We start from the raw sequence: 224,511 nt of genomic DNA on the forward strand, positions 1-224,511 counted from the left end.
TAACCTGACCAGATGCCACCGCCCATTCAGCTTCTGGCCGTTGAGTTCGAAGTCGATATGGCCCTTCTTCATCGCCTTGGCGGGGTCGATCTCTGGCGTCCATGTGCCTTCGTCCCAGACGATGACGGTGCCGCCGCCATACTCGCCCTTGGGAATGGTGCCCTCGAAGCCGGCATAGTCGATCGGGTGGTCCTCGACATGCACGGCCAGCCGCTTTTCGTGCGGGTCGAGGCTCGGGCCTCGCGTCACCGCCCAGCTCCACAACACGCCCTCATGCTCGAGGCGGAAATCATAGTGCAGCCTGGTCGCGTCGTGCTTCTGGACGACGAAGATGCCGCCGGGCTGCTTGCCGCGCGCGACCTTGCCCCCCGGCTCGGCCGTCTTCTTGAAATCGCGCTTGGACTGATATTGTTCGAGGCTGGCCACGGCGCCGACCCTCAAGCCGACTTGCGCTTGGGCGCAGAAGCTTTCGCCTTGCCGCTTTTTGCCGCCGGCTTGGCCTTCTTCGCCGAGACTTCCGCCTGGCCGCCATCGGACAGGCTCTTCTTCAGCGCGTCGAACAGATTGACGACATTGGACGGCTTGGGCGCGGCCTGCGCTTTCGGAGCCTTCTTTCCGGCCTTCTTGGCGCGGATCAGTTCGAGCAGCGCGTCCTCAAACTTGTCCTCGAATGTCGACGGATCGAACTTCCCCTTCTTCTTGTCGATGATGCGTTCGGCCATATCGGTCATCTCCTGGTCGGTCTTCACCGCCTTGATGTCGCCGAAGATGCTCTCCGGCTCCCGCACCGTGTTGCCGTAGCGCAAGGTGGTCAGCACCATGCCTTTGCCGCGCGGCTCGATGACCACGGGCCGCTCGCGGCTATAGAGCACGACGCGCGCCAGCCCGGCCATCTTCTTGTCCGCCATGGCATCGCGGATGACGGCAAAGGCCTCCTCCGACACCTTGTCGGCGGGCGTGACATAATAGGGCGTGTCGAGATAGATCTGCTCTATCGAGGCTTTGTCGACGAAGCCATCCAGCGCCATCGTGTGCGAGGACTCGATCTGCACCGCTTCGATCTCTTCGTCCTCGACATAGACGAACTCACCGGGGCTCACCTCATAGCCCCTGATCTCGTCGCCATCGCCCAGCGGCTTGCCGGTTTCAGAATCGACATAGATGCGCTTGACCGTGTTGCCGGTCTTGCGGTTGAGCACCCGGAACGAAACTTTTTCGGCGTGGGTGACGACGTTGGTCAGTTCGACAGCGCAGGTGACCAGCGACAGTTTCAGATAGCCCTTCCAGGCGGGGCGAGGTGCCATGGCGAACTCCTGCGCGATGCGGTTCAAGCGAGAACGGGCAAGGCCCGTTCCGGTTCCGGGCGCGCAGCCAGGGGCATTTCGGCAGCGAGCATGGAAATTTCGAGAGGCTCGCCAAATCTGAAACAGAACCGCGCTCAAGCGACATCCATACGAAACATATGTGATGCAAAAGTCACAATGCCGGAAATGGCGACGAACCACACCGAAAGACCCCCAAACAGCCGCATTCCGGCCACGAAGCATGGGGTTTTCGACCAAAGATTAACATCGTGTTCACCGACTATTCACGCCTCGACGCTATGATCCCCGCAATCGGACGGGACATCCGAAATCGGGACAGGGACTTGAGTAAAATGAAATTCTGGGGCCACATCGCCGGCTATGCCGCCGCCATCCGTGAGTTCATCGCGCCGACCTATCGGCCGGAGCGCTACTACATGCGCGGCCCGGGTCCGGCCTGCGCCCGTCGCGGCAGCTCGCTCGGCGCGCATTGATCATGACATTCGAAACGCGTCACGACAGCCGGATCTGCAGACCGGAGGCCGATCCCCGCGCAACCACCTATCGCGCCGAGCGCCCCGCGCTGGCCGCGAGAAGCCGTGCGACAACGCCGCGGCTTTGATCCCGCTGCCGGCGGGCTTAGTGTCTGAAGACACAAGCTGCCGGACGTCCCGTGACTTCTTCTCCTGAACCCTTCGATGCCAGCCAACCATTGATCGTTTTCGACGGCGTCTGCGTGCTGTGCTCGGGCTTCGTACGCACGGTGGTCGGGCTCGACCGCAAAAACCGCTTCCGCTTCGCCACGGCGCAGTCGCCCTTCGGCGAGGCGCTGTTCCAGAGATACGGGCTGCGCACCGACAGCTACGAGACCAATCTGGTCCTTGTCGGCGGCGCTCCCTTCATGCGGCTGGACAGTTTCATCGCGGTGATGGCCGAACTCGGCTGGCCGTGGCGGGCGGCGAAGGCCCTGCTGCTCATCCCGCGCCCCTTGCGTGACTGGCTCTACGAACGCATCGCCAAAAACCGCTACGCCATGTTCGGCCGCAAGGACAGTTGCGAGATCCTGTCCGCCGCGATACGTGCGCGCGTGATCGGCTAATCGCCTGTCACCCAAAAGTGACCTCGGTTCCGGGAAAACGACATACGCAAAAAGAGCGGCGCCATGAGGCTTCTGGTCGTTGGCGGCTATGGCATTTTCGGCGGCCGCATCGTGCAATTGCTGGAGAGCGAGCCACGCCTGATCCTGCTCGTCGCCGGGCGCTCACTGGCCAAAGCCGAGGCCTGGTGCAAAACCCGCACCGGCGCGGCGCCGCCGCTCGTGCCGACGCGCTTCGATCGCAACGGCGACGTCGCGCAAGGCCGGCCTGTTCGTTCGCGCCTCAGTCCGGCAGCGCCGCGACGGCGACGATCTCGATGACGATGTCTGCCTGGGCAAGCGCTGCGACGCCGATTACCTCCGAAGGCGGCGGATTGTTGTCGCTGCAATGCTTCGGACAATGCTCGGCGAAAAGCGCGTCCAGCACGTCGAGACGAAAATTAGGCGAGCTGAGGACGCCGCCGTCGGGAAATGGCCCTTTGACGAAAAAGGTCAGCCTGATGAGATGGTCGAGCCCGCTGCCAAGTTCTTCCAGATCCGATTTGATGTTGCCGAGAACTTCCCGCCACTGCGCCGCGGCATCGCCGGCGAAGCCGCCACCCTTCTTGCCGGCCGGATCGTAGTCAGCCGATGTCGCGGTGTTGCCGCAGAGATAGACGGTGCCTTTCGCACCGCTGACGACCGTGCCTTTGCCCCATGGCATCAACCGGCCGTTCTTGAATTTCTTGTGGGTCACGAGTTCCATTCTCTTCTCCCACGCCTCGTGTGACGTGCCCGCCAACGACAGAGGATAGTGCTGTGCGGAGCCACGGCCAGTCCGCTGCCGGTCATCCGCCAGCAGACGAAGGAACATCTGGTCCTTGCGAAATCTCCTGGCGGAGGCGAAAGTTTTTTCTGAAGCCTGTCGAAATCGGCCGCCGCCGCGCGACATACGTCTGGCCCCGCTAGGACGCGGCCTTCGAAACCACGGGAGAAGACCCATGCGATACATGCTTTTGATCAACAGCGACGAAGCCGCGCAGGCGAACACGCCAATCGAGAAGGCTCAGCAGATGAGCGCAGCATATGCCGCCTATACCGAAGCGTTGAAGAAATCCGGCGCATGGCTCGCCGGCGAACGGTTGCGCCCGACCCAGGCGACCACCTCGGTGCGGATCACAGACGGCAAGACCAACGTGATCGACGGCCCCTATGCCGACACCAAGGAGCAGCTTGCCGGCTTCTACATGATCGAGGCGGCCGATATCGATACCGCCATCGAGTGGGCGGCGCGCTGTCCGGCGGCGAGCGCCGGCACGGTCGAGTTGCGGCCGATCTGGGAAATGGCCGACTACATGCCCAAGAAATGAAACCGTGATGGACAATCGCCCGGAGATCGCGCGGGCGGCGGCCGAAGCGGCCGCCCGGCAGAGTTACGGCAAGCTGGTCGCCTGGCTAGCGGCGCGCACCCGCGACGTGGCCGGCGCCGAGGACGCGCTGGCCGAGGCCTTCGCCGCGGCGCTGGAGCGCTGGCCACAGACCGGCGTGCCCGACAAGCCGGAAGCATGGCTGCTGGCCGTGGCGCGCCGGCGGCGCGTCGACGCGGTGCGCCGTCGGCTGACCAGCGAGGCGAGCCGCGACCATCTCAAGCTGATGGCCGAGGAGATGGAGGCGAGCATGGAAGACGAAGACCTTCCCGACGAACGTCTCAGGCTGATGTTTGCCTGTGCGCATCCGGCGATCGAAGCCAGCGTGCGGGCGCCGCTGATCCTGCAGACGGTTCTGGGTTTCGACGCGGCGACGATCGCCTCGGCCTTCCTGGTTTCGCCGGCGACGATGGGCCAGCGTCTGGTGCGCGCCAAGAGCCGCATCCGCGAGATCGGCATTCCGTTCCGCGTGCCGGATCGCGCCGAACTCGGCGAGCGGCTGGGAACGGTGCTGGAAGCGATCTACGCGGCTTTCGCCGAAGGCTGGACCGACCCGGCAGGGACCGAGACGAGAGCGCGCAATCTGGCGACCGAAGGCATCTGGCTCGGGCGGCTGGTGGCATCGCTGATGCCGGACGAACCGGAAGCGCTCGGCCTGCTGGCGCTGATGCTGTTTGCCGAGGCGCGCCGCCCGGCGCGGCGCGATGCGGCTGGAGATTATGTGCCGCTCGCCGAACAGGATTGCCGTCTTTGGGATCACGCGCTGATCGACGAAGCCGAGGCGCTGCTGGGCCACGCCGCCACCATGGGCGTCATCGGCCGCTACCAGCTCGAAGCGGCGGTACAATCGGTGCATGCGACGCGGCGACGGACCGGCCAAACCGATTGGGCGGCGATCCGTAACTTCTACGATGCGCTGTCGGCGATATCAGGCTCGCCGGTGATTTCGATCAACCGCGCCGTGGCGATTGCCGAGGCCGAAGGGGCGGCGGCAGGACTGGCGGCGCTCTACGTGCTGGGCGACGACAAGCGGCTCAACGACTATCAGCCCTATTGGGCCGCTCGCGCCGGCCTGCTGGCCAGGCTCGGCAATGCGGCGCAAGCGGTCGAAGCCTATGACCGGGCGATCGGCCTTGAACGCGACCCCGCCGTGCGCCGCTTCCTGCAGGCGAAACGGGCGATCCTGCGAAATTGAAGCGTCCGTTCAGGCCGGCCACATCTCATGCGTGGTGTTGAGCCGTTTCATCAGCGGATGCGCGCGCAGCGCCGACCATAAGCGTTCGATGTTCGGCCAGTCGGCTCGCGCCTTGTCCATATCGGGGTGCCAGGCCACCAGCATGACGAGGTAGACGTCGGCCAGCGACATCGCGTCGCCGACCAGCCAGCCGCGCCCCTCGAGGGCTGCATCGACAATGGCGAAGCCGCGGTCCATCTCGGCAATGGCTGCCTGCTTGACGGCTTTCTTGCCGTCGGCATCGGTGGTGTAGCGATGGGCATAGTAGAGGCGCAGGATGGCGGGGTAGAGCACCGATGACATGAACGCCATCCAGCGCAGGAAACCGGCGCGATCCGGCGATCCGGCGGCCGGCGCCAGACCCGCCTCCGGATGGCGCTCGGCAAGCAGGATGCAGATCGCCGCCGATTCGGTTATCGATTGACCGTTGGGCAAGGTCAGCACCGGAACCTGGTTCAACGGGCTGATGTCGAGGAAAGCCGGGTCCGGCGGATCCTTCTTCGGCACGTCGATCTGGTCGAATTGCGCGTTTGCCAGCGCCAATGCGGCCTCGACGACAAAACCGCCGCTGCCTGGGCGCGTGTAAAGCTTGTACATGTGATTCTCCCCCTGCCCGCGCGAAGCAGGCCGGGGCGATTTGACCCTGAAGCCGCCTCCCGCTCAAGCCGGTGGCGGACGCCACGGCCGGGTTTTCTGCGGTCCAGCCATGAGACTTCCGATGTCGGAGGGACAGCACCCCCGATGCCCGGCAGGGCAGAGGGGGGTGCGAAGGATCGCCGCCTATCCAGTTAAGACGTTAAGCCCCCAGCCCGTCGAACAGGATCGTCGACAGATAGCGCTCGGCGAAGGACGGGATGATCACCACTAGGTTCTTGCCCTTGTTCTCCGGCCGCGACCCGACGGCGATGGCGGCCTGCAGGGCAGCGCCCGACGAGATGCCGACCGGCACGCCTTCAAGGCGGGCGACGAGGCGGGCGTTGGCGACCGAATCCTCGTTGGAGACCTTGACGATCTCGTCATAGATCGAGGTGTCGAGGATCTTGGGCGCAAAGCCGGCGCCGATGCCCTGGATCTTGTGCGGGCCGGGCTGGCCGCCCGACAGCACCGGCGAGGCCTCCGGCTCGACGGCGACGACATGCACCGAGGGCTTGCGTTGCTTCAGCACCTGGCCGACGCCGGTGATCGTGCCGCCGGTACCGATGCCGGCGACGAAGATGTCGACCCCGCCATCGGTGTCGTTCCAGATCTCCTCAGCGGTGGTGCGGCGGTGGATCTCCGGGTTGGCCGGGTTTTCGAACTGCTGCGGGATGACGGCGTCGGGCAAGGTGGCGGCCAGCTCGTCCGCCTTGGCGATGGCGCCCTTCATGCCTTTCGGCCCTTCCGTCAGCACCAGTTCGGCGCCGAGCAGCGCCAGCATCTTGCGGCGCTCCACCGACATGGTTTCGGGCATGGTCAGGATCAGCTTGTAGCCCTTGGCGGCAGCGGCGAAGGCGAGCGCGATACCGGTATTCCCGGAGGTCGGCTCGATCAGCGTCGTCTTGCCGGGTTTGATCCGGCCCGACGCTTCCAGCGCCTCGATCATCGAAACGCCGATGCGGTCCTTGACCGAGGCGATCGGATTGAAGAATTCGAGCTTGGCAAGAAGGTTGGCAACGACGCCCTTCTCCTTGGCGAACTTGTCGAGCCGCACCAGCGGCGTGTCGCCGATCGTCTCGGTGATCGAGTTGTAGACACGGCCGCGGCCGGGCACGCGCGCGGAAGGCTTGTTCATTGGTTTCGCTCCCAAATCAGATCAGGCAATTGGCGTCGGCGGACAGAATAAGGCTTTCGCCCGCGCAAGATAGGCTGCCGGCCGAAAATATCGAGTGGGCCGCTTGCTGAAAACGCTTGCCTTCCGAAGCCGCATTTCCGGATGGACCGATCGGCGGAATGAATTGCCTGAACCGATCTACTGACGTGCGGCAATGGCTGCGGCCGCGCCCACCATGAAGCCAGCGGCGGTGCGGTTCAGCGCCTTCAGCGCGCGCGGCGATTTCAGGAACCAGCGCGCCTTGGCGGCCAGCGCCAGATAGGGCACAAGCACCACGAAGAGCACGATAACGGTGAGCGCGACCAGGATGCCGTAGTCGGCGAGCGTGATGGTCTTCAGGTCGACGATGGTCGGCGTGATGGCGAGGTAGAAGATCATCGTCTTCGGGTTGCCCAGCGTGACGGTGAGGCCGGCAAGGAAGCTCGATACCAGGCCGCCCTTGCCTTTCCTGGCCTCGACAGTCTCGGGCGTGATCCCGGCCGTCCAGAAACGCCAGCCGAGGAAGGCGAGATAGGCGACGCCCAGCCATTTGATGACGAGAAACACCATGCCGAAGCTTTGCGCGACAAAGGCAAGGCCGAGCACCACCGCGGTGAGATAAATGAGGTCGCCGAGCATCAGGCCGAACGACATCGCCAGCGACGAGCGGAAGCCGGATCCGAGCGCCCGCGCCACAAGCGCGGTGACGCCGGGGCCGGGAATGGCGGCGGCGATGCCCAGCGCAGCACTATAGGCAAGGAAGCCGGTGAGGGTCATGACGGTCGCACCTCGTGAAACGACTCTGATGCCATGAAAAGCCTGCAACGGCAAAACGGATTCGATTGCGCCAAGCAGGACATGAAAGCCGGTCATCATCGCCTGAAAGCGAGAGATGGTTCACTTACGCCTCGAAGGCGGTCGGCTATCTCGCATGGCTCCGAACGGCAGGAGCACCCATGTTAGCCAAAAGACTTCACATCCAGCTTATGAAGTGGATGCCCAACAACTATTCCGAAGCACGCGGTCACGTCCACGAGCTGGAATGGTATCTGTGGTTCGAGGGGCGTCAGGCTTTCAGCCTGTTCGACAAGGGCGATAGCGATGTCGTTCCGCAGACTGGATATTTTACCGACAGCCGGGACCCTGGCGCTCACCCCATTCGTCCGATGATCTATCCGCTGGTAGTCAACAACCGGTTCAAGGTGCGACTGGTGGCGATGGAGCGTGACGGACCGCAAAAGATAGACCCCGACGACACCGCCAAAGGCGAATTCTACATCGACCTCGACACCAAATATCCGCCGGTCTCCGACTGGCGCATCATCCCTGCCGATCCGCGCAGTACCGACCTCAACGTGGAAGCGTCGTTCCAGCTGCAATGGCTGGACTATGTCGATACCGCCGAGATTGCCGAGGATGGCCCGCCACGCATCATCGACAAGTCCAACTATCCCTATCCGTGGGGCGCCAATGTGATGGTGTTCGAGCACTGGCTCGGGCTTGGCCGCAAGGCGCCGCTCAAACTCATCGACCCGAACCGCGCATCGCGCCGCGAATACTGGATGATCAATGGCAATGCGGCCCGGCGCATGGTGCAGGACCTCTATCGCTTCAACGTCAACCAGCTTGGCGTCGCCAACGACACCATCAGCAGTGTTTACGTGCCGAAGCTCAATGCCGGCCACGTCACGGTGACGCTTTACGAACACGATTTCAGCGACGGCCGCTTCGCGCAAGGGGCGAAGAAGTCCTTCGGCTCGGTCGGCCTCTTCAATCTCAGGGATACCGGTTTTGATGACCGCGTCTCATCGGCCGAGGTGATCCATACCTATCCCAAGGTGATCCATCGGGACGTGCATTAGGGCCGGATTGCGCTGTTCGCCGGCTCAGGATGGGCCATCGACATGGGTGATGCGCCAGATGGTGCCGTTGCCATCCTCGGTTACGATAAGCGCGCCGTCCTTGGCCACCGCGACGCCGACCGGCCGGCCCCAGACGGCGTCGTCGGAGAGGACGAAGCCGGTGATGAAATCCTGGTACTCGCCGGTCGGCTTGCCGTCGCTGAATCTCAGCCGCACCACCTTGTAGCCGGTCCTCATACCACGGTTCCAGGAGCCGTGCAGGGCGACGAAGGCGTCACCCTTGTACTCTGCCGGGAAATTGCCGCCGTCATAGAAGGCGATGTTGAGCGGCGCCGAATGCGCCTGCATCAGCACGTCGGGCACGGTGACCGAGCCGGCGAGGTCTGGGCGCGCGCCCTCGTGACGCGGGTCCTCGTTGGCGCCGATATAATACCAGGGCCAGCCATAGAAGGCGCCGTCCTTGACTGAGGTGGCATATTCGAACGGCACATCGTCGCCGAGACCGTCGCGCTCGTTGACGACACACCACAGCGCGCCGGTGGCCGGTTGCACGGTCATGCCCGAACAATTGCGCAGGCCGGTAGCGAGGATGCGGCCATTCTTGCCGTCGGGGCCGAAGGCCAGCACGTCGGCACGGCCATCCTCGGAACCCCAGGTGGCGCCGAGTGGCTGTGATTTTGCCCAGGCGTCAAGGCCGCCCTTCGGTGCCTTCTGCATGCCCTCCGCGACGTTCGATCCGGAGCCGACCGAGAGATACAGCGTCTTCCCGTCCGGCGAGAAGGCGATATCGCGGGTCCAGTGGCCGCCGGTAGGGATGTCGGAGACGATCGTCTCCGGTTCGCCGGAGGCTTTAAGGTCGCCGTCGCGATAGGCGTAGCGGACCACGCTGTCGTTGTTGGCGACGTAGACCCATTGCGGCTTGTCGCCAGGCGGGTAGAAGGCGATGCCATAGGGCTGGTTGAGATTGTCGGCAAAAATGCCCTCTTCGGCCGGCTTCGCGCTACCCTTGGCCAGCCGATAGACGCGGATCTGGTTGGCGTCACTGTCGGCGACGAACAGGTCGCCGTTCGGCGCCACGCGCACGACCCGCGGATTGGAAATGCCGGAAGCAACCAGTTCGGCCGAAAACCCAGGCAGCAGGACGGGCTTCGCGCCCTCGGGCCGATCGCCAAGGCCGGCGCTGTTGGAGGCGGATTCGGTGATGTTGGGCTTTTGCAGATCATCCGGCTTGATCAGCCGGCGCACACCTGGCTTGTCGGCCGTCCAGTCGCCGAAAGCGTCTTTGCCGGTCAGCAGCGGTTGATCGGCCTCCTGGGCGAAGGCGCTGGTGGCCAGAAGCAGGGCAAGGCCTGCCAAGCCGGCAATCCGGATCATGCTGTTCTCCTCGAACTCGCGCCGGTCGGCGCGTCATGCACAAGGGAGATATTGTGCGGCCGCCGCAAAAGAGAAGCGTGCGCGCGCGCAGATTCGACGAGAGAACCGCTCAACTTTCCTCTTCGACGTCGAGATCGTCGTCGAGACGCTTTTCCAATGCGACGAGATCTTCCGGCAGCGGCAAGCCCATGGCGCGCATTTCGCGCAGTTTTTCGCGCAGCTGCTCCTGGATTTCGTGCTCGTCCTCCGGCTGGTTGACCATTTCTTCGAGCAGCATGCTGATCTGGGCCTTGAACGATTCAAGCGCCATTCTGCGCCCTCCTTTACGGTGATCCCGGCTTCGGAATTATCTTAACATCCGGGTAATCAATTGCGCAGTGTAGTCGACCATAGGCACGATGCGGGCATAATTCAGCCTGGTCGGGCCGATGACGCCGAGCGCGCCGACGACGCGGGCGTCCTTGTCGCGGTAAGGCGCCACGACCAGCGACGAGCCGGAGAGCGAGAACAGCTTGTTTTCCGAGCCGATGAAGATCCGCACGCCGGGGCCGTCCTCGGCGAGGTCGAGCAGCTGGATCAGCCCGTCCTGCGTCTCCAGATCCTCGAACAGGTGGCGCAGCAATTCGATATCGGCCTGGGCGGTGACGTTTTCGAGCAAATTGGCGCGGCCTCGCACGATAAGGCGCGCCGGCAGGCCGCTGTCGGCGCCGGCCCACACCGCCAGGCCTTTCTCGACCAGATCCTGCGACAGCGTGTCCAGCGCTGCCCTGGTCTCGTCCTTGATGCGGGCGATCTCGATGCGCGCCTCGGCGAGCGTGCGGCCCCTGATATGGGCGTTGAGGAAGTTGGAGGCCTCGTGCAGCTGCGAGACGGTGATGCCGGCCGGCAGGTCGACGACGCGGTTCTCGACATCGCCATTCTGCGACACCATCACCGCCAGCGCCTTGGTCGGCTCGAGCTGGATGAACTCGATGTGCTTCAGCGCCACCTCGTTCTTGGTGGCGAGCACCAGGCCGGCGCCGCGCGACATGCCGGACAGCATCTGGCTGGCCTCGGTCAGCATGTGTTCCAGCGTCGCGCCCGAGCCGGAGGCGCGCACCTGCGCCTCGATGACCCGGCGTTCCTCGTCGGAGAGATCGCCAAGCTCCATGAAGGCATCGACGAAGAAGCGCAGGCCGGTCTGGGTCGGCAGGCGCCCGGCCGAGATGTGCGGGGCATAGATCAGGCCGAGATGTTCGAGGTCGCTCATCACGTTGCGGATGGTCGCCGGCGACAGCGACGACGGCAGGATGCGCGACAGGCTGCGCGATCCCACAGGCTCACCGTCCTTCAGATAGGATTCGACGATGCGCCGGAAAATGTCGCGCGAACGCATGTCGAGCGATTGCAGCGCGGGCGCCAGCAGACTGGGTTCGGTGACTGCCTTGGTCATTCGAGCCAAAAACCTCCGGCTCAAGGATATAGACTTCCATCGCCCCCGCGCAACCCGGCGTCTGTGCCAGATCGCCCGGCCTTTTCCTTTGCGCCATGGGCTGCATGCGTCTACAAGCCGCCGACGCAACCATAAAAGAACAGAAAGAGGCCTCGATGCGCCCTTCCAAACGCCAAGCCGACGAAATGCGCGCCATCTCCTTCGAGCGCGGCGTCTCCAAACACGCCGAAGGCTCGTGCCTGGTGAAATTCGGCGACACGCATGTGTTGTGCACGGCGAGCCTGGAGGAAAAGGTGCCGGGCTGGATGCGCAATTCCGGCAAGGGCTGGGTGACGGCGGAATACGGCATGCTGCCGCGTTCGACCGGCGAGCGCATGCGCCGTGAAGCTTCGGCCGGCAAGCAAGGCGGCCGCACGCTCGAAATCCAGCGGCTGATCGGCCGCTCCTTGCGCGCCGTTGTCGACCTGCAGGCACTGGGCGAACAGCAGATCACCGTCGACTGCGACGTCATCCAGGCCGATGGCGGCACCCGCACGGCCTCGATCACCGGCGGCTGGGTGGCGCTCTACGATTGCCTGCGCTGGATGGAAGCGCGGCAGATGGCCAGTGTTGCCAAGGTGCTGAAGGACCATGTCGCGGCAATTTCCTGCGGCATCCACGACGGCAAGCCGGTCATCGACCTCGACTATATCGAGGATTCGTCTGCCGGCACCGACGCCAATTTCGTCATGACCGGCAAGGGCGGCATCGTCGAGATCCAGGGCACCGCCGAGGGCGAGCCGTTCTCGGAAGGTCAGTTCGCGGAGCTGATGGGGTTGGCCAAGAAGGGCATTCAGCGGCTGGTGAGCTTGCAGCAGATGGCTGTGGCCTGATTGAATTTAACGTGATGACGTCGGCGATCCTTCACACCCCCCTCTGGCCTGCCGGCCATCTCCCCCGCAAGGGGGGAGATCAGAGGTCGCTGCCGTTTTCGCCAACCATCAACGTTGAGACGCCGCCAGCGGAACTGCCAATCTCCCCCCTTGCGGGGGAGATGCCCGGCAGGGCAGAGGGGGGTGCCTGATGCAACCCTCCGCTATTCTTGAGTCAGCGCTTTACGTCACGGATCTCGCCGCTGCCGAAGCCTTCTACTCCAACGTCCTCGGCCTCCCTCTCCTCGGCAAGGTCGACGGCCGCCATCTCTTCTTCCGCTGCGGCCCGGGCGTGCTGCTGGTCTTCAACGCCGAAGCCACCAAAATCCCGCCGGCGCCCGATGCGCGGCTGAAAGTGCCGCCACATGGCACGGTCGGCGAGGGCCATCTCTGCTTTGCCGCAAGTGCGGATGAACTCGCACAGTGGAAGGCGCAACTTGAGGCGAAAAACATCGCCATCGAAAGCGAATTCGAATGGCCGCAGGGCGGGCGTTCGATCTACATACGCGACCCCTCGGGCAATTCGATCGAATTCGCCGAGCCAAGGATCTGGGGCCTTTGATGCATTCTCTCGATGGAAAGAAGATCGTCGTTGCCAGTCACAATGAGGGCAAGCTGCGCGAATTCGCCGATTTGATGGGTCCGTTCGGCTTCGAGGCGAAGTCGGCCAAGGACTACGGCCTGCCGGAACCGGAGGAGACCGGCACCACCTTCGAGGAAAACGCCTACATCAAGGCCTTCGCCGCGGCTAAGGCGACCGGCTTGCCGGCGCTGTCGGACGATTCGGGCCTGTGCGTCGACGCGCTCGACGGCGCCCCCGGCGTCTACACCGCCAATTGGGCCGAAGCTCCCGATGGCAGCCGCGACTTCAGCATGGCCATGCAGCGCACCGAAGTGGCCTTGCAGGAGGTCGGCGCCGCCAAGCCAGCGCAGCGCAAGGGGCGGTTCGTCGCCGTCATCTGCCTGGCCTTCCCCAATGGCGAGGCTGAATATTATCGCGGCGAGGCTGAGGGAACGCTGGTCTGGCCGCCGCGCGGCGAACTGGGCTTCGGCTACGACCCGGTGTTTTTGCCGGACGGTTTCGACAAGACGTTCGGCGAGATGAGCGCTGAGGAAAAACATGGCTGGAAGCCCGGGCAGCCGACGGCGCTGTCGCACCGCGCCCGCGCCTTCCAGAAATTCGCCCGCGCCAGGTTAGGCTCAGCCTGATGTCGCTGGACCGCAGCCCGGGTTTCGGCGTCTACATCCATTGGCCGTTCTGCGCGGCCAAATGCCCATATTGCGACTTCAACAGCCATGTCCGTCACCAGCCGGTCGACCAGGAGCGCTTTGCCCGCGCCTTCGAGACCGAGCTGAAGACCATGAGCGAGCGGACCGGGCCGCGCGAAGTGACCAGCATCTTTCTCGGCGGCGGCACGCCGTCGCTGATGCAGCCGCAAACGGTGGCGGCGGTGCTGGACGCCGTGGCGAAGAACTGGACGGTGCCCGACGGCATCGAGGTGACGCTGGAAGCCAATCCGTCCTCGGTCGAGGCCGAGCGCTTTCGCGGCTACCGCGCCGCCGGCGTCAACCGTGTGTCGCTCGGCGTGCAGGCGCTGAACGACAAGGATCTGCGCTTCCTCGGCCGGCTGCACAATGTCGACGAGGCGCTGCATGCAATTGGCCTGGCACGGGACATATTCCCAAGACTTTCCTTCGACCTGATCTACGCCCGCCCCGGCCAGACGCTGGACGACTGGCGGGCGGAGCTCGAACAGGCGATCGGCCATGCCGCCGACCATCTGTCGCTCTACCAGCTGACCATCGAGGAAGGCACGCCGTTCCATGCCCTTCATGCGGCGAAGAAATTCATCATCCCCGATAATGACCGGGCCGCCGATCTCTATGCGCTGACTCAGGAGGTCACCGCGGCGCATGGCCTGCCGGCCTATGAGATTTCCAACCACGCCAGGCCGGGCGCCGAGAGCCGGCACAATCTGACCTATTGGCGCTATGGCGAATATGTCGGCGTCGGACCGGGCGCGCATGGCCGCTTTATCGAGAACGGCCACCGTGTTGTGACGATCGCCGAGCGGATGCCGGAGACCTGGGCCAATCTGGTGGAGGCCAGGGGCCATGGCGTCACCGGCGGCGAGATCCTGACGCGCTCCGAAGAAGCCGACGAGTTCCTGCTGATGGGGCTGAGGTTGGCCGAAGGCATCGACCTTTCCCGCTACGAGGCGTTTTCCGGGCGCGGCCTGTCGAGCGCCCGGCTGACCGTGCTGCAGGATGAGGGGCTGGTGGCGCCGATCGGCAATGCCAGGCTACGCGCCACGCCAGCCGGAATGATCGTGCTCGATGCCGTGGTGGCGGATTTGGCGCGGTAGATCGCGATGAAGAACGTGCTGTTCGTCTGCAGCCAGAACCGCTTGCGCAGCCCGACCGCCGAGCAGGTGTTCTCCAAACGTAGGGATATCGAGGTCGCGTCGGCCGGCACCAACCACGACGCCCACACGCCGCTGACGCATGAGCTGGTCGCCTGGGCCGACATCGTCTTCGTGATGGAAAAGGCGCACCGCACCAAGCTGCAGAAGAAATTCAAGGAGAGCCTGAAGAAGGCCCGCGTCATCTGCCTCGACATCCCGGATGATTACGGATTCATGGATCCGGAGCTGGTGCGATTGCTGGAGGTGAGGGTGACGCGATACCTGGGCTGACTGATGTGGTTGGGGCGTTCCACGCCCGCGTTCGCCATCCTCGGGCTTCACCCGAGGATTCATGCCGCGAGGTTAAGGCGCTGCAGCGGTTCAGAATTCTGCGCCGCTGCATCCTTCGGCAGAGGTCACGGAATGGATCCTAGGGTCTGCGCCGCGTCACTTCGCTCCTTGCTTCGCCCTAGGATGACGATGTTGCACCGATCGACAAACTAAGCGTCGTGCTTGAAGCGGCGCTTGCCGCGGTGTTTCTCGGTATGCGCCTCTCCGGTCCGGGCCGGCTTGGCGTCGCTCTTGTCCCGGCGGACGCTGTTCTGGTCGTTCATCGGATGCGGCGGCGCGCCTTCGCGGGCGCTCTTCGTTTCAAGACGGGTGATGAAGATATCGAAACGATTGGGCATCGTACGGTCAGTGCTCCGTCGCGCTGTCCGGTTTGTTGTCCGAAAGCCTGACATTCGTCGGCAAGGCGGTGGCCGCCCGACTGGTCAGGCCGGTGTCGCTCTCGGCGAGCGCACGCTTGCCCTTTGGCGCGGGCACGCGGTTGCGCCCGGCATAGTAGGGCTCGAAAACGTCCTGCAATTCCAGGCTGTCCATCCTGTCCTCCTCCTCAAGAGACTCAGGTATTCAATCCGCCAGCCACGCTTTCGTTCCCCACTGTGGCAAAGACATGGCCGCCGGGTTACATCGGCGTCAGGTTTGGCTCGACGTTCGGGATTTTGCAACCCGGCGCGCGCCGTGCCAAACAGGGCGAAATGGAGAGACCCCGGTGACCGGCGAGAAGCGCAGCTATGTGATCGGGCAGACCGAGATCGCGGTCCGGCCGGTGGCGCCGGCGCTGTATCTGGTGGCGACGCCGATCGGCAACCTCTCCGACATCACGCTGCGCGCGCTGGAGACGCTGGTCGCCGCCGACATCGTCGCCTGCGAGGACACCCGCGTCTCGCGCGTGTTGCTCGATCGCTACGGCATCCGGCGGCGCACCACCGCTTATCACGAGCACAACGCCGGCGAGGCCGGGCCGAAGCTGATCGCGGCACTCGAGGCCGGGCAGAGCGTGGCGCTGATTTCGGATGCCGGCACGCCGCTGATCTCCGACCCAGGCTACCGGCTGGTGGGCGAAGCGCTGGAGCGCGGCCTGCGCGTGGTGCCGATCCCCGGTCCATCGGCGCCGCTGGCGGCGCTGACGGCGTCGGGCCTGCCCTCCGACGCCTTCCTGTTCGCCGGGTTTTTGCCGGTTAAATCAGGGCCGCGGCTGACAAAGCTGGAAACGTTCAGGGCGGTGCCGGCAACGCTGATCTTCTTCGAGTCGCCACGCCGGCTGGCCAATACGCTGGTTGCGATGGTCGAGGCGTTGGGCGGCGCGCGCAAGGCCGCAATCGGCCGCGAGCTGACCAAGACTTTTGAAGAGATGCGGACGGGAACGCTGCAGGCGCTGGCCGACCACTATGCGGCGGCCGACACGCCGAAGGGCGAGATCGTCATCTGCGTCGGGCCCGCCGAGATCAAGGCCGACCAACCCGCCGACATCGACAGGCTGCTTCTGTCGCTGGCCGCCGAAATGCCGGCGTCCAAGGCGGCGGCGGAGGCGGCGAAGATGACCGGCGGGCAGAAGCAGGCGCTTTACCGGCGGCTGCTGGAACTCAGGGATGCGGTTGGAGAAGGCGAAGGTGGCTGAGCGCCCGGCCGCCAGCCGCCAAAAAGCCTATCGGCGCGGCCATCGCGGCGAGTGGCTGGCGGCAGCGGCGCTGATGCTGAAAGGTTATCGCATCCTCGCCCGCCGGCATCGCACCCGCTTCGGCGAGATCGACCTGATCGCCAGGCGCGGCGACCTGGTGCTGTTCGTCGAGGTCAAGGCGCGGCGCACGCTGATGGAAGCGATGGAGGCGATCGGCCACGAATCGGAGCGCCGCATCGAGGGCGCCGCCGACATCTGGCTGTCGCGGCAGCCGGACTACGGCAGATTGTCGATGCGCTTCGACATGATCGCGGTGCTGCCCTGGCGCTGGCCGGTGCATGTCGAGAACGCGTTTTTTGGGAGGAGTTAGCGGCCTTTACCCTCCCCCTTGTGGGGAGAGTCGGTGAGCAAGCGACGCGACGCGTCGTTGGTGGGGCGGGGTGTGGCGCCCCCACCCCGATCCGCTTTGCGGATCGACTGACCGGGGCGAGCCGCCTGTCTCGCCCGTCCTTCGGACCCCCACAGGGGGGAGGGTAAAGCTCACCCCCAGGTCATCAGCGCCACCAACCCCACAGTGCCCACCACCAGGCGCCACCAGCCGAACAGCGAATAGCCGTTGCGCGAGACGTAATCGAGCAGGAAGCGCACGACGATCAGCGCGGTAACGAAGGCGGCGATGAAGCCGATGGCGATGATCGGCAGATCGGCGCTGCTCAGCACGTTGCGGTTCTTGAACAGATCGAAGGCGAAGGCGCCGACCATGGTCGGGATGGCGAGGAAGAAGGAGAATTCCGCCGCCGCGCGCTTGTCGACGCCCAGCAGCAGCGCGCCGACGATGGTCGAACCGGAGCGCGACGTCCCGGGGATCAGCGACAGGCACTGGAACAGGCCGATCTGCAGGTAAAGCCTTGTCGGGAAGCGCTCGACATCGCGGTAGACCGGCTGCAGCTTCATGCGGTCGACGACCAAGAGCACGACGCCGCCGACGATCAGCATGATGCAGATCAGCCTTGGTGATTCGAACAGCACCGTCTTGATGAAATCATGCGCCAGCGCGCCGATGATGGCCGCCGGCAGGAAGGCAGTCAGGATGCCGATGACGAAATGCCGCGTCAGCCGGTCATGCGGCAGGTCGAGCAGCATCTGCCACAGGCGGCGGAAATAGACGCTGAGGATCGCCAGGATGGCGCCCAGCTGGATCAGGATCTCAAAGGCCTTGCCGGTGGAATGGAAGCCGAGGAAATGGCCGGCGAGCAGGATATGGCCGGTCGAGGAGACCGGGATGAACTCGGTCAGCCCCTCCAGCAGGCCGAGCAGCAGGGCTTCGACAATGGTATGGCTATCCATATGGCAACCTCGGCATTCAAGGGACGGAAGGAAACGGCTGGCAAAAGGGCTTGCTTGTCACGGCGCGGAAGTCCCCCTATAGGTCGCAGCACCGTGACGGCCGCATGACGGGCCGCCAAGACTTACCGGTGCGGACGGCGATTCGCCAGTGCGCCTTAATATCGCGGAATCATGCTGACGCTTTTCCATCACCCGATGTTCGCCACCTGCCGCTTCGTGCGCCTCGCCTTCGGCGAATATGGCGAGGAGCTGGCGCTGATCGAGGAAAAACCGTGGACGCGGCGCAAGGAGTTTTTGGCGCTGAACCCGGCCGGCACCTTGCCTATCCTGCTGGCCGAAGGCGACGTGCCGATCGTCGGCGCCATGGTGATCGCTGAATATCTCGACGAAACACGTGGTGTCCTGAAGCGCGACAAGCGCCTGTTTGCGGAAGACCCGATGCAGCGCGCCGAAATCCGCCGCCTGACCGACTGGTATCTCAACAAGGCCGAAGGCGAAGTGACCCGGCATCTGGTGCGCGAGCGCGTGCTGAAGCCGGTGATGCCGGAAACGGCGGGCGGCGGCTCCCCCGATTCGGCGGCGATCCGCGCAGCGCGCGCCAACATTCGCCAGCACATGAAGTACACCAACTGGCTGGCCGGCACCCGTCATTGGCTGGCCGGCAGCAAGGTCACCTATGCCGACCTGGCGGCAGCGGCGACGCTGTCGGTGCTGGATTATCTCGGCGAGATCGATTGGCGCGAGCATGCCGCGGCGCGCGAATGGTACACGCGGGTGAAATCGCGGCCGTCGTTCCGGCCGCTGCTCACCGATCGGGTGCGCGGCCTGTCGCCGGTGTCGCATTATGCGGACCTCGATTTCTAGAAGCCAAACCCTGCGCGCGCTGATCGACGCCGAGGCGCGGCGCGCCGGCTTCGATGCGGTTGCCGTTACCACGCCCGATGCGATCCCGCTGGCGCCGGCCAGACTGGCCGAATTCGTCGCCGATGGTTTTCACGGTTCGATGGCGTGGATTGCGGAGACGCTCCAACGCCGCAGCGAGCCTTCGACGCTGTGGCCCGAGGTGCGCTCGATCATCGTGCTGGCAATGAATTATGGCCCCGACCACGATCCGCGTGCGCTGCAGGCAAGGCGCGACCGCGGCGCGATCTCGGTCTATGCGCAAAACCGCGACTATCACGAGGTGATGAAGGGCCGGCTGAAGGAGATCGCCGGCAAGATCGTCGCGCGGGCCGGCGGCGACGTAAAGGTTTTCGTCGATACGGCGCCGGTTATGGAAAAGCCGCTGGCTGAGGCCGCCGGGCTCGGCTGGCAAGGCAAGCATACCAATCTGGTCAGCCGCGAGCACGGCTCCTGGCTGTTTCTCGGCACCATCTTCACCACGGCTGAGCTCACGCCCGATGCGACCGAGGTAGACCATTGCGGTTCCTGCCGCGCCTGTCTCGACGCCTGCCCGACCGATGCCTTTCCGGCGCCCTATCGGCTCGATGCCAGGCGCTGCATCTCCTACCTGACCATCGAGAACAAGGGGCCGATCCCGCAAGAATTCCGCGAAAAGATCGGCAACCGCATCTATGGCTGCGACGATTGTCTCGCCGCCTGCCCGTGGAACAAGTTTGCCCGCGCCGCTTCGGAAGCCAAGCTTGCTGCCCGCGACGAACTGCGCGAGCCGCCGCTGGGCGAGCTGTTGCAGCTGGACGACACGGCGTTCCGGTCTTTCTTCTCGGGCTCGCCGATCAAACGCGTCGGCCGCGACCGCTTTGTCCGCAACGTGCTGACCGCCGCCGGCAATTCCGGCGATGTTTCGCTGGCCGGCCCGGTGCGCGCCCTCCTTGGCGACGCCTCGCCGCTGGTGCGCGGCGCGGCGATCTGGGCGCTGGCGCGGCTGGTGCCGGCCGCCGAATTCAACAGGCAGGCGGCGATCTACTCGAACACTGAAACCGACACGACAGTGCGGGGCGAATGGCTGTCCGTATTGCCAATTGAGGCGCACGCATGAGCGAAAAACAGGTTTTTATCTTTGGCGCCGGCTATTCGGGCAAAGCCTTTGCACGGGCCAATGCGGGCTGGCACGGTTTGCGCACTACGAATACCCCCACCCCTAACCCCTCCCCACAAGGGGGAGGGGAACTCGCGGAAGCGCCTACCTTCGCAGACCCAGCGACTGGGATCGGTAAGAGCGCGCGGCAGCGTTCCCTCCCCCTTGTGGGGAGGGGTAGTGTGGGCGCCCCTCTTCACAAGAATCTCATTTTTGGCACCACGCGCTCATTGGAAAAATTCGACGCGCTGCGGCAGGTCGGCATCGCGCCGCTGCTGTTCGACGGCGCCCTGACCCCTGAAATCGGCGATGCGCTGGAAAAGACCACCCATCTCGTCGTCTCGGTGGCACCGGAGGAGGCCGGCGACCCTGTGCTTCTCGCCGCGCGCAAGGCGATCGAGGCGATGCCGGCGCTTCGCTGGATCGGCTATCTCTCGACCGTCGGCGTCTATGGCAATTATGACGGTGCCTGGGTCGATGAAACGGCCGAATGCCGGCCGGTGTCGAAACGCTCGTCGATGCGAGTGGCGGCCGAGCGGGGCTGGCTGCAGCTTGGACTCGAGACCGGCAAGCCGGTGGCCATCCTGCGGCTTTCCGGCATTTACGGGCCGGGTCGCAACGCGCTGGTCAATCTGGAAAACGGCACGGCCAGGCGGCTGGTCAAGCCCGACCAGGTGTTCAACCGCATCCATTGCGACGACATCGCCGGCGCGCTCTGGCACCTCATCGGTGGCAATAGAGGCGGCATTTTCAACATCACCGATGACGAGCCGGCGCCGCCGCAGGATGTCGTCACCTATGCCGCTTCGCTGATGGGCGTCGAGCCGCCGCCGGAGATTCCTTTCGAGACCGCCCAACTTTCGCCCATGGCGCGGTCCTTCTATGGCGAGAACAAGCGCGTCGCCAACGCCGCGATCAAGGCAGCGGGCTACCGGTTCCGCTATCCGGACTACCGCCAGGCGTTCGATCGGATGTGGGCCGACGGCAGCTGGCGCGACGGCGAGCCGCGCAGCCCGATGAAGGTAGATAATCGAAACGCGAGCCCGAGGGTGATATGATTCGATTGTGTTGCGGACTTTTGCAGTGGGGTTCATGACGATTTCGATGCGATCCTTGACCGGCAGACGGCCGTTCCTGACGGCGGCGCTGGCGATCGTGGCGCTGGCCGGGCTGGTGGCGGGCGCAATCACGGCCGAGCCACGGGCAAAAGACCTGTTCGGCGCCAAGAAGCTGCCGGCGGTGGCTGCGGCGCAATCCTTCGGCTTCTATTCAAAGGGCTGCTTCACTGGCGGCGTCGCCATTCCGATGGACGGCCAGAACTGGGAGGTGATGCGTCCCTCGCGCAACCGGCGCTGGGGTCATCCAACGATGATTGCGCTGATCGAGAAACTGTCGCGCGATGCCGCCGCCGACGGCTGGCCGGGGCTTCTGATCGGCGACATTTCGCAGCCGCGCGGCGGGCCGATGCTGACCGGGCACGCCTCGCACCAGATCGGCCTCGACGCCGACATCTGGCTGACGCCAATGCCCGACCGCAAGCTCACCACCCAGGAGCGCGAAAACATCAGCGCCACGCTGATGGTCGACGACAAGACGCATCTGGTGAAGGACAGGCTGTGGAAGCCGATGCATACCAAGCTGTTGAAGCGCGCGGCGAGCTATCCGGAAGTCGAGCGCATCCTGGTCAATCCTGGGATCAAGAAGAAGCTGTGCGACACCGTCACCGGCGACCGTACCTGGCTGAGAAAAATCCGGCCGTTCTGGGGCCATGACTATCATTTCCACATCCGCATCGGCTGCCAGCCGGGTTCGCCCAACTGCAAGGGACAGGAAGCGACGCCCGACGATGACGGCTGCGGCAAGCCGCTGGCCTGGTGGTTTACCGAGGAGCCGTGGCGCCCCAACAAGAACCCGGATGCGCCCAAGGCGCGCGACCTGATGACGATGGCGAACCTGCCGAAACAATGCCAGTTCGTGCTTGACCAGCCCGACGCGGACTCAGCCGAAGCCGTCACCTATCGCGGCGGCGGCGTGCCGATCGCCGCCAGGGCGCCGGAACCCGACGCGCCTCCGCCTATTGCGGGCAATGCGGGCGGCTTGCCAAACGCAGCCAACGCCTTCACCGCCACGCCGGAGATCGGCATTCCCCTGCCAAGGCGACGGCCGCCGGCAAACGTCGGACAGTGATGGCGAACTGACGCTTTCCCTTTCCGGGGCCATGCGCTAGTCAATCGATTGAACACCGGGCGATTGAACACCGGGCGATTGAAAAACCGGGCGATTGAAACGGTCGCAACGGCGCCGCAAAGGGGACGAGCAAGAGCATGTCAGGCGACGACGACACCGCGTTGCGGTTTCCAGTGCTGATCGGCGACATCGGCGGCACCAATGCGCGCTTTTCGATCGTGCTCGACGCAAATTCGGAAGCCGGTGAGCCGCATATCGTGCAAACCGCCAATTTCGCCACCATAGACGAGGCGATCCAGGCGGCGGTGCTCGACCGGTCGTCCATCCGGCCGAATTCGGCAGTGCTGGCCATCGCCGGACCGGTCGATGGCGACGAGATCCCGCTTACCAACTGTCCCTGGGTGGTGAAGCCGAAGCAGATGTTTGCCAATCTGGGCCTGGGCGACATCGTCGTGCTCAACGATTTCGAGGCGCAGGCGCTGGCCGTCGTGGCGCTCGGCGAAGAGCACATGGAAAAGATCGGCGGCGGCGCGCCGGAGGAGAATGCCGGGCGTGTCGTGCTCGGTCCCGGTACCGGCCTGGGCGTCGCCGGGTTGGTTCATGCCCTCCACCACTGGATACCGGTGCCTGGCGAAGGCGGCCACATGGATATCGGTCCGCGGACGCCGCGCGATTTCGAGGTGTTCCCGCATATCGAAAAGCTGGACGGCCGCATTTCGGGCGAGCAGATCCTGTGCGGGCGCGGTCTGGTCAATGTCTACCGGGCGGTCGCCAAGGCCGACGGCAAGCCGGCGCCGTTCACCACGCCGGCCGAAATTACCGGGGCGGCGCTGGCCAAGACCGACCCGGTTGCCGAGGAAGCGCTGGCGCTGTTCGTCACCTGCCTCGGCCGAACCGCCGGCGACCTCGCGCTGGTGTTCATGAGCCGCGGCGGCGTGTTTTTGACCGGCGGCATCGCGCAAAAGATCGTTCCGGCACTGAAGGAAGGCAGTTTCCGTGCCGCCTTCGAGGACAAAGCGCCGCACAGCGCGCTGATGGCCTCGATGCCGGTCTATGTCATCACCCACCCGCTGGCAGCGCTTCTGGGCCTTGCCGCCTATGCCCGCAACCCGTCGCTGTTCGGCGTCCAGACCGCGGGGCGGCGCTGGCGGGCATGATCCATTTCGTCCCGAACATGGGTCTGTTCCTGGAAATGGCTGCCGCTTTCGTGACCCTGACCTCGAGCCCCGACGAAGTTTCGCCATAGGCAAGCCGTAGCCGGGGCGCTAAGAGGGGGCCGAATTCCAGCCTGGCATCCCTAGATGCCGGTTGATTTCAGATCGAATCGACCTGAAATCATCCGGCTCTAAATCAAAGAGATAGAGCATGATGTCGTCCGAAAACCGCTTCACACTTTTCGGCATCATGCTCTAGCAAACCACGAAGCGCCCGCGATTTGACCGCTCAAAGTCCACTCAAACTGAAAGTCCAGCCAGCTGAGGTCACTGCGGTGCTGCGCCGCATCCTGGCCGAAAACGGCAGTGAATATCGCTGGACCTATGTCGTTGCCGTCGGCTGCCTGCTGATTGTTTCCGCCACCACCGCCTTCACGGCGTGGATCATGGCCCCGATGATCAACGAGATCTTCTACGAACGACGCGGCGACATGATCGTCTGGATCTGCGCCGGGTTCATGGCCGCCTCCGTGCTGCGCGGCTTCGCCGGTTACGGCCAGGCGGTCGCGTTGGCCAAGATCGGCAACAATCTGGTCGCCCGCTACCAGAAGCGCAGCTTCGACCACCTGATGAAGCTCGGCGTCGACTTCTTCAACGATACGCGTTCCGGTCGGCTGGCGGCACAGGTCAACGAGAATGTCGGCGGCGTTCGCGATCTGCTGTCGCTGACGCTGACCTCCATCAGCCGCGACGCGGTCTCGCTGATCGCCCTCGTTGGCGTCATGATCTACCAGGATCCGGTGTTGTCGCTCAGCTCGCTGCTGATCGGGCCGCCGCTGATCTGGGCCGTCGTCTACATCACCCGCCGATTGCGGCGCATCAACCGGGAATCGGTGCTGATCAACTCGCGGCTGAACGGGTCCGTACAGGAGGCCACGCAAGGCATCGCCATCGTCAAGGCCTTCACCCTGGAAGCCGAGCTGGCGCGCCGGATCGGCATCATGGCCGATAAGGCCGAGCAACGTAACAACAAGATCGCCCGGGTCGCGGAGCGGCTGTCGCCGATTTCCGAGATTTTGGGCGGTCTCGCCATTACCTCCGTCCTTGCCTATTCCGGCTACCGGGCGCTGGTGCTCGGACAACCACCAGGCGCTGTGTTTTCCTTCATCACCGCGCTGATCATGGCCTACGATCCGGCACGGCGCCTGGCTCGTACGCAGGTCGGTATGGAACGTGCCCTGGTCAACGCCCGGATGATTTACGAGCTGCTCGACCTGGAGCCTAAACAGGGCGATGCGCCCGACGCGGTCGAAGCCAGGATCACCACCGGCGAGGTTCGCTTCGACAATGTGACGTTCGGCTACAGCGCCGACATGCCGGTGATCAGGAACCTGAGTTTCACCGCCGCGGCCGGCAAGGTTACGGCGGTGGTCGGGGCCTCGGGTGCCGGCAAGACGACGCTCGTGGCGCTGCTGCAGCGCTTCTACGATGTCGACAAGGGTTCGATCGAGATCGATGGCCAGGACATTTCCAAAGTCACCAAGCACTCGCTGCGCGGCTCGATCGCCTATGTCTCGCAGGCGCCCTATCTGTTCGAAGGCAGCATACGCGACAACATCCGTTTTGGCCGACTTTCGGCGACCGACGCCGAGATCGAGCGGGCGGCGGTGCTGGCGGCGGCCGACGAGTTCATCCGTCAGCAGCCGCAGGGCTACGACACGCCCGTCGGCGAGGGCGGCTCGACACTTTCCGGCGGCCAGCGCCAGCGCGTCTCGATTGCGCGGGCGATCGTGCGCAACGCGCCGATCCTTTTGCTCGACGAAGCGACCTCGGCGCTCGACAACGAGGCCGAGGCGCGCGTCCAGGAGGCCCTGACCCACGTGATGGAAGGGCGCACCACCATCGTGATAGCGCATCGCCTGTCGACGGTCGTCAACGCCGACCACATTATCGTGCTTGAAGAGGGGCGCCTGGTCGAGGAAGGCACCCATGCCGCACTGATGGCCGATCCAAACAGTGTCTACGCCCGCTTCCACCGCATTCAAGGCAAGAACGGACTGGGGCTTGTCGACGACTCGAAGCCCGTCCAAACTCCGGTCCGGCGCAGCCGCGCCAAGAAGGCGGTGGGGAGAACAGCATGAGCGAATCCAGCGAAATGGGCCTGGTGGTGGTGGGGGCGGCCGGCCGCATGGGCCAGACGCTGATCCGCGCCATCCATTCGATCCCCGGCGCCCGCGTCGTCGGCGCGGTCGAACGAACCGGATCGCCCTATCTCGGCAGGGATGCGGGCGAGCTTGCCGGCATCGGCATCATCAATGTGACGATCGGCGACGATCCGCTGCCGGTGTTCGCCAAGGCCGACGGCGTGCTCGATTTCACCATGCCGGCAGCCACCGTCGAATTCGCAGGCTATGCCGCGCAGGCACGCATTGCCCATGTCATCGGCACCACCGGCTGCTCGGCGGAAGACGACGCCAGGATCGAGGCCGCGGCGCGCCACGCGACGATCGTCAAATCCGGCAATATGAGCCTCGGCGTCAATCTTCTGGCGGTGCTGGTCGAGCAGGCCGCGCGCGCGCTCGGTCCAGAGGATTTCGACATCGAGATCCTCGAAATGCATCACAAGCACAAGGTCGACGCGCCCTCGGGCACCGCCTTGCTGCTCGGCGAAGCGGCGGCGGCGGGACGCGGCATTTCCCTTGCCGGCAACGATGTGCGGTCACGCGACGGCCATACCGGCGTGCGCAAGCCAGGAACGATCGGCTTTGCCAGCTTGCGCGGTGGCTCGGTGGTCGGCGACCACAGCGTCATCCTGGCCGGGACCGGCGAGCGCATCACGCTGTCGCACCATGCCGAGGACCGCGCCATCTTTGCCCGCGGCGCGGTCAAGGCCGCGCTCTGGGCGCGCGGTAAAAAGCCCGGACTTTATTCCATGCGGGACGTGCTCGGCTTGAGCTAAACTATCCATAATTTTGAAGGAGCAAACATGTCGGGAACTCTCGTGCTCGTGCGCCACGGCCAGAGCGAATGGAACCTGAAGAACCTGTTCACCGGCTGGCGCGATGCCGACCTTACCGAGCAGGGCCACAAGGAGGCCAAGGAAGCCGGCCAGAAGCTCAAGGCACGCGGCTTGAAATTCGACATTGCCTTCACCTCGGCGCTGATCCGGGCGCAGAAGACCTGCCAGCACATTCTCGACGCGGTCGGCCAGAGCGATTTGAAGACGATCCGCGACCAGGCGCTGAACGAGCGCGACTATGGCGATCTCTCCGGCCTCAACAAGGACGACGCGCGCCAGAAGTGGGGCGAGGAGCAGGTGCACATCTGGCGCCGCTCCTACGACGTGCCGCCGCCCGGCGGCGAAAGCCTGAAGGACACCGGCGCCCGCGTCTGGCCCTATTACCTGCACGACATGCAGTCGCATGTTCTGAAAGGCGGCACCGTGCTGGTCGCCGCGCATGGCAATTCGCTGCGCGCGCTGATCATGGCGCTGGACGGCAAGAGCGGCGAGGAGATCGTCAAGCTCGAGCTCGGCACCGGCGTGCCGGTGATCTACAAGCTCAACGCCGATTCCACTGTGGCGTCGAAGGACGTGCTGGAGGGGTGAGGTTTTCGGCCAGCGCATTCGCCAAGTCGGCGCTGCCCCTCATTGCCCTGCCGGGCAGTTCTCCCGGTATAGTGACGGGGAGAAAGGGCTGGCCGCAGCCTCGGCGCTCTTCTTGTGACGCAGGTGACCGGCGAAAATCATCGATGAGAGCGCCCCTCTCCCCGTCACTGTACGGGGAGAGGATGCCGGCAGGCAGGTGAGGGGCGGCGCTGACCCCCGGGAAACTAAGCCGGCAGGCAGCGGCCCTCGAAAAAGCGCGTTGACACATATCGTTTGCCCGCTTACATGAGCCCGCACCAGCCCAGATGGCGGAATTGGTAGACGCGCACGGTTCAGGTCCGTGTTCCGCAAGGAGTGGAGGTTCGAGTCCTCTTCTGGGCACCAAATTCCCGTTTCGGATAAGTCTGAAATGATTTAGACGCGAAGCAAAAAAGCCCGGTTCCCGGGCTTTTTTGCTGATGGATAACAGATAGTCCAGCGGAGGGTCAATGCGGCGGGCGAACCGCTTTCATTGCTTCTTCTTCGAGTGTCTGGAGCTTCTCCCGAATCTCCTCCGGCTCGGCATGCTCCAGGCCGACGACATCGTTTCTGGTCTCATTCAGCGAAACGATAATCTCATCAAGCTTGGCGTGAATGGCGGCCGTGTCGCGGTAACCCTGGATCAGCACAACGCCCGTGATCACGATGGCCGCTACCGACAATGCGTAGGTGACCACATTGGTCAGGCCGAATGGCACCAACGCAGTACAGAGCAGCATGGCTACAAGAAGGACATAGAAGCCCGGTGGCCGGGATAGAAAGTCGCCCATCACAAACAGGAAGCGATTCATATCCAGGCCGCGGTCAAAAATGCCACGAGTGCGGTGACGGCTACGCAAATTGGAATTGCCGCGAGTAAGGCAGCTTCCAGGACCCAAGTTTCCTTGTCGCTAAACATCAGACATCCTCCCGTTGAGAAAAGGCTGCCCGTAGACTTTCACAGGGCAGCCACAGCTCGCCGCTCCAGACCGGAGCGGCGGGCTCGCGCGTTATTCGATGATCTGCACGACCTTGCGCGTGTCGGGATCGACGAGAACCGCATGATCTCCGACAACCGTATACTTGTAGCGGACATCCGGAACGTCGATTGCGTGGAGCTCGACAGTGTCTGGAAGTGCCGTGCCGACATTGAGTTCGACGCCGAGCAAACTGACTGAGGCCAGCTTCTGCTTATGGATATATTCGCGAATGACCGTCTGTTGTTCGGGCTTGAGAACAATAACATCCTCGGCAAACGAGGTGCCGATGCCCGCCATAAGGAGGAGGGCGCCAGTGGCGCTGACGAAATATTTAGTCATGGGAATTTCCTTTTCATAGGTCAGTTCGGAAGCGTGGATACGAGCAGATCAGCCGCCACTCGCAGGGGCTGGGGCAGGTGCCGCAGGCTTTGCGGGTACAGCCGGAGCTTCCACCTTTGGCGCTTCAACCTTGACGTTGATATCCTTGCCGCCGTCGCCGCGGATATTGATGACGCCGGTAAAAATAAGCAATACTACGACTGCAATAAGTGCAAGAACAACGGCAATCGCAGTGCCGCCGCCACCCCCAGAATTAACAACAGTTGGGCCGTCTGCCATGTGTTCCTCTCCTGTTTTATTTAGTTGCATTTGGGAAACGCCTGCCCCGCTTGAACGTTCCGCCTCGGGACTTGGGTCTTAGCCGATGTCCGACTTTGGTCTGGTTCGCCGCGGACTGAAGTCACAGGAACAATCTGGCTGATCTCAAGTTCGGTCCCTCGGCGAACAGGCGTGGTGCCGTCGCCGGATTACGCGAGGAGAAAACCATGAAAATCCACTTTGCAAGTGCCGCTGCAGGCTTGTTGCTTTTGGCTGGGGTCGGCGCCGCCGCAGCTCAGGATGTCGTCATCACACCGGAGCAGGATACGGTCGTCCGCGAATACGTAAAAAAGCAGCCGCTGGCTTCGGTGAAGATCCCGGGCGTGGAGCTGAACGTCGGCAGTGCCTTGCCTGATACGGTCGAGCTGCACGAAGTTCCCAACGTCAAATACCGCTACGTCGTGGTCGACAACCGCACCGTCCTGGTCGATCCCAGCACCCGGAAAATTGTGAAGGTCTACGACTGATCGAATAGCTGCCGCCCGCCGCCGGCCATGGCGGCGGGCAGCGGATTTCACATTGCGCTCCAGGATGATCGAAGATGATCGATGACGTCGAGACATCGCCAGCCCTTGATACCCGCTTGGGTTCTCTCAGGGCGAGAATGCGCGATGCGCGCATAACAGAGGCCGACATGAAGACCTTTCAGAAAGTCGCATCCATCATGGTTGGCGGCAGTGGCCGCATCAGTGGCGATGACCTGATTGCAGCGTCGTTCGTCCTCGAGGACCAGCCGGAAGGCTTGTGAGGCGGAGTACTCACGTGTGCAGGCTCCCGCAACGCTGATCCCAAGTGTTCTGGTGCTGAACACATTCCTGCTACGGGCCGGCGTCGAAGGCGTGCCCGCTGGCGAGGTCGCGTCGCGCTCAAGCATCGTCCAGAACACCATGTCGCCGCATGTGAAGATACCCGGCCGTGCTAGCCGAAGCCGGCGCCGTAGAAAATCAGCGCGGCCGGCAGAACCGGCAGGCCGGTCCAGAGCGTCGCCACGCCTATGGTCACAAATGTCAGCGAGGCCAGTTTGGTCCAGATCCGATGATGGCAGCGAGCGATCGCCATATCGACCGTACGGGCGCCGGCCTGGGAAGGACCCACCAGCGCGCCAAGGCCGACCGCCGCGCCAGCGTGGTCGGCGCGCTGTTTGCCCTGCAACGCGGGGCTATGGGCATGCTCGCACAAGTTAGCTCCAATTTGAGGCACGGCGTGAAGTCTCGGTCCTTGCCCCGCGATGGCGAGGTACGAAGTCAAAAGCGGTCAATGTGATTAGCGATCTACAGTCGATTTCAGCCGCCTTCGGATGATAGCGCCGCAATCACGAGATTTGTCGATAATAATCGATATTAGGCTGTATTCGCGACTATTCGATCGCTCTTCCATAGTGGGCGATAGATAAAATTGGAAATGACATCCCAGATCTGAGGAGGTCAAGGCCTTGGGGCCGGCATCAGCATGATTGAACCGCAGCCACCGCAAGTTAACAGCGATCATCGGGCGGATCTGGTTTGGTACGAAGTCTTAATACGTCTCACCTAAGGTCCAACTTTGACTTCGGGAGCGCGACGTTCGACAGACATATCTCCGCAGGTTACATTCGCCAGTCAGACAGCGCTCCGCACTCGAATGGATGTCTCTGAATGCCGGGCCTCACGCCTTCACGACCGCACCCGAGAACCTTGGGATGGATGGGCACGACAGCGCTCGCCATGGGTGGCAGCAATCAAAGCCTGTTTCTGATTGCCGCCCTTTTTGTCGGCCAGGGGAATATTCCCGGTCAAGGAAGCGCTGCGGTTCCTTTGCTCGTTGTTGGTCTGCTTCTAAGCTGGGCCGCCGCGCCTGCGTGGACCGAATTGGTTCTCATGTGGCCAAACCGCGTCGGCGGTATCTCTGCAGCGTGCGCCGAAGCCTTCCGACCTTACAGTCCCGTTCTCTCGGCTCTGACGGGCACCTGCTATTGGTGGGGTTGGGTGCCGACCTGCGGACTGACAGCGGTTCTTTCAGCGTCTGCAATACAGCAATGGTACCTGCCGGGCCTCCCCGTGGAGGCGGTCGCCTGCGGGCTCATCGCATTCTTTACGGCGGTCAACCTGTGTGGAATCAAGTGGGTGGTCCAACTGGCGATCCCGATCGCCACTGCCTCCGCGACGCTTGCGTTTCTCTCATCCCTCGTCCCGGTCATCAGTGGCTCGGTCGACTGGCGGCAGGCGACGGATTTTGCCCTGACCAGCCCGTTTACCGGCCTGTTCGGCGATATCACGTCGGTGATGGCGGGACTGTACCTGATCGGGTTTGCCGCACCGGCATTTGAGGCTGCAGCCTGCCATGTTGGCGAAACCATCGATCCCAACCGCAACATTCCTCTGGCGATGTGGGCCAGCGCCGCAATGGCCGGCGTCTATTTCCTGGTCCTGCCGGTTGTCTGGCTGGGTGTGCTCGGGCCGGAGCCGCTCGGCACCGACCTCGCCATAGCTCTCGGGCCCACCTTTGCGCCCTTGTTGGGGAGTTTCGGCAAGGCGGCCGCCATCTGGCTCATCATGCTGAACATGTTCCATGGAACGTTGCAGCCATTGGCAGGCGCCGCGCGGACCCTTGCGCAGCTGAGCGAAGACGGCCTGCTGCCGAGCTTCCTGGCCAGGCGCACCTCAACAGATTGTCCCTGGGCGGCAACGCTGCTCACAGCTGCCGCGGCAATCGGCTTCATGCTGTGCGGGTATCCGCTCTGGATGATCGCCGCGGCCAATTTTACGTACCTGATCAGCATCTGCATGCCAAACATCGCAGTCTGGCTATTGCGCCGTGACAGTCCCGAAGCCGAGCGACCCTTCCGGGCTCCCAGGGGAACCATCATCCTTGGCGTAGGCGCGGCTGCAATATGGCTGTTGACCGCCATACTGGGATTTCAGCAATTTGGCCTTCCTACCGTCCTGTTCGGTCTGGCTTTGGCATATTCGGGTGCTGCGCTCTACGCCTGGCGCACGATGGAGGATCGATACGCACTCGGTCTACCCTTGCTGCCACATACGCTTCACCTGAAGCTTACCGGAGCCATGCTTTTTGTGCTCGTGCTTGACGGTGCCGGCTATTTCCTGGCGATCGGCAGCGTTCCCCAAGGCGACACTTCATTGGTCGCCGCGCTGGAGGACATTTTTGTCGTTGTCGCGCTGCTGACCATCAGCGTTGGCCTGATTTTGCCGGGCATGATCACCCACTCGGCGACCGAGGTGAGCAACGCGGCAAAGCGTCTGACATCCGGAACGCTGAAGGACTTCTCGCTCGCCATGGTCGCCTTGGGGCGGGGAGACCTCGCGGCGGCGCACGCCTCCGTGAACATCATGCCGGTTACCGTAAACTCTCGTGACGAACTTGGAGAGATGGCCGAAAGCTTCAATCTGCTCCAGGACAAGGTGAGGGAAGCCGCCCACGGCCTGGACGACGCGCGCGAGAACATGAACGTAGCGCGCACCGAACTGATGGCACGGCACGAGGAAATCGCGCATCTCGCGCACCACGATCCGCTTACCGGCCTGGCGAACCGAGCCGCGCTTGCAGCACACCTGGCCACGACGCTCGAGCGCGCAAAAGCAACGCACGCCAGCTTTGCCGTCTTCAGCATCGACCTTGACCATTTTAAAGAGGCGAACGACGTTTTCGGGCACGCCGCCGGCGACGATCTGCTTTGCACCATTTCCCGGCGTCTCCAAACCGCGGCGCCTGAGGCCTTTATCGCGCGCATGGGCGGCGACGAATTCACGGTTGTCCTGGCCATGGATGACCGGTCCGCGAGTGCCAAGGATGTTGCGGACCGTCTGTTCGAATCGGCGGCAGGCAAATTCGAAATCCGGGGCCAGCACATTTCGATCGGGGTGAGCATCGGGGCGGCGATCTATCCGAAAGACGGAGAGAATGCAGCGGCGCTGATGGCAAATGCCGACGCAGCGCTCTACCGGGCCAAGGCGGACGGTCGTCGGATGGTGCAATTCTTCGATCCTGAGATGGATAAGCGGCTAAGAGAGCGCTACGCCTTGCAGCGAGATTTGCGCTCTGCGGTCGCCCATGGCGAACTTGTGCTTCATTATCAGCCGCAAGCCAGGATGGACGGCGAAATCTTCGGCTTCGAGGCACTCGCCCGATGGCACCATCCAAAGCATGGGCTCATCTCCCCAAACGCGTTTGTCTCGCTTGCCGAACAGGATGGCACGATCGTTGAGATAGGTGAATGGACGCTCAGGCAGGCGTGCAGAGACGCGGCCTCCTGGCCCTCACCGCTGCAGATCGCCGTCAACCTCTCTCCCGTGCAGTTCCGTTTCGGGGATCTGGTAGGCCTCGTTCATTCTATCCTCTACGAGACCGGCCTTGCTCCGGGGCGGCTGGAACTGGAAATCACGGAAGGGGTTCTCATCCGCGACCGGGCAACTGCCTTGTCGGTTTTGCGGAGGTTGAAGGCGTTGGGCGTCAGGGTCTCGATGGATGATTTTGGCACCGGGTATGCCTCGCTGTCCTCGCTGCAGGCGTTTCCATTCGACAAGATCAAGATCGATCGCAGTTTTGTTTCGGGTGTCGGCTCGAATGTCCAATCGGCGGCCATCGTGCGCACGATACTCAGCCTGGGGAATGCGCTGGCCTTGCCTGTCATCGCGGAGGGTGTCGAAACAGAGGACGAGCGTGCCTTCCTGATGAAGGAAGGATGCCCCGAAATCCAAGGATATCTGGTAGGGCGCCCGCATCCGATAGCGCTCTACAAAAATGTGACGAATGGGATTTCGCCAGGATCTGCCTTCGCGGAGCCCAAGGATACCACCGCACCCCAGGCGCTTGGCGTAACGCGATAGCCCGGCGCCGACCGTCGGCGCGCTGCTCTTGCAGCATACTGGTGAGCGAGGACTGCTGGCGGTACTGCTCGGGCTCGCCCTTATAAAGGTCGCACTGGTCGGCGCGCTGTTTGCCTTGCAGCGCGGGGCCATGCGAAGCATCCGAACCAGCTGGCGCGGGAGCCACCTCCCCTTCCGGCCAGTCCCCCAACAAACCACTTCAAACCCGGCGGCCGTGGCGCTACGCTCGCACCTATGGCCCCACCCACCCAGCCGATCACCGTCACCCGCCGCGACCAGATGTTTCCCATCCTGGGCGACGCCGATATCGAGCGCATGCGCCGGTTCGGCGAGGCGAGTTCCTATGCCGCCGGCGAGCACATCGTCACCGCCGGCACCGTGGCGCCGGGGCTGATCGTCATCCTGTCGGGCACGGTCGATATCACCCAGGATGTCAGGCCCGGCCGGCGCGAGACCATCGTCACTCATGGTCCCGGCAATTTCATCGGCGAGCTGGCGCAGCTTTCCAGCCGGCCGTCGCTGGTCAATGCGGAGGCGGCCGAGCCGGTCGAGGCCTTCGTCATCCCCTCGCAGCGGCTGCGCGACCTGATGGTGCAGGAGGCAAGCCTTGGCGAGCGGATCATGCGGGCGCTGATCCTGCGCCGCGTCGGGCTCCTGGAAAGCGGCAGCAGCGGACCGATCGTCGTAGGCCCGGCCGGCAATGGCGACACGCTGCGGCTGCAGGGGTTTCTGCGCCGCAGCGGCCAGCCGCACCGCGCGCTCGATTCCGACAGCGACCCGTGCGCCAAGACGCTGATTGAGCATTTTCATGTCGACCCGCACCATCTGCCGATCGTGCTCTGCCCCAACGGCAAGCTGATGCACAATCCCGGCGAAACCGAACTTGCCCGCTGCATCGGCCTGCTGCGGCCGATCGATCCCGATGTGGTCTATGACGTCGCCATTGTCGGGGCCGGGCCGGCGGGGCTGGCCGCCGCAGTCTATGCGGCATCCGAAGGGCTGTCGACCATCGTGCTCGATTGCCGCGCCTTCGGCGGCCAGGCCGGCGCCTCCGCGCGCATCGAGAACTATCTGGGTTTCCCCACCGGCATTTCCGGCATGGCGCTGATGGCGCGCGCCTATAACCAGGCGCAGAAATTCGGCGTCGAAATAGTCATCCCGGACGAGGCCAAGCTGCTCGGTGCAGCAGGCGAGGGCTACACGCTCACCGTCGGCGACGGTGAAAGCCTGCGCGCGCGCACGGTGGTGATCGCCAGCGGCGCGCGCTACCGCCGCCTCGGCTTCGCCAAGCTGGCCGAGTTCGAGGGCACGTCGGTGCATTACTGGGCCTCGCCGATCGAGGCGCGGCTATGCACAGGGCAAGAAGTGGCGCTGGTCGGCGCCGGCAATTCGGCGGGGCAGGCGGCGGTCTATCTCGCTAGCCAGGTGCGCAAGGTGACGATGCTGGCGCGCCGCGGCGGCCTCAGGGAAACCATGTCGCGCTATCTGGTCGAGCGTATCGAGGCGCAACCCAACATCGAGGTGCTTGGCGAGACCGAGATCGAGGCGCTGGAAGGCGAAGGCGGCAATCTCACCCAGTTGCGCTGGCGCAACCCCGGCGGCGTCGAGACGCGGCCGATCCAGCATCTCTTCCTGTTCATCGGCGCCGACCCCAACACCGATTGGCTGGCTGGGTGCGATATCGCGCTCGACGCCAGGGGTTTCGTGCGCACCGGCGCCGACATAGGGGCGGGCCAGATGGAGACCAGCCGCAGCGGCGTGTTCGCCATCGGCGACGTGCGCGCAGGCTCGGTCAAGCGGGTCGCCGCCGCCGTCGGCGAAGGCGCCCAGGTGGTGGCTGCCTTGCACGCCTATCTCGCGCGACCCGACGCAGCAGCGCCCGAACTGGCCAGGAGAGCATAATGGATGAATGCAAACACACGCGCGACATCAAGACTGTGACGCCGAGCGCGCTCGGTTGCGAGGAGTGCCTGAAGAGCGGCTCGATGTGGGTGCATCTCAGGCTCTGCCGTACCTGCGGCCATGTCGGCTGCTGCGACGACTCGCCCAACCGCCACGCCACCAAGCATTTCCACGCCACAAAGCACCCGATCATCGAAGGCTACGACCCGCCGGAAGGCTGGGCATGGTGCTTTGTCGACGAGGCGTTCATCGACCTGGAAGGCGACGTGACGCCTCAGAACGGCCCGATCCCGAAGTTTTTCTGAGGCGGCCGACTGTCGGCCGACCGCTGCGCCTATTTCACCGAGCCAGTAACCGTGCGGTCTATGGCATTGGGATTGTGGTCGTTGCCGGCAAGTGCGGCAATGATCAGAAGACTGGCGACGACCGGGACGAACAGGATGGCCACGCGGGCCTGCACATAAAAAATGGCGCGCCATTCGCTGCGCTTTTCCGGGTTGTTGTCCATCATACTCACTCTCGCCATGCCTCCCCAGGCGGGACATAGCGGCGAAGGGTTAAGCAAAGGCTGCTGAATGTGTTAACGCGCGGCGGATTGGGATTTAATCTCGACGGTCAGCGCCGCCCCTCATTGTCATCGGTACGCATCTGGTACGCCTACCCCCGCAGCGCCTGGTCCAGGTCGGCGATCAGATCATCGCCATCCTCTATCCCCGACGACAACCGCACCAGCGAATCCGAAATGCCGATTTCCGCGCGCTTTTCCGCCGGGATCGAGCCGTGCGTCATCAGCGCCGGGTGTTCGATCAGGCTTTCGACGCCGCCGAGGCTTTCAGCCAGCGTGAACAATTGCGTCCGTTCGAGGAAGCGTTTGGTGCCGGCGAGGTCGCGGTCGAGGTCGACCGAGATCATGCCGCCGAAGGCATGCATCTGTTGGACGGCGATGGCGTGCTGCGGATGGCTGGCCAGGCCGGGATAGACGACGCGGCGCACATCTTTTCGCGCCTCCAGCCACTGCGCAATCTTCAGGCCGTTCGTGGAATGCCGCTCCATCCTGAGCGCCAGTGTCTTGATGCCGCGCAGCGCGAGAAAACTGTCGAAGGGACCGGAGATGGCGCCGATGGCGTTCTGCAGGAATTTCAGCTGGGCGGCGAGATCCTTGTTGTCGCCGACGATGGCGACGCCGCCGACCATGTCGGAATGGCCGTTGAGATATTTTGTCGTCGAATGGACGACGATGTCGATGCCGAGTTCAAGCGGCCGCTGGATGTAGGGGCTGCAGAACGTGTTGTCGGCGACCGTCAAAACCCCTTTGCGCCTGGCGAGTGCCGCAACGCCTTCGAGGTCGACGATGCGCAGCAGCGGATTGGTGGGCGTTTCGACCCAGAGCAGTTTCGTCTCCGGACGGATAGCGGCTTCGACAGCGGCGAGGTCGGTAAAATCGACGAAGGAGACCTGCAGATTGGCCGAGCGCTTGCGCACCCGCTCCATCAGCCGGAACGAGCCGCCATAGATGTCGTCGGTTGCAACGATATGGGCGCCGCTGTCGAGCAGCTCGAGCACGGTCGAGATCGCCGCCAGGCCGGACGCGAATGCAAAGGCGGCCGAGCCGCTTTCGAGATCGGCCACCGCGCGCTCGAAGGCGAAGCGGGTCGGGTTCTGGCTGCGGGCGTACTCAAACCCCTTGTGCACGCCGGGCGACTGCTGGCCATAGGTCGAGGTCGCGTAGATCGGCACCATCACCGCGCCGGTCAGCGGGTCATGGCTCTGGCCGCCATGGATGGTGCGCGTGGAAAAAGCCAGGCGGTTCTTGCCCGATGGGGGTGTTTCAGCAGTCATCGTGCGCGCCTTAAATGGTTGATCAGGTCGATACGGGTTATCAGGCCGACGAACTCGTCGCCATCGAAGATGATGGCGACCTCGTTGCGGTCGAACACCGGCAGCAGCGCATCCAGCGTCTGGCTGGCCTGCAGCGTGTGCAGATTGGAGGTCATGGCGGTGCGCACCGGAGCGTTGAAGCGGTCCCAGCGGCCTTCATAGGGGCCGTCGACCTTGGCCAATATATCGCCCTCATCGATAATGCCGACCAGCTTGCCGTTGTCCAGCACCGGCAGCTGCGAGACATCGGAGCGGCGCATGCGGCCATAGGCGTTGAGCAGGCTTTCGTCGGGGCCGACATAAACGGTGTCGCCGGTGCGGTGCGAGCGCATGACGAGGTCGCGCAGATCGCCATGCTGTTCCTGTTCGGCCAGCCCCTGCTCGGCCAGCCAGAAATCGTCGAACACCTTGGACAGATATTTGTTGCCGCTGTCGCAGACGAAGGTGACGACGCGTTTTGCTGTCGTCTGCTCGCGGCAATAGCGAAGCGCGGCCGACAGCAGCGTGCCGGAAGACGAGCCGGCGAGAATGCCTTCCTTCGAAAGCAGGTCCCGCACGGCCAGCATGCTCTGCTTGTCTGGGATGGAATAGGCTTTCCTGACCAGCGACAGATCGGCATTGGGCGGCACGAAATCCTCGCCGATGCCTTCGACGGTCCAACTGCCGGCCTCTTCCATCTTGCCGGTCTTGATCAGCGGCGCCAGCACCGATCCGACGGGATCGGCCAGCACCATTTCGGTCTTCGGCGATGTTCTGGCGAAGTAGCGGCCAAGCCCGGTCAGCGTGCCGCCGGAGCCGACGCCGACGACCACGGCGTCGAGGTCGCCGTCGAGCTGGGCAAGGATTTCCGGTCCGGTGGTGGTCTCATGCGCCTCGGGGTTGGCCGGGTTGGCGAACTGGTTGGCGTAGAAGGCGCCGGGCGTTTCCGATGCGATCTTCTCGGCCATGTCCTGGTAATATTCGGCATGGCCCTTGCCGACATCGGAGCGCGTCATGCGCACTTCGGCGCCGAGCGCGCGCAGATGCTGGATCTTTTCGCGCGACATCTTGTCGGGCACGACGAGGATGATGCGGTAGCCCTTGGGGATGCCGACCTGGGCGAGGCCGAGGCCGGTATTCCCGGCGGTCGCCTCGACGATGGTGCCGCCGCGCTTGAGCTTGCCTTCCTTCTCGGCCGCGGCAATCATCGACAGCGCAATGCGGTCCTTGATCGAGCCGCCTGGATTCTGGCTTTCCAGCTTGATGAACAGCCGGCACTTGCCGGTGTCGAATTTGGTCAGTTCGACCACCGGCGTCTGGCCGATGAGGTCGAGCACCGAGGCGTAGGGCGGACGCAGGCGGGATAACGCGCCGTCCGAACTCCCTGGCGCAGCTTTTCCGTGCTCGCTCATGTCGATGTGCTCCCTTGAACAAGCGACCGCCTCGGGGGCAGAGCGGCAGCGTAGCTTCTTTTCCGGCCGTTTGCAGTCGGAAAGAAGGTAGATCGTGCCAATCAACCGGCGAGAGGGGGAATGGAATTCCAGTTTTAGGCCGGCTTTGGACTCAAGCCCAACACCCTCCGTAGCGATCCTTCCCACCCCCCTCTGAGGGGCGTGCTATCCCGCCGACGTCAACAGCTTTACCCTAGCAGCTGCTTGCTCAGCCTAGCGCATTGCACGCGGATGTCGGGGATGGCGTCGATCTCGAAGAAGGTGCCGCGGGTCAGCGGCCCGACGGCGAGGATCTTGGCCGATGCGGTGCCGTCGCCGGCGATGATTTCGCACTTGGCCGTTACATCGAGGCCAAGCCGCAGCGGGTCGGGCCGCGCCAGGCCGCGGTCGACCAGCGAGCGCACGACGCTGTTCGACGTCGTCGAGATGTCGCGGGCGATGCCGGTGCAATCATAGATGCGGGCGACCTGCAGCGTTTCCAGCGCCTTTGTGTGGCGAGACTGGATGCCGACGGTGAATCCATCGCCAGCCTCGATGCCGACGACACGGCCGGCGACCGGGCGGATGCGGCCGGTGCGCACCGCTTCGGTGACGCGGGCATGCACCTCGGGCGCCAGCCGATGGCGATGGATGTCCCACCAGGCCTTGGTGTGCTCGACGAAGCGGCGCTTGGCCGAGGACGGCCAGTTCTGCCAGATTTTCTGATTGAAGGGTCGCAGCCCATCGACGACGTCGCGCCAGTCGATGCCGGCCTTCTGGTTTTCGCGGATCAGGTCGCGGAACCAGCCGACGAAATAGGAGAGCTGCGTGCCGAGCGGAATGTCGGCGACGTCGAGCTTGATCGGGTTGCCCTTGCGGTGCGGCGACGGCAGCAGCCCGCGCCGCGATACGGCGACGATCTCGCCGCGATGGCCGCGCTGCTCGAGCGACAGGAAGGCATCGACCATGCTGAGCCCGGTGCCCAGCACCAGCACGCGGGCTTCAGGATCGAGCGCGGTGTCGGCCTCGGTGCCCATGCGGATGGCGTGGCCCTGGCCGGCGCCGGGCTGCTCGTCATGGCCGGTGGCAAGCACCGCCAGATGCGCGACGACGCTGGTGCCGTTGGCCAGCACCACTTCGACGCCGGACGATGTCGGCGAGATCGACAGGCTTTCCTCGCGAATCAGCCTGAGACGGCCGGTTTCCTTTTCGCGCGCTTCGAGCTCGTCGAGCACTTCCTTGAGGTAGCGGGCATAGACGCTGCGCGGTGCATAGAAGGGTGTCTGCGGCGTCTGTTCCTGGCTTATCAGGCCGCGCCCCTGCAACCAGCGCCAGAAATTCAGGGGATCGTCGGCATAGGCGCTCATCCCCGCAGCGCTGACATTCAGCACGTGCGCCGACAAAAGCGTCGAATAGGCGATGCCCTGGCCGAAATGCGGACGCTTTTCGATCAGCGTGACGCGAAGGTCCGGGTTGGGCGACTTCAGCAGATGAGCGGCCAACACGACGCCGCTGGCGCCGCCGCCGACGATGATGATCGAGCTGGGGATGATCGAATTGGCGCGCGCGACGCTCATGCGAGCACGCTCAGGATCAGGCGGGGACCTTTTGCGCCGGCGCAAGCTCGTCCCCTGCGGCCGGAAGGTCGTCGAGGACGATGTCGCGCATCTCGGCCAGCGTGCGCTGGTCGAGCACCTCGGCGATCGCCTGCCGGACCTCGAGCATCAGATGTCGGACTTGGCATGTCGCCTCATTGCAGTCTTCACAGCGCTGATACTGGGTGCGGCTGGCGCAGGGGATGGGCGCCAGCGGTCCGTCGAGCACGCGCACGACATGGCCGACCTTGATCTCGTCGGCCGGGCGCGCCAAGCGATAGCCGCCATCCTTGCCCTTGCGGCTCTGGACGAAACCGGCATTGCGCAATTCGCCCAGAATGGCGTCGAGGAATTTCTTCGGAATGTTGTTGCCGCTGGCGATGTCGCCGACAAAGGCGAGCTGTCCCACCGGCAGTTGCGCCAGATGGACCAGCGCCTTGAGGCCGTACTTGCCTTTTTTGGTGAGCATAGACCGAATGTTTCTCTGTCAGGCGATGGCCCAAAACCATCGGTTTCGAAACGCCTGACGTGCCTCCCCGCCGCGTGCAAGCTGCTTCGACACATAAAATCTACTGACATGATATACAAGCCGAGAAACCTTGATTTTGCTTCGTTTTCACGCCGCAGGGGCCACTTTGGCAAGGCTTTGTGCCGTTAAGGTCACAGCCAGCCGCGAGCGATTGCGGCGATGAGCGGCGGCTCCTGCTCCCAATGTCGATAAGATTACTATACTTACCCTCGAACACGCGGAACGTGTTTTCAAATCAACCGTCTTTTACAGCATGGATTTGCGCCATTTGGGGCTTTGCCGCGAATTTTGGGTCGCAGCCCGCGGATCGGCGAAACATGACTCCCGACAACTCGGGCGCCGCCCTGCGCCCGATATCAGGACGCCGCCTTGCCGCTCTGAGGCCGGGCGGCCTTGGCGGCCACTGGCACGCCGCTTGACCGCAGCATCCAGCGGTGGCCGTCGCTGCGGAAGTCGGTGAGGCTCAACGGCTCGACATCGATCCTGCGGCAGGCCGCAAGCGGCGCGCCGAGCACCAAATCAGGCCTCTTCCGTAGGAGGGTTGGCAGGACCACCAACTCTTCAGCACCTTGGGGGCGCCGTTTGCGTTTGCGCACGGTTCGGCACGGGCCGGTCACCGCGCCCGCATCAGCCGGTGGTTTTTTTCTAACAAGTGCTTCTTGCTTGGAAGGATTTAACTCTACAAGAATGATAGAATTAGCTGACTATGAACAGGCATCCGGTTTTTCTCATTTTTCATGGAGCCTTTCATGTCCAGCATTTCGCGACGCATTGTCCTCCTGTCGTCGGCAGCTTTGGCGGGTGCGGCCTTCCTCGGCCCGGCCCAGGCGCAGGACCTCAACATCACCATCGGCTACCAGACGGTGGTCGAACCTTCCAAAGTAGCGCAGGCCGACGGCGCCTATGAAAAGGCGACCAAGGCCACGATCGACTGGCGCAAATTCGATTCCGGCGCCGATGTCATCGCCGCCGTCGCATCCGGTTCGGTCGATATCGGCTATGTCGGCTCGAGTCCGCTGGCCGCGGCCGCCAGCCGCGAACTGCCGATCCAGACCATCTTTGTCGTCGGCCTGATCGGCCAGTCCGAGGCGCTGGTCGCCCACAATGGATCCGGCATCGAGAAGATCGCCGACCTCGCCGGCAAGAAGGTGGCGGTGCCGTTCGTGTCGACCACGCATTACAGCCTGCTTGCCGCGCTGAAGCACGAAAACGTCGACCCGAAGTCGGTCGAAATCCTTAATCTCAGGCCACCGGAAATAGCCGCCGCGTTCGCTCGCGGCGACATAGACGCGGCCTATGTCTGGGATCCGGCGCTCGGCCAGATCAAGACGACAGGCAAGGTGGTGCTGGATTCCTCGCAGGTTGCCGCCTGGGGCGCGCCGACCTTCGACGCCTGGATCGTGCGCACCGACTTCGCCGAAAAGAACCCGGACGCCGTGCGCGATTTCGTCAAGGTGACCGGCGAATCCTATGCCCAGTTCCTGGCCAAGCCCGAGGCATGGTCGGTTTCGTCGCCGGAAGCGGCCAAGATCGCCAAGATCACCGGCGCCAAACTGGAAGAGGTGCCGCAGCTCCTCAAGGGTTACGTCTTCCCGACATTGGAAGAGCAGGCTTCCGACAAATTCCTCGGCGGCGGCACGGTCAAGGCGATCGAGGCAGCTTCGGCCTTCCTCAAGGAGCAGGGCAAGATCGACGCCGTGCTGCCCGACTATTCGAAATACGTGTCGTCGAAATACGTGACCGAGGCTCTGGCCTCGAACTGATCTTCAGTTTTACGCAATTCCGGACGGAAAACCGCTTCACACTTTTCCTGGAATTGCTCTGAACACGCGCGGTTTCCTCTTCCCTGACGCCGCGTGCTGCCTGTCCCGGATCCGCTCAACGAGGGCCGGGGCAGGCTGATTTTCTTCCGGAGCCCCTTTTTTATGCCGCATCTCGTACTCCACCCGCATCTCGTACTCGACAAGGTCTCGGTTCACTATGACGGCCAGGCAGCGCCGGCGGTCGACCGAGTTTCCATCGATGTCGCCAAGGGCGATTTCGTCGTGCTGGTCGGCCGCTCCGGCTGCGGCAAGACCTCGCTGCTCAATGTCGCCGCCGGCCTGGTCGAGCCTGCGCGCGGGGTCGCCACGATCGGCGGCCGGCCGATCACCGGCCCAGGCTCCGACCGGGCGGTCGTGTTCCAGAACGATGCGCTGTTTCCCTGGCTGACGGCCCGTGAAAACGTCGCCTTTGCGCTCAGGCTGCGCGGCGTGCCGCAAGCCGAGCGGGCGCGCCGCGCCGACCAGTTGCTGGCGCTGGTCAAGCTTGACGGCGTCGGCGACAAACGCATCTGGGAATTGTCCGGCGGCATGCGCCAGCGCGTCGGACTCGCCCGTGCACTCGCCGCCGAACCGGAATTCCTGCTGCTCGACGAACCGCTCGGCGCACTCGATGCGCTGACGCGCGAGCGCATGCAGACGACGCTGCTCGACCTGTGGACCGCAAGCCGGGTTGGCGTGCTGATGGTCACGCATGGCATCGAGGAGGCGCTGGTGCTGGCCACAAGCATCGTCGTGCTGGCGCCCGGACCGGGCCGCGTGGTGCGGACATTCGAGACCGGTTTCAGCCGGCGCTATGCCGCAGGCGAGCCGATCCGCGCCATCAAGGCCGATCCGGCCTTTGCCGCGGCGCGCGGCGAGCTGACCGATGCGATCTTCGAAGGAGAGGCGGCATGAGCGTCACCTCCTACAGCGAGCGGCCGGCCGCCGGGACCGGCGAGGCCGATGCCATTTCGGTGCCGTGGTCGCGGCCGGTGCGGAAGCGGCGCGGGGTTTCCTCGCGGGCGATCAGCGCCGTCACCATCCTGGCCGCGCTGGCGGCATGGGCGCTGTCTGCGCGCCTGCAACTGGTGTCGCCGGTGTTCCTGCCGTCGCCCGCCGCCGTGTGGACCAAGTTCATCGTGGTGATCAAGGACGGCTTCGTCGACGCGACTTTGCTCCAGCATATCGTCGCCAGCCTCGGCCGCGTGTTCGCGGCGCTGCTCGCGGCCATCGTCATCGGCGTTCCGGTTGGGCTGGCTATCGGCATTTCGACGGTCGGGCGCGGCATCTTCGATCCCTTGCTCGAATTTTTGCGGCCCATCCCGCCGCTCGCCTATCTGCCGCTGGTCATCATCTGGTTCGGCATCGGCGAGCCGTCAAAGATCCTGGTGATTGCCATTGCCATGCTGGCGCCGGTGGCGCTGTCGACGGCCTCGGGCGTGCGCGGTGTCTCAAAGGAGCGCATCGATGCGGCCCGTTCGCTTGGTGCGACGCAGCGCCAAGTGGTGCGCCATGTCATCCTGCCCAGCGCGCTGCCGTCGATCCTCACCGGCCTGCGCATCGCGCTCGGCGCCGGCTGGTCGACGCTGGTTGCAGCCGAGCTGGTGGCGGCAACGCGCGGCCTCGGCTTCATGATCCAGTCGGCCTCCCAGTTCCTGGTCACCGATGTCGTGGTGATGGGAATAGTGGTGATCGCGACAATAGCCTTCGTGCTGGAATTCATCATCCGCCGGATCGAGCGTCAGCTGGTTCCGTGGGCGGGAAAGGAATGACAACAAGTTTCTGCCGGTTTGACCGGCTGCTTCCCTTCGCAGCACTGCGACCGCCGACCCCGGAACAGAAGGAGTGATGTCATGACCCAGTCCACCGCGGTGCTGTTCGCCCATCTCGGCAACTGGCTGCTCGCCTGGCGGGAGAACTCGTCGTCACAGCCGCAACCGAAATCGCCGGCCCCGGTGCAACTCGACGCCGAACGCGACCGCCTGCCGCCACGCGACGAGGGATTTTACTGGGCCTGGCAGTATTGGTCGCAGTGAGGTGATGGTGATTAGCGCCAGCCTTCGCGATTTCGTCATCCTAGGGCGAAGCAAGGAGCGAAGCGACGCGGCGCAGACCCTAGGATCCATGCCGAGACGCTGATGCTACGCTCCAGGGGAGCAACAAACCGGGCGCCTACCACCCGGTTCCGCGAAACAGCTCAAACCACTCCGGATTGGCCTTCTCTATCAGTTCGATCTTCCACTGTCTCGGCCATCGCTTCAGCGACTTCTCGCGTTGAATGGCATCGGTGATGTCGAAGAATTCCTCATACCAGACCAGCCGTTGAACACCATAGCGGCTGGTGAAGCCTGCGCCCTGGCCGGATTTGTGTTCAGGCATGCGGCGGGAGAGATCGTTGGTGACGCCGATGTAGATCGTGCCGCGTTTTTGGCTTGCAGTCATGTAGACGTAGCCGGTCATGGTTTCAGGGTATCGAGCCTCGGTTCGCGCACAAGCGACATTCTGATCCGTTCCACTCTACGGCAAACGTCACGGCATGGATCCTAGGGTCTGCGCCGCGTCGCTTCGCTCCTTGCTTCGCCCTAGGATGACGAGCGCTGGGTTCTGAAGAAAATATTTCCACGTCAAGCAGCCAACTCGCAAAATCGTTTCTCTACTAAATTTATAGACCTACCTAGCCTTGTCTCTCATCCACGGCAGGGAGCCCTTCCCGGCGCCGGTTCGCAGCGAAGGAAGAGGGATCATGTTCAGCCTGACCAGACGCGTTTTCGGCCTTGGCCTTTTGGCGGCGGGCATTGCTGCCTCGCTCAGTGCCTCGGCGCAGGAGTTGAAGCAGCTCAACATCGGCTATCAGAAGACCGGCCTGCCGGTCATCGCCCGGCAGCAGCAGGTGATCGAGAAGGCGCTGAGCGACAAGGGCGTCGCGGTGAAATGGGTCGAATTCACCGCCGGCCCGCCGCTGGTCGAGGCGCTCAATGTCGGCGCCATCGATGTCGGCTGGACCGGCGACGCACCGCCAATCTTCGGCCAGTCGGCCGGCGCCAACATCGTCTATGCGGCGGCACTGCCGGCCAATGGCGACGGCGAAGCGATCTTCGTCAAGCCGGCATCGCCGATCCAGTCGCTCGCCGACCTCAAGGGAAAGCGCATCGGCGTCGGCAAAGGCACCAGCGCGCACAATCTGCTGGTCGCGGCACTCGAAAAAGCAAACATCCCCTTCGACCAGATCACCCCGGTCTATCTCAGCCCGGCCGATGCTGCGGCGGCTTTCGCCAGCGACCAGATCGATGCCTGGGCGGTCTGGGATCCGTTCTACGCCATCGCCGAGACACGCTACCAGCCGCGCGTGCTGGCGCGCTCCAGCGAGGTGCTCAAGGTGAACACCTATTTCCTCGCCAACAAGGATTTCGCCAAGGCGCATCCGGAGACGATCACCACGACGATAGCGGCGCTCGGCGTGGCGGCGAAATGGGCGGACGCGAACCGCGACAAGGTTGCCGCGGCGCTGCATGAGGTGACCGGCGTGCCGCTCGATGCACAGACGATCGCGGCCAACCGCACCAAATTCGGCATCTTCCCGATCACCGACGAGATCATCGCCGGCCAGCAGGCGACAGCCGATCGCTTCTACAAGCTCAAGCTGATCCCGAACGCGGTGCGCATCTCCGACGCCGTGTGGACCGCACCGGGCAATTGAACTTTCTTGTGTGGCGCCGGGCGGAAAACGCCCGGCGCCTTTGCCGTTTCAAGCCTCAGGGATTTCGCCATGACCGCTTCATCAAGCCCGCAAGCCGGCCCGCTCGATTTCTTCTGGTTCATCCCGACGCATGGCGACGGCTCCTATCTCGGCTCCGAACAGCAGCAGCGGCCGCCGGAGTTCGCTTACTTCAAGGAGATCGCACAGGCCGTCGACCGGCTCGGCTTTCCCGGCGTGCTTTTGCCGACCGGGCAGAATTGCGAGGATTCGTGGATCACCGCCTCCGGCCTTGCAGCGCTGACGGAAAAGCTCAAATTCCTGGTGGCGCTACGGCCCGGCGTGACGTTGCCCACCTTCGCGGCGCGCCAGACGGCGGCGCTCGACCGGCTGAGCAATGGCCGCCTGCTGCTCAATGTCGTGGTCGGCGGCAACCCGACCGAGCTTGCCGGCGATGGCGTGTTCCTGCCGCATGACGAGCGCTATGCGCAGGCGCAAGAGTTTCTGACCATCTGGCGCGCGCTGGTGTCGGGCGAGAGCGTCAACTTCAACGGCAAATATTACCGCGTCGACAATGGCCGTCTTGATCTTCTGCCGCAACAGGAGCGGCCGCCGCTCTATTTCGGCGGCTCGTCCGATGCCGGCCAGGAGCTCGCCGCCGATCTCGTCGACATGTACCTGACCTGGGGCGAGCCGCCGGCGCAGGTGGCGGAAAAACTCAGCGCGGCGCGCAACAAGGCTGAACGGCGCGGCCGCAAACTGCGTTTCGGCATCAGGCTGCATTTCATCGTGCGCGAGACCGAGGAAGAGGCCTGGCGCGCCGCCGACCGGCTGATCAGCCACGTCACCGATGCCCAGATCGAAAATGCCCAGGCCCGCTTCACCAAGGAGATGGACTCTGTGGGACAGCGGCGCATGGCCGAACTGCATGGCGGCCGCCGCGACCGGCTGGTGGTGTCACCCAATCTGTGGGCCGGCGTCGGCCTGGTGCGCGGCGGCGCCGGCACCGCGCTGGTCGGCTCGCCGGAGCAGATCGTCGAGCGCATCCGCGAGTATCAGGCGATCGGCATCGACACCATCATCGGCTCTGGGTACCCGCATCTCGAGGAAGCCTACCGTGTCGCCGAGCTTCTGTTCCCGCGTCTCGGCCTGGGCACCAGGCGGGCACGGGCGCATGAGAACATCGCCAATGAATTCGCCGTCGGCTTCCACGGCGCCAACCGCCTGCAGGCCTCGTCGTGAGTTTTGCCCGGCGCGTCAAACAGAACGGCATCGGCTGGCTGCTGCCGGCGCTGGTCATAATTGGCTGGGAAGCCGCCAGCCGCGCCGGCGTGATGCCGGCCAATGTGCTGCCGGCGCCGAGCGCGGTGGCCGAGGCCTTCTGGCGGCTGACGCTGTCGGGCGAGCTGATCGAAAACATCGGCGTCAGCACGCTGCGTGCGCTGGCCGGCTTTGCCATCGGCGGCTCGATCGGCTTTGCACTCGGCCTTGCCAACGGGCTGTCGGCGCTCAGCCGCGGCCTGACCGACACGACGCTGCAGATGATCCGCAACATCCCGCATCTGGCGCTGATCCCGCTGGTCATCCTGTGGTTCGGCATCGACGAGGAAGCAAAACTGTTCCTGGTGGCGCTCGGCGTGTTCTTCCCGATCTACGTCAACACGCTGCTCGGCATCCAGAGCGTCGACCCGCAGCTGGTCGAGATGGGCCGGGTCTACGGCATGGACCGCCGCGCGTTGTTTTTTCAGGTGATCCTGCCCGGCGCGCTGCCGGCGATCTTCGTCGGCCTGCGCTATGCGCTGGGCATCATGTGGCTGACGCTGATCGTTGCCGAAACCATCTCGGCCAGTTCCGGCCTCGGCTACATGGCCATGCAGGCACGCGAATTCCTGCTGATCGATGTGGTCGTGCTGTCGATCCTGATCTATGCGCTGCTCGGCAAGCTTGCCGACAGCTTCGCCCGCCTGCTCGAGCGGCTGTCGCTCGGCTGGCATCCCGCCTTCCAGAACGCCTGAGGGTTCGATGCCAACCGCCAGCCTGACCGCCATCCGTTCCTTCGTCGCCGCGCCGGAACCGTCACGGCCGGAGGAGGCCGTCGAAAGGCAGCGCGCCTTTGCCTTCAAGGGCATGGAAAAGCGCTTTGGCGACAAGGTCGTGCTCGACTGCATCGATCTCGACGTGCCGGTCGGGCAGTTCGTTGCCGTCATCGGCAAGAGCGGCTGCGGCAAGAGCACGCTTTTGCGGCTGCTGGCCGGGCTCGACCGGCCGACGGCAGGATCGCTGACATTCGGGCCGGAAGCCAAGGCCGGCGCTGGCGAAGAGAGCCGCTTCATGTTCCAGGAGCCGCGGCTGTTGCCCTGGGCCAGCGTGGTGAAAAACGTCGAGGTCGGGCTGACCGGGCTTGCCACCGGTGCGGAAGCCAGGCGGCGCGCGCTCGCCATCCTGGGTGAAGTCGGCCTCGCCGACCGCGCCGACGAATGGCCCTCGGTGCTGTCGGGCGGCCAGAAGCAGCGCGTGGCGCTGGCGCGTGCACTGATCGGACAGCCTCGGATCCTGGCGCTCGACGAGCCGCTCGGCGCGCTCGATGCGCTGACCCGCATCGAAATGCAGCAGCTTCTGGAACGTATCTGGCTGGAGCAAAAATTCACCGCCGTGCTGGTGACGCATGACGTCGCCGAGGCGGTTGCGCTCGCCGACCGGGTGGTGGTGATCGACGAGGGCCGCATCGCGCTCGATCTCGACGTGTCGGTGGCGCGGCCGCGCCGGCGTGGTTCGGTCGAGCTTGCCAGGCTGGAGGGCAGGATTCTGGATCAGCTGTTCGGGTAGAGCCTATCGCGGGCAGGGCATTCTATCCGAACCGGATAGATAGGTAACAGAATGGACCGGCAATATGGGGTGGCTGTTTTCTTGCTCGCCGGGTTGGCCCTGTTTGCGACTGCGGGTTTGACCAGCGCCTTCCCCACTCCGCCTTTCCTCTCCCCCGTCGATCGGGGAGAGGTGTCGAGCGAAGCTCGACGGAGTGGGGGTCGATCTGTGTGGGTCGATTTTTCGTCGCAACTCACCCCCGCGAACGGCTCGCCCATACCAGCCCGGCGAAACCGACCAGCATGGTCACGATGCCGATATAGAGCCATTGCGACTGGCCGGTCATGAAACTGCCGCCGACCACGCCAATGCCCTGCAGCGACCACAGCGCGCCGATGGCGAGCACGATCAGCGCCAGCAGATATCTGAACAGTCTCATCGCCAAGATTCCTTTCCGAAGTCGATCGTCACCTGCGCCATGACCGTGATGACAGAGCGAAAGGACGGCGCCCAATCGCGCTCTCTTCTACTTGTACTATAACGTCCTGCCTTGCTCACGGAATCTGTGAAACAGCTCGCAATATCGCCGGCGATACGGCCGCGCCACACGAAAGATGCCTGACAAACTGTTTCTCAGCGACTCCAAACGTGTGCCAGTGCCACGGAACTGCCCGATGCTTGCCGCATTTCCTGCCTTATTCGACACTTAACGGCTGGGGTCTGTCGAAAACGGAGCCAATCCCCCCAACATGAAGAAAACAAACCAGACCGCGCTTGTCGCGGTAACGGTCGCGGCTGGCCTAATGGTCGGTGCGTCCGCCTCCTCCGCCGCCGGCCAGTGCGGCCGCGCCTCCTGGTACGCACTGCATTCCAGGACCGCCAATGGCGAACGCATGAACCCGTCGGCGCTGACCGCCGCGCACCGCAGCCTGCCTTTCGGCACCAAGTTGAAAGTGACCAACCAGAATAATGGCCGCAGCGTCATCGTGCGCATCAACGACCGCGGCCCGTTCATCAAAGGGCGCGTGCTCGATCTGTCCAAGGGCGCCGCCGGCCAACTCGGCTTCATCGGCTCCGGCCATACCTCGGTGTGCATGGCGCGCGTCTAGATCTGTCCAAGTCCGGCCCGATCGGGCCGGACACATCCTGCCCCGTTGTCCAACAGCCTTGCATTTTGCAGTGCACATTGAGCCGGCTGCACCCGCCCAACGCGGTTTCTCAAGGCCTTGGACGAAAGATTGGCATATGTCACGCCACGTGACGTATTGCATCGCAGCAATATCTTGTTAACCTCCGCGCGAGACATTCAAGGCTCGGCGCTGTCCGTCGTCCCTTCGGTCACGGCAGCTGCGGAGTACCTGATGTTCTACCAGCTCTACGAAATGAACCATGCCGCCTTGCAGCCCGCGCGGCTTTATGCCGATGCGGTGCGGCTGTTCTACACCAACCCGCTCAATCCGTTTTCGCATACGCCGTGGGGCCGCTCGGTCGCCGCCACCGCCGAACTGTTCGAGCGCACGACGCGCCGCTACAGCAAGCCGCATTTCGGCCTGAGCAAGACCGTGGTCGACTGGAAGAGCGTCGAGGTCAGCGAAAAGACGGTGTGGTCGAAGCCGTTCTGCAATCTTACCCGCTTCGAGCGGTCGGTGCCCGCCGGGCGAAAGGCCGACCCCAAGCTTCTCATCGTGGCGCCGATGTCGGGCCATTATGCGACGCTGCTGCGCGGCACGGTCGAGGCGATGCTGCCCTATGCCGACGTGCACATCACCGACTGGGTCGATGCCCGCATGGTACCGGTGACCGACGGCCATTTTGACCTCGACGATTATATCGACTACATCATCGACATGCTGCATGCGCTGGGGCCGGACACCCATGTGATGGCGGTGTGCCAGCCTTCGGTGCCGGTGCTGGCAGCGGTGGCGCTGATGGAAAAGCGCGGCGATCCCTTCGTGCCCTCGACCATGACCCTGATGGGCGGGCCGATCGACACACGCCGCAACCCGACCGCGGTCAATCTTCTGGCCAAGGAAAAGGGCATCGACTGGTTCCGCGACAACGTCATCATGCATGCGCCATGGCCGGTGCCGGGCTTCGGCCGCGAGGTCTATCCGGGGTTCCTGCAGCTGTCGGGCTTCATGAGCATGAACCTCGACCGCCACATCACCGCCCACAAGGACTTCTTCATGCATCTGGTCAAGCATGACGGCGACAATGCCGAGAAGCACCGCGATTTCTACGACGAATATCTGGCGGTGATGGACCTGACGGCGGAATTCTATCTGCAGACCGTCGACACGGTGTTCGTGCGCCATGCGCTGCCCAAGGGCGAGATGACGCATCGCGGCGAGGTGGTCGACACCAAGGCGATCCGCAATGTCGCGCTGTTCACGGTCGAAGGCGAGAACGACGACATTTCCGGTCTCGGCCAGACCCAGGCCGCCCACGATCTCTGCCCCAACATCCCGGCTGACCGGCATGCGCATTACATGCAGCCGGCCGTCGGCCACTACGGCGTCTTCAACGGGTCGCGATTCCGCTCGGAAATCGTGCCGCGCATCGTCGATTTCATCACCAGCTACGGCCGCCAGAACCGGGTTGCGGTGAAACCAAGGCTGGTCCGCTCCGCCAAAAGCTGAGGCTCGATCCGGCTGCAGCGTGCATTGCCCACAAAAGCGGGGCGATTTTGCGCGCCACCGGCGTTCTGTTGCACAATAGACGCTGTTGGGCGGGCGCGGGTAACCATGCCGAAGATTTTGGCTCCCCTTATAATTGACACGGAGTGTAAATCCCCTTTAACCTTTCGTTAAGAACAAGGGCGAACGGGGACAATGACTTCCTCACCGATGGCACGGACGCTGCGCTTGTGGGCGGCAGCAGGGCTGGCGATCTCTGCGTGCTGGGCAGTGCCGGCACTTGCAGGCGGCGCCATGGCGACGGGCGGCATGACCTCGCAGCCGATCGGCCACTATGATTTCTGTAAAACCCAGCCCGGCGAATGCTCGATCCGGCCGAGCAACCTCAACCCCGCCGCGATGACCGACGCCTTCATGCGCAAGCTGATCAACGTGACGTCAAGGGTCAACGCCGCCGTCAAGCCGATGAGCGACTACGACATCTATGGCAAGGACGAGGTCTGGGCCTATCCCGACAAGGGCGTCGGCGATTGCGAAGACTATGTGCTGGAAAAGCGCCGCCAGCTCTCGCGCTCTGGCGTGTCGCTGGCCGATCTCTTGATCACCGTCGTGCGCAAGCCGGACGGCGAAGGCCATGCCGTGCTGACCGTGCGCACCGACAAGGGCGACTACGTCCTCGACAATCTGACCGACAAGGTGAAGATCTGGGACGCCACCGGCTATCGCTTCCTCAAGCGGCAGGCCATCGACAACACCGGCCGCTGGGTCTCGATCCGCGGCGGCCAGCAGGTGCTGGTCGGCGCGGTCCAGTAAATAAAGACGATGCATGTGAGCGCGTCGCTGCGAACAGCTTCGTCGGAAGCCCGCGGCTAATAACTTTCACGAGATAACCGCAAGTCGGCGCTGCCCCTCATTGCCCTGCCGGGCATTTCTCCCTGTATAGTGACGGGGCGAAAGATGCTGCCATCGGTTCGCCAATCGTCAACGTTGCAAAATAGTCGCCGGCAGGCGGATGAGGGCAGCGCTGCCCTCGAAATCTTATCTCTCGAAACGCCTCCTCAAAAAATTTCGCTACCTGCGTGAACCAAACCGTCTCCAGCGGCGACACACAGCCGTAACCAGAACCCAACCACCCAAACATGGAGACTTCAAATGACTGCTTTCCTTCGTAATGCCTTCCTCGCCGTTGTTGCGGTGTCTTCCTTGGCCGGATCCGCCATGGCCGATCAGACCGGTTGCGCCAAGACCAACAACTGGGGCAATCGCTGTTGCGAGCTCAACTCGGACTGCCTGGGCGGTGGCCGCGGCGGCGATCATGACAGCACTGGCGGCCGTGGCGGCCAGGCCGGCGCGAAGTAATCGTGACATATGCCCGCTGGCTATCGGCCGGCGGGCATCGCTTTCAGGAACAGCGCAAGCAAACCTTGCGCCTTGGCATCGCTTACCGGATTACTCTCGCCGCTCCAGTGCGGCCCGGATCGACGCGGTGATGCGGGCAAGCTCGGCTTCGTCCAGCTTCTCGATGTTTTCGGCCAGGAGATTGGCCAACTCGGTGGCGGCAGGACTGAGGCCGGACGTATCGAGTCTCACCCGCGGATGTGAGGCCTCGGCCAGACGCGCCAGCTCTTCGGCATCGTCCCAGATGACGTTGAAATAGCCGATGATCTTCTGGATCAGCGTCCAGGTCGGCGCGCCGCGGCGGCCATGTTCCAGCGCCGACAAATAGGCGGCGCTGACTCCGATCGCCTGCGCCATGTCCTTCTGGCGCAAGCCGCGCTCGGCTCGAAGCGCCCGCAGTTTTTCGCCGAAGGGCGTCATCAGCGGGTTCGCCTGAGCCGAACGTAGAGCGCGCCCGAACCGCCGTGGTTGCGGGCGGCGTGATCGTGGCTGGAGACCAGCGGCCGGAAGGCAGGCGTCGACAGCCAGGCAGGCACGGCGCGCCGCAAGACGCCGTCGCCGCCCGACGACGACCCTTTTCCCGTAATGACGAGGACATAGCGGATGCCGCCGGCATGGGCCCGGTGCAGGAACGAAAACAGCAGCGAATAGGCCTCGTCCTGGGTCATGCCATGCAGATCGACGCGGCCTTCGATCGGCAGCCGGCCCTTCTTCAGCTTGTCCAATGTCGGCTCGTCCAGCGCGTGCGATACATGCTGCGCCTTCGGCTTGGCGGCGAGGACCGGACCGACAGCGACCGGCGTCTGTGCCGGCCTAGGGTCTACGACGATGTCGGGAATCTCGACCGCGGTCCGGCCCTTCAGCGGTCGGGCGGTGCGCGCCACCAGGTTCCACAGCACCCGGTCGTCTTCGTTGAGTTTATCGGGGCGCTTGCTCATCGATTCGATTCCGAAACGAGAGCGCGTGGAACCAAGGCATAGAAATCGGCCGCATTGCGAACGACGCCGGCGATCTCGCCGGCCGCATCGCCGGAGCCGGCGAACAGATCGCCCCGCGCCGGTCCGATGATGGCCGAGCCGGTGTCCTGCGCAATCATCAGCCGCCGGAACGGTTTTCCGTCGAAGGCGGTCAGCGACGGAGTGTCGATGTAGAAGGGGGTACCGAATGTGTGCAGCAGCCGGTCGACCGCGAGCGAACGGCCCGGCGTCAACGGCACCTTGGCGGCGGCGATAGGACCGAGTGCGGCATCGTCGACATCGGCTTCGCGAAAGAAGATGTAGGAGCGGTTCTGCCAGAGGATCTCGTCGACGCGATCCGGATGCGCCCTGAACCAGGCGCGGATAGACTGCATCGTCACTTTTTCCAGTGGGATTTCGCCGAGTTCGGCGAGAATCTTCCCCGGACCGCTGAAACGCTGGCCGGATTTGGCGGCATAGGTGACGCGGCAAAGCCGGCCGTCCGTCATTTTCAGCCTGGCCGCACCTTGCACATGGATGAAGAAGACGTCGACCTTGTCGGCAAGCCAGGCGATTTCCAGGCCTTGGCCGGCCAGCGCGCCGCGCTCGATCTCACCGCGGTCGAAATATTCAACCGGGCCCTGCGGCGTGCTGCGGGCGAAGGCCAGATAGTCGTCCATGCCCTTGGGACGGTTGGCGTCGTCGATGTCGACGAGATCGGCCGGCCGCGCCAGAAGCGGCACCGTGAATTCATCCGTGCGCACTGGTGAGGCCTCGGCCTCGGGCTCGTAGAAGCCGGTGACCAGGCCGAGGTTTTCGGATCGAATCTGGACTGGGGCGAAATGGCGCTCGAAAAAAGCCTTGGCCGCCGACCGATTCGCCGGCGAAACGGTGCGCGCCTCGTCATAAGCGCCGGCAAACGCGTCGAACCGGACGCCCAACGAACCGGTGCGGTAGGGCTTGTTCAGGACATGAAAGGCCGAACGGCGGAAGGCTTCGAAAGCGGGCAGATGGTCATCGGAATTCCAACCGGGAAGATCATCGAAGGACTTTTCCACGAAAAGCGGCGAGAGCGACACCTCAGCCTCGCCACTGCCCATGTTTGCCTGCATGTCGCTATCCCAAAAAAGCTGCCCGCACCGGGCGACATGCATAGGCTCAGTCTTCTTCCTCGGTGGCGACCAGCTTCCAGTTCGGATCTCGCGAGCGTGTGTCGCGGGCGAAGGTCCAGACATCCTTGACCTCGGCCACCGTCTCGGGATCGCCATCGATGACCGCACCCGCCTTGTCGCGGGTCGCCGAAATCAGTTCGCTCACGATACGCAGCGTGATGTGGGCCTCGCCGCCCTTCATCTCGGCCGAGACGATGTCGGCCTTGTCGATGCCGACGAAGGAGGACTGGATCTTTTCGGCTTTCGCCTCGCGGTCGCCAATCGCGGCAACGAAGCCGTCAAAAACCTCGCGCGACAACAGGTTCTTCAGCGTTTTTCGGTCGCCATCGGCATAGGCCATGACAATCATCTCGTAGGCCATCTTGGCGCCGTCGACGAAGACTTTGGGGTCGAAGGAGGGATCATTGTCCTTGATCGCGCGCAGGCCCTTGTTGAGGTCGGTGTCGGGCTTGGCGAAGGCATCGATGGCCGCGTAGGTCTCGGCAGCCGTCTCGCCCGGCATGCGCTTGCGTGGCAGCGAAACCACATTTTCGGGCTTCTGGGTCGCGTCCTTCTCGGTGCGGCTGGCCGTGTACGGATCGAAGGGCGGGCGCTCGCTGCCCGTGCGGCGGCCAAGCACGTTGCGCAGCTGGAAAAAGATCACCACCGCCGCAATCAGAAAGAAAATGGTGCCGAAGTCGAAGAATCCCATATCTTTCGCCAATCAATCCCTGACCTGGCCGGGACCGCCAGCCAATCCGGGCGGCGGTCGCATGGCGTTAAACATGCAAAGCATATAGAACGCATGGCGCAATCATTCAAATCAAAGGCAGGCATACCTATCTAACGGCCTCAGTGCCAGCGGCGATTATGCGCCGCCCGGCAAACATGGAAACGATCGGTCAAGATTTGCGCATTTCCTTCCGTCCTCTGTTCCTGCTTGCGCTGCCGCTGCTGGAAATCGCCGGTTTCGTCATTGTCGGCCGCGAGGTCGGGGCGCTGGCGACGGTCGGTCTGGTGCTGGCTTCAAGCATTGCCGGCGTGCTTCTGCTCCGGCACCAGGGTTTTGGTGTCATGGCGCGGGTCCGCGCCGAGATGGCCGGCGGCGGCGACCCCAGCCGCCAGCTCGCGCATGGCGCCATGATCGTGGTCGCCGCCATCCTGTTGATCATCCCCGGCTTCATTACCGATATTGTCGGCCTGCTGCTGTTCCTGCCGCCGGTGCGCGACCTTGCCTGGCGCAGGCTCAAGGGCCGCATCGTCGTCGCGACCGATTTCACCGCCGGCGGTTTTCGCGGCAGGTCGCGCGACAAGGTCATCGACCTCGACGACCGCGACTATTCGCGCGAGGACGATTTCAAGCGCGGTCCCGACCATAACTCGCCGTGGCGCCGCCTGAAGGACGACTGAACGTCACCTTGCCAACGACTGACTATTGACCCCTTTCGGCCTGAAGGCGGCAAACCTTGTCTTGTCTTGCCGACCATGCTAGCCAACGCCCGATTTCAATTCGGTCAGCGCTGCTGTCCAGGCAAAAGGAACAAGGCTCATGGCCAGCAAAGATGACGCGCCGGTCGGCGCCGCCAACGGCAACGGCGAAACGGCGCAGCCGTCGCTCAACGTGCTTGCCCAGTATGTGAAGGACCTGTCCTTCGAAAGCCCCGGCGCGCCGAACTCGCTGCGCGGCCGCGACAAGGCCCCAGGCATTGCGATCAACGTCAATGTCAATGCCAACCCGCTCTCCGACAAGCAGTTCGACGTCAATCTGACCTTGAACGCCAAGGCGTCCTTCGACCAGGAAGTGCTGTTCAATGTCGAACTGGTCTATGGCGGCGTCTTCGCCATCGCCGGCTTCCCGCAGGAGCACATGCTGCCGATCCTGTTCATCGAATGCCCGCGGCTTTTGTTCCCGTTCGCCCGCCAGATCATCGCCGAAGCCACCCGCAATGGCGGCTTCCCGCCGTTGATGCTCGACCCGATCGATTTTGCACAGATGTTCCAGCAGAAGCTGGCCGAGGACCAGGCGGCATCGAAGGTCAAGGTGAGCTGAAGGCAAGCGTCACGCGCATGAGTTGAAAGCCCGGCTTCGTGCCGGGCTTTTAGTATACTGAGATGCTGGCGGGACAGCACCCCCCTCTGCCTTGCCAGGCATCTCCCCCTCAAGGGGGGAGATTGGCCGTCATCGCGACCTTCGCCAACTTTAGACGTTGCAGGAATGGGCTGGAGCGGCGAAGCTGCTGATCTCCCCCCTTGAGGGGGAGATGGCCGGCAGGCCAGAGAGGGGTGTGACGGAACGCTACCTCCGCGATCCGTTCACCCCGCCGCCACCTTCAGCCACAGCGCCTTTTCACCGAGCGTCGCCACCAGCCCCGCATGCGCCGCTCGCTCGCCCTCGGTCAGGCGCGGCGGCAGGGCGATTGGCCTGGCGGCGATCGAGATGTCGATATCGGCAACGTCGCCATTGCTGTTGAGCTGCACCACGACGGCGTCGAGGACAAGTGCGGCCTGCTTGCCGCCGATGAGTTCGATGTAGACTTCGGCCAGGAGCTCGGAATCGAGCAGCGCGCCGTGCTTGGTGCGGTGGCCGTTGTCGATGCCGTAGCGGCGGCAGAGCGCGTCGAGCGAATTGGGTCCCATAGGGTGCTTGCGCCGCGCCAGCGCCAGCGTGTCGACGACGCGCCCGGTGTCTATGGCCGGCTGGCCGAGCCGCCCGAATTCCGTGTTGAGGAAGCCGATGTCGAAATTGGCGTTGTGGGCGACGAGCTTGGCGCCGTCGGTGAAGGCGAGCCATTCCTCGGCGATTTCGGCAAAGGTCGGCTTGCCGACGAGGTCGGCGGCGCTGATGCCGTGCACGGCTTGCGCCTCGACATGGACGGCGCGCCCCTGCGGATTGATGAATTTGTGGAAGGTGCGGCCGGTCGGGAAGCGGTTGACCAGCTCGACGCCACCAAGCTCGATGATGCGGTCGTCGCGCATGTCGAGTCCGGTGGTTTCGGTATCGAAAATGATCTCACGCATAGAATCAACCCACTCCTGGAGGAGTAGAATCATGGAGCGGAACAAAATGGCAATGGGCAATGCCGACAGCCTGCCGTCAGGAGCCTGATGGGCGCGACTTATCCCCCAGGAGTTAGCAGGCAAGCTCAGCGTCCTGAGAGCTCGGCAATGATCGCGCCGACCGCGGCGCGGGCGGCGTCCATGCCTTCACCGGTGTCGATGACGAAATCGGCCTGCCGGCGTTTTTCGGCATCGGGCACCTGCTTGGCCAGGATGGCCGCCAGCTTTTCCTCGCTCATATCAGGACGCGCCAGCACGCGGGCGCGCTGGATATCGGCCGGCGCGGTCACGACAACGACCTTGTCGACACGGTTGCGGCCGCCGGTTTCGAACAGCAGCGGTATGTCGAGCACGACGAGCGGCGCGGCGGCGGCGCGGTGCCTTGCCAGAAAGGCGTCGGCATCGGCCCGCACCAGCGGATGAACGATCGCCTCCAATGTCTTCAGCGCGGCGGCGTTGCCGATCACGCGGCGCGCCAACTCGGTCCGGTCGACCGAACCGGCAATCACGGTGCCGGGAAAGGCCGCCTCGACGAGAGGTGCTGCCTTGCCGGCATAGAGGCGATGCACGGTCTCGTCGGAATCATGCACCGGCACGCCGGCGTCGACGAACATCTTCGCCGTGGTCGACTTGCCCATGCCGATCGATCCGGTGAGGCCAAGCACGATCATCATTTGGCGCCCATCATTTGCAACCCATCATTTGGCGAGGATGTCGGCGACGATCATCTGCCGCAGTTCGGCAGTGACCTGCGGCATCTTGCCGAACCAGCGTTCGAAACCGGGCACAGCCTGGTGCAACAGCATGCCGAGCCCGTCGACCGTCTTCAAATTTCTCGCGCGGGCAGCGGCAAGCAGCGGTGTTTCCAGCGGCACATAGACGATGTCTGCGACAATGGCGTGAGCTGGCAGGCCGGCCGGATCGGCGGCCAGCGTCGCATCGCCATGCATGCCAAGTGCCGTCGTGTTGATCAGCAAGCCGGCATCGCCAAGCAAGTCGCCGACCGCGCCATGCGCCGAGACGCCGGCCCCGAAGCGGTCGGCGAGTTCCTGCGCCCGCGCCAATGTGCGGTTGACGATGCGGATATCTTTGATGCCGCGCACTTTAAGCGCGTGGATGACCGCGCGCGACGCGCCACCGGCGCCGAGCACCACGGCCGGAGCGTTTCTCTCCCAGCCCGGGGCATGCTCGTCGAGATTGCCGGCAAAGCCGATCCAGTCCGAATTGCCGCCCCACAGCACGCCGTCGTCCAGCCACAGCATGTTGACCGCGCCGATCATCTCCGCCGCCTCGTCGCGGCGCTCGACCCGGGCAAAGGCGACTTCCTTGTGTGGAATGGTGACGTTGCCGCCCTGATAGCCATTGGCCGGGAGGGAAGAGAGGAACTCGGGAAAATCGGCCGGCGCGACATCGATCGCATGATAGCTGCCGTCGATGCCGTATGTGTTCAGCCAATAGCCGTGGATCTTCGGCGAGCGCGAATGCGCGATCGGATGGCCGGTGACGAAAGCTTTTTTCTCAACCATCGATGGCTCCGAGCGCACGCAATTCCGCCAGCACCGGTAACAGCGGCAGGCCGACAATGGTGAAATAATCGCCTTCGATCTTTTCGAACAGCTGGATGCCTTCGCCCTCGATCTGGTAGGCGCCGACGCTCGACAACGCCTTGGCGCCGACGCGGGCCAGATGCCGGCCGATGAAGGCCGGATCGAGCTTGCGCATGGTAAGGCTGGCGATGCCGACGTGACGCCACAGCACCTTGCCGTTGCGGCAGAGCACGGCGGCGCTGTTCAGCTGATGCGTCTTGCCCGACAGCGCCAACAGATGGCGGCGGGCGCCTTCCATGTCGGCCGGCTTGTGGAACACTTCATCTTCCAGTGACAAAGTCTGGTCGCAGCCGAGCACCAGGGCGCCCGGTCTGCGTTCGCTGACCTCGGTCGCCTTGGCTTCGGCGAGTATCAGGGCGACATCTTCCGGCGACACACCGCTGTCCTGCAACGGCGCCTCGAGCGCACGCTCGTCGACATCGGCAGGCACCGCTTCGATGCCGAGCCCGGCATTGATGAGCATTGCTTTGCGGAACGGGCTGCCGGAGGCAAGGATGATTTTTTCGGTCATGGGTTCTGGGCCTGGTCGATAGTGGTCGATTGGGGCAGGAGGTCGCGTTGCCATCCCATCATCTATTCTTCCCCCGCAGGGCAACAATGGCTGCCGCGGTCTCTTCGATCGAACGGCGGCTGACGTCTATCATCGGCCAATTGTGGCGGGTGCAGATCTGGCGGGCATAGGCGAGCTCTTCGGCGATCGAGGCACGGTCGACATAATCGGTCGCTTCGTAGGTGCTGCTGTTGCCGAGCACGCGGTTCTGCCGGACATGCGAGATGCGTTCGGCGGTGGCGATCAGCCCGACGATCAGCGGCTTGGTGGCAGCGACCAGGCTTTCGGGCACCGGCACGCCGAGCACGATCGGGATGTTGGCGGTCTTGATGCCGCGGTTGGCGAGATAGATGCTGGTCGGCGTCTTCGATGTCCTGGAAATGCCGATCAGCACCACATCCGCGTCGTCCATATTGAGCGGCAGCTGGCCGTCATCATGCTCCATGGTGAAATTGAGTGCGTCGATACGGTGGAAATAATCGGCGTCGAGCACATGCTGGGCGCCGACGCGGCGGCCGGCCGGCGTGCCGAGATAGGACTGGAAGACGGTGAGGACCGGCTCCAGCACCGAAACACAGGGTAGCCCCATGGTGGCGCAGCGCTCGTCAATGCCGCGCGCCAGCTTCTGGTCGACGACGGTGTAGAGGATGATGCCCGGTTCCTCCTCTATGTCCTCGAAGACTTTCGCCACCTGCTTTTCGGTGCGGATGAGCGGATAGATATGCTCGATGGCGCGCGCATCCTTGTATTGCGCCGAGGCGGCTCGGCCGGCCGCCAGCAGCGTCTCGCCGGTGGCGTCGGAAATCAGGTGCAGGTGAAAGAAGCTCTGGGGTTTGTTCACAGGGGGCGCCTCAGGCTGTGGGCTTGTGTGGATAAACCGGGGCCGCAAAGGCGACCGGCTGGAGGCGACTGTATCAGAAGGCCAGTTGTCCACAATTCGATGCGCTGTCAGCTTCACTGTGCGGTTGGGGACAAATCTGGGGACGGGCGTTTTTGCCAGCGCTTCATCCACAGAGGCGGTTTTTCAGCGGCTACGTCAAACCATTGACTCCAGTGATGGAATCCTGGTCATCCACACTCTTTGCCAATCCCGCGGAAGAAACACGCGACAAAATGCTGGCTGGCCTTTTCCAGGGCAAAGCGGGACAGGTGACAACCACCGATACCAACAGACTCTTAGAATCAGAAGATTCTAGAAATAGACTATTTAATTATAGAGAAGGCAGGGAAGAGAGCGCTCAATGCCCGAGAACCGCATCGTGCTGGACGTGCTGAGAGGCGAGGCAGTGTTTCCGCCGCCGCTCTGGATGATGCGCCAGGCCGGGCGCTATTTGCCGGAGTACCGCGAGACCAGAAAGCGCGCCGGGTCCTTTCTCGACCTTTGCTACAATCCTGATCTGGCCGTCGAAGTGACGCTGCAGCCGATCGAGCGCTTCGGCTTCGATGCCTCGATCCTGTTCTCTGACATTCTGGTCGTGCCGCATGCGCTGGGACGCGATGTCCTCTTCGAGGAGGGCCGCGGGCCGCTGCTGACGCCAATCACTGCAGCTGAGATTTCGGCTCTCAACAGTGAAACGTTTCACGTGAATCTCGAACCGGTCTACGAAACGGTTCGCCGGCTGCGGGCAAGATTGCCTGACGAGACCACGCTGATCGGCTTCTGCGGCGCGCCGTGGACGGTGGCGACCTACATGATCGCTGGCCACGGCACACCCGACCAAGCGCCGGCGCGGCTGTTTGCCTATCGCGAACCGACGGCCTTCAAGCATCTCCTGAAAGTGCTCGCCGATCACTCCGCGGCCTATTTGATCCGCCAGATCGAAGCCGGTGCCGACGTGGTGCAGATTTTCGATTCCTGGTCCGGCGTGCTTGATGATGCGTCTTTCGAGCAGTTCTGCGTGCAACCGGTGGCGGAGATCGTCAGGCACGTTCGTGCGGTTCATCGCGATGTTCCGATCATAGGCTTTCCCAAGGGCGCCGGCGCCCGCTACGAGACCTATCGTGAGAAGACCGGGGTGACGGGGCTGGGGATCGACTGGACCGTGCCCCTGTCGGCTGCGAACGAACTGCAGCATTCAGGGGCGGTCCAGGGCAATCTCGATCCCTTGCGGCTCGTGGCTGGCGGCAAAGCCCTGTCGGACGGCGTCGATGCGATCCTCAAGGCGCTGGGCGACGGACCGCTGATCTTCAATCTCGGCCATGGCATTACGCCGGAGACGCCGGTGGCGCATGTCGAGGCGATGGTGAAGCAGGTGCGGAGCGCGACACGCTGATGGCTCAATCGGATAATACGGGCGGCAACAGCACTCGTGGGGCGATGATGCGCATGACCATCGGCATCGGAGTGCTGGTTGTTCTCACCGCACTTTTGTTTTTCTTTGCGCCTGAGGGTTTCTATCCCTGGGCGAAGGCAATCCATATCCTGGCCGTCATCTCCTGGATGGCCGGCATGCTCTATCTGCCGCGATTGCTGGTCTACCACGCCGACGCAGAGAAGGGGTCCGTCCAGTCGGAGACCTTCAAGGTGATGGAGCGGCGTCTGCTGCGCGGCATCATCAATCCGGCGATGATCGTCACCTGGGTGTTCGGGCTTTGGCTTGCCTGGAAAGTGTTTGGCTTTCACGGCGGCTGGCTGCACGCCAAGATGGGCTTGGTGCTGTTGCTGTCGGGCGTGCATGGCTATCTGGCCGGTGCTGTCAGGAAATTCGCCGAGGACCGCAATGAAAAACCGGCGCGGCACTGGCGAATCGTCAACGAGATCCCCACATTGCTGATGATCGCCATCGTCATCCTGGTTGTCGTCAAGCCGTTCTAGGCCCATTTCGGTCGACAAAACGCAGCTTGCTCTTTCCCCCGACCGACGATAAAAGACGGGTCTTCCTTCCCGTCATGCGCCGCCCTTGATTGCTTTCGGCCGCGCCCGGCATTTATCGCATCCAGCCGATATATTTTCCCCAAAGCAGATTCAGAGTCCGTCTATGCAAGAAATGAAACTCGCAGAGTTCAAGAACAAGAAGCCGCCAGAGCTGATCGCCTATGCCGAATCGCTCGAAGTGGAAAACGCCAGCGTCATGCGCAAGCAGGAACTGATGTTTGCCATCCTGAAGAAACTGGCCGCCCAGGACGTCGAGATCATCGGCGATGGTGTGGTCGAGTTGTTGCAGGACGGTTTCGGCTTCCTGCGCTCAGCCAACGCCAATTATCTGCCGGGTCCCGACGATATCTACATCTCGCCCTCGCAGATCCGCCGCTTCTCCTTGAAGACCGGCGATACCGTCGAAGGGCCGATCCGCAGCCCAAAAGAGGGCGAGCGCTATTTCGCCCTTCTCAAGGTCAACACGATCAATTTCGACGATCCCGAAAAGATCCGTCACAAGATCCATTTCGACAATCTGACGCCGCTCTATCCGACCAAGCGGCTGAAGATGGAGATCGACAATCCGACCGGCAAGGACATCTCGTCGCGGGTGATCGACCTGGTGGCGCCGATCGGCAAGGGACAGCGCGCGCTCATCAACGCGCAGCCGCGTACCGGTAAAACGGTGCTGATGCAGAATATCGCCCACTCGATCACGGCCAATCATCCGGAATGCTATCTGATCGTACTTCTGATCGACGAACGGCCAGAAGAAGTGACCGACATGCAGCGTTCGGTGAAGGGCGAGGTCGTGTCCTCGACCTTTGACGAACCGGCGGTGCGCCACGTCCAGGTCGCCGAAATGGTCATCGAAAAGGCCAAGCGCCTGGTCGAGCATGGCCGCGACGTCGTTATTCTGCTCGATTCGATCACCCGCCTCGGCCGTGCCTACAACACCGTTGTGCCGTCCTCCGGCAAGGTGCTGACCGGCGGTGTCGACGCCAACGCGCTGCAGCGGCCGAAGCGCTTCTTCGGCGCGGCCCGCAACATCGAGGAAGGCGGCTCGCTGACCATCATCGCCACCGCGCTGATCGACACCGGCAGCCGCATGGACGAAGTCATCTTCGAAGAGTTCAAGGGCACCGGCAACTGCGAAATCCAGCTCGACCGCAAGGTCGCCGACAAGCGCATCTACCCGGCCATGGACATTTTGAAGTCCGGCACTCGCAAGGAAGACCTGCTGGTCTCCAAGCAGGATCTGCAGAAGATCTTCGTCCTGCGCCGCATCCTGGCGCCGATGGGAACCACGGATGCGATCGAGTTCCTGATCGACAAGCTGAAGCAGACCAAGACCAACGCCGATTTCTTCGATTCGATGAACACGTAAGCTTCTCGTCGGCCATCGTTTCGCATTGAAGCCCCGTTCCGGGAACTGGGACGGGGTTTTTCATTGCGGGGGCAAACAGGTCGCATTTCCGACAGGGCGTGGCCTTGGGCGGCAATTTCCATAGCTGTCGTCATGCGAGTAATCGCGTCTCGAAGATCGGAAGCCGCATGGAGAAAACAATCCCGACCCTGATCGGCTTCTCGGCCATCCTGACATGGTCCTTCCTGGCGCTGCTTTCGACGGCGGCGGGACCGATTCCGCCCTTTCAGCTTGCGGCGATGACGTTTCTGCTTGGCGGGTTGGTCGGCGCGTCGAGCTGGCTTGTCCGTCCGGCGGCGATCAAGTCGCTGCGCCAGCCGTGGCAGGTCTGGGCGCTCGGCACAGCGGGGCTGTGCATCTACCACTGCGCCTATTTCTTCGCCATCCAGTCGGCGCCGCCGGTCGAGGTCAGCCTGATCGCCTATCTCTGGCCGTTGCTGATCGTCGTCTTTGCCGCCTTCCTGCCTGGAGAGAAGCTGAGGGCCCATCACATTGCCGGCGTCATGCTCGGCCTTGCCGGCGCCATTGTGGTGATCACCAAGGGTGGCACGATCGGACTGGCCAATGGTGTGATGAAGGGGCATGTCATCGCGCTGTTCTGCGCTTTCATCTGGGCCGGCTATTCGGTTTTATCGCGCCGCTTTGGCAAGGTGCCGACCGATGTGGTCGTCGGTTACTGCTTCATCACGGCTGCGGTCGCCTTGGTGCTGCACCTCACCCTTGAGACCACCGTCTGGCCACAGACGGCGACGCAGTGGAGCGCCATCGTCATCTTGGGCGTAATACCGCTAGGCGCCGGCTTTTACGCCTGGGACTATGGCTGCAAGCACGGGGACATCATGATCCTCGGCGCCCTCTCCTATGCCGCGCCCCTCTTCTCGGTCATCGTGCTTCTGCTGGCAGGCTTTGGTGTGTTTCACTGGTCGGTGGCTGTTGCTTGCATCCTGATCACGGTCGGAGCGGTGGTCGCGGCCAAGGATTTGCTGTTCGGGCCGCGGTCGCCATCCAGTGATGCGACGCCGCTTCCTTCGGCGTTGGACGGAAACACCGGTTGACCTGCCGTCGCAACAGCGGCTCGGTTCCTACGGATCCGGCCCCACGGGCAGGATAGCCGGTACATAGCTCCGGTCTGCCGGTCTGCGGCCGGATGCCAGTGGCCAATGTTAAGTCGATTCGCATCCGTTCCGATCGCGGAGACGGTCGGCATGGCGCGGGTCGGGATTTCCGATTCGCAACCGGAACGAGGCTTGCCCCATGGGGAGATGGGCTCCAGCTTCACGGTTCCGGGCCAGGAACAGGCATTAACGATGCCGGCCTGCCGTAGGGCTTGCTGGCCCGCCCAGAACTGCTTGGCGTCGGGATTAGGACCCGCCTGCTCGCACATGGATGACAAGGCGGCTATACAGATTTGGCAATGTCCGGCCGCTCCTCGCGATCGACCTTGATATTGACGAACAGCCGGTTCATGACGGCCGCGACACTGTGGGATTGTCGACCGGACAGCTAGGCGACAGGTGAGAAGGGCAAATGATTTCAGGCGATTCGATCGTTGCGCTTTCCAGCGGGCGCCTGCCCGCCGGCATCGCTGTCATCCGCATTTCCGGACCGAAGACTCGATTCGTCGTCGAAACGGTTGCCGGTGGTAAGGTCAAGGACCGGGTTGCAACCCTGCGCAAGCTCCGAACGGTGGACGGTTCGCTTATCGACAACGGCCTGGTGCTGTTTTTTCCTGGGCCGAACAGTTTTACCGGCGAGGATGTCGCCGAGTTCCACGTCCATGGCGGCCGCGCCGTGGCCGGCAAGATGCTGGAGATCATTGCCGGGTTTGACGGCGTGCGTCATGCGGAACCTGGTGAATTTACGCGCCGGGCTCTTCTCAACGGCAAGCTGGATCTGGTCGAGACGGAGGCGTTGGCCGATCTGGTCAATGCCGAAACCGAAGCGCAGCGGCGCTTTGCCGTGCAGAATGCCGAAGGAGTGCAAAGCGAACTCTATCTTGGCTGGCGCCGTCGGCTGATCCATGCACGGGCGATGATCGAGGCGGAAATCGACTTCGCCGACGAAGACGACGTGCCCGGTTCGGTTTCGGACACGGTCTGGTCCGATGTGCGCGCAATGGTGGGCGAGATCAGCCGGCATGTCGATGGCTTCCATGCCGCCGAGATCATCCGTGACGGGTTTGAGGTTGTCATCCTCGGTGCACCGAACGCCGGAAAATCCAGCCTGTTCAACGCGCTGGCCAGGCGTGAGGCGGCGATTGTTACCGACGAGCCCGGCACGACGCGGGACTTGCTCGAAGTGGTGCTGGATCTCCACGGAGTGCGGGTCAGGGTAACCGACACCGCGGGCCTGCGCGAGTCGCCCGGCAAGATCGAAGCGATCGGTATCGAAAAGGCGCGGGCCAAGGCGCACACGGCTGACCTGGTGCTGTTGCTGGAAGATCTGGCGGACCCGAGTGCGATCGGCAACATGCCTGTCGAGGCCCCGGTTTTGAGAATCGGCACCAAGGTCGATCTCTTGAAAGATTCGCCGCGATTGGAGGCGTATGATGCGTTGATCTCGACTGTGGACGGCACTGGGTTGGCTGAACTCCTGGCCGAGATCGGCAGGCGCGCCGCGGCTGCTATCGGCGATGCCGGTGACATCCTGCCGTCTCGGTTGCGGCATGTGGAGCTGCTCAATGAGACCAGGCGCTTTCTGATCTCGGCTTTGTCGGGGCAAGAGCGCGGCCAGGAGCTGCGGGCGGAGGAGCTGCGTCTTGCGGCGGACCGGCTCGGCCGGATTGTCGGCGCGGTGGATGTCGAGGACCTGCTGGACGTAATCTTTTCGCAGTTTTGCATTGGAAAGTGACTCACGTGAAACAGGGGGGCGCGCTGTGTGAGTGACTCACGTGAAACACAGAGGGCCGCCCTAGTGCGTGTTTCACGTGAAATGAGGAGTTTGGCAAAAACGGCAAGTGCCGAAGGCCGGCCCCGCCCCTCATTGTCCTCCCGGGCATTTCTCACGTGCAGTGACGGGGAGAAAGATACTGTTATCCGGGATTTCGCCAACCACCGAAGCGCGCCAGCGCTTGAGCTCCTCCTTGTTCACCGGGAGAAGATGCCGGGAGGCAGATGAGGGGCAGCGCCAGCCGAGGTAATTGTCGCCGCTTCCCTGACTCACGTGAAACACCTCTGCGGCTTTCAGCACTTCGTTCCCCGTGAACGAATCAACCTGCAATCCTTGACAGCGTCCTCTCGTGGGGACATGTGTCGGGAAATCTCTGAATCTGGAAGGGACAATGATCGATCACTATGATGTGGTTGTGGTGGGCGGTGGCCATGCCGGGTGCGAGGCTGCGAGCGCTGCCGCGCGCGCCGGTGCCAGGACCGCGCTGATCACGCTGCGCTTCGACACGATCGGTGTCATGTCCTGCAATCCGGCGATCGGCGGCCTCGGGAAGGGCCATCTGGTGCGTGAGATCGACGCCATGGACGGGCTGATGGGCCGCATCGCCGATGCTGCCGGCATCCAATTCCGCCTGCTTAATCGCCGCAAAGGCCCTGCCGTGCGCGGGCCGCGCACGCAGGCCGACCGCAAGCTTTACCGGCTGGCCATGCAGGAAGCGATTCGGCAGCAGAACGGTCTCGACGTCGTCGAAGGCGAAGTCTTGGATTTCGAGATCGAAGAAGGACGGATCGCCGCTGTGCTCCTGGCCGACGGGCGCCGGTTGGCGTGCGGTGCAGTCGTCCTGACCACCGGCACTTTTCTTCGCGGCCTCATCCACATTGGCGACAGGAAGATTGTCGCCGGGCGGATGAACGAGCAAGCGAGCCTTGGCCTGTCGGCGACGATGAGCCGCGCCGGTTTCGCGCTTGGACGGCTGAAGACCGGCACGCCGCCGCGGCTCGATGGCCGCACCATCGACTGGGCGTCGCTGGAAAGCCAGGCGGCCGACGAACATCCAGTGCCGTTCTCGCTGCTCACCGACACAATCAAGAATCCGCAAATCCATTGCGGCATTACGCGTACGACACCGGCGACGCACGAGCTGATCCGCGCCAATCTCGGCCGCTCCGCCATGTATTCCGGCTCGATAGAGGGGGTCGGACCACGCTATTGCCCGTCGATCGAAGACAAGATCGTCAAGTTCGGCGATCGAGAAGGTCATCAGATATTCCTCGAGCCGGAAGGGCTGGACGACGACACGGTCTACCCCAATGGCATTTCGACCTCCCTGCCCGAGGATGTGCAACTCGACATTCTCAAAACTATACCCGGGCTAGAGCGGGCGACCATGCTGCAGCCCGGCTACGCCATCGAATACGACCATGTCGATCCGCGCGAGTTGGAGCCGACGCTTGAGGCCAAAGGTATTGCGGGGCTTTTCCTAGCCGGTCAGATCAACGGCACCACCGGTTATGAAGAAGCCGGAGCGCAGGGCCTGCTCGCCGGGCTCAACGCCGCGCGCAAGGCGGCGGCCGACGACCAAATCGTGCTCAGCCGCACCGAAGCCTATATCGGTGTGATGGTCGACGACCTCACCAGCCGCGGCATTGCCGAGCCCTACCGCATGTTCACTTCGCGGGCGGAGTTTCGCCTATCGCTGCGCGCCGACAATGCCGATGAAAGGCTTACGCCTCTGGCAAATCGGCTTGGTATCGTGTCGCCGGAGCGGACGCAGCGGTTCAATCAAGTCACACAGGATCTTGATAGGGCGCGCGAACTCGCAGTTGCGACGACGATGACGCCCAACGAAGCGGCGCGGCATGGGCTGGAGATCAACAGGGACGGCGTGCGCCGCTCCGCTTATGAATTGCTCGCTCATCCCGGCGTCGATATAGCTTGGCTGGCCCGTGTTGCGCCGGCCTTTGGCGCAATCGACGTCAAAACCGCTGAGCGGCTCGAAACGGAAGCGAAATATTCGGTTTACCTTGATCGCCAGCAGGCGGATGTCGGACAGATCCGCCGCGAGGAAAGCCGGCTGATCCCGGCGTCAGTGGATTTCGCCGATGTTCCTGGCCTGTCCAATGAGCTGAAGCAGAAGATGTTAACGCGTCAGCCCCGGTCGATCGCTGACGCGCAGCGTATGGAAGGCATGACGCCGGCGGCGCTGGCCATCATCGTCGCGCACGTCCGCAACGCCGAATCGGCCGCCCAAAGGGCCGTTGCGTGAGCGCTGCCTCATGGGCGAGCCTGCAAGAGGCCGCGGGACCGGTTTCACGTGAAACATTCGATCGGTTGGTGACGTTCGAACAGTTGTTCCTGAAATGGAACCGCAGCATCAATCTGGCCGCGCCGTCGACGCTGGACGATGTCTGGGGCCGCCATATTCTGGATAGCGCGCAGCTGGCGCGAATCGCACCGCAGGCCAAACGCTGGGCCGATCTCGGTTCGGGCGGCGGTTTTCCGGGCCTGGTAATGGCCTTCCTGCTGGTCGAACGCGATGGCGCGTCGATCGATCTGGTCGAGAGCAACCGCAAGAAAGCATCGTTTTTACAGGCGGTCATTGGCCAGTTCGGTTTGCCGGCACGGGTCGTCGCCCGGCGCATTGACGACAGCTATGCGCTTGTTTCCGAACCGGAAATCATCACGGCGCGGGCGCTGGCCGCGCTGCCGGCGCTGCTCGATCTGTCGGCGCCGTGGCTGACCAAGGGATCGCGGGCGCTGTTCCACAAAGGCCGGGATTACCGCTCCGAGGTGGAAGAAAGCACTCACCGCTGGGCTTTCGATCTGGTAGAACATCCGAGCATGACCGACGCCCATGGCGTCATCCTCGAAGTGACCGATCTGCGGACGACGTAAGCTCTCCTTCGCAACCTTGGCGACGCAATGAATACCTGGCCCACATGAATACCTGGCACAGACCCATGAAAACCGGACCTCGCACCATCACCGTCGCCAACCAGAAGGGCGGCGTCGGCAAGACCACGACCGCCATCAATCTGGCCACGGCGCTGGCCGCCATCGGCGAAAAGGTGCTGATCGTCGATCTCGATCCGCAAGGCAATGCCTCGACCGGTCTTGGCATAGACCGCAAGGACCGCACCGTCTCGTCCTACGATGTGCTGACCGGCGAACTGGGCCTGGAAGAGGCGGCCATTCCAACGGCGGTGCCCGGCCTGTCGATCGTGCCGTCGACGCTCGATCTGCTCGGCATCGAGATGGAAATCGCCTCGGCGCCGGATCGCGTGCTTAAGCTGCGCAACGCGCTGCGCGCCGCCACCGAGCGCGGTGCGCCGTTCGGCTATGTGCTGATCGACTGCCCGCCCTCGCTCAACCTTTTGACTTTGAATTCAATGGCGGCAGCCGATTCTGTTCTTGTGCCGCTGCAGTGCGAGTTCTTCGCGCTGGAAGGGCTAAGCCAACTCCTGGAAACGGTGGAGCAGGTGCGTCGTTCGATCAATCCAGACCTGATCATCCAGGGCATCGTGCTGACCATGTATGACGGCCGCAACAACCTCGCCAACCAGGTGGTGCAGGACGTGCGGGCACACATGGGCGACAAAGTCTACGAGACGATCATTCCTAGGAATGTGCGGGTGTCCGAGGCGCCGTCCTACGGCAAGCCGGCAATCCTCTACGATCTCAAGTGCTCAGGCAGCCAGGCCTATCTGCAGCTGGCGTCCGAAGTGATCCGCCGCGAGCGCAAATTGCGCGCCGCTTGATTAGGCAGGGTAGATAAACAAAGCGATCCGGCACCGAAACGATCAAGAATCTGGAATTGAGATGAGCGAAGACCTTTCGAGAAAGAGACTGGGGCGTGGACTGGCGGCGCTGATCGGGGAGATCGACCGCCCGGTGGCAGCGGCCGAAAAGCCAGGCCTGAATGCCGACGGCAAGGTGCCGATCGAGTTTCTGAGCCCGAACCCGAAAAACCCGCGCCGGCATTTCGGCGACGCCGATCTGACGGATCTCGCGCAATCGATCCGCGAACATGGCGTCGTGCAGCCGGTAGTGGCGCGGCCTTCGCCGACGCAGGCCGGGCGCTACGAGATCATCGCCGGCGAGCGCCGCTGGCGGGCGGCGCAGCGCGCCGGGCTGACCGAGATCCCGATCATCGTGCGCGACGTCAACGACCGCACAGCGCTGGAACTGGCGATCATAGAAAACGTCCAGCGCACCGATCTCAACCCGGTCGAGGAGGCGCTCGGCTACCAGCAGTTGATCGACGACCACGGCTACACACAGGCCGACCTCGGCAATGTCATCGGCAAGAGCCGCAGCCACGTCGCCAACACGCTCAGGCTGTTGAAGCTGCCCGACGTAATCCGCGACATGCTGGTCGACGGCGTGCTGTCGGCCGGCCATGCCCGGACGCTGGTGACGGCGCAGGATCCCGCCGGGCTAGCCAAGCAGATCGTCGAAGAAGGGCTTTCGGTGCGCCAGGCTGAGGCGCTGGCGCAGATGCCGGCGGGCGGCACGCCGCCCAAGGCAAAACCAGCACACGGCGCATCGGGCAAGGATGCCGACACGCTGGCGCTGGAAAGGCTGATGACCAACACGATCGGCATGATCGTGACCATCGAGCACAAGGGCAAAGGCGGCGCGATCCGCGTGGACTACCGCAGTCTGGAGCAGCTCGACGAGCTATGCCGCCGGTTGAAGGATGAGCGGTAGAGGGTTGGGGCTGCGCCATATCTAGCCGGCGAATGAAGTTCTGGCTTAGGATGAAGAAAGGGCTTGGCGGTTGCCGGCCCTTCTTTTTATTGGCGATTGCCGAAGGGATCGAACTGCTGATCTCCCCCCTTGAGGGGGAGATGGCCGGCAGGCCAGAAGGGTCGTCTCCCATCAAGCGCCGACCTCGTTTGTCGTTGCGAAAGGCGCCAGCGCTCCACGCGCCGCGACCCCCTCTGTCGCCTTTGGCGACATCTCCCCCTCAAGGGGGGAGATCACCGCTGCGCCAGCCTCGCGCTCTCCACCGCAATGCCGAGCAGCGCCTGCCGCGCCAGCGCTTCCGACAAATCCGGCCTGCGCCTGGTCTGCAGCACGGCCGATTGCAGCCGGTTCAGCGCGCGGCTGAGCGCCTCGACGTTCCAGCGCTCCAGCGCCTTCTCCACCAGCTTGCGCCGCGAGAAAAACACCGGCGGACGGGCGCCGGCCACTGCCGAGGCGGCGTTGCGGCCGGCGGTGTCCATCTGGCCGCGCATGACCTGAAGCTGCTGCAGCTGGCGCATTGCCGAGGACAGCACCAGGAAGGGATGGCCGCCGGACAGGCAGTGGCGGGTGAAGGCGGTGTCGAAGTCACCGACTTTGCCTTCCAGCACGGCGTCGACGGCATCATCGAAGGAGGTGCCGGAGACATCGCCCGACATTGCCCTTACGTCGTCGAGGCCGATGTCCTTCTGGCCGTGGGCATAAAGCACCAGCTTTTCGATCTCGCCGCGCGAGGCCAGCCGGTCACCGCCGAGATTGCGGCGCAGCGCCTGGCGCGCATCGAGCGCCATCGACATGCCGGCCTTGCGCAGCTCGTCGTCGATGACGCTGTCGATGTCGCGGGCTTCATCGGCATAGCAAGGCAGCGCCATGGCGTTGTCGGCCGCCTCGACCACGGCGCGCAGCCCGACGCCCTTTTTGAGATCGCCGGCCTCGATGAGAATGATGGCGTCGCGCGCGGGCTCCGCCGTCAGCGCCTTGACGTCGTCGGCCAGCGCCTTCTGACCGCTGGCATTTCGCACCCACAGAAGCCGCCGGTCGGAGAACATCGGCACGGTGCGGGCTTCATCGAGCAGCCGGCCCTGGTCGCGATCGACCTCCGCGCCGTCGAGCCGTACGACGGAAAACGGATCGTCGAGCGGCAGGCCGGTTTTCGCGGCAAAGGTTTTGGCCCGCTCGGCGACCAAGCCGCGGTCGGGTCCGTAAAGCAGGACGATCGATATGCGCGCGTCAGGCTTCGCCAGCCACGAATCGACCTCGTATCCTTTTTTCTGCGCCATGGAGGGTGGTTAGCATGATGCGGTCGCTGAGTGAACGTTCTCCAAAGCGTTCGAGACCTTGGCGTGTCCAGCCGATAGATGGGTAACACTTTGAACCGGATACATAGGTGACACTTCTCTCCCCCTATGCGTCCGCCGCAGCGCCAAGCGGATTGGTTGGCGCGGCGCTGCGGCGGACAAGCTTCATGTGCCGTGTGTGGATGATGCCGAGCGGGTGGGCATGGAATGAGAGTGTCCATTGTCCGTCTTCGGTCTCCAAAGCGACCGGTTCGCCCGCCAGCGCTTGCGAGACATATATGAAGCCGCCATTCCATCGGATCTCGCCATTGTGGCGCACGCGGCGGACCGAGGCCTCGGCCGGATAGACGGGCTCGGGTGGTGTCCTGGGCATGGCGCGCTGTGAGGACCGGTAGTGCTGGGCGGGCGTATCCATGCCCAGCGCCTCATGGGGACGTTCCTCATTGTAGCTGTGGCGGAAGGTCTCGAAGGCCTGGCCCTGTGCCGTTCGGTCGGCTTCCGGTGCCTCGGCCATCGGCAGCATGGTCAGGTGAAAGCGCTCGTGACGTCCGTTCTGCTGTGGCCTGCCGGGTGCGATCCGCTCCAAGGTGATGCCGAGCTTGATGAAGCGCACGACAAGCGGCGTCAGCCCGGTGACGCCGGCCGATGCGAAGGGCGGGCCATTGTCGCTTCTGAAGCGATCCGGCAGGCCATGCTCTTCAAACAGCCGTTCGAACACCGGCCAGGCTTCGCTATCGGCCGTCGACCCCGTCGCTTCGAGCGCCAGAAGATAGCGGCTCGACGCATCCATCACCGTCAAGGGTTCGCAACGCCAGCCGAACCAGCCCTTGTGATCGCCAGTCCACACCGCGTTCGGTTCTTGCGGCTGTGGCCAGGGTCCATTGCCGCAGGCCCGCAGGCGGGGTCGCTTGCGGGCGCGGACAAGCCCATGCCGCGCAAGGATCGCGCCGACCGTCGAGGCTGAAGGCCACATGAACTCGGGAGCCGTGCGCCTGAGCCGTGCCACGATCTTCTTTGGACCCCAAAGCGGATGCAGCTCCTTGGCCGCCACAATCCGCTCAACCAGATCCTGAGCTGTCGCCCGGCCATGATTGAGCGGGGCTCGCGGCAGGTCGTGCAAACCCTCAGGCCCAAACGTCCGATAGCGTCCTAGCCATTTGTAGCCGTTCTTGCGTGAGATCCCGTAGGCCGCACAAAGCGCAACCATCGTCTCATCCCCAGAAAGACACTCCACAACAAACCGTAGCCGCTCGTCCATGATGCCAGTCTCTCGCCAAACCATCGCCGGTCCTCCGGCGGACAAGAAAACTGTCGCCCATGCTATCGGTCCATTCTGTTACCTATCTATCCGGTTCGGACAGTCTCCCTTCCTCTCCCTCCGGAGGGGGGAGAGGTGGCTCGGCGAAGCCGAGACGGAGTGGGGGAGCCACGTGGCAATCGCCGCGAACGGACAAAGGAAGGGCACTATCTCAAGCATTGCCTAGCGCCCAAGGGTCGACCCCCACTCCGTCGAGCTTCGCTCGACACCTCTCTCCCGAACGCGGGGAGAGGAAAGCGCCAGTTCGCCGACCTTGATGCGTTCATCTCTCCCGGAGGCCGTGAAGTGACTATCTGCTGGAAATCCTGCAAAACTTTGCGCCTAATTGCGCGCCGCTCCCCAACATCGACAAGAAATTTCGCCGACATATCTGCATCTTGCGGTCGCCTGCCGGCCGTGACGCCGGATGGGTTGCGGCGCCCCATGAATTGGCGCTGTGCCGGGCGCGCGGATGTGCAAATATCGACGCCAGGCAAATGGGAGGACCATGGTCATGACCGATGCTGGGATGTTGCGGTTTCATGTGCCGGAGCCGGAAGTGCGGCCGGGCGGAACGCCCGACTTCTCCAACGTGCCGATCCCCAAGGCCGGCTCGGTGCCGCGACCGGACATCGATGTCGATCCGCGCACCATCCGTGACATGGCGTTTTCGATCATCCGTGTGCTCAACCGCACCGGTGAGGCGGTCGGGCCGTGGGCCGGGCTGCTCACCGACGAGGAGCTGCTCGAGGGGTTGCGCCACATGATGACGCTGCGCAGCTTCGATGCGCGCATGCAGATGGCGCAGCGCCAGGGCAAGACTTCGTTCTACATGCAGCATCTGGGCGAAGAGGCGGTGAGCTGCGCTTTCCGCAAGGCGCTGGCGCCAGGCGACATGAATTTCCCGACCTATCGGCAGGCCGGCCTGCTCATCGCCGACGGCTATCCGATGGTCACGATGATGAACCAGATTTATTCCAACGAGGCCGATCCGCTCAAAGGGCGGCAATTGCCGATCATGTATTCGTCGAAGGAGCATGGCTTCTTCTCGATCTCCGGCAATCTGGCGACGCAATACATCCAGGCGGTCGGCTGGGCGATGGCTTCCGCTATCAGCAACGATTCGAAAATCGCGGCGGCGTGGATCGGCGACGGCTCGACGGCCGAATCCGATTTCCATTCCGCACTGGTGTTCGCCTCGACCTACAAGGCGCCGGTCATCCTCAATGTCGTCAACAACCAGTGGGCGATCTCGACGTTTCAAGGCATTGCGCGCGGCGGTTCCGGCACCTTTGCCGCGCGCGGCCTCGGCTTCGGTATTCCGGCGTTGCGCGTCGACGGCAACGACTATCTCGCCGTTCATGCCGTGGCCAAATGGGCGGCGGAGCGGGCGCGCCAGAATCTCGGCCCGACGCTGATCGAATATGTCACCTACCGTGCCGGCGCGCATTCGAGCTCGGACGATCCGTCTGCCTACCGGCCGAAAACCGAATCCGACGCCTGGCCGCTCGGTGATCCGGTGATGCGGCTGAAGAACCATCTGATCCTGCGCGGGGTCTGGTCGGATGAGCGCCATGCCCAGGCGGAAGCCGAAATCCTCGACACGGTGATCGCGGCGCAGAAGGAAGCTGAAGGCCACGGCACGCTGCATGCCGGCGGCAAGCCGTCGACGCGCGAGATGTTCGAGGGCGTGTTTGCCGAGATGCCGCCGCATCTCAGGCGCCAGCGCCAGCAGGCGGGAGTCTGACCATGCCGAGACGGACCATGATCGAGGCGATCCGCGACGCCATGGACGTGTCGATGGCGCGCGACGAACGCGTCATCGTCTATGGCGAGGATGTCGGCTTCTTCGGGGGTGTCTTCCGCTGCACGGCAGGCCTGCAAGCGAAGTACGGCAAGACCCGCTGCTTCGATGCGCCGATCAACGAATCCGGCATTGTCGGCTCCGCCATCGGCATGGCCGCCTATGGGCTGAAGCCATGCGTGGAAATTCAGTTTGCCGACTACATGTACCCGGCTTACGACCAGCTGACGCAGGAAGCAGCACGCCTGCGCTACCGCTCGAACGGCGATTTCACCTGTCCGATCGTGGTCCGCATGCCGACCGGCGGCGGCATCTTTGGCGGCCAGACGCACAGCCAGAGCCCGGAAGCGCTGTTCACCCATGTGTCGGGGCTGAAGACGGTGGTGCCGTCCAATCCTCATGATGCCAAGGGGCTGCTGATCGCGGCGATCGAGGATCCCGATCCGGTGATTTTTCTGGAGCCGAAGCGGCTCTATAACGGACCGTTCGATGGCCATCACGACCGGCCGGTGACGCCATGGTCGAAGCATGAACTGGGCGAGGTCGCCGACGGCCATTACACGGTGCCGCTCGGCAAGGCGGCGATCCGCCGGGCGGGCTCGGCCGTCACCGTGCTCGCCTACGGCACCATGGTCTATGTCGCGCAGGCGGCGGTGGAAGAAACCGGCATCGATGCCGAGATCATCGATTTGCGGACCCTGCTGCCGCTCGATCTCGACGCGATAGTCGCTTCGGTGAAGAAGACCGGACGCTGCGTCGTCGTGCACGAGGCGACACTGACCTCCGGCTTCGGCGCCGAGCTGTCGGCGCTGGTGCAGGAAAATTGTTTCTACCATCTGGAAGCGCCGGTGGCGCGCGTCACCGGTTGGGACACGCCCTACCCGCATGCGCAGGAATGGGATTATTTCCCGGGGCCGGCCCGTGTCGGCCGCGCGCTTCTCGAAACCATGGGAGCCTAGGGATGGGCGAACACATCATCAAGCTGCCGGATGTCGGCGAAGGCGTCGCCGAGGCCGAACTTGTGGAGTGGCACGTCAAGGTCGGCGACCTCGTGCGCGAGGACTCGGTGCTTGCCGCCGTGATGACCGACAAGGCGACGGTGGAAATACCTTCGCCGGTCGATGGCGAGATCCTGTGGCTGGGCGCGGAGATCGGCGACACGGTGGCGATCGGCTCGCCGATCGTGCGGCTGAAAGTGGCGGGGGAGGGCAATGTCGGCGAAGGCTCGAAATTGTCAGAGGTCACGGCGGCACCGACCCCCACCCCTGCCGGGGCGAGCCACGGGTCTCGCCCGTCCTCCGGACCCCCACAAGAGGGAGGCGTTTCGGCCACGAAATCCGACGCCAAGTCGCCACCACCTGCACCAGCAGCCAAAAGCGCACGGGCAGCTGAGACTGAATCCCCCTCCCCCTTGTGGGGAGGGGCCAGGGGTGGGGGTACTGCGCCGACATCTAAAGGTGCGGCACCCACCGGCGCGCCGCGCCCGGAGGGCGAAAAGCCCCTGGCGTCGCCCGCCATCCGGCTCAGGGCGAAGGAGGCGGGGATCGATCTGCGCCAGGTGTCGGGTACCGGCCCTGCCGGCCGCATCAGCCACGAAGATATCGAGGCATTCCTGGCACGCGGACCGCAGGTAGCGAAGGCGTCGGGTCTGGCGCGCAATGACAGCGTCGAGGATATCAAGGTCATCGGACTGCGGCGCAAGATCGCCGAAAAAATGTCGCTGGCGAAGTCACGCATCCCGCACATCACCTATGTCGAGGAGATCGACGTCACAGCACTCGAGGAGTTGCGCGCGGCGCTCAACAAGGAAAAGCGCAAGGGTGTGGAGAGGCCGAAGCTGACGCTGCTGCCGTTCCTGATGCGGGCGATGGTCAAGGCGATTGCCGACCAGCCCAACATCAACGCGCTGTTCGACGACGAGGCCGGCATCATCCATCAGCATGGCGGCGTCCATATCGGCATTGCCGCGCAGACGCCGTCGGGCCTGGTGGTGCCGGTGGTCAAGCACGCCGAGGCGCGCGACCTCTGGGATTGCGCGGCCGAGCTCAACCGCCTGGCCGAAGCGGCGAAGTCCGGCACGGCCAGCCGCGACGAGCTGTCGGGATCGACCATCACCATCACCTCGCTCGGCGCCATGGGCGGCGTGGCGACGACGCCGGTCATCAATCATCCTGAGGTGGCGATCGTCGGCGTCAACAAGATGATGGTGCGGCCGGTCTGGGACGGCACCCAGTTCATCCCGCGCAAGATGATGAACCTGTCGTCGAGCTTCGATCACCGGGTGGTCGACGGCTGGGATGCGGCGGTGTTTGTGCAGCGGATCAAGGCGCTGATTGAGACGCCAGCGCTGATATTTGTGGATTGAGGGGCGGAACGACCGAGATGACGGCGGGACAGCGCCCCCCTCTGCCTTACCAGGCATCTCCCCCACAAGGGGGGAGATTGGACGTCACGCAGGGTTTCGCCAATCTCCATCGTTGCAGGAATGAGCGAAGCGAAGAAGCTGCTGATCTCCCCCCTCGTGGGGGAGATGTCCGGCAGGACAGAGGGGGGCGCGAAGGATCGCGACGGAACATTCCCTCGCATCAAAGGGTCACGCCATGAAAGAAATCTCCTGCAAGCTGCTGGTCATCGGCGCCGGGCCCGGCGGCTACGTCTGCGCTATCCGTGCCGGCCAGCTCGGCATCGATACGGTGATCGTTGAAGCCGGCAAACCGGGCGGCACCTGTCTCAATGTCGGCTGCATCCCGTCCAAGGCGATGATCCATGCGGCGGAAGAGTTCGAGAAGGTCGCGCATATGGCCGGCGGCAGCAGTCCGCTCGGCATCTCGCTAGCAGCGCCCGTGCTCGATCTCGGCAAGACGGTTGCGTGGAAGGACGGCATTGTTAGCCGGCTGACCGGGGGCGTTGCCGGGCTACTGAAGAAGGCCAAGGTCAAGACCGTCTATGGCTGGGCGACGTTCCGCGACGGCAAGACCGTCGCGGTCGAGACCGAGACCGGCACCCAGATCATCCGCGCCGAAACGGTTGTGATCGCCACCGGCTCGGCGACGGTGGAACTGCCGTTCCTGCCGTTCGGCGGCCCGGTGATTTCATCCACAGAAGCGCTGGCTCTCGGCGAGGTGCCGAAAAAGCTCGCCGTGGTCGGCGGCGGCTATATCGGGCTGGAACTCGGCATGGCGTTCGCCAAAATGGGCGCCGCGGTGACCGTGGTCGAGGCGCTGCCGCGCGTGCTGGCGCAGTATGATGCGGAACTGACCCGGCCGGTGGTGAAACGGCTGGCCCAGATCGGCGTCGAGGTGATGCTTGGCGCCAAGGCCAAGGGGGTCAAGGGCGACGCGCTGCTGGTCGAGACCGCGGACGGCAAGAGCACCAAAATCGCGGCAGACAAGATCCTGGTCACGGTCGGCCGCAAGCCGGTGACGGAGGGCTGGGGCCTCGATCAGATCGATCTCGACGTGGCCGGCAAGTTCATCAAGATCGACGACCAGTGCCGCAGCTCGATGCGCGGCATCTATGCCATTGGCGACGTCACCGGCGAGCCGATGCTGGCGCACCGGGCGATGGCGCAAGGCGAAATGGTGGCCGAGATCGTCGCCGGCCACAAGCGCAGCTGGGACAAGCGCTCGATCCCGGCCGTCTGCTTCACCGATCCGGAGCTGGTGACGGCAGGGCTAACGCCGGAGGAGGCGAAGGCTTCAGGCGAAATCAAGATCGGCCAGTTCCCCTTCGCCGCCAACGGCCGGGCGATGACGAAACTCGGCGAGGACGGGTTCGTCCGCGTCGTGGCGCGCGCGGACAACCATCTGGTGCTGGGCATCCAGGCGGTCGGGCAAGGCGTGTCAGAACTGGCGGCGGCGTTCGGCCTGGCGCTGGAAATGGGCGCGCGGCTGGAGGATATCGCCGGGACCATCCATGCGCATCCTACGCAAGGCGAAGGCTTCCAGGAAGCGGCGCTGAAGGCGCTGGGCCACGCGCTGCATATTTGAAGTGCGCTTACCCTCCCCCTTGTGGGGAGGGTCGATCCGCGTAGCGGAGCGGGGTGGGGGTCCTCGCCGACCGTCAGCGCTCACCCCCACCCCGTCTCGCCATCTCCGCTTCGCTCCGACCGCGAGCCGACCCTCCCCACAAGGGGGAGGGTGGCCGCCCAGCCGTCGGTTGTCGCAGATCAGCGGAATGTACTAAGTGTCGGTCCATGGACACCGGCCTGAAGAAATACATCGCCATACGCTACAACATCGCCGCTGGCTTCAAGCCAAGCCAGTGGGACGGAAAGGGCCGCGCCAATCTCGACCCGGTCTGGCTGGTCGAGCGCCTGGCGTTGTTCGACACCTATTGCGCGTCGTCGCTCGAAGGCCAGTCGCTGAAGGATTTTACCGTCCTTGTGGCGTTCGATGCCGATACGCACGAGAACTATATTCGCACCGTGTGCAGCTGCGTGGCCGGTGTCGACGTCAGGCCGATCCTTGTCGAGGCCGGCGACGATTACAACAATCGCTTCAATGCTTTCGTCCACGACGACAGCGATGCCGAGTATGTCTCGCTAACGCGGCTCGACAGCGACGACGCGCTGGCGCCGACCTTCATGGAGCGCGTCGACCACTACGCGCGCCGGGAGATCGAAAAGCGTGTGGTGGACCTGCAGCCGCTCTACATTGCCTTTCCGGACGGCCAGAATTTCGAGACGGCAAGCGGACGCTACACGCACCACGACTATGTCACGTCGGCGTTCGGCACGCTGGTCGAAAGGAGATCGCCGGCGATGAGCGGCGTCTACAGCGAGCACCACGCAAAAATGGCGACGCGCTTCAACACCGTCGTGGCGGCATCGAAGGGCGCGCAATGGTGCATCGTCATCCATGACAACAACGCCGCCAACGTGTTGAGGGGGAAGCCGGTCTCGGGGCCCTCCTTCACGGTGGGCCGACCGGGTGTCGAACCCAAGGTGCCAGCGCGAAGGCAAAGCGCGCCACGACAGGCGACGCAGCCCCGCATGGCGCCGCGGACCGCGGGCAACTTCATCCGGTTTCTGCTCGGACGACCGATGGCTCTGCGGAAGTAGCGGGCGCTTTACCCTCCCCCTTGTGGGGAGGGTCGATCGCGGAGCGGAGCAGGGTGGGGGTCCTCGCCAACCGTCGGCGCTCACCCCCCACCCCGTCTCGCCATCTCCGCTTCGCTCCGATTGCGCGCCGACCCTCCCCACAAGGGGGAGGGTGAAGTAGCTCAGCTCGCCAGCCGGCTCACCATCTCGTGCTGCGCATAAGCGCGCCCAAAACGATTGGCGAGAAACGCATCCAGCGCGATGTCTTCCTGCTTGACGAAACCGGTCGCCGGCAAGGTGCCGTCGGCCAGCATGTCGAGCACGGCGCAGATGCCTGAGGCAGTGGTGATCTGGATTGCGCTGCGCACCTGGCTGCCAATGCGCTGCGAATAGATCTTGTTGGCGTAGGTTTCCTGCAGCAGGCGGCCATTGCGGCGGCCCGAGACGGTGACGAAGACGATGACCACGTCCTGCAGCGTTGCCGGCAGGGCGCTCTCGAAAATGTCCTTCAGCACGTCGCGGCGGTGGCGCAGGCCGAGATCGTTGAGCAGCGCCTTCATGATCGCCGCGTGGCCGGGATAGCGGATGGTGCGGTAGTTCAGCGTGCGCACCTTGCCCTTCAGCGTCTCGGCCAGCGTGCCGAGACCGCCGGAGGTGTTGAAGGCCTCATAGGTGACGCCGTCGAGCGAGAACTCTTCGCGCTCCTCCAGCGGCGGCACCTCGATCAGCTCGCCCTCGACGATCGCCTCGCAGGGTTCGCAATATTCGTTGATGACGCCGTCGGTGCTCCAGGTCAGATTGTAGTTCAGCGCATTGGACGGGTATTGCGGCAGCGCGCCGACGCGCATGCGAACGCTTTCCAGCGTGTCGAAGCGGCTGGCGAGATCATTGGCGACGATCGAGATGAAGCCCGGCGCCAGGCCGCATTGCGGAATGAAGGCGCTGTTGCCCGACTTGGCCAGCTCCTTGACGCGGCGGGTCGAGACGACATCCTCGGTCAAATCGAGATAGTGCACGCCGGTGGCGGCGGCCGCTTCGGCGATGCGCGTGGTCAAATGGAAGGGGGCGGCGCTCAGCACGGCGAAGGCGCCGGCAAGGGCGGCCTCGAGTGCGCCCGGCGCTGCGATATCGAGCTCCAGCCCCTCGACGCCGGCGGGAAGTTCGGCCGCGGCAAACTGCGCCGCCGCGCGGTCGACAACGGTGACGTGGTAGTCGCCGCTGTCGGCGAGCATGCCTGCAATGGTGGAGCCGATCTTGCCGGCGCCGACGACGATGATTTTCTTCATGACCTTGCCCCTCGTGAAAACTCTTTGGCCCAGACCGCCGCGCGGTGGACGCGATGCCTTCAAGAATCGCAGCTTGCCTGTCGAAAGGAAGCGTGGGATCGTTTGAAATGAACCCTGCACTTGAACGATACGCCGACGAGGTTCGTCGAAATGCTCAGTGACGCCGAACAAAAACTGCTTTCCCTGCTGCGCGCCAATGCCCGCGCGTCGACCACTGAGCTGGCGCGCCAGCTCGGCGTTTCGCGCACGACAGTGCAGAGCCGGATCGAGCGGCTGGAACAGCGCGGCATCATCACCGGCTATGGCGTGCGGATGGCGCCGGACTACGAGCAGGGGCTTGTGCGGGCGCATGTGCTGCTCACCGTCACGCCCAAGCTCGCCGACAAGGTGGTGCGGGCGCTGCAGGCGCTGCCGCCGGTACGGACGCTGCACTCGGTGAGCGGCAATTTCGACATGATCGTCATCGTCGACGCGCCGTCGATCAGGGATCTGGATGCGTTGCTGGACGAGATCGGGGCGATGGACGGGGTCGAGCGGACGTCGTCGTCGATTATTTTGTCGACACGGATCGATCGGTAGGTGGAACGCATGAGCTGCTAATCTCCCCCCTTGCGGGGGAGATGGCCGGCAGGCCAGAGGGGGTCGTTCGACTGGGCTCGGCCTACCTGCCGCTGCAGAAGGAGGTTAGCGCTCCACGCGAGGCGACCCCCTCTGTCGCCTTCGGCGACATCTCCCCCTCAAGGGGGGAGATTAGCTGCTAAGCCCGCCGCCTTTCCGGCCCGCTATCCAGCCACGCCACATCCTCCGCCGACAGCTTGATATCCAGCGCCTTCAAACTGTCCTCCAACTCGTCCAGCGTGCGCGGGCCGATCAACGGCACCGACGGAAAGGGCTGCGCCAGCACATAGGCGAGCGCGATGTGGATCGGACTTTTGCCCAGGCGCTGCGCCAGCTCGATGGCGCGGTCGCGGCGGCCGAAATTTTTCTCGGAATACCAGACCCGCACCAGCTCCTCATTGTCCTGCTTGTCGCGGCCGGCGCGGTCGGTGAAGAAGCCGCGGCCCTGGCTCGACCAGGCGAAGTTGGGCATCTGCCTTTTCGTCAGCCAGGATTTCCAGTCGTCGGTCGACGAGGTGATGCAGCCGGCCCAGATCGGCTCCAGCATCTCGGCCAGCGAGAAATTGTTGGAGAGCACGCCGGGCTTCTGCTTGCCGGTGCGCTCGGCATAGGCAATCGCCTCGTCCATGCGCGCCATCGTCCAGTTCGAGCCGCCGAACGGGCCACGGATGCGGCCGGCCTTGGCCTCGGCGTCCATGGCGTCAACGAACTCGCCGACCGGCACATCCGGGTTGTCGCGGTGCATGAAATAGAGGTCGACATGGTCGGTCTGCAGCCGGTCCAACGACTGGGCGAGCTGCTTGCCGATGACATCGGGATAGCAGAGCGGCGAGTGGGCGCCCTTGGCGATGATCACCGACTGCTCGCGCACGCCGCGATTCCTGAGCCACTGGCCAAGCAGCGTTTCGGTGTAGCCGCCGCCGTAGACGTAGCCGGTGTCGAACAGATTGCCGCCGGCCTCGAAGAAGGCGTCGAGCAGGATTGCGCCCGACGAGAAGGTGCGGAAATCCTCGAAGCCGAGCGCCACCACGGAGGCCGGCTTCGACAGGCCCGGAATCTTGCGCTTGCCGATGGCGGTGCCGCCGGTGCGCAGCGGCCGGCCCGAAAGGGTGTTGGTTCGCTTAGCCGGCTTTTCGATTTCATATTCGAGCCCTACGGCAGCGCGCCATTTGTCGAGCACACGCAGCGTGCCGAGACTGTCGGCCCAGCTCATGCCCGGCCAGGCGAACTCCTGTTTGCCGGCCAGGATCGCCTCGCCGGCGGCGTCGACCTCGAAGGAATAGAGATGGCGGGTTTCGTTGACGCTGATGGTCTCGCGCGTGTCGTCGGCGAGAATTACATCGATCCGGCCAGGGCCGCCATCGCGGTTGCCGCCGCCGGCGAACCAGAAATCCGGCACCTCGATGCGGCCCTTGGTGCCGAGGATGCGCAGGACATTGTCCTGTTTGAGCGAGATGCTGCAGGATACCTCGGCGACGATGCCACCGGGAAAATGCAGCAGCGCCGAGGCCCATTCGTCGACGCCGGACTTGCCGAGATGGGCGGTGCCGACAACCTTGTCCGGCTCGGCAAAGGGTTTTCCAGTCGCAGCCCCGGCAATCAGCCGCACCATCGAGACGGGATAGCCGCCAACATCGAGGATGCCGCCGCCGGCGAGATCGTTGGCGTAGAGCCGGTGCTCGGGCATGAAGCCCGGCATGGCGAAGCCGAAGCTCGACTTCATCAGCCTGACATCGCCGATGACGCCCGACTTGATGAGTTCCACCAGCTTCGCCGTCTGCGGGTGCAGCCGGTACATGAACGCTTCGCCGAGGAAGGTGCCGGCCTTGCGCGCAGCATGGATCATGGCGTCGGCCTCGAAGGCGGTCAGCGCCAGCGGCTTTTCGCACAGCACATGCTTGCCGGCTTCCGCCGCCTTGATTGCCCATTCGGCATGGCCGGGATGCGGGATGGCGATATAGACGGCATCGACCTCGGGGTCGGCGAGCAGCGCGTCGTAACCGTCGAGGATGCGGGCGCCGGGAAACGTCTCGGCCAAGCCTGCCTTGCCGGGATTGCGGGCGCCGAGCGCCACGATCGTGCCGGTGCGCGAGCCTGCCACGCCGCGGGCGAACGCTTTGGCGATGTCGCCGGGCCCAAGTATCCCCCAGCGGATGGGCGCGGTTGCAGTCATGATCATTCTCCTTGCATAGCTGGAAGGTCAGCGCAGCCGCTGGCCGTTTTCATCGAACAGATAGGATTTGCGGATGGACACGGTGATCTCCTGGGTGTCGGGGACCTTTGCCGCGTCGCGCTGGATCACCAGGTCTTCGCCATGGGCGGTCCTGGCATAGATGAAGCTGGTGCCGCCGAGATGCTCGACCACGTCGATGCCGACAGTGAGGTCGGCGTCGCCTTCGCCGCCATTGCCGAAATGTTCGGGCCGCACGCCGACAATGACCTTGGCTCCTGTTTGCGGCACGGCGCCGGTCAATGGTTGCATAATGCGGGTCTTTTCCTCGCCCACCAGCTCGACGGTGACGCTGCTCGTGTTGCGCCCGACGACGCGGCCCTTGATGAAATTCATCTTCGGCGAGCCGACAAAGCCGGCGACGAACTGGTTGTCGGGATTGTCGTAGAGATCGAGCGGCCGGCCGATCTGCTCGACATGGCCACCGCGCAGCACGACGATCCGGTCGGCCAGCGTCATCGCCTCGGTCTGGTCGTGGGTGACATAGATCATCGTTGTGCCGAGTTCCTTGTGCAGGCGCGAGATCTCGACCCGCATCTGGACGCGCAGCTCGGCGTCGAGATTGCTCAACGGCTCGTCGAACAGGAAGACTTGCGGCTCGCGCACGATGGCGCGGCCAATGGCGACGCGCTGGCGCTGGCCGCCGGACAATTGCCTGGGCCGCCGCGCCATCAACTCTGTGATGCGCAGGATTTCGGAGGCCCGCTTCACCCGCCGCTCGGTGTCCTCCTTGGGGTTGCCGGTCATCCTGAGGCCAAAGCTCAGGTTCTGCTCCACGCTCATGTGCGGGTAGAGCGCGTAGGACTGGAACACCATGGCGATGCCGCGCTCGGCCGGCTCGACATCGTTCATCACCTTGCCGCCAATGGCGATCTCGCCGCCGCTGATATCCTCCAGCCCGGCGATCATCCTGAGCAGCGTCGATTTTCCACAACCCGACGGGCCGACAAAGACGACGAACTCGCCATCGGCGATATCGATGTTGGCGCCATGGATGATCTCATAGACGCCGAAGCGTTTTACGACATTGGTGAGGGTGACTGCCGCCATATCGCTGTTGTCCCTACTTGACGGCGCCGGCGGCGATGCCGGCGATGAAATGGCGCTGCAGCAGAACGAAGACGACCAGCATCGGTACGGTCAACATGACGGCGCCGGCCATGATGCCGCCCCATGAGACCTTGGTCAGGCCGATAAGCGTGCCGAGCGCCACAGGGGCCGTCATCGCGCCGGGCTGGCTGTTGATCAAAAGCGGCCAGAGATAATTGTTCCACGAGGCGAGGAACAGGATGATGGCGAGCGCCGCCAGCATCGGCCGCGCCAGCGGCAAAGCGACGAACAGGAAGATACGCCATTCCTTGACGCCCTCGACACGTGCCGCGTCGAAAAGGTCGGCCGGCATCATCGAGAAAGCCTGGCGCATGAACAGCACGCCCAGCGAATTGAACAAGGGTGGCACGATCAGCGCAATCCAGGTGTTGGCGAGCTGGAAGTCGCGCGCCACCATGATGAATTGCGGGATCAGCACCACCGCATAGGGCAGCGTGATGGTGCCGAGGATGATCGCCACCACCGCGCCCTTGCCGAAGAACTGATAGCGGGCGAGCGCCCAGCCGGCCATCGAGGTCAGCAGCACCGAGAAGAAGGTGTAGGTCACCGCCACCGCCACCGAAATGCCGATGGCGCCGACGAAATTGGTGTCACGCTGCAGATTGTTGAAATTGTCGACGAAATTGCCGTGCGGCAGAAGCTCGATGCCGGGGCTGAAAATGCCGTTGTCGGGCATGGTCGAAAACACCACCATCATCCACAGCGGAAACAGCCAGATCACCGCCAGCGGCGTCAGGACCAGATGCAGCAGGACGCTGCGGCCGAGCCGGCGTTGCGACAGCGAACTCATTTCGGCTCTCTTGTCAGCCACAGCTGCACCAGCGTGATGGCGATTGCCAAGCCCGCCATGGTGTAGGCGACGGCCGAGGCATAGCCGAAATTGAGCGAACGGAAGCCCTGGCGGTAAAGCAAGAGGCCGAGCGTCTCGGTGCCGCCGCCGGGACCGCCGCGCTCGGTGATCAGGAACGGTTCGGTGAAAAGCTGCATGGTGCCGATGATCGACAGCACGGCGCAAAACACGATGACCGGCTTGAGCAGCGGCAGCGTTATGTAGAAGAACTGCTTGAGCTTGCTGACGCGGTCGAGCGTCGCCGCCTCATAGACATCCTCGGGGATCGACTGCAGGCCGGCGAGCAGGATGATGGCGTTGTAGCCGGCCCAGCGCCAGGTCACCGCGATCATGATCAGCGCCATGGCCGGTGTGACGTTGGAGAACCAGTCGATCTTGGACAGGCCGACGCCGGCGAGCAATTTGTTGATGATGCCGAAATCGAGATTGAACATCAGCCGGAACACGGCGGAATAGGCGACCTCGCCGACCACCACCGGAGCGAAGAAGGCGAAGCGGTAGAGGCCACGTGCTTTCAGCAGCGGCGAGTTCAGCAGCACCGCCATGACGATCGCCAGCGAGATCATCACCGGCACCTGGATCACGAGGATGAGCAGCGTGTTCTTCAGCGCGTTGAAGAAAGCGGGGTCGCCGATCAGGCGGCCCCAGTTGAACGTCGGCGCAAAGCGCCAGGGCACCGTGCGCGTCGCCTGGAAGGAAATCATGAACGAGGAGATGATCGGCCACACCCAGAAGATGGCGAAGATCAGGAGGTAGGGCGTGAGGAAGCGATAGGCCGTGGCGTTCTGGTAGCGCATAGTTCCTCCTCCTTCCTCTTTCCCGGCTGATATCCGGCGTGTTGTTAGCCGGCGTCAATTATTAAGGCTTGGCGCCGCCCCTCATCCCCCTGCCGGGACCTTCTCCCCGTATAGTGACGGGGAGAAGGGGCTTGTTGGGACGCCGCCGGCGATTGGCGAAGTGTTGGGCGAGAGCGTCCCCCTCTCCGTCACTATACGGGGAGAGGATGCCGGCAGGCAGGTGAGGGGCAGCGCCAACGGTCCGGCAAATTGCCCTATATCTGGCCCGCCATAATCACCGCCTTGGTCACTTGATCGGCAGTCCCGTCGCCGAAGCGATCTGGCTGGCGGCGTCGTCGAGGGCGGCCATGGCATCGGGATAGCCGCCGCCGAGATATTTGGTCTGCACGGCGCGCATGATGATTTCGGCGTCGCTCTGGAACGGCGTGCCGCGGCTCGGCACCACCTTGGGCAGCGTGGCGAGAATGTCCTTCCACACTGCCTGGCCGCCCCAATAGGGCAGGCCCTGCGAGACGTAGGGGTCGTCGAGGGCCGAGATCAGTGACGGCACCAGGCCGAAATCCCTGAGCATGGTGATCTGGCCTTCATTGGTCTCGAGCGTGTATTTCAGATAGGCGTAGGCGGCCTCCTTGTTCTTCGAGGCTGAGGTGATGGCGAGCGACGAGCCTCCGAGATTGGCGGCGCGCGGGCCGTCGGCGGTCAGGCTCGGCATCAGATAGACACCCCATTTGCCGTTTTCGCCGGCGGATTCGGTGCGGATGGTGCCCTCATACCAGCCGCCATAGACCTGGGTGGCGACGGTGCCGGCGGTGTTGTTGGTGATCTTGGTGCCCCAGTCGGCCGACGAGATGATGCCGGCGTCCTTCATGTCCTTGATCTTGGCCAGCGTGTCGACGCATTTCGGCTGGTTGACGGTGATCGACTGCCCATCGGCGGCGAAATAGCCGCAGCCCTGTTCGTTGGAAATCATGCGGAAGAATTCGGTGTCGCCGTTGAAATCGGCATTGGTCATGGTGACGCCGGGATTGGCGGCCTGGACCTTCTTGCCGGCGGCGATGAAATCGTCCCAGGTCTTGATCGAGGCCGGATCGACGCCGGCCTTCTCGTAGAAGTCGCGGCGGTAGAAGGCGGCGACTGGGCCGGAATCCCACGGCATGGCATAGGCCTTGTCGCCGACCTCCAATTCGGTGCGCTTGAAATCCGGGAATTTCTTCTGGTCGTCGGCGGTGTAGCCCAGCGTGTGCAAATCGACGAAGCAATCGGGGAACTGGCTCCAGTAGTTCTCGGCCTCGCCGTTTTCGATCGAGACGATATCGGGCAGGCCGACGCCGCCGGCCGCACAGCCGGCGATCGACTTGTCATAGGTCGGCTGGTTGCCGAGATCCTGAACGGTGACCTTGACGTCGGGATGCTGTTTGTTGAAGCCGGCCACCGTCGCCTTCAGCGACGAAGCGGCGATATTCCAGCTCCAGATCGTGATTTCGCCGGACTGCGCCAAAGCCGGGGTTGAGCCCAGGCCAAGCGCCAGCGCGGCACAGATCAGTGTCGTGCGCATTGAAATCCTCCCATTTCATTTGCTCTCTCTTCGCGAGCATGGCTAGACTAGGCGGCGCGGAAGGCTTGTCCCTGACAACGGGAATAAAAGATGGGCGGAAAGTAAGATGCCGGAACGGCCGTTTTACCAGCCTGGCGCCAGCAGCGTCGAAGGCCTGCCGATGGCTTTGCAGATGTTTCACAACCATCCGCTGGTGATGCTGAAGCCGCACTGGCATGCCCAGGTCGAGGTCAATTTCATCGTCCGCGGCAGCGTGCATTACCGCATGAACGAGCACGAGATCTCGCTGTCGGCCGGCGACATGTGCCTGTTCTGGGGCGGGCTGCCGCACCAGATGGACGATCTCTCCGACGACGCCATCTATGCCGGCGCGCATCTGCCGCTGGTGCATTTCTTCCGCCTGCATCTGCCGACGGATGTCCGCCACAGGCTGATGACCGGCGCCACGCTGGTGACATCGGCGACCGACCAGGCCGACCATCACAATTTCGAGCGCTGGAACCGCTATTTCCGCTCGGGCGATGCGGCGATAACCGAGCACGCCGTGAACGAGCTGCTGCTGCGGTTGGAGCGGGTGCGCTTCGAGCCCTACCGGCTGGTGCCGGAAACCGCCATCGGCCAGGAACCCGGCGGCCCGTTCGACCAGCAATCGTTGCGCAATGTCGGTCGCATGTGCGACTTCATCGCCGAGAATTTCCTCTACGACATAGACTGCGTCGACATCGCGGCGGCGGCCGACATCCATCCCAAATACGCCATGAGCATTTTCAAGAAATCGACCGGCATGACGCTCAACGAATATATGAATCTGCTGCGGCTGAGCTACGCGCAGGCGCTGCTGATGCATGAAGACGCCAATGTGCTGCGCGTCGCCATGGATTCAGGCTTCGGCTCGCTCAGCGCCTTCAACAAATCCTTCCGCAAGCTGGCAGGGATGTCGCCCTCGGATTTTCGCCGGGGTGCGGTGGGCCGATAGGTTCAACGGTCATCTTGATCAACCCGCAGCCGTTCCGGGTGGAAACATGTGCAAGGCTAATCGCGACCGCCTTTGTCGGATGCGATCATCAACTTGGAGAAAGTTGTCAGCGACTTGGCGTTTCATGAGCGCCTTCCCCCACTCCGTCGCTGCTTCGCTCGACGGAGTGGGGTCGACCTGGCTCTGGCGTTGTCATTTCAAGCCGGGACCGGTGCCCTCCGCCCGAGGAAACCCGACAATTACCGCCAGCCCAGGCCGGCGATCCTCCAGCGCAATCGTTGCACCATGCAGGTCGGCGATGGCCCGCACAAGGCTGAGGCCCAGGCCGCTGCCGGGCGTGGTGCGGCTGGAGTCCAGCCGGTAGAGCCGCTGGAACACTTTTTCGCGCTCCTGCGCCGGGATGCCGGGGCCATTGTCGGCGACCTCAGCCAGAATGCGGTCGCCTTGCCGCCGCACCGATAGAAGGATTGCCGTGCCATCGGGGCAATGCCGCAGCGCGTTCTCAACCAGATTGGCAAACAATTGCGTCAGCAGGTCGCGGTCGCCGTGGACCAGGCATGGGGTGCCGTGGACGATCGTGGCCGACAGCGACTTGCCGTCATCCTCGGCGACACCGGCGTAGATTTCGGCAATGGCATCGATGACGCCGGTGAGGTCGAGATCGACAAAGCGCGACTTGCGGGCGCCGGCCTCGATCTGGGCAATACGCAACAGCGCATCGAAAGTATCGTTGATCTGCAGGCTTTCCCCACGTGCCTCCGCCAGCTCATCGGCAACGGCCTCACCCCGCGCGGTCCTGTCGGCCGCAGCTTCCAAAATCATCTGCAGCCGGTTGAGCGGCGTCTTCAGATCATGCGCGATGTCGGCGCTGACCTGGCGCATGCCGTCCACCAGCGCCGCCAGCCGCTCCAGCGCGGCGTTGACCTGGCGCGAGACGCCGTCAATGTCGTCGCCATTGCCGAGCAGTGGAATGCGGGCGTCGAGCCGGCCGTTGGAGACATCGTCCATGGTGGTGGCAATGCCGTCGAGGCGACGCTGCACACGCGACGCCAGCAAGGCGCCGCCAGCCACCGCCAGCCCTGAAATGATCAGGGTGGCCCAGCCGAAGCTCATCAAAACGATGCGTTCCAGCTCCTCGGTTTCGGAGAGCGAGAAGGCAATTGTCAGGCTGTTGGGCCCGACCGAACCGGTCCAGGCGCGGTACATAGTGTCCGGCGCAACGCCTGGCAGGGAAGCGGCAAAATCCGAAAAGCCATCGGGAAGGTCGGCGGCGGTGAAATTCCCGGCCAGGCGATTGCCGGCGGGATCGGTGAGCGAGAACAGCTGTTCCTTGCTCGGGCTGAGCGCGGCGTGGCTGTCGACTGCCGAAACCAGATCCTCCCGGTCGTTTCCGGCATAGGTCACCGCCACGACCGAATAGGTCTCCTTGACCGACTGGTCGAGCTGCTCGGAAAGATCCGCGCTCATCAGCTGGTAGACGATGGCGCCTGACAGGATGAAGGCGAGCACGAACAGCAAGGCGAAGGTCAGGGCCAGCCGAAACGGCGTGCTGCGCAGCAGGCGAGAGCCTGTCTCAGTCATAGTGCGTTTCAGTCATGGCAAGCTTCAGTCATGGCAAGTTTCTGTCATGCCGCGCCTCAGTCGTGAACACTGTAGCCAGTGTTGCGCACGGTGTGGATCAACGCGGTTTCGAACGGCCTGTCGATCTTGGCGCGCAGCCGGCTGATATGGGTTTCGACGACGCTGGTCTTGGGGTCGAAGTGAAAATCCCAGACCCGTTCCAGAAGCATGGTGCGGGTGATGACGCGGCCCTCGCCGCGCATCAGCACTTCGAGCAGGCTGAATTCGCGCGGCTGCAGGTCGATCGCCTGGCCCTGCCTGGTGACGCGGCGCTGGATCAGGTCCATTTCGAGGTCTGCGATGCGCAGCGTCGTCTTCAGCTCCTGCACCGCAGGGCGACGGCCGAGCGCGTTGATGCGGGCGAGCAGTTCGGAAAAGGCGAATGGCTTGACGAGATAGTCGTCGCCGCCTGCCTCGAGCCCTTCAACCCTGTCGTCGACGCCGCCGACCGAGGTCAGAAAGATCGCCGGCGTGCGCACGCCCGCCGCCCGCACTGCCTTGATCATCGACAGGCCGTCGAGGCCGGGCAGCATGCGGTCGACGACGATCACGTCATAGGCGTCGCGTGTCGCGGCAAACAGCGCGTCATGCCCGTCGCGCAGCAGATCGCAGACATGCCCGGCTTCGCTCAGGCCCTTGACGACATGGTCGGCGGTGCGTGGGTCGTCCTCGACAAGGAGAAGTCGCATCGTTGTTCCGATCGTTGGCGATTGAGCAGTTCCCGGCTCTCGAACCTTATCCGGTTGCGACAACAGGTCGACCACCAAGCACCCAGCCTTGCGGCTTTTTCTTGGCGGCAGATCGCTCCGCTCAGCAGGTTGCTCAAAGGGACATTGACACTCGAAAGCTGCGCTCTAGCGTGCGACACATCCGGTTACGCAATCATTAGGCTAATCGAGTCAGGGGACAAGAAATGACGACGATTGCCGATGTCGCGCGCCATGCCGGAGTGTCGGTCGCAACCGTCTCGCATGTGATGAACCGCACGCGCCATGTCGAGCCGGAGACGGCCGAGCGCGTGCATTCGGCCATCGCCGCCTTGCGCTACAGTCCGAACACGCTGGCGCGCAGCCTGAGGCGCGGCGAGACCAAGACCATCGGCCTGCTGCTGCCGGACAATTCCAATCCGTTCTTCGCCGGCGTGGCACGCCAGATCGAGGATGCCGGCTTCCTTGCCGGCTATACGGTGATCCTGTGCAACTCCGACGGCAGCGCCGAGAAGGAGGAGCGCTACCTCCAGGTGCTGATGGCCAAGCAGATCGACGGGCTGATCTTTGCCGGCTCGTCCGATCATGCGCGGGTGTTCTCCAGCCTTCTGCCCGGCGTCCCGGCGGTGCTGATCGACCGCGAGATCCATTCGGTCAATGTCGATTCCGTGCTGGTCGATCACGATTATGGCGGCTATCTCGCCGGCCGCTATCTGGCCGGGCTCGGTCACGAGAAGATCGGCGTCATCGGCGGCCCGCGCGATTCCAGCTCCAGCCCCGCCCGCCTGCGCGGCTTCGCCAGGGCGCTGCAGGAAGCCGGCCTCGACCTGCCGCCGGCCTCGGTGGTGGATTCCGACTACCACTTCGCCGGCGGCCGCATGGCGATGGAGCGGCTGATGGCGCAGGCGCCGGGGATCACGGCGCTGTTTGCCTGCAACGATCTGATGGCCATGGGCGCGCTGACAGTGCTGCGCGGGCGCGGATTGCGGGTCCCCGGCGACATGTCGATGATCGGCTTCGACGACATCCCCTATGCCGTCACCACCTGGCCGCCGCTGACGACGATCGCACAGCCGGTCGAGAAGATCGGCACCCGCGCCGTCAGCCTGCTGCTCGAGCGGGTTGCCGAGCCTGCGGCGCATTCGCGCCGCGAAGTGCTCACCCCGGTGCTCGTCGAACGGGAGAGCTGCGCGCCGTTGAGCGGCTGAAGTCCCTCAGGCGGCGGCCGGCTGCAGCGCTGCCCTGAGCAGCATGCCGAAGAGGTCGCGCGGCTCGTCGGGATCGGCGAGCAGGTCGAGCTCCTCGTAGAGGCCGGTGGCCTGAAGCTGGTCTCTGACATAGCGCAGCGCGGAAAAATCCTCGGTGGCGAAGCCGACGGAATCGAACAAGGTGATCTGTTCCGCCGTCTTGCGGCCTTCCGCCTTGCCGGTCATCACCTGCCACAACTCGGTCACCGGATGGTCGGCGTGGAGCTGCTGGATTTCGCCCTCGATGCGCGTCTGCGGCGAGAACTCGACGAAGATGTCGGAGCGCAAAAGGATGTCGCGGTGCAGTTCCGTCTTGCCGGGGCAGTCGCCGCCGACCGCGTTGATGTGCACGCCGGAACCGACCATGTTGTCGGTCAGAATGGTGGCGGACAGCTTGTCGGCGGTCACCGTGGTGATGATGTCGACGCCTTCCACAGCATCCTGGCCGGTCGCGCAGATGGTGATGTCAAAGCCTTTGCCGGCGAGGTTGCGGGCGCATTTCTCGGAAGCCGAGCGGTCGATATCATAGAGCCGCAGCCGGTCGATGCCGAGCAGCGCTTTGAAGGCGACAGCCTGGAATTCGGACTGGGCGCCATTGCCGATGATGGCCATCGAGCGCGCGCCTTTCGGCGCCAGATATTTGGCCGCGACAGCGGAGGTCGCCGCGGTGCGCAGCGCCGTCAGGATCGTCATTTCGGTGAGCAGCATCGGATAGCCGGAGCCGACATCGGCGAGCACGCCGAAGGCGGTGACGGTCTGGCGCCCCTCGCGCATGTTCTTGGGATGGCCGTTGACATATTTGAAGCCGTATAGCCGGCCGTCGCTGGTCGGCATCAGTTCGATGACGCCGTCATGGCTGTGCGAGGCGATGCGCGGCGTCTTGTCGAACAGCTCCCAGCGGCGAAAATCCTCCTCGATATAGGCGGCGAGTTCGGTGAGGAACCGCTCGACGCCGATGGTCAGCACCAGCTTCATCATGCGGTCGACGCTGACGAAGGGGACGATGGCAAGGCGGGAAGGCTGGGTCATGCAATGCTTCCGGAATGGCTGCGGGTCGGGCGGTCCATGATGCGCCGGCCCATCAGGCTGGCGGCGAGGTCGACAATCAGCGTGGCGGTGCGGCCGCGCTCGTCGAGGAACGGGTTGAGCTCGACCAGATCAAGGCTGGAGACCAGGCCGCTGTCGGACAGCATCTCCATCACCAGGTGCGCCTCGCGGAAGGTGGCGCCGCCGGGCACGGTGGTGCCGACGGCCGGCGCGATGGAGGGGTCGAGGAAGTCGACGTCGAGGCTGACATGCAGCAGGCCGTTTTCCTTTTCGACGATGGCCAGGAAGGCGCGCAGCAAAGGTGCGACGCCGTGCTCGTCAATGGTGCGCATGTCGTGCACGGTAACCCCCGCTTCGCTCAGCGCCCGGCGCTCCGCCGGATCGACGCTGCGCAGGCCCATGACGCAGATGTGGGCAGGGTCGACGGCGACAGGCAGGTCCGGGAAATAACCGTTGAAGCCCGGCCGGCCGCTGGCATAGGCGAGCGGCACGCCGTGCAGATTGCCGCTGACGGTGGTATCGAGCGTGTGGAAATCGGGATGTGCGTCGAGCCACAGCACGAAGAGCGGCCGGCCGCGTTCGGCGGCGCGGCGGGCTATGCCCGACACCGTGCCGGCCGATATCGCGTGGTCGCCGCCAAGGAAGATCGGCATGGCGTTCCGCGAAGCCGCATAGGCGGTCTCGGCTATCGCCGCCGTCCAGGCGGAAATCTCCGGTAGGGCCTTCAGCGCGAGATTGCCATGGACGATTGCGCGCACGGCGGCCGGTTGCACCGCGCCCCAGTCCTCGACCTCGTGGCCAAGTTCCGACAGCACCGAGACAAGCCCGGCCGTGCGCAGCGCGCTTGGCCCCATCTCGCATCCCATCCTGCCGGCGCCGTCCTGCACCGGCGCGCCAACGATCCTGCAGCGCATGTTTCTTGTTGTCCTTGTAAATTGATTGGGCGGTTGATGCGTGGAATGAACCATCCCGGCCCGGCAGTATGAACAGGCGAAATTGGCATTTCGAGAAGAATGATTTATCAATCCGATAAGTCAGTTTGGTCAAAGTGGATAGAATCATGGACTTGCTCGACGAAAGGCTGGTCACGCTGCTCAGGCATGATGCCCGGCGCAGCATCTCCGATCTCGCGGTCGATCTCGGGGTGTCGCGCGCCACGGTCAGGGCGCGCATGGAGCGGCTGGAAAAAACGGGCGAGATCATCGGCTACACGGTGGTGCTGCGCGCCGACGCGGTCGACCAGCGGATACGCGGCGTGATGATGATCGAGATCGAGGGCCATGCCGCCGACCGCGTGGTCCGGGCGCTCGGCGGCCTCGCCGAGGTTTCGACCATTCACACCACCAATGGCCGCTGGGACCTGGTGGTCGAACTCGGAACGGCGTCGCTCACCGATTTCGACGCGGTGCTTAGGCGGATACGGCTCATCCCGGGGATAACCGGCAGCGAGACAAGTCTGCTGCTGGCGACGCCGCGCACCACAAGGGCAAGGTTGGCGTAGCCGTCGTTCCGGCCGGCGTGTTCACGCAAAGCTTTGTGACGGATCTGGCGAATGGGTCGCCTGCCTGCGAAATCTCATTGAGGGCGGAGCTATCCTCCACGTGACGGAGGAAGCCGGCATGACGCGAGATTGCACCAGCTTGAACGGTGCAAGGACCGGATGCTTGCCACAGGCCAAGGCTGATGGCAGGATAAAAGGCCGCAACGTGCGGCCTCTGGCGGCCGTTGTGTTTCGATGGATTATGAAGCATTTTCCCAAGGTGCGGGTTCTCCTCACAATGTGCGGCAGCCTCGTTTCGCCTTGGTCGCCCTTGATTTTTCGCAATGTGCGCTTTGCCTGCCTCAGGCGGCAGGGCATTTAGTTCCACGGGGTCAAGCCTCATGACAGAGATTTGTGCTCGGGCCGTCTATCGTCGGCGAAGACAAGGCATGGCGCCACAATCAGCGCCCCTGGCATTCGTGACCTGGTGAAGAATGCCGTTGCGTACCTCTCGCCCCCATGTTTCAAAACAGGTCGATAGACCCGTGAGAATGGTTTCGAAGCCTGCGGGGTTGCCCACGGTCCGGCGAGAATTCTAAAAGACGTTCACAATGACACAGCACGCAAAAGACGCACGAATTCTCATGTACAGCCACGACACGTTCGGGCTCGGCCATCTGCAGCGCTGCCGAACGATCGCGCATTCGCTGGTCGGGGATTTCCGCGGACTTCAGGTGCTAATCATTTCGGGCGCCACCATCGCCGGCGCCTTCGACTACCGCGCCCGCGTCGACTTCGTGAAGATCCCCAGCGTCATCAAGCTGCGAAACGGCGAATACACCTCGCTGGAAAAGGACATCGATCTGCACGAGACGCTAAGGATGCGGCAGTCGATTATCCGCCACACGGCCGAGAGCTTCCGGCCGGATATCTTCATCGTCGACAAGGAACCGCTGGGGCTGCGCGGAGAGATCGAGGATACGCTGTCCTACCTCAAGACGCGGGGCACCACGCTCGTGCTTGGCCTGCGCGAGGTGATGGACGCGCCGCATTTGCTCGAAGCGGAGTGGGCACGCAGGGATGTGATGCGCAAGATCGGCCTGTTCTACGACAAGGTCTGGGTCTATGGCCCGCCGGATTTCTACGATCCGCTGACCGGCCTGGAGGTGCCGCCGGCGGTCAGGGCAAAGATGAAGTTCGTCGGTTTCCTGCAACGGAGCCTGCAGCAGAACCAGTTGCCCGGCCACCGGCCCGAGGGCGACTATATCCTGGTTACCACCGGTGGCGGCGGTGACGGCGCCGACCTGATCCACAACGTCATCGAGGCCTATCAGCAGGATCCGCTATTGCAGCACCGGGCGCTGATCGTCCTTGGGCCCTACATGCCGGCGCGCAAGCGCAACAAGCTGGTCAGGAAAGGGGCCAAGATCCCCTACGTCAAGATCATCGAATTCGACAACCGCATGGAAGAGCTGATTGCCGGCGCCAAGGCGGTGGTGGCGATGGGCGGCTACAACACCTATTGCGAGATACTGTCTTTCGACAAGCCGGCGCTGATCGTGCCGCGCGTCACGCCGCGCGAGGAACAGCTGATCCGGGCACGGCGCGCAGCCGAACTCGGCCTCATCGAGATGCTTTTGCCTGAGGAAGCCGAGGATGCCCAGCGGTTTGCCGATGCGCTGCAGGTTTTGCCGGGCCGGCCCCGCCCATCGCAGAGCAATGCGCATCTGACGCTGGAAGGGCTGCCTCATATTTCCGAAATCGTCGCGGAACTGCTCGACCGGCGGGCCGGCCATCACCTTTCGGTCATTGAAGGCATGAACTGAGTTGCAACACCGCAAGATCGTCGTGGTTCTGAAGGGCTACCCGCGGCTGTCGGAAACCTTCATCGCGCAGGAGCTGCTCGGTCTGGAGCGTGCGGGGTTCGACCTGATACTTTTCGCGCTCAGGCGGCCGACCGACGCAAAACGTCATCCCGTGCATGACGAGATCAAGGCCCCCGTCCATTATCTGCCGGAATATCTGCACAGAGAGCCGCTGCGCGTGGTTCGATCGCTGTTTGCCTGTCTGCCGCGGCCTGGCTTCTGGCGCGCGCTCAAATCGCTCGCTGCCGATATCCGCCGCGACTTTACGCGCAATCGCGCGCGCCGCTTCGGGCAAGCGCTGGTGCTGGCGGCCGAATGGCCGCAAGATGCCGGATGGCTGCATGCCCATTTCGCGCACACGCCGGCATCGGTGACGCGCTATGCCAGCCAGCTTCGTGGCTTGCCCTGGAGCTGCTCAGCCCATGCCAAGGACATCTGGACGTCGGCGGACTGGGATCTGGCCGGCAAGCTTTCCTCGGCGCGCTGGACGGTCACGTGCACGAAAACCGGCTTCGACCATCTGAAAAAACTCGCCAACGGCAGTTCGTCCGTGCATCTGAGCTATCATGGGCTCGACCTTGACCGCTTCGGCAGTTTCGGCGAGGCGCGAAAACAGCGTGACGGCTCGGCGCCGGCCGAACCGGTCATGATCTTGAGTGTCGGACGCGCCGTTGAAAAGAAAGGCTATGATACGTTGCTGGAGGCTCTTGCCCTCTTGCCTGGCGATCTGGCGTGGTGTTTCGAGCATATCGGTGGCGGCGAGGAACTGAAGCGGCTGAAGGCGCTGGCGCAAAGGCTCGGGCTGGAGGGGCGCGTCTCCTGGAAAGGCGCGCTGGCGCAGGAGGAGGTGCTTGAGCACTACCGCAGCGCCGACATCTTCGCTTTGGCCTGCAGGATCACCGCGGACGGCGACCGGGACGGCCTGCCGAATGTTCTGGTGGAGGCGGCCAGCCAGCGGCTTGCCTGCGTGTCGACCGATATTTCCGGCGTGCCGGAGCTTTTATCGTCGGATGAAACCGGGCTGCTGATTCCCTCGGAAAACCCGACTGCCCTGGCACAGGCGCTGGAGCGCCTGATCCGCGATCCCGTCCTGCGCGTCCGCCTCGGCGACGCCGCGGAGCGGCGCGTGCGAAGCAATTTCGATCATGTGGCAGGCATTGGACAGCTCAAGGAACTGTTCGAGCGGGAGTGGCGGGCCGCCGAATGAAGCGGCTGCGCGCTTTCTTCTATGTTCAGCACCTGCTCGGCATCGGCCATCTCGCGCGCGCCAGCCGCATTGCGGCGGCTCTGGTCGATGACGGGTTCGACGTCACCGTCGTGACCGGCGGAGCGCCGATCGCGGGATTTCCGGGATCGGGTGTAAAATCCGTGACCCTGCCGCCTGTCACCTCCGGTGACGAAGGATTTTCCGGACTTGTCGACCTGCAGGGCAAAGCCGTCGACGATGATTTCAAGACGCGGCGCTCAGAGATGCTGCTGCAGGCTTTCCGGGATTACAGGCCCGACATCGTCATTATCGAGGCGTTTCCCTTTGGACGCCGGCAGATGCGTTTCGAACTCTTGCCACTGATCGAGGCCATCGAAGCGACATCGCCCAGACCGCTGCTGGCGGCGTCCGTCCGCGACATCCTTCAGGAGCGCGTGAAGCCGAGCCGAAACGAAGAAACGGTCGATATCGTCAACAGGCATTTCGATCTTGTCATGGTCCATGGCGATCCGGCTTTCGCAACCATCGACAAGACATTTCCGCTGGCTGGGGCGATCAGGGCCGAGGTCGCCTACACCGGGCTCGTTGCCGCGCCGCCGGCGCAAGCGGCCTCAGAGCGCTTCGACGTCCTGGTGTCGGTTGGCGGCGGGGCGGCCGGAAAGAGCCTTGTCAGATCCACCGTCGCGGCGGCGCGAAATGCCGACAACGCCTGGACATGGTGTTTGATCACCGGCCCAAACCTGCCGAAGGACGAGTTTGACGCGATTTCACGCGATGCCTCCCCACGCCTGTCCATCTTCCGGTTCCGCGAGGATTTCGCCAGCCTGTTGACCGGCGCCCGCCTGTCGGTCTCGCAGGCGGGTTACAACACGGTCTGCGATGTCCTGCGCGCGGGGTGTCGCTCCCTGCTCATTCCATTTGCAGCCGGCGGGGAAACCGAGCAGACGCGTCGCGCCCTGATGCTCGAAGAGCTCGGTCTTGCAACGGTGCTGACGGAACAGGACCTGACGCCTGAAGGTCTGGCGCAAGCGATCGAGCAGGCGCTTGCGGGACCGCCGCCAGCCGCGCATCGCCTCGATCTGGAAGGGGCGCGGCGCTCGGCGCAAATCCTGCGCGAGCGCTTCAAACAGTTCCGATCAGCATGAAGCGTGTATAATTTTTTGTCGGCAATTCGCCGGAGAACCTGATCTGCCGCAGCGCCGCCATGGCTTCGAAGGCTGCAAGTGACGCCACGCAGTTGATGTGCGTCGGCTCGCTGAAATAATCGTTCGATTGCAGCAGCACGTTCGTGCCCCGCGGAAGCAGGGCAAGCCAGGCGCTGAGGTCGGCTATGTGTTCGCAGCTCGTATTGACCACCAAGTCGGGCCCGCCGGCGGCATAGTCGAGTGCGTACATATCTGCCGTCAGCGCTTGAAACCGGTCGCCGGCTTGCCGGTTGAGTGTCCGGGCGACCGCGCCGACTTCGGGATCAATGTCGATGCTGTCGATCGCCGCGATGTCGAAGCGGGCGTCGTTGAAAAGCATCGCCGGCAATACGCCGTACCATCCACCCAGAACCCATATGCGCTCGAACCGACCGCCGCAGCTTTCGAAAAGCCTGTCGAGCGCCCACATCTTGCAGGCGACCTGCTTGTGGTTGAAGGCGTTCGCGATATTGGCCTGCGGATGCTTGGCGATGACGCGCGCCAGCCCGGCCACGAGAGGGTGGTCGACATAGGCGGCAATTCCCCGCGTGAGGTCCAGGGCTTGCTCATGCCCATCCATGCCGGCATTGCGTGGTTGCGTGACATCCATCATATTCGTCTTCTATGTTGGGATTTCGGGCGACACAACGCAATCTTGCCTCATGCAAGGCTGTTCGACTTGCGGACGCGATTGTGCCGCAAGCCGTTTCGCCATTGCCCGGAGGAGGCCGATTGCATTTGTCCGGACCATCGGCATCCATCCGCCTGGCGCGCAGCTGCCGCTTCGAGATCGTCGTTGGCGGCGAAGACATGGCCAATACACCATTCGCCAGCAGGTGCCTTTACATTCTGCATCCTTCAAACTGACAATCGCATATGGAAACCAGCCTAGCCCGCTATATCTGGACGCACACCAGGAAGCAGCAGCTCTGGATATTGATGATCGTCGTGCTTTCGATGGTCCCGTATTTCATGTCGTTCGACCTGCCGAAGCTGATCGTCAACGGCCCGATCCAAGGCAAGGGGTTCGAGCAACCGGGCGCGACCCTGCCATTCATGCGGTTGCACTATAATCTGCCGTTCATCGGCGAGGTCCAGTTCTTCTCCGGTTTTCAACTGGACCGCACGTCGACCCTGCTTGCGCTCAGCCTTGTGTTCCTCTTGCTGGTCGTCATCAACGGCTTGTTCAAGCTCTACATCAACACTTACAAGGGCCGGCTCGGCGAACGCATGCTGCGGCGTATTCGTTTCGACCTGGTCGATCGTGTGCTGCGGTTTCCGCCGGTTTACTTCAAGCGGGTGAAATCCGCCGAAGTGGCGACCATGGTGAAGGACGAGGTGGAGCCGCTGGGCGGCTTCATCGGCGATGCCTTCCTGCAGCCGGTGCTGCTCGGCGGCCAGGCGCTGACGGCCATGCTGTTCATCATGGTCCAGAACGTCTGGCTCGGAATGATAGCGGTCGTGATCGTGGCGATCCAGATCGTGCTTATCCCGCGAATGCGGCGGCGGCTGCTCGTGCTGGGGCGCCAGCGGCAGTTGACGGCGCGCGCGCTGTCGGGCCGGGTTGGCGAAATCGTCGACGGCATCGGCGCGGTTCACGTCCACGATACGTCGAATTACGAGCGCGCCGACATAGCAGCCCGGCTCGGGCTCATCTTCAAAATCCGCTTCGATCTTTACCAATGGAAATTCATGGTAAAGTTCCTCAACAATTTTCTCGCGCAGCTCACGCCCTTTCTGTTCTACATGATCGGTGGCTATCTGGTCATCCAGGGGCGGCTGGATGTCGGCCAGCTCGTGGCCGTGATTGGCGCCTACAAGGACTTGCCCGGACCGATGAAGGAACTGATCGACTGGGATCAGGACCGGCAGGATGTCCAGGTCAAATATCAGCAGGTCGTCGAACAGTTCACCGTCGAGAATATCATCGCGCCGGAAATCGGAGCACTGACGATCGACGATCCCGATCCGATGACCAAGCCGCTGTCGGCGATCAGCCTGTCGATAGCCGACGATGGCGGCGCAATGCTCCTCAATCGCATCTCGCTCGAGGTCAAGCCGGGTGAGACGGTGGCGCTGGTCAGCACCGCAACAGGGGGAGCGGAGGCGCTTGCGGAAGCCTTTGCGCGGCTGACCTGGCCGGATAGTGGAAGGATCGTTTCGGGCTCCGATGACTTGCTCGATCTCCCCGAAGCCGTGACCGGCCGGCGCATGTCCTACGCTTCGTCGGATGTTTTCCTGTTCCAGGCAAGCCTGCGCGACAATTTGCTCTACGGGTTGAAGCATGCGCCGCTGACATCGGTGACATATGACGGCGCCGCGGCGGACCAGCACCGTTGGAATATCGACGAGGCGCGCCGGTCGGGCAATCCGGATCTCGATATCCGCAGCGACTGGATCAACTATGCCTCCGCCGGCGCCACCGGCCCGCACGACCTCTTTGAAGCCGTGCGCCGGGTGCTCGACGCGGTTCTTCTGTCGCGCGACATTCTGGATCTAGGCTTGCGCTCTTCGGCCGACCTCAAGCGCCACACGAAGCTTGCCGGGCGGATCGTCGAATTGCGTGCGGCGCTGCGAACCCGGTTGGAGGAAGAAGGCCTGAGCGCGCTGGTGGTTCCTTTTGAACCGGGCGCCTACAACAAGGAAGCGACGATCGGCCAGAACCTGCTCTTCGGCGCTGCGGCCGGCCCCGAACTGGCTCACAAGGCACTGGCGTCCAATCCCTATTTTGCTTCCGTGCTGAAGCAAGCCGGCCTCGACCGCACGCTCTACGAAATGGGCATGGAGATCGCCGAACAGGCGATCGAGCTGTTTGCCGACCTGCCGCCCGAACATCAGTTCTTCCAGCAGCTCGCCTTCATGAGCGCCGAGGAGATACCCGCCTACGAAACCTTGCTGCAACGGCTCAAGAATCGCCCCTACGATGCGGTTTCGGAGAACGACCGCGCCATGATGGTCACCTTAAGCTTTGCCTATATCGAGCCCCGGCATCGCTTCGGCCTGTTGACCGACGAGCTGATGAGCAAGATCATCGCTGCACGCAACCAGTTCTATGAAAACCTGCCGGCCGAGCTGGAGAAAGCTGTCGAACGGTTTGATCCTGCCAAATACATCGCCGCGGCCACCGTCATGGACAACGTCCTGTTCGGGCGTGTCGGCAACAACCATCCCGACGCGCCGGACCGTATTCGCTCCATCGTCTATGATATTCTTGACGAACTGGGACTTTATGCCGAGCTTCTGGATGTCGGCCTGGACTTCAACGTCGGCGCCGCCGGCAGGCGGCTGACCGGCGGACAGCGACAGAAGCTCGATGTTGCCCGCGCCTTGCTCAAGCGTCCCGATTTCCTCATTCTCAATCGGCCGCTGTCAGCGCTCGACCAGCGCGTGCAGGACAAAGTGTTGCGGAATGTGCTCGACGAAGCCAGACGCGACGGCCATTCGCCGGCAATTGTGTGGGTGGTGACGAATCCGGCAATGGCGGCGATGTTCGATCGGGTTGTGGTCTTTGACTCAGGCCAATTGGTGGAAGACGGAACACACGAGACACTCTTGGCGGGAAACGGTATCTTCAAGGAACTTGTGTCATAGTCTGGCAAACGCGAATTCAGGAAGGTTTGCGACAATGCTGCTCAAGGATGAAGTTGGAATGCTGCAACGCGTTCCCTTGTTCTCTGGCATCGAGCCGACAAAGCTCAAGCTGCTCGCGTTCACGTCCGATCGCGTGAACTACAGTGCCGGCCAGATTCTTTTCCGGCAGGGCGACGAGGCAGACGCGGCCTATGTCATCCTTTCGGGCAGCGCGGATATTCTGGTCGATTCCGACAATGGGCCGATCAAAGTTGCTGAATTGCTGCCAAATTCGATCGTTGGCGAGATTGCCATATTGTGCAACAGCTCCCGTACTGCCACCGTCAAAGCGGCAAGTGAGCTGGAGGCCTTGAGAATCCGCAAGGACCATTTCCTGAGGCTTATGAAGGAGTTTCCCGAAATGACCATCGAGATATTGCGGGTTCTTGCCGATAGGCTAAGCAGTACGACCGCGGACCTGATCGACGCACGAACGGCCGAGAGCGATTCACAGTTGCACTGAAGCGGCGAGCCGCTCTGTTTCTTTGTTTTGATGCAGTTTCCGGAACCGTGTCACACCTTTCCTGGAACGACTCTGGCAGCAGTTGGTTGGCTACGATGGGCGAAAGGGTGCATGGACGACGATTTCTTCCTTGTCAGGTTTTGGGGCGTGCGCGGCAGCATTGCGGTGTCGGGGCCAGAATTTGCTCGCTATGGCGGCAACACGATCTGCATCGAGATGCAATGCGGCAAGCATACGCTTCTGTTCGACGCGGGCTCCGGCTTGCGGCCTGCCGGCAGGACGCTTCGGGCGGCGGGCGTCACCGATTTCGACCTGTTTTTCACCCATTGCCACTACGACCACGTCATCGGGCTGCCGGCTTTCAAGCCTATTTATGAACGAGGCATCAAAGTTACGCTTTGGTCCGGGCATCTGGCTGGACGCATGACGACGCGGCAGATGGTCGATGAATTCATTCGGCCGCCATGGTTTCCGGTGACACTCGGTGTCTGCAAGGCGAGCCTCGACTGCCGCGATTTCGCATCCGGAGACGTGCTTCGGCCGCGCGAAGGAGTTGTTGTGCGGACCGGTAGTCTTACCCATCCGGGCGGCTGCATCGGCTACCGGGTCGAATGGGGGGGCCGCGTCGTGGCGGTCATCACAGACACCGAGCACGAGCCGGGCAAACTCGATCCGGCGGTGCTCGGCCTGATCGAGAATGCCGACCTCGTCATTTACGATTGCACCTACACCGAGGAGGAAATGGAGCGCTACCGCGGCAACGGGCACTCGACATGGCAACAGGGCGTCAAGCTCTGCGAGGCGGCCGGCGCGCGCGGGCTTGCGCTGTTTCACCACGATCCGGCACGCACCGACGATGAGCTGGACGAGATGGAGAAACTGGCCAAAGACAGATTTGCCGGCGCTTTTGCGGCGCGGGATGGCCAGACGCTCACATTTCCAGTCTTGCACAAAAAGCGCTGAGCTATTTTCCGGCGCTGCGTTCTGTCAGTGTGCTGATCGGAAGCCATGCGCAGCCTTCTGCCCGCGCGGTGATCGTGAACAGCCGTTCGAGGAAAAGCCAGGCCGATTCATCATGGACGAGATGGTGGGTGAGCAGGCCGACCGGTTCGCCGCCGCCGAATGCACGCTGCAATTGCGCGACGATGGCCTGAACCAACAGACCATGATCGCGGCAGCCGCGCGTGCCATGCCAATCCATGATGTCGACATTGCTGTTGATGACCGCCAGGGAAGCCGGCCTTGGCGGCCCGAACACCGACAATGCCGCAAATCCTATCGATCGGAGGTCGGGTACCAGGCCGGCGTCGATCCGGTTCCAGGGCGGCACCAGCATAGGAACCGCACGTGCGCCGTGCAGGCCGCTTACACGCGACAGCCCGCCGGCCAGCTCATCCAGCACCACCTCGCGTGGCCGATGCGCGCCAAGCTCCTGCTTTTTTTGACCCTCGGGCGCATGATTTCGGTGCGCCCAGCCATGAATGGCGACCGTGGCATGCGGCGCCGCGTCAAGCCGGACGACAAGCGTCCCGTCGGTCCGGGCCGGAATGACGGCCAGAGTGACCGGCACCCCGAAGTCACCGGTGAGGTCGAGCAACCGATCGAGCGCCGGCGTCGGATCCACGGCGTCATCGTCGCGCAGCCAGAACTCTGCCTTGCGGCCCGCCCGTTGCCGGTGCGCCAGCTCGTCCACCAGGGGCTGCCAAATCGGGTCGGATGTCATGACAACGGGATCATCTTGAGAAGTTCCGCCAGACGGGCCTTTGCAGCACCGAGAGAGCGTTCTTCGAGAACGAAACGTCTGGCCTCTGCAGCCATGATGGTTCTTTCGTCATTGTTGGCCAGAAGCCTTGCAATTGCGGAAGCGAACGCCGCTACATCGCCTGGCGGGGTGAGAAACCCGGTCTGGCCATGCCGCACGACCTCCGGCACGCCGGCAATGTCCTGAGCCACCACCGGAAGGCCGGCGGCCTGTGCTTCAAGATAGGCAATGCCATAGGCCTCGCCGTAACCCGGCCAGACGTAGATTCCCCCGCGATAGAGGACATCCGGCACGGCGACCGGCTCAATAGCGCCAAGCCATTCGATACGGTCGGCGGGCAAGCCGGCGAATTGCGCCTTTACCTCGTCACGGGCAGGTCCGTCCCCGACGACCGACAGCGTCCAGGGGAGATGGCCGATCAACCCGAGCGCCTGCGCCAGCATGCGATAGCTCAAGACCTTGTCGCCCGGGCGCATCATGGCGACGGTCACGAGGCGCGTCGGATAATCCAGTACCGGCATTTCGTGGAATGCCGATGTGTCGATGAAGGGTGAAAGCATACCGAGAGCGGCGTGGGGAACAGCATCCGCCAGCCCCTGGCGATCCCTTTGCGTGAAGCAGATGTTCAGCGCCGCCTGCTCGATGGCTCGCGCCACCAATGCCTGGCTATCGGCCCACGAACCGGCGTTGCGCCGTTCGGAATAGGAGGCTTCGGCCGTCACATAGGGGATGGCAAAGGCCAACGCCAGCTCGGGCCCGATCAGGTCGGGCGCCTTGTAGTAGGGATGATAGGAGAACCAGAGATCGGGCTTGCCGTCACGGTCCCAAAGCCTTGTCAGTCGCGCGGCTTCGTCCCGGGCCTCGATCATGAGCGCATCGAAACTTTTCGGTTCCGGCTGGCGTAGATAGAAGCGCAACTCCGATGCCAGTTCGACGCTATGCCCGCCATGCTGCAGCGCCTGGACCAGCATCCGTGCCATCTGGCGGTCGCCGGAGACAACGGGATGATTGGGCGACTTCAGCGGGGCGTAGAAGGCAATTCGCATCGCGCGATCCTATCATCGCAAAGCCTGCCCAAGTCAATTTCGAGGCATGATCGACTTCACCTTCAAGCGCTGGAATGTGCTATCTGATGCTTATGGAAACAGCTGTCGCGTCCGACCCGTTCGTCGCTTCTTTGCCGGTCTTCGCAAAGTTCGAAAGCGTTGCCGATATCGACAACTATCGGCCTCTCCCCGATGGCTGGGCGCTGGCCACCGCCGACATCGTCGGCTCGACCAAGGCGATCGAAGCCGGGCGCTACAAAACCGTCAATATGGCCGGCGCCAGCGTCATTTCGGCGCTGCTCAATGCACTGGGCCGGCAAGATCTTCCCTTCGTCTTCGGCGGCGACGGCGCGCTCGTGGCGTTTCCCGGCTCGGCGCTGGAGATCGCCCGTAACGCGCTGGCTTCTGTCCAGAGATGGGTGGCGGACGAACTGGACCTGACCTTGCGTGCCGCAATCGTGCCGATAAAGGACATAAGAGCGCAAGGCCTCGACGTTCGCGTGGCGAGGTTCCAGGCCTCCGAAGCAGCCTTCTATGCCATGTTCGCCGGCGGCGGCGGCAGTTGGGCGGAAGCCGAAATGAAAGCCGGGCGCTACCGCGTCGACCCCGCCCCGGCCGGCGCGCGGCCGGATCTGACCGGCCTCTCCTGCCGCTGGAACCCGATCGAAGCCCGGCATGGCGAAATTGTCTCGATCATAGCCGTGCCCGGGGCATCGCGCGACTTGCGTGGTTTCCAGTTTCTGGCTTCCGACATCATCGCCCTTGCCGGCAGGCAGGAGCGCGATGGCCACCCGGTGCCGGTGGACGGTCCGGCCTATAGTCTCTTGCCCGCCGGTCTCGATGTCGAGGCACGGGCCACGGCGCCGCCGGGGCGGCGGTGGCTGGCCAAGCTGTGGGTGATCTTCCTGATGACGCTTACGGCCGTCACCGACAAATTGGGCTGGACGATCGGCGGTTTCGATCCGAAGGTCTACAAGCGCGAGGTGGCCAGCAATTCGGATTTCCGCAAGTTCGACGACGGCTTGAAGATGACCATCGACGTCGACGCGGATGTGTTGCAGCGGATCGAGAACCGGCTGAAACAAGCGGAAGAGGCCGGCATCTGCAACTATGGCCTGCACCGCCAGAAGTCGGCCTTGATGACATGCCTCGTCATCTCGCCGCTGCAGCGCGATCATGTTCACTTCATCGATGGCGCCGCCGGCGGCTATGCAATGGCTGCCGCAAGCCTGAAGGCGAAGGCGCCGGTCTGATGACGGCTTGGGGAATCGATTTTCCGCAATGCGCCGCGGCCATGGTTCTTGGGACCCGGCGAGCCCAACGGTGCCTGAGCCGACCAATTATTTGCGCGATGTCAGGATCGGGATTGCACTTCGCCGGCAGCCTCGCCACATAGTGTTGCAGGTGATTTGTGCGGTCGACGTCTGCTTGCTTCCTGCAAGGACAGTCATTCGGGATATTCTTCGCCGGCTTCTGCCCCCGAAGCCGGCTTCATTGACTTCGAGAATTTTGCGGATCAAAGGAGATGGCTCGTCTTCGACGGGTTTCGAGATAGCATGAGCACAGCGCAAGCAGAAATTTCCAACATTCTCATGGATAAGGTTGCCGATTGGCTGACCCAATCGGCGCTGGCGGGCGACGACCTGGAAACATTGGTCAAGGGTTTTTGTGAACGGCTGGCTGCTGCCGGCCTGCCGCTGAAGCGGGTGCATTTGAGCTTTTCGATGCTGCATCCGCTTTATGACGCGCTCGGTTTCACCTGGATTCGCGGCCAAGGCCTGGAAGTGGAAGGCTTCCGGAGTGAGAACGGCGTCCATTCCGACAGATTCCTAACCAGCCCATACTACCATCTGCTCAGCAACAAGCTCGACCATCTGCGGCGCCGGCTCGACCCGTCGGTGCGGTCGGAGTTTCCTGTTTTCGATGAGCTCAGGCTTATGGGCGTCACCGATTACATGGCTTTCGTCCATCCCTTCAACGGCGATACAAGTCAGGGCATGTTGGGGTCCTGGTCCACCGACAGTGCTTCAGGCTTCAGCGACAGCATGATTTCGGCGCTGCTGCGGATCCAGAACCATCTCGCCATAGCAAGCAAGATGGCGGTGCTCACCAAGCTTGCCGACAACATGATGACCACGTATCTCGGCGGTGACGCCGGCAGGCGCGTGCTGGACGGCCAGATCAAGCGCGGCGAGGGCGACACAATCCGGGCCGCGCTGGTGATGGGCGATATGCGCGGGTCGACAAGGCTCGCCGAAACCTCCGGCCGCGAAGTCTATATCGATACGCTGAACCAGTTTTTCGATGCCATCGCAGCACCATTCAATCGCAAAGGCGGGCAGATCATGAGTTTCCTGGGGGATGGATTCATTGCCGTCTACCCCTGCGAAAGGCACCGCGCGCAGTCAGAGATCGCCTGCCAGGCTGCTCTTGCGGCTGCGCACAAGGCCAGCATGCGCATGATGGAGCTCAATCTGCGCAGAAAAGAGCAAGGACTGGGCGACATAAAATTTGGTATCGGCCTGCATGTCGGCAATGTGATGTTCGGCAATGTCGGGCTTACCGACCGACTCACATTCTCGGTCTTCGGCTCGGCTGTAAACGAGGTCCAGCGTCTCCAGACCCTGACCAAGAAATATCCGCACAGCGTTCTCGCCAGCAAGGACTTCGCCGGCTATTGCGGGGCCAACAGTTGGCTGACGCTCGGCGAGGAGGAACTGGCGGGCAGCAAGCAGAAGCTGACGGTGCTTTCACCCGATCTGTCGGGTGCTCTCGCACTCGATGAAGACGCTGCGCTGCAGCCGTTTCACGATCGGATATCGGACGCCGAGCAGGTCATGCTGCTTCATCGCGATGCCGCGCGGCTGTCGGCGGGCGACCGGAGGAAGCTCCAGTAGTCACCACCATCCGATCTGGACGCCCTGGTATGCTGTCCGGCCGCCGGTCGCCGGGGAATTCGTTTCGAATCCAAGTTGCTCTGCGCTGACAATGCGCTAGTCTTGCTTTTTTGGGGCCGGTCGGGAGGCGCCAGATTGGGGCTGGTGTGGGAATGGATGCAGGCGTTGATCTGCTGCGGATCGAGGATGTTGGCATCTCTTTTGCCATTGTCGGGGGACCGTTGCATGCCGTCAGGCGGGCAAATCTTCGCGTCCTGCCCGGCAAGGTCACCGCACTTGTCGGTGAGTCCGGTTCCGGAAAATCGGTTCTCAGCCAGGCCGTGATGGGCATCTTGCCGAACACGGCCCATGTTCGCGGCCGTATCCTGTTTTCCGATCCCAAAAAGCCCGGCACGACGCAGGATATCCTGCAGATGCCGCGCGACGGACCCGAAATCCGGGCGTTGAGAGGCAGCCGCATCGGCAAGATCTTTCAGGAGCCGATGACATCGCTGTCGCCGCTGCACACGATCGGCAACCAGGTCAGCGAATCCCTGCAGATTCATACGCACATGGATCGGACGGAGCGCAAGGCACGGACCGAGGAAATGCTCGGCCTCGTCGGGTTCCCCAATCCCAAGCGCGCCTACGACATGTATCCGTTCGAACTTTCGGGAGGATTGCGGCAACGCGCCATGATCGCCATGGCGCTTATCTGCCGGCCCGCTCTGTTGATCGCCGATGAGCCGACGACGGCGTTGGACGTCACCATCCAGGCGCAAATCCTGCAATTGCTGCGCGGGCTTCAGACCAAGCTCAACATGGCAATGCTGCTGATCACGCACGACCTCGGGGTGGTTGCCAATGTCGCCGACGAGGTGGTGGTCATGTACCATGGCGAGATCATGGAAGCGGGCCCTGTGGAGGCAATATTCCGCCGGCCAGGCCACCCTTACCTGAAGGGCCTCATGGCAGCCGTCCCGCATTTCGACCTGAAGCCTGGCGAAAGGCTGAAGGCGCTCCGCGAGGTGCCGGTGAATGTCGGGACCCTGCTGGGCAAGCAGACGGCGCCGGAAGCGAAGGGGCCGGACGACATTCTGCTGTCGGTCAGGGATCTGAAAAAGGTCTACACCATCCGCAACTCCGGATGGTTCAGCGGGAGCCATCAGACCTCTGTTCGCGCCGTGGACGGCGTCAGCTTCGACATCAGGCGAGGTGAGTGCCTGGGCCTGGTTGGCGAAAGCGGCTGCGGCAAAACCACCGTCAGCAAGATCCTGATGCGGGCCGTCACCCCTACCGGCGGCTCCGTGATCTTCAACGGCCGCGACGGACCGATCGACGTCCTGGAAGCCGAGGGAGACGCCCTGCGCTTGCTGCGGGCGAAACTCCAGATGGTTTTCCAGGATCCGGTCTCGTCGCTTTCGCCTCGCATGACCGTGGAAAACATCTTGAGCGAGCCGCTGGAAATCCATCAACGTGGCAATGCCGCGTCCCGGCTAGCCACGGTCAAGAGCCTGATGCAGGCAATCGGGCTCGATCCGCGCTTCATCCAGCGTTATCCCCACAGCTTCTCCGGCGGGCAGCGTCAGCGTATCGGCATCGCGCGCGCGTTGGCGCTGGGGCCTGAACTGCTGATCTGCGACGAGCCGGTTTCGGCGCTCGATGTCTCCGTGCAGGCGCAGATCCTGAACCTTCTGAAGGACCTGCAGAAGGAACTGGGCCTGACCTACCTGTTCATATCCCACAATCTGGCGGTGGTGGACTACATGGCGGACCGCATCGCGGTGATGTGCGGCGGGCGTATCGTCGAGCTTGCACCGCGCGAAATTCTGCTCAGGAAACCGATCCACCCCTACACGCGCTCACTGCTCGCCGCAGTCCCCTTCCCCGATCTCGACCGGCCGATGGATTTCAAGACGCTGAAGCTCGGCGGCGCTTCCGACACCAGCGCATGGGGCCCGCAATTCCGCGACGAGGGCGAAGAGGATATGCTGTCGCCGCTCGATCTCGGCGGCGGCCATCTCGTGCTGGCCCGACGTTCGGCCGATGTCAGCGAGTTACGCCATTGATCAGCCGCCGCACTGTCCTTGGTCTCATGGCTTCGGCATTTCTGCCGGGCACGGCGCGCGCCGGCGATCTGGAGCCGGATTTTCTTCAGCCGCAGCTGAAAGCCAGGGCTCTGCCGCCACTCGCGGAGCGCCTGCCCAAAAGCCCGCGCGCGTTGAACCTCGCGGCGATGGGCCGGCAGCCCGGCCAGTATGGCGGCACGCTGCGTACGATCATCGGCAGCCAGAAAGATATCCGGATGATGACGATCTACGGGTATTCCCGGCTGGTCGGCTATGACGAAAAGCTTAACTTTCAGGCCGACATTCTCGAAAGTTTCGACGTAAAGGATGATCGCGTCTTCACGTTCAAGATTCGTGAAGGCCATAAATGGTCAGACGGCAGCCTGCTGACGCCGGAGGATTTTCGTTATTGCTGGGAAGATGTCTGGCTGAACGATGAGCTTTCGCAAGGGGGGCTCGCCCCTGCCCTGCTGGCGGACGGCAAGCCGCCACGTTTCGAGATCGTCGATCCGTTGACGGTGCGCTACAGTTGGGACGCGCCCAATCCCGACTTCCTGCCCAAACTTGCCGCTGCTTCGCCGACACCGCTTGTTTTGCCAGCCGCCTATCTCAAGCAGTTCCACAAGAAATATCAGGATCCATTCCGGCTCGCCGGCCTGATGAAGGAGAACCGGACCGCAAAATGGACGCTCCTGCACATCCGCATGTCGCGGCAGTATCGCCCGGAGAACCCGGATCTGCCGACACTCGACCCCTGGCAGAACCGGACCAAGCCGCCGGCCGAGCAGTTCATCTTCGAGCGCAACCCGTTCTTTCATCGAACAGACGAGAACGGCCGGCAACTGCCCTATGTCGACCGGATCATCATGAATGTCAGCTCGTCGGCGATCATCTCCGCCAAGACCGGTGCGGGCGAGAGCGACCTGCAATGCATGGGAATCGACTTCAGCGATTACTCCTTCCTGAAGGACGCGGAGAAGCGCTACCCGGTGAAGATGCATCTGTGGAAACGCACACAGGGTTCGCGCCTGGCGCTGATGCCCAATCTGAATTGTGCCGACCCGGTGTGGCGTGGCCTTTTGCGTGACGTGCGCGTGCGCCGCGCCCTTTCGCTCGCTGTGGACCGGCGCGAGATCAACATGGCCGTGTTCTACGGATTGGCGCAGGAAAGCGCCGACACGGTCTTGCCGGAGAGCCCGCTCTACCGGCCGGAATTCGCGAAAGCCTGGGTCGCCCACGATCCCGACCAGGCCAATGCCCTGCTTGACGAGGTCGGCCTTCAGGCCCGTGACGATGACGGCCTGCGGCTACTTCCCGATGGACGCCCGGCGCAGATCATCGTGGAAACGGCCGGCGAAAGCACGCTGGAAACTGATGCGCTCGAACTCATCACTGATCACTGGCGCAAGATCGGCATCGCTTTGTTCATCCGGACTTCGCAGCGCGACATCTTCCGCAGCCGTGCGCTTGGCGGCCAGATCCTGATGTCGATGTCGTCGGGCATCGACAATGGCGTGCCGACCGCCGACATGAATCCATACCAGTTGGCCCCCACCATCGACGACCAGCTGCAATGGCCGCTCTGGGGCGCTTACTATCTGTCGCATGGCAAGATGGGTGAGGCACCCGATGTTCCTGAAGTGGTCGAGTTGATGGCTTTGCTCAAGCGCTGGAACGGATCGACCCAATCCAGCGAGCGCGCCGAAATCTGGAACTCGATGCTGTCGATCTACACCGATCAGGTGTTCTCTATCGGTACGGTGAACGAAACACTTCAGCCGATTCTGGTATCCTCGCGGCTGCGCAACCTGCCTGACAAAGCACTCTACGGCTACGACCCGACCTCCTATTTCGGTGTCTACATGCCGGACACATTCTGGCTTGGAGGCTCCTGAGCGTGCTTCGATATCTTGTCTGGCGCATCGCCGTGATGGTTCCAACGCTGCTGGTCATATCGGCGCTTGTGTTCACCATCATCGAACTTCCACCGGGCGACTATTTCGACAGCTATGTCGCCGAGCTTCGGGCCCAGGGCGAAGCGGTGGATTCCGACCGCATCCAGATGATGCGCAAGGAATATGGTTTCGACCAGCCGCCGGTCATTCGCTACTTCTACTGGGTGGGCGGGATGCTGCACGGCGATTTCGGCTATTCCTTCGAATATGAGCTGCCGGTTCGCGACGTCGTCGGCGACCGAATGTGGCTGACCGTGCTGGTTTCCTTCGTCACGATCATCTTCACCTGGCTCATCGCCTTTCCGATAGGCATGTACTCCGCCACGCATCAATACAGCTGGGGCGACTACGGCCTGACTTTCTTCGGCCTTCTCGGCCTTGCCATTCCGAATTTCATGCTGGCGCTGATCCTGATGTATTTCGCCAACATCTGGTTCGGCACGTCCATCGGCCACCTCATGGACCAGCAATATCTCGGCGAGCCGATGAGCTGGGCCAAGGCGAAGTCGATCCTCGCCCATCTCTGGATCCCGGTCCTGATCATCGGCACCGGCGGCACGGCGAGCATGATCCGGCGGCTGCGCGCCAATCTGCTCGACGAACTGCACAAGCAATATGTCGTGACGGCGCGCGCCAAGGGCCTGCATCCGTTCAAGGCGCTGGTCAAATATCCGCTGCGCATGGCGCTCAATTTCTTCATTTCCGACATCGGCTCGATCCTGCCGGCCATCATCTCCGGCGCTGAGATCACGGCTATCGTTTTGTCTTTGGAAACGACCGGGCCGATGCTGATCAAGGCGCTGCAAAGCCAGGATATGTATCTGGCAGGGTCATTCCTGATGTTCCTTGCCTTCCTGACGGTTATCGGCGTGCTGATTTCCGACCTGGCGCTGGCGCTGCTTGATCCACGAATTCGTTTGCAGGGTGGCAGCACCAAATGAAGCAGGACTCGCCGCTGCCCGCTCCGGGTGCTCCACTGCAACACTACATTTCCGGCGCGCCCTTCGACCTGCAGTCGGTCGAGGCGATGACGCCGGAGCAATCGAAGGTCTTTCAGGCATCGCAGTTGCGGCTGATGTGGTGGAAATTCCGCAAACACCGGCTTGCGCTTATATCCGGCATATTCCTGGCAGTGCTGTATTCCGGGATACTGATCTGCGAGTTCCTGGCGCCCTACAATCTGCACTCGCGCAACATGGACTACATCTATGCGCCGCCGCAGCACGTGCACCTGTTCCACAATGGCGAGTTCGTCGGGCCGTTCGTCTATGGCCGCCAGATGACGCTGGATATGGACACGCTCAAGCGGAACTACATCGAGAACCACGACGATGTTCAGCGGCTCCGTTTCTTCTGCAAGGGCGACACTTATCGGTTCTGGGGCCTGATCGAAGGTGACAGGCATTTTGTCTGTCCTGCCGAAAACGGGCAGCTGTTTCTGGCCGGCACCGACAGGCTGGGGCGCGACGTGCTCTCGCGCATGATCTATGGCGCACGCATTTCACTGACTATCGGCCTCGTCGGCATCAGTTTCAGCTTCCTGCTCGGCATCGTCATCGGCGGACTGGCCGGCTATCACGGCGGTATCTTCGACTTGATCGTCCAACGGATAATCGAAGTCCTGCAATCGATTCCCAGCATTCCGCTATGGCTGGCCCTGGCGGCGATCATGCCGATAACGTGGAGTCCGATCCTGATCTATTTCGGCATCACCGTCATCCTCGGGCTGCTCGACTGGACCGGACTGGCGCGAGCCGTGCGTTCAAAGCTTCTGGCCTTGCGCGAGGAGGATTACGTTCTGGCCGCGCAGTTGATGGGCGCGGGGAGCAGCCGCATCATCAGGCGGCATCTCATTCCCGGCTTCATGTCGCATCTGATCGCGACGGCGACGCTCTCCATCCCTGGCATGATCCTGGGCGAAACGGCGCTGAGCTTCCTCGGGCTCGGCTTGAGGGCGCCGATAACCAGCTGGGGCATCCTGCTCACCGAGGCGCGCAGCGTCAGCGTGATCGCGTTCTATCCATGGCTGCTTTTGCCGATGCTCCCCGTCATCCTCGTCATCATGGCGTTCAACTTCCTCGGCGACGGTTTGCGGGACGCCGCAGACCCCTACAAGTGATATCGCTGTTCCACCGCGCGGCCTGCCGAACACTCCACCCGGTATGACGCTTGTCGGCGGCCGGTTGCGTTATTGCAGCGTTCGTCGTTCGCCTCTATATGCGGCAAGCCTCGAGCGGGGTTGCTGGTTCAGGACATACAATCGCATATGAGTCGCCTCGACAGTTTCATCCGCAGGATGACCGCACAGCGCGACATTCTCGATCTTGTCTGCGCTGAGGTGGCGAAGATAGAAGGGCCAGTGGTGGAGCTCGGCCTCGGCAATGGCCGGACATTCCACCATCTGCGCGAGCGCCTGCCCGGACGCCGAATCGTGGCGTTCGACCGGGTGCTCGCCGCACACGCCAGCTCGATTCCCGACGCTGAAAATCTCGTGCTGGGCGAAATTCGCCAGACGGCGGAGAGGTTCATCGGCATCGACGCCGCCCTTGTTCATGCCGACATCGGCACCGGCTACGAAGATCGCGATGCCGTGACCGCTACCTGGCTTCCCGATCTGATTGCGCGCCTGCTTCGCGTCGGCGGCATTGCGGTCAGCGGCACGCCGCTGGATCACCCTCTTCTGCAACAGCTCCCGCCGCCGCCGCCGGTATCAGCCGATCGTTATTTCATCTGCAGGCGCGTGTAAGGGGCGGAGAAACCCTCAGGGGATCGTGTACACCGCAATCTCCCGCTCGATGCCGCGCAGCGAGACCTCGTGCGGCACGGGCGTCAGCGCGTTCCTGTGCAACAAATCGGCAGTGAGATTGTCGTCGACCACCGCACGCGTGGCGAAGATCGCCTGTGCGTTGGCGAGGTTCTGGACCCGCGAAGCAATGTTGACCGTCTGGCCGAAATAATCCTGCCGCTCGTTCATGGACACGGCTATGCAGGGGCCGGCATGAACACCGATCTTGAGCAGAAGGTCCTCGCGCCCGCTTTTGTCATTGAGCGCCCGCATGGCGTCGCGCATCCGCAGCGCCGCGGCAACCGCACGGTCAGGCGTCGCGAAGGTCGCCATCACCGCGTCGCCGATCGTCTTCACAACCGCGCCTGCCTCCGCCGCGACGATCTCGTGCAGAACCTGGAAATGCTCGCGCACGAGATCGAAGGCTGAAAGATCGCCCACCCGCTCGTAAAGCTCGGTCGATCCGCGCAGATCGGTGAACAGGAAGGTCAGGCTGGTGATCTTCAGGCGCTGGTTGATGTCGAGCGTATCCGTGCGATAGAGATCCCGGAACGTCTGGTTGGTGAGCAGGCGCTTGGCGGTCACGAAGGGCCGGCGCTTGCCCAGGAAATCATGCAATACCGGGCAGGCGATGAAGACCGTCGGCAGCACGCGCGTGTCGGTCCTGTTTTCCAGCGAAATGCGCAATGGGCCGGGTTGCATCTCCAGCGTCTGGCTCTGGACATGGTCGCGGTCGAAGGCCAGAGAGAGGTTTCGCCGCTCTTTTGCCGGTTCGCCCTTCGCGTCGATGAACTGGGCCGAATGCGTGACCGGCTCGAAGACGATGATGAATTGGGGCGGAAGCTGGATGTGCAGAACCGCCTTTTCACCGGGCGCAAGCTCGATATCTTCCAGCGAGAACGCTTCCATCTTTTCCGCCAGATCCTCGTCCGGCAGATCGGCCCCGGACGCCCAGTAGATCTGGCGGTAATATTCCACCAACGGCAGTTCGTGTGGATTGTGGGCGGCAATCCTGCGCACGCGGGGACTGACGGTGAATGTCACCTCGACCATCTCGTCGAGGGTCGGCGAATAGCCCTGGGAGCACAGCGCGCAGGTGTATTCGTCCTTCTGCATGGTTTTCAGCGTGGCGTTGGTGTCGAGCACGCCGCCACAGCCGGGGCACAGAACATTCCAGGAAATGTCGAAGATGCCCACCCGCGCCGCATGGAGAAAGGCGCTTATGGTGCGTTCCTCGTCGAGGCCATGCTTGCTGGCGAAGGCCAGCGCATTGATCCGGCAAAGTTCGCGGTCCTTGCCCTCGGCGATGGTTTGCCGGATTGCGTCGATTGCCTGCGGATCGACATCGGTCGATTGCCGCAGAAGCGAGAACAGATCCTGAGCTTCGGTCATCGTGCAGGCTCCGGAAATTGCGCCGTTAGGGCATGATGCCGAAAAGTGTGAAGCGGTTTTCGGACGACATCATGCTCTATTTCCTGATTTAGAGGCGGATTCAGATTTCAGGTCGGACAGACCTGAAATCATCCGGCTCTAGGCGTGTTGGCCGGACCGATCTTCGACCCGAACGCTCCATCATACTGCGAAACGGACCGTACGGCCATTCGAATGGACAAGCCTGGTGACAGGTCAATTTCCATTTGTTGAATTCCAAACTATGATAGCCCATGGGGCATTCATCTCTGGGGTTTTCTCCATGCCGACACGCGACAACCCGCCATTTCCGGCGGCCCTTCGCCTTTTCTCGGCGGGGGTCATCATCGTCCTGATCGTTGGGGCCGGCCTGTTTTTCGCGCCTGCGCTGGTCAAGCCGCGCTGGCCCTGGGCCGTCACGCCGTTCAATGCCCGCTTCCTCGGCGGCTTCTACACCGCCGAAATGGCAGTGATGGCGGCGCTGCTGGTCTGGAATCGCTGGTCGCCCGGCAGGCTCGTGCTGGTCATGGCCTTCATTTTCACCGTCATCGTGTCGGCGGCTTCGTTCATCAATCTCGGCTATTTCAACTTCGAGCGCAAAGCCCCCTGGCTCTGGTTTCTGGTCTATCTTACGTCAGCCGCGGTATCCGGGCTGTTCCTGTGGCGGGCAAGGGCCCGCCCTTCTGCAAAAGGCGTGATCTTAAACCCCGCATGGCGCGCCTACCTAGCGGTGGAAATGACGATCCTCGGGGTCTACGGCGTCGGCCTGTTGCTGTTTCCCCTGACATTCGGTGGCTTCTGGCCATGGCCGATCGATGCTTTTCACGCCCAGGTCTACAGCGCCATCTTCCTCGCGGGTGCAGGCGGCACCTATCTCGTCTGGAGAAGTGCGCCGCGTGAGGAATTGCTGGTGCTCGGCCTGGCGCAGTTTCTGGTTGGCCTGCTTGCCGTCCTTGGCCTCGTCATCACCGACGCCGCCGTGCACCGGATCGACTGGACGGCGGCCGGGACATTGTGCTGGCTCGCCCTTTTCGGCTGGATCGGCATCAGCGGTATCCTCAAACTCTGCGCCGCCCCCCGGCATTTTGCGCAATCGGCATAGGTCGCAGAGACGGCTGGATTTTCAGGTGACGTCCGGTGCATCGTGCCGGGCATATTGCCTCTGTCCTTTGTTCTGACGCAATTCCGGATGGAAAACCGCTCACACTTTTCCTGGAATTGCTGTAGCCGGAAAAGCCATGACCAGCACGCCACCCCTAGAGAAAATCCAGCCGCAGCTCCGGGCCGTCCGGCCAAGCGATGCCGAGGCGCTGTGCGCTATCTTCAATATGCCGGGGTTCCGCTGGGGCACGCTCAGGATGCCGTTCGAGATGGTGGAGCAGGTGGAGCGGCGCATCGCCAAGTCCGGCCCGGAAACCACCTGGATCGTTGCGGAGCTGGACGGCAAGGTTGTCGGCCATGGCAGCCTGGTCGCGCAGGGTTCGCCGCGCCGCTCGCATATCGGCGAGATCAATATCGGCCTTGACGATGGCTTTGTCGGCAGAGGCATCGGCTCTGCCATCCTTGGCGCGCTGCTTGACGTGGCCGACAACTGGCGCGCCCTGAAGCGGGTCGAATTGAGCGTCTATGCCGACAACGAACCGGCCATCCGTCTCTACACAAGCCACGGCTTCGAGGTCGAGGGACGGCATGTGAAGGCCGGTTTTACCGACGGGCAATACCACGACCTCCTGAGCATGGCCCGGCTGCGGTTCTGATGACCACCGTCCCTGCCCTTGCCCCTCCGGTGGAAATTTTGGCCGTGCTGTCGCTGCTCTGTCCGGAGGTCGTGCGTGACATCGAGCAGAACTGGAATGCGCCGGTTTCCGATTATGCCCGCCATCTGTGGCGGCCGGTGGCAAGGCCTGGATCGGCCCTGTCGATCGCTGCCCGCTCGATCCTGCGCGACGTCCTGCAGCAGCGCCTCGGTGCGATCATGCAGCCCGAAGCGATCGACAAGGCCCTCGACGAATTCGACCACAGACCGGTTATCCAGTCCGGCCTGCACTGCCTGCTTCTGATGGATCGCATCACCTTCGATGCCCTGCTGCTTGCCTGGCTCGGCGCGGTCGAAAACGGGCTGTCGGCTTTTTTCGGCTTCATGGGAACGACCATGACCATGGAGACAACCGGCCGGGAGGGGCCGGGATGGCTCGATGTCGGCGACGATAAGGTCAATTTGTTTGGCATGGGGCGCCACAAACTGTGCCGCAAAAGCGCCTGCGCGGCCGGTCCCGTTACCCTCAACGGGCGCGCGCTCGAAACGGTGGGCAATGAGACGGATGCCAGAAGCTGGCTGGGCACGCTGCTTGCCAGCCAGGAAAAGGTGTTTGCAACCGCCGCCGATGCGCTGACAGAACTCAACGAGGATCTGGTCGCCGATTGGGATCGTTCCGGCATGGCTCGGCCGGTTTTCATCGATGATAGGCTGGCCGCGACTGTCGTGTCGCGGCATCTGGAAGATGAAGGCAGCCTTCTTTCCAGGCTGCTCCTCGAGCCCGCAAGGCGCCGGCGTCTCGACCATGCCTTGCAAGAAGCCGCATCGGGCCCATTTGGCAGGTTCCTGCCCAATGCCACGGCCTATTTCTGGGGCATCCGCGAGCAGCGCGTGCGCAAGCTCGTCCTCGAGAACGGGCGGCTGATCGAGCCTGACAGGCCGCATGGTCTTTCCATCCCGTTCGAGCGGCCGCATCTCCAGCAGGCACTGCTCGACGGCATGCTTTTGCCGGACTTGTTCCTGATGTTCCTCGCCCTTGCCATATTGCCGCGCGTGCGGGTTGTGGGCGGCCTGAGACAGATTGGCTATGTCGCGCTTTTCCACTCGATCCTGCTGGCTGCGCTTGATGAAAACGCGCCAGAAGAGCGCGATCTGGCCGCCGAGCTGCAGGTTCGGGAAAATGCCTGGGGCATGCGGGTCATCGATGAAAAGATCTCGGTCCGCGAGCAGCTTGCCAGCCTGCCGGAAGGAGCGCTCTTCCCGGACCTGCTGCGGCAATACCGGTTGCGGACATTTGCCGAGACGACCGATGACCTGAAACCGGTCCGCGAAAACGCCCGATGGCGCAAGATCGGCCGGGCCTCAGGCCTCTGACCCGGCCGGGCTTTAGCCCGTCATTGCACCACACCGGCCTTGCGGAGCCCCTCGACCATGAGTTCGAAATCGGCAGGGTTCTTGTAAGGCAAGACCTTGCGACGGTGTTCCAGCGAATAGGCGGGATTGACGCGAAGCAGGTCCTGCCATGCCGCATGGGCCTGCTCCAAACGGCCCAGATGGCCGTAGCATGCCGCCAGAAGCGCACGCGAGACGTCGGTGACAGCGTTGCGAGCCAGCCGTTGCAGCAAGAGGTCGACGGCCTCTTCGTACCTTCCCAGCTGAAACGATGCCAAAGCCTGGAAGTGCAGAAGCACATCCGGAAAGTATGGATTCAAGGTCTTTCCCCGGGCGAAACTCTCTAGCGCCTCCGCGGGTCTACCCGAATAATACAGCGCCTCGCCGCGGGCGACGTGCGCTTCGGCGAAGTTCGGATTGAGGGCTATCGCGCGCTCGACCTCGCCGATGGCTTCATCGTGCCGTCGTGTGTAAAGCTTGGCCGATGCCAGCGCCCAGTGCGCCCAGGGATCGCTGTCATCCAGCGTTACCGCTCGCGTTGCTGCCTCTTCCGCTTGCGCCATCGAGTCCAACGCACCCCACCTGTTGAGGTAATCGAGCCCGTGCGTGAGGGCTAGGAAAGCGTGGGCAGAGGCAAATTTCGGGTCCAGTTCGATGGCCCGCTGCAAGAGCTCGCGGGCCGCGACGTTCGTGTCCTTCGTCAGCCGGTGCCACAGCTCCCGGCCCCGCAGGAAACAGTCATACGCCTCCGGGTTGCGCTGGTGTTCGGGCGCCAGCCGCAGACGGTCGTCCTCGGTTAGATTGAGCGCCAGCGCACCGACGATGTGCTGCGTCACGTCATCCTGCACGGCGAATATGTCGGTCAGATCGCGATCGAACCGCTCCGCCCAAAGATGGCCGCCTGAGATTGCATCGATGAGCTGCGCGGTGATGCGTACCTTGTTCCCCGACTTGCGTACGCTTCCTTCAAGGACATAGCGCACGCCGAGTTTCGTACCGACATCCTGCACATGGACGTTCTGGCCCTTGAAGATGAAGGACGAATTGCGAGCGATGACGAAGAGCTGTGACAGTTTGGACAGCGCCGTGATGATGTCTTCGGAGATGCCGTCGGCGAAGTAGTCCTGTTCGGCATCACCGCTCATATTGGCGAACGGCAGCACGGCGATCGACAGTTTCGGCGGCGCTGCCGCAGCCGGAGGGCTCGTCGGGGTTTGCGAGGTCGCGGCCACCTTGGCCCCGGCGCCGACCTGCAGCGAATACACCCGGATCGGCTCGGCGATGTTCTTGAGCTGTGTGCTGCCGAGATCGCTGACCGAGAGGTCAAGCCTGGCCTTGACCTGGCGATAGGCATCCTCGGACAGGCAGATGGCGCCGGGCGCCGCAACGCCCTCCAGACGCGAGGCGATGTTGACGCCGTCACCCATCAGGTCGCCATCGCTCTCTTCGACCACGTCGCCCAGATGGATGCCTATCCTGAACTCGATGCGGCGCTCCTGCGGTACGCCGGCATTGCGCTCAACCATACCGTTTTGAATCTCAACGGCGCAGCGCACGGCATCGACCACACTGCGAAACTCAACCAGTGCCCCATCTCCGGTACGCTTGATAACCCGCCCGTGGTGCACTGCGATGATCGGATCGATCAGGTCGCTGCGCAGTGCTCGCAACCGCGCCAAGGTACGATCTTCGTCCGCGCTCGCGAGCCGGCTGTATCCGACCACATCTGCAGCCAGGATTGCGGCCAGCTTACGGTTCTCGCTCATGGGTCGCCTCCTCGTCTCCATCATAGCAGGAAGACGGCGGGACGAGGGAATTTTCGCAAATCACGGCCACGCGGCCGCCCGTATCGGCAGTGCTCCACCGCCGAACCCAGACCGATGCCCATTTGCGCTGCCGCTTGCCGGTTGACGACTATCGGTTCATCCTTGTGAATACCCCGGCCGTGACGAGCGTGGCGAGATCACGCGTCATGGCCCAAGGTCAAAGAGATAGAGCATGATGTCGTCCGAAAACCGCTTCACACTCTTCGGCATCATGCTCTGGTGAGGTGTCCATGAACTGCTCGGGCTGCGGTTTCGAGATCGAGGGCGGTTACGCCTTCTGTCCGAAGTGTGGCCGCCGCCAGCCCGTGCCATGCGCCAGTTGCGGCTACGCCTGCGCACCTGATTTCGAGTTCTGTCCTAAATGTGGGGCAAGCGTCGGTGCGTCCGCAAAAGCTGCCGAACGGCCTGCTCCGACACCAAGCCGCACCATTGCGCAGCCCTCTCGAGCTCCATCGCCGAACATCGAAAGCGAAGAGGGGCCGCATTCCGTCTCCGACGCCGATCGACGAACGGTAACGGTGCTGTTCGCCGATCTCTGCGGCTTCACGACACTCAGCGAGCAGCTCGACCCCGAGGTCATGCAGGCGCTGCAGAACGAACTGTTCAAGGAATTGACGGCGGCCGTGCAAGGCTTTGGTGGTTTCGTCGACAAATTCATCGGCGACGCTCTGCTCGCCTTATTCGGTGCGCCGGTCGCGCATGAGGACGATCCGGAACGTGCGCTTCGAGCCGCTCTCGACATGATCGCCCGGACGGCGCGGCTCGGTGAAAGCACCCGCCACTCCGGCTCGCCGCTGCTGCTCCACATAGGCATAAACACGGGTCCGGTCGTTACTGGCGGATTGGGCATCGGCACCGCCAAATCCTATTCGGTGACCGGCGACACGGTGAATACGGCGCAACGCCTGCAATCGCTGGCTGCACCGGGTGAGGTGCTGGTGGGCGAACTCACGCACAGGCTGACCCGGCATGCCTTCTCGTACGAGTCGCTGGGCGATGTCGTCTTTCGCGGCAAGGCTGGCAGTGTGCTCGTCCACCGACTGGATGCACCGCTTGCGGCGCCGCGTGCAGCGCGCGGGCTCGAGGCGCTCGGCCTCAGTGCGCCCATAATAGGTCGTGATGCGGAGCTCAACAGAATGCTGGCGAGCCTTGACTTGGCGTGCGGCGGCTCGGCCCAGCTTGTCCGCCTCGTCGGCGAAGCCGGTATCGGGAAGTCGCGGTTGGTGAAGGAGTTCGTCGCCCGCGTCGGCGACGAGGATCGTTTTCGCAACGTCGCCGTGCGGCAGGCCACGTGCTCACCGCTGGGTGAACAATCATTTGGCGCCCTGGGTGCAGTGGTGCGCAGCGCTGCCGGGATGATGCAAAACGACAATGGGGACGAAATGCGGGGCAAGCTCGCAGCCTTGCTTGCCGATCTCGGCCTGCAGGGCGAGGAGGCGAAGCGGCTGATGCCTTTGCTCTACCATGTGCTTGGCCTCGGCGACCCCGATGCCACCTTGCAGCATGTCGAGCCCGAGCAGCTGCGGCGGCAAATTCTCTACGCGGTCCGCACAATCATGGAACGGCGGCTTGCGTTGTCGCCGCTGTTGATTGTCGTCGAAGACCTGCACTGGGCCGACTCCGTCTCGCTCGAGGCACTGCGTTTCGTGATGGACAGACTGGAACGCACGCGGCTGATGTTGCTGGTCACGCATCGTCCGGCGTCGGACAACGACCAACTCGACTCAAGTCGGGTCAGCCACACAGCGCTCAGGCTTTCGCCGCTCGACAGCGATGACGGACGCCGCCTGGTGGCGGCGCTTTTCGGCGAGAGCTGGGTAAACGCCGCAGGAGGGCTTCTCGACCAGATCCTCGAGCGCGCGGGCGGCAACCCGCTTTTCTTGGAGGAGATCGTTCGCGGCCTTATCGATCGCGGTGTATTGGTGCGCGAGGGCCAGCAATGGCGGACCGTGGCAGGCGAAGTCGCAACCGGCATCCCCGCCACGATCCAGGCAATGTTGCTTGCTCGCGTCGACCGGCTGCCGCAAGAGGTGCGCCGGTTGGCCCAGGAAGCCGCGGTAATCGGCCCGCGCTTCGATGCCACGCTTCTGAAAGCCGTGGCAGCCGACCCCGGCCGACTGGAAGCGGGCTGCGAACTGCTTTGCGATGCGGAAATCATCGAGGAAGTTGCCGGATCAGGCTCGGTCTCGTCGCAAAGCTACCGCTTTACGCAAACATTGCTGCAGGACGTGATCTACCAGAATCTGCTCCTGCAACGCCGGACCGACATCCACCGCCGGGTAGGTGCCGCCCTGGAGCAACTGTGCGGCGACAAGCCGGAACGGTTCGAGGATCTGGCCGTGCTCGGTCATCATTTCGCTCAGAGCGCCGAGCGGGAGAGGGGCGCGCATTACCTGCAGGCGGCGGGAGATCGCGCTCGCATGATATACGCCAATGACGACGCCCTTCGTTTCTACGAGCGAGCACTGACTGCGTTGGGCGCGATCGGGCAAACACCGCTCAAACTGGCAATTGCAGAGCGCATTGCCGATTTGAGCGGCCCGGCAGGCCGCCGCGAGATTGCACACCGCCACTACGAGGCGGTGCTGCAGGCCTATCGCGAGTCAGCCGATCGTGTCGCGGCGGCGCGCGTTTTGCGCAAGATCGGTCGGCTGTTTTGGGACGTGGGCAAGCGGGACGACGCGGAATCGCGCTACGCTGAAGCGGCAGCGCTCCTCGATGGAGCGGATGCCCCGATCGAGCAGGCGCATCTCTGGCAAGAACGTGGCCGACAGGCGTTCCGCAGCGGAGATCACACTCTCGCGGCAAAATGGGCAGACGCGGCGCTGGATTGCGTACGCTCTCTGACAACGGAACATGTCTCCGATGATGCCACCCTCGTGACCGCCGAGGCACTTAATACCAAGGCTGTTGCGCTGGCTCGCCTTGGGCGAAACCATGAAGCCGTGCGTGAGGTTGAGCGCAGCATTGAATTGGCCGAAGCCGCCGGTCTGCTGGGCGCGGCCTGCCGCGGCTACACCAATCTCGGGGTGCTCTACACGACCATCGATCCGGCGAAGGCGATGGAGGTCTGTCGGCGCGGTCTTGAAGTGGCGCGCCGTATTGGCGATTTGGGTTTCCAGGCGCGCCTCCTCGCCAATCTGGCGGTAGCTTGTTGTACTTTCACGGATCGCTGTCCAACGGAGGGCGTGCCTGCTGCCGAGAAGGCCATCGAGATTGACCGGGCGCTCGACCAGCGCGAGCACCTGCCAGTGCCGTTGATCGTGCTTGGGCAGATCCACCAGTGCAACGGCCATCCGGAACTGGCGATCGGCTTGTTCCACGAAGCACTGGAGGTAGCCCGCGAAACGGGCGAGCCCCAACTGCTGTTTCCGTGCTATGATGGACTCGCAACGCTTAATCTCGACCTCGACAATCTGGCCGAGGCCGAACGCTACTTTTCCCTGGCGCAGGGTATATGCGCCCAGCACGGGCTCGACCCGGAAGCGCTTGTGGTGCTGCCTTTTCTCGACTAGCCGGGATAGGGGGTTGGACATGTCCGCGCCTAGTGGATTGATACCGCTTCAACCGGGCGACCGGGCGCCGAACCTGATACTCGACGCCATTACCCAGGAAGGCAAGATTGCGCTTGACGACTTTCGCGGGCAAAAACCGGTGCTGGTCGGCCTGTTTCGAGGTCTGCATTGTGCGTTTTGCCGGCGCCACATCGCCGCTCAGGCGCGTCTCGATCCGGAGCTGCGCGAAAAGGGCGTGGAGAGCCTGACGGTGGTCAACACGCCGATCGAACGGGCGCGGCTCTATTTCCGCTACCATCCAATGCCGAACCTGCTTGCGGCGTCGGACCCGGAACGCGCTTCACATCGTGCTTTTGGACTGCCCAATCTCGAATTCACCGAGAACGAGACGAACTGGCCGTACAAGGTCGCGATGGCAGCGGCACAGGACATGCGGGTCGACATACCTGGCGAATTGCCCGGTCCCATGGATCCGATGACAGCCGCCGCAATCCTCGACAAGAAGGACCACTACGAACTGACCGCCGACGAGCAGATGATGGCCACGGGACACGGACAACTGGTTGGTCAGTTCCTGCTGGACCGGCAGGGGATCGTCCGCTGGAGCTTCACGGAGGTCCCGGAGGGTGGGCGATACATGTTTGGCGCCCCAAACCCGAAGGAGCTGATGTCAGCCGTGTCGCAAGTCGCCCAATAATGAACTGACAAGTTCACCGTTTATCCGAGCACGGCCTCGACAGTGGCGACAAAGTCATCGAGCGAGCGGTCGCCGCGAATCTCGATGCGCGGAAGGTCGATGAGATCGCTATGGAGGTCCGCCGGCCCGTGCCTGCGGCCGAAGCCTACTCGATAGCCGCACTCCCTAGCCAGCCGGCCAAGCCGTCGGTCGGTGACGGAGAAGGGGGCCGCGAACGCCCTGGTTGGCCGGCCGGTCCAGCGTTCGATGAACAGACGAGAGCGCAGGAGCTCGGCGGCCAGGTCAGCGCTCGACAGACCATCTATGGCGCGATGCGTCGCCATGTGGCTGCCGAAGAAGGCGCCTTCGGCAGCGAGGCGTCGCACCGTCCCGGCGCCCATAAGCGGCGTCGGCGGACCGATGTCGGTGTCCCACTTTGCACTTTCGCCCACCAGGTCCGTCACCAGGAACACTTCCGCGTTCAGGTCGTTGGCGCGCAAGATCGGCCAGGCATGGTCGGCGAAGTTCTGGAAGCCGTCATCGAAAGTGATGAGCACCGGGCGGCCGACGAAAGGCTGACGGTTGGCGATGGATGCTTCCAGCTGCTCGGAGCCAATGGCGTGAAAGCCATTGGCGCGCAGCCATCCCATCTGGCTGGCGAATGCGGCGGGCGTGAGCCGAAAGCGAGCGAGCGCGGCCGGACCTTCATCGGCAACGCCGTGATACATGAGGACAGGGATATGCCGGCGCTGCTCGTTACGTGCGACGTCGCGGCGCAAGGCTCGCGCCCCACCCCAGACGATATTTCGCGCGACGCCGATTTCGATGGGCGCGCGGATCGGCACATGATCGATCACCGGGTCCGTCGCCACATCGCCCGGCGATAGGCGGCGGAAGCGGTCTATGCGGTAGAGCTCGGTCTGGATCGATTGCTCGAGCACCAGGCCTTCGGTCGCTGCCAGCGTCTCGGAGATCGCCTGGGCACCGAATGTGTTCCAGTCGAAGCCCGTCTTTTCGACATTGTCACGCAGCACGAATGCGTGTGCGCTGATGAAACTACCGCCAGGCGCCAACGCCTCGGCAAATTTCTTGGCGATGCGCCGCAACTCGGCGAGATCGTCCAGATAGTAGAGCACCTCCGAACAGAAGATCAGATCCATCTCACCCGGCAGCGTGTCGGCAGCGAAATCGAGTACGCCGAACTCGACATTCGCCTGATTGTTGCATCGGGCGCGGGCTCGCTCGATGGCTATGGCGGAGATGTCGGTTGCGGTCAGATGGCCCACGCGCGGCGCCAGCTGCCGCGTGAAATGGCCCTCCGCACAGGCCAGCTCAAGCGCCCGCCCGATGGGACCGGCAGGCAGGATCTCGATCTGCCGCTCATATTTTTCCTGCTCATAGAGCGAGCTGTAGTTCCAGGGATCCTCGGTCGCGAAATAGCTGTTCCAGAACGCCGTGCGATCCTTGTCGTGCTTGTCCGCGACCCGTGCGCGGCGCGGCGTAACAGGCTCTGACGGTTCAGCGCTCGACCGAACCAGGTCATGCGCCTGTGCGGCCAATTGCGCGAGTTTGCCGAAGTGGCTGTCCTGATCGGGCTCGCTTCCCGCCATGGCAAACGATACCTCGGCTGCAGGCGTGTTTGACGTGGTCGCGCCGGCGCCCTTTTGCGGTGCAGGCGATCCTCCCGCAAGCCGCTCAGCAGGCACTACATCCAGGATCAATTCAATCCAATGATCGCTCGTCACCGTCCCGAGTGCACCGAACTGCACGACAGCCTCGATCCGGCCATCCAGCATCAGATGGGCATAGATCTGATCGATGCCTTCCGGCAGTTCGGTCGCGGTCGGATTGCGAGCGTCGACGCGAACTCCGAGCGTTCGCGCCAGCCTGCGCGGCGCGGCAAGATCGTCGGCTTCGAGAAGCATTTGCTCAAGCTGGTACTGGACGCGGCGAGCTGCTGCGGGATTGTCCCAGATCTTGCCGAGTTCGATGATCAACGCGGTGGTTGCGCTGCCGAACCTCGCCCATCCGGCAGCCAATTGTGCCGGCACCGACAGGCTTCCTGCCATGAGGCCATCGAAGATTACCTTGGCAATCTCATGCGCCCACTTGCGTCCCGCCGGGAGTGCGCGCAGGGGCTGCGGGTCGACCAAGCGCGAGCCTGAGCCGCATTCGGACGCGGCGTTCCGCAACGCCAGCCAAGCAAGCGCTTCGGATGCGCTGCCGCCGTTCGCCGAACTGGAAACCAAGGGATTATGCGCCACGCCGTACTACCCGCGCCTGGTTCTGAGGGAGAACAAGTGTCCCGCAACGCGCTTACATCGCCGGTCTGGAAAAAGCAAAAGGCGCCCCGAAAGGCGCCTCTTCATCGCTTGATTCCCCTAGAGGAAACTGGAGCGGGTGAAGCGATTCGAACGCTCGACCCCAACCTTGGCAAGGTTGTGCTCTACCCCTGAGCTACACCCGCTCACACGGCCCTTTGGCCGCAAGCCGGGCCTATATGGCTGAAGAGCGCGGCGATTGCAACAGGGAAATGACGGGCTTTTTGGTCGCGCCAAATCGCTTGGCGGAACCTTGTCGGCCACGCGGGTGGTTCATCGACTTCCCGCATGACGGTCTTGTCTCGGCGGCATCATTGGCCGTAAACGGCTTTGCCGCGCGCCGATACAGGGGAAGACCACCAATGCCGAAGACCGAAGCCGAGCTTTTCGCCTTTCTTGCCGATCTCGGCATATCAGTGTCGACCGTGCGCCATCCGCCGCTCTATACGGTGGCCGATTCGCAGTCGCTGCGCGGCGAGATACCGGGCGGGCACACGAAAAATCTGTTTCTCAAGGACAAGAAGGACAATTTCTTCCTGGTCAGCGTCGGCGAGGAGGCGGTCGTCGACCTGAAGCAGATCCACACGATGATCGGCGCCGCCGGCCGGGTGTCGTTCGGCAAGCCGGAGATGCTGATGGAGCTGCTCGGTGTCATTCCGGGCGCGGTCACCGTGTTCGGGCTGATCAACGACACCGAAAGACGGGTGAAGGTGGTGCTCGACCAGGATTTGATGGCACATGCGACAGTCAACGCGCATCCGCTGACCAATGAGGCGACGACGTCGATCGCGTCCGCCGACCTCATCAGATTCGTCGAGGCAACCGGACATGATGCTGCTATCTTGAAAGTCTCGGCTTGATCGCCACATGGATGGCGAAAACTGACCTCTAGTTAAGGACGTCGCGCTGCTCCGCTGGGCGCGACCGGAAGGGCGACGACATGAGCGACAACAACAATCCGTTTGGCGGCCAATTCGGCGGCAATTCGGGCCAATACACCACTTCCGTGCAATATGGCGGCGCCGAGCCGGCCAAGTCGGCACTTGGCCCGACACCCGGCGCAGCACCTGCCGCTGGCGAGCTGATCAAGGACACCACGACCGCCACTTTCGCCGCCGACGTCATCCAGGAATCGCGCAAACAGCCGGTACTGGTCGATTTCTGGGCGCCGTGGTGCGGGCCCTGCAAGCAGCTCACGCCGCTTCTGGAAAAGGCGATCAAGGCCGCCGGCGGCAAGGTCAAGCTGGTCAAGATGAACATTGACGATCATCCCTCGATCGCCGGCCAGCTCGGCATCCAATCGATCCCGGCGGTCATCGCCTTCAAGGACGGCCAGCCTGTCGACGGCTTCATGGGCGCCATCCCCGAGAGCCAGATCGCCGAGTTCATCACCAAGGTCGGCGGCAAGGGCAATGGCGCGCCGCCCGTCGCCGAAGCACTGGCCGCGGCGGCGGAAGCGCATGCGGCGGGCGATGCGCAGACCGCAGCCGACATTTACGACGCCATCCTGGCGCAGGCGCCGGAGACGATCGAGGCGATTGCCGGGCTGGGCGAGCTTCTGTTCGAGGCCGGCGACAGCGACGGCGCCGAGGCGCTGCTGGCAACGGCGCCGGAGGCCAAGAAGAATGCGCCGGCACTTGCCGCGCTGCGTGCCAAGATGACGCTGGCTGCGGAAGCGGCAGCACTTGGCAATCCAGCTGAATTCGAGCAGCGACTGGCCGCCAATCCCGGCGACCACCAGGCGCGTTTCGACCTCGCCATGATCCAGAACGCCAAGGGCGAGCGCCATGCGGCGGCCGACAATCTTCTGGCGATTATAAAAGCCGACCGGACGTGGAACGAGGACGGCGCCAGGGCGCAGTTGCTGAAACTGTTCGAGGCCTGGGGCATGACCGACGAGGCGACGCTGGCGGCACGGCGCAAATTGTCGTCGCTGCTGTTTTCCTGAGCCGTTTGCCGGCCAAATTGCCGGGGCGTGGCTGTCGGGCCTTGCGGTCGGCGGCCGCCGCGCCAGATTAGGCCGATAACATCGCGCCCGAAGCGGGTCGGAGGAGTGAAGGTGCAGGTCGGAAACGCATTTTACCGGGTCGGCAAGGATCTGCCGGCAACCATTCCGGTGTTTCCGCTTGCCGGCGCGCTGCTGCTGCCGGGCGGGCGCATGCCGCTAAACATCTTCGAGCCGCGCTATCTGCAGATGGTGGATGAGGCGATCGCCGGCGCGCGGCTGATCGGCATCGTCCAGCCCAGCCTCAATGGCGCGTTGCGCGCCGACGGCGAGCCGGAACTGTGCAATGTCGGCTGCGCCGGGCGCATCATCTCGATGGCCGAGAGCGGCGACGGCCGCTATCTGATTTCGCTGCAGGGCGTCTGCCGTTTCCGCATCACCAGCGAATTGCCGGTGAAGACGCCGTTCCGGCAATGCAAGCTGGCGCCGTTCCTCACCGATCTCGCCGAAGACCAGGCGGCAAGCGAGATCGACCGGCCGGCGCTGTTGAAAGCGTTTCGCGCCTATCTGCAGGCCAACGATCTCGAAGCCGATTGGGAAAGCGTCAGCCGCGCCGAGAACACCATGCTGGTCAATGCGCTGTCGATGATGGCGCCCTACGGACCGGCCGAGAAACAGGCGCTGCTGGAGGCGCCCGACCTGAAAGCCCGCGCGGAGACGCTGATCGCGATCACCGAAATGGCGCTGGCGCGCGAGAATGAGGACTTTGGCTCCAGCCTGCAATAAGGGCTGAGCCGATGGCTGAAGGGGGATCCAATGGCTGCGGATGGGCGTGACGGCAAGTCGGTCAATGTCGATCCAAAATTGCTGGAGCTGCTGGCCTGCCCGCTGACCAAGGGGCCGCTGGCCTGGGACCCGGTGCGCGGCGAGTTGATCTCGCGGCTTGCCAAGCTCGCTTATCCCGTGCGCGACGGCATCCCGATCATGCTGCCCTCGGAGGCGCGGACTATTTCGGCGGAAGACGTGCTGTCGCCGCCGCGATTGGGTGGGCCGGGCTGAAGGGCCAGGGGTGGTTCAAACGGACCTCAGCCTAAGAAGCCATTCTGTTGGCGATCCTTCGCGCCCCCCTCTGCCCTTACCGGCATTAATGTCATGGGCTCCCGACCGCCCTGCACTTGCCTACTGAAAATTCCGCCCCTTGGGCATGACCCTTTCAGCTTTGTCCGAGAGGGTGGCAATGTCGGGCCGGGCAGCCGGCGTCATCTCTTCCAGCAGCACCGTCAGCCACGGCGTCAAATCCTCGATCTTTTCGGCGACGATGTGGATGACGTCGGATTCCGACTGCAGCTTGCCGGTGACCTTGACGAAGCGCGCGCCCATGACGATGGGCCGGAAACGGGTAAAGGTCCGCTCCCAGAAAATGACGTTGGCGACGGCCTTGTCGTCTTCCAGCGTCAGGAAGATCGCATTGCCCTTGCCGGGCCGCTGCCGCACCAGCACCAGGCCGGCGACCGAGACCCGCCTGCCGTCGCGCACCGAGCCGAGATTGGCATTGGGAATGACGCCGGCGCGGTCGAGCCGCTCGCGCAGGAAGGCGACCGGATGCGCCTTCAGCGACAGGCCGAGCGCGCGGTAGTCGTGGATGACGTGCTCGCCGAGCGGCATTGTCGGCAGTTTTGTCTCGGGCTCGAGTTCGCGCAGCCGGATCGCCGGCTGGTCGAACAGCGGCAGCCGTTCGGCGGCGCTCTTGCCATCCAGCGCGCGCACCGCCCACAAGGCTTCACGACGATCGAGGCCGAGCGAGCGGAAGGCGTCAGCCTGCGCCAGTCTTTCGATTTCGCCGACATCGAGGCCCGAGCGCAGCCACACATCCCTGACGCTTGTATAGCCGGCGCCGCGCCGCGCGGTGAAAGCTTCCATACGCTTCTCGGCCAAGCCCTTGATCTGACGGAAGCCAAGCCGGACGGCGCACCGGGTCTTGATGACACCGCGCATTTCGGCATGGCGCGCCAGGATGCGGCCCGGATCGAATTGGGCTTTCTCCAGGGTGCAGTCCCAGTCGGAAAAATTGACGTCGACGTCGCGGATATCGACGCCATGGTCGCGCGCGTCGCGCACCAGCTGGGCCGGCTGGTAAAACCCCATCGGCTGCGAATTCAGGATCGCGGCGCAGAACACGTCGGGATAAAAGGTCTTGAACCAGCAGGAGGCATAGACGAGCAAAGCGAAGGAGGCGGCATGGCTTTCGGGAAAGCCGTATTCGCCAAAGCCCTCGATCTGCTTGAAGCAGCGCTCGGCGAAGTCCTTGGTGTATCCCTTGCCGACCATGCCGTCGATCATGCGCTGGCGGTAATTGCCGATGGTGCCGGTGCGCTTGAAGGTGGCCATGGCGCGGCGTAGTTCGTCCGCCTCGCCCGGCCTGAAGCCGCCGGTGACGATGGCGATCTTCATCGCCTGTTCCTGGAACAACGGCACGCCCAGCGTCTTGCCCAGGATTTCTTCCAGTTCCGGCTTGGGGTACTCAGGCATTTCCTTTTTCTGCCGGCGGCGCAGATAGGGATGCACCATATCACCCTGGATCGGACCGGGCCGCACGATCGCCACCTCGATGACCAGGTCGTAGAATTCGCGCGGGCGTAGACGCGGCAGCATCGACATCTGCGCGCGCGATTCGATCTGGAAGACGCCGAGTGTGTCGGCGCGGCAGATCATGTCGTACACGTCGTTCTCTTCCGGCGGCAGGGTGGCCAGCACATAGGGTCGGCCGTAATCATCCCGGGCCTTCGGATAATGGTCGGTGAGCAAGGTGAAGGCGCGTTTGAGGCAGGTCAGCATGCCAAGCGCCAGAATATCCACCTTCAGGATCTTCACCGCGTCGAGATCGTCCTTATCCCACTCGACCATCTTGCGCGCCTCCATCGCCGTCTTGACGATGGGGACGATCTCGTCGAGCCGGTCGCGGGTAATGACGAAGCCGCCGACATGCTGCGACAGATGCCGGGGAAAGCCCATGATCTCGTTGGCGTGGGCGATCACGTGACGGGTCGAGGTCTCGTTGCGGTCGAGGCCGCCGGCATGCGCCTCCTTCTCGCCGAGCTCCGAGGTCGACCAGCCCCAGATCGAACTGGAAAGCGCAATGCGGACATCGTCCGACAGGCCCATGGCCTTGGCCACCTCGCGCAGCGCCGAGCGGCCGCGATAGCTGATGACGGCGGCAGCCAGCGCGGTGCGCTTGGCGCTGTATTTGGAGTAGATGTACTGGATCACCTCCTCACGCCGCTCATGCTCGAAATCGACGTCGATGTCGGGCGGCTCGTTGCGCTCCTCGGAAATGAAGCGCTCGAACAACGTGTCGATGCGCTCGGGGCCGACCTCGGTGATGCCGATGCAGTAGCAGACGATCGAGTTGGCGGCCGAGCCTCTGCCCTGGCACAGAATGCCCTCATTGCGGGCGAACTGGACGATGTCGTAAACGGTCAGGAAATAGCGCGCATAATTCAGACGCTCGATCAGAGCGAGCTCCTCACTGATGCGCTGCAAGACGGAAGCGGGGACGCCCGCCGGATAGCGCGTGGCGGCCCCCTCCCTGGCCAGACGCTCTAGCTCGGCCTGCGGCCCAAGCCCTGATTGCGTCGGCTCGTCGGGATAATTGTACTGGAGGTCGCTGAGCGAGAAGGTCAGTTCGCCGGCAAAGCGCAGCGTCTCGGCCAGCGCCCGTGGATGGCGGCGGAAGAGACGGGCCATTTCCAGCGGCGGCTTCAGATGGCGCTCGGCGTTGGCCGTCAGCTCCAGCCCGACCTCGGCGACCGGCAAATTGAGGCGGATGGCGGTGAGCACATCTTGCAGCGAGCGGCGCTCGGCGCTGTGATAAAGCACGTCGTTGGTCGCCATCAGCGGCACGCCGACGATGTCCGCCATGCCCGCCGCCTGCTCGATGCGGAAACGGTCATTGCCGCGATAATCCGGCGCCATGCCTAGCCGCAAATTAGCGCCGAAACGGTCTTTCAGTTGACGGACCAATGCCAGGGGATCGTCGGCATTCGCCGAGAGATCCGGCAGCACCGCCAGCGACAGCAGGTCGCCCCATTCGAGCAGGTCGCTGCGCTGGAGAAGGGTCGCGCCCTTCTCGTTTTCATCGCGCAAATTGGCTTGCGTCAGCATGCGGCAGAGATGGCCCCAGCCCTTGCGGTTCTGCGGATAGGCGAGAATGTCCGGCGTGCCGTCGCCGAACACCAGGCGGCAACCGGGGTGATAGGCGAGCTTCTCGACCTTGGCCTGCTGCCAGGCGCGCACGACGCCGGCCACCGTGTTGCGGTCTGCCAGTCCGATCGAGGAAAAGCCGAGGAATTTGGCCGCCACCACCAGCTCCTCCGGCTTGGAGGCGCCGCGCAGGAAGGAGAAGTTCGACTGGATGCCGAATTCCGCATAGGGGATGACGGTCAGCGCGTTCATGCGAAGACCCCATGCATGAACCAGCGCGGCGGCACCTGCGGGTTGCCATAGAGGCCTTGCCGGTAGAGCCAGTAGCGGCGGCCGTCGGCATCCTCGATCCGGAAATAGTCACGCGTCGATGTGAGCGGATCGCTTGACGTTTCACGCCACCATTCCGGCGCGATGCGTTCCGGCCCCTCGGCGCGCGCGACCCGGTAGAGCGCGCGGCGCCAGCGGAAATTCATCGGCGGACCCTCAGGCATTTCGGTGGCCGGCACCTCGATCGGCTCGGGCGAACGGAACAGCCGGATCGGCCGTTCCGGCGGGAAGATGGTTGCGCGCGGCGCGTCTTTCGAGCCCGGCTTCCTGAGCGGTGTTTTGCGTTGTGGCGCTTCCGAGAACGAGATGGTGGCGACGGCGCGCTCCGGCAGATGGCTCTCGAGGGCGACCGGCTTCAGCACCGCACTGTCGCCGAGCCTGGCGCGGATGCGGTCGGCAAAGAGTGCCATGTCGGCGCCGTCATCCTCGGCCTCGCCGGTCAAATCGGCTTGCTGCATGTCGAAGTCGGCGGCCGCCAGCACCGAAAGCCGAACCAGGTCGAAGCCGTAGCCGGCATCGATGTCCTGTTCGAGCGCGGCCAGCCGCTCATGGAACAGGCGCTGGATCAGCTTCGGTTCGCGCAGCGGACGCGAGGTGCCGACAGCGATGCGGCTGACGGCGCCGTCGACGCGAAACAACAGCAGCGCCAGCATCCTTGCGCCTTCGCCGCGGCGTTCGAGATCGGCCTTCAGCGTCACCGCCAGCAAGAGCACCAGCCGTTCGATCTCGGCGGTCAGCACGACCGGCTCGGCCAGGTGGCGTTCGACTGAAAGGGGCGCCACCGGCAGGCGCGGCGATACCGCCTCGTCGAGGCGACCGAGCGCCTGGTCAAGACGCAACAGCAAGGTCGCGCCGAAACGGCGGGCGAGCGGCGCGCGCGGCGCTGCCATGACCGCGCCGGCGGTGCGCAGACCGACGCTTTCCAGGCTGGCGCGGATATCGGCCTCGATGCGCAGTGCGGCCAGCGGCAAGGGGGCGAGCAGCGCTTCTTCCTCGCCGGAGACAACGATGCGGTCGCCGCAAAAGCGCGCTGCCGCCCAGGCTGCACCCGGCGTCGCGGCCAACCCGGCGCGGACATCGAAACCCTGCTGGAAAAACCGCGCAAGGATGTCGTCCAGCATGGCGCGCTCGCCGCCGAACAGGTGGGTACAGCCGGTGACGTCGAGATAAAGCCCGTCGACGCCGTCAAGCGCCACCAGCGGCGTATAGCGGTCGCACCAGTCGGCGAGGCCTTCGAGCAGCCGGCGGTCGGCCTCCGGATCGGCCTCGACAATGTCGATCGAGGGATGCATGGCACGGGCGTCGGCAATGCCCATGCCAGGCTTCAGATGCAGCGCCTCAGCCCGCTCGTCGAGGGCCGATATGCGCTGGGCGTTGCGGTCGCGATGGCTGATCACGAGCGGGAAATGATCCGAAGGCCGGGAACGCCACGACCGTCCCAGGCGCTGGCGCAGGATCCGTTCGGCCGCCAGATGCGGGAACCACAGCGACAGAATTCTCTGGCCGTTTTTCGCGGGGCTTTCTTTCTTCGAATGCGTGTTCATCGGGGTTCCACTCCAGTGTGAATTGTCCAGGCAGAGCGGTGCGGCTCTTGCCGATGCTGACGGTGAAGGCAGGGTGGCCGATCGAGCCGGCAAGCGGCCCGGCGATCGTCCGGCGCGATGTCGCTGGTGCAGCCGACACGATGAGGCGCACCGGGGCGGCGGTCGGCTCGGTTTCGCCGGCCTGGCGCAGCAGGAATACCGGCCGGCGGGCGTTTTGGGCGCGCGCGTGCAGCCGGCGCGTCGCGGTGAGGTCGAGCCGCTGCGGGCTGCCACGGATTTCGAGGATGATTGCGGCGAGCGCCGTCATCTTGGCGGCCTCCTCGGCTACCCACAGCGCATCGGTGAGTTTCGGCGCCTCGGAAAACAGCAACTGCTCCGGTGCGATACCGAACATGCCCTGCAATCCCCTGGCATAGGGAAAGCCGGCCTCGCGAAAAATCTCCGACGTGCCGATCCACAGCACTGGCAAGGGCTGGCCCTTGAGGATCAGGCTGACAAGCGACAGCACAAAGCCGGCGACGGCCCCGGCATTGCGGGTCTCAAGGCCATGGATTTCGCTCAAGGCGGCTTTCGGCAGGCCGCCGCTCAGCGCCGCATCGAGGCGCTCGACGCCGGTGGCCAGGAAAGCATCCGGCGAAGCCACGGCGAGCCCGCGGCGGATGATGGTGACATCGGCATTAGGTTCGGGCGCACCGCCGATAGCGCTGTCAGGGCACGCACGAGGTCGCTCGCCGGCCGGCACGGCCAGGCGCTCGGGCAGCGTTCCCTCGATCTTCGCGATCTGGCGGCGCAGGGCAAAAACAGTCTCCCGCGCCACGGCTGATGTCGCCATGACGGTCAATTTCTCTCATAATTGTTCCTGTTATGTTCCTATAGATTCCAGAGGGTGCCGAAAGAGTCAAGCGGAGTCAGAAGGAATTTATTCCTCTATAGCCATTGACGTCATGGAATTACCGCTTCATTGCCGAGTCCGGAGGGAAAGCCTATATGCCGGGATCAAAGGACAAAGCATGGCCCGCATCTACAAGACCCGCACCTGGCATGACGAACTCTCGCCCTCGATCGAGGAGATGGAGTTTCTGGCGCTGGAGGCGTACGCGCATCTGCCCGACGATTTCCGCAAGCTGACCGGCGAGATCGTCATCATGATCGCCGAATTCCCGACCGACGAGATCATGGACGATCTGTCGCTGGAGACGCCGTTCGACCTGCTCGGCCTGTTCGAGGGCCGCGGCATCGCCGAGCGCTGGAACCCGCAGACCGGCGAAGGCCCGAACCGCATCACCCTCTACCGCCGCGCCATCCTCGACTACTGGGCCGAGAACGAAGAGACGCTGGGCGACATCGTCACCCACGTGCTGATCCACGAGATCGGCCACCATTTCGGCCTGTCGGATGATGATATGGAGAAAATCGAAGAGGCGGCGGAATAGCCCCCACCTTTGTCATCCCAGGGCGAAGCAGGAGCGAAGCTCCGTCGCGAAGACCCTGGGATCCATGCCGTGACGGCGGTGCAGGTGCCGCGGTGCAGGAAAGCAAGCGGTTCTGCGAACAGCACAGATCCGCAGTAACGAGCGCCGGCACAAGCGTCATTCTGATCCGCTGCACTCTAGGGCAAACGGCACGGCATGGATCCTAGGGTCTGCGTCGCGTCGCTTCGCTCCTTGCTTCGCCCTAGGATGACGAAGACGCGGAGGTTGACGCCTTCCCTACCAGTCGCTCAGCTTTGTATCCGGCCCGTATTCCTGGCCGTCAATATCCTTCACCACCGACTGGCCGCAGCGCATCGATTTGGTCTTCTTGTCATAGGCGTAGGTCGGTGAGCCGTACAGGTGCCAGCCCTTGTTCAGCGCCGCGGTGACCTTGTGGCAGAAGGTTGAATCGTCGGGGGCGGACAGAAAGCGGTAAAGTCTCATGGGTCAGATCCTGTCGTGAGTTCGTCTTTTCGGGGCGGATCATGCGCCGATGGCGGCGGCCTTCGCCAGCAGTTTTTCGGCCTGCGCCAGATGCAGCCGCTCGACCATCCTGCCGTTCAGAGCAATCACGCCCTTGCCGGCATTTTCTGGCAAGGCGAAGGCATCCTTCACCGCGCGCGCCTCGGCCAGAGCTTCGGGCGCGGGCGCAAAGGCGCGGTTGGCGGCTTCGATCTGGGCCGGGTGGATCAGCGTCTTGCCATCGAACCCCATGGCGGCGGCTTCGGTGCATTCGCGCGCAAACGCGTCGAGGTCGCGAAAATCGTTGGAGACGCCGTCGAGCATGTCGATGCCGCCGGCCCGTGCCGCCAGCACCATCTGCATCAGCCAAGGCACGAGGTAGCGCCGATCAGGCGTCGCCAGAATGCCGGTTTCCTTGACCAGATCGTTCGTTCCGGAAACGAAACAAACTAGGCGCGAGGCTGGGTCGCGGCCGAGTTCAGCGATGGCGCCGATGTTGAGCATGGCCTTTGGCGTCTCGATCATCGCCCAGAGTTTGACGCCGTCGGGGGCAAAATTGTCGTCGAGTACATCGCCGACTTCGAGGATGTCGCGCGGTGTGGCGACCTTGGACAACAGGATGCTGTCGGGCTCGAATTTTGCCGCGGCCAGCAAATCATCGTTGCCCCATTCGCTGGACAGCGCGTTGACACGCACGATCATCTCGCAACGCCGCCCATGGTGGTTGGCAACTGGCCGACTGGCGAAAATGCCGGCCAGTTTTTCACGCGCGGTGATCTTGTCGACGGGAGCAACTGCATCTTCGAGGTCGATGATCACGGCATCGCAGGTAAGCGTCGCGATCTTGGCCAGCGCCTTGTCGTTGGAGGCGGGGACGTAAAGCACCGAGCGGCGCGGGCGGTAAGGTTCGCTTGTCATGGCCGATCTATGCCGCGTGTGGGCGGGGGAGGCAAGCGTCCGACCGGTACCTGATGACGAGCCAACCGCGAAAGCTTGCGCTGCCCCGCCCGTCCCGCAGCAGTTGCGGAAGGGGGGCCTTTCCTCTCCCCCGTCGATCGGGGGAGAGGTGTCGAGCGAAGCTCGACGGAGCGGGGATCGACGAAGTGGATGTCGACCCTTGGGGCGCAAGGCGAGGCGATGTTTGCACCGAATGCCCTTCCTGTGTCCGTTCGCGGCGATTGCCAGGTGGTTCCCCCACTCCGTCTCGGCTTCGCCGAGCCACCTCTCCCCCCTCCGGAGGGAGAGGAAAGGAGCCTGTCCGAACCGGATAGATAGGTAACAGAATGGACCGATAGCATGGGTGACAGTTTTCTTGTCCGCCGGAGGACCGGCGATGGTTTGGCGAGAGACTGGCATCATGGACGAGCGGCTACGGTTTGTTGTGGAGTGTCTTTCTGGGGATGAGACGATGGTTGCGCTTTGTGCGGCCTACGGGATCTCACGCAAGAACGGCTACAAATGGCTAGGACGCTATCGGACGTTTGGGCCTGAGGGTTTGCACGACCTGCCGCGAGCCCCGCTCAATCATGGCCGTGCGACAGCTCAGGATCTGGTTGAGCGGATTGTGGCGGCCAAGGAGCTGCATCCGCTCTGGGGTCCAAAGAAGATCGTGGCACGGCTCAGGCGCACGGCTCCCGAGTTCATGTGGCCTTCAGCCTCGACGGTCGGCGCGATCCTTGCGCGGCATGGGCTTGTCCGCGCCCGCAAGCGACCCCGCCTGCGGGCCTGCGGCAATGGACCCTGGCCACAGCCGCAAGAACCGAACGCGGTGTGGACTGGCGATCACAAGGGCTGGTTCCGGACCCGCGACGGCTGGCGTTGCGAACCCTTGACGGTGATGGATGCGTCGAGCCGCTATCTTCTGGCGCTCGAAGCGACGGGGTCGACGGCCGATAGCGAAGCCTGGCCGGTGTTCGAACGGCTGTTTGAAGAGCATGGCCTGCCGGATCGCTTCAGAAGCGACAATGGCCCGCCCTTCGCATCGGCCGGCGTCACCGGGCTGACGCCGCTTGTCGTGCGCTTCATCAAGCTCGGCATCACCCTGGAGCGGATCGCACCCGGCAGGCCACAGCAGAACGGACGTCACGAGCGCTTTCACCTGACCATGCTGCCGATGGCCGAGGCACCGGAAGCCGACCGAACGGCACAGGGCCAGGCCTTCGAGACCTTCCGCCACAGCTACAATGAGGAACGTCCCCATGAGGCGCTGGGCATGGATACGCCCGCCCAGCACTACCGGTCCTCACAGCGCGCCATGCCCAGGACACCACCCGAGCCCGTCTATCCGGCCGAGGCCTCGGTCCGCCGCGTGCGCCACAATGGCGAGATCCGATGGAATGGCGGCTTCATATATGTCTCGCAAGCGCTGGCGGGCGAACCGGTCGCTGCGTTGGAGACCGAAGACAGACAATGGACACTCTCATTCCATGCCCACCCGCTCGGCATCATCGACACACGGCACATGAAGCTTGTCCGCCGCAGCGCCGCGCCAACCAATCCGCTTGGCGCTGCGGCGGACGCATAGGGGGAGAGAAGTGTCACCTATGTATCCGGTTCAAAGTGTTACCCATCTATCGACTGGACAAGCCTGGCTGGGACAGCGCCAACGTCCGGAAAGATGGCGGGCAGCGCCCCGGCCGTAAGCGCAGGTCCTGCACGAAAACTGCACATCCCTGCGGAAAACCTCCTCCACTCCGCCCCGCCGTTTCCATGCGAGCCCGCGACAACAGCGGCATGCAACAGCGAAACGCTCACCTTTGGTCCTTGCCCTATCGCCTGCGCAGCGAAAGCTGGTGGTTGGTCGATCCGCCCCGGGCGGAGGCCCGCCCTTACCTGGAAGCGAGCCTGCTCCCTTTTATCCGCCCACCGGCCGAGCGGACCCAGCCCATCAGGAAAATCCGCGCATGACATCGTTTGCAAGCTTTTCCAGCCGCTTCGGCATCGCCGTCCTGCTCGTCGCCCTGGCGGATTTTTTCTTCTATGGCCAGCCCGCCGGGATCACGGTGCTGCTGTTTGCCATCCTGATCGCCGGCGCGGTGGTCGCTGTGCATCCTGCCGCGCTGAATTCCACCCGATCCTGGCTCAAGCCGGCCGCTTTGTTCGTCGTGCTGCTGCCGTTGGCCGAGAACGTCAGCCCGCTGTCGGTGGCGATAGCTGTCGTGGCGCTGGTGGTGTTTGCGCTGTCCCTGTCCGGGCGGCTACGGCACGGCATCGCCCGCATTGCCGGCCAGGTCGCGCTGTTCCTGCTGGCGGCGCCGCTGCGCCTTATCCGTGACTTTTTCCAATGGCGCCGCACGGTGCGCCGGCTTGGCGGCCGCCGCATCCGCCTGGCGTCCATCATCGTCTGGGTCATGCCGGTGACGCTGGGCGCGGTGTTCCTGCTTTTGTTCGGCGCCGCCAACCCGGTTATCGAATACTGGCTGTCGCTGATCGACCTGATGAAGCTGCTCGATCTCATCCAACTGGCGCGGATCGTCTTCTGGCTGCTCGTGCTCGCCGGCGTCTGGGCTTTCCTGCGGCCTCGCCTGCCGCGTTTCCTGCGCCGCCTTCCACCTTTGACGCCGCCTGCAGCCGTGGCCGCACCGGCCGCGACTAAACCAGCGACAACGATCGAGGCCGTCGTCTTCGGCAAGGCCGCGATCCTGCGCGCGCTGATCGTCTTCAACGCCTTGTTTGCGCTGCAGACCGGGCTCGACGCAGCCTATCTCTGGGGTGGGGTCGCCCTTCCGGACGGGTTGAGCTATGCCGCCTATGCGCATCGCGGCGCCTATCCGCTGATCGCCACCGCGCTGCTGGCCGCCGGCTTCGTGCTGGCGGCGCTGCGGCCGGGCAGCGAAACCTCAGGCGATCCGCTGATCCGCCGGCTGGTCTATGCCTGGGTCGCGCAGAACATCGTGCTGGTCATCTCGTCGATTCTCAGGCTCGATCTCTATATCGGCGTCTATGCACTGACCTACTGGCGCATCGCCGCCTTCGTCTGGGTGGGGTTGGTGGCGTCAGGGCTTGCACTGATCATTGCCCGCATCGCGCTTGGAAAATCCAACGAATGGCTGCTCTCCGCCAATCTTGCGACGCTATCGGCGACGCTTTATGCCTGCTGCTTCATCAACTTCGCCGCAACGATCGCCAATTTCAATGTCGACCATTCCCTTGAAATGACCGGCGACGGCACGCCTATCGATACCGAATATCTGCGCTCGCTCGGCGCTGCCGCCATGCCGGCGCTGGACCGCCTCTACATGCACCAATTCGGAAACCAAACCACCTATCTGGCCGAGCAAATGATGATCGACGACACTATCGCCGAGCAGAAGCAGTGGCGCGCCTGGAGCTTTCGCGGCTGGAGGCTCGTGCAGGTTCTCGACAAGAGAGGTCCGCTCGTGCTTCCTCCCCCTACCCAGCCCTCGCAACCTTCAGTGCCGGACCGTTAGATCCATGCCGCATCAGATCCTGGTCGCCGACGACGATCCGCACATACGCGAGGTCATCTGCTTTGCGCTGGAAAAGGCCGGGATGAAGACGCAAGCGGTGGCCGACGGCGCGGCCGCCTTGCAGGCGATCGAGCGCCGCGAGCCCGACCTCGTCGTGCTCGACATAGGCATGCCGGAGATGGACGGGCTGGAGGTCTGCCGGCGGCTCAGACAACGCTCCGATGTGCCGGTGTTGTTCCTGTCGGCGCGTGACGAAGAAATCGACCGTATCCTTGGACTGGAGATGGGCGGCGACGACTATGTGACGAAACCGTTCAGCCCGCGTGAACTGGTGGCGCGCGTCAATGTCATCCTGCGTCGCGCCCGCCCGCTGGCGCCGGATCCGGCCGATGACAGGGCCTTTGCGCATGGCAAGCTCAGCCTGGTGCCGGCCAGCCACGGCGCCAGTTTCGACGGCAAGGCGCTGGCGCTGACGGCGATCGAATTCTCGATCCTGAAGGGATTTCTGGCGCGGCCGGCGCATGTGCTGGGGCGCGACCTGGTGGTCGCCAGCGCCTATGCCGCCAACATCCATGTCGCCGACCGTACCGTCGACAGCCACATCCGCAACATCCGCGCCAAGCTGGGGGCGGCGGGCTGTCTCGACGCCATCGAAACCGTGCATGGCGTTGGTTTCCGGCTCGGCCGATGCGGCGCCTGAGCGACGCCAAATGGATCGGCACCAAATGGCGGCCAAGGCTGGCCACGGTGGTTCTCGCCATCCTCATCATGGTGCTGGCGCTGCCGCTGGTCGGCCTGTTCTTCTTCCGGCTTTATGAAAACCAGCTGATCCGCCAGACCGAGGGCGAGCTGATCGCGCAAGGCGCCGTCATCGCGGCGATCTATGCGCAGGATATCAGCGACGCCGGCATTTCCCCGGACAGGCTCGGTGCGCCGATGAACGCGGAGAGCGGCGATGCCAGCCGTGGCGACGACTCGCCTTACCAGCCGATCGAGCCGAGCCTCGATCTCGCTTCCGACTACCTGCTGCCGACCCGACCCGCCGGCATCGCCGCGGCCATCGATCCAGCCTTCGCGGCGATCGGCGCCAGCCTGTCCGGCATTCTCGACACGACGCAAAAAACCACGCTGGCCGGCTTCCGGCTGCTCGATCCGCGCGGCGTTGTCATTGCAGGGCGCGACGAGGTCGGACTATCGCTGGCCAATGTCGAAGAGGTGCGCACCGCCCTTGCCGGCCACTACGCCAGCGTGTTGAGACAAAGAATTCCCGACCAGCCGCCACCGCCCCTCTATTCGGTCAGCCGCGGCACGAAAGTTCGCGTCTTTGTCGCCATGCCGATCGCGGTCGACGGCCATGTCGCCGGCGTGATCTACCTGTCTCGAACGCCGAACAACATCGTCAAGCATCTCTATGGCGAACGCGGCAAGGTGACGCTGGCGGCCATCGCCATGCTGTTCGGCACGCTGCTGATCGCGCTGGTGTTCCTGCGCACCGTCAGCCGGCCGATCTACGCGCTGATGGAGCGCACGAGGCGCATCGCCGCCGGCGACCGCGACGCCATCCGGCCGCTCGACCATCACGGCACGCGCGAAATGGCCGAGCTGTCCGCGGCCTTTCTCGACATGGCCGAAAAGCTGCAGGCGCGCTCCGACTCGATCCAGACCTTTGCCACCCATGTCTCGCACGAGCTCAAATCGCCGCTGACGGCGATCCAGGGCGCGGCCGAACTCTTGCGCGATTCCGGCGAGGCGATGGACGCGGCAGAGCGCAAGCGGTTTTCCGGCAACATCGTCAACGATGCCGGAAGGCTCAATCTGCTGGTGCGGCGCCTGCTCGATCTGGCGCGCGCGGAAAACCTGGCGCCGAGCGGCGAAAGCACATCGCTCGATGCGGCGCTGGCATTGCTGCCGGTGGACGGCAGACTGGCGGTTCGCGTCGAGGCGGGCGGCGAAACCGGTCTGCGCATCTCGGCCGAGAATGCGGCGATCGTGCTTGCCAATCTGATCGACAATTCCGCCAGGCACGGCGCGACCCAGGTTTTGCTAGCGGCTGCCAGCGCCGAAGGCAAGGTGACCATTGCGGTCAGCGACGACGGCACCGGCATCTCGCCGAGCAACAGGGCACGCATTTTCGAGCCGTTCTTCACCACGCGGCGCGAATCCGGCGGGACCGGCATGGGCCTCGGCATAGTGCTGGCCCTCCTGAAAGCGCATGATGGCACGATCGCGCTGGTTGACTCCGGGCGCGGCACGCGCTTCGAGATCATTGTGCCGGGGGCATGAAGGATGCCGGCGGCCGGATCGGAGAAAAACGTGCGCTACGACATCGTCATCATCGGCGGAGCCATCGTCGGCTCCTCGGTCGCCTACTACCTTCGCGAGGAAGGCTTTTCCGGCTCCATCGCGCTGATCGAGCGCGACCCGCAATTCGCCCATGCGGCAACGACGCTGTCCATGGCCTCGATCCGTCAGCAATTCTCGATTCCGGAAAATATCCGGCTGTCGCAGTTCACGCTAAACCTGTTCCGGCGGCTGAAGGAGACCTTCGGCACCGACGCCGATATCGGTTTTCGCGAAGGCGGCTATCTCATCCTGGCCGGCGAGGCCGGGTTGCCGATCCTGAAAGCCAACCACCAAGCACAGGTCGCCGAGGGCGCCGACATTCTGCTCGAGGATGCCGACCAGCTGGCAAAGCGCTTTGCCTGGCTGTCGACCGAAGGCATCAGCGCCGGCGCCTTCGGCCGTACCGGCGAGGGCTGGTTCGACGCTCATGCCATGTTGACGCTGTTTCGCAAGGCATTGCGTGACAGACAAATAGATTTCATCGCCGCCGATGTCACCGGCATTGAGAGGCAGGGCAACCGCGCCACCGGAGTGGACCTCGACAATGGCGAAAGACTGCAAGCCGGCATCGTCGTCAACGCCGCCGGGCCGAATGCCGGCAAGGTGGCCGGCATGGCGGGACTCGTGCTGCCCGTCGAGCCGCGCAAGCGCAACGTTTTCGTCTTCGAGGCGCGGGAAAAATACGTCGACATGCCGCTGCTGGTCGACCCATCCGGCATCTATGTCCGGCCTGAAGGCTCGGTCTATCTCACCGGCGGCGCCGAACCGGAGGAGGGCGATGGCCCCGCCGACCCCAGGGATTTCGACGTCGACTGGCCGCTGTTCGAAGAGGTGATCTGGCCCGTGCTGGCAACCCGCATCCCTGCCTTCGAGGCGATCAAGCCGACACGCGCCTGGGCCGGCCACTACGACTACAACACGCTCGACCAGAATGCGGTGATCGGCCCGCATCCCGAGGTCGGCAATTTCATCTTCGCCAACGGATTTTCAGGCCACGGCCTGCAGCAGGCGCCGGCCGCCGGTAAGGCGCTGGCGGAGTTGTTGGTGCATGGCGGGTATCGGACGGTGGATTGCTCGGCGTTTGGGTACGCCAGAGTGGCTGAGGGAAGGGCGTTCCGGGAATTGAATGTGATTTGAGGCGGCAAAAGCTCACTGTCGAGTTCCCGCCTACCCCCCTCTGCCCTGCCGGGCATCTCCCCCGCAAGGGGGGAGATTGGCAGCTTCGGCGAAGGCGCCATTCTTGCAACGTCGGCGATTGGCGAAAGCGGTCGCGGCATCTGATCTCCCCCCTTGCGGGGGAGATGGCCGGCAGGCCAGAGGGGGGTGCTGTCCCGCGAGAGTCTAAGCAACCATCGCACTGACAGCCATCGCGTTGCCCAGTGCATGCCCGGCGGCCGTGTTGTCGAAAATGCCCCAGACCTCTGCGCCGGAAACTGCCGCTGCTTCCACTTGCCGCGCAAACCGGTCGAGCGTTTCGGCATCGTAGCCCGAATAGTAGATGCGCGGCGCGCCGTGCCAGCGGAAATAGGCAAGGCCGGGCCAGCCACCCGGCCCTGCTGCCTCCGCAACCGGGGTCGGGTCAACGGCAACGCGCGTGATCCGGTTGTCGACAAGGAGTGCGTCGGCCTTGGCGCCGAACCAGCTGGGATGGCGCGGCTCGCATGCCAGCCTTGCCCGGATACGCTTGCCCAACATGTCGAAGAAACCGCCGGCGACCTCCGGCTCGAAGGGCAGGCTTGGCGGCAGCTGCACCAGAAGCACGCTCAGCTTTTCGCCGAGACCTTCGACCTGCCCGAGAAAGTCCTCCGTCAGCCCCTCGCAATCGGCGAGGCGATGCTCATGGGTCATGCTCTTCGGCGCCTTGACCGCGAAGCGGAAGTGCTCCGGCACGGCGTGCGTCCAGCGCTCATAGGTCTCGCGGCGGTGCGGCTTGTAGAACGAGGTGTCGATCTCGACGACCGGAAAGCGTTTTCCGTAACGTTCGAGATGCGACCCGGGCTGCGGAAAGTCAGCCTTGTATCGAGACGGAATTCCCCAGCCGGCGGTGCCTATGAGAGATCGGCGATTTCCCATGCTGGGGATGTGGACCGGATGAAGCGCGGATCAAGGGCGACAAGGAGGCGTTGCTCCGCGGGGTCCTGAACACCGTTCCGCATTGCCGAGAACCTTGCCCGCCTTGACTGCCCAACCCGATCGGCAATTGCGCTCGACGCTCGTCAGCCCTCGCGAGAGAACCAGAACGCGTCGGCCATTCGCGTCATGTCGATACGCTCATAGAAGCCGACTGCGTCGGGCATCGAGATCAGGCTGATGGCGACCGAAGGCCCAAGCTGCCGGCGGGCCGCGTCCATCAGGCCCTTGCCGATACCGAGGCCTTGCGCAGATTGGGATACGGCGAGCTCTGAGACATAGCACACCCAGGAAAAGTCGGTGATGGCCCTGATAACGCCTATCAGCGGCCTGCCTTCGATGTCGAGCCGCGCCGTCAGCACCAGGTTCGCGCCCGAAAGCATCGCCTGCAGCCGGGCGTCGTCATCGACGGGGCGTGTTTCGCCGAGCGTGGATTCGACCAGCACGCGGCGGAATTCAGCGACGTCGAGCTCAGGCTCACTGGCATAGATAATATTCGATTGTGTGGTCATGGGCGCAAGGTGCACCAGCGGCGGCCGGTTTTAAAGACGTTTGCCGCCGATCTTTCGATCGGGCCGCGCACCAACAGTTGCCTTTTATTTGCCGGCGGCTTTGTGTAAACCGGGCGCAGCAAACCCTGACGCAACGAATTCGATCAAGAACGGGCAAAAGCCATGGAAAAATTCACCAAGCTCACCGGCGTCGCCGCACCGATGCCGATCGTCAATGTCGACACCGACATGATCATCCCCAAGGATTATCTCAAGACGATCAAGCGCACCGGGCTCGGCAGCGGCCTGTTCGCCGAAATGCGCTACAAGGACGATGGCTCGGAAAACCCCGACTTCGTGCTCAACAAGCCAGCCTACCGCAAGGCGCAGATCCTGGTCGCCGGCGACAATTTCGGCTGCGGTTCGAGCCGCGAACACGCGCCGTGGGCGCTGCTCGATTTCGGCATTCGCTGTGTCATCTCGACGTCGTTCGCCGACATTTTCTACAACAACTGCTTCAAGAACGGCATCCTGCCGATCACCGTCAGTCCGGAAGATCTGGAGAAGCTGATGGACGACGCCTCGCGCGGCTCCAATGCGACGGTTTCGGTCGACCTCGAGGCCAAGGAAATCCGCGGCCCCGACGGCGGCGTGGTCACCTTCGACCTCGACGACTTCAAGCGCCAATGCCTGCTGAACGGTCTCGACGATATCGGCCTGACCATGGAGAAGGCCGGCGCCATCGCCTCGTTCGAGAAGAAGAACGCTGCCGAGCGTCCTTGGGCCTGAGTGGTACGAGATGGCCCGGCCGCCACAAAGCCGGGTTCGTGGCGGCTGAACGGAGGGGACAGTCATGACACGTTTTCTTCTTGCCGGCGCCTGCGCGCTGGCGTGGATGCTGATGCCGGTGGCCGGCGCGCAAGCACAGACCGACACGGTCCTCGTGCCGGCAGAAGATCCGTCCGCCGCCGATCCGGGCGCGTCGAGCAATGCGGCCCTGGCGGACGATGACAGCCAGGGGCCGGTCCCGTTCGAGGGCGGGCAGCTGACCATCACCCAGCCGGAGCAGGATGGCGAAAAGGTGCTGGCCTATGACGGCAAGCAGCTGGCCAGCAATTACGACGTGTTCTTCGACAGAACAGTCAAGGTCGGCGGCGTCGACGTGGCGCTGGTCGATGTCGGCGACGGCGGCAACCAGTGCGGCCCGGCCAAGGTCATCGTCTGGAAGCCGGAAGGCGGCGAGATAGAAAGCCTCAAGGTCGAACAGGACGAATGCGGCGCGCCGCCGGCGGCGGTGGCCGACAACGCCATCTATTTCGTGCCGTATCTGTTGCCGGGCGATACGAAGCAAGCGCTGCAATGGTCGCCCAGCGACGGGCTGACGATCTCGGGCGACCTGACCTACGCGCCGGAGCCGGGTACGGACTGGAAGGACGTCGATCCGGCCAAATACCAGAACATCATCGACGCCTTCCACAATGAGGCCGTCTACAAGGCGGCGCAGACGCTACTCGGCGACACCATGCCCGACATGGCGACCAGCCTGCTGGTCGGCGGCGGCACCGAAAAGACGGCGTCGGGCGCCTTCTACGCCACCGGCTGCGTGCCGCACGCATGCGGCAGCAATGACGGTTTCATGGCGGTCGACCCGGCCAAGCACACGCTCTACTTCGCCCGGCGCGGCGACAATGGCGAGCCGCAGGCGTGGCCTGACGTGAAGACCTGGCCTGCGGATGTGAAGGAAGCAATGGACAAGGCGCAGGAGTCGGGGAACTAGAGTTCGCGGCAGCGCGGCGAACACTCGGTGTTCATGCTTGTTCCGTCGCGATCCGTCACACCCCCTCTGCCCTGCCGGGCATCTCCCGCTCAAGGGGGGAGATCAGACGTCACTCTGGCTTTCGCCAATCGCAAATGTGGAAAGCGAGAAAGGCGTCCGAACTGCTAATCTCCCCCCTTGAGCGGGAGATGGCCGGCAGGCCAGAGGGGGGTGCTGTCCCGCCGACGGCCAAGATTTGCACCTGACTTGGCCCATGGCCTGGCCGGCCCTTTCCTGCAAAGCGTCCGAAACCACAGCGAGGCTCCATGCGCACACTCATCTCCACCGGTTCGCCCTTCGAAAAAACCGCCGGCTATTCGCGCGCGGTGGTGCAGGGCGACTGGTGCTTCGTCTCGGGAACCACCGGCTATGACTATGCGACGATGGCCATGCCGGAAACGGTGGAGGCGCAGACGCGCAATTGTCTGGCGACCATCGCCGAGGCGCTGAGGGATGGCGGCTTCGACATGGCCGATGTGGTGCGGGCGCATTACTACATCACCGACCAGGCCTTCGTGGACGTGGTCTTCCCCATCCTCGGCGAGGCTTTCGGCGAGATCAGGCCGGCGGCGACGATGATCGTGTGCCAGCTCAACAAGCCGGAAATGAAGATCGAGATCGAAGTCACGGCGCTGCGGCGCACGGCTTGAGGAGGCAAAGCCATGACGGTCCGGCGCATCGTGGCCAATATCGGGACACCAGACGCGGCAGCGGCGAAACGCTTCTATCAGGACGTGCTTGGCCTCGATGTGCTGATGGATCAGGGCTGGATCGTCACCTACGGGTCCGACGAACGGATGCAGGTGCAGATCAGCTTCATGGCCCAGGGCGGCTCCGGCACGCCGGTGCCGGACCTCTCCATCGAGGTCGACGATGTCGATGCGGCGCTGCAAGGCATGAGGGCCGCCGGCTTTGCCGTCGAATACGGTCCGGCCGACGAGCCGTGGGGCGTACGGCGGTTTTATGTGCGCGATCCGTTCGGCCGGTTGGTGAATATTTTGTCGCACAAGTGATTTGTTCCTCTCCCCCGCCTCTGGCCACGGCGAGGAACCCAGGTCTTGAGAGGCGGGCGCCGTCGTAGCGTTCTTCATCCCCTTGCGCCGCAAGCTCTTGGCGTTTAGCAAGGCCGCGGTTTCTCCAAACAGCATCGGACGGTTCTCCATGGCTTCGAAAAATCTTCTCCTGCTCGCCGGCGACGGCATCGGCCCCGAGGCGATGGCCGAGGTGAAGAAGCTGATCGCGGCCATGAACGCAAAGCTCGGCAGCGGTTTTGCCACTGATGAAGGCTTGGTCGGCGGCTGTGCCTACGACGCGCATGGCGCGGCGATTTCGGATGGCGACATGGCAAAGGCGATGGCTGCGGACGCCGTGCTGTTCGGCGCCGTCGGCGGGCCGAAATGGGACAAGGTGCCTTACGAGGTGCGTCCCGAGGCCGGGTTGCTACGGCTGCGCAAGGATATGGAGCTGTTCGCCAATCTCCGGCCCGCCATCTGCTATCCGGCGCTGGCCGCGTCGTCCTCGCTGAAGCAGGAAGTCGTCGAGGGCCTCGACATATTGATCGTGCGCGAGCTTACCGGCGGAGTCTATTTCGGCGAGCCGAAGCAGATCATCGATCTCGGCAACGGCCAGAAGCGCGGCATCGACACGCAGGTCTACGACACGTTCGAGATCGAGCGCATTTCCGGCGTCGCCTTCGAGCTGGCGCGCACGCGCAAGAACCACGTGACATCGATGGAAAAGCGCAACGTCATGAAATCCGGGGTGCTGTGGAACGAGGTTGTCACCCAGACCCAGAAGACTCGCTATGCTGACGTCAAGCTCGACCACATGCTGGCCGATGCCGGCGGCATGCAGCTGGTGCGCTGGCCAAAGCAGTTCGACGTCATCGTCACCGACAATCTGTTCGGCGACATGCTGTCCGACATCGCCGCCATGCTGACCGGATCGATCGGCATGCTGCCGTCGGCCTCGCTCGGCGCGCCCGATGTGAAGACCAGGAAGCGCAAGGCGCTGTACGAGCCGGTGCATGGCTCGGCGCCCGACATTGCCGGACAGGGCATCGCCAACCCGATCGCCATGATCGCGTCGTTTGCCATGTGCATGCGATATTCCTTCGGCATGGTCGATGAGGCCGACAAGCTCGAAGGCGCAATAGCCGCCGTGCTCGACGACGGGCTCCGGACGAAGGATATTTTGTCCGAGGGCATGACCGAAGTCGGCACTGTCGCAATGGGCGATGCCATCATCGCCAAGTTCCTGGCTTAGCGGCCGACTCAGCGGATCTCGCCGGCCAGCCGTTTCAGCAGGCCGACGAGTTGCGCCTCATCCACGGTTGAGAAAAAAGCAGCGTCGGCGGCTTCGACGGCGACGATAGCGCGCTGGACTGCGGCCGTCCCCGTCGTGGAGACGCGGATCACCTTGGCGCGGGAATCCCGCGGGTCGGTGTCCCGCACAATCAGTCCCTTTGCCTCAAGCCGGGCGACGACGTCCGACGTCATCTTCACCTCGGTGCCGGCCTGCGCGGCGAGTTGGACCTGGTTGGGCGGCTCGCCATATCGGCCGAGCCACATCGCCGAAGCCAGCAGCACGAACTGGACATGGGTAAGGTCAAGCGGGGCCAGCGCCGCCGTCATGACGCGCTGCCAGCGCATGGTGGTTCGCCAGAGCAGCAAGCCGGGGCTCTCGGATGGTCCGCTGAAGCGCGTGTTCAGATCCCCTTGATCAGCCACCGTTCGCCAACACCATTGCCTGCTCGAACAGTTTAGCCATCGAAGTGTCGAAATCGCCGCTGATCTGCGGCCCGAGCTCTGGTCCGACCTCGGCGGCCGATGGGCCGGAAATCTCGAGGCGATGAGTCACTTGAGTGCCACCCTCGACCGGCGTCAGCGTATGCCTGAACAGCAGTTTCGTGTCGCCGAACGAGGTCTCGTCGGCATAGGTTACAGCGTCGACGAGGTCGACGATCGTCGATTCGAAGGTGTCCTGCCCGACGGGCGTTACAGAGACGCGGGTGCCCTTGGCGAACGGGCCGTGCAGCACGAAGGTATCGGAGCCTTCGTAGGTGAGGCGGCCTTCGTGCAGCGCCTTGAGCGCGTTCCAGATGGCCTGCGCCGAAAGGGGGGAAATTGCGGTGTACTCGTTGGTCCACATTTGTCTTGGCTCCATCATCCGTTTTCGATCGTCGATTTGATGATTGCACAGATTGTCTGTGCACAGACTAAATGGCAAGAGAAATATTTCGTTCGTTCGGTCAAAACAGCAGCTGCCTTCCCGGCTGCGACCTAAGCCATTGTTATAGCACGGCTGTCCGCAAACAGCCGGCTGCTCATTTCTTGGTGCGGGTCTAGGCTCCGCCTCCTCTAGGCACCGGCCCCCACTGGTTTTCGTGGGCCTGGGTCGGGATCAATCCGAGTATCAGCGCGAGGATCAGCGTAGCCGGAGCGAACATGAAGGTGATTGCGAAGTAAGGTATTGCCAGCCAGCCGGTCAGGCCGATGTCGTGCAAGCGGCGCACGACGAGCCCGACCCAGGGCAGGAACGTCGCTAGCCAAAACAGCCCCCAGACGCCGATCATCACAATCGGCCAGTTGCCGGCATCGAAATTGCCGACGGCCTGGTCGGCGAGGGCGCCGGCAATTCCGACCAGGATGAAGCTGACGGTCCAGAACAGGCAGTAGCCCCAGAATTCCTTGCGGCGGGCGCGTTCGGCGAAGTTGATGTAGTTGCGCGTCACGCCTCGCCAGAAATAACCCGGCAGTCCGCTATCGCGAACCGCGCCGTCTTCCGCCAGGCGGCCGAAATGCTGTGGGGCGGCTGAAGCGGCAGCCGCCTTGGGCGGCGCGGCGCTTGCCGCTGGCGCAGCGGTGGCGGGACTGGCGGGCTGGGCGCGGATTGAAAAAACGTCGCGCGCCTGACCGCTTGCCGGCAGAAACTCGACCACAGCGCCGTTCGCGATCACGGTATCACGGCGCAGATCCTCGCGCGCGAAGGTGTAGCGGTTGCCGTCCGCCCCGGTGATGAAGCCGAAACCCTGGGCCTCGTCATAGTGAAGAACTTCGCCGCGCATTTAGCCTCGCCCCCGTGCAGGCACAGACTGTTCAAAGTTGCGGCGGACTGCAAGGGGGTGGACGAAATGGAGGGCGAACGGTTCAGGCATGAGTTGCTTTATTTTCCGGTGCGTTGGCGCTGCCCCTCACCTGCCTGCCGGCATCCTCTCCCCGTATAGTGGCGGGGAGAGGGGTCGCTGTTATCGACGATTCCGCCAATCGCCAACGTTGCAAGAGAGCGCCAAGGCTGCGGTCAGTGTCCAGTCGATAGATGGGTAACACTTTGAACCGGATACATAGGTGACACTTCTCTCCCCCTATGCGTCCGCCGCAGCGCCAAGCGGATTGGTTGGCGCGGCGCTGCGGCGGACAAGCTTCATGTGCCGTGTGTCGATGATGCCGAGCGGGTGGGCATGGAATGAGAGTGTCCATTGTCTGTCTTCGGTCTCCAACGCAGCGACCGGTTCGCCCGCCAGCGCTTGCGAGACATATATGAAGCCGCCATTCCATCGGATCTCGCCATTGTGGCGCACGCGGCGGACCGAGGCCTCGGCCGGATAGACGGGCTCGGGTGGTGTCCTGGGCATGGCGCGCTGTGAGGACCGGTAGTGCTGGGCGGGCGTATCCATGCCCAGCGCCTCATGGGGACGTTCCTCATTGTAGCTGTGGCGGAAGGTCTCGAAGGCCTGGCCCTGTGCCGTTCGGTCGGCTTCCGGTGCCTCGGCCATCGGCAGCATGGTCAGGTGAAAGCGCTCGTGACGTCCGTTCTGCTGTGGCCTGCCGGGTGCGATCCGCTCCAGGGTGATGCCGAGCTTGATGAAGCGCACGACAAGCGGCGTCAGCCCGGTGACGCCGGCCGATGCGAAGGGCGGGCCATTGTCGCTTCTGAAGCGATCCGGCAGGCCATGCTCTTCAAACAGCCGTTCGAACACCGGCCAGGCTTCGCTATCGGCCGTCGACCCCGTCGCTTCGAGCGCCAGAAGATAGCGGCTCGACGCATCCATCACCGTCAAGGGTTCGCAACGCCAGCCGTCGCGGGTCCGGAACCAGCCCTTGTGATCGCCAGTCCACACCGCGTTCGGTTCTTGCGGCTGTGGCCAGGGTCCATTGCCGCAGGCCCGCAGGCGGGGTCGCTTGCGGGCGCGGACAAGCCCATGCCGCGCAAGGATCGCGCCGACCGTCGAGGCTGAAGGCCACATGAACTCGGGAGCCGTGCGCCTGAGCCGTGCCACGATCTTCTTTGGACCCCAGAGCGGATGCAGCTCCTTGGCCGCCACAATCCGCTCAACCAGATCCTGAGCTGTCGCACGGCCATGATTGAGCGGGGCTCGCGGCAGGTCGTGCAAACCCTCAGGCCCAAACGTCCGATAGCGTCCTAGCCATTTGTAGCCGTTCTTGCGTGAGATCCCGTAGGCCGCACAAAGCGCAACCATCGTCTCATCCCCAGAAAGACACTCCACAACAAACCGTAGCCGCTCGTCCATGATGCCAGTCTCTCGCCAAACCATCGCCGGTCCTCCGGCGGACAAGAAAACTGTCACCCATGCTATCGGTCCATTCTGTTACCTATCTATCCGGTTCGGACATCAGCCCTTTCTCCCCGTCACTATACGGGGAGAAACGCCCGGCAGGGCAATGAGGGGCAGCGCCTACATCTGTAATTGGCCGATAAGAGCCTCAAACCGGCCGCTTCTTCGGTTTCTTGTTCTTCGGCGGTCCAGCCTTGTCGAATTTCGGTTTCCCGGCCCAAGGCTTTGCATCGCCGGGGGGCCGTTCCCGCTTCTCGAATTTCGGCTTGTGTGCGCTTTGCGGCGCCTCGAACGGGCGCTTGCCGCGATGCGGCTTCTTGTCGGGCTTCGGCGCCTGGTAGCCGGCCCGCGACAGGTCGGGCGTGCCGTCCAGGCGCTTCACCGCAATGTTGCCCTGCAATTTCTTGTCGGGGCCGACGGCGGCGAGGAAGCGATCGGCCCAGTCGGCCGCGATCTGCACGTAGGTCTCATCCTGCTGCATCTTGATGGAGCCGATCTCGCGCTTGGAGATGTTGCCGGTGCGGCACAGCATCGGGATCAGCCAGCGCGGCTCGGCATTTTGCTTGCGCCCGATCGACAGCGAGAACCAGACACTGTCGCCGAAGTCGTCGCGCCGGCTTGGCGCTTCATCGCGGCGCTCGAATTTTTCGCCCGCCGGTTTGTCACGCGAAGGCGTGAACGGTGCGACATCCGTAAGCTCCTCGGGCGCCGAGCGGCTGGCGCGGCATTGGCGCACGAAGGCGGCCGCAATCTGTTCGGCGCCATGCCTGGCCAGAAGCGTGTCGACGAAACCGCGCTCGTCCTCGGCTACCGGCTCGTCGAAGACTGGATCGGCAAGGATGCGCTCGTCATCGCGCTTGATCACGTCGTCGGCCGAGGGCGGGCTCGCCCATGTCGCCTTCAGCCCTGCATTCTGCAGCAGGCGCTCGGTGCGCTTGCGGGCGCCGTTGGGCACGATCAGCGCGCTGACACCCTTGTGGCCGGCGCGGCCGGTACGGCCGCTGCGATGCAGCAGCGTTTCGGGATTGGTCGGCAGATCGGCATGGATGACCAGTTCGAGATTGGGCAGGTCGATGCCGCGCGCGGCGACATCCGTGGCGATGCAGACTTTGGCGCGTCCGTCGCGCATCGCCTGCAGCGCGTGGGTGCGTTCGTTCTGGCTGAGCTCGCCCGACAATGCGACGACGGAAAAATTGCGGTTGTTGAAGCGTGCCGTCAGATGATTGACGGCGGCGCGGGTGTTGCAGAACACCAGCGCGTTCTTCGCCTCGTAAAAGCGCAGCACGTTGATGATGGCGTTCTCGCGGTCGGGATAGGCGACATTCAGCGCCCGGTATTCGATATCGAGATGCTGCTTTTCCTCGCCGCCGGCCGAGATGCGTACGGCGTCGCGCTGATAGCCTTGCGCCAGCGTGGCGATCGAGCGCGGCACGGTGGCCGAAAACATCAGCGTGCGGCGCTGAGCCGGTGCGGCATCGAGGATGAATTCGAGGTCCTCGCGAAAGCCGAGGTCGAGCATCTCGTCGGCCTCGTCCAGCACCACGGCTTTCAGCGCCGACATGTCGAGGGAGTTGCGGGTGATGTGGTCGCGCAGGCGGCCGGGCGTGCCGACGACGATGTGGGCGCCGCGCTCCAGCACGCGCCGTTCGGAGCGCATGTCCATGCCGCCGACACAGGACGCGACGGTGGCGCCGGTCGGCGCGTAGAGCCATTGCAGTTCGCGCATCACCTGCAGAGCGAGCTCGCGTGTCGGCGCCACGGCCAGCGCCAGCGGTGCGCCAGCCTGGTCAAAACGTTCGGCGCTGCCCAGAAGGGTCGGCGCCAAAGCGAGGCCGAAGGCGACGGTCTTGCCGGAGCCGGTCTGCGCCGACACCAGAGCGTCGGACTCGCCGAGCTCCAGCACCGCCTTCTGCACCGGCGTCAGCTCGGTATAGCCGCGTTTTTCCAGCGCCTCTGCCAGCGCAGGAACAATAGCTTCGAAATTGGACATCTCACTCTTTCGGAATTCAGGGTCTGGGCTCATCATGGAGCACATGCCGGGGCTGACGCACGCCAGCCAAACACTATTTGGGCGTTCGTACTTCTTGCGGCCGCTATTGTACAGAGCAGGCGTGTGCCTCCCGCAATTGACTCCTGACGCAAACCGCGTAAAAGCCGGCATCGAACGGGATCATTTTCGATGCGCGGCCTTCTGATGGCTCTTCTTGCATTCGACTTCCCCGGCCACAATCATGGGGCCGGGCGCGTTGGCGCGTCTTACCGTTCCAGCAAAACTATGGCCAAAACCACCACCAAAACGGTGTGATTCCCTTGGCCTAACCACCCTCTCCCGGGTCCGGCCTGGGGGACGAAACCCGCATTGGCCGGCGGGTTTTCTCCAAAAACCAAGCGGAGAGGGACAGGAGATTTCTGATGAGTTTCAAGGTTGCGGTAGTCGGCGCCACGGGCAATGTGGGTCGCGAAATGCTCAACATACTGGAAGAGCGCGGCTTTCCGGTAAGCGAAGTCGTGGCGCTGGCCTCGCGGCGCAGCCAGGGCACCGAAGTGTCGTTCGGCGACCGTTCGCTGAAGGTCAAGACGCTCGACCAGTATGATTTTTCCGACACCGACATCTGCATCATGTCGGCCGGCGGCAACGTCTCGAAGGAGTGGTCGCCGAAGATCGGCAAGCAGGGCTGCGTCGTCATCGATAACTCGTCGGCCTTCCGCTACGACCAGGACGTGCCGCTGATCGTGCCGGAAGTGAACCCGGATGCGATCTCGCTGTTCACCCGCAAGAACATCATCGCCAATCCGAACTGCTCGACGGCGCAGCTGGTCGTGGCGCTGAAGCCGCTGCACGATGTCGCCACCATCAAGCGCGTCGTCGTCGCCACCTATCAATCGGTATCCGGCGCCGGCAAGGAGGGCATGGACGAACTCTTTACACAGACCCGCGCGGTGTTCGTCGCCGATGGCGTCGAGGTCAAGAAGTTCACCAAGCGCATCGCCTTCAACGTCATTCCGCATATCGACGTCTTCCTCGACGACGGCTCGACCAAGGAAGAGTGGAAGATGGTCGCCGAGACCAAGAAGATGCTCGACCCCAAGATCAAGCTGACGGCGACCTGTGTGCGCGTGCCGGTGTTCATCGGCCATTCCGAAGCCGTCAACATCGAGTTCGAAAAGCCGATCACCGCCGACGAGGCGCGCGACATCCTGCGCGAAGCGCCAGGCTGCCAGGTCTTGGACAAGCGCGAGGATGGCGGCTACATCACGCCGCTGGAATCGGCCGGCGAGGACGCCACCTTCATCTCGCGCATCCGCGAGGATTCGACCATCGACAACGGCCTGTCGATGTGGATCGTCTCCGACAATCTGCGCAAGGGCGCGGCGCTCAACGCGGTGCAGATCGCCGAGCTTCTGGTCGAGCGCGGCCTGATCCAGCCGAAGAAGAAGGCGGCCTGACGGCTGGTTTGTTTTCGCTCACGGGGTTCGGCCTTCGGCCGATTCCGTTTATCGCTCACGGGCCGTATCGCCGCTGCCGCGGCTGGCCCTCCGCGGGGCGCCGGAAAGCCGGCGGCCCGTAGTCGCGGGCTCGGCCTTCGGCCGAAGCCTTCCTTCTCCCCGTTCACGGGGAGAAGGTCCCGGCAGGGGGATGAGGGCAGCGCTGACCTCTGTTGAGAAACGCCTTTGAACGATCCCACCAAAATCGTGCTGCGCCCCGCCACGGCTTTGGATGCCGCGACCATCGCCATTGTCATGCGGGCCGCACTTGGCTCGTTCTCCTGGATGCCGGTCATCCACACGCCGGATGAGGATCTTGCCTTCATCCGCGAGATCGTGCTGTCCCGGCAGCAGGTGACGGTCGCCGAGGCCGGCACCGGCATTGTCGGCTTCATTGCCCTCAGCGGCGATTGGGTGGAACAGCTCTATCTCGACCCCGCCTGGACGGGGCAAGGCATAGGCAGCCGGCTGCTGGTGCAAGCGACCGCCGCGCTACGGATCGTTAAACTGCATTGCTTCCAGGCCAACACCGGCGCGCGTCGCTTCTACGAGCGCCATGGCTTTCGCCCCGAGGCGTTCGGCGCGGGCACCACCAACGAAGAAGGCCTGCCGGATATTCTCTACGTGCGTCGAGCTTGATATTCAGCCGGCGTTATCCTTGGCCAGTTGGCGCAATAACTCCATCGCTTCCTCGGCCCGCTCAGCGGGCACGAACAGATGGTCATGATAGAAAGCAGAGACCGGATTGACGCCCATGCCGGCGGCGGCCAGCCGGGCGGTGATGGCGGCGAGGAAGCCGACGGCTTCCAGCGAGGAGTGGACGTTCAGGGTGATCATGCGGCAGCGGAAGGCGGACTGCAGCCCGGCGGCCTGGTCTTCGGGCAAGATCAGCGTCGTGCCCTCCTTCTCGCGAAACAGCATCACCGGATTGAGCGTCTCGGGAACCGGTGCACCGGGGACCAGGGTGGCGAAGACATGGACGCCGGGAAGCAGTTCCGGCGTCATCGCCGCCAGCAGCTTTTTCAGATCAGTCTCGCCGGCCATTCGCTCGTCTCTCGCCCAGCCCTATCAATAGCCGTGACTGGTGGATGTCGATAGTCCGTCAAGGTCGAGGGACAGCACCCCCTCTGCCTGCCGGGCATCTCCCCCGCAACGAGGGAGATCGGCGGTTTCGATGCTCCGCTCATTCATGGAACATTGCCGAAGCGGTCGAGCGTGTAATCTCCCCCCTTGCGGGGGAGATGGCCGGCGGGCCAGAGGGGGGTGTGAAGGATCGCCACGCAGCGGCTTTTGCTTGCTGCTACCCAAAAAGAATCCGCACCCTGTAGGATCGCCGCCCCATCGCTCGTCCTTGGTCCGAAGCCAGCAAACGGCTCGAACCGCTTAGGAGGGAACACCCGTGAGTATTTCTCAAACCATGCCCGTCTCATCGGGCGCCCTGTGGACCGGCCGCGTGCTCAGCGGCCTCATCATCCTGTTCATGATCTTCGACGGCGTCATCAAGCTGCCGCCGCTCGATGTCGTCACCCAGACCATGGTGCCGCTCGGCTGGCCGGCCGATGTCAATGTCGCGCGCACGCTCGGCATTATCGGGCTGATCTCGACCGCGCTCTATGCGCTGCCCCGCACCTCGGTGCTCGGCGCCATCCTGCTCACCGGCTATCTCGGCGGCGCCATCGCCACAAATATGCGCGTCGGCAGCCCGTTGTTTTCGCACACGCTGTTTAGCGTCTATCTCGGCATCATCCTGTGGGGCGGTCTCTATCTGCGCGACCCAAGCGTGCGCGCCCTGATCCCGTTCAGCCGTTAAGCGAGGAGAAAAACATGCTCAGCACCATTCTCATCCTCCTGGTCGTCATCATCGCCGCCGTGCTCATCTATGCGGCGACGAGGTCGAATGATTTCGTCACCGCCCGCACCGCCAGCATCAAGGCCGCGCCGGAAGCGATCTTTCCGCTGATCAACAATTTCAAGCAGTGGCCGGAATGGTCACCCTACGAAAAGCTCGACCCGCTGATGAAGCGCACGCTGTCGGGCGCTGATGCCGGCAAGGGCGCCGCCTACGCCTGGGAAGGCAATGCCAAGGCCGGCAAGGGACGCATGGAGATCGTCAATTCCGTGCCATCCTCGCTGGTGTCGCTGAAGCTCGACTTCGAGAAGCCGTTCCGGGCCAACAACAGCGTCGACTTCACCCTGAAGCCCTCGGGCGACACCACCGCAGTCACCTGGGCAATGCGCGGCAGCCGGCCCTTCATTGCCAAGCTGATGGGCCTGGTCATGAGTTTCGATACGCTGATCGGCAAGGATTTCGAGGCTGGCCTCGCCAATCTGAAAAAGGCAGCCGAAAGGTAGAAAAGCCTGAAATTTCAACAAGCTCGGCGGCGGTCGGCACGAATGTGACCGGCGCGGACACCGCGATCTCTCACGTCATCGGGATCAAATCAGCCGTCTGGGAGTTAGAACCGTGGCGGCGAGGACGGCGATCCGCGTGAGAGAGGAACGATAATGAGAAGAGCGATGATCATTCTGGTACTGGCGACCGCGCTGGGCGCGTGCTCGCAAACCGAAAAGGGTGCCGCGGTCGGCGGCCTCGGCGGCGCGGCGGTTGGCGCAGCTGTGGCAAATGATCCGGTTCAGGGGGCCGTCGTCGGCGGCGCCGTCGGCGCCGTGGCCGGCGCGCTGATCGGCCGTGCCAGCGAAAGCGGTCAATGTCGCTACCGCGGCCGGAACGGGCGCACCTATATCGCCAGCTGCCCCGACGGTTATTGAACACAGCCAGGTCCAACATCGGAAACCGGCGGCTATAGATCGCCGGTTTCGCTGTTGCCCAAGGCAGCTGGACCATTGGCTGCCTGCGCTACAGCAATCCCCGGATATGCTCCCAAGCCAGGCGGCCCAGGCGCGTGTCGGCGTCGTCATTGCCGCCATGGGCATGCAGCCTCGAGCGCGGCGTGATTTCGCCCGGCAGCAGAATGCGGTGGCCGGCGTCGGGCACTGAGACGAGGCAGGTGGTCATTGCGGTGTCCTGGCGACGCCGAACGATCGACTGGGCAAAATCCAGCGATGGCCATAGCGCGTCGTCGCCGCCCGCAACCACAACAATGTCGGCTGAAATAGCTTCGACGGGAATGGCAGCCTTGGCCGCTGCGTCCTTGAAGGTTTGCAAGGCACGTAGGAAGAGCCCCCGGTAGGACACCAGACCATCGACATACTCAGCGTTCCAAGCGGGATTGCTTGGGACAAACGGCAAAGGAATCCCCTCGAGCGTCCACGACGATCGTTCCGGCCAGCTGACGCCGTCGCGGCCCGGCCCGATATTGCCCCAGACCACCGATGTCGGGCTGATCGCAACCACGAGGCCGATGCGTGGATCGTGAGCCGCCGCAAGCAGGGAGGCCTCGGCGCCTTTCGAGGTCCCGACATAGACGATGCGCCGGCATCCCATCTGGACAAGATAGTCGGTCGCCGCGAAAAACGTTTCGAGCGGGATCTCGCAAATGCCGGGCACCTGACCTTCGCCGCCAAACCATTGTAGCGCGAGAGCGGATGCTCCTTCCTTGGCAAAGAGCCGGGCCCGGGTGACGTCGATGCGGCCGCTCGATCCGCTGAGCACGACGACGCCTGTCGTGGCGCCGGCGCATCGCAACAGCGTTCCGGCTACGCCGCCGAAAAGGGTCTCTTCCGTGACGGTCCGCTCAGTCATCTTTCGTTCGAACGCATATGACATCGCCGCACATTAGCAAAACGGCGGGCACAGGCCCGCCGTTTTGTCGATGCGATGACGCGATGCTTATTCGGCGGTGGCGGCTTCCGCTTCGGCCGGGGCTGCAGCAGCGGCGGCAACGGCGGCGGCAGCGTCTTCCTGGGCCTTCTTCAGCAGAGAGGCGCGTTCCTGCGCCTTCTTGCCGGGCTCGGCCTTCTTCGGGTTGGAGCGGGCTTCGCGCTTGAGGAGGCCGGCCTCATCGAGGAAGCGCAGCACGCGGTCGGTCGGCTGAGCGCCGTGCGACAGCCAATGCTTGACGCGGTCGGCGTCGACCTTGACGCGCTCGCCGTCCTTGGGCAGCAGCGGGTTCCACGAGCCGATCGACTCGATGAACCGGCCGTCGCGCGGCGAACGGGCGTCGGCGATGACGACGTGGTAGTAAGGGCGCTTCTTCGAGCCCGCACGGGCCAGTCTGATCTTCAAGGGCATTTCATTTCTCCTAAAATTTCTGATGTCAGTGTTGGGTTAATGGCTTTGTCTGGTGCAGGTCGTTGTCCCAAAACCGCTGCGCACTTTTGGGCGACATGCACTTTGTTAGCCGGTTTTGCTTGCGCCGTTGGACGCGGCGATCTGCTCGTGATGGCGGATCACTTCGCGGACGACGAAGTTGAGGAATTTTTCCGCGAAATCGGGGTCGAGATGAGCGTCCTTCGCCAGCTGGCGAAGGCGGGTGATCTGCTCCTGCTCGCGCGCCGGGTCGGCGGGCGGCAGGCCATGCTCGGCCTTGAGCACGCCGACCGCCTTGGTGCAGCGGAAGCGCTCGGCCAGCATATGAATGAGGGCGGCGTCGATGTTGTCGATCGAGGCGCGATAGCCGGCCAGGATGGTGCGTGCGTCGGCCATGTCTTTTTCTTCGTTCATAGCGTCCTCACTTCTTCTTGCCGAGGCCGGGCAGACCACCGCCGCCAAGGCCTGGAAGCTTCATGCCGCCGGGCAGACCGGGCAGGCCACCGCCGCTCGGGGCGGGCAGGCCCTTCATGCCGCCAAGGCCGGGCATCTGCTTCTGCAAGGCTTCGAGCTGCTTGGGATCCATCTTGGAGAGGTCGGGCATGCCGCCACCCATCATGCCGCCGGGGCCACCCGGCATCATGCCGCCGAGGCCCATCTTGGAGGCAAGGCCGCCCATCATGCCGCGCATCATGCCGCCGCCTTTGCCCTTGCCGCCCATCGCCTTCATCATGTCGGCCATGCCGCGATGCATTTTCAAGAGCTTGTTGATCTCGGCCGCATCCGTGCCTGAGCCGGCGGCGATGCGCTTCTTGCGCGAATGTTTCAGCATGTCCGGATTGGCGCGCTCGGCCTTGGTCATCGACGAGATGATGGCGAGCTGGCGGCCGAACATCTTGTCGTCGAGGCCGGCGGCGGCCATCTGGTCCTTCATTTTGCCCATGCCGGGCATCATGCCCATGATGCCGCCCATGCCGCCCATTTTCGACATTTGCTGAAGCTGGCCGGCAAGGTCGTTCAGGTCGAACTTGCCCGACTGCATCTTCTTGGCCATCGCCGCCGCCTGCTCGGCGTCGATGTGTTCGGCGGCCTTTTCGACCAGCGAGACGATGTCGCCCATGCCGAGGATGCGGTCTGCAATACGCTTGGGGTGGAATTCCTCCAGCCCGTCCATCTTTTCGCCGGTGCCGATCAGCTTGATCGGCTTGCCGGTGATGGCGCGCATCGAAAGCGCGGCACCGCCACGGCCGTCGCCGTCCATGCGAGTCAGCACCAGGCCGGTGATGCCGACGCGCTCATCGAAGCTTTTGGCAAGGTTGACGGCGTCCTGGCCGGTCAGCGAATCCGCGACCAGCAGGATTTCGTGCGGGCTCGACACCTTCTTGATGTCGGCCATCTCCACCATCAGCGGCTCATCGATATGGGTGCGGCCGGCGGTGTCGAGGATGACGACGTCATGACCGCCGAGCTTGGCTGCCTGGACGGCGCGCCTGGCGATGTCGACCGGGTTCTGGCCGGCAATGACAGGCAGCGTCGCGACTTTGACCTGCTCGCCGAGCTGGCGCAGCTGCTCTTGTGCCGCGGGCCGCCGCGTGTCGAGCGAGGCCATCAGAACCTTCTTGTTCTGGCGCTCGGTCAGGCGCTTGGCGATCTTGGCCGAGCTCGTCGTCTTGCCGGAGCCCTGCAGGCCGACCATCATGATGACGACCGGCGCCGGCGCATTGAGGTCGATGGCGACGCCCTCGGCGCCGAGCATGTCGACCAGCTCGTCATGGACGATCTTGACGACCATCTGTCCGGGCTTGATCGACTTGACGACGGCGGCGCCGACGGCCTTTTCGCGCACCTTGTCGGTGAAGGAACGCACCACTTCCAGCGCAACGTCCGCCTCGAGCAGCGCACGGCGCACCTCGCGCAACGCCGCCGAGACATCAGCCTCCGACAGCGCGCCGCGGCCTGTCAGGCCGTTCAGGATGGAGCCAAGGCGCTCCTGAAGTGATTCAAACATTGGTCAACCCGCCGCGCGAGAGCGCCTTGGATTCATGGTGATCCCTGTCGGGCCGATGGCCCTCCACGCCTCTTGTGCGCTCCTGCAGCGATTCAAACATTCCGTTTCCTTTTTCTCAGGCACCCCGATGGTGCCCGAGAGGTAGTGCGTTCGCGCCGCTCATCCAAGCAAAGCTCAAAACCAAAAAGCACCCGGGGGCGCTCAGCGCTGCCGGGTGTTGGCCTCCAGGATCTGTTTACAGCACCCACCTCAAAAGGTTTTGGCGTCCTGGTCGGCTTGCTCGGAGGGATACTCGTCGCGGATTTCGGGGCTGTAGACAGGAAATCGGCCGAAGAGTCAAGACAAGGGCGGCTTCCCGGTCTCTGGATCGGTCCCTGTTTAGTTCACCCTGCATCCCGAGGGTCGGCCGTAACCTTCAGCGGCGAGCGCGGGTGCAGAAGCAGCAGGATCGTCAGCAAGGTGCAGACGATACCGATGGCGGCGATGATGACGGCATCCGTCGTCGTCCAGTCCGGACCTTCTAGCGGCTTGGCGTTGAACAGGGCGAAGGAATTGTAGTTCTCCTGATGCGAGATCAGCAGGAAGCCGGTGAGATTGTTGCCGAGATGGGCGCCGAAGGCGGCGCCGAGATTGCCGGTGACATAAACCACCAGCGTCAACAGCAAGGCGAAGGCGGCGATCGAGGCCAGCACGCAGGCGTTGATGGCGGGGGTCGAGCCCGGGCTCCAATGCAAGGAGGTGAACAGCAAAGCGGGCAATAGCGCCCACACGTAAGGGCTCTCGAAGCGCCTGGCCAGGCCGCGCAGCAGATATCCGCGAAACAGCATCTCCTCGGACGAGGTCTGCAGCAGGGTCAGCGCCACGATCGGGAGCAGGAACAGCAGCCAGGTCGACAGGTTGATCGTGCCGCGGGCGATTTCGGGCTGTAGCCAGTAGAGCAGGATTTCGGAAAGCGCCGATGTGATCAGCACCGCGACCAGGCCCTTGAGGAAGCCCGACAAGGACACGCGGCGACTGGCGCCGAAAAGCGCCGAGAGCGGCTCGCCATGGACGAAACGCATGGCAAGCCAGAGGCCGAGCCAGATGCCGGTAAACGAGGTGAGTGCGGTGAGTATGCCGATGGGCGAGGCCAGAAAGCCCTGAAGCGGCCCGCGCGGATCGTCCGGCAATACATGCCAGACGATCGCGACATAGGTGCCGCCAAGCACCACAACCAGGGTGATCGCCACCCAGAACAGGACGACGACCGCCGTTCCAATTATCAGCCGCGGCAGGTTCGTCTTTTCGGTGGCCGTGTTGCTATAGCGCTCGAAGGCGGCTGGATCTGATATCACGCGAGTTCCTCTGCCGAACGCATCGGGTCGCATGATCTAGGGGATCGTCGGCTCTCGCGCAATTGCTGCTGTTCAGCGACCCTTTTGCCGCCCTCAGCCTCGGCAGGAGGGCGGCACGAGTTCACTTGTCATTCTTTCCAGGCAAAATCAGCGCACGACGTACATGATGCGCCGTGTCTGCGGGTCGACCAGCGCCTGCTGGCCATTCACATAGACGTAGCGGTAGCGGTAGTCGGGGATTTCGCGCAGTTCGACCGTGTCGGGCAAGGTGGCACCGGTCACCACCTCGCCCTCGAGATAGACAGGATCGAGCCGGTGCGTGCTGACATAGGTGCCGACTTCCGCCGGTGGCCTGTCGATGGCGTCGACGGGGCCGTCGTCGGACAGAATCGCACCGGTATAGGTATCGGGATAATCATCCTGCGGCGGTGTAACCACGGTGATGGCGGCGTCGGCGGGGCGGCGTGTCAGAACGACCCGGTTGCCGCCGAAATCGGCCGTGACATAGTCGGAATAGACCCAGCCTTGGCCTCCGGCTTCGGCAATGGTGCACCATTTGCTGTTTTCGATGCAGCCATTGAGCGTCGCCGACTGGCCGGCGGCGAGCACGCCGATCACAGGATATTGCGGGCCGGGGCCGGCGCGCACATTAAGATCGGTGACGGCCGAGACGGCGGTATCGGCGAGTGCCGCACCCGACATCGCGACAAGCGCCCCGGCGACGGCCGGAAACAATATGCGTCTCATGGTTTCTCTCCCTTTCATGGTCCCTCGCGACACCAAACGAAACCAGAACGCATGCGTTCCGGCTAAAATACCGACGCCAGCTCACGATTTGTTCCGGTTTCTTTCGGCAAACCAGTCAAAAGCTCATGCACGAAGCTGAGTTTCTGCGCCGTCACGTCCGAAATGACGAAGGGATAAAGGTCGGGCAGGCCCATGCAGCGGTTGATCGAGTTGGAGGCTTCCGAGAGTACCAGCCAGCGGGCGAGAATCTTTTCGAACGGCTCGGGCACGGCGTCAGGTTCCGCGGGCGCCGCCTGCAACCGGCCGCCGGTGTCGCCTTGCGGCAGCACATTGGTCTCCATCGTCTCAAGCTGGCCGAGTGGAAAATTCAGCGCGTGCACCATCTCCAGCGTGTCGGTGATGTGGAGATGGTGCGCCCAGGTCTCGGCCCAGTCTTCCCATGGATGCGACGTCGCATAGGCGGAGATGTGGTTCTGCTGCCAGTCGGGCGCAGCGCCATTGGCGTAATAGGCTTTCAGCGCCTGCTCGTAGTCGGGGCGTTCGTCGCCGAACAGCGCCCGGAAGGCATCGAGCCGTTGCGGCTCGTCGCGGATCAGCCGGTCCCAGTAGTAATGGCCAAGCTCATGACGGAAATGACCGAGCAGCGTGCGGTAATTTTCGCCCATCTCGACGCGACGCCGCTCGCGCTCGGCCGAGTCCGCCTCGGCGACGTTGAGCGTGATCAGGCCGTTGTCGTGGCCGGTAAGGATGCGTTCGCCGCCGGGACCGCCGCCGATCGGATCGGCAATGAAGTCGAAGGCGAGGCCGATTTCGTCGCCGTGCTTGTGCTTGGGCGCGACCGGAAGGCCGAAGGCGAGCAGCGAATAGACGGCGCGCTTCTTGGCCGCCTCGACGCGAATCCAGCGGCGGCGGTTGCCGTCGACGGAGAGGTCGGGGATCAGCTGGTTCAGCACGCAGGCGCGGCAGTAGGTATGACCCGGTTCGGCCATCCAGTTGCAGGCGCATTCATCCGCATTGGTGCAGTGGAAGATGCCGTCGACGTCAGACAAGGCAAAGCGCGCATGCTCGGGATCGTAAAGCACGAGACTCCCGCAATTCAGGCACTGCGCATTCTCGAAGTAGAGGCGGTGGCCGCAATGCGGGCAGTCGAACAGTTTCATGTCGATCTCGATGTGTCAGGCGTTGGCGTATGGCGTCAGAGGAGGAATATGGTGCGGAGCGGCGCCTCGCCCAAACGCCCGCCACGGGCCGCCGTTCCATGCCCCCGTCACCTCTTTTTACCCGAGCAGCGAATTCGCCTGCCCGGCGCCCGGGCGTTTCGGCCACAATAAGCACTTGATCGTAAGCAAATTCCGCTGCATTGGCCAGCGTAGCGCCGGGGGTACGGTGACAATGGCGCGTTTCGCTGGCAAGTTCGCAACCGGGACGTGATTCAGGCAATCAGGAGAAAAAGCATGGCATTGCTTGCCAAGGGAAAGATTATTGCTGCCGCGGTGGTCGCGGTACTTGCGCTGGCGACGGGCGCGCAGGCGGCGGCCAGCTGCGGCAAGACCGGCGCGGGCTTCGAGGCGTGGAAGCAGGACTTTGCCGCGCAGGCCAGGTCCGAAGGTGTCGGCGGGAAGGGTCTGGCTGCTCTGGCCGGTGCCAGCTACGCGACAAAGACAATCTCCGTCGACCGCGCCATCCACAAGGCTTTCAGCGGTTCGGTGGACGCCTTCATGAAGCGCCGTGGCGGAGCTGCGATCATTTCCAGGGGCCGTGCGCTGAAGAAGTCGAATGCGGCGATGTTCGACAGGATCGAGAGCAATTACGGCGTGTCGCCGGGCGTGTTGCTGGCCATCTGGGGCATGGAAACCGGCTTCGGAGCCTCCCTGGGCAACCAGAACACGGTCTCCGCCATTCTGACGCTTGCCTATGATTGCCGTCGCCCGGGCTTCTTTTACCCGCATGCCATTGCGGCGCTGAAGCTGGTCGATCGCGGCGCGCTGAGCGCCTCGTCGGTCGGCGCTGCGCATGGCGAGATCGGCCATACGCAGTTCCTGCCCGGCAATGTCCTGAAGTATGGCGTCGGCAACGGAAATCTGCGCGACAAGGCGACGGCCTTGGCTTCGACGGCCAACTTTCTCAAGGCTCATGGCTGGCGGGCGGGTGCGAGCGCAAGTGCGAATATGGGGGCCATCGCCGGCTGGAATTCCGCCAGCGTCTACCAGCAGGCCATCGCCCAGATCGCCGACGCGATCGACGGCGGCTGATAGAAATATCCAGATCGAAGAACGGAAAGCCCGGCCATGCGCCGGGCTTTTCTGCAAGGACTGGAGCTTTTGGCGTTCAAACCGTTCAGCAGCCGAGCGGCTACCCGCCTTTTATGACCTTCCAGATGTCCGTGGACTGGTCGAACTGGAGGCGGTTTATGTCGGAGAAGGTCAGCCGGCCGCTCTTCATGGCATCGGCAAGGCGGCGGCACAGCAGTGGCGGCATGCGCTCCAGGGAAACGCCCATAAAAGCGGCGATCTCGTGTTTGGCCGATATATTCGATATGGCCACCTTGGTGATGCAGCGATCGAATGCCGCCTCGGGATCCTGTTTCACTTGCTCCTGCCCAGTCTGGCAACCGGCCAGCATGACGACCATTGCAGGCAGCGCCACAAACCACGGCTTCATTGTCAGCTGCCCCCATCGATTGTGAGGAGGCTAGATAAGGGCCCGAAAAGATCAAGCAGGAAAAGCACTGAGTTCTTTGCCGGCGCTCTATTTCTTTGTTTTTACGCAGTTACGGACGAAGTCGGGCATGCTCTTTCTCGAATTGCTCGATCGTTGGCGCAAATGCCGGCTGAGCGACTGGGCTCTCAATAATGTGCGTAGCCGCTCAACGGGCACTTCTCGGAAATAGGAACCTCGAAGGCGCCTTCAGTACCTTTGCAGCTCCGGAATTTGGAGTTGCGCAGCACCGGCGCGGCCCTGGCAGCCGCCTTTGACTTGCCCTTGATGACCAGCCATATCTCGGTCGGCAGGTCTAGCTGCACTCTGTTCAAATCGGAGTAGCTGATCCGCCCGCTGCGTACTCCTTCGGTGATGCGCTGGCAGAACAGGGCCGGCATGCGCTCCTGCGAGACGCCCATGAAAGAGGCGATTTCGTGCTTGAACGTGATGCTCCATAGATGGACGGCGGAGATGCACCCGTCCTGCTCGCGTTTTGCGGCCGCCTGCGAGGACTGGCATCCGGTAAAGACGATGGCCGCCGCAAGCATGAGAAAAATGGCGTTTTTCACGATCAGAATCCCTCCGTCCCGCGAAGGAATTTAGATGAGGCTTTTAAAAGGTCAAACGGAAACCATGTCAGCCAGCTTGGCCTCTTATATTAGAGGTACCAAATAAAAACCCTGCGTGACCGCCGGGTTTTCCTGGAACACTAGTTTGGTTCACCCTTGCGGCTCCTTGCCGCCAGCGTCCTCAGCCGCAGCGCATTGAGGCGGATGAAGCCGGCGGCGTCCTTCTGGTCGTAGGCGCCGCGGTCATCCTCGAAGGTGACCAGCGCGTCGGAATAGAGCGTCTTCTTGGATTTGCGGCCGGTGACCATGACATTGCCCTTGTAGAGTTTCAGGCGCACCGTGCCTTCGACGTCTTCCTGGCTCTTGTCGATCATCGCCTGGAGCATCAGCCGCTCGGGCGAGAACCAGAAGCCGTTGTAGATCAGCTCGGCGTAGCGCGGCATGAACTCGTCCTTGAGGTGGCCGGCGCCGCGGTCGAGCGTGATCGATTCGATGGCGCGGTGGGCGACGATCAGGATGGTGCCGCCGGGGGTCTCGTAGACGCCGCGCGATTTCATGCCGACGAAGCGGTTCTCGACCAGATCGAGCCGGCCGATGCCATTGTCGCGGCCAAGATCGTTAAGCGCCGTCAGCATGGCGGCCGGCGACAGCTTCTTGCCGTTCAGTGCAATCGGATCGCCCTTCAAAAATTCGATCTCGATCTCGGTGACCTTGTCCGGCGCCTCCATCGGCGAGACGGTGCGCTGATGGACGAATTCCGGCGGCTCGCTCCACGGGTCTTCCAGCACCTTGCCCTCGGAAGAGGAGTGCAGAAGGTTGGCGTCGACCGAGAACGGCGCCTCCCCCCGCTTGTCCTTGGCCACCGGGATCTGGTGCTGCTCGGCGAAGTTGATCAGGTCGGTGCGCGACTTGAACGACCAGTCGCGCCACGGCGCGATGACCTTGATGTCGGGATTCAGCGCATAGGCCGACAGCTCGAAACGCACCTGGTCGTTGCCCTTGCCGGTGGCGCCGTGCGCAATGGCATCGGCGCCGACCTCCTGGGCGATCTCGACCAGGTGCTTGGAAATCAACGGGCGGGCGATCGAGGTGCCGAGCAGGTAGGTGCCTTCATAGACGGCGTTGGCGCGAAACATCGGGAAGACGAAGTCGGCGACGAATTCCTCGCGGACATCGACGACGCGGATATCCTTGATGCCCATCATCTCGGCCTTCTTGCGCGCGGGCTCCAGCTCGCCGCCCTGGCCGAGATCGGCGGTGAAGGTGACGACTTCGGCGCCGAGCTCGGTCTGCAGCCATTTCAGGATGATGGAGGTGTCGAGACCGCCGGAATAGGCGAGCACGACCTTCTTGACGTCTTTTGTCTTGGGCATTGCTGGGGACATTTTGGCGGTTCCGCGCGATGAGTTTCGCGGGCGAGGTATCACGGCATTTCCGGCCAGCGCAAGGGATGAACGGCTCCGGCTGCCGCAGCCACTGGACCAGATGCCACGCCAGCCAGTTGCTGGCGTGAGCGGGGAGGCTGCGTTATAGACCGACGATCATTCGCCAGGGGCCACCGATGTCCTTCATTCCCGACACCACAACGCTGATCCAGTTCGCCATCGCCACCATGATCCTGGCGATCACGCCAGGACCGGATATGACGCTGTTCGTCTCGCGCACACTGAGCCAGGGCCGCGCCGCCGGCTTTGCCTCGCTGGCGGGTGCTCTGTTCGGCACGCTGATCCATACAACTTTGGTGGCGGTCGGCATCTCGGCGCTGATCGTCGCCTCGCCGATGGCCTTCCTGGTGCTGAAAATCTTCGGCGCCGCCTATCTGGTGTTCCTGGCCTGGCAGGCGATCACCAAGGGCTCGGCGTTTTCACCGCAGAAGAAGAATGGCCCACAGATTTCGCTGTTCCGCAGCTGGGCCGCCGGACTCGGCGTCAACCTGCTCAACCCGAAGATCATCCTGTTCTTCATGACGTTTCTGCCGCAGTTCGTCTCGGCTCACGATCCGAACGCGCCGGGAAAACTGTTCTTCCTCGGCCTCATGTTCATCGTGCTGTCGATCCCGGTGACGGCGCCGATGGTTTTTGCCGCGGAAAGGTTTTCGGCGGCGATGAAGGCCAGCCCGCGGGTGACGCGGGTGGTAGACTATCTCTTTGCCGGTGTGTTTTCGGCCTTCGCGCTCAAGATCCTGACCGCTCAGGCGAAGTAGCGGCCTGCCACCAGCTTCCGGCCCAGCGGCCGGCGCTTAGCCAGTAGAAGATGCCGCCGACCATGCCGCAGCCGATCACCGCGGCGATGGCGTGCGGTTTCGTGACGTCGAAATCCACGTTCTGATGAACGAAGCCGAGGAAGGCCGCGGCCACGACGCCGCCCGCGAGTGCATAGAACAGCCAGTCGCGGCGGCTGAGGACCTCGGAGATCAGGATTGCGACCACCGCCGGTATGAAAGCGAAATAGGCGACAAACAGCGCCACGAACGGAATCGAAAAATAGAGCGCCGTGGCCATCATCGGGTGCGCATCGTCCGGCTTATAACCGACGGAAGCCATGAACAGCACGTTGAGAAAGGCGCTCGCCGCCAATGAGGCGACGACATAGCCGAACAGGATGACAGCGAAACGGAGGATATAGGCGAAGAGGCGGCTCACGCCTCGCCATGCCCCGCAATCATCATGGCTTCCAGCGCCAGGCGGTCGACCTTGCGCATGCGTTCGGATTCGGATTTGAGCTGGCCGCAGGCGGCCAGGATGTCGCGGCCGCGCGGCGTGCGGATCGGCGAGGCATAGCCGGCATTGTTGATGTAGTCGGCGAATTTCTCGATCGTTTCCCAGTCCGAGCACTGGTAGTTGGTGCCCGGCCACGGGTTGAACGGGATCAGATTGATCTTGGCCGGAATGCCCTTCAGCAGCTTGATCAGCCCCTTGGCGTCCTCGATGGAATCGTTGACGTCCTTCAGCATCACATATTCGAAGGTGATGCGCCTGGCGTTGGACAGGCCCGGGTAGGCGCGGCAGGCCTCGATTAGTTCCTTCAGCGGATACTTCTTGTTGATCGGCACAAGCAGGTCGCGCAAATCGTCATTGGTGGCGTGCAGCGAGATCGCCAGCATGACGCCGATCTCCTCGCCGGCGCGGAAGATCTCGGGCACGACGCCGGAGGTCGACAGCGTGATGCGGCGCTTCGACAGCGAAAGCCCATCACCGTCGGAGGCGATCAGCAGCGCCTTCTTCACGGCTTCAAAATTGTAGAGCGGCTCGCCCATGCCCATCATGACGACGTTGGAAACTTTGCGGCCCTCGGCCGGGACGATGGCGCCGTCGGGTGTGTCGCGGTCGGGGAAGTCACCCAGCCGGTCGCGGGCGGTGAGCAATTGCGCCAGGATCTCTTCCGCCGTCAAATTGCGCACCAGCTTCTGTGTGCCGGTGTGGCAGAACGAACAGGTCAGCGTGCAGCCGACCTGCGAGGAGATGCAGAGCGTGCCGCGGCCTTCTTCGGGAATGTAGACGGTCTCGATCTCGACCGGACGGCCGGCACCGCGCGGCGGAAAGCGGAACAGCCACTTGCGCGTGCCGTCGGAGGAAATCTGCTCCTCGACGATTTCGGGCCGGGCGACGGTAAAATGCTTGTCGAGTTCGGCGCGCAGATCCTTGGAGATGTTGAACATGCCGGCAAAATCGGAGACGCCGCGCACATACATCCAGTGCCAGAGCTGCTGGGCGCGCATTTTCGCCTGGCGCTCGGGCACGATGCCGGCACTGACAAGGGCTTCACCGAGCTCGGCCCGGGTCAGGCCGATCAGCGACGGCTTCTCGGGCGTGGCGCGAGCGCGCAACGCGTCGCGTGCGCCCTCAGTGGTGAGATCGAAGGAAAGGGTCATATCAGCGCCAATATAAGCGAATTGCGGCCGATTTCATCCATCGTGCCGAAAAGAAGCGCGGCGCATAGCACAGGTTGCGGCGAGAGTCATGCGGCGGGAACCGCGCTAGCCTACTTGCACTTGGCGATCGACGTCAGCGCGGCCGAGATGCCTTTCAGCGAAAACACATAGGTCGTCGGATTGCCGCGGCCAGACTTCGCCGAGACCTTCATGTCGGTGCCGGTCTTCATGGCGGCGATCAGCACCGGCTCTTCGGCGGCGTTCTCGACCCAGGCCGACTTGCCGCGGGTGAACATCGAGAACGTCTTCTTGTCGATGGTGACGGTGGCCTTGGAGCCTTCCTGGAATGTGTAGCCGGCGATGAATTGCGGCTCGTAGGACACTTGCTGGCCCGGCCGCTGGCTGACGAAGAAGAACATGTCGCCGTGATCGAGCGTCGGCGGCTGCTTGTCGGTCGGCACGGTGAGCACATAGCAGACCTTGCCGCCCTGCGCCTGGTAGCTGTAGGTGCCCCAGGCATTGTGCTGGCCGATCTTGGTCGCCTGCTGCGCCAGCGCCGGCGCGGCAAAAGCCACCAGGACCAGGCTCGAGAATAGTGCAATCAATCCGCGCATCGCTTTTCCCGTATTCCAAATGGTGCGGGGCAGGCCGGCTTGGCGTCCTGCCCGTCGCTTCATTTTGATTTAATCTGGGTTACCAAACGGTGAATTTCCCTCGGAAAAGGACATTCACCCATGGAAACCACCGCCATTTCCGCGCCGCTTCTTGAAAAAACGGCTTTCGCAATGTCCCTGCGGCGACTTGGAGGCCACGAAAGCGGCAAGAGTTTGACTTTTCCAACGGCCGCAGCGGAACCCGAAGCCAAGCCGCTATCGTCCTGTTTGAGCGGAGGATTTCTTCTGAACCCAGTTGCCAACGCGACGCCGATTCAGCTCTTGTCGGCGATCGCCGCCTTGGCGGCCTTGCGGTGCGCAGGGGTGATATGGGCGCTTACCGTGGAGATCGCGGCGGTCAGCACGGCGATGTCGTCGGTGAAGCCGAGGCCGAAGACGAAATCGGGTATGACGTCGACCGGCAGCACGAAATAGCCAAGCGCTGCCAGCAATATGCCCTTGGCACGCAAAGGCGTCTTCCTGTCGAGCGCGCAATAATAGCCGGCGACGACCTCTTCCATGAACGGAATCTGCCGGGCGGCCTTCTTGGCCGTGCGCCAGAATTTGGCGCGCACTTCACTCTCGTCGCCGAGCTTGCTGCCGAAGCCGAAGAAATCAAAACCGGGCTGCTGCGCCATCAATCCTCTCCTTGCCGGCCGTCGCGCTACGCGTTGCGCGCGGCCGCCACGGAAAATGTGGTGAAAGTCCCGGTCCACTGCAAGAGGATGGCGCCGATTTGGCGTTGCCGCCCCAGCGTTCAGCCGCCAGCATACCCATTCATCTTCTTGGCCAGCGCGATGTCGAGCGCAGTGACACCACCGGCATCATGGGTGTTGAGCGTCACGTCGACAGTCTTGTAGACGTTCGACCAGTCGGGATGATGGTCCATCTTCTCGGCGGCCAGCGCGACGCGGGTCATGAAGGCGAAGGCTTCGGAAAAATTCTTGAAGTCGAAGCTGCGCTTGATGGAGGCGCCATCGGCTGCCTGCGACCAGCCGGCCAGTTCGGCCAGTGCGCCGGCGATGGCGTCCTTGCTGAGTTTCTCTCTCGTCATGATGATTTCCCGTGCTATCCCAGATATCGACCCTCACCATAATGCAAGTCGCCCAAAAGTCCTTTGCGTTTTGGGCTTCCAAATGCACGAACGGCGCATATCGAATGAGCGTAAAGCCGATAAATTCCATACTCTTCGTCTGCCTCGGCAACATCTGCCGCTCACCCCTGGCCGAAGGCGTGTTCGCGCCGTGCTGGCGGAACGCGGCCGCGACATGGTGCTGGACGACATCGTGCTGGACTCTGCGGCGACCGGCGGCTGGAACCTCGGCGAAGCGCCCGACCCGCGCTCGATCGCGATTGCGGCCCGCCACGGCCTCGACATATCAGGGCAGCGGGCACGCAAGGTCAGGCCGGGGGATTTTTCGCGCTTCGACCTGATCCTCGGCATGGATCGGCAAAATGTCCGCGACCTCAAGGCGTTGGCGCCGGCCGGTGCCCGCGAACGTATTCATCTCTTGGCAGAGTTTGCGCAGGGCAAAACCCGCGACGTGCCGGATCCCTATTATAACGGGGCCGAAGCGTTCGCTTCGGTCTACCGCATGATCCGCGAAGCGTCGGAGGCGCTGGCGACGAGATTGGTGGCGCGGGCGTCGACGCCGGAGAGCGGCCACGCCTCCTCGACAATGTAGGGACCGCCGCCGACCGAATCGCGCGACGACATCAGCACGAAGCGGCCGACGCGAAACGGCAGCGTCGAAAAATTGCCGCGCGCCGACAGGTACTGCGCGACGTCGAGCGGGCTCGAATTGCGCAAGCGTGCCAGCGTAACATGCGGGGTGAACTTGCGCGGGTCGGCGGGCAGGCCGAGCCGCTGGCAGATGCGGTCGATTTCGCTCTGCAGCGCCGAAAGGTCGGGCGAGGCGAAGACGCCGGCCCAGACGGCGTGCGGCTTCTTCTGGCCGAAAGCGCCAACTCCGGACAGGGTGAGCGAGAAGGATGGGCGGTGCACCCGGTCGAGCGCGTTGGCGATTTCGTCGGCGATATGGCCTTCGACGTCGCCGATGAAGCGCAGCGTCAGATGGTAGTTTTCGACATCGATCCAGCGGGCTCCGGGCAGGCCGCCCCTGAGCAGGGACAGCGAAAGAGCGGCGTCACGGGGTATTTCGAGGGCGGTGAAAAGACGCGGCATGGTGAGCCTCCCTTCCTCGAATCGAACTGTGCCCCTAGCGAATCATCGATAGTCAAACGGGGCAAGTGGTTTGTTGGTTGCAGGCATTTTTACGAACAGGCGCCTCCAAGCGATGAATAAGCACTATTGCCGTGCCGCCTCGGCGCTTGCATTACCCTGATGCTGCATATGCTCTTCAAGCGCAGCATGGATGACTCGGGTCATCGGCAGCCCGGTCTTTTGTTTCAAAGTTCGCGCGAGGCGAACGCCGCGTTATTCTCGTCAGGCCGGCGTTCAACCGCCACCCCCAACTGCCGCAATCGCCTTCTCCACGGCGGGCATGATGCGCTCGACCATCGCTGCGACGCCCTTCGGATTGGGATGCAGGCCATCCTCCAACTGCAGGCCGGACTGCCCGGCGACGCCATCGAGAAAAAACGGATAGAGCGGCACATCGTATTTCGCGGCCAGCTTTGGGTAGATCGCATCGAAGGCGTTCTGGTAGTCGGCGCCGAGATTGGGAGCGGCGCGCATGCCGGCCAAAAGCACCGCGATCTTGCGCGCTTTCAGCTTCGCCAGCATGTCGTCCAGGTTCTTTTCCGTAATGCTGGGCGAGACGCCGCGCAGCATGTCGTTGGCGCCGAGTTCGAGGATAACCAGCCTTGTCCCATCCGGCACCGACCAGTCAAGCCGCGCCAAGCCGCCGCTCGAGGTGTCGCCTGAAACGCCGGCGTTGGCGACGGTGACGTCATGGCCTTTGGCGCGCAGCGCAGCTTGCAATTTGTCGGTAAAGCCATCGCCAGGCCCGAGGCCGAAACCGGCCATCAGGCTGTCGCCGAAGCCGACGATGGTGAACGTCTCGGCGCGCACGGACGAAATGGCGCCGCAAAGGGTGACGAAAAGGACGAGCCCTGCGGCATTCAAGCGTTTGAAAGATATCTTGCGTTTGAAAGACATGTGGCAGGCCCCATATACCCGAGGAATTCTTCCGGCGACGGCTTCCGGCAAGCAGAGCCTTCATCCTGATATAGGACGCTTTAATTGTGACAGAAGCCGTCATCGCGCTGAAAGACATATCCCTGACCCTGGGCCAAGGGGCTTCGTCGGTGCATGTGCTGAAAGGCGTCAGCCTTGACGTGACGCGCGGCGAGGCGACCGGCATTGTCGGCCCTTCGGGTTCAGGCAAGTCGACCTTGCTGATGGTGCTGGCCGGGCTTGAGCGGGTCGATTCGGGGACGGTGCGGATCGCCGGCGAATTGCTGAACGGCAAAAGCGAGGATCAGATCGCCTCGTTTCGGGGCCGAAACATAGGCATCGTCTTTCAGTCCTTCCATCTCATTCCCAACATGACGGCGCTCGAAAATGTCGCGGTGCCGCTGGAACTGGCCGGCCATGCCGATCCGTTCGGCGTCGCCGCGCGGGAGTTGGCGGCCGTCGGCTTGAGCGATCGCGTCACCCACTATCCCGGCGAACTCTCCGGCGGCGAACAGCAGCGCGTGGCGATCGCCCGCGCGCTGGCGCCGTCGCCGCGCATTCTCATCGCCGACGAGCCGACCGGCAATCTCGACCAGGCGACGGGGCGTCAGGTCGCCGACCTTTTGTTCGCCAAAGCGGCCGAGCGCGGCATGACCTTGGTGCTGGTCACGCACGATCCGGCCCTTGCGGCGCGCTGCTCGCGACAGGTGTCGATGCGCTCGGGCCGCATCGAGGATGCGCCGGTAGCGCAGGTCAAGGTGCCGGCCTGATGCCACTGTCGCAGACGCTGAAGCTCGCGTTCCGCTTCTCGCTGCGCGAGATGCGCGGCGGGTTGTCGGGTTTCCTGATCTTCCTTGCCTGCATTGCGCTCGGCGTCGCTGCAATCGGCGGGGTCAATTCGGTGGCGCAGGCGATCACCGCAGGCGTTGCAGACCAAGGCCAGACGCTGCTTGGCGGCGACTTGCGCTTCCAGCTCAACCAGCGCGATGCGACGCCAGCCGAAAGCACCTTCCTCGACCGCCTCGGCACTGTGTCGCACAGCGCCAATATGCGCTCGATGGCGCGGCTGGATGACGGCTCCGACCAGGCGTTGGTCGAGGCCAAGGCTGTCGACGACGCCTATCCGCTCTATGGCGCGCTCGATACCGCGCCGCAGCTTGGCAGAAAGGATTTGTTCGACGAGAAATCAGGCGTCTTTGGCGCCGCCGCGCCCGACCTGTTGTTCGACCGGCTGAATGTGAAGATCGGTGACCGGCTGAAGGTCGGCAGCGCGACATTCGAATTGCGGGCCAGGCTGGTGAGCGAACCGGATGCGGTGTCGGACGGTTTCGGCTTCGCGCCGCGGCTGATGGTCTCGACCGCGGGGCTTGCCGCGTCCGGCCTGGTCCAGCCGGGCAGCCTGGTCGAGAATGCCTACAAGGTTCGGCTGCCGGCCGGCGCCAGCGAGGCCGATCTCAAGACCATCCAAGATCGGGCGGCGAGCGATTTCCCTGAAGCCGGCTGGTCGATCCGCACGCGTTCCAATGCGGCGCCGGCGCTGTCGGCCAACATCGAGCGCTTCTCGCAATTCCTGACGCTGGTCGGGCTGACGGCGCTGGTGGTCGGCGGCGTCGGCGTTGCCAATGCGGTGCGCGCCTATCTCGACGGCAAGCGCGGCGTCATCGCCACCTTCAAGAGCCTTGGCGCCTCGGGCGGCTTCGTCTTCACCGTCTATCTCGTGCAAATCCTGATGATCGCCGGCCTCGGCATCGCGCTTGGCCTCATCCTCGGCGCCGCCATGCCGTTTGCAGCCAGCGCTGCGCTCCAGTCGTTCATTCCGGTGCCGGCTAAAGGCGGCTTCTATCCCGGTGCGCTGGCTCTTGCCGCGCTGTTCGGGCTGCTGGTGACGCTTGCCTTCGCGCTGTTGCCGCTCGGCCGCGCCCGCGATGTGCCGGCGACCGCGCTGTTTCGCGAAATGGGTTTTGAGGGCCGCGGCTTTCCACGCCTGCCCTATCTTGCCACGGCGGTCGGCATCGCGCTCGCTTTGGCCGCTTTGGCCATCCTGTTTTCCGGCGACCGGCGCATCGCCACGGTCTTCGTCGGCGCGACGGTCTTTGCTTTTCTGGTGTTGCGCCTGGTCGGTGCGTTGGTGCAGTGGGTGGCGCGCAAAAGCCCGCATGCGCGCTCGGTCGCGCTTCGGCTCGCCATCGGCAACATCCACCGGCCCGGCGCGCTGACGCCGTCCGTCGTGCTGTCGCTGGGCCTCGGCCTAACGCTTTTGGTGACGCTGGCGCTGATCGACGGCAATCTCAGGCAGCAGATCTCCGGCAGCCTGCCGGAACGGGCGCCGAATTTCTTCTTCGTCGACATCCAGAATAGCGAGGTCGATGCCTTCTCGACATTGATCGGCAATGAGGCGCCGAAGGGAACGCTCATCAAGGTGCCGATGCTGCGCGGCCGGGTGATGGCGCTGAACGGCGTTAGTGTCGACAAGGCCAATGTGCCATCGGAAGGCGCCTGGGTGCTGCGCGGCGATCGCGGCCTGACCTACGACGCCAAACAACCGGCCAATGCGACATTGACCGAGGGCAGCTGGTGGCCGGAGAATTACAGCGGCGAACCGCTGGTTTCGTTCTCCAACGATGAAGGCAAGGCGCTCGGCCTGAAGCTTGGCGATGCCGTCACCGTCAATGTGCTCGGACGCAATGTGACGGCCAGGATCGCCAATTTCCGAGAGGTGCAATGGGAGACGATGGGCATCAACTTCGTCATGGTGTTCTCGCCCAACACTTTTGCAGGCGCGCCCCATGGCTGGCTGGCGACGCTGACCGAAAAGGATGCCACGGCAGCAGAGGATGCCCGCCTGCTCAACGCCGTCACCCGCGCCTTCCCGGCGGTGACGACAGTTCGGGTCAAGGACGCGCTCGACGTCGTCAACCGGCTGGTCGGCCAGCTCGGCACGGCGATCCGGGCCGCGGCCGGCGTGGCGATGATCGCTTCGGTGCTGGTGCTGGCCGGCGCGCTCGCCGCGGGAAATCGCGCCCGCATCCACGATGCCGTGGTGCTGAAGACGTTGGGCGCCACGAGGCGCACGCTGATCGCGGCGTTTTCGCTGGAATACATGCTGATCGGCCTGGCCACCGCGGTGTTTGCGTTGGCTGCCGGCGGCATCGCCGCCTGGTACATCGTTGCCCGCATCATGACGTTGCCGTCGCATTTCATGCCGGAGGTGGCAGTGGCGACCTTGGTGTTTGCGCTGGTGATCACGGTCGGCATCGGCCTTGCCGGCACCTGGCGGGTGCTCGGGCACAAGGCGGCGCCGGTGCTGCGCGACCTCTAGGCCCAAAACGGCAAGGTTGGCCGAATCTGCCGTTTCCGATTAAATCTTGGTAATGTGCAGTCATGGAAGCCCAAGAAAACCGGCTTCCGGAGATTCACCAAGCGTTGCAGCCCGTTACGGTCTTGTTCTTGACGTCAAGAACCATCATATTTCGCCACAGGCATGCTGGAGCCCCGCCAGCGGCGCCCAGGTCCGAAAGGGCCTGACACCGTACGGGGCAGAAGCAACAGAGGATTCCAATGGCTGAGCCCATTCGCAACTACCAGACTTCGGCCGTGCCGGGCGCGCGCGCCGACATCGACCAAGGCCTGCGCACTTACATGCTCAAGGTCTACAATTTGATGGGGCTTGGCCTCCTCATCACCGGCGTCGCCGCCTGGGGCGCTTTCCAGCTCGCCGTCACCGGCGACGGACAGCTGACCGCTTTCGGCACGCTGATCTATGCCAGCGCCTTCCGCTGGGTGGTCATCCTGGCTCCGCTCGCCGCCGTCTTCTTCCTGTCGTTCAGGATCCAGTCGATGAGCGTGGCCGCGGCGCAAACCACCTTCTGGGTCTATTCGGGCCTGGTCGGCCTGTCGCTGTCGACCATCTTCCTGGTCTACACCGGCGCCTCGATCACTCAGACCTTCTTTGCCACGGCGGCCGCCTTCGGCGCGCTGTCGCTCTACGGCTACACGACCAAGCGCGACCTTTCGGCGTTCGGCTCGTTCCTGGTCATGGGCGTGGTCGGCCTGGTGATCGCCATGCTGATCAACATCTTCCTGCAGTCGTCGGCGCTCGGCTTCGCCATCTCGGCGATCGGCGTGCTGATCTTCGCCGGGCTCACCGCCTATGACACGCAGACCATCAAGGAAATGTACTACGAAGGCGATCAGGCCGACGTTGCCGGCCGCAAGGCGATCATGGGCGCGTTGAGGCTATATCTCGACTTCATCAACCTGTTCATGTTCCTGCTGCAGTTCATGGGCGATCGCCGCTAGGCGGTCTTCCCATCAGGCAACTGGACCAGCTGATATCAAGAGGGCGGCCAACGGCCGCCCTTTTCTTTTGTGCCGGCCTTTGCTGTCATGGAGGCAGATGAATCGTCTGCATAAATCATGAGCACTATTTCCATCCGCGCGGCCTTGGAAGGCGACCTCGGCCGAATCACCGAGATCTACGGCGATGCCGTGACGCATGGCACCGCGAGCTATGAGCTCGAGCCGCCCAGCCGCACTGAGATGGGTGGGCGCTTCGACAGCCTGACGGCGGGGGGCTTTCCCTATCTGGTGGCGGAACGAGATGGCGCGCTGCTCGGCTACGCCTATGCCGGCGCGTTCCGGCCGCGCCCGGCCTACCGCTTCATCGTAGAGGATTCCGTCTATGTCGCGCCTGATGCGAAGGGCCAGGGCGTCGGGCTGCTGCTGATGCAGGCGCTGATTGAAGCCTGCCGTATGGCGGGCTTTCGCCAGATCGTCGCGGTGATCGGTGACGGCCATGCAGACAGCGCCTCGGTGCGGCTGCATGAAAAGCTCGGCTTTCGCCATTCCGGTCGCCTGGAAGGCTCCGGCTACAAGCATGGGCGCTGGCTTGACACGGTGTTCATGCAGCTGTCGCTGAATGGCGGCGCAACGGTTCCGCCCGATCCGCATTCGCTGCCGGAGCGGAAGTTTCGTGAGAGCCTGAGGAGCGGGAATTGAGGAGTTGAAGAACTGAAGAATTGAGGATTTGAATAGCAACAAACCCGGCGGTATTTCGACCGTTACATCCTCTTTTTCAATTCTTCAATTCTTCAATTCTTCAATTCCCCAATTCTCAATTAGGCCTGGACAATCTTCAGCTTAGCATCGAAGACGTTGAGCACGCGACCGAGTTCCTGGCCGCGCTTGAGGATTCGGCCGCCGGCGGCGATGACGGCGAAGGCGCCTTGCCGGCGCGCCAGTTTCGGATCCTTGACGATCTGGAACAGCGGCACTTCGCTGGCCCGGCGGAAGACTGAAAACACAGCCCGATCAGACAGATGATCGATGGCATAGTCGCGCCATTCGTTGGCGGCGACCATGCGTCCGTACAGCCTCAGGATCTCATCGAGTTCACGCCGGTCGAAACGGACCGGCTGGTCGAGGCGTTCGCGTCGCGCCTCGTGCAGCGGGATCAATATTGCGGATGCGTCCCCATCCTCCGTCCCACCGCTGCGATCGGTCATCCCGCGATCCCTTTGAAAATGAATCTCGCTTGCAGAAGTTGGCGTGTTCGCCGTGGAATTGCAAGGCCCGGCCAACCATCCCGGGACCGCGCTGTTTTCGCAACGTCCAGTCACTTTTATAAAACGCGGTGTTTGAATTGGTGATGCCTCGCCACATTTCCGCCCTTTTTTATCCGCGCTCATGCCCCAATGTCCGACGAATTTACCGGCGTTGCCTGAGACGGTTCGGTCCGGCACCGGCTCGTAAACCCCAAGCCCCCCGCCCACGGGTCTGCGTCGGATCGAACCAACCTCGGACTTTCCTCAGGGAGAGACCGGGTGCGACGATCCCAAAGCCTAAATGACCGACGTCAGAAGCAAGCTGACGTCGGTTTTTTTGTTGGGCGGCGCCAGACACTTGTCGTCGTGATCCTTCACACCCCCCTCTGTCCTGCCGGACATCTCCCCGCAAGGGTGGAGATCAGATTTCGCGTTTGCTTTCGCCAATCTCAAACGTGGGACAGGATGGCGGATGTGGCGAAGCTGCCAATCTCCCTCCTTGCGGGGAGATGGCCGGCAGGCCAGAGGGGGGTGCTGTCCCGCCGATATCAAAAGGTATGGACCAGCCTCTTAAGGCTTGTGAATAAACGCCGCGCCCAGAATAGGCCCCGGCAGGCCGTCCTTGCCAACCGATTGCAGCAGCACGGCGCAGCCGCCTTTCTTGGCGATCTCGGTCATCGGCAATTCGTAGCGCTGCGCCTTGCCGTGCCACATGCCGGCGGTCTGGATGCCGGTGACGGCGTTCCAGTAGGTCATGCTGCGGCCGGTGTTCTCGCCCTTGGCGATGGTCACCGTCTGCGGTGGTTCGAAATAGACGATGACGACATGGGCGTCGCTCGGGCCGCTACCGGCGTCGCCGGCATCGATCATGACGCGATCGCTGGTGCGGCTGACCTTGACGCTGACCCGCATGCCTTCACCGGATTTCTCCATGCGGGCAAGCGCGCCGTCGACCTCCTTGCGGCTGGCGCCGTTGACATGGCTGCGACCATTGATGACGGCTTGCGGCGTGTAGACGGAGCGGGTGCCGAAGGCGCGCATATAGTCATATTGCCGGTCGGTATTGTCCTTGCTGCTCAGCGTGTCCTGCCAGCCGAGATAGTCCCAGTAATTGACGTGGTAGGCGAGCGCGACGACGTTGTCCTTGGCCGCCAGCTCGGCAAAGAAAGCGTCCGCCGGCGGGCAGGAATTGCAGCCCTGGCTGGTGAACAGCTCGACCACGCCCAAGGGCCTGTCAATCTGCGGTTTGTCGGTCTGGGTCGTTCCCGATTCCTCGGCGAACCCGGTCCCGGCAAGCGCCGAGAAGGCCAGCGCAAAAGCCGCAAGCCGCAGAGGTTGTCGAGGTGCCATGATCGTTCCGATTCCCGCCGGTGACGCCGGCCTTGTTCTGGTTGCCCAGATTTGTGGCAGAAGCGACAGTCAACGGGAAGTCACGTTGCGGTGAAATTTTTGCTGCCGCAACCATGGGTATGGCATCACAGGGGGAGCACTTCACCGCCCGGTTCGATCGGGAGCATGGCATCAGGAGCGTGGGGCAGATCTTGCTGAGCCCAGCCGGTTTTTACTCCTGTCGTACAGGGCGGGGCTTCGATCGGGTCGGGCAATGCTTTGGAAAGACTGGGAGTAGGGAGTAGGGAGTAGGGAGTAGGGAGTAGGGAGTAGGGAGTAGGGAGTAGGGAGTAGGGGATGTCGTTCCCCGCTACCGCCCAATCCCTACTGCCTAAGCCCTGGCCGCTACGCGGCCAGATCGCGCAGCACGTATTGCAAAATGCCGCCATTCTTGAAGTAGTCGAGTTCGTCCAGCGTATCGATGCGGCAGATGATCGGCACGTTCTTCACGGTGCCGTCGCCATAGGTCACCTTGGCGATCATCGTCTGGCGTGGCTTGATGGTGCTTATGCCGTCGATCTCGACCAGCTCGTCACCCTTGAGGTTGAGCGAGGCCCATGAGGTGCCTTCCTCGAAGACGAAGGGGATGACGCCCATGCCGACTAGGTTGGAGCGATGGATGCGCTCGAAGGACTGGGCGATGACGGCACGGACACCGAGGAGATTCGTTCCTTTAGCTGCCCAGTCGCGCGAGGAGCCGTTGCCGTATTCGACGCCGGCGAAGATGACCAGCGGCACGCCTTCCTTTTTGTATCTCATCGCCGCGTCGTAGATCGATTCCTCTTCCTTCGACGGGTAGTGGATGGTGTAGCCGCCCTCGCGGCCGTTCTCGCCCAGCATGTGGTTGCGGATGCGGATGTTGGCGAAGGTGCCGCGCATCATCACCTCATGGTTGCCGCGCCTTGTGCCGTACTGGTTGAAGTCGGCAACGCCGACGCCATGGTCGGTGAGGTATTTGCCGGCCGGGGAAGCGGCCTTGATCGAACCCGCCGGTGAGATGTGATCGGTGGTGATCTTGTCGCCGAACAGGCCGAGCACGCGCGCGCCCTTGATGTCGCCGATCTTGCCGAAACCGGAGGTCATGCCGGCGAAATAGGGCGGGTTCTGCACATAGGTCGAGTTGTCGTCCCAGGCATAGGTCTGGCCTTCCGGCGCCTTGACGTTCTGCCAGTATTCGTCGCCCTTGAAGACGTCGGCATATTTGCGGGCGAATAGCTCACGTGTGACGTTCTTCTCGATGAACTCCTGGATCTCGGCCGAACTCGGCCAGATATCCCTGAGATAGACCGGCTTGCCGTCGCGGCCTTCGCCGAGTGGCTCGGTGGTCAGGTCCTTGGTGACGGTGCCGGCCAAAGCATGGGCTACCACCAGCGGCGGCGACGCCAGATAGTTCGCCTGCACGTCAGGTGAAACACGGCCTTCGAAGTTGCGGTTGCCGGAGAGCACTGCGGCGGCGATCAGGCCCTTATCGTTGATGGTCTTGGAGATCGGCGCCGGCAGCGGGCCGGAATTGCCGATGCAGGTGGTGCAGCCGAAACCAACCAGGTTGAAGCCGATCTGGTCGAGCTCCTTCTGCAGGCCGGACTTTTCCAGATATTCGGCGACCACCTGGCTGCCCGGCGCCAGCGAGGTCTTCACCCACGGCTTCTGCTTGAGGCCGAGCCGGTTGGCGTTGCGCGCCAAGAGGCCGGCGCCGATCAGCACGCTCGGGTTGGAGGTGTTGGTGCAGGACGTGATGGCGGCAATCACGACATCGCCATGGCCGAGATCATGGTCGGTGCCTCCGACGGCATAGCGCTTGTGGATTTCGGCAGCCTTCTTGTACTCGGTCTCCATCGCCTTGGCGAAGCCGGCCGGAATGCCTTCGAGCGGAACGCGGCCTTCGGGACGCTTGGGACCTGCCATCGACGGCACGACGCTGTCGAGCTCGAGTTCGAGCAGGTCGGTGAAGACAGGGTCGGCCGAGCCGGCGTCACGCCACATGCCTTGCGCCTTGGAATAGGCTTCGACCAGGGCGATGCGGCTTTCCTCGCGGCCCGACATTGTGAGGTAGCGGATGGTCTCGCCATCGACCGGGAAGAAGCCGCAGGTGGCGCCATATTCGGGCGCCATGTTGCCGATGGTGGCGCGGTCGGCCAGCGTCATGTTGGACAGGCCCGGGCCGAAGAACTCGACGAACTTGCCGACGACGCCCTTCTTGCGCAGCATCTGGGTGACGGTCAGCACCAGGTCAGTGGCGGTGATGCCTTCCCTGAGTTTGCCGGTGAGGCGGAAGCCGATGACTTCGGGCAACAGCATGGAAACCGGCTGGCCGAGCATCGCCGCCTCGGCCTCGATGCCGCCGACGCCCCAGCCGAGCACGCCAAGGCCGTTGATCATGGTGGTGTGCGAATCGGTGCCGACGCAGGTGTCGGGATAAGCGGTGGTTTCGCCGTCTTCCGTGTTGGTCCAGACGACCTGACCGAGATATTCGAGGTTGACCTGATGGCAGATGCCGGTGCCGGGCGGCACGACGCGAAAATTGTGGAACGCCTGCTGGCCCCATTTCAGGAATTTATAGCGCTCTTCGTTGCGCTCATATTCGAGCTCGACATTCCTGGCAAAGGCCAGTGGCGTGCCGAATTCGTCGACGATGACGGAGTGGTCGATGACGAGGTCGACCGGCACCAGCGGATTGATCTTCTGCGGATCCCCGCCGAGCGCCTTGAGGCCGTCGCGCATGGCGGCAAGGTCGACCACCGCCGGGACGCCGGTGAAATCCTGCATCAGGACACGCGCCGGGCGATAGGCGATCTCGACGCCAGCGGTGCCCTTGTCCGTCAGCCAGCCGGCCACAGCCTGGATAGAGTCCTTGGTGACGGAGCGGCCGTCTTCATTGCGCAAAAGGTTTTCCAGCAGCACCTTCATCGAATAAGGCAGCTGGGCAATGCCGGTGAGGCCGTTCTTCTCGGCCTCGACCAGATTGTAATAGACATAGTCCGCGCCACCCACGGTGAGGGTGCGGCGGCAATTGAAACTGTCGAGGGATTTTGACACGTGCGGTCCGTCCTTGTCTGTTCAGCCTGAAAGGGAACGGACGCCGATGGGCATGCAATCACGCGCAAAGGTGCGGGTACGGCCATTTCCGCTGTCCGTTCCCAGCCAACCCGAGCCGTTCAAGGCGGCGCGTGCGCTGGTTCGGCGCAAATTCTGTTCCCGTGCCGACCGCTGGCACGGATGTCCCGCATATAGAGAATTTTCTGGAATAGTTCTAGACAGTTGCGGAGCAAATTTGTGCGATGCGGCAGCTATCGCGCGGTAAAGTTTTCGGGACGGGCAGGCATGCGGCTGATTGCCGAAAATCTGGGCGGCGAACGCGGCGGCGAGACGGTCTTTTCCGGCATCGGTTTTGCGCTCGACAAGGGCCAGGTGCTGGTCGTCACCGGGCCGAACGGCTCGGGCAAATCGACGCTGCTCAGGGTCATCGCCGGGCTGCTACCGAAGGCGCAAGGCGATGTGCGCATCGAGGGCGGCGAAAGGTTTCCGACGATCGCTTCGGCGGTCCACTATCTCGGCCACCTCAATGCAATGAAGACGGCGCTCAGCGTGGCGGAGAATCTGCGCTTCTGGCGCGATTTCAACGGCGATGGGCAGTTGGGTGTCGGAGAGGCGCTGGAGACGGTTGGTCTCGGCGGCATCGGCCATCTGCCTTTCGGATATCTGTCGACCGGGCAAAGGCGGCGGGCGGCGATTGCGAAATTGCTGGTCAGTCATAAGCCGCTGTGGCTGCTGGATGAGCCGACGGCTGGGCTGGATAAGGCCTCGGAGGCGCGGTTTGCGGGGCTGATGACGAGGCATTGCGCAGAAGGTGGAATCATTGTCGCGGCGACGCATTTGCCACTGGGATTGGATGGAGCACAGGCATTGAGGATGGGAGCAACAGGGTGATGTCGGCATTCCCGCCCACCCCCCTCTGCCCTGCCGGGCATCTCCCCCGCAGGGGGGGAGATCAGATGTCATGCCGGCTTTCGCCAATCACCGGCATTGAAAAAGAGGCGTCAGCAGTGGAACTGCCAATCTCCCCCCTTGCGGGGGAGATGTCCGGGAGGACAGAGGGGGGTGTGAAGGAACGCCACCTTCGGCAAGATGGCGATCAAACCGCAGGCGCGGCTTGGCAATGCTAGCCCTCTTCCTGCGCGACATCCGCCTCCCCGTCCGCGCCGGCGGCGGAGCGCTCACCGGCGTCATCTTCTTCCTCGCCGTCATCGCCACCATCCCCTTCGGTGTCGGACCGGACCTGAAGCTGCTCGCCCGCATCGGTCCGGCGATCCTTTGGATCGGCGCTCTGCTCGCCTGCCTGCTCGGCCTCGACCGGTTGTTTCAGGCCGATCGCGAAGACGGTTCGCTCGATCTTCTGGTGCTGGGCAATGACCGCCACATGCTGGCGCTGACGGTGCTGGTGAAGTGCCTGGCGCACTGGATGGGCAGCGTTCTGCCGCTGGTGGTTGCGGCACCTCTGCTCGGCCTGTTCATGAACATGGAGCCGCTCAGCATCGGCGCCACCGCGCTCACGCTGCTGGTCGGCACGCCGGCCATCACTTTCATCGGCGCGGTCGGGGCGGCGGTGGCGGTGGCGCTGCCGCGCGGCGGGCTGCTGATCTCGGTGCTGGTGTTGCCGCTGACCATCCCGGTGCTGATCTTCGGAGTGTCGGCGAGCTACGGCGCGGTGGCCGACCCTGATCCGTTCCTGCAGCCCTTCCTCATTCTTGCCGCGCTGACGCTGTTTCTTGCCGTGCTGGGTCCGGTGGCGGCAGCACTGGCGCTGCGGCATGGAACGGACTGATATGACCGCTGCGGCGCGACGGATCAATTGCGAAGCCCCAGCCGCAAAGCTAAGAAAGCCGCAAAGCCATGGGAAGGCCATGATCGAGCACGACGAAGCGACGGTGGAAGGGGCGCGAAGCGCATGAGTGCACACGCACTCTATGTCGCGGTCGCCTATGGCATCACGGCGATCGTGCTGGCCGGGCTGATCGGCTGGATCCTGCTCGACCAGCGGACCCGCAAGCGCGAACTGGCGGAACTCGAAGCGGCCGGCGTGCGGCGTCGCTCGGACAAAGCCGGTACTGGGGCCAGCACTGGGGCCAGCAAGCCATGAGCACGGAAAGCGAAACGCCGGCGTCGCCGCGCCGCCGCCTGATCGTGCTGTTGCCGCTGCTGGTTTTTCTCGGCCTCGCCGGATTGTTCCTGTCGCAGCTTTTGTCGGGACGCGACGAGGCGGCAGTGCCGTCGGCGCTGATCGGCCTGCCGGCGCCGCAGACCAACCTGCCGGCGCTGGAAGGATCAAACCTGCCCGGGCTGGATTCAAAAGCCTTCGCCGGCAAGGTAACGCTGGTCAACGTCTTTGCATCGTGGTGCGCGCCGTGCCGGGAAGAGCATCCGGTGCTCCTGGCGCTGTCGCAGGACAAGCGCTTCGTCATGGCCGCGCTAAACTACAAGGACCAAGCGCAAAACGCGCGCCGGTTCCTTGGTGATCTCGGCAATCCGTTCCAGGCGATAGGTGTCGACGAGGCCGGCCGCACGGCCATCGACTGGGGCGTCTACGGCGTGCCGGAAACCTTCGTCATCGGCAAGGACGGCAAGATTGCCTACAAGCATGTCGGGCCGCTGACAGGGGAGTCGGCGAGGGATGTTCTGTTGCCGCAGATTGAAAAGGCGCTCGCGGCACCGGGCTGACGTTGGCGCCATGCCCCCTCATCGGGCCGCTACGCGCCCCCTCCTCCCCGTGAGGGAGAAGAGGGAAGCATCGTTACAGGCTAGCTCCTCTCCCCGAGGGGAGAGGTCGGATTGCCCGAATTGCTAATGCAATTCGGTTTGGCAATCCGGGTGAGGGGCGGTGCCCTGCTGACGTCTGAAATGCTCAGCCGTAGATCTGCCTGTGGACCTGGTAGAGCATTTCCGAGCGGTCGGCGCGCAGGTCGGCCAGATCGCGGCTCGTCAGGTTTTCGATTTCCGCGACGAGGCGGTTGTAGTGGCGGCGCTTGGCCATCGAGGTGCGCGCGCGGGAGAAGAGGTTGTCAAAAGCCATAGCAAGGGTCCTTTCGTACCGCATATCAGCGGTGAATTTGTTCCTCCCTTGGTCGTTCGCAACATGACATAGGAATGGTGCGATGCAAAAAGAAGATGTTGCAATGCACCATTGCGCAGGGCGCATAGCAGGTTAATACAGCGCTAACAGCACCATAAACGGCCGGGCAGGCTGGCGGGCCATGCCGGCCGGGCACCTTTTGTCTTACAATTGCGCCTGCGCCACCTTGCCATCGCGCCCGCAGGCTGGCTTGATCCGCGGGTCACGTGATGCCCGGAGGAAATGCATGGCGACCGCAGACTATTACGAAATTCTCGATCCACGTTTCGCGCGGCTGTTCAACGGCAACGCCCAGGTGGAAAAGCTGTTTACCGGATGTCAGTGGGCGGAAGGGCCGGCCTGGTTCGCCGCCGGCCGCTATGTCGTCTGGTCCGACATCCCCAACAACCGCATGCTGCGCTATGACGAGACCGACGGCAATGTCAGCGTCTTCCGTCAGCCCTCCGGCAATTCCAACGGCAACACCGTCGACCGCCAGGGCCGACTGGTGACGTGCGAGCATTCCGGCCGCCGCGTCAGCCGCACCGAGCATGACGGTTCCGTCACCACCATCGCGGCCGAATGGAAAGGCAAGCGGCTGAATTCGCCCAATGACGCGGTCGTGAAATCCGACGGCTCGATCTGGTTCACCGATCCGAGCTACGGCATCGACACCGACTATGAGGGCGACAAGGCCGAAAGCGAGATCGGCGCTTGCAATGTCTACCGGGTCGATCCGGATACGGGCGAGGTCGAGGCCGTCATCACCGACATGGTCCGGCCGAACGGGCTTGCCTTTTCACTGGATGAAAGCCAGCTCTATGTCGTCGACACCGGCCGCACCCATGGCGCGCAGAACCCCGCGCATATGCGGGTCTTCAACGTCGGCAAGCACGGCAAGAAGGTCTCGGGCGGGAAGGTGTTCGCTGACTGCACGGCCGGCCTATTCGACGGCTTCCGGCTCGACGAGGCCGGCCGCATCTGGACCAGTGCCGCCGACGGCATCCATTGCTACGATCCCGACGGCACGCTGATCGGCAAGGTCAAGGTGCCGGAAGTGACCGCCAATTGCGTGTTCGGCGGCAACAAGCTGAACTGCCTCTACATCGCCGGCACCACGTCGCTCTACATGGTGCGGCTGATGGTGAACGGGGCGAAGACGTATTGAGGCTGCTGCAAACGCTTCTCTGGCGGCCTTGATGGCGTTTCTGCGCCTGCCGGCGGCGCCTGTTGCGCTGCGGCCGCCGGAACCACCGCCAAGCGGTTCGCCGGAGCGGATTTCGGAGCCGCGGCGCGGCGGTATCAGACACAATTCAAGGGAGGACATCATGCCATTCGTCAACATCCGCATCGTCAAGGAAGTGATCGCCGCTGATCCCGCTGGCAAGAAGGCCGACATTGCCAAAAAGGTCACGGCGGCCATCATGGACGCCACCGGGCTTAGCAATGACGACGTCTGGGTGGTGTTCGAAGAGGTCAACGCGCGCGACTGGTATGTCGGTGTGACCGATGTCGAGACGTTGCGGAAGGGGTAGCACTGCGGCACGTTGGGGTGCGCCGCACCCTTTCGTTCGTCATCCTAGGGTCTGCGCCGCGTCGCTTCGCTCCTTGCTCCGCCCTAGGATGACGAGGCAACGTTTGCGCGTATAAAACTCGCGAAAACCTGCACCGCTTCGCGCATGGCCCGCAGGTTCTCGTCCTCTCCTAGGATCGCTTCTATCTCCGGCGGTTTCTTGCCGAGCAAGGCAATCTCCAGAACCGCATTCTCACAAAGCGCGAACGACATGGTGCGCATGATCTCGGCCAGCGCGGCGCGGGCGTAGAGCGAGCGCGCGGAGGCGTGGGCCAGCATGGCGGGCTTGGCGACTGCGGCGTCGCGCGAGACCAGCCAGTCGAGCGCGTTTTTCATGCCGCCGGGCACGCCATGGGCATATTCGGGGCAGGAGAGGATGATGCCGTCGGCGCTGGTGACGGCCTCGATCAGCCGCATGGCCTCAGCCGGTGTGCGCTCGCCTTCGTCATCCGGGTTGAAGATCGGCAGCAGGCCGAGCCCGTCATAGACAGTTACGCGGCAATCCGAAGGCGCGTTCGCGGACAGCGCCGCCAGCAGCGCCGAATTGGTCGAGGCGGCGCGCAGGCTGCCGGAGATGGCGAGGAGTTCGATCAAGGGCAAACAGGGCTAGCGAAAACCGGCAAAGGACCGCAATGGCGAATCGTACCCGAAATCTACCACAGGGTCTTGCTGTAGGCTTCGTCCAGCGAGCGGTCGAAATCGTCGGCAGTTTCGGCATGCGCCATCTGATCGGACAGGATCTGACCGAGCGTCGGCAACGTCGCGCGGTCGTGCCAGCTGTCCGGCTTCCACAATTCGGAGCGCATGAAGGCCTTGGCGCAGTGCATGTAAGCGGCCTTGACGCTCACCACGACGACGCTTTGCGGTTGCTTGCCGTCGACGGTGAGGCGCTCGCGCAAACCGGCATCGACGGTTATGCGGGCGTCGCCATTGATGCGCAGCGTCTCGTTCATGCCGGGGATGAGAAAAAGCAGCCCGACCGAAGGGTTGAGCAGGATGTTTTCCAGCGTGTCCAGCCGGTTGTTGCCGGGCCGGTCGGGAATGGCGATGGTCCTGTCGTCGAGGACAAGGGCAAAGCCCGGTCTGTCGCCTTTCGGCGTCACGTCGGCATTGCCGGCGCCGTCGGAAGAACCGATCAGCACGAAAGGGCTCTTGCCGATGAAGGAGCGGCAGTGGCCGTCAAGCGCCTTGAGCTCCTTGCGCATCGATGCGTCGGTCGGCCGCGGCGTTTTGTAGATCGCCCTCAGTTCATCGCGCGTGGTAACGAATTCCATGGCCGTCTCCGTTTATTCGGACGCAATTCCGGACGGAAAACCGCTTCACACTTTTCCTGGAATTGCTCTACTTGCCGGCTTCTTCCACCTTCTCGGTCTTATCCTCGATCGAATGGTGCAGGATCAGCGGCATCTGGCTGAAGGTGAACAACAGGGTGATCGGCATGATGCCCCAGACCTTGAAGGTAACCCAGAAGTCGGTGGAAAAATTCCGCCACACCACTTCATTGGCAAGAGCCAGGAACAGGAAGAACAGGCCCCAGCGGAAAGTCAGCTTGCGCCAGCCTTCGGCATCGAGGCGAAAGGCCGAATCGAAGACATAGCCGAGCAGCGATCGGCCGAAATACAGACCGCCGAGCAGCACGCCGCCGAACAGGGTGTTGACGATGGTCGGCTTCATCTTGATGAACACGTCGTCCTGCAGATAGAGCGTCAGCGCGCCGAAGATGAAGACGACGACGCCCGAGACCATCGGCATGATCGGCAAGGTGCGCAGCAGCAGCCAGGAGGCGATCAGCGCGATCGCCGTCGCCGCCATGAACAGGCCGGTGGCGACGAAGATCGGCCCGCCGAATTCGGCCAGGACAGGAAATTTCTGCACCAGCCAGGCGCCGCGTGCATTGGCGAAGAAGAACACCATCAGCGGCCCGAGTTCCAGCACCAGCTTGAGCAGCGGATTGACGCTTTCTTTCTTCTTTCGCGGGTCGGACGGGTCGCGTTCGAGGATGGGAGGGTTCATGACTTCCTTCTGACGCATGATCTTGTCCAAAAAAGCCTGCAGCTCTTCGGGATCGTGCTTTTTACGCTACGCCCGCGATCGCCCTGGCGAATTCGCTGGCCGAGAATGGTTCGAGATCGTCGACCTGTTCGCCGACGCCGATGAAGTAGACCGGCAGTTTGTGCTTTGCCGCGATCGCGACCAGAATACCGCCGCGCGCCGTGCCGTCCAGCTTGGTCATCACCAGGCCGTTGACGCCGGCGACATTGCGGAAGATCTCGACCTGATTGAGCGCATTCTGGCCGGTGGTGGCGTCGACCGTCTGCAGCACGGTATGCGGCGCTTCCGGATCGAGCTTGCCCAGCACGCGCACGATCTTTTCCAGCTCCGCCATCAGTTCGGTCTTGTTTTGCAGCCGGCCGGCGGTGTCGATGATCAGCACGTCGGAGCCGGCCTCCTTGGCGCGTTCGAAAGCGTCGTAGGCGAGGCCGGCGGCATCCGCGCCTATCTTCGAGGCGATGACCGGCGACTTCGTCCTCTCGCCCCAGATCTTCAGCTGCTCGATGGCTGCAGCGCGAAAGGTATCGCCGGCGGCCAGCATCACCGACAGGCCACCATCGGTCAGTTTGGCGGCGAGCTTGCCGATGGTCGTGGTCTTGCCGGTGCCGTTGACGCCGACCACCAGAATGACATGCGGCTTGTGCGAGAGGTCGAGCTCCAGCGGCATGGCGACATGGGCCAGCACCTTCTCCACCTCGGCCGCCATGATGGTGCGGACATCCGCGTCGGAGACATCCTTGCCGTAGCGGCTGGCAGCGAGGGCATCGGTGACGCGCAAGGCTGTTTCCATGCCCAGATCGGCACGGATCAGCACGTCCTCCAGATCCTGCAGCGTCTCCTCGTCGAGCTTGCGCTTGGTGAAGACGCCGGCGATGTTGCCGGTGAGTTCTTTCGAGGAGCGGGCAAGCCCGTCGCGCATGCGCTGGAACCAGGAGCGTCGCGGCGCCGGTTCGGGCGCCTTTTGCGGCTCGGCTTTCTGCTCGACCTTTTTGGTTACGGTGACTTTGCCGACTGACGGTGTGGGCTGTGGTGTCGGCGGAAAACCCGGTTCAGGCATGGGCGCAACCCCCGCCGTGACAGCCCGGACTTCGACCGGCGCGGGTGTGGCTTCGACCGGAGTGCGCTTTACCTCCCCCTCGATGGGGGAGGTCCCAAGCGAAGCCTGGGGGTGGGGGTGATTTGCGCTGGCGTCAGCGCTGTCACCCCACCCCGCCGCTTCGCGTCGACCCTCCCCACCGAGGGGAGGGTGGGGCGCCTCGTCCTTCTCCCCGTGGCTATACGGGGAGAAGGTGCCGGCAGGCGGATGAGGGGCGGCGCTGACCTCTGAGGTAGGCTGTGCGGGAGGCGCGGACGGTTGCGGCACTTCGATCGGGGCGGCCGGTTCTGCTGGAGTCTCGGCAGGCGTCGGCACTTCGACGGGAGCGGGCTCCAGCTGCGGTTCCGGACGCGATGGTTCGATCTCCGGCTCGGCCGGCGCCGGCGGCACTTCTTGGGGCTGCGGCTCGGGAGCCGGCTCCGGAACGGCTGGCGCAGGAACTTCTTCCGGTGCAGGCGGCTCGGGTATCTCCGGCTCAGGCTGCGGTTCTTCTACCGGCGCGGGCTCCGGCAACGGTTCCGGCTCGGATGGGACGACCGGTTCCGGCGCGGGCGGGATGGTCGGCGCGGGTTCGGGCTTCGGTTCTTCTGGCGCCGACTGCGGCGCAGGCTTTACCTCCCCCTCGACGGGGGAGGTCCCAAGCGAAGCTTGGGGGTGGGGGTGAGTGGCGCCGGCGTCGGCGCTCTCACCCCTCCCCGCCACTTCGTGGCGACCCTCCCCATCGAGGGGAGGGTGGGGCGTCGGCGGCTCGGGCTCCTCGCGCTTCAAGAACTCCGGAACGACCTGCTCGGCCGCCGGCTTCAGCGCCTCAAGCGCATCCCATTTGATCGGCGGCAGGGGAGCGGTTTCGTCGATGCGCTCCTCGACGACTTCCTTCTTGCCGAACGAAAATATGTTCTTGAAAAAACCGGCCATGCTTCAATCGTCTCAGGCGGCGCAGGCAGTGAGGGGCGAGGCTATCAGGCGCGCCCCATCATGGCCGGTGATGTCTGCCTCGACGATCTCGCCCGGCGCGCCTGTGCCGAGCGCGGCAAGCGTGAACCCTTCGGTGCGGCCGAGGCCGTCGCGCTCGATAAGGATCGTTTGGCGCGTTCCCGGGAGGGACGACAGATGGCGGCGATACGCAGCCTCACCAGCGGCGCGCAGCTGGGCCGCGCGCTGCTTGACCAATTCGCGGCGGACCTGCGGCATGCGCGCGGCGGGCGTGCCTTCGCGCGGCGAAAACGGGAAGACATGCAGGTGCGTCAGCCCACATTCCTCGACGATCTTTATCGAATTCTGAAACATTTCCTCGGTCTCGGTCGGGAAGCCGGCGATGATGTCGGCGCCGAAGACGATTTCGGGGCGCAGCTTGCGCACATCCTCGCAGAAGCGGATCGACTGGTCACGCAAATGCCTGCGCTTCATGCGCTTCAAGATCATGTCGTCGCCCGACTGCAGCGACAGATGCAGATGCGGCATCAGCCTGGGTTCGGTGGCGATGGCGTCGAGCAGATCATCATCCGCCTCGATCGAATCGATTGAGGACAGCCGCAGCCGCTTCACATCAGGCACCTGCTTCAGGATGGTCTTCACCAGCTTTCCCAGCTTCGGCGCGCCCGGCAGGTCGGCGCCGAAGCTGGTCATGTCGACGCCGGTCAGCACGATCTCGGCATAGCCGTTGCCGGCCAGACGCTTGACCTGCTCGACCACGGCGCCCATCGGCACCGAGCGTGAGTTGCCGCGGCCATAGGGGATGATGCAGAAGGTGCAGCGATGGTCGCAGCCATTCTGCACCTGGACGAAAGCACGCGCCCGGCCCTCAATGGCGTCGACCATGTGGCCGGCGGTCTCGCGCACCGAGAAGATGTCGTTGACGCGCGCCTTTTCGGTGTCGTTGACGCCGAAATCCGGCAGCGCGCGATAGGAGTTCGCCTTCAGCTTCTCCTCATTGCCGAGCACGAGGTCGACCTCGTGCATGGCGGCAAAATTCTGCGGTTCGGTCTGCGCGGCGCAGCCGGTGACGATGATGCGCGCCGCCGGGTTTTCGCGGCGGGCTTTGCGGATCGACTGCCTGGCCTGGCGCACCGCTTCCGAAGTGACGGCGCAGGTGTTGAAGATGATAGCCCCGCCTTTGAGCGCGCCGAGGCCGGCACTTTCGGCCTCGCGCCGCATCACCTCGGATTCATAGGTGTTGAGACGGCAGCCGAAGGTGACGACGTCTATGCCTTGGGAGTTGAGGCCCTTGGTATCGGCAAGTGCAGACATCAGGCCGCGCTTTCGGTGTCGCGGGCCCAGGTGCCGGTCGACGGATCGAAACTGCCGGAAAATTCCCATTCAGCGGCACCGGTCAGGATGACGTGGTCGTCGTCGCGCCATTCCACATGCAGCGAGCCGCCGCCGGGCGTCATCAGCGTAACGCTGCGGCCGGTGCGCCGGGTGCGGGCAGCGGCGACGACGGAAGCGCAAGCGGCCGAGCCGCAGGCCTTGGTCAGGCCGGCGCCGCGCTCCCAGGTGCGGATGATCATCGTCTCCGGCGACGTTACCTGGGCGATAGTGATGTTGGCGCGCTCGGGGAAGATCGGATGGTTTTCGAGCAGCGGGCCGAAACGCTCGAGTTCGTAGGACCAGACATCGTTTTCGACCCAGAAGATGGCGTGCGGGTTGCCCATCGAGAGAGCCGAAGGCGAATGGAGCACCGGCGCGTCGATGGGGCCGATCTGCAACTCGATCATGCGGGTGTCGCGGAATTCCTCAGCCAGCGGGATATCCTGCCAGCCGAAGCGCGGCGTGCCCATGTCGACCGAGATGGTGCCGTCGGCATGTTCGACGGCGTTGAGGATGCCGGCGCGGGTCTCGAAGGTGAAAGTCTTCTGGCCGGTTTCGGCGGCCAGCGCCTGGACGACACAGCGCATGCCGTTGCCGCAGGCCTGCGCGCCCGAGCCGTCGGAATTCAAGATGTCGATGTAAAAGGCGGTGCCCGGCGTGCGCGAATCGTGGATCGCCATGATCTGGTCGAACCTGGTCGCCGCATCGGCGTTCAGCGCGACAGCCGACGCCGCCGTGACCCTATCGGCACGGCCACGCATGTCGGCGACGATGATTTCGTTGCCGATGCCGTTCATCTTGGCGAAGGAGGCAGTGCCTGCCATGATCTGAGGTAATTCCTGTACGTTTCGCCGCTATATGGCGGAAACGGGCGGGAATTACCAGTGTGGGCTGCGTCTAGGTTACCGCGAAAACGCCGAGTACGATCAGCAGGAAGATGACGAGAACGATGCCGATCAGCAGGCGCGCGCCGGTGGCGGCGGCACCGGCCAGCGCCGGCATGCCGAGCAGGCTGGCGGCGGCAGCAACGATCAGAAGAATGATGATCCATTTGATCATGGACAATGCCTCGCAATTGACTGGCCTGCAGCCGGCTTAAGAACGCATCTGCGGCGCTCTGGTTCCGTTGCCGCGAGGCTCTTTCCGACTGGGCGCGCTATTCGGCAATCTCGAAGTCGGTCGTGAAAGGCGCCGTCTTTGGCGAGTTCTCGTCGTGCATGAGGAAATCCGCGCGGTATTTGCCGGGGGGAACGCCATCCAGGGAGACGTTTAATTTGAAGAACATCTCTCGGTTATGCGAGCGCGAGGCGAGCTGGACCCGACCAAGCTTTTCGACGCTGCCCAGCTTCTCGCCCGACTGGGAAAGCACGGTAAGGTCAACGTAAAGCGCGATCTGGTTGTTGCCGAGCCCATCCGAGCCGTAGCCGTAACCGACCGGCTCCATATAAAGCACAATCTCTTCGCCCGGCTTGTAGACATGGTTCGGGCGCTCGGCGTAGGCGCCGAACCCGCTGGCCGACAGGATATGCTTCACATTTTGCACGCCAAGCGGCATCGCTTGCCACAGAGCGTCCTCGGCGCTGCGGAATTTGTCCAGCGCGCCGGCGCCATCACCCGCCTGCAGTGCCTTTTCGGCTTCAGCGGCGCGATCGGAGATTTCGCCCGCGAAAGCGGCCGGCGTCGAAATTACCAGCGCGATCAAAACTGCCAAGATTGATTTCATCTGTTCCCCCTTTTGCGATAGAACATCGGCTAAAACGGCAGTGCCGTAAACGGCCAAATGCAGACTTCAGCCGCGCTCGATCTCGGGAACGTCCCAAAGCTCGCCCGGACGGAAGGCGCGAAACCGCTCACGCGCCAGGCCTTGCGCCTCAAGCGCTTCAGTCAGTTTTGCGCCGGCAGTTGCGCTCGACCGCCGATGCGCCGACCTGCTGCGGGCTCCGGTGCCGCTTTCGCAACCAATGTACCGGTTGGAACCGCGCTAGAGCGAAGACATGCCTTTTGTCCGCCAGCCATTTTGCGACAAATTTACAACAATTCGTGGTGCAAACCCTATTTTAACCATATCGGGTTGAAATTTCGCCACCTTCTCCATCTTGGTGAGGGGTGAGATTGTGCGGACGGCTTCCCCCCAGCCGGATCCGACGGAGGTTGGAATGATTTTTTCGAGAAGCGGGCTGATGGCCGTATCGCTGGCAGCGCTCGTTGCGAGCGGCTGTTCGACCTCGCGTTTTTCATCGATGGATGACCAGCAGCCCGCCCCGCTGCAGCCCGCGCCCGCCGGCACGGTGAGCGGAAGCCAACTGCCGCCTCCGGCAGCGCCGGGCACCACCGACCCATCGCAATTCCCGACCGCGCCGGCAGGCGCGCAGGTCGCCTCGCTGCCGCCGGACGGATCGGCGCCGGCCGGAGCCTCCGACCTTACCGCTGCGAGCGTTGCCGGCGTTTGGAACGCCAGCGTGTCCGGACAGAGCTGCAAGGTGGCGACGCCGCAGACCAAATTCGGCGCCGGCTTCCGCGCCGGGCCGCTGCATTGCCCGCCGCCCATCGACGGCATCAAATCGTGGAACGTCGCCGGCAAGCAGCTGACGCTCTATGACGAGAATGGCGGCACGCTGGCGCGGCTCTATTCCTCGGGCGGTTCGAAATTCGACGGCCAGACTACCAACGGCTTGCCGATATCGCTTACAAGATAGGCTGCCTATCCCTAGACAGCGACGTGACCGATGCATCTGCGTGACGGCCTCCAGACCCATGCGACCGTCAGGCAGCGCTACGACCATCTGGTCGCAACCGGCGCCATCGAGCGCGATGCGGCGCAGGAGCGCATTGCCGCCGCGCTCGACCGGCTGACCGACGAGATCTCGGTCAAGCGGCTGGCGCACAAGTCGAGCGCGCTCGGCTGGCTGTTTGCCCGCAAGCGCGAGACGCGCGAGGTCGTCAAGGGCCTCTACATTCATGGCGGCGTCGGTCGCGGCAAGACCATGCTGATGGATATGTTCTTCGAGTTGTTGCCGGTCAGGCGCAAGCGCCGCGTTCATTTCAACGACTTCATGGCCGATGTGCAGGACCGCATCCAGAAGCACCGGCAGGCGCGCAAGAACGGCGACGTCAAGGAGGACGACCCGATCCCGCCGGTCGCGCTTCAGCTTGCCGAACAGGCCTGGGTGCTGTGCTTCGATGAGTTTTCGGTCACCGACATTGCCGATGCGATGGTCCTGTCGCGGCTGTTTTCGGCGCTGTTCGCCAATGGCGTGGTTCTGGTCGCCACCTCGAATGTCGCGCCGCAGGACCTTTATCGCGACGGGCTGAACCGCCAGCTTTTCCTGCCCTTCATCAGCATTCTCGAGCGCCACGCCCATGTGCTGACGCTCGATGCCGACAAGGACTACAGGCTGGAAAAGCTCGCCCGCACGCCGGTTTATGTCACCCCGGCGGATGCCGAAGCCGACCGTGTGCTCGACGAGGCCTGGCAGGCGATGACGCGTGGAGCGCTGACGGCCGAGACCTCGCTGACGCTCAAGGGGCGGCAAGTGAGGATACCGGCTGCCGCCGGGGATGCAGCGCGGTTTTCCTTCGCCGACCTCTGCGAAAAGCCGCTCGGCGCACGCGATTTCCTGGCCATTGCCGGCCGCTTCTCGACCGTCTTCATCGATCACGTGCCGGTGCTGGGCGAAGGCAAGCGCAACGAGGCCAAGCGCTTCATCCTGTTGATCGACACGCTCTACGATCATCACACGCGGCTGGTGGTGAGCGCTGAGGCTCCCCCGCCTGAGCTTTACACGGCCAGGCGCGGCGTCGAGGTGTTCGAATTCGAACGCACCGCCTCGCGGCTGATCGAGATGCAAAGCCGCGACTGGCTGGAGGACTGGGCGGAACGGCAGAAGGACAACGCGGAAGCGCAGGTCTGAGGGTTCCAAGAGGTCATTATGTAGTGATCCTTCGCGCCCCCCTCTGTCCTGCCGGACATCTCCCCCACACGGGGGGAGATTGGCGGTTTCGGCGCTCCGCTCATTCATGCGGCCATTGGAGATTGGCGAAAGGTCGCGTGACGTCCGATCTCCCCCCTCGTGGGGGAGATGCCTGGCAAGGCAGAGGGGGGGCGCTGTCCCGCCGACGCCTAAAGCTCGTACACATACATCACAAACGACTCCGCCGGCCCATGCACCTCCTTGCGCGATTCATAAAGCGCGCGCGCTGGCACATTGTCCGGTTCGGTGCCGACCCAGGCTTCGCCGCATCCCTGCTCGCGGCCGAGCGCGAACATGGCGTCGAGCATCTTTCGCGCGATGCCATGGCGCTGGTAGGCGGGTGAGACGCCGACCTCGTCGATGTAGAGTTCGCTGACCTTGTCCAGGTGGCGGTGGATGACGGCAGCACACTGGCCGACGACGACGCCATCGGCCAGTGCCACAATCATCATATGACCTGAGGAGGCGAGGTAGGCGGACAGTCTGTCAGCCCGTACCGGTTCATCGAACACGTCTTCGGCGATGCGCTTCACAAGGGCGTCATCGCCTGGATATAGTCTTCTGATTTCCACGTTCATTGTGTAAAATCTCTCAAGTCGGCTTACAAATTTTGACGTTTACGTAAATCCCAATGTTTCTAACCGATTGAAATTATTCACTCGAAAATAATCGATTGAATATATTTTCCACCAGGGCTACTGGATGCGGCGAAATCCGCTGACACCACAGCATTCCGGCCTCTTCCTCGACGCCGTCAACCAGATCGCCAGAGATTTGGGCGTCGTCACAGACAAAGGGAAAATTTCCTCACATGGCACGCAACAAGATAGCGCTCATCGGCTCCGGCATGATCGGCGGCACGCTCGCTCACATGATCGGCCTCAAGGACCTCGGCGACGTGGTGCTGTTCGATATTGCCGAGGGCATCCCGCAAGGCAAGGGGCTCGATATCGCGCAGTCTTCGCCGGTCGATGGTTTTGACTCCCGGCTGACCGGGGTCAATGATTATGCCGGGATCGAGGGCGCCGATGTCTGCATCGTCACTGCCGGCGTGCCGCGCAAGCCGGGTATGAGCCGCGACGATCTGCTCGGCATCAACCTCAAGGTCATGGAACAGGTCGGCGCCGGGCTGAAGAAATACGCGCCCAAGGCCTTCGTCATCTGCATCACCAACCCGCTCGACGCCATGGTCTGGGCGCTGCAGAAGTTTTCGGGCCTGCCCAAGACCCATGTCGTCGGCATGGCCGGCGTGCTCGACAGCGCGCGCTTCCGCTATTTCCTCGCCGAGGAGTTCAAGGTCTCGGTCGAGGACGTCACCGCCTTCGTGCTCGGTGGCCATGGCGATTCCATGGTGCCGATGATCCGCTATTCCACGGTGTCGGGCATTCCGCTGCCGGACCTCATCAAGATGGGCTGGACCTCGAAGGAAAAGCTCGACCAGATCGTCCAGCGCACCCGTGACGGCGGCGCCGAGATCGTTGGCCTCTTGAAGACCGGCTCGGCCTTCTACGCGCCGGCGGCTTCCGCAATTTCGATGGCCGAATCCTATCTCAAGGACAAGAAGCGCGTGCTGCCTTGTGCTGCGCATCTCTCGGGCCAGTATGGCGTCAAGGGCACCTATGTCGGCGTTCCCGTTGTCATCGGCGCCGGCGGCGTCGAGCGCATCATCGAGATCGACCTCAACAAGGCCGAGCAGAAGATGTTCGACGCTTCGGTGGCGACAGTGCAGGGCCTGACCGAGGCTTGCGTCAAGATCGCCCCGCACCTCGCCTCGAAGTAATCCCCCAAAGCAGCCGATCCGGAGACCATCCAGATGAACATCCATGAATATCAAGGCAAGGCGCTGCTGAAGTCGTTTGGTGCGCCGGTGGCCGAAGGCGTGCCGGTGTTCAAGGCAAGCGAGGCGGAAGCCGCGGCACAAGCGCTGCCCGGCCCGCTCTATGTGGTGAAGAGCCAGATCCACGCCGGTGGCCGCGGCAAGGGGAAGTTCAAGGAACTGTCGCCCGACGCAAAGGGCGGCGTGCGGCTGGCTAAGTCGGTTGCCGAAGTCGTTGCCAACGCCAATGAGATGCTCGGCCACACGCTGGTGACCAAGCAGACCGGCCCCGCCGGCAAGCAGGTCAACCGTCTTTATATCGAGGACGGCGCCGACATCGAGCGCGAGCTTTATCTGTCGATCCTGGTCGACCGCTCGGTCGGCCGCATCGCTTTCGTCGTCTCGACCGAGGGCGGCATGGACATTGAAGGCGTCGCCCACGACACACCGGACAAGATCATCACCCGCGCCATCGATCCGCTGGCCGGCGTGACGACCATCGACGTCGACATATTGGTGGAAGCGCTGGGACTAAACGGCGATGCCGCCAAGGATGCCGGCACGCTGTTCCCGATCCTCTACAAGGCCTTTGTCGAGAAGGACATGAGCCTGCTCGAGGTCAACCCGCTGATCGTGATGAAAAACGGCCGCCTGCGCGTGCTGGACGCCAAGGTGTCGTTCGACAACAACGCGCTGTTTCGCCACCCCGAACTGATGGAATTGCGCGACACCACCGAAGAGGACGAGAAGGAGATCGAGGCGTCGAAATACGACCTCGCCTATGTCGCGCTCGACGGCAATATCGGCTGCATGGTCAATGGCGCCGGCCTCGCCATGGCGACTATGGACATCATCAAGCTCTACGGCGCCGAGCCCGCCAACTTCCTCGATGTCGGCGGCGGCGCGTCGAAGGAGAAGGTGACGGCGGCGTTCAAGATCATCACCAAGGATCCGGCCGTCAAAGGCATACTGATCAACATCTTCGGCGGCATCATGAAGTGCGACATCATCGCCGAGGGCGTCATTGCCGCAGTCAAGGAAGTCGGCCTGGAAGTGCCGCTGGTGGTGCGTCTTGAAGGCACCAATGCCGAGCTCGGCAAGAAGATCATCAACGACAGCGGCCTCAACGTCGTGTCGGCCGACGATCTCGACGACGCAGCCAAGAAGATCGTGGCGGCGGTGAAGGGCTGAAGGCGAATGCCTCCGCGCAAGATAAACCTGGTCGAGGCGGCGGATCGAACGATCACCAAGGTCTTCGATCCGCATATTGCCGGCGACGTCAATGACAGCCAGGCCAAGGTCGCCAAGTTCGGCGAGACCTTCGACTGGCATGCGCACGAGCATGAGGACGAGGCTTTTCTCGTGCTGCGGGGCAAGATCGCCATCGATTTTCGCGACGGCCCGGTCGAGCTCGGCGAGGGCGATTTCATTGTCGTGCCGAAGGGCGTCGAGCACCGGCCGCGGTCGCTGACCGCCGAGCCGGTGGTGCTGATGTTCGAGCCGGCAACGACGCTCAACACCGGCAACGCCAAGAGCGACCTCACCGTCTCCGACCTGAAGCGGCTCTGACCCATGAACGCGTTCTCCTTGCTCTCGGCCGATCACCAGCGCCTGCAGGCGCTGGTCGGCGCGTGGCGCGGCGAGGAAGAGGTGGCGGAAACACAATGGGCCGATGGTGGACCGGCGACGTCGGAGGTGCTGGGGGAGGCACAGTTCGGCGGCCTGTTCGTGGTGCAGCGCTATCGCCAGCGCCGCGACGGCACGGTCTCGTTCGGCTCGCACTCAGTGTTCGGATTCGATCAGCAAAACAGCCTCGTCACCATGCACCAGTTCGATTCCATGGGCTTTGTGCCGGCCTCGCCGGCCACAGGCGCATGGAACGGCAGCGAGCTCACTCTTGATCGGTCGTCGCCGCGCGGTTCCGCGCGGGTCACATATATTTTCGACAATGCCGATGCCTACCGCATGCGATTGCATTTCAAACCTGCCGGCAGCGACAGCTGGCAAGACATGGTGAGCGGCGTCTACCGGCGCGTCTCGCCTTCCTCGATCAACGGTTTTTAGAAAAGGGCTCCGATGTCCATTCTCATCGACAAGAACACCAAGGTGCTGGTGCAGGGCCTGACCGGCAAGACCGGCACGTTCCACACCGAACAGGCGCTGGCCTATCACGGCACCAGGATGGTGGGCGGTATCCATCCAAAGAAGGGTGGCGAGACCTGGACCGGCGCCAAGGGCGAAAACCTGCCGATCTTCGCCTCGGTCGCCGAGGGCAAGGAAAAGACCGGCGCCAACGCCTCGGTCGTCTATGTGCCGCCGGCGGGCGCCGCCGAAGCCATCCTCGAAGCCATCGAAGCCGAGATCCCGCTGATCGTCTGCATCACCGAAGGCATTCCGGTGATGGACATGGTCAGGGTCAAGGCGCGGCTCGACCGCTCGACCTCGCGGCTGATCGGCCCGAACTGCCCTGGTGTGCTCACCCCCGACGAATGCAAGATCGGCATCATGCCCGGCAACATCTTCCGCAAAGGCTCGGTCGGCGTTGTTTCGCGCTCGGGAACGCTTACCTATGAGGCAGTGTTCCAGACCACAAATGTCGGCCTCGGCCAGACGACCGCCGTCGGTATCGGCGGCGACCCCGTCAAAGGCACCGAGTTCATCGACGTGCTCGAGATGTTCCTCGCCGACGACGAGACCAAGTCGATCATCATGATCGGCGAGATCGGCGGTTCGGCCGAGGAAGACGCCGCGCAGTTCCTCAAGGACGAGGCCAAACGCGGCCGCAAAAAGCCGATGGCGGGCTTCATCGCCGGGCGCACCGCGCCGGCCGGTCGCACCATGGGCCATGCGGGCGCGGTCATCTCCGGCGGCAAGGGCGGCGCGGAAGACAAGATCGCGGCGATGGAATCGGCCGGCATTAAAGTATCGCCATCGCCGGCGCGTCTGGGCACGACGCTGGTCGAGGCGATCAAGGCCAAGTGAGTAGCGAGTAGTGAATAGCGAATAGGGAAAAGAGAGTAACGGCGCGACCCGGGAAAAATCCCTACTCGCTATTCGCTACTCACTATTCGCTTTTGAAAAGGAGACGGAGCCAGGCTCCGCGGACAAAAATGGCAAGACAAGATCAGGCCAACGACCAATTTTCGCTCACCTCTTTCCTCTATGGCGGCAATGCCGACTATATCGACGCGCTGTACGCGTCCTATGAGGATGATCCAGAGTCGGTAAACCCCGAATGGCAGGATTTTTTCGCCGGGCTGAAGGACGACGCCGGCGATGTGCGCAAGAACGCCAAGGGCGCTTCCTGGGCAAAGCCCTCCTGGCCGCTGCAGGCCAATGGCGAACTGGTGTCGGCGCTCGACGGCAATTGGGGCATCGTCGAGAAGCATCTGGAAAAGAAGGTCAAGGACAAGGCGGTCACCAATGGCGTCGTGCTGTCGGATGCCGACGTGCATCAGGCGACGCGCGATTCGGTGCGCGCCATCATGATGATCCGCGCCTTCCGCATGCGCGGCCATCTGCATGCCAATCTCGACCCGCTCGGCATCGCCAAGCCGCTTGAGGACTATAACGAGCTGTCCCCGGAGAATTACGGTTTCACCGCAGCCGACTACGACCGGCCGATCTTCCTCGACAATGTGCTCGGCCTCGAATTCGGCACCATCCGGCAGATGCTGGAGATCCTGACCCGCACCTATTGCTCGACGCTCGGTGTCGAGTTCATGCACATTTCCGACCCCGAGGAGAAGGCCTGGATCCAGGCGCGCATCGAGGGTGCCGACAAGGAGATTTCCTTCACCGCTACGGGAAAAAAAGCGATCCTGCAGAAGCTGGTCGAGGCCGAAGGCTTCGAGCAGTTCATCGATGTCAAGTACAAGGGTACCAAGCGCTTCGGCCTCGATGGCAGCGAAGGCCTGATCCCGGCGCTGGAGCAGATCATCAAGCGCGGCGGCCAGCTCGGCATGAAGGAGATCGTGCTCGGCATGGCGCATCGCGGCCGGCTGAACGTGCTGTCCCAGGTGATGGCCAAACCGCATCGCGCCATCTTCCACGAATTCAAGGGCGGCTCGGCCGCTCCTGACGAGGTCGAGGGCTCGGGCGACGTCAAGTACCATCTCGGCGCCTCGTCGGACCGCGAATTCGACGGCAACAAGGTGCATCTGTCGCTGACCGCCAATCCTTCGCATCTGGAAATCGTCGATCCGGTTGTGATGGGCAAGGCGCGCGCCAAGCAGGACTATCTGTTCGGCCGCAGCCGCGAGGAGATCGTGCCGCTGGAAGAGCGCGCCAAGGTGCTGCCGCTGCTTCTGCATGGCGACGCCGCCTTTGCTGGCCAGGGCGTAATCGCGGAAATTCTCGGCCTGTCGGGCCTGCGCGGCCACCGCGTCGCCGGCACGCTGCATTTCATCATCAACAACCAGATCGGCTTCACCACCAATCCGCGCTTCTCGCGCTCGTCGCCCTATCCGTCCGACGTCGCCAAGATGATCGAGGCGCCGATCTTCCACGTCAATGGCGACGACCCGGAAGCGGTGGTGCATGCCACCAAGGTGGCGATCGAATTTCGCATGAAGTTCCACAAGCCGGTGGTGGTGGACATGTTCTGCTATCGCCGCTTCGGCCACAATGAGGGCGACGAACCGGCCTTCACGCAGCCGATCATGTACGCCAACATCCGCAACCACAAGACGACGGTGCAGATCTATGGCGACCGGCTGATCGCCGAGGGCCATATCAGCCAGGCCGAACTCGACAAGATGAAGGCCGACTGGCGCGCCCATCTGGAGTCCGAATGGGAAGTCGGCCAGCACTACAAGCCCAACAAGGCCGACTGGCTGGACGGCGCCTGGTCTGGTTTGCGCACCGCCGACAACCAGGACGAACAGCGCCGCGGCAAGACCGCCGTGCCGGTCAAGGTGCTGAAGGACATCGGCAAGAAACTGACCGAGGTGCCGAAAGGTTTCGAGGCGCACAAGACCATCATCCGCTTCCTCGAAAACCGCCGCCAGGCGATCGACTCCGGCGAAGGCATCGACTGGTCGACGGCCGAGGCGCTGGCCTTCGGCGCCATCCTGCTCGACGGCAATCCGATCCGGCTCTCCGGCCAGGATTCAGAACGCGGCACCTTCTCGCAGCGCCATTCCGTGCTCTACGACCAGCGCGACGAGACCCGCTACATCCCGCTCAACAATCTCTCGGCCGCACAGGCCGGCTACGAAGTCATCAACTCGATGCTGTCGGAAGAGGCGGTGCTCGGCTTCGAGTATGGCTACAGCCTGGCCGAGCCTAAGGCGCTGACGCTCTGGGAAGCGCAGTTCGGCGATTTCGCCAACGGCGCCCAGGTGGTGTTCGACCAGTTTATCTCGTCGGGCGAGCGCAAGTGGCTGCGCATGTCGGGCCTGGTCTGCCTGCTGCCGCATGGCTATGAGGGCCAGGGGCCGGAACATTCCTCGGCCCGGCTCGAGCGTTTCCTGCAGCTCTGCGCCGAAGACAATATGCAAGTCGCCAACTGCACCACGCCGGCAAACTACTTCCACATATTGCGCCGGCAACTGAAGCGCGACTTCCGCAAGCCGCTGATCCTGATGACGCCGAAGTCGCTGCTGCGCCACAAGCGGGCAGTGTCGACGCTGCCGGAGATTTCGGGCGAAAGCTCGTTCCACCGGCTGTTGTGGGACGACGCCCAGCTGTTGCAGAACCAGGCGATCAAGCTCACCAAGGATTCCAAAATCCGCCGCGTCGTGCTGTGCTCGGGCAAGGTCTATTACGACCTGTACGAGGAACGCGAGAAGCGCGGCATCAACGACATCTATCTCTTGCGCGTCGAACAGCTCTATCCGTTCCCGGCCAAGGCGCTGATCACCGAACTGTCGCGCTTCCGCAATGCCGAGATGGTGTGGTGCCAGGAGGAACCCAAGAATATGGGCGCCTGGTCGTTCATCGATCCGTATCTGGAATGGGTGCTGGCGCATATCGACGCCAAGCACCAGCGGGTGCGCTATACCGGACGTCCTGCGGCGGCATCGCCGGCGACCGGCTTGATGTCGAAGCATTTGGCGCAGCTCGCCGCCCTGCTCGAAGACGCGCTCGGCGAATAGAACAAACCCGGCGAATAGAACAGACAGAGAAGAAACGGAACAGGCACAATGGCTACCGAAATCCGCGTTCCCACTCTCGGCGAATCCGTCACCGAGGCGACCATAGGCAAGTGGTTCAAGAAGGTCGGCGATGCCATTGCCGTCGACGAGCCGCTGGTCGAGCTCGAAACCGACAAGGTGACGGTGGAGGTGCCTGCCGCCGCCGCCGGCACGCTGGGCGAGATCACCGCCAAGGAAGGCGAGACCGTCGGCGTCGGCGCGTTGCTGGGTTCGATCTCGGCAGGCGTCGCCACGGCCGCCCCGGCGTCCAAGCAGGAGACCAAGCCGCAAGCTGTGTCGCAGGCGTCGAGCCCCGACGCGGCACATACGACCAAGCAGGCCGCGGCCGAGACCGCCAAGATAGCCGGCGATGCCGGGCCGGTCGAGCCGCGCACAATGCCGCCGGCGCCAGCTGCCGCAAAGCTGATCGCCGAGAACAATCTGTCGGTCGACCAGGTTTCTGGCTCGGGCAAGCGCGGCCAGGTGCTGAAGGGCGACGTGCTCGACGCGATTTCCAAGGGCGCGCCGTCGCAGCCGGCCGAAATTCCGAAGGCCGCACCGGCTCCGGTCGCCGTGCGTGCGCCGTCCTCGGGCGACGATGCGTCGCGCGAGGAGCGCGTGCGCATGACCAAGCTGCGCCAGACCATTGCGCGCCGGCTCAAGGAAGCGCAGTCGACCGCCGCCATGCTGACCACCTTCAACGAGGTCGACATGTCGGCGGTGATGGCGCTCAGGACCAAGTACAAGGACATCTTCGAGAAGAAGCACGGCGTGAAGCTCGGCTTCATGGGCTTCTTCACCAAAGCGGTTACGCACGCATTGAAGGAAATCCCCTCGGTCAATGCCGAGATCGACGGCACCGACATCATCTTCAAGAACTATGCCCATATCGGCGTTGCCGTCGGCACCGAAAAGGGTCTCGTCGTGCCAGTGGTGCGCAATGCCGACCAAATGTCGATTGCCGAGATCGAAAAGGATATCGGCCGGCTGGGCATTGCCGCGCGGGACGGCAAGCTGTCGGTCGCCGACATGCAGGGTGGTACGTTCACCATCTCCAATGGCGGCGTTTACGGCTCACTGATGTCGACGCCGATCCTCAATGCGCCGCAGTCCGGCATTTTGGGCATGCACAAGATCCAGGACCGGCCGGTCGTGGTCGGCGGCCAGATCGTGATCCGGCCGATGATGTACTTGGCGCTGAGCTACGATCACCGTATCGTCGACGGCAAGGAAGCCGTGACCTTCCTGGTCCGCGTCAAGGATAGCCTGGAGGATCCCGAACGGCTGGTGCTTGATTTGTGATCGGAGCTGATCCGTCATGAGCGGCTGGCTGGCGCGGTTTGGGTTCAAGCTGGGTCGAGTAGCGGGTAGCGTATTGAGGCGTTCCCGGCCGGCGGCTTCCGCCGCCATCTCTCCGCCGGCGACCTCGACTGAATGGGATTCGGCGCCGGCGAGCAGCAATCTCGGTGTCTTCGCTCTCAGCGAAGCCGAAATGGCGGAGCGGAAGATCATCGTCACCGCGATCGGTGAGCTTGAGCTACCGACCGGCGAAATCATCGCTTGCGATCCACTGATTGCCGGGCTGGAACGGCCTGTGTTTAGCCGTAAGGTCAGGCCGGGATGCTATCCAGTCACGTTGCTTGAGGCGCAAGGCCGTGTTGCTGCAGCGGTATTGCGGTTTGGCACTGGCTTGCCGGTGCGGTGGGAGTTGGCTGCCTTCGTCCGCGACGTCGGCACATCGTCCTGGAAGTCTGGATTTATTGTCGATGATAATGTTGCTTCGTTCATGGACAAGTCGGTTCTGACGCTGATGTCCGAGCAGGAGGAACTCGACAGCTATCTTGCTGACGTTGCATGCTCGTTCGACAAGTTCCGCATGGATAATCCGGTTGATGGAAATCCGCTTAATATAGCCATGTTCGACACTGGCTTCGGTGATGGGAACTATTATTCCTTCTGGGGACTGGATGCGGCCGGCGAGCCGCTGGTCTTGATGACCGATTTCGAGGTGCTCGAAAACGCCGACGGCCGCGAGAGCAGCCCGAGCAATTCATGACAAACATCGCTTCGCCAATGATCGGATTTATGGCCGGGCTGGCTGTTCTCGCAGCGGGTTACGAGGCGCATGCCGCCTGCCCGCTGGCGCTTGCTGTCTATGGCGATGCCGAAAGCGAGGCCGGCATTGATTTCCGGCCGACGACGGATGCGGTCACCGTCACCAACTCGTTCAAGATGGTGCTCGACAAGGGCATCGTTCTCGACGGCATTGTCATGTGGACATCCGGTGTTTCGCGACCGCAAGGGTCGCTGATGTACAAATGCCCGACCGGCGACGTCACCGGTGACGAGCTTGCCGCCTGCACGGTCTGGCATGGCGTCATCTACAGCGCCGACGACAAGGGCAACATCGCGCTCCTGGCGGCGGAAGGCACGGACGCGCCGCAGAGCCTGATCTTCCCCGATCTCGGGCCGTCGCTGCAGATGTCGACGGCCTTCGGCCCGAACGGTTTCTCAAAACTGCCATGGGACGTGTTTCTGCTGAAAGGTTGCCAGGAATGAGCGCGTCCAAGAAGGTGCTTCTGGTCACCGGCGGCAGTCGTGGCATTGGCGCGGCCACCTGCCGGCTTGCGGCAAAGGCGCGCTACCGGGTCGCGGTCAACTATGCCTCGAACGAGGCTGCCGCCAAGGCGCTGGTCGACGAAATCGAGGCGGCGGGTGGCGAGGCATTTGCCGTCAAGGGCGACGTCGGCGTCGAAGCCGACATCGTCGCCATGTTCGAAGCCGTCGATCGCGCCTATGGCCGGCTCGACGCGCTGGTCAACAATGCCGGCGTCGTCGACGTCAAGGCGCGCGTCGATGAGATGAGCCTGGCGCGGCTGGAGCGCATGATGCGCATCAACGTCATCGGCTCGTTCCTGTGCGCGCGCGAAGCGGTCAAACGAATGTCGAGCAAGCATGGCGGCCAGGGCGGCGCCATCGTCAACATCTCGTCCGCGGCGTCGCTACACAGCTCGCCCGGCGAATATGTCGACTATGCAGCGTCCAAGGCGGCGATCGACACTTTTACGCTCGGCCTGGCGCGCGAAGTCGCGACCGAAGGCGTGCGCGTCAACGCGATACGGCCGGGCATCATCGACACCGAGATCCACGCTTCGGGCGGCCAGCCGGACCGGGTCGAGCGGTTCCGCGACATGCTGCCGATGAAACGAGCCGGCACGGCGGATGAAGTCGCGCATGCCGTTCTCTATCTTTTGTCGGATGAAGCGTCCTACACGACGGGCGCAATCCTGAATGTAAGCGGCGGCCGCTGAGCCCCAAGCTAAGGGAAACGAACATGGCTTATGATGTCGTTATCATAGGGTCGGGACCGGGCGGCTATGTCTGTGCCATCAAGGCGGCACAGCTCGGGCTCAAGGTCGCGGTGGTCGAGAAGAACGCCACTTTCGGCGGCACCTGCCTGAACATCGGCTGCATCCCATCCAAGGCGCTGCTTTATGCCTCGGAGATGTTCGCCGAGGCCGGCCATTCCTTCGATGCGCTGGGCGTCGAGATACCGGCGCCGAAACTCAATCTGAAGAAGATGATGGCGCACAAGGACGCGACCGTTTCGGCCAACGTCAATGGCGTCGCCTTCCTGTTCAAGAAAAACAAGATCGATAGTTTCCGTGGCACCGGGAAGGTGGTTGCGGCCGGCAAGGTGTTGGTGACGGCTGAGGACGGCAAGGTCGAGGAGATCGAGACGAAAAACATCGTTATTGCCACGGGCTCCGATGTCGCCGGCATTCCCGGCGTCAAGGTCGACATCGACGAGAAGGTGATCCTGTCGTCGACCGGAGCGCTGTCGCTGGAGAAGGTGCCTGGCCATCTGGTGGTGGTCGGCGGCGGCGTCATCGGGCTGGAGCTTGGCTCGGTATGGGCGCGGCTCGGCGCCAAGGTCACCGTGGTCGAATTCCTCGACACCATCCTGGGCGGCATGGACGGCGAGGTTTCCAAGCAGTTCCAACGCCTGCTTTCGAAGCAGGGTTTCGAGTTCAAGCTCGGCGCCAAGGTGACCGGCGTTGCCAAGGCCAAGAAGGGCGCGACCGTCACCTTCGAACCGGTCAAGGGCGGGGCGGCCGAGACCATCGAGGCCGACGCGGTGCTGATCTCGACCGGACGCCGCGCATATTCGGATAGCCTTGGACTGAAGGAAGCCGGCGTCGAGGTCGACGAGCGCGGCCGGGTCAAGATAGACAGCCATCTCAGGACAAACGTCGCCGGCATCTACGCCATCGGCGATGTCATCGCCGGACCGATGCTGGCGCACAAGGCCGAGGATGAAGGCGTGGCGGTGGCCGAGACCATTGCCGGCCAGGCCGGCCATGTGAATTACGACGTCATTCCGAGCGTCGTCTACACCAGCCCGGAAATCGCTTCGGTCGGCAAGACAGAGGAAGAGCTGAGGAAGGCCGGCATCGACTACAAAAGCGGCAAATTCCCGTTCACCGCCAACGGCCGCGCGCGCGCCATGCTGCACACGGACGGCTTCGTGAAGATCCTCGCCGACAAAGCCAGCGACCGCGTGCTCGGCGTCCACATTGTCGGCTTCGGCGCCGGCGAGATGATTCATGAGGCGGCGGTGCTGATGGAATTCGGCGGCTCATCCGAAGACCTCGCCCGCACCTGCCACGCGCATCCGACAATGTCGGAAGCGGTGAAGGAAGCAGCGCTGGCGACGTTCTTCAAGCCGATCCATATTTAAGGAAACGCTGGAGGGACAGCACCCCCCTGTGGCCTGCCGGCCATCTCCCCCTCAAGCGGGGAGATTGGACTTCACCGCCGCGTCGCGAGCTTTCAAGTTTCTCACGTTTCTAACCTGGGCTGTTCGTGAGACAGCCGATCTCCCCTCTCGAGGGGGAGATGTCCGGCAGGACAGAGGGGGCGGTGAAGAATTGCGACGCTCGCCGATAGGTGCCCCAAACCAAACGGCCCGCTTTTCAGCGGGCCGTTCTTGGCTGGAATCAAGATGCCAGATCAGTTGGCCAGATTACGGGCTCGGCGCCGGAGCGGGCGCGGGTGCCGGGGCTGGCGCAGGAGCCGGTGCGGGCGCAGGGGCTGGTGCGGGAGCCGGTTCGGCGGGCTTCATCGGCTCAGCCGGTGCAGGTGCGGGCGCCGGTGTGCTGGCTGCCGGCGGCTCTGCGGGCGCAGGATGTTCGCCGCTTCTGCCGAAAACATAGTACGCGACAATCGCAAGGATGACGACGACCAGCGCAATCAGCCAGCCGCTGCCACCACCCGACCTGGGCGCTGGATCGTTAGGGTTCGCCATAAAAGTGTCCTCCGTGGATGAAAAGCATCAATCAACACCCCTCAACGCGCAACCGTTGAACGGGTTCATACTAGGCCTTCAAATTGACGAACGCAGGAAAATTCTGATTCGCAACCGCTTGTTGGCCTGTATTTCCCCCGCAAAATCAATCACGAACGAGGTAGAACGAGCTTAGCTGGCCTTTTCCGCCAAAAATAGGGCCAACCGCCTCCGCTTTGCGAATCAGTTGCGCACCGCACAGAGCCGGGCTTACGTGATTCGGCATTCAAGACGGGCGCTGCTCAGTCGACGGCGGTGACGGTATAGCCGGCCTTGCGAAAATCCTCGACCAGGCCTTCGGGGCCGGGAAGATGCATGGCGCCGACGGCCATGAAGGCATTGCCCTTGGCCAGGATCGGTGCGGCATGGTCGGCCATGACCTTGTTGCGGCCGGTGATCATCGTCCGGTCGAATTCGGCGTAACCTGCGTCGTCGTCTTCGTCGGGCGAGATCGAACGCAACAGCGGCCAGAAGGTGCCGGTGTCGCCGCGCTGGTAAAGCACGATCATGGTTTCGTTGATGTCGTTGATCTTGTCGCCGAGCTTCAGGGTTTCGACCAGCCCCTTGATGTGGAACGCAAGCGGCAGCGAGGCCATGGCGTGCAGCTGGCTGGCGGCGGTCTCCAACCCTTCCACCGGCTTGCCCAAGGCCTTGGCGTCCTGCGCCAGCTTGACGTCCAGAACCGGTGCGCCGCCTGCCTGACGGGCGACCTCACAGACCGGCAGCGCGACCATGGCCGACAGCAGCCACGGCTTCATCTTGGAGACGCTCGCCGGCGGAATGCCGCGCGCATCGAGCCCTTTGTTCACCACCGCCGCATCCTCCGGCGACAACAGCGACGACAACGTCGTGTTGTCGGTGAACATCATCAGCTCGGGTTCCTTGAGCATGGCCTCCATCATCTTCTGCTTGTCGAGCACGTCGGTGGTCTCGATGATGATGGTGCCCGCAGCGTCATAGGCTTTCCTGGCTGCCGGCGGCAGAGTGGTCACGCGCGGGTCGGTCATGTGCATGGTGCCGAACAGGAAGGACGGCTTTTCGCCTGATTTCTCCAACTTCCACAACAGGCCCTTGCCGTTCAGCGTCGCTGCTGCTTCCGTCTCGATCCTGGCATAGGCGGCGGGGTCTTCCTTCTGCAGGGCCGATAGCAGATCGGCGCCGGCGCAGGCCGGGGCTTCGGCATGCGCCTTGCCCATGGCAAGCAGCAGCGCGACGAGAAAAGACAGGAATAACAGGGCGTTGAGCGCGACGAGCAGCTTCAGCGACACAAGGGCCGCGCGGTCGGCGATGGCAAGGGCGCTTTTCATGGTGCGGTTCTAGGACTGAAAAGCGGCGAAACGGTTAACCGGCGTGGGGAAATTGTCCTGGACTTATACAGTGTCACGCGCGGGGATGGGCAGATTCGTAGATCTCGAGCAGCCTTGCCGTGTCGACGCCGGTATAGACCTGCGTCGTCGACAGACTGGCGTGGCCGAGCAGTTCCTGGATGGTGCGCAGGTCGCCGCCGCGCCCGAGCAGATGGGTGGCGAAGGAATGGCGCAACGCGTGCGGCGTCGCGGTGTCGGGCAGGTTCAGCGCCGAGCGCAGCCTGGCCATGTCGCGCTGGACGATGGCCGGGTTGAGCGGCCCGCCCCGGGCGCCGCGAAACAGCAGGCCCTTGGGATCGGGATGGTAGGGACACAGTTTTCGGTATTCGGCGATTGCCCTGAGCGCCACCGGCAGCACCGGCACCAGCCGTGTCTTGCCACCCTTGCCGGTGACGCGCAGCACGGTGTCGGCTTCCGATGCCAGGTCGGCGGCGCTGAGGCCCAGCGCTTCGGAAATGCGCAGGCCCGATCCATAAAGCAGCGTCAGCACGGCGGCGTTGCGGGCGGCGATCCAGGGCTCTTCAGCCAGCTGGCCTTCCACCGACACGACATGTTTGGCATCGCTGGCGGTCAGCGGCTTGGGCAGCGATTTCGGCTGGCGCGGCGCGCGCAACGCAGCGGCACCGGCGGCATTGGCGAGACCGCGCCGTTCGAGGAAGCGCAGCAGCGAGCGGATGCCGGCGAGGCCGCGTCCGAGCGTGCGGGCGCCGGCGCCGGCGTTGCGCCGCGCGGCAAGAAAGCCGCGCAGATCGGCCGGGCGCAGAGTGGCGATGTCGGAAAGACCAGGCGAGCCGCCGCAATGCCCTGTGAGGAAATGCAGGAACTGGCGCGTGTCGCGCTCATAGGCTTCGACGGTCGCCGGCGCCAGCCGGCGCTCGCGCGCCAGCATCTTCAGCCAGCTTTCGCGCGCTGCCTGGAGGTCGGGTTTTGCCGGGATGAGAAATTCCTGCATGCCGCCATTGTCAGGCAGCCGGGTTAGGAAGCGGTGAAGAACCTGTCATTGAAATGGCCACGGGCGATCATTGAAATGACGCCGGTAGGGCGTTAGAGCAGGGCAAAGGATATCAGCCATGTCGAAGCCCCAGAACCCCGTGCAAATGGCCGTGATCGGCGCCGCCCACGGCATCAAGGGCGAATTGCGGGTGAAGACTTTCACTGGCGAGCCGATGGCGCTGGCCGATTATGGGCCGCTCTATGCCAAGGACGGCCGCGCCTTCCAGATCATCGACATCAGGCCCGCCAACACCGTCGTGGTGGTGCGCTTCAAGGGCATTGCCGACCGCAACGCCGCCGAGGCGCTGGCCGGAACCGAGCTGTTCGTCGACCGCTCGATGCTCCCCGACGATGGCGAGGAGGACGAATTCTACCACGCCGATCTCGTCGGACTTGAAGTCCGCGACGATAAGGACGCGGTCATCGGCAAGGTGGTGGCGGTGCATAATTTCGGCGGCGGCGACATTCTCGACGTCACGCTCGGCGGGCGCAAGGGCGTGCTGATCCCGTTCACCCAGGTCGCCGTGCCTCAGGTTTCGATCGCCGAAGGTTTTCTCCGCGTCGACCCGGCAGCCGCCGGCCTTGTCGAAGATGAGGATGGCGACGCGCCGCGCGAAGAAGATTTCGACACGAAGGGCCGACCGCGCGGGCCGAGCGAAGCCGGAGGCAACCGGTGACGTTCAAGGCGTCGGTGCTGACGCTCTATCCCGAGATGTTTCCGGGCGGGCTAGGCCTGTCGCTGGCCGGACGGGCGCTCGAAGTCGGGACATGGTCGCTGGAAGCTATCCAGATCCGCACCTTCGCCAGCGATCGCCATCACACCGTCGACGACACGCCGGCCGGCGGTGGCGCCGGCATGGTGATGCGCGCAGATGTGCTGGCCAAGGCGATCGACCACACGTCGCCGGCGGGCGATCCGCGGCCGCGTTTGCTGATGAGCCCGCGTGGAAAGCCGCTGACGCAGGCGCGCGTGCGCGAACTGGCTGGCGGGCCAGGCGCCGTCATCGTTTGCGGCCGGTTCGAGGGCGTCGACCAGCGGCTGATCGAGGCGCGTGGACTGGAAGAGGTCTCCATCGGCGATTTCATCCTGTCGGGCGGCGAGCCGGCGGCGCTTGTGCTGCTCGACGCCGTTGTGCGGCTGTTGCCCGGCGTCATGGGCAATGCGGTGTCGGGCGAGGAAGAAAGTTTCGAGAACGGCCTGCTCGAACACCCGCATTACACGCGGCCACAGGAGTTCGAGGGCAGGCCGATCCCCGACGTGCTGGTCTCCGGCAACCACAAGAAGATCGCCGCCTGGCGGCGTGCGGAGTCCGAGAAGCTGACCAGGGAGCGCCGGCCGGATTTGCTCGCCGCTCAGCCCTTGGCAAAATAGTAGACGGCGAGAAACAGGCCGACGGCGATGACGAAGCCGCGTACTGCGTTTTGCGGCACGCGCTTGGCGATCCAGACGCCGGTATAGCCGCCGAGCGCGCCGCCGGGGATCATGACGATTGCCTGAGGCCAGGCGACGACGCCGCCGGAAACGAAGACCAGTATGGCAACGGCGGCGATGACCACGGCCAGCATGTTCTTCAGCGCGTTCAGCCGGTGATAGTCGCCGGATTGCGTCAGGCCGAGCGTCGCCAGCATCATGACGCCCATGCCGGCGCCGAAGAAGCCGCCATAGATGGCGGTGGCGAACTGCGCCAGCGAACCGGTCAGAGAGCCCACCGTGGCTTCATGCCCAGGCTTCGGCGTTGGTTTGAGCCACGGCCCGGCGGCGAACAAGGCGGTTGCCGCCAGCAGCAGCCACGGCACCAGCGCGCGGAACGACGGATTTGAGAGCGCCAGCAGGATGAGCGCACCAGCCAGCGCGCCCAAAGCCGAGATCAGGCAAAGCAGCAGCGCGCCGCGCCAGAAATGCTTGATGTCGGTCCAGTAAGCCAGCGTCGAGGTGATGTAACCGGGAAACTGCGTCACCGAGGACGTGGCGTTGGCGACGATCGGCGGCAGGCCGGCCAGCGTCATGGCGCCGAAGGTTATGAAGGTGCCGCCGCCGGCAACGGCGTTGACGGCGCCTGACAGAAAACCCGCGAGGAAGAGCAGGACTGCGTCGAAAACAGACATTGTGAGGCCGCCGGACAAGTGTGCTGCTCCCGGATTAGGAAGCTTGAAGGGCCGGCGCAACCCTGCACTGGACGATTGCGTGGTGGCATGCGACCAAAAAAGACAGGGCCAAGGCGTGACAAGTCAGTGAAATAGCTGTATGTGCCCGCCCGTACTGGCGAGAAAAATCTCCCGGACCCGTCAACAATGACGGTGTAGTCGCCCCTGCCCAATGTTTCGAAGACAAGATGTCTCGGGGACAAAGGGCATAGCCGAGCGGTCAATGGAACTGCAAGGCGAGTGTCGGACGCTCTGACTGTCGGAAGAACAAGAAGTGGACTATTGAGATGGATATCATCCGTCAGCTCGAGGCCGAACAGGCCGCCAAGATCGAAGCCAAGCGCAAGCTTCCCGAGTTTCAGCCCGGCGACACCGTGCGCGTCCAGGTCCGCGTGACCGAAGGCACCCGCACCCGCGTCCAGGCCTATGAGGGCGTCGTCATCGCCCGCGCCGGCGCCGGCTTCCAGGAAAATTTCACCGTCCGCAAGATCTCCTACGGCGAAGGCGTCGAGCGCGTTTTCCCGGTCTACTCGCCGATGGTCGAAGGCGTCGAGATCGTGCGCCGCGGCAAGGTGCGCCGCGCCAAGCTCTATTATTTGCGCGACCGTCGCGGCAAGTCGGCCCGTATTTCGGAAAACACCGGCGTGCGCGCCCGCAAGCTGAACGATGAGGAGCGCGACGCGCTGAACGCTGAGAAGGCCCGCATCGAGGCCGAGAAGATCGCCGCCGTGCAGGCGCTGGCAGCCGAGAAGGCCGCGCAGGAAGCCGCCGAGAAGAAGGCCGCCGACGAAGCCGCCAAGGCCGCCGACGAGGCTGCAAAGGCCGCGGAAGCGACCCCGGCCGAATAAGATCTCGACCAAGGATTTTGAAAAGGCGGCTTCGGCCGCCTTTTTTCGTTTCACCAGACTGTGAACGATTGCCGGCCGAGAGTTGCGCCACGGCTGTTGACTCGAATTATCTTGTACACTAAATGATCGTATACAAAGCAAATGGAGAACTGACATGGCACTCTACACCACACAGGCTCGCGTCACCGGCGGCCGCGCCGGCCACGGCGAGACCAGCGACGGCCTGCTGAAGGTCGACCTCGCTTTGCCGAAGGAGCTCGGCGGACAGGGTGGCGCCACCAATCCCGAGCAGCTGTTCGCGGTCGGCTATGCCGCCTGCTTCGAAAGCGCCATCCGCTTCGTCGCGCGCAAGCAGAAGCTGCCGCTGGACGATGCGGCGGTGAGCGCCACCGTCAGCCTGCTTCCCAATGGTGAAGGCTTCAAACTTGGTGTCGCACTGGCCGCGGAGACCAAAGGCCTTGATCAGGCGGCGGCGGAAGCGCTTGTATCGGCAGCGCATCAGATTTGCCCCTATTCCAATGCGATCAAAGGCAATATCGAGGTGGCGCTTTCGACCGTGGCGCTTCCGGCAAAGGCAGCATGACGACGAAGACCGAAACCAGGGCCAGCGAAGTCCCGGCGGACACCGCCGGGAGGATCGCCGTTCCGCGCCTCGACCAGCAGCTCTGCTTCGCGCTCTATTCGGCGAGCGGGCTGATGACCAAGCTCTATCGGCCGCTGCTTGACCCGCTCGGCCTGACCTATCCGCAATATTTGGCGATGCTGGCGCTGTGGCAGCATGCGCCGAGCACGGTCGGCGAACTCGGCGAGGCGCTGGGGCTGGATTCGGCGACATTGACGCCTCTGCTCAAGCGGATGGAAGCGGCTGGTCTCGTCACCCGCCGTCGCGATCCGGCCGACGAGCGCCGCGTGCTGGTCGAACCGACTGCCAAGGGCCAGGCGCTGCGCGCCCGCATCAAGGACGTATCCGCAGGCCTTGCCTGCGCCATGCCGCTGGAAGTCGAGGAGCTGAAGTCGCTGCACCGGACCTTGACCGGATTTGTCGCCAAGCTGCGTGAGGCTACGTCACCATCCTGATCCGTCATCTGACGGGTTCCCGTGTCCAGGAGGGGCCTGGTTTGCCGGCGGCGCAATCACGGAATAAATTCCGACCACGGGGCGTTCTAAAACCGCGTTGGTTGAAGGCAT

Annotated in this window: 222 protein-coding genes, 2 tRNA genes and 3 pseudogenes (1 of these 227 only partly in view); 129 read left to right on the forward strand and 98 right to left on the reverse strand. The window is 63.5% G+C overall.

What is annotated here, in order from left to right; translation table 11 throughout:
• Both ligD and ku read right to left on the reverse strand, forming a co-directional pair.
• Nucleotides 1-426: the beginning of a DNA ligase D gene (ligD, locus tag NLY42_RS07420; protein ID WP_023687542.1), read on the reverse strand. It extends 2,085 nt beyond the left edge of the window; only the first 426 of its 2,511 coding nucleotides appear in the window; it begins with the start codon at nt 424-426; its stop codon lies off the left edge, out of view.
• A gap of 11 nt (nt 427-437) precedes the next feature.
• Nucleotides 438-1,304, reverse strand: coding sequence for a non-homologous end joining protein Ku (gene ku / locus NLY42_RS07425; protein WP_023687543.1), 867 nt, complete (start codon nt 1,302-1,304; stop codon nt 438-440).
• 344 nt (nt 1,305-1,648) lie between these two features.
• On the opposite strand from ku, the gene NLY42_RS07430 reads away from it, so the two are divergent.
• The 3 genes from NLY42_RS07430 (at nt 1,649) to NLY42_RS07440 (ending at nt 2,721) form a co-directional block, all read left to right on the forward strand.
• A complete protein-coding gene (locus tag NLY42_RS07430; protein ID WP_196813601.1) occupies nt 1,649-1,798 on the forward strand; it encodes a hypothetical protein in 150 nt (49 codons plus the stop codon).
• A gap of 179 nt (nt 1,799-1,977) precedes the next feature.
• The gene (locus NLY42_RS07435) at nt 1,978-2,403 is read left to right on the forward strand and encodes a thiol-disulfide oxidoreductase DCC family protein (protein ID WP_031199395.1); all 426 of its coding nucleotides are present in this window, start codon (nt 1,978-1,980) and stop codon (nt 2,401-2,403) included.
• Nucleotides 2,404-2,466: 63 nt separating this feature from the next.
• Nucleotides 2,467-2,721, forward strand: a complete 255-nt coding sequence (locus NLY42_RS07440; protein WP_023744857.1) for a hypothetical protein — start codon at nt 2,467-2,469, stop codon at nt 2,719-2,721.
• On the opposite strand, the gene NLY42_RS07445 is transcribed toward NLY42_RS07440, so the two are convergent.
• Nucleotides 2,684-3,145, reverse strand: coding sequence for a RidA family protein (locus NLY42_RS07445; RefSeq protein ID WP_023755312.1), 462 nt, complete (start codon nt 3,143-3,145; stop codon nt 2,684-2,686). The two genes, NLY42_RS07440 and NLY42_RS07445, sit on opposite strands and share 38 nt — an antisense overlap.
• Before the next feature lie 235 nt (nt 3,146-3,380).
• Here NLY42_RS07445 and NLY42_RS07450 point away from each other — a divergent pair, with 235 nt between their 5' ends.
• Both NLY42_RS07450 and NLY42_RS07455 read left to right on the forward strand, forming a co-directional pair.
• Entirely contained in the window at nt 3,381-3,749 is a 369-nt protein-coding gene (locus NLY42_RS07450) for a YciI family protein (protein ID WP_023744856.1), read from the forward strand.
• Between the two features lie 7 nt (nt 3,750-3,756).
• Nucleotides 3,757-5,001: an RNA polymerase sigma factor gene (locus NLY42_RS07455; RefSeq protein WP_286489111.1), complete on the forward strand. Its 1,245-nt coding sequence runs from the start codon at nt 3,757-3,759 to the stop codon at nt 4,999-5,001.
• A 9-nt stretch (nt 5,002-5,010) separates the two neighbouring features.
• Here NLY42_RS07455 and NLY42_RS07460 read toward each other — a convergent pair whose 3' ends face one another.
• From NLY42_RS07460 to NLY42_RS07470, 3 genes are all read right to left on the reverse strand, one after another.
• Complete coding sequence (locus NLY42_RS07460) at nt 5,011-5,637, reverse strand: glutathione S-transferase family protein (protein WP_023755939.1); 627 nt, start codon at nt 5,635-5,637, stop codon at nt 5,011-5,013.
• Between the two features lie 199 nt (nt 5,638-5,836).
• Nucleotides 5,837-6,811: a cysteine synthase A gene (cysK, locus tag NLY42_RS07465; protein ID WP_023672045.1), complete on the reverse strand. Its 975-nt coding sequence runs from the start codon at nt 6,809-6,811 to the stop codon at nt 5,837-5,839.
• Nucleotides 6,812-6,988: 177 nt separating this feature from the next.
• Nucleotides 6,989-7,606, reverse strand: a complete 618-nt coding sequence (locus NLY42_RS07470) for a LysE family translocator (RefSeq protein WP_023692951.1) — start codon at nt 7,604-7,606, stop codon at nt 6,989-6,991.
• A gap of 179 nt (nt 7,607-7,785) precedes the next feature.
• On the opposite strand from NLY42_RS07470, the gene NLY42_RS07475 reads away from it, so the two are divergent.
• Nucleotides 7,786-8,691, forward strand: coding sequence for a hypothetical protein (locus NLY42_RS07475; protein ID WP_155927230.1), 906 nt, complete (start codon nt 7,786-7,788; stop codon nt 8,689-8,691).
• A 24-nt stretch (nt 8,692-8,715) separates the two neighbouring features.
• On the opposite strand, the gene NLY42_RS07480 is transcribed toward NLY42_RS07475, so the two are convergent.
• The 3 genes from NLY42_RS07480 to hrcA all read right to left on the reverse strand — a co-directional run bounded on the left by NLY42_RS07480 (nt 8,716) and on the right by hrcA (nt 11,497).
• The gene (locus tag NLY42_RS07480; protein WP_023755938.1) at nt 8,716-10,065 is read right to left on the reverse strand and encodes a PQQ-dependent sugar dehydrogenase; all 1,350 of its coding nucleotides are present in this window, start codon (nt 10,063-10,065) and stop codon (nt 8,716-8,718) included.
• A gap of 109 nt (nt 10,066-10,174) precedes the next feature.
• Nucleotides 10,175-10,375 (reverse strand): hypothetical protein, encoded by a 201-nt coding sequence (locus tag NLY42_RS07485; RefSeq protein ID WP_023672050.1) that lies wholly within the window; start codon nt 10,373-10,375, stop codon nt 10,175-10,177.
• A 36-nt stretch (nt 10,376-10,411) separates the two neighbouring features.
• Nucleotides 10,412-11,497 carry a heat-inducible transcriptional repressor HrcA gene (gene hrcA / locus NLY42_RS07490; RefSeq protein ID WP_023681233.1) on the reverse strand — a complete coding sequence of 362 codons (1,086 nt, stop codon included), beginning with the start codon at nt 11,495-11,497 and terminating at the stop codon, nt 10,412-10,414.
• 155 nt (nt 11,498-11,652) lie between these two features.
• On the opposite strand from hrcA, the gene rph reads away from it, so the two are divergent.
• From rph to NLY42_RS07520, 6 genes and pseudogenes are all read left to right on the forward strand, one after another.
• On the forward strand, nt 11,653-12,369 hold the full coding sequence (rph, locus tag NLY42_RS07495; protein ID WP_023710344.1) for a ribonuclease PH: 717 nt from the start codon (nt 11,653-11,655) through the stop codon (nt 12,367-12,369).
• A gap of 190 nt (nt 12,370-12,559) precedes the next feature.
• Nucleotides 12,560-12,970, forward strand: a complete 411-nt coding sequence (locus NLY42_RS07500) for a VOC family protein (RefSeq protein ID WP_023698063.1) — start codon at nt 12,560-12,562, stop codon at nt 12,968-12,970.
• Nucleotides 12,970-13,617: an RdgB/HAM1 family non-canonical purine NTP pyrophosphatase gene (gene rdgB, locus NLY42_RS07505; RefSeq protein WP_023687555.1), complete on the forward strand. Its 648-nt coding sequence runs from the start codon at nt 12,970-12,972 to the stop codon at nt 13,615-13,617. The genes NLY42_RS07500 and rdgB overlap by 1 nt, the downstream gene beginning before the upstream one ends.
• Nucleotides 13,617-14,774, forward strand: a complete 1,158-nt coding sequence (hemW, locus tag NLY42_RS07510) for a radical SAM family heme chaperone HemW (protein WP_023755937.1) — start codon at nt 13,617-13,619, stop codon at nt 14,772-14,774. The genes rdgB and hemW overlap by 1 nt, the downstream gene beginning before the upstream one ends.
• Nucleotides 14,775-14,780: 6 nt before the next feature.
• Nucleotides 14,781-15,104, forward strand: coding sequence for a low molecular weight protein tyrosine phosphatase family protein (locus tag NLY42_RS07515; RefSeq protein WP_023702417.1), 324 nt, complete (start codon nt 14,781-14,783; stop codon nt 15,102-15,104).
• A 191-nt stretch (nt 15,105-15,295) separates the two neighbouring features.
• Nucleotides 15,296-15,430 (forward strand): annotated as a pseudogene (locus NLY42_RS07520) (EamA family transporter); the annotation flags it as partial.
• Nucleotides 15,431-15,509: 79 nt separating this feature from the next.
• On the opposite strand, the gene NLY42_RS07525 reads toward NLY42_RS07520, so the two are convergent.
• The gene (locus NLY42_RS07525) at nt 15,510-15,695 is read right to left on the reverse strand and encodes a hypothetical protein (protein WP_023755935.1); all 186 of its coding nucleotides are present in this window, start codon (nt 15,693-15,695) and stop codon (nt 15,510-15,512) included.
• Between the two features lie 172 nt (nt 15,696-15,867).
• On the opposite strand from NLY42_RS07525, the gene rsmI reads away from it, so the two are divergent.
• Complete coding sequence (gene rsmI / locus NLY42_RS07530) at nt 15,868-16,776, forward strand: 16S rRNA (cytidine(1402)-2'-O)-methyltransferase (RefSeq protein ID WP_023755934.1); 909 nt, start codon at nt 15,868-15,870, stop codon at nt 16,774-16,776.
• Nucleotides 16,769-17,146, forward strand: coding sequence for a YraN family protein (locus NLY42_RS07535; RefSeq protein WP_023698068.1), 378 nt, complete (start codon nt 16,769-16,771; stop codon nt 17,144-17,146). Before rsmI ends, NLY42_RS07535 begins: the two co-directional genes overlap by 8 nt.
• 170 nt (nt 17,147-17,316) lie before the next feature.
• Here the strand turns inward: NLY42_RS07535 and NLY42_RS07540 are convergent, their stop codons facing one another.
• Nucleotides 17,317-18,123, reverse strand: a complete 807-nt coding sequence (locus NLY42_RS07540; RefSeq protein WP_023755933.1) for an undecaprenyl-diphosphate phosphatase — start codon at nt 18,121-18,123, stop codon at nt 17,317-17,319.
• A gap of 171 nt (nt 18,124-18,294) precedes the next feature.
• Here NLY42_RS07540 and NLY42_RS07545 point away from each other — a divergent pair, with 171 nt between their 5' ends.
• The 9 genes from NLY42_RS07545 to NLY42_RS07585 all read left to right on the forward strand — a co-directional run bounded on the left by NLY42_RS07545 (nt 18,295) and on the right by NLY42_RS07585 (nt 27,493).
• Nucleotides 18,295-18,987: a glutathione S-transferase family protein gene (locus tag NLY42_RS07545; protein WP_023755932.1), complete on the forward strand. Its 693-nt coding sequence runs from the start codon at nt 18,295-18,297 to the stop codon at nt 18,985-18,987.
• Entirely contained in the window at nt 18,968-20,122 is a 1,155-nt protein-coding gene (queG, locus tag NLY42_RS07550; RefSeq protein WP_023755931.1) for a tRNA epoxyqueuosine(34) reductase QueG, read from the forward strand. The genes NLY42_RS07545 and queG overlap by 20 nt, the downstream gene beginning before the upstream one ends.
• Nucleotides 20,119-21,219: an SDR family oxidoreductase gene (locus tag NLY42_RS07555; RefSeq protein WP_023672065.1), complete on the forward strand. Its 1,101-nt coding sequence runs from the start codon at nt 20,119-20,121 to the stop codon at nt 21,217-21,219. The genes queG and NLY42_RS07555 overlap by 4 nt, the downstream gene beginning before the upstream one ends.
• A 46-nt stretch (nt 21,220-21,265) precedes the next feature.
• Entirely contained in the window at nt 21,266-22,348 is a 1,083-nt protein-coding gene (gene mepA, locus NLY42_RS07560; protein WP_460221917.1) for a penicillin-insensitive murein endopeptidase, read from the forward strand.
• A 137-nt stretch (nt 22,349-22,485) separates the two neighbouring features.
• Complete coding sequence (locus NLY42_RS07565; protein ID WP_023726739.1) at nt 22,486-23,505, forward strand: glucokinase; 1,020 nt, start codon at nt 22,486-22,488, stop codon at nt 23,503-23,505.
• Nucleotides 23,506-23,783: 278 nt separating this feature from the next.
• Complete coding sequence (locus NLY42_RS07570) at nt 23,784-25,643, forward strand: ABC transporter ATP-binding protein (protein ID WP_023755929.1); 1,860 nt, start codon at nt 23,784-23,786, stop codon at nt 25,641-25,643.
• Nucleotides 25,640-26,461 carry a 4-hydroxy-tetrahydrodipicolinate reductase gene (gene dapB, locus NLY42_RS07575; protein WP_023726737.1) on the forward strand — a complete coding sequence of 274 codons (822 nt, stop codon included), beginning with the start codon at nt 25,640-25,642 and terminating at the stop codon, nt 26,459-26,461. Before NLY42_RS07570 ends, dapB begins: the two co-directional genes overlap by 4 nt.
• Nucleotides 26,462-26,488: 27 nt before the next feature.
• Nucleotides 26,489-27,109 carry a 2,3-bisphosphoglycerate-dependent phosphoglycerate mutase gene (locus NLY42_RS07580; protein WP_023755928.1) on the forward strand — a complete coding sequence of 207 codons (621 nt, stop codon included), beginning with the start codon at nt 26,489-26,491 and terminating at the stop codon, nt 27,107-27,109.
• A 299-nt stretch (nt 27,110-27,408) separates the two neighbouring features.
• A tRNA-Leu gene (locus NLY42_RS07585) sits at nt 27,409-27,493 on the forward strand.
• A 101-nt stretch (nt 27,494-27,594) separates the two neighbouring features.
• On the opposite strand, the gene NLY42_RS07590 is transcribed toward NLY42_RS07585, so the two are convergent.
• The 3 genes from NLY42_RS07590 to NLY42_RS07600 form a co-directional block, all read right to left on the reverse strand.
• Nucleotides 27,595-27,939, reverse strand: a complete 345-nt coding sequence (locus tag NLY42_RS07590; protein WP_023672069.1) for a low affinity iron permease family protein — start codon at nt 27,937-27,939, stop codon at nt 27,595-27,597.
• 198 nt (nt 27,940-28,137) lie between these two features.
• On the reverse strand, nt 28,138-28,446 hold the full coding sequence (locus tag NLY42_RS07595) for a DUF1236 domain-containing protein (RefSeq protein WP_023755927.1): 309 nt from the start codon (nt 28,444-28,446) through the stop codon (nt 28,138-28,140).
• 48 nt (nt 28,447-28,494) lie between these two features.
• Nucleotides 28,495-28,725, reverse strand: a complete 231-nt coding sequence (locus NLY42_RS07600; RefSeq protein WP_032903368.1) for a hypothetical protein — start codon at nt 28,723-28,725, stop codon at nt 28,495-28,497.
• Nucleotides 28,726-28,931: 206 nt separating this feature from the next.
• Between NLY42_RS07600 and NLY42_RS07605 the strand changes: the two genes are divergently transcribed.
• A complete protein-coding gene (locus tag NLY42_RS07605) occupies nt 28,932-29,231 on the forward strand; it encodes a DUF1236 domain-containing protein (RefSeq protein ID WP_023681215.1) in 300 nt (99 codons plus the stop codon).
• A gap of 74 nt (nt 29,232-29,305) precedes the next feature.
• Nucleotides 29,306-29,512, forward strand: coding sequence for a hypothetical protein (locus tag NLY42_RS07610; RefSeq protein WP_023681214.1), 207 nt, complete (start codon nt 29,306-29,308; stop codon nt 29,510-29,512).
• Nucleotides 29,513-29,682: 170 nt separating this feature from the next.
• Here the strand turns inward: NLY42_RS07610 and NLY42_RS07615 are convergent, their stop codons facing one another.
• Nucleotides 29,683-29,943 (reverse strand): hypothetical protein, encoded by a 261-nt coding sequence (locus NLY42_RS07615; protein ID WP_198022224.1) that lies wholly within the window; start codon nt 29,941-29,943, stop codon nt 29,683-29,685.
• Between the two features lie 455 nt (nt 29,944-30,398).
• On the opposite strand from NLY42_RS07615, the gene NLY42_RS07620 reads away from it, so the two are divergent.
• The 3 genes from NLY42_RS07620 to NLY42_RS07630 all read left to right on the forward strand — a co-directional run bounded on the left by NLY42_RS07620 (nt 30,399) and on the right by NLY42_RS07630 (nt 35,797).
• Nucleotides 30,399-33,590, forward strand: a complete 3,192-nt coding sequence (locus NLY42_RS07620; RefSeq protein ID WP_081731076.1) for an amino acid permease — start codon at nt 30,399-30,401, stop codon at nt 33,588-33,590.
• Nucleotides 33,591-33,824: 234 nt separating this feature from the next.
• Entirely contained in the window at nt 33,825-35,492 is a 1,668-nt protein-coding gene (locus tag NLY42_RS07625; RefSeq protein WP_023755924.1) for an FAD-dependent oxidoreductase, read from the forward strand.
• Complete coding sequence (locus NLY42_RS07630) at nt 35,492-35,797, forward strand: UBP-type zinc finger domain-containing protein (protein WP_023672079.1); 306 nt, start codon at nt 35,492-35,494, stop codon at nt 35,795-35,797. The genes NLY42_RS07625 and NLY42_RS07630 overlap by 1 nt, the downstream gene beginning before the upstream one ends.
• A gap of 29 nt (nt 35,798-35,826) precedes the next feature.
• Here the strand turns inward: NLY42_RS07630 and NLY42_RS07635 are convergent, their stop codons facing one another.
• The 6 genes from NLY42_RS07635 to NLY42_RS07660 all read right to left on the reverse strand — a co-directional run bounded on the left by NLY42_RS07635 (nt 35,827) and on the right by NLY42_RS07660 (nt 41,421).
• Nucleotides 35,827-36,003, reverse strand: a complete 177-nt coding sequence (locus NLY42_RS07635; RefSeq protein ID WP_081725472.1) for a hypothetical protein — start codon at nt 36,001-36,003, stop codon at nt 35,827-35,829.
• Nucleotides 36,004-36,149: 146 nt separating this feature from the next.
• On the reverse strand, nt 36,150-37,331 hold the full coding sequence (locus NLY42_RS07640) for a trans-sulfuration enzyme family protein (protein WP_023702430.1): 1,182 nt from the start codon (nt 37,329-37,331) through the stop codon (nt 36,150-36,152).
• On the reverse strand, nt 37,328-38,761 hold the full coding sequence (locus NLY42_RS07645) for a pyridoxal-phosphate dependent enzyme (protein WP_023755923.1): 1,434 nt from the start codon (nt 38,759-38,761) through the stop codon (nt 37,328-37,330). The genes NLY42_RS07640 and NLY42_RS07645 overlap by 4 nt, the downstream gene beginning before the upstream one ends.
• 227 nt (nt 38,762-38,988) lie before the next feature.
• A complete protein-coding gene (locus tag NLY42_RS07650; protein ID WP_023692935.1) occupies nt 38,989-40,356 on the reverse strand; it encodes an FAD/NAD(P)-binding protein in 1,368 nt (455 codons plus the stop codon).
• A 16-nt stretch (nt 40,357-40,372) separates the two neighbouring features.
• On the reverse strand, nt 40,373-40,843 hold the full coding sequence (locus NLY42_RS07655) for an RrF2 family transcriptional regulator (protein WP_023755922.1): 471 nt from the start codon (nt 40,841-40,843) through the stop codon (nt 40,373-40,375).
• A gap of 416 nt (nt 40,844-41,259) precedes the next feature.
• Nucleotides 41,260-41,421: a hypothetical protein gene (locus tag NLY42_RS07660; RefSeq protein ID WP_023681206.1), complete on the reverse strand. Its 162-nt coding sequence runs from the start codon at nt 41,419-41,421 to the stop codon at nt 41,260-41,262.
• A 231-nt stretch (nt 41,422-41,652) separates the two neighbouring features.
• Between NLY42_RS07660 and tauA the strand changes: the two genes are divergently transcribed.
• From tauA to NLY42_RS07680, 4 genes are all read left to right on the forward strand, one after another.
• Nucleotides 41,653-42,666, forward strand: coding sequence for a taurine ABC transporter substrate-binding protein (tauA, locus tag NLY42_RS07665; protein WP_023755921.1), 1,014 nt, complete (start codon nt 41,653-41,655; stop codon nt 42,664-42,666).
• Between the two features lie 162 nt (nt 42,667-42,828).
• On the forward strand, nt 42,829-43,620 hold the full coding sequence (locus NLY42_RS07670) for a taurine ABC transporter ATP-binding protein (protein ID WP_023755920.1): 792 nt from the start codon (nt 42,829-42,831) through the stop codon (nt 43,618-43,620).
• Nucleotides 43,617-44,477, forward strand: coding sequence for an ABC transporter permease subunit (locus tag NLY42_RS07675; RefSeq protein ID WP_023755919.1), 861 nt, complete (start codon nt 43,617-43,619; stop codon nt 44,475-44,477). The genes NLY42_RS07670 and NLY42_RS07675 overlap by 4 nt, the downstream gene beginning before the upstream one ends.
• Before the next feature lie 81 nt (nt 44,478-44,558).
• Nucleotides 44,559-44,741, forward strand: a complete 183-nt coding sequence (locus NLY42_RS07680) for a hypothetical protein (RefSeq protein WP_023672089.1) — start codon at nt 44,559-44,561, stop codon at nt 44,739-44,741.
• A 136-nt stretch (nt 44,742-44,877) separates the two neighbouring features.
• Here NLY42_RS07680 and NLY42_RS07685 read toward each other — a convergent pair whose 3' ends face one another.
• The gene (locus NLY42_RS07685; protein WP_023755918.1) at nt 44,878-45,165 is read right to left on the reverse strand and encodes a GIY-YIG nuclease family protein; all 288 of its coding nucleotides are present in this window, start codon (nt 45,163-45,165) and stop codon (nt 44,878-44,880) included.
• 283 nt (nt 45,166-45,448) lie between these two features.
• Here NLY42_RS07685 and NLY42_RS07690 point away from each other — a divergent pair, with 283 nt between their 5' ends.
• The 4 genes from NLY42_RS07690 (at nt 45,449) to NLY42_RS07705 (ending at nt 49,225) form a co-directional block, all read left to right on the forward strand.
• Complete coding sequence (locus tag NLY42_RS07690; RefSeq protein ID WP_023755917.1) at nt 45,449-46,402, forward strand: sulfonate ABC transporter substrate-binding protein; 954 nt, start codon at nt 45,449-45,451, stop codon at nt 46,400-46,402.
• A gap of 69 nt (nt 46,403-46,471) precedes the next feature.
• Entirely contained in the window at nt 46,472-47,641 is a 1,170-nt protein-coding gene (gene ssuD / locus NLY42_RS07695; protein WP_023672092.1) for an FMNH2-dependent alkanesulfonate monooxygenase, read from the forward strand.
• Nucleotides 47,638-48,414 carry an ABC transporter permease subunit gene (locus tag NLY42_RS07700; RefSeq protein ID WP_023672093.1) on the forward strand — a complete coding sequence of 259 codons (777 nt, stop codon included), beginning with the start codon at nt 47,638-47,640 and terminating at the stop codon, nt 48,412-48,414. Before ssuD ends, NLY42_RS07700 begins: the two co-directional genes overlap by 4 nt.
• 7 nt (nt 48,415-48,421) lie before the next feature.
• Complete coding sequence (locus NLY42_RS07705; RefSeq protein ID WP_023672094.1) at nt 48,422-49,225, forward strand: ATP-binding cassette domain-containing protein; 804 nt, start codon at nt 48,422-48,424, stop codon at nt 49,223-49,225.
• A 232-nt stretch (nt 49,226-49,457) separates the two neighbouring features.
• Here the strand turns inward: NLY42_RS07705 and NLY42_RS07710 are convergent, their stop codons facing one another.
• Complete coding sequence (locus tag NLY42_RS07710; protein WP_023710328.1) at nt 49,458-49,643, reverse strand: hypothetical protein; 186 nt, start codon at nt 49,641-49,643, stop codon at nt 49,458-49,460.
• 310 nt (nt 49,644-49,953) lie between these two features.
• Here NLY42_RS07710 and NLY42_RS07715 point away from each other — a divergent pair, with 310 nt between their 5' ends.
• The 4 genes from NLY42_RS07715 (at nt 49,954) to NLY42_RS07730 (ending at nt 53,199) form a co-directional block, all read left to right on the forward strand.
• Nucleotides 49,954-50,313: a septal ring lytic transglycosylase RlpA family protein gene (locus NLY42_RS07715; protein WP_023710327.1), complete on the forward strand. Its 360-nt coding sequence runs from the start codon at nt 49,954-49,956 to the stop codon at nt 50,311-50,313.
• 252 nt (nt 50,314-50,565) lie between these two features.
• Nucleotides 50,566-51,843, forward strand: coding sequence for a polyhydroxyalkanoate depolymerase (locus tag NLY42_RS07720; protein WP_023710326.1), 1,278 nt, complete (start codon nt 50,566-50,568; stop codon nt 51,841-51,843).
• 192 nt (nt 51,844-52,035) lie between these two features.
• Nucleotides 52,036-52,653 (forward strand): transglutaminase-like cysteine peptidase, encoded by a 618-nt coding sequence (locus tag NLY42_RS07725; protein ID WP_023672098.1) that lies wholly within the window; start codon nt 52,036-52,038, stop codon nt 52,651-52,653.
• A 339-nt stretch (nt 52,654-52,992) separates the two neighbouring features.
• The gene (locus NLY42_RS07730) at nt 52,993-53,199 is read left to right on the forward strand and encodes a hypothetical protein (protein ID WP_023710325.1); all 207 of its coding nucleotides are present in this window, start codon (nt 52,993-52,995) and stop codon (nt 53,197-53,199) included.
• Between the two features lie 90 nt (nt 53,200-53,289).
• Here NLY42_RS07730 and NLY42_RS07735 read toward each other — a convergent pair whose 3' ends face one another.
• From NLY42_RS07735 to NLY42_RS07750, 4 genes are all read right to left on the reverse strand, one after another.
• Nucleotides 53,290-53,658, reverse strand: a complete 369-nt coding sequence (locus NLY42_RS07735) for a helix-turn-helix domain-containing protein (RefSeq protein ID WP_023687588.1) — start codon at nt 53,656-53,658, stop codon at nt 53,290-53,292.
• A complete protein-coding gene (locus tag NLY42_RS07740) occupies nt 53,658-54,176 on the reverse strand; it encodes a Smr/MutS family protein (RefSeq protein ID WP_023710324.1) in 519 nt (172 codons plus the stop codon). The genes NLY42_RS07735 and NLY42_RS07740 overlap by 1 nt, the downstream gene beginning before the upstream one ends.
• Complete coding sequence (gene mltA, locus NLY42_RS07745) at nt 54,173-55,273, reverse strand: murein transglycosylase A (protein ID WP_023710323.1); 1,101 nt, start codon at nt 55,271-55,273, stop codon at nt 54,173-54,175. The genes NLY42_RS07740 and mltA overlap by 4 nt, the downstream gene beginning before the upstream one ends.
• 79 nt (nt 55,274-55,352) lie before the next feature.
• Complete coding sequence (locus NLY42_RS07750; protein WP_023672103.1) at nt 55,353-56,057, reverse strand: Tim44/TimA family putative adaptor protein; 705 nt, start codon at nt 56,055-56,057, stop codon at nt 55,353-55,355.
• Between the two features lie 197 nt (nt 56,058-56,254).
• On the opposite strand from NLY42_RS07750, the gene NLY42_RS07755 reads away from it, so the two are divergent.
• Both NLY42_RS07755 and secB read left to right on the forward strand, forming a co-directional pair.
• A complete protein-coding gene (locus NLY42_RS07755; RefSeq protein ID WP_023706941.1) occupies nt 56,255-56,755 on the forward strand; it encodes an FxsA family protein in 501 nt (166 codons plus the stop codon).
• Nucleotides 56,756-56,894: 139 nt separating this feature from the next.
• On the forward strand, nt 56,895-57,395 hold the full coding sequence (gene secB / locus NLY42_RS07760) for a protein-export chaperone SecB (RefSeq protein WP_023672105.1): 501 nt from the start codon (nt 56,895-56,897) through the stop codon (nt 57,393-57,395).
• Between the two features lie 263 nt (nt 57,396-57,658).
• Here the strand turns inward: secB and dnaQ are convergent, their stop codons facing one another.
• From dnaQ to NLY42_RS07785, 5 genes are all read right to left on the reverse strand, one after another.
• Nucleotides 57,659-58,363 carry a DNA polymerase III subunit epsilon gene (dnaQ, locus tag NLY42_RS07765; RefSeq protein WP_023672106.1) on the reverse strand — a complete coding sequence of 235 codons (705 nt, stop codon included), beginning with the start codon at nt 58,361-58,363 and terminating at the stop codon, nt 57,659-57,661.
• A 125-nt stretch (nt 58,364-58,488) separates the two neighbouring features.
• A complete protein-coding gene (gene coaE / locus NLY42_RS07770; RefSeq protein WP_031196671.1) occupies nt 58,489-59,073 on the reverse strand; it encodes a dephospho-CoA kinase in 585 nt (194 codons plus the stop codon).
• A 27-nt stretch (nt 59,074-59,100) separates the two neighbouring features.
• Nucleotides 59,101-59,928, reverse strand: a complete 828-nt coding sequence (locus NLY42_RS07775) for a shikimate dehydrogenase (RefSeq protein WP_023706940.1) — start codon at nt 59,926-59,928, stop codon at nt 59,101-59,103.
• Nucleotides 59,921-60,520 carry a Maf-like protein gene (locus tag NLY42_RS07780; RefSeq protein WP_023706939.1) on the reverse strand — a complete coding sequence of 200 codons (600 nt, stop codon included), beginning with the start codon at nt 60,518-60,520 and terminating at the stop codon, nt 59,921-59,923. Before NLY42_RS07780 ends, NLY42_RS07775 begins: the two co-directional genes overlap by 8 nt.
• Nucleotides 60,521-60,578: 58 nt before the next feature.
• Nucleotides 60,579-61,517 (reverse strand): pyruvate, water dikinase regulatory protein, encoded by a 939-nt coding sequence (locus tag NLY42_RS07785; protein ID WP_460222828.1) that lies wholly within the window; start codon nt 61,515-61,517, stop codon nt 60,579-60,581.
• 283 nt (nt 61,518-61,800) lie between these two features.
• Here NLY42_RS07785 and hemE point away from each other — a divergent pair, with 283 nt between their 5' ends.
• The 4 genes from hemE (at nt 61,801) to yddG (ending at nt 65,897) form a co-directional block, all read left to right on the forward strand.
• Complete coding sequence (hemE, locus tag NLY42_RS07790; protein ID WP_023755916.1) at nt 61,801-62,832, forward strand: uroporphyrinogen decarboxylase; 1,032 nt, start codon at nt 61,801-61,803, stop codon at nt 62,830-62,832.
• A complete protein-coding gene (gene hemJ, locus NLY42_RS07795; protein WP_023692917.1) occupies nt 62,832-63,374 on the forward strand; it encodes a protoporphyrinogen oxidase HemJ in 543 nt (180 codons plus the stop codon). The genes hemE and hemJ overlap by 1 nt, the downstream gene beginning before the upstream one ends.
• A gap of 163 nt (nt 63,375-63,537) precedes the next feature.
• A complete protein-coding gene (gene rho / locus NLY42_RS07800; protein ID WP_023672113.1) occupies nt 63,538-64,803 on the forward strand; it encodes a transcription termination factor Rho in 1,266 nt (421 codons plus the stop codon).
• 167 nt (nt 64,804-64,970) lie between these two features.
• Nucleotides 64,971-65,897, forward strand: a complete 927-nt coding sequence (yddG, locus tag NLY42_RS07805) for an aromatic amino acid exporter YddG (protein ID WP_023755915.1) — start codon at nt 64,971-64,973, stop codon at nt 65,895-65,897.
• A 257-nt stretch (nt 65,898-66,154) separates the two neighbouring features.
• Here the strand turns inward: yddG and NLY42_RS07810 are convergent.
• Nucleotides 66,155-66,333 (reverse strand): annotated as a pseudogene (locus tag NLY42_RS07810) (DUF255 domain-containing protein); the annotation flags it as partial.
• Between the two features lie 36 nt (nt 66,334-66,369).
• Between NLY42_RS07810 and mnmE the strand changes: the two are divergent.
• The 5 genes from mnmE (at nt 66,370) to NLY42_RS07835 (ending at nt 72,441) form a co-directional block, all read left to right on the forward strand.
• Nucleotides 66,370-67,692, forward strand: coding sequence for a tRNA uridine-5-carboxymethylaminomethyl(34) synthesis GTPase MnmE (gene mnmE, locus NLY42_RS07815; RefSeq protein WP_023755914.1), 1,323 nt, complete (start codon nt 66,370-66,372; stop codon nt 67,690-67,692).
• 430 nt (nt 67,693-68,122) lie between these two features.
• Nucleotides 68,123-69,997 carry a tRNA uridine-5-carboxymethylaminomethyl(34) synthesis enzyme MnmG gene (gene mnmG / locus NLY42_RS07820; protein WP_023755913.1) on the forward strand — a complete coding sequence of 625 codons (1,875 nt, stop codon included), beginning with the start codon at nt 68,123-68,125 and terminating at the stop codon, nt 69,995-69,997.
• Complete coding sequence (gene rsmG, locus NLY42_RS07825; RefSeq protein ID WP_023755912.1) at nt 69,994-70,626, forward strand: 16S rRNA (guanine(527)-N(7))-methyltransferase RsmG; 633 nt, start codon at nt 69,994-69,996, stop codon at nt 70,624-70,626. Before mnmG ends, rsmG begins: the two co-directional genes overlap by 4 nt.
• 65 nt (nt 70,627-70,691) lie before the next feature.
• Nucleotides 70,692-71,489, forward strand: a complete 798-nt coding sequence (locus NLY42_RS07830) for a ParA family protein (RefSeq protein ID WP_023692913.1) — start codon at nt 70,692-70,694, stop codon at nt 71,487-71,489.
• A 61-nt stretch (nt 71,490-71,550) separates the two neighbouring features.
• Nucleotides 71,551-72,441 (forward strand): ParB/RepB/Spo0J family partition protein, encoded by an 891-nt coding sequence (locus tag NLY42_RS07835; protein ID WP_023692912.1) that lies wholly within the window; start codon nt 71,551-71,553, stop codon nt 72,439-72,441.
• Nucleotides 72,442-72,713: 272 nt separating this feature from the next.
• Here the strand turns inward: NLY42_RS07835 and holA are convergent, their stop codons facing one another.
• Together holA and NLY42_RS07845 are read right to left on the reverse strand one after the other, a co-directional pair.
• Entirely contained in the window at nt 72,714-73,757 is a 1,044-nt protein-coding gene (gene holA / locus NLY42_RS07840) for a DNA polymerase III subunit delta (RefSeq protein ID WP_023755911.1), read from the reverse strand.
• A 124-nt stretch (nt 73,758-73,881) separates the two neighbouring features.
• Nucleotides 73,882-75,057, reverse strand: a complete 1,176-nt coding sequence (locus NLY42_RS07845) for an integrase core domain-containing protein (protein WP_286489113.1) — start codon at nt 75,055-75,057, stop codon at nt 73,882-73,884.
• A gap of 529 nt (nt 75,058-75,586) precedes the next feature.
• On the opposite strand from NLY42_RS07845, the gene NLY42_RS07850 reads away from it, so the two are divergent.
• The 5 genes from NLY42_RS07850 to NLY42_RS07870 all read left to right on the forward strand — a co-directional run bounded on the left by NLY42_RS07850 (nt 75,587) and on the right by NLY42_RS07870 (nt 81,938).
• Nucleotides 75,587-76,819: a 3-methyl-2-oxobutanoate dehydrogenase (2-methylpropanoyl-transferring) subunit alpha gene (locus NLY42_RS07850; RefSeq protein WP_023672172.1), complete on the forward strand. Its 1,233-nt coding sequence runs from the start codon at nt 75,587-75,589 to the stop codon at nt 76,817-76,819.
• A gap of 2 nt (nt 76,820-76,821) precedes the next feature.
• On the forward strand, nt 76,822-77,835 hold the full coding sequence (locus NLY42_RS07855) for an alpha-ketoacid dehydrogenase subunit beta (RefSeq protein WP_023672171.1): 1,014 nt from the start codon (nt 76,822-76,824) through the stop codon (nt 77,833-77,835).
• 2 nt (nt 77,836-77,837) lie between these two features.
• Complete coding sequence (locus NLY42_RS07860; protein ID WP_023754589.1) at nt 77,838-79,241, forward strand: dihydrolipoamide acetyltransferase family protein; 1,404 nt, start codon at nt 77,838-77,840, stop codon at nt 79,239-79,241.
• 235 nt (nt 79,242-79,476) lie between these two features.
• Entirely contained in the window at nt 79,477-80,865 is a 1,389-nt protein-coding gene (gene lpdA, locus NLY42_RS07865) for a dihydrolipoyl dehydrogenase (RefSeq protein WP_023754588.1), read from the forward strand.
• 206 nt (nt 80,866-81,071) lie between these two features.
• Nucleotides 81,072-81,938, forward strand: a complete 867-nt coding sequence (locus NLY42_RS07870) for a glycosyltransferase (RefSeq protein ID WP_023702534.1) — start codon at nt 81,072-81,074, stop codon at nt 81,936-81,938.
• 161 nt (nt 81,939-82,099) lie between these two features.
• Here NLY42_RS07870 and NLY42_RS07875 read toward each other — a convergent pair whose 3' ends face one another.
• Entirely contained in the window at nt 82,100-83,203 is a 1,104-nt protein-coding gene (locus tag NLY42_RS07875) for a saccharopine dehydrogenase family protein (RefSeq protein WP_023754936.1), read from the reverse strand.
• A 150-nt stretch (nt 83,204-83,353) separates the two neighbouring features.
• On the opposite strand from NLY42_RS07875, the gene NLY42_RS07880 reads away from it, so the two are divergent.
• Nucleotides 83,354-83,782, forward strand: coding sequence for an Lrp/AsnC family transcriptional regulator (locus NLY42_RS07880; RefSeq protein ID WP_023672167.1), 429 nt, complete (start codon nt 83,354-83,356; stop codon nt 83,780-83,782).
• Nucleotides 83,783-83,960: 178 nt separating this feature from the next.
• Here the strand turns inward: NLY42_RS07880 and NLY42_RS07885 are convergent, their stop codons facing one another.
• The 5 genes from NLY42_RS07885 to NLY42_RS07905 form a co-directional block, all read right to left on the reverse strand.
• Nucleotides 83,961-85,994, reverse strand: a complete 2,034-nt coding sequence (locus NLY42_RS07885) for an aldo/keto reductase (protein ID WP_023740153.1) — start codon at nt 85,992-85,994, stop codon at nt 83,961-83,963.
• 27 nt (nt 85,995-86,021) lie between these two features.
• A complete protein-coding gene (locus tag NLY42_RS07890; protein ID WP_023726711.1) occupies nt 86,022-87,101 on the reverse strand; it encodes an ABC transporter ATP-binding protein in 1,080 nt (359 codons plus the stop codon).
• A gap of 13 nt (nt 87,102-87,114) precedes the next feature.
• A complete protein-coding gene (locus NLY42_RS07895; RefSeq protein WP_023672164.1) occupies nt 87,115-87,951 on the reverse strand; it encodes a carbohydrate ABC transporter permease in 837 nt (278 codons plus the stop codon).
• A complete protein-coding gene (locus NLY42_RS07900) occupies nt 87,948-88,808 on the reverse strand; it encodes a carbohydrate ABC transporter permease (protein WP_023745911.1) in 861 nt (286 codons plus the stop codon). Before NLY42_RS07900 ends, NLY42_RS07895 begins: the two co-directional genes overlap by 4 nt.
• Nucleotides 88,809-89,094: 286 nt before the next feature.
• Entirely contained in the window at nt 89,095-90,363 is a 1,269-nt protein-coding gene (locus tag NLY42_RS07905) for an ABC transporter substrate-binding protein (protein WP_023754935.1), read from the reverse strand.
• A gap of 106 nt (nt 90,364-90,469) precedes the next feature.
• On the opposite strand from NLY42_RS07905, the gene NLY42_RS07910 reads away from it, so the two are divergent.
• Complete coding sequence (locus NLY42_RS07910; protein WP_023672161.1) at nt 90,470-91,339, forward strand: helix-turn-helix domain-containing protein; 870 nt, start codon at nt 90,470-90,472, stop codon at nt 91,337-91,339.
• Nucleotides 91,340-91,531: 192 nt separating this feature from the next.
• Here the strand turns inward: NLY42_RS07910 and NLY42_RS07915 are convergent, their stop codons facing one another.
• Nucleotides 91,532-92,920 carry a HAMP domain-containing sensor histidine kinase gene (locus tag NLY42_RS07915; RefSeq protein ID WP_023756570.1) on the reverse strand — a complete coding sequence of 463 codons (1,389 nt, stop codon included), beginning with the start codon at nt 92,918-92,920 and terminating at the stop codon, nt 91,532-91,534.
• A gap of 56 nt (nt 92,921-92,976) precedes the next feature.
• The gene (locus NLY42_RS07920) at nt 92,977-93,648 is read right to left on the reverse strand and encodes a winged helix-turn-helix domain-containing protein (protein ID WP_023754934.1); all 672 of its coding nucleotides are present in this window, start codon (nt 93,646-93,648) and stop codon (nt 92,977-92,979) included.
• A gap of 224 nt (nt 93,649-93,872) precedes the next feature.
• Here NLY42_RS07920 and NLY42_RS07925 point away from each other — a divergent pair, with 224 nt between their 5' ends.
• Nucleotides 93,873-94,874, forward strand: coding sequence for a LacI family DNA-binding transcriptional regulator (locus tag NLY42_RS07925; RefSeq protein WP_023754933.1), 1,002 nt, complete (start codon nt 93,873-93,875; stop codon nt 94,872-94,874).
• 6 nt (nt 94,875-94,880) lie between these two features.
• Here the strand turns inward: NLY42_RS07925 and ocd are convergent, their stop codons facing one another.
• Entirely contained in the window at nt 94,881-95,942 is a 1,062-nt protein-coding gene (gene ocd, locus NLY42_RS07930) for an ornithine cyclodeaminase (protein WP_023706788.1), read from the reverse strand.
• Nucleotides 95,939-96,874: an arginase gene (rocF, locus tag NLY42_RS07935; protein WP_023754932.1), complete on the reverse strand. Its 936-nt coding sequence runs from the start codon at nt 96,872-96,874 to the stop codon at nt 95,939-95,941. Before rocF ends, ocd begins: the two co-directional genes overlap by 4 nt.
• 146 nt (nt 96,875-97,020) lie before the next feature.
• Here rocF and NLY42_RS07940 point away from each other — a divergent pair, with 146 nt between their 5' ends.
• From NLY42_RS07940 to NLY42_RS07955, 4 genes are all read left to right on the forward strand, one after another.
• The gene (locus tag NLY42_RS07940) at nt 97,021-97,461 is read left to right on the forward strand and encodes an Lrp/AsnC family transcriptional regulator (protein ID WP_023685065.1); all 441 of its coding nucleotides are present in this window, start codon (nt 97,021-97,023) and stop codon (nt 97,459-97,461) included.
• Between the two features lie 590 nt (nt 97,462-98,051).
• Nucleotides 98,052-99,266, forward strand: a complete 1,215-nt coding sequence (locus NLY42_RS07945; RefSeq protein WP_023754931.1) for a glycosyltransferase family protein — start codon at nt 98,052-98,054, stop codon at nt 99,264-99,266.
• Nucleotide 99,267: 1 nt separating this feature from the next.
• Nucleotides 99,268-100,512 (forward strand): glycosyltransferase, encoded by a 1,245-nt coding sequence (locus tag NLY42_RS07950; protein ID WP_023687620.1) that lies wholly within the window; start codon nt 99,268-99,270, stop codon nt 100,510-100,512.
• Nucleotides 100,509-101,657, forward strand: a complete 1,149-nt coding sequence (locus tag NLY42_RS07955) for a glycosyltransferase family protein (protein ID WP_023754930.1) — start codon at nt 100,509-100,511, stop codon at nt 101,655-101,657. The genes NLY42_RS07950 and NLY42_RS07955 overlap by 4 nt, the downstream gene beginning before the upstream one ends.
• Here NLY42_RS07955 and NLY42_RS07960 read toward each other — a convergent pair.
• On the reverse strand, nt 101,635-102,306 hold the full coding sequence (locus NLY42_RS07960; protein WP_084558991.1) for a class I SAM-dependent methyltransferase: 672 nt from the start codon (nt 102,304-102,306) through the stop codon (nt 101,635-101,637). The two genes, NLY42_RS07955 and NLY42_RS07960, sit on opposite strands and share 23 nt — an antisense overlap.
• A gap of 266 nt (nt 102,307-102,572) precedes the next feature.
• Between NLY42_RS07960 and NLY42_RS07965 the strand changes: the two genes are divergently transcribed.
• The 3 genes from NLY42_RS07965 to NLY42_RS07975 all read left to right on the forward strand — a co-directional run bounded on the left by NLY42_RS07965 (nt 102,573) and on the right by NLY42_RS07975 (nt 106,752).
• Nucleotides 102,573-105,287: an ABC transporter transmembrane domain-containing protein gene (locus NLY42_RS07965; RefSeq protein ID WP_023672145.1), complete on the forward strand. Its 2,715-nt coding sequence runs from the start codon at nt 102,573-102,575 to the stop codon at nt 105,285-105,287.
• Between the two features lie 34 nt (nt 105,288-105,321).
• Nucleotides 105,322-105,789: a cyclic nucleotide-binding domain-containing protein gene (locus NLY42_RS07970; protein ID WP_023672144.1), complete on the forward strand. Its 468-nt coding sequence runs from the start codon at nt 105,322-105,324 to the stop codon at nt 105,787-105,789.
• Between the two features lie 111 nt (nt 105,790-105,900).
• Complete coding sequence (locus NLY42_RS07975) at nt 105,901-106,752, forward strand: MBL fold metallo-hydrolase (protein WP_023672143.1); 852 nt, start codon at nt 105,901-105,903, stop codon at nt 106,750-106,752.
• 1 nt (nt 106,753) lies between these two features.
• Here NLY42_RS07975 and NLY42_RS07980 read toward each other — a convergent pair whose 3' ends face one another.
• Both NLY42_RS07980 and NLY42_RS07985 read right to left on the reverse strand, forming a co-directional pair.
• Nucleotides 106,754-107,512, reverse strand: coding sequence for a polysaccharide deacetylase family protein (locus NLY42_RS07980; RefSeq protein WP_023672142.1), 759 nt, complete (start codon nt 107,510-107,512; stop codon nt 106,754-106,756).
• Nucleotides 107,509-108,597, reverse strand: a complete 1,089-nt coding sequence (locus NLY42_RS07985; protein WP_023672141.1) for a glycosyltransferase family 4 protein — start codon at nt 108,595-108,597, stop codon at nt 107,509-107,511. The genes NLY42_RS07980 and NLY42_RS07985 overlap by 4 nt, the downstream gene beginning before the upstream one ends.
• A gap of 74 nt (nt 108,598-108,671) precedes the next feature.
• Here NLY42_RS07985 and NLY42_RS07990 point away from each other — a divergent pair, with 74 nt between their 5' ends.
• The 7 genes from NLY42_RS07990 (at nt 108,672) to NLY42_RS08020 (ending at nt 118,243) form a co-directional block, all read left to right on the forward strand.
• A complete protein-coding gene (locus tag NLY42_RS07990) occupies nt 108,672-109,850 on the forward strand; it encodes a DUF3095 domain-containing protein (RefSeq protein ID WP_031196755.1) in 1,179 nt (392 codons plus the stop codon).
• 303 nt (nt 109,851-110,153) lie between these two features.
• Complete coding sequence (locus NLY42_RS07995; protein ID WP_023672139.1) at nt 110,154-111,494, forward strand: adenylate/guanylate cyclase domain-containing protein; 1,341 nt, start codon at nt 110,154-110,156, stop codon at nt 111,492-111,494.
• A gap of 152 nt (nt 111,495-111,646) precedes the next feature.
• On the forward strand, nt 111,647-113,542 hold the full coding sequence (locus tag NLY42_RS08000; protein ID WP_023672138.1) for an ABC transporter ATP-binding protein: 1,896 nt from the start codon (nt 111,647-111,649) through the stop codon (nt 113,540-113,542).
• Nucleotides 113,539-115,437: an ABC transporter substrate-binding protein gene (locus NLY42_RS08005; protein ID WP_023692891.1), complete on the forward strand. Its 1,899-nt coding sequence runs from the start codon at nt 113,539-113,541 to the stop codon at nt 115,435-115,437. The genes NLY42_RS08000 and NLY42_RS08005 overlap by 4 nt, the downstream gene beginning before the upstream one ends.
• Nucleotides 115,438-115,439: 2 nt before the next feature.
• A complete protein-coding gene (locus tag NLY42_RS08010; protein WP_023672136.1) occupies nt 115,440-116,438 on the forward strand; it encodes an ABC transporter permease in 999 nt (332 codons plus the stop codon).
• Nucleotides 116,435-117,616 (forward strand): ABC transporter permease, encoded by a 1,182-nt coding sequence (locus NLY42_RS08015; RefSeq protein WP_031198424.1) that lies wholly within the window; start codon nt 116,435-116,437, stop codon nt 117,614-117,616. Before NLY42_RS08010 ends, NLY42_RS08015 begins: the two co-directional genes overlap by 4 nt.
• Nucleotides 117,617-117,763: 147 nt before the next feature.
• Entirely contained in the window at nt 117,764-118,243 is a 480-nt protein-coding gene (locus NLY42_RS08020; protein ID WP_023754929.1) for a class I SAM-dependent methyltransferase, read from the forward strand.
• A gap of 15 nt (nt 118,244-118,258) precedes the next feature.
• Here NLY42_RS08020 and NLY42_RS08025 read toward each other — a convergent pair whose 3' ends face one another.
• Nucleotides 118,259-119,674, reverse strand: a complete 1,416-nt coding sequence (locus tag NLY42_RS08025) for an adenylate/guanylate cyclase domain-containing protein (RefSeq protein WP_023747413.1) — start codon at nt 119,672-119,674, stop codon at nt 118,259-118,261.
• Nucleotides 119,675-119,975: 301 nt separating this feature from the next.
• On the opposite strand from NLY42_RS08025, the gene NLY42_RS08030 reads away from it, so the two are divergent.
• From NLY42_RS08030 to NLY42_RS08040, 3 genes are all read left to right on the forward strand, one after another.
• Entirely contained in the window at nt 119,976-120,794 is an 819-nt protein-coding gene (locus NLY42_RS08030; RefSeq protein WP_023698121.1) for a hypothetical protein, read from the forward strand.
• Nucleotides 120,795-120,930: 136 nt separating this feature from the next.
• Nucleotides 120,931-121,449: a GNAT family N-acetyltransferase gene (locus tag NLY42_RS08035; protein WP_023698122.1), complete on the forward strand. Its 519-nt coding sequence runs from the start codon at nt 120,931-120,933 to the stop codon at nt 121,447-121,449.
• Nucleotides 121,449-122,822, forward strand: coding sequence for a hypothetical protein (locus tag NLY42_RS08040; protein ID WP_031242816.1), 1,374 nt, complete (start codon nt 121,449-121,451; stop codon nt 122,820-122,822). Before NLY42_RS08035 ends, NLY42_RS08040 begins: the two co-directional genes overlap by 1 nt.
• Before the next feature lie 20 nt (nt 122,823-122,842).
• Here the strand turns inward: NLY42_RS08040 and NLY42_RS08045 are convergent, their stop codons facing one another.
• Nucleotides 122,843-124,606 carry an adenylate/guanylate cyclase domain-containing protein gene (locus NLY42_RS08045; protein ID WP_023672129.1) on the reverse strand — a complete coding sequence of 588 codons (1,764 nt, stop codon included), beginning with the start codon at nt 124,604-124,606 and terminating at the stop codon, nt 122,843-122,845.
• A gap of 290 nt (nt 124,607-124,896) precedes the next feature.
• Here NLY42_RS08045 and NLY42_RS08050 point away from each other — a divergent pair, with 290 nt between their 5' ends.
• Together NLY42_RS08050 and NLY42_RS08055 are read left to right on the forward strand one after the other, a co-directional pair.
• Nucleotides 124,897-128,181, forward strand: a complete 3,285-nt coding sequence (locus tag NLY42_RS08050; RefSeq protein ID WP_023672128.1) for an adenylate/guanylate cyclase domain-containing protein — start codon at nt 124,897-124,899, stop codon at nt 128,179-128,181.
• 19 nt (nt 128,182-128,200) lie between these two features.
• Nucleotides 128,201-128,878 (forward strand): redoxin domain-containing protein, encoded by a 678-nt coding sequence (locus tag NLY42_RS08055; protein WP_023754928.1) that lies wholly within the window; start codon nt 128,201-128,203, stop codon nt 128,876-128,878.
• A 20-nt stretch (nt 128,879-128,898) separates the two neighbouring features.
• Here NLY42_RS08055 and NLY42_RS08060 read toward each other — a convergent pair whose 3' ends face one another.
• Both NLY42_RS08060 and NLY42_RS08065 read right to left on the reverse strand, forming a co-directional pair.
• A complete protein-coding gene (locus tag NLY42_RS08060; RefSeq protein ID WP_245261215.1) occupies nt 128,899-130,926 on the reverse strand; it encodes an SAM-dependent methyltransferase in 2,028 nt (675 codons plus the stop codon).
• Between the two features lie 323 nt (nt 130,927-131,249).
• Nucleotides 131,250-131,324: transfer RNA gene (locus tag NLY42_RS08065), tRNA-Gly, on the reverse strand.
• A gap of 216 nt (nt 131,325-131,540) precedes the next feature.
• Between NLY42_RS08065 and NLY42_RS08070 the strand changes: the two genes are divergently transcribed.
• From NLY42_RS08070 to NLY42_RS08085, 4 genes are all read left to right on the forward strand, one after another.
• Complete coding sequence (locus NLY42_RS08070; RefSeq protein ID WP_023754927.1) at nt 131,541-132,038, forward strand: prolyl-tRNA synthetase associated domain-containing protein; 498 nt, start codon at nt 131,541-131,543, stop codon at nt 132,036-132,038.
• Between the two features lie 80 nt (nt 132,039-132,118).
• Nucleotides 132,119-133,126 carry a thioredoxin gene (trxA, locus tag NLY42_RS08075; protein WP_023698125.1) on the forward strand — a complete coding sequence of 336 codons (1,008 nt, stop codon included), beginning with the start codon at nt 132,119-132,121 and terminating at the stop codon, nt 133,124-133,126.
• Nucleotides 133,127-133,237: 111 nt separating this feature from the next.
• Nucleotides 133,238-133,909, forward strand: coding sequence for an LON peptidase substrate-binding domain-containing protein (locus NLY42_RS08080; RefSeq protein ID WP_023703197.1), 672 nt, complete (start codon nt 133,238-133,240; stop codon nt 133,907-133,909).
• A gap of 30 nt (nt 133,910-133,939) precedes the next feature.
• Nucleotides 133,940-134,182 carry a Trm112 family protein gene (locus NLY42_RS08085; protein WP_023672122.1) on the forward strand — a complete coding sequence of 81 codons (243 nt, stop codon included), beginning with the start codon at nt 133,940-133,942 and terminating at the stop codon, nt 134,180-134,182.
• A 120-nt stretch (nt 134,183-134,302) separates the two neighbouring features.
• Here the strand turns inward: NLY42_RS08085 and NLY42_RS08090 are convergent, their stop codons facing one another.
• From NLY42_RS08090 to NLY42_RS08100, 3 genes are read right to left on the reverse strand one after another with little or no spacing between them, the layout of a single operon-like run.
• Nucleotides 134,303-137,575 (reverse strand): error-prone DNA polymerase, encoded by a 3,273-nt coding sequence (locus NLY42_RS08090; RefSeq protein WP_023754926.1) that lies wholly within the window; start codon nt 137,573-137,575, stop codon nt 134,303-134,305.
• Entirely contained in the window at nt 137,572-139,050 is a 1,479-nt protein-coding gene (locus tag NLY42_RS08095; protein WP_023754925.1) for a DUF6504 family protein, read from the reverse strand. The genes NLY42_RS08090 and NLY42_RS08095 overlap by 4 nt, the downstream gene beginning before the upstream one ends.
• Nucleotides 138,992-140,029, reverse strand: coding sequence for an ImuA family protein (locus tag NLY42_RS08100; protein WP_023754924.1), 1,038 nt, complete (start codon nt 140,027-140,029; stop codon nt 138,992-138,994). Before NLY42_RS08100 ends, NLY42_RS08095 begins: the two co-directional genes overlap by 59 nt.
• Before the next feature lie 178 nt (nt 140,030-140,207).
• Here NLY42_RS08100 and NLY42_RS08105 point away from each other — a divergent pair, with 178 nt between their 5' ends.
• Nucleotides 140,208-140,630, forward strand: a complete 423-nt coding sequence (locus tag NLY42_RS08105; RefSeq protein WP_023702572.1) for a metallopeptidase family protein — start codon at nt 140,208-140,210, stop codon at nt 140,628-140,630.
• Between the two features lie 276 nt (nt 140,631-140,906).
• On the opposite strand, the gene NLY42_RS08110 is transcribed toward NLY42_RS08105, so the two are convergent.
• Together NLY42_RS08110 and NLY42_RS08115 are read right to left on the reverse strand one after the other, a co-directional pair.
• Complete coding sequence (locus tag NLY42_RS08110; RefSeq protein WP_023699283.1) at nt 140,907-141,113, reverse strand: DUF1737 domain-containing protein; 207 nt, start codon at nt 141,111-141,113, stop codon at nt 140,907-140,909.
• Between the two features lie 39 nt (nt 141,114-141,152).
• The gene (locus NLY42_RS08115) at nt 141,153-142,049 is read right to left on the reverse strand and encodes an HpcH/HpaI aldolase/citrate lyase family protein (RefSeq protein ID WP_023754923.1); all 897 of its coding nucleotides are present in this window, start codon (nt 142,047-142,049) and stop codon (nt 141,153-141,155) included.
• 415 nt (nt 142,050-142,464) lie between these two features.
• On the opposite strand from NLY42_RS08115, the gene NLY42_RS08120 reads away from it, so the two are divergent.
• From NLY42_RS08120 to NLY42_RS08140, 5 genes are all read left to right on the forward strand, one after another.
• Nucleotides 142,465-143,655 (forward strand): integrase core domain-containing protein, encoded by a 1,191-nt coding sequence (locus NLY42_RS08120; protein WP_286489087.1) that lies wholly within the window; start codon nt 142,465-142,467, stop codon nt 143,653-143,655.
• 379 nt (nt 143,656-144,034) lie between these two features.
• A complete protein-coding gene (locus NLY42_RS08125; protein ID WP_023756205.1) occupies nt 144,035-145,561 on the forward strand; it encodes a DUF4153 domain-containing protein in 1,527 nt (508 codons plus the stop codon).
• Nucleotides 145,562-145,565: 4 nt separating this feature from the next.
• Entirely contained in the window at nt 145,566-146,261 is a 696-nt protein-coding gene (locus NLY42_RS08130) for a response regulator transcription factor (RefSeq protein ID WP_023756206.1), read from the forward strand.
• Complete coding sequence (locus NLY42_RS08135; protein WP_023756207.1) at nt 146,249-147,844, forward strand: sensor histidine kinase; 1,596 nt, start codon at nt 146,249-146,251, stop codon at nt 147,842-147,844. Before NLY42_RS08130 ends, NLY42_RS08135 begins: the two co-directional genes overlap by 13 nt.
• Before the next feature lie 30 nt (nt 147,845-147,874).
• Complete coding sequence (locus NLY42_RS08140) at nt 147,875-149,041, forward strand: NAD(P)/FAD-dependent oxidoreductase (RefSeq protein WP_023726010.1); 1,167 nt, start codon at nt 147,875-147,877, stop codon at nt 149,039-149,041.
• 204 nt (nt 149,042-149,245) lie between these two features.
• Here NLY42_RS08140 and NLY42_RS08145 read toward each other — a convergent pair whose 3' ends face one another.
• Both NLY42_RS08145 and NLY42_RS08150 read right to left on the reverse strand, forming a co-directional pair.
• Nucleotides 149,246-149,977, reverse strand: coding sequence for a DUF72 domain-containing protein (locus NLY42_RS08145; RefSeq protein WP_023726011.1), 732 nt, complete (start codon nt 149,975-149,977; stop codon nt 149,246-149,248).
• A 143-nt stretch (nt 149,978-150,120) separates the two neighbouring features.
• Nucleotides 150,121-150,546 carry a GNAT family N-acetyltransferase gene (locus NLY42_RS08150; protein WP_023756208.1) on the reverse strand — a complete coding sequence of 142 codons (426 nt, stop codon included), beginning with the start codon at nt 150,544-150,546 and terminating at the stop codon, nt 150,121-150,123.
• A gap of 162 nt (nt 150,547-150,708) precedes the next feature.
• On the opposite strand from NLY42_RS08150, the gene leuD reads away from it, so the two are divergent.
• The 5 genes from leuD to leuB all read left to right on the forward strand — a co-directional run bounded on the left by leuD (nt 150,709) and on the right by leuB (nt 154,606).
• Nucleotides 150,709-151,314: a 3-isopropylmalate dehydratase small subunit gene (gene leuD, locus NLY42_RS08155; RefSeq protein WP_023715740.1), complete on the forward strand. Its 606-nt coding sequence runs from the start codon at nt 150,709-150,711 to the stop codon at nt 151,312-151,314.
• A gap of 64 nt (nt 151,315-151,378) precedes the next feature.
• Nucleotides 151,379-152,302, forward strand: coding sequence for an Ivy family c-type lysozyme inhibitor (locus tag NLY42_RS08160; RefSeq protein WP_023715741.1), 924 nt, complete (start codon nt 151,379-151,381; stop codon nt 152,300-152,302).
• A 305-nt stretch (nt 152,303-152,607) separates the two neighbouring features.
• Nucleotides 152,608-152,991, forward strand: coding sequence for a RidA family protein (locus NLY42_RS08165; RefSeq protein WP_023702580.1), 384 nt, complete (start codon nt 152,608-152,610; stop codon nt 152,989-152,991).
• A gap of 12 nt (nt 152,992-153,003) precedes the next feature.
• Complete coding sequence (locus tag NLY42_RS08170; protein ID WP_023756210.1) at nt 153,004-153,354, forward strand: VOC family protein; 351 nt, start codon at nt 153,004-153,006, stop codon at nt 153,352-153,354.
• Nucleotides 153,355-153,502: 148 nt separating this feature from the next.
• On the forward strand, nt 153,503-154,606 hold the full coding sequence (gene leuB / locus NLY42_RS08175; protein ID WP_023756211.1) for a 3-isopropylmalate dehydrogenase: 1,104 nt from the start codon (nt 153,503-153,505) through the stop codon (nt 154,604-154,606).
• 8 nt (nt 154,607-154,614) lie between these two features.
• Here the strand turns inward: leuB and NLY42_RS08180 are convergent, their stop codons facing one another.
• The 5 genes from NLY42_RS08180 to NLY42_RS08200 all read right to left on the reverse strand — a co-directional run bounded on the left by NLY42_RS08180 (nt 154,615) and on the right by NLY42_RS08200 (nt 159,906).
• A complete protein-coding gene (locus NLY42_RS08180) occupies nt 154,615-154,992 on the reverse strand; it encodes a MarR family winged helix-turn-helix transcriptional regulator (RefSeq protein ID WP_023683823.1) in 378 nt (125 codons plus the stop codon).
• Nucleotides 154,993-155,062: 70 nt separating this feature from the next.
• Complete coding sequence (locus NLY42_RS08185; RefSeq protein ID WP_023708789.1) at nt 155,063-155,491, reverse strand: SRPBCC family protein; 429 nt, start codon at nt 155,489-155,491, stop codon at nt 155,063-155,065.
• Between the two features lie 193 nt (nt 155,492-155,684).
• Nucleotides 155,685-156,407, reverse strand: coding sequence for a DUF805 domain-containing protein (locus NLY42_RS08190; RefSeq protein ID WP_023730273.1), 723 nt, complete (start codon nt 156,405-156,407; stop codon nt 155,685-155,687).
• 297 nt (nt 156,408-156,704) lie between these two features.
• Nucleotides 156,705-157,895, reverse strand: a complete 1,191-nt coding sequence (locus tag NLY42_RS08195; RefSeq protein ID WP_286489087.1) for an integrase core domain-containing protein — start codon at nt 157,893-157,895, stop codon at nt 156,705-156,707.
• Nucleotides 157,896-158,064: 169 nt separating this feature from the next.
• The gene (locus tag NLY42_RS08200; protein ID WP_023755655.1) at nt 158,065-159,906 is read right to left on the reverse strand and encodes a DEAD/DEAH box helicase; all 1,842 of its coding nucleotides are present in this window, start codon (nt 159,904-159,906) and stop codon (nt 158,065-158,067) included.
• A 422-nt stretch (nt 159,907-160,328) separates the two neighbouring features.
• On the opposite strand from NLY42_RS08200, the gene NLY42_RS08205 reads away from it, so the two are divergent.
• Both NLY42_RS08205 and NLY42_RS08210 read left to right on the forward strand, forming a co-directional pair.
• Complete coding sequence (locus NLY42_RS08205; RefSeq protein WP_023671698.1) at nt 160,329-161,363, forward strand: aspartate-semialdehyde dehydrogenase; 1,035 nt, start codon at nt 160,329-160,331, stop codon at nt 161,361-161,363.
• Between the two features lie 225 nt (nt 161,364-161,588).
• Nucleotides 161,589-162,041 carry a GNAT family N-acetyltransferase gene (locus NLY42_RS08210; protein WP_023671699.1) on the forward strand — a complete coding sequence of 151 codons (453 nt, stop codon included), beginning with the start codon at nt 161,589-161,591 and terminating at the stop codon, nt 162,039-162,041.
• A gap of 3 nt (nt 162,042-162,044) precedes the next feature.
• On the opposite strand, the gene NLY42_RS08215 is transcribed toward NLY42_RS08210, so the two are convergent.
• Complete coding sequence (locus NLY42_RS08215) at nt 162,045-162,446, reverse strand: ACT domain-containing protein (protein ID WP_023694551.1); 402 nt, start codon at nt 162,444-162,446, stop codon at nt 162,045-162,047.
• A gap of 355 nt (nt 162,447-162,801) precedes the next feature.
• Between NLY42_RS08215 and NLY42_RS08220 the strand changes: the two genes are divergently transcribed.
• The 3 genes from NLY42_RS08220 to NLY42_RS08230 all read left to right on the forward strand — a co-directional run bounded on the left by NLY42_RS08220 (nt 162,802) and on the right by NLY42_RS08230 (nt 164,171).
• Nucleotides 162,802-163,212: a DoxX family protein gene (locus NLY42_RS08220; RefSeq protein ID WP_023687655.1), complete on the forward strand. Its 411-nt coding sequence runs from the start codon at nt 162,802-162,804 to the stop codon at nt 163,210-163,212.
• A gap of 14 nt (nt 163,213-163,226) precedes the next feature.
• Complete coding sequence (locus NLY42_RS08225; RefSeq protein ID WP_023694550.1) at nt 163,227-163,754, forward strand: SRPBCC family protein; 528 nt, start codon at nt 163,227-163,229, stop codon at nt 163,752-163,754.
• 153 nt (nt 163,755-163,907) lie between these two features.
• Nucleotides 163,908-164,171: a YMGG-like glycine zipper-containing protein gene (locus NLY42_RS08230; RefSeq protein WP_023756500.1), complete on the forward strand. Its 264-nt coding sequence runs from the start codon at nt 163,908-163,910 to the stop codon at nt 164,169-164,171.
• Nucleotides 164,172-164,259: 88 nt separating this feature from the next.
• On the opposite strand, the gene NLY42_RS08235 is transcribed toward NLY42_RS08230, so the two are convergent.
• The 7 genes from NLY42_RS08235 to NLY42_RS08265 all read right to left on the reverse strand — a co-directional run bounded on the left by NLY42_RS08235 (nt 164,260) and on the right by NLY42_RS08265 (nt 170,861).
• Nucleotides 164,260-165,105: an acyl-CoA thioester hydrolase/BAAT C-terminal domain-containing protein gene (locus tag NLY42_RS08235; RefSeq protein WP_023756501.1), complete on the reverse strand. Its 846-nt coding sequence runs from the start codon at nt 165,103-165,105 to the stop codon at nt 164,260-164,262.
• A gap of 87 nt (nt 165,106-165,192) precedes the next feature.
• Nucleotides 165,193-165,594 (reverse strand): 30S ribosomal protein S16, encoded by a 402-nt coding sequence (gene rpsP / locus NLY42_RS08240; RefSeq protein WP_023671705.1) that lies wholly within the window; start codon nt 165,592-165,594, stop codon nt 165,193-165,195.
• Between the two features lie 105 nt (nt 165,595-165,699).
• Nucleotides 165,700-166,026, reverse strand: coding sequence for a chorismate mutase (locus NLY42_RS08245; protein ID WP_023671706.1), 327 nt, complete (start codon nt 166,024-166,026; stop codon nt 165,700-165,702).
• Between the two features lie 7 nt (nt 166,027-166,033).
• Nucleotides 166,034-167,620, reverse strand: a complete 1,587-nt coding sequence (gene ffh, locus NLY42_RS08250) for a signal recognition particle protein (RefSeq protein ID WP_023755654.1) — start codon at nt 167,618-167,620, stop codon at nt 166,034-166,036.
• Nucleotides 167,621-168,003: 383 nt separating this feature from the next.
• Nucleotides 168,004-168,954: a CPBP family intramembrane glutamic endopeptidase gene (locus NLY42_RS08255; protein ID WP_023702592.1), complete on the reverse strand. Its 951-nt coding sequence runs from the start codon at nt 168,952-168,954 to the stop codon at nt 168,004-168,006.
• 147 nt (nt 168,955-169,101) lie between these two features.
• Nucleotides 169,102-169,701: a DUF1236 domain-containing protein gene (locus NLY42_RS08260; RefSeq protein ID WP_023683834.1), complete on the reverse strand. Its 600-nt coding sequence runs from the start codon at nt 169,699-169,701 to the stop codon at nt 169,102-169,104.
• Between the two features lie 62 nt (nt 169,702-169,763).
• Nucleotides 169,764-170,861, reverse strand: a complete 1,098-nt coding sequence (locus tag NLY42_RS08265) for a zinc-binding metallopeptidase family protein (protein WP_023730269.1) — start codon at nt 170,859-170,861, stop codon at nt 169,764-169,766.
• A 294-nt stretch (nt 170,862-171,155) separates the two neighbouring features.
• Here NLY42_RS08265 and NLY42_RS08270 point away from each other — a divergent pair, with 294 nt between their 5' ends.
• The gene (locus NLY42_RS08270; RefSeq protein WP_023671711.1) at nt 171,156-171,953 is read left to right on the forward strand and encodes a lytic murein transglycosylase; all 798 of its coding nucleotides are present in this window, start codon (nt 171,156-171,158) and stop codon (nt 171,951-171,953) included.
• 100 nt (nt 171,954-172,053) lie between these two features.
• Here the strand turns inward: NLY42_RS08270 and NLY42_RS08275 are convergent, their stop codons facing one another.
• The 3 genes from NLY42_RS08275 to NLY42_RS08285 form a co-directional block, all read right to left on the reverse strand.
• Nucleotides 172,054-172,332, reverse strand: coding sequence for a hypothetical protein (locus NLY42_RS08275; RefSeq protein WP_023824376.1), 279 nt, complete (start codon nt 172,330-172,332; stop codon nt 172,054-172,056).
• A gap of 215 nt (nt 172,333-172,547) precedes the next feature.
• On the reverse strand, nt 172,548-172,970 hold the full coding sequence (locus NLY42_RS08280) for a hypothetical protein (RefSeq protein ID WP_023755652.1): 423 nt from the start codon (nt 172,968-172,970) through the stop codon (nt 172,548-172,550).
• A gap of 140 nt (nt 172,971-173,110) precedes the next feature.
• Nucleotides 173,111-174,343 carry an argininosuccinate synthase gene (locus NLY42_RS08285; RefSeq protein WP_023698861.1) on the reverse strand — a complete coding sequence of 411 codons (1,233 nt, stop codon included), beginning with the start codon at nt 174,341-174,343 and terminating at the stop codon, nt 173,111-173,113.
• Nucleotides 174,344-174,531: 188 nt separating this feature from the next.
• Between NLY42_RS08285 and NLY42_RS08290 the strand changes: the two genes are divergently transcribed.
• Nucleotides 174,532-175,173: a LysE family translocator gene (locus NLY42_RS08290; protein ID WP_023730267.1), complete on the forward strand. Its 642-nt coding sequence runs from the start codon at nt 174,532-174,534 to the stop codon at nt 175,171-175,173.
• Here NLY42_RS08290 and NLY42_RS08295 read toward each other — a convergent pair.
• The 5 genes from NLY42_RS08295 to NLY42_RS08315 all read right to left on the reverse strand — a co-directional run bounded on the left by NLY42_RS08295 (nt 175,145) and on the right by NLY42_RS08315 (nt 178,548).
• The gene (locus NLY42_RS08295; protein WP_023730266.1) at nt 175,145-175,612 is read right to left on the reverse strand and encodes a hypothetical protein; all 468 of its coding nucleotides are present in this window, start codon (nt 175,610-175,612) and stop codon (nt 175,145-175,147) included. The two genes, NLY42_RS08290 and NLY42_RS08295, sit on opposite strands and share 29 nt — an antisense overlap.
• Nucleotides 175,609-176,841, reverse strand: coding sequence for a dual-specificity RNA methyltransferase RlmN (gene rlmN / locus NLY42_RS08300; protein WP_023755651.1), 1,233 nt, complete (start codon nt 176,839-176,841; stop codon nt 175,609-175,611). The genes NLY42_RS08295 and rlmN overlap by 4 nt, the downstream gene beginning before the upstream one ends.
• 110 nt (nt 176,842-176,951) lie before the next feature.
• Nucleotides 176,952-177,455, reverse strand: a complete 504-nt coding sequence (locus NLY42_RS08305; protein ID WP_023755650.1) for an invasion associated locus B family protein — start codon at nt 177,453-177,455, stop codon at nt 176,952-176,954.
• A gap of 314 nt (nt 177,456-177,769) precedes the next feature.
• Nucleotides 177,770-178,132, reverse strand: a complete 363-nt coding sequence (locus NLY42_RS08310; RefSeq protein ID WP_023738024.1) for a YkvA family protein — start codon at nt 178,130-178,132, stop codon at nt 177,770-177,772.
• 119 nt (nt 178,133-178,251) lie between these two features.
• Nucleotides 178,252-178,548, reverse strand: a complete 297-nt coding sequence (locus tag NLY42_RS08315) for a 4a-hydroxytetrahydrobiopterin dehydratase (RefSeq protein WP_023738023.1) — start codon at nt 178,546-178,548, stop codon at nt 178,252-178,254.
• A 104-nt stretch (nt 178,549-178,652) separates the two neighbouring features.
• Here NLY42_RS08315 and NLY42_RS08320 point away from each other — a divergent pair.
• Nucleotides 178,653-179,179, forward strand: a pseudogene (locus tag NLY42_RS08320) (low molecular weight protein-tyrosine-phosphatase).
• On the opposite strand, the gene thpR reads toward NLY42_RS08320, so the two are convergent.
• Nucleotides 179,083-179,679, reverse strand: a complete 597-nt coding sequence (thpR, locus tag NLY42_RS08325; protein ID WP_023755649.1) for an RNA 2',3'-cyclic phosphodiesterase — start codon at nt 179,677-179,679, stop codon at nt 179,083-179,085. The pseudogene NLY42_RS08320 and the gene thpR overlap by 97 nt on opposite strands.
• 273 nt (nt 179,680-179,952) lie before the next feature.
• Nucleotides 179,953-180,615, reverse strand: coding sequence for an arylesterase (locus NLY42_RS08330; protein WP_023755648.1), 663 nt, complete (start codon nt 180,613-180,615; stop codon nt 179,953-179,955).
• Between the two features lie 86 nt (nt 180,616-180,701).
• Between NLY42_RS08330 and NLY42_RS08335 the strand changes: the two genes are divergently transcribed.
• The 4 genes from NLY42_RS08335 (at nt 180,702) to NLY42_RS08350 (ending at nt 185,631) form a co-directional block, all read left to right on the forward strand.
• Nucleotides 180,702-181,403, forward strand: coding sequence for an ABC transporter ATP-binding protein (locus NLY42_RS08335; protein ID WP_023715752.1), 702 nt, complete (start codon nt 180,702-180,704; stop codon nt 181,401-181,403).
• Entirely contained in the window at nt 181,403-183,952 is a 2,550-nt protein-coding gene (locus NLY42_RS08340) for an ABC transporter permease (protein ID WP_023755647.1), read from the forward strand. The genes NLY42_RS08335 and NLY42_RS08340 overlap by 1 nt, the downstream gene beginning before the upstream one ends.
• Nucleotides 183,953-184,191: 239 nt before the next feature.
• Entirely contained in the window at nt 184,192-184,932 is a 741-nt protein-coding gene (locus NLY42_RS08345; protein ID WP_023671726.1) for a Bax inhibitor-1/YccA family protein, read from the forward strand.
• A gap of 117 nt (nt 184,933-185,049) precedes the next feature.
• Nucleotides 185,050-185,631: a GNAT family N-acetyltransferase gene (locus tag NLY42_RS08350; RefSeq protein WP_023698867.1), complete on the forward strand. Its 582-nt coding sequence runs from the start codon at nt 185,050-185,052 to the stop codon at nt 185,629-185,631.
• A gap of 119 nt (nt 185,632-185,750) precedes the next feature.
• On the opposite strand, the gene NLY42_RS08355 is transcribed toward NLY42_RS08350, so the two are convergent.
• The 3 genes from NLY42_RS08355 to acnA all read right to left on the reverse strand — a co-directional run bounded on the left by NLY42_RS08355 (nt 185,751) and on the right by acnA (nt 190,601).
• Entirely contained in the window at nt 185,751-186,137 is a 387-nt protein-coding gene (locus NLY42_RS08355) for a DUF2794 domain-containing protein (RefSeq protein ID WP_023683844.1), read from the reverse strand.
• A 609-nt stretch (nt 186,138-186,746) separates the two neighbouring features.
• The gene (locus NLY42_RS08360) at nt 186,747-187,526 is read right to left on the reverse strand and encodes a DUF1223 domain-containing protein (protein ID WP_023671730.1); all 780 of its coding nucleotides are present in this window, start codon (nt 187,524-187,526) and stop codon (nt 186,747-186,749) included.
• A gap of 384 nt (nt 187,527-187,910) precedes the next feature.
• On the reverse strand, nt 187,911-190,601 hold the full coding sequence (acnA, locus tag NLY42_RS08365) for an aconitate hydratase AcnA (RefSeq protein ID WP_023756502.1): 2,691 nt from the start codon (nt 190,599-190,601) through the stop codon (nt 187,911-187,913).
• Nucleotides 190,602-190,886: 285 nt separating this feature from the next.
• Here acnA and ccmA point away from each other — a divergent pair, with 285 nt between their 5' ends.
• The 4 genes from ccmA to NLY42_RS08385 all read left to right on the forward strand — a co-directional run bounded on the left by ccmA (nt 190,887) and on the right by NLY42_RS08385 (nt 193,280).
• Nucleotides 190,887-191,492 carry a heme ABC exporter ATP-binding protein CcmA gene (gene ccmA, locus NLY42_RS08370; protein ID WP_023755645.1) on the forward strand — a complete coding sequence of 202 codons (606 nt, stop codon included), beginning with the start codon at nt 190,887-190,889 and terminating at the stop codon, nt 191,490-191,492.
• Between the two features lie 229 nt (nt 191,493-191,721).
• A complete protein-coding gene (gene ccmB / locus NLY42_RS08375; protein WP_023755644.1) occupies nt 191,722-192,387 on the forward strand; it encodes a heme exporter protein CcmB in 666 nt (221 codons plus the stop codon).
• Nucleotides 192,388-192,510: 123 nt separating this feature from the next.
• Complete coding sequence (gene ccmD, locus NLY42_RS08380; RefSeq protein WP_023755643.1) at nt 192,511-192,702, forward strand: heme exporter protein CcmD; 192 nt, start codon at nt 192,511-192,513, stop codon at nt 192,700-192,702.
• Entirely contained in the window at nt 192,699-193,280 is a 582-nt protein-coding gene (locus NLY42_RS08385; RefSeq protein WP_023726030.1) for a DsbE family thiol:disulfide interchange protein, read from the forward strand. Before ccmD ends, NLY42_RS08385 begins: the two co-directional genes overlap by 4 nt.
• A 184-nt stretch (nt 193,281-193,464) precedes the next feature.
• Here the strand turns inward: NLY42_RS08385 and NLY42_RS08390 are convergent, their stop codons facing one another.
• Nucleotides 193,465-193,632 (reverse strand): hypothetical protein, encoded by a 168-nt coding sequence (locus NLY42_RS08390; protein ID WP_023671737.1) that lies wholly within the window; start codon nt 193,630-193,632, stop codon nt 193,465-193,467.
• Between the two features lie 286 nt (nt 193,633-193,918).
• Between NLY42_RS08390 and NLY42_RS08395 the strand changes: the two genes are divergently transcribed.
• Nucleotides 193,919-194,839: an SMP-30/gluconolactonase/LRE family protein gene (locus NLY42_RS08395; protein WP_023671738.1), complete on the forward strand. Its 921-nt coding sequence runs from the start codon at nt 193,919-193,921 to the stop codon at nt 194,837-194,839.
• A 160-nt stretch (nt 194,840-194,999) separates the two neighbouring features.
• Nucleotides 195,000-195,206, forward strand: coding sequence for a tautomerase family protein (locus NLY42_RS31795; RefSeq protein WP_023683852.1), 207 nt, complete (start codon nt 195,000-195,002; stop codon nt 195,204-195,206).
• A gap of 83 nt (nt 195,207-195,289) precedes the next feature.
• Here the strand turns inward: NLY42_RS31795 and NLY42_RS08405 are convergent, their stop codons facing one another.
• The 8 genes from NLY42_RS08405 to NLY42_RS08440 all read right to left on the reverse strand — a co-directional run bounded on the left by NLY42_RS08405 (nt 195,290) and on the right by NLY42_RS08440 (nt 202,422).
• On the reverse strand, nt 195,290-195,838 hold the full coding sequence (locus NLY42_RS08405; protein WP_023687681.1) for an NADPH-dependent FMN reductase: 549 nt from the start codon (nt 195,836-195,838) through the stop codon (nt 195,290-195,292).
• A gap of 59 nt (nt 195,839-195,897) precedes the next feature.
• The gene (locus tag NLY42_RS08410) at nt 195,898-196,518 is read right to left on the reverse strand and encodes a pyridoxamine 5'-phosphate oxidase family protein (protein ID WP_023671741.1); all 621 of its coding nucleotides are present in this window, start codon (nt 196,516-196,518) and stop codon (nt 195,898-195,900) included.
• Between the two features lie 67 nt (nt 196,519-196,585).
• Nucleotides 196,586-197,257: a septation protein A gene (locus NLY42_RS08415; RefSeq protein WP_023715760.1), complete on the reverse strand. Its 672-nt coding sequence runs from the start codon at nt 197,255-197,257 to the stop codon at nt 196,586-196,588.
• 61 nt (nt 197,258-197,318) lie between these two features.
• Nucleotides 197,319-199,307 carry a signal recognition particle-docking protein FtsY gene (gene ftsY / locus NLY42_RS08420; RefSeq protein ID WP_031244826.1) on the reverse strand — a complete coding sequence of 663 codons (1,989 nt, stop codon included), beginning with the start codon at nt 199,305-199,307 and terminating at the stop codon, nt 197,319-197,321.
• A gap of 12 nt (nt 199,308-199,319) precedes the next feature.
• Complete coding sequence (gene mtaB, locus NLY42_RS08425) at nt 199,320-200,639, reverse strand: tRNA (N(6)-L-threonylcarbamoyladenosine(37)-C(2))-methylthiotransferase MtaB (protein WP_023755641.1); 1,320 nt, start codon at nt 200,637-200,639, stop codon at nt 199,320-199,322.
• Nucleotides 200,639-201,523, reverse strand: a complete 885-nt coding sequence (dapF, locus tag NLY42_RS08430) for a diaminopimelate epimerase (protein WP_023730257.1) — start codon at nt 201,521-201,523, stop codon at nt 200,639-200,641. The genes mtaB and dapF overlap by 1 nt, the downstream gene beginning before the upstream one ends.
• 73 nt (nt 201,524-201,596) lie before the next feature.
• Nucleotides 201,597-201,758 carry a DUF1328 family protein gene (locus NLY42_RS08435; RefSeq protein ID WP_023671746.1) on the reverse strand — a complete coding sequence of 54 codons (162 nt, stop codon included), beginning with the start codon at nt 201,756-201,758 and terminating at the stop codon, nt 201,597-201,599.
• 97 nt (nt 201,759-201,855) lie between these two features.
• Complete coding sequence (locus tag NLY42_RS08440) at nt 201,856-202,422, reverse strand: hypothetical protein (RefSeq protein WP_023726038.1); 567 nt, start codon at nt 202,420-202,422, stop codon at nt 201,856-201,858.
• A gap of 433 nt (nt 202,423-202,855) precedes the next feature.
• Between NLY42_RS08440 and NLY42_RS08445 the strand changes: the two genes are divergently transcribed.
• Nucleotides 202,856-203,395, forward strand: coding sequence for a protease inhibitor Inh/omp19 family protein (locus NLY42_RS08445; protein ID WP_023687689.1), 540 nt, complete (start codon nt 202,856-202,858; stop codon nt 203,393-203,395).
• Nucleotides 203,396-203,425: 30 nt separating this feature from the next.
• Nucleotides 203,426-204,610 (forward strand): cell division protein ZapE, encoded by a 1,185-nt coding sequence (gene zapE / locus NLY42_RS08450; RefSeq protein ID WP_023732883.1) that lies wholly within the window; start codon nt 203,426-203,428, stop codon nt 204,608-204,610.
• Nucleotides 204,611-204,819: 209 nt separating this feature from the next.
• Here zapE and NLY42_RS08455 read toward each other — a convergent pair whose 3' ends face one another.
• The gene (locus NLY42_RS08455) at nt 204,820-205,248 is read right to left on the reverse strand and encodes a GNAT family N-acetyltransferase (protein WP_023687691.1); all 429 of its coding nucleotides are present in this window, start codon (nt 205,246-205,248) and stop codon (nt 204,820-204,822) included.
• A 233-nt stretch (nt 205,249-205,481) separates the two neighbouring features.
• Between NLY42_RS08455 and mdh the strand changes: the two genes are divergently transcribed.
• From mdh to lpdA (NLY42_RS08510), 11 genes are all read left to right on the forward strand, one after another.
• Nucleotides 205,482-206,450 carry a malate dehydrogenase gene (mdh, locus tag NLY42_RS08460; protein ID WP_023670541.1) on the forward strand — a complete coding sequence of 323 codons (969 nt, stop codon included), beginning with the start codon at nt 205,482-205,484 and terminating at the stop codon, nt 206,448-206,450.
• Between the two features lie 33 nt (nt 206,451-206,483).
• On the forward strand, nt 206,484-207,677 hold the full coding sequence (gene sucC, locus NLY42_RS08465) for an ADP-forming succinate--CoA ligase subunit beta (protein WP_023699240.1): 1,194 nt from the start codon (nt 206,484-206,486) through the stop codon (nt 207,675-207,677).
• Nucleotides 207,678-207,683: 6 nt separating this feature from the next.
• Nucleotides 207,684-208,055 carry a cupin domain-containing protein gene (locus NLY42_RS08470; protein ID WP_023706740.1) on the forward strand — a complete coding sequence of 124 codons (372 nt, stop codon included), beginning with the start codon at nt 207,684-207,686 and terminating at the stop codon, nt 208,053-208,055.
• A gap of 3 nt (nt 208,056-208,058) precedes the next feature.
• Nucleotides 208,059-208,550 (forward strand): DUF1579 family protein, encoded by a 492-nt coding sequence (locus NLY42_RS08475; RefSeq protein ID WP_023699238.1) that lies wholly within the window; start codon nt 208,059-208,061, stop codon nt 208,548-208,550.
• A gap of 12 nt (nt 208,551-208,562) precedes the next feature.
• Nucleotides 208,563-209,468 (forward strand): succinate--CoA ligase subunit alpha, encoded by a 906-nt coding sequence (sucD, locus tag NLY42_RS08480; protein ID WP_023699237.1) that lies wholly within the window; start codon nt 208,563-208,565, stop codon nt 209,466-209,468.
• A 128-nt stretch (nt 209,469-209,596) separates the two neighbouring features.
• The gene (locus NLY42_RS08485) at nt 209,597-212,584 is read left to right on the forward strand and encodes a 2-oxoglutarate dehydrogenase E1 component (RefSeq protein WP_023670536.1); all 2,988 of its coding nucleotides are present in this window, start codon (nt 209,597-209,599) and stop codon (nt 212,582-212,584) included.
• Between the two features lie 48 nt (nt 212,585-212,632).
• A complete protein-coding gene (odhB, locus tag NLY42_RS08490) occupies nt 212,633-213,925 on the forward strand; it encodes a 2-oxoglutarate dehydrogenase complex dihydrolipoyllysine-residue succinyltransferase (RefSeq protein WP_023683869.1) in 1,293 nt (430 codons plus the stop codon).
• Nucleotides 213,926-213,941: 16 nt separating this feature from the next.
• A complete protein-coding gene (locus tag NLY42_RS08495) occupies nt 213,942-214,679 on the forward strand; it encodes a DUF4241 domain-containing protein (protein WP_050591148.1) in 738 nt (245 codons plus the stop codon).
• Nucleotides 214,676-215,182, forward strand: coding sequence for a hypothetical protein (locus NLY42_RS08500; RefSeq protein ID WP_023736766.1), 507 nt, complete (start codon nt 214,676-214,678; stop codon nt 215,180-215,182). Before NLY42_RS08495 ends, NLY42_RS08500 begins: the two co-directional genes overlap by 4 nt.
• On the forward strand, nt 215,179-215,934 hold the full coding sequence (locus NLY42_RS08505) for an SDR family oxidoreductase (protein ID WP_023683871.1): 756 nt from the start codon (nt 215,179-215,181) through the stop codon (nt 215,932-215,934). Before NLY42_RS08500 ends, NLY42_RS08505 begins: the two co-directional genes overlap by 4 nt.
• Before the next feature lie 23 nt (nt 215,935-215,957).
• Complete coding sequence (gene lpdA / locus NLY42_RS08510) at nt 215,958-217,364, forward strand: dihydrolipoyl dehydrogenase (RefSeq protein WP_023755638.1); 1,407 nt, start codon at nt 215,958-215,960, stop codon at nt 217,362-217,364.
• 848 nt (nt 217,365-218,212) lie between these two features.
• Here lpdA (NLY42_RS08510) and NLY42_RS08515 read toward each other — a convergent pair.
• Entirely contained in the window at nt 218,213-219,277 is a 1,065-nt protein-coding gene (locus NLY42_RS08515) for a TraB/GumN family protein (RefSeq protein WP_023755637.1), read from the reverse strand.
• Between the two features lie 73 nt (nt 219,278-219,350).
• Entirely contained in the window at nt 219,351-220,289 is a 939-nt protein-coding gene (locus tag NLY42_RS08520) for a tyrosine recombinase XerC (protein WP_023755636.1), read from the reverse strand.
• Between the two features lie 118 nt (nt 220,290-220,407).
• On the opposite strand from NLY42_RS08520, the gene rimM reads away from it, so the two are divergent.
• Together rimM and trmD are read left to right on the forward strand one after the other, a co-directional pair.
• Complete coding sequence (gene rimM / locus NLY42_RS08525; RefSeq protein ID WP_023687702.1) at nt 220,408-221,007, forward strand: ribosome maturation factor RimM; 600 nt, start codon at nt 220,408-220,410, stop codon at nt 221,005-221,007.
• Entirely contained in the window at nt 221,004-221,702 is a 699-nt protein-coding gene (trmD, locus tag NLY42_RS08530; RefSeq protein ID WP_023732893.1) for a tRNA (guanosine(37)-N1)-methyltransferase TrmD, read from the forward strand. Before rimM ends, trmD begins: the two co-directional genes overlap by 4 nt.
• Here the strand turns inward: trmD and NLY42_RS08535 are convergent.
• Nucleotides 221,684-222,436, reverse strand: a complete 753-nt coding sequence (locus NLY42_RS08535; protein WP_023755634.1) for a sulfite exporter TauE/SafE family protein — start codon at nt 222,434-222,436, stop codon at nt 221,684-221,686. The two genes, trmD and NLY42_RS08535, sit on opposite strands and share 19 nt — an antisense overlap.
• A 326-nt stretch (nt 222,437-222,762) precedes the next feature.
• On the opposite strand from NLY42_RS08535, the gene rplS reads away from it, so the two are divergent.
• The 3 genes from rplS (at nt 222,763) to NLY42_RS08550 (ending at nt 224,400) form a co-directional block, all read left to right on the forward strand.
• The gene (gene rplS / locus NLY42_RS08540; protein WP_023670525.1) at nt 222,763-223,323 is read left to right on the forward strand and encodes a 50S ribosomal protein L19; all 561 of its coding nucleotides are present in this window, start codon (nt 222,763-222,765) and stop codon (nt 223,321-223,323) included.
• Nucleotides 223,324-223,477: 154 nt separating this feature from the next.
• Nucleotides 223,478-223,906: an organic hydroperoxide resistance protein gene (locus NLY42_RS08545; RefSeq protein WP_023694503.1), complete on the forward strand. Its 429-nt coding sequence runs from the start codon at nt 223,478-223,480 to the stop codon at nt 223,904-223,906.
• On the forward strand, nt 223,903-224,400 hold the full coding sequence (locus tag NLY42_RS08550; protein ID WP_023683877.1) for a MarR family winged helix-turn-helix transcriptional regulator: 498 nt from the start codon (nt 223,903-223,905) through the stop codon (nt 224,398-224,400). Before NLY42_RS08545 ends, NLY42_RS08550 begins: the two co-directional genes overlap by 4 nt.
• The last annotated feature ends 111 nt before the right edge of the window (nt 224,401-224,511 follow it).

This window comes from Mesorhizobium sp. C372A, assembly GCF_030323245.1.
Taxonomy (GTDB): Bacteria; Pseudomonadota; Alphaproteobacteria; order Rhizobiales; family Rhizobiaceae; genus Mesorhizobium.

Coding starts and splice junctions, on each gene's coding strand:
- NLY42_RS07545 (WP_023755932.1), top strand. CDS start 18,295: ATGCTGACGCTTTTCCATCACCCGATGTTCGCCACCTGCCGCTTCGTG.
- NLY42_RS07860 (WP_023754589.1), top strand. CDS start 77,838: ATGGGCGAACACATCATCAAGCTGCCGGATGTCGGCGAAGGCGTCGCC.
- NLY42_RS08030 (WP_023698121.1), top strand. CDS start 119,976: ATGCCGACACGCGACAACCCGCCATTTCCGGCGGCCCTTCGCCTTTTC.
- tauA (WP_023755921.1), top strand. CDS start 41,653: ATGTCCAGCATTTCGCGACGCATTGTCCTCCTGTCGTCGGCAGCTTTG.
- NLY42_RS08215 (WP_023694551.1), bottom strand. CDS start 162,446: ATGGCCGGCGAGACTGATCTGAAAAAGCTGCTGGCGGCGATGACGCCG.
- NLY42_RS08000 (WP_023672138.1), top strand. CDS start 111,647: ATGGATGCAGGCGTTGATCTGCTGCGGATCGAGGATGTTGGCATCTCT.
- NLY42_RS07515 (WP_023702417.1), top strand. CDS start 14,781: ATGAAGAACGTGCTGTTCGTCTGCAGCCAGAACCGCTTGCGCAGCCCG.
- NLY42_RS08445 (WP_023687689.1), top strand. CDS start 202,856: ATGATTTTTTCGAGAAGCGGGCTGATGGCCGTATCGCTGGCAGCGCTC.
- NLY42_RS08550 (WP_023683877.1), top strand. CDS start 223,903: ATGACGACGAAGACCGAAACCAGGGCCAGCGAAGTCCCGGCGGACACC.
- NLY42_RS08200 (WP_023755655.1), bottom strand. CDS start 159,906: ATGTCCAATTTCGAAGCTATTGTTCCTGCGCTGGCAGAGGCGCTGGAA.
- NLY42_RS08545 (WP_023694503.1), top strand. CDS start 223,478: ATGGCACTCTACACCACACAGGCTCGCGTCACCGGCGGCCGCGCCGGC.
- sucC (WP_023699240.1), top strand. CDS start 206,484: ATGAACATCCATGAATATCAAGGCAAGGCGCTGCTGAAGTCGTTTGGT.
- NLY42_RS08185 (WP_023708789.1), bottom strand. CDS start 155,491: ATGTGGACCAACGAGTACACCGCAATTTCCCCCCTTTCGGCGCAGGCC.
- NLY42_RS07845 (WP_286489113.1), bottom strand. CDS start 75,057: ATGGTTTGGCGAGAGACTGGCATCATGGACGAGCGGCTACGGTTTGTT.
- rlmN (WP_023755651.1), bottom strand. CDS start 176,841: ATGACCCTTTCCTTCGATCTCACCACTGAGGGCGCACGCGACGCGTTG.
- NLY42_RS07895 (WP_023672164.1), bottom strand. CDS start 87,951: ATGAGTTCGCTGTCGCAACGCCGGCTCGGCCGCAGCGTCCTGCTGCAT.
- NLY42_RS08055 (WP_023754928.1), top strand. CDS start 128,201: ATGTCCGCGCCTAGTGGATTGATACCGCTTCAACCGGGCGACCGGGCG.
- NLY42_RS07880 (WP_023672167.1), top strand. CDS start 83,354: ATGCTCAGTGACGCCGAACAAAAACTGCTTTCCCTGCTGCGCGCCAAT.
- NLY42_RS07885 (WP_023740153.1), bottom strand. CDS start 85,994: ATGACTGCAACCGCGCCCATCCGCTGGGGGATACTTGGGCCCGGCGAC.
- NLY42_RS07625 (WP_023755924.1), top strand. CDS start 33,825: ATGGCCCCACCCACCCAGCCGATCACCGTCACCCGCCGCGACCAGATG.
- NLY42_RS07680 (WP_023672089.1), top strand. CDS start 44,559: ATGACCCAGTCCACCGCGGTGCTGTTCGCCCATCTCGGCAACTGGCTG.
- NLY42_RS07685 (WP_023755918.1), bottom strand. CDS start 45,165: ATGACCGGCTACGTCTACATGACTGCAAGCCAAAAACGCGGCACGATC.
- NLY42_RS07750 (WP_023672103.1), bottom strand. CDS start 56,057: ATGGGATTCTTCGACTTCGGCACCATTTTCTTTCTGATTGCGGCGGTG.
- NLY42_RS07555 (WP_023672065.1), top strand. CDS start 20,119: ATGAGCGAAAAACAGGTTTTTATCTTTGGCGCCGGCTATTCGGGCAAA.
- NLY42_RS08330 (WP_023755648.1), bottom strand. CDS start 180,615: ATGTCTTTCAAACGCAAGATATCTTTCAAACGCTTGAATGCCGCAGGG.
- NLY42_RS07500 (WP_023698063.1), top strand. CDS start 12,560: ATGCAACCCTCCGCTATTCTTGAGTCAGCGCTTTACGTCACGGATCTC.
- NLY42_RS08105 (WP_023702572.1), top strand. CDS start 140,208: ATGGCCCGCATCTACAAGACCCGCACCTGGCATGACGAACTCTCGCCC.
- NLY42_RS08050 (WP_023672128.1), top strand. CDS start 124,897: ATGAACTGCTCGGGCTGCGGTTTCGAGATCGAGGGCGGTTACGCCTTC.
- NLY42_RS07595 (WP_023755927.1), bottom strand. CDS start 28,446: ATGACTAAATATTTCGTCAGCGCCACTGGCGCCCTCCTCCTTATGGCG.
- NLY42_RS08085 (WP_023672122.1), top strand. CDS start 133,940: ATGGCTGCGGATGGGCGTGACGGCAAGTCGGTCAATGTCGATCCAAAA.
- NLY42_RS07905 (WP_023754935.1), bottom strand. CDS start 90,363: ATGCGCACGACACTGATCTGTGCCGCGCTGGCGCTTGGCCTGGGCTCA.
- lpdA (WP_023754588.1), top strand. CDS start 79,477: ATGAAAGAAATCTCCTGCAAGCTGCTGGTCATCGGCGCCGGGCCCGGC.
- ccmB (WP_023755644.1), top strand. CDS start 191,722: ATGCTAGCCCTCTTCCTGCGCGACATCCGCCTCCCCGTCCGCGCCGGC.
- NLY42_RS07730 (WP_023710325.1), top strand. CDS start 52,993: ATGACTGCTTTCCTTCGTAATGCCTTCCTCGCCGTTGTTGCGGTGTCT.
- mdh (WP_023670541.1), top strand. CDS start 205,482: ATGGCACGCAACAAGATAGCGCTCATCGGCTCCGGCATGATCGGCGGC.
- hemW (WP_023755937.1), top strand. CDS start 13,617: ATGTCGCTGGACCGCAGCCCGGGTTTCGGCGTCTACATCCATTGGCCG.
- NLY42_RS08015 (WP_031198424.1), top strand. CDS start 116,435: ATGAAGCAGGACTCGCCGCTGCCCGCTCCGGGTGCTCCACTGCAACAC.
- NLY42_RS07480 (WP_023755938.1), bottom strand. CDS start 10,065: ATGATCCGGATTGCCGGCTTGGCAGGCCTTGCCCTGCTTCTGGCCACC.
- NLY42_RS07920 (WP_023754934.1), bottom strand. CDS start 93,648: ATGCGACTTCTCCTTGTCGAGGACGACCCACGCACCGCCGACCATGTC.
- dapB (WP_023726737.1), top strand. CDS start 25,640: ATGAGCGAATCCAGCGAAATGGGCCTGGTGGTGGTGGGGGCGGCCGGC.
- NLY42_RS07735 (WP_023687588.1), bottom strand. CDS start 53,658: ATGACGCCCTTCGGCGAAAAACTGCGGGCGCTTCGAGCCGAGCGCGGC.
- NLY42_RS08110 (WP_023699283.1), bottom strand. CDS start 141,113: ATGAGACTTTACCGCTTTCTGTCCGCCCCCGACGATTCAACCTTCTGC.
- NLY42_RS08275 (WP_023824376.1), bottom strand. CDS start 172,332: ATGGTCGTCATGCTGGCCGGTTGCCAGACTGGGCAGGAGCAAGTGAAA.
- NLY42_RS07985 (WP_023672141.1), bottom strand. CDS start 108,597: ATGCGAATTGCCTTCTACGCCCCGCTGAAGTCGCCCAATCATCCCGTT.
- NLY42_RS07720 (WP_023710326.1), top strand. CDS start 50,566: ATGTTCTACCAGCTCTACGAAATGAACCATGCCGCCTTGCAGCCCGCG.
- queG (WP_023755931.1), top strand. CDS start 18,968: ATGCGGACCTCGATTTCTAGAAGCCAAACCCTGCGCGCGCTGATCGAC.
- NLY42_RS08060 (WP_245261215.1), bottom strand. CDS start 130,926: ATGGCAGGAAGCCTGTCGGTGCCGGCACAATTGGCTGCCGGATGGGCG.
- trxA (WP_023698125.1), top strand. CDS start 132,119: ATGAGCGACAACAACAATCCGTTTGGCGGCCAATTCGGCGGCAATTCG.
- hemJ (WP_023692917.1), top strand. CDS start 62,832: ATGGCTCAATCGGATAATACGGGCGGCAACAGCACTCGTGGGGCGATG.
- NLY42_RS07975 (WP_023672143.1), top strand. CDS start 105,901: ATGGACGACGATTTCTTCCTTGTCAGGTTTTGGGGCGTGCGCGGCAGC.
- dapF (WP_023730257.1), bottom strand. CDS start 201,523: ATGGCAGGCACTGCCTCCTTCGCCAAGATGAACGGCATCGGCAACGAA.
- NLY42_RS07710 (WP_023710328.1), bottom strand. CDS start 49,643: ATGAGACTGTTCAGATATCTGCTGGCGCTGATCGTGCTCGCCATCGGC.
- NLY42_RS08390 (WP_023671737.1), bottom strand. CDS start 193,632: ATGGCTTTTGACAACCTCTTCTCCCGCGCGCGCACCTCGATGGCCAAG.
- NLY42_RS07655 (WP_023755922.1), bottom strand. CDS start 40,843: ATGCTCACCAAAAAAGGCAAGTACGGCCTCAAGGCGCTGGTCCATCTG.
- NLY42_RS08145 (WP_023726011.1), bottom strand. CDS start 149,977: ATGGGAAATCGCCGATCTCTCATAGGCACCGCCGGCTGGGGAATTCCG.
- NLY42_RS07460 (WP_023755939.1), bottom strand. CDS start 5,637: ATGTACAAGCTTTACACGCGCCCAGGCAGCGGCGGTTTTGTCGTCGAG.
- NLY42_RS08515 (WP_023755637.1), bottom strand. CDS start 219,277: ATGAAAAGCGCCCTTGCCATCGCCGACCGCGCGGCCCTTGTGTCGCTG.
- NLY42_RS08285 (WP_023698861.1), bottom strand. CDS start 174,343: ATGCCCAAGACAAAAGACGTCAAGAAGGTCGTGCTCGCCTATTCCGGC.
- NLY42_RS08290 (WP_023730267.1), top strand. CDS start 174,532: ATGTCCTTCATTCCCGACACCACAACGCTGATCCAGTTCGCCATCGCC.
- rocF (WP_023754932.1), bottom strand. CDS start 96,874: ATGCGCTGCAGGATCGTTGGCGCGCCGGTGCAGGACGGCGCCGGCAGG.
- ccmA (WP_023755645.1), top strand. CDS start 190,887: ATGCGGCTGATTGCCGAAAATCTGGGCGGCGAACGCGGCGGCGAGACG.
- NLY42_RS07620 (WP_081731076.1), top strand. CDS start 30,399: ATGCCGGGCCTCACGCCTTCACGACCGCACCCGAGAACCTTGGGATGG.
- NLY42_RS07830 (WP_023692913.1), top strand. CDS start 70,692: ATGAAAACCGGACCTCGCACCATCACCGTCGCCAACCAGAAGGGCGGC.
- ftsY (WP_031244826.1), bottom strand. CDS start 199,307: ATGGCCGGTTTTTTCAAGAACATATTTTCGTTCGGCAAGAAGGAAGTC.
- NLY42_RS08440 (WP_023726038.1), bottom strand. CDS start 202,422: ATGAAATCAATCTTGGCAGTTTTGATCGCGCTGGTAATTTCGACGCCG.
- NLY42_RS07940 (WP_023685065.1), top strand. CDS start 97,021: ATGGACTTGCTCGACGAAAGGCTGGTCACGCTGCTCAGGCATGATGCC.
- NLY42_RS08035 (WP_023698122.1), top strand. CDS start 120,931: ATGACCAGCACGCCACCCCTAGAGAAAATCCAGCCGCAGCTCCGGGCC.
- NLY42_RS07715 (WP_023710327.1), top strand. CDS start 49,954: ATGAAGAAAACAAACCAGACCGCGCTTGTCGCGGTAACGGTCGCGGCT.
- mnmE (WP_023755914.1), top strand. CDS start 66,370: ATGATTTCAGGCGATTCGATCGTTGCGCTTTCCAGCGGGCGCCTGCCC.
- NLY42_RS08415 (WP_023715760.1), bottom strand. CDS start 197,257: ATGAACCCTCCCATCCTCGAACGCGACCCGTCCGACCCGCGAAAGAAG.
- NLY42_RS07470 (WP_023692951.1), bottom strand. CDS start 7,606: ATGACCCTCACCGGCTTCCTTGCCTATAGTGCTGCGCTGGGCATCGCC.
- NLY42_RS31795 (WP_023683852.1), top strand. CDS start 195,000: ATGCCATTCGTCAACATCCGCATCGTCAAGGAAGTGATCGCCGCTGAT.
- NLY42_RS07645 (WP_023755923.1), bottom strand. CDS start 38,761: ATGAGCGAGCACGGAAAAGCTGCGCCAGGGAGTTCGGACGGCGCGTTA.
- rdgB (WP_023687555.1), top strand. CDS start 12,970: ATGCATTCTCTCGATGGAAAGAAGATCGTCGTTGCCAGTCACAATGAG.
- NLY42_RS08235 (WP_023756501.1), bottom strand. CDS start 165,105: ATGACTGAGCGGACCGTCACGGAAGAGACCCTTTTCGGCGGCGTAGCC.
- hrcA (WP_023681233.1), bottom strand. CDS start 11,497: ATGACCAAGGCAGTCACCGAACCCAGTCTGCTGGCGCCCGCGCTGCAA.
- NLY42_RS07970 (WP_023672144.1), top strand. CDS start 105,322: ATGCTGCTCAAGGATGAAGTTGGAATGCTGCAACGCGTTCCCTTGTTC.
- NLY42_RS08470 (WP_023706740.1), top strand. CDS start 207,684: ATGCCTCCGCGCAAGATAAACCTGGTCGAGGCGGCGGATCGAACGATC.
- NLY42_RS07670 (WP_023755920.1), top strand. CDS start 42,829: ATGCCGCATCTCGTACTCCACCCGCATCTCGTACTCGACAAGGTCTCG.
- NLY42_RS07565 (WP_023726739.1), top strand. CDS start 22,486: ATGTCAGGCGACGACGACACCGCGTTGCGGTTTCCAGTGCTGATCGGC.
- NLY42_RS08100 (WP_023754924.1), bottom strand. CDS start 140,029: ATGGCGACATCAGCCGTGGCGCGGGAGACTGTTTTTGCCCTGCGCCGC.
- secB (WP_023672105.1), top strand. CDS start 56,895: ATGGCCAGCAAAGATGACGCGCCGGTCGGCGCCGCCAACGGCAACGGC.
- NLY42_RS08315 (WP_023738023.1), bottom strand. CDS start 178,548: ATGACGAGAGAGAAACTCAGCAAGGACGCCATCGCCGGCGCACTGGCC.
- NLY42_RS07450 (WP_023744856.1), top strand. CDS start 3,381: ATGCGATACATGCTTTTGATCAACAGCGACGAAGCCGCGCAGGCGAAC.
- coaE (WP_031196671.1), bottom strand. CDS start 59,073: ATGATCGTGCTTGGCCTCACCGGATCGATCGGCATGGGCAAGTCGACC.
- NLY42_RS07870 (WP_023702534.1), top strand. CDS start 81,072: ATGGACACCGGCCTGAAGAAATACATCGCCATACGCTACAACATCGCC.
- NLY42_RS07915 (WP_023756570.1), bottom strand. CDS start 92,920: ATGACTGAGACAGGCTCTCGCCTGCTGCGCAGCACGCCGTTTCGGCTG.
- ffh (WP_023755654.1), bottom strand. CDS start 167,620: ATGTTTGAATCACTTCAGGAGCGCCTTGGCTCCATCCTGAACGGCCTG.
- NLY42_RS07945 (WP_023754931.1), top strand. CDS start 98,052: ATGACACAGCACGCAAAAGACGCACGAATTCTCATGTACAGCCACGAC.
- NLY42_RS07855 (WP_023672171.1), top strand. CDS start 76,822: ATGCCGAGACGGACCATGATCGAGGCGATCCGCGACGCCATGGACGTG.
- NLY42_RS07445 (WP_023755312.1), bottom strand. CDS start 3,145: ATGGAACTCGTGACCCACAAGAAATTCAAGAACGGCCGGTTGATGCCA.
- NLY42_RS08385 (WP_023726030.1), top strand. CDS start 192,699: ATGAGCACGGAAAGCGAAACGCCGGCGTCGCCGCGCCGCCGCCTGATC.
- ssuD (WP_023672092.1), top strand. CDS start 46,472: ATGACCGCTTCATCAAGCCCGCAAGCCGGCCCGCTCGATTTCTTCTGG.
- NLY42_RS07740 (WP_023710324.1), bottom strand. CDS start 54,176: ATGAGCAAGCGCCCCGATAAACTCAACGAAGACGACCGGGTGCTGTGG.
- NLY42_RS08395 (WP_023671738.1), top strand. CDS start 193,919: ATGGCGACCGCAGACTATTACGAAATTCTCGATCCACGTTTCGCGCGG.
- NLY42_RS07690 (WP_023755917.1), top strand. CDS start 45,449: ATGTTCAGCCTGACCAGACGCGTTTTCGGCCTTGGCCTTTTGGCGGCG.
- holA (WP_023755911.1), bottom strand. CDS start 73,757: ATGGCGCAGAAAAAAGGATACGAGGTCGATTCGTGGCTGGCGAAGCCT.
- NLY42_RS08270 (WP_023671711.1), top strand. CDS start 171,156: ATGGCATTGCTTGCCAAGGGAAAGATTATTGCTGCCGCGGTGGTCGCG.
- NLY42_RS08150 (WP_023756208.1), bottom strand. CDS start 150,546: ATGACCACACAATCGAATATTATCTATGCCAGTGAGCCTGAGCTCGAC.
- mtaB (WP_023755641.1), bottom strand. CDS start 200,639: ATGTCTGCACTTGCCGATACCAAGGGCCTCAACTCCCAAGGCATAGAC.
- NLY42_RS07910 (WP_023672161.1), top strand. CDS start 90,470: ATGCCGGAACGGCCGTTTTACCAGCCTGGCGCCAGCAGCGTCGAAGGC.
- rho (WP_023672113.1), top strand. CDS start 63,538: ATGCAAGAAATGAAACTCGCAGAGTTCAAGAACAAGAAGCCGCCAGAG.
- NLY42_RS07640 (WP_023702430.1), bottom strand. CDS start 37,331: ATGACTGCTGAAACACCCCCATCGGGCAAGAACCGCCTGGCTTTTTCC.
- NLY42_RS08535 (WP_023755634.1), bottom strand. CDS start 222,436: ATGTCTGTTTTCGACGCAGTCCTGCTCTTCCTCGCGGGTTTTCTGTCA.
- NLY42_RS07850 (WP_023672172.1), top strand. CDS start 75,587: ATGACCGATGCTGGGATGTTGCGGTTTCATGTGCCGGAGCCGGAAGTG.
- NLY42_RS07675 (WP_023755919.1), top strand. CDS start 43,617: ATGAGCGTCACCTCCTACAGCGAGCGGCCGGCCGCCGGGACCGGCGAG.
- NLY42_RS08265 (WP_023730269.1), bottom strand. CDS start 170,861: ATGAAACTGTTCGACTGCCCGCATTGCGGCCACCGCCTCTACTTCGAG.
- NLY42_RS08505 (WP_023683871.1), top strand. CDS start 215,179: ATGAGCGCGTCCAAGAAGGTGCTTCTGGTCACCGGCGGCAGTCGTGGC.
- NLY42_RS08350 (WP_023698867.1), top strand. CDS start 185,050: ATGAGCACTATTTCCATCCGCGCGGCCTTGGAAGGCGACCTCGGCCGA.
- NLY42_RS08485 (WP_023670536.1), top strand. CDS start 209,597: ATGGCAAGACAAGATCAGGCCAACGACCAATTTTCGCTCACCTCTTTC.
- NLY42_RS07475 (WP_155927230.1), top strand. CDS start 7,786: ATGTTAGCCAAAAGACTTCACATCCAGCTTATGAAGTGGATGCCCAAC.
- NLY42_RS08135 (WP_023756207.1), top strand. CDS start 146,249: ATGCGGCGCCTGAGCGACGCCAAATGGATCGGCACCAAATGGCGGCCA.
- NLY42_RS07780 (WP_023706939.1), bottom strand. CDS start 60,520: ATGACCGAAAAAATCATCCTTGCCTCCGGCAGCCCGTTCCGCAAAGCA.
- NLY42_RS07590 (WP_023672069.1), bottom strand. CDS start 27,939: ATGAATCGCTTCCTGTTTGTGATGGGCGACTTTCTATCCCGGCCACCG.
- NLY42_RS07965 (WP_023672145.1), top strand. CDS start 102,573: ATGGAAACCAGCCTAGCCCGCTATATCTGGACGCACACCAGGAAGCAG.
- NLY42_RS08435 (WP_023671746.1), bottom strand. CDS start 201,758: ATGATCAAATGGATCATCATTCTTCTGATCGTTGCTGCCGCCGCCAGC.
- NLY42_RS07890 (WP_023726711.1), bottom strand. CDS start 87,101: ATGGCGGCAGTCACCCTCACCAATGTCGTAAAACGCTTCGGCGTCTAT.
- NLY42_RS07990 (WP_031196755.1), top strand. CDS start 108,672: ATGTGCTATCTGATGCTTATGGAAACAGCTGTCGCGTCCGACCCGTTC.
- hemE (WP_023755916.1), top strand. CDS start 61,801: ATGCCCGAGAACCGCATCGTGCTGGACGTGCTGAGAGGCGAGGCAGTG.
- NLY42_RS08260 (WP_023683834.1), bottom strand. CDS start 169,701: ATGAGACGCATATTGTTTCCGGCCGTCGCCGGGGCGCTTGTCGCGATG.
- NLY42_RS08475 (WP_023699238.1), top strand. CDS start 208,059: ATGAACGCGTTCTCCTTGCTCTCGGCCGATCACCAGCGCCTGCAGGCG.
- NLY42_RS08090 (WP_023754926.1), bottom strand. CDS start 137,575: ATGAACGCGCTGACCGTCATCCCCTATGCGGAATTCGGCATCCAGTCG.
- NLY42_RS07900 (WP_023745911.1), bottom strand. CDS start 88,808: ATGCGCTACCAGAACGCCACGGCCTATCGCTTCCTCACGCCCTACCTC.
- rph (WP_023710344.1), top strand. CDS start 11,653: ATGCGCCCTTCCAAACGCCAAGCCGACGAAATGCGCGCCATCTCCTTC.
- NLY42_RS08070 (WP_023754927.1), top strand. CDS start 131,541: ATGCCGAAGACCGAAGCCGAGCTTTTCGCCTTTCTTGCCGATCTCGGC.
- NLY42_RS08125 (WP_023756205.1), top strand. CDS start 144,035: ATGACATCGTTTGCAAGCTTTTCCAGCCGCTTCGGCATCGCCGTCCTG.
- NLY42_RS08130 (WP_023756206.1), top strand. CDS start 145,566: ATGCCGCATCAGATCCTGGTCGCCGACGACGATCCGCACATACGCGAG.
- odhB (WP_023683869.1), top strand. CDS start 212,633: ATGGCTACCGAAATCCGCGTTCCCACTCTCGGCGAATCCGTCACCGAG.
- ocd (WP_023706788.1), bottom strand. CDS start 95,942: ATGACCCAGCCTTCCCGCCTTGCCATCGTCCCCTTCGTCAGCGTCGAC.
- NLY42_RS08045 (WP_023672129.1), bottom strand. CDS start 124,606: ATGAGCGAGAACCGTAAGCTGGCCGCAATCCTGGCTGCAGATGTGGTC.
- NLY42_RS07540 (WP_023755933.1), bottom strand. CDS start 18,123: ATGGATAGCCATACCATTGTCGAAGCCCTGCTGCTCGGCCTGCTGGAG.
- NLY42_RS08455 (WP_023687691.1), bottom strand. CDS start 205,248: ATGAACGTGGAAATCAGAAGACTATATCCAGGCGATGACGCCCTTGTG.
- cysK (WP_023672045.1), bottom strand. CDS start 6,811: ATGAACAAGCCTTCCGCGCGCGTGCCCGGCCGCGGCCGTGTCTACAAC.
- NLY42_RS08340 (WP_023755647.1), top strand. CDS start 181,403: ATGCCACTGTCGCAGACGCTGAAGCTCGCGTTCCGCTTCTCGCTGCGC.
- NLY42_RS07455 (WP_286489111.1), top strand. CDS start 3,757: ATGGACAATCGCCCGGAGATCGCGCGGGCGGCGGCCGAAGCGGCCGCC.
- leuB (WP_023756211.1), top strand. CDS start 153,503: ATGGCTTCGAAAAATCTTCTCCTGCTCGCCGGCGACGGCATCGGCCCC.
- rimM (WP_023687702.1), top strand. CDS start 220,408: ATGTCGAAGCCCCAGAACCCCGTGCAAATGGCCGTGATCGGCGCCGCC.
- NLY42_RS08245 (WP_023671706.1), bottom strand. CDS start 166,026: ATGAACGAAGAAAAAGACATGGCCGACGCACGCACCATCCTGGCCGGC.
- mnmG (WP_023755913.1), top strand. CDS start 68,123: ATGATCGATCACTATGATGTGGTTGTGGTGGGCGGTGGCCATGCCGGG.
- NLY42_RS07925 (WP_023754933.1), top strand. CDS start 93,873: ATGACGACGATTGCCGATGTCGCGCGCCATGCCGGAGTGTCGGTCGCA.
- NLY42_RS07775 (WP_023706940.1), bottom strand. CDS start 59,928: ATGGTTGAGAAAAAAGCTTTCGTCACCGGCCATCCGATCGCGCATTCG.
- NLY42_RS08205 (WP_023671698.1), top strand. CDS start 160,329: ATGAGTTTCAAGGTTGCGGTAGTCGGCGCCACGGGCAATGTGGGTCGC.
- rplS (WP_023670525.1), top strand. CDS start 222,763: ATGGATATCATCCGTCAGCTCGAGGCCGAACAGGCCGCCAAGATCGAA.
- NLY42_RS08115 (WP_023754923.1), bottom strand. CDS start 142,049: ATGACAAGCGAACCTTACCGCCCGCGCCGCTCGGTGCTTTACGTCCCC.
- NLY42_RS08195 (WP_286489087.1), bottom strand. CDS start 157,895: ATGGTTTGGCGAGAGACTGGCATCATGGACGAGCGGCTACGGTTTGTT.
- NLY42_RS08310 (WP_023738024.1), bottom strand. CDS start 178,132: ATGGCGCAGCAGCCCGGTTTTGATTTCTTCGGCTTCGGCAGCAAGCTC.
- NLY42_RS07605 (WP_023681215.1), top strand. CDS start 28,932: ATGAAAATCCACTTTGCAAGTGCCGCTGCAGGCTTGTTGCTTTTGGCT.
- NLY42_RS07600 (WP_032903368.1), bottom strand. CDS start 28,725: ATGGCAGACGGCCCAACTGTTGTTAATTCTGGGGGTGGCGGCGGCACT.
- sucD (WP_023699237.1), top strand. CDS start 208,563: ATGTCCATTCTCATCGACAAGAACACCAAGGTGCTGGTGCAGGGCCTG.
- NLY42_RS08410 (WP_023671741.1), bottom strand. CDS start 196,518: ATGGAATTCGTTACCACGCGCGATGAACTGAGGGCGATCTACAAAACG.
- NLY42_RS08180 (WP_023683823.1), bottom strand. CDS start 154,992: ATGCGCTGGCAGCGCGTCATGACGGCGGCGCTGGCCCCGCTTGACCTT.
- NLY42_RS07630 (WP_023672079.1), top strand. CDS start 35,492: ATGGATGAATGCAAACACACGCGCGACATCAAGACTGTGACGCCGAGC.
- NLY42_RS08500 (WP_023736766.1), top strand. CDS start 214,676: ATGACAAACATCGCTTCGCCAATGATCGGATTTATGGCCGGGCTGGCT.
- NLY42_RS08230 (WP_023756500.1), top strand. CDS start 163,908: ATGAGAAGAGCGATGATCATTCTGGTACTGGCGACCGCGCTGGGCGCG.
- NLY42_RS07610 (WP_023681214.1), top strand. CDS start 29,306: ATGATCGATGACGTCGAGACATCGCCAGCCCTTGATACCCGCTTGGGT.
- NLY42_RS08025 (WP_023747413.1), bottom strand. CDS start 119,674: ATGACCGAAGCTCAGGATCTGTTCTCGCTTCTGCGGCAATCGACCGAT.
- NLY42_RS07725 (WP_023672098.1), top strand. CDS start 52,036: ATGACTTCCTCACCGATGGCACGGACGCTGCGCTTGTGGGCGGCAGCA.
- NLY42_RS07485 (WP_023672050.1), bottom strand. CDS start 10,375: ATGGCGCTTGAATCGTTCAAGGCCCAGATCAGCATGCTGCTCGAAGAA.
- thpR (WP_023755649.1), bottom strand. CDS start 179,679: ATGCCGCGTCTTTTCACCGCCCTCGAAATACCCCGTGACGCCGCTCTT.
- NLY42_RS07875 (WP_023754936.1), bottom strand. CDS start 83,203: ATGAAGAAAATCATCGTCGTCGGCGCCGGCAAGATCGGCTCCACCATT.
- NLY42_RS07440 (WP_023744857.1), top strand. CDS start 2,467: ATGAGGCTTCTGGTCGTTGGCGGCTATGGCATTTTCGGCGGCCGCATC.
- leuD (WP_023715740.1), top strand. CDS start 150,709: ATGGAAAAATTCACCAAGCTCACCGGCGTCGCCGCACCGATGCCGATC.
- zapE (WP_023732883.1), top strand. CDS start 203,426: ATGCATCTGCGTGACGGCCTCCAGACCCATGCGACCGTCAGGCAGCGC.
- lpdA (WP_023755638.1), top strand. CDS start 215,958: ATGGCTTATGATGTCGTTATCATAGGGTCGGGACCGGGCGGCTATGTC.
- NLY42_RS08495 (WP_050591148.1), top strand. CDS start 213,942: ATGAGCGGCTGGCTGGCGCGGTTTGGGTTCAAGCTGGGTCGAGTAGCG.
- dnaQ (WP_023672106.1), bottom strand. CDS start 58,363: ATGCGTGAGATCATTTTCGATACCGAAACCACCGGACTCGACATGCGC.
- NLY42_RS08355 (WP_023683844.1), bottom strand. CDS start 186,137: ATGACCGATCGCAGCGGTGGGACGGAGGATGGGGACGCATCCGCAATA.
- NLY42_RS07960 (WP_084558991.1), bottom strand. CDS start 102,306: ATGGATGTCACGCAACCACGCAATGCCGGCATGGATGGGCATGAGCAA.
- NLY42_RS08040 (WP_031242816.1), top strand. CDS start 121,449: ATGACCACCGTCCCTGCCCTTGCCCCTCCGGTGGAAATTTTGGCCGTG.
- NLY42_RS07525 (WP_023755935.1), bottom strand. CDS start 15,695: ATGGACAGCCTGGAATTGCAGGACGTTTTCGAGCCCTACTATGCCGGG.
- ku (WP_023687543.1), bottom strand. CDS start 1,304: ATGGCACCTCGCCCCGCCTGGAAGGGCTATCTGAAACTGTCGCTGGTC.
- rpsP (WP_023671705.1), bottom strand. CDS start 165,594: ATGCCCTTGAAGATCAGACTGGCCCGTGCGGGCTCGAAGAAGCGCCCT.
- NLY42_RS07650 (WP_023692935.1), bottom strand. CDS start 40,356: ATGAGCGTCGCGCGCGCCAATTCGATCATCCCCAGCTCGATCATCATC.
- NLY42_RS08160 (WP_023715741.1), top strand. CDS start 151,379: ATGACACGTTTTCTTCTTGCCGGCGCCTGCGCGCTGGCGTGGATGCTG.
- NLY42_RS07835 (WP_023692912.1), top strand. CDS start 71,551: ATGAGCGAAGACCTTTCGAGAAAGAGACTGGGGCGTGGACTGGCGGCG.
- NLY42_RS07955 (WP_023754930.1), top strand. CDS start 100,509: ATGAAGCGGCTGCGCGCTTTCTTCTATGTTCAGCACCTGCTCGGCATC.
- NLY42_RS08165 (WP_023702580.1), top strand. CDS start 152,608: ATGCGCACACTCATCTCCACCGGTTCGCCCTTCGAAAAAACCGCCGGC.
- NLY42_RS07580 (WP_023755928.1), top strand. CDS start 26,489: ATGTCGGGAACTCTCGTGCTCGTGCGCCACGGCCAGAGCGAATGGAAC.
- NLY42_RS08120 (WP_286489087.1), top strand. CDS start 142,465: ATGGTTTGGCGAGAGACTGGCATCATGGACGAGCGGCTACGGTTTGTT.
- NLY42_RS07705 (WP_023672094.1), top strand. CDS start 48,422: ATGCCAACCGCCAGCCTGACCGCCATCCGTTCCTTCGTCGCCGCGCCG.
- mepA (WP_460221917.1), top strand. CDS start 21,266: ATGCGATCCTTGACCGGCAGACGGCCGTTCCTGACGGCGGCGCTGGCG.
- NLY42_RS08360 (WP_023671730.1), bottom strand. CDS start 187,526: ATGGCACCTCGACAACCTCTGCGGCTTGCGGCTTTTGCGCTGGCCTTC.
- NLY42_RS08520 (WP_023755636.1), bottom strand. CDS start 220,289: ATGCAGGAATTTCTCATCCCGGCAAAACCCGACCTCCAGGCAGCGCGC.
- NLY42_RS08170 (WP_023756210.1), top strand. CDS start 153,004: ATGACGGTCCGGCGCATCGTGGCCAATATCGGGACACCAGACGCGGCA.
- ccmD (WP_023755643.1), top strand. CDS start 192,511: ATGAGTGCACACGCACTCTATGTCGCGGTCGCCTATGGCATCACGGCG.
- NLY42_RS07995 (WP_023672139.1), top strand. CDS start 110,154: ATGAGCACAGCGCAAGCAGAAATTTCCAACATTCTCATGGATAAGGTT.
- NLY42_RS07635 (WP_081725472.1), bottom strand. CDS start 36,003: ATGATGGACAACAACCCGGAAAAGCGCAGCGAATGGCGCGCCATTTTT.
- NLY42_RS08020 (WP_023754929.1), top strand. CDS start 117,764: ATGAGTCGCCTCGACAGTTTCATCCGCAGGATGACCGCACAGCGCGAC.
- NLY42_RS08225 (WP_023694550.1), top strand. CDS start 163,227: ATGCTCAGCACCATTCTCATCCTCCTGGTCGTCATCATCGCCGCCGTG.
- NLY42_RS08305 (WP_023755650.1), bottom strand. CDS start 177,455: ATGCGCGGATTGATTGCACTATTCTCGAGCCTGGTCCTGGTGGCTTTT.
- NLY42_RS08345 (WP_023671726.1), top strand. CDS start 184,192: ATGGCTGAGCCCATTCGCAACTACCAGACTTCGGCCGTGCCGGGCGCG.
- yddG (WP_023755915.1), top strand. CDS start 64,971: ATGGAGAAAACAATCCCGACCCTGATCGGCTTCTCGGCCATCCTGACA.
- NLY42_RS08190 (WP_023730273.1), bottom strand. CDS start 156,407: ATGCGCGGCGAAGTTCTTCACTATGACGAGGCCCAGGGTTTCGGCTTC.
- NLY42_RS07980 (WP_023672142.1), bottom strand. CDS start 107,512: ATGACATCCGACCCGATTTGGCAGCCCCTGGTGGACGAGCTGGCGCAC.